Source organism: Streptomyces sp. NPDC005263, assembly GCF_042872365.1.
Lineage (GTDB): Bacteria > Actinomycetota > Actinomycetes > Streptomycetales > Streptomycetaceae > Streptomyces.
In genome coordinates this window covers 288,358-516,623 of sequence record NZ_JBIAKJ010000004.1, presented here as the reverse complement: position 1 = coordinate 516,623, position 228,266 = coordinate 288,358, and the positions used below count along the sequence as shown (strand labels likewise).

The 228,266-nt window shown below is 70.6% G+C and carries 197 protein-coding genes, 3 tRNA genes, 4 pseudogenes and 1 riboswitch (1 of these 205 running past the window's edge); of the genes and pseudogenes, 97 read left to right on the top strand and 107 right to left on the bottom strand.

All coding sequences use genetic code 11. The features are described 5' to 3' along the window. Positions 1–226: 226 nt before the first annotated feature. On the bottom strand, positions 227–826 hold the full coding sequence (locus tag ACFYRY_RS20845) for a TetR/AcrR family transcriptional regulator (protein WP_389147417.1): 600 nt from the start codon (positions 824–826) through the stop codon (positions 227–229). Positions 827–944: 118 nt separating this feature from the next. Here ACFYRY_RS20845 and ACFYRY_RS20840 point away from each other — a divergent pair, with 118 nt between their 5' ends. Next, positions 945–1,697 (top strand): SDR family NAD(P)-dependent oxidoreductase, encoded by a 753-nt coding sequence (locus ACFYRY_RS20840; protein ID WP_389147414.1) that lies wholly within the window; start codon positions 945–947, stop codon positions 1,695–1,697. 13 nt (positions 1,698–1,710) lie between these two features. Then, positions 1,711–2,460: an SDR family oxidoreductase gene (locus ACFYRY_RS20835; RefSeq protein ID WP_389147411.1), complete on the top strand. Its 750-nt coding sequence runs from the start codon at positions 1,711–1,713 to the stop codon at positions 2,458–2,460. A 71-nt stretch (positions 2,461–2,531) separates the two neighbouring features. Here ACFYRY_RS20835 and ACFYRY_RS20830 read toward each other — a convergent pair whose 3' ends face one another. The 3 genes from ACFYRY_RS20830 to ACFYRY_RS20820 all read right to left on the bottom strand — a co-directional run bounded on the left by ACFYRY_RS20830 (position 2,532) and on the right by ACFYRY_RS20820 (position 4,413). Next, complete coding sequence (locus ACFYRY_RS20830; RefSeq protein WP_389147408.1) at positions 2,532–2,930, bottom strand: nuclear transport factor 2 family protein; 399 nt, start codon at positions 2,928–2,930, stop codon at positions 2,532–2,534. 16 nt (positions 2,931–2,946) lie between these two features. After that, positions 2,947–3,795, bottom strand: a complete 849-nt coding sequence (locus ACFYRY_RS20825) for an alpha/beta fold hydrolase (protein WP_389147406.1) — start codon at positions 3,793–3,795, stop codon at positions 2,947–2,949. Between the two features lie 150 nt (positions 3,796–3,945). Beyond that, positions 3,946–4,413: a winged helix-turn-helix transcriptional regulator gene (locus tag ACFYRY_RS20820; protein ID WP_389147403.1), complete on the bottom strand. Its 468-nt coding sequence runs from the start codon at positions 4,411–4,413 to the stop codon at positions 3,946–3,948. A gap of 248 nt (positions 4,414–4,661) precedes the next feature. On the opposite strand from ACFYRY_RS20820, the gene ACFYRY_RS20815 reads away from it, so the two are divergent. The 6 genes from ACFYRY_RS20815 to ACFYRY_RS20790 all read left to right on the top strand — a co-directional run bounded on the left by ACFYRY_RS20815 (position 4,662) and on the right by ACFYRY_RS20790 (position 9,346). Continuing rightward, a complete protein-coding gene (locus ACFYRY_RS20815; RefSeq protein ID WP_389147401.1) occupies positions 4,662–5,276 on the top strand; it encodes a DUF1326 domain-containing protein in 615 nt (204 codons plus the stop codon). Further along, complete coding sequence (locus ACFYRY_RS20810) at positions 5,273–6,031, top strand: DUF2182 domain-containing protein (RefSeq protein ID WP_389147398.1); 759 nt, start codon at positions 5,273–5,275, stop codon at positions 6,029–6,031. Before ACFYRY_RS20815 ends, ACFYRY_RS20810 begins: the two co-directional genes overlap by 4 nt. A 165-nt stretch (positions 6,032–6,196) precedes the next feature. Beyond that, the gene (locus ACFYRY_RS20805; RefSeq protein ID WP_389147395.1) at positions 6,197–7,792 is read left to right on the top strand and encodes a peptidoglycan-binding protein; all 1,596 of its coding nucleotides are present in this window, start codon (positions 6,197–6,199) and stop codon (positions 7,790–7,792) included. Between the two features lie 150 nt (positions 7,793–7,942). Beyond that, positions 7,943–8,341, top strand: coding sequence for a hypothetical protein (locus ACFYRY_RS20800; RefSeq protein ID WP_389147392.1), 399 nt, complete (start codon positions 7,943–7,945; stop codon positions 8,339–8,341). Between the two features lie 11 nt (positions 8,342–8,352). Then, complete coding sequence (locus ACFYRY_RS20795) at positions 8,353–8,922, top strand: protease inhibitor I42 family protein (protein WP_389147389.1); 570 nt, start codon at positions 8,353–8,355, stop codon at positions 8,920–8,922. Positions 8,923–8,935: 13 nt separating this feature from the next. Continuing rightward, positions 8,936–9,346, top strand: a complete 411-nt coding sequence (locus ACFYRY_RS20790) for a hypothetical protein (protein WP_389147386.1) — start codon at positions 8,936–8,938, stop codon at positions 9,344–9,346. 32 nt (positions 9,347–9,378) lie between these two features. Here the strand turns inward: ACFYRY_RS20790 and ACFYRY_RS20785 are convergent, their stop codons facing one another. From ACFYRY_RS20785 to ACFYRY_RS20775, 3 genes are all read right to left on the bottom strand, one after another. After that, a complete protein-coding gene (locus ACFYRY_RS20785; protein ID WP_389147383.1) occupies positions 9,379–9,660 on the bottom strand; it encodes a hypothetical protein in 282 nt (93 codons plus the stop codon). Between the two features lie 15 nt (positions 9,661–9,675). Beyond that, positions 9,676–9,861: a hypothetical protein gene (locus ACFYRY_RS20780; RefSeq protein ID WP_389147379.1), complete on the bottom strand. Its 186-nt coding sequence runs from the start codon at positions 9,859–9,861 to the stop codon at positions 9,676–9,678. A gap of 80 nt (positions 9,862–9,941) precedes the next feature. Then, positions 9,942–11,486, bottom strand: a complete 1,545-nt coding sequence (locus tag ACFYRY_RS20775; RefSeq protein ID WP_389147376.1) for a CehA/McbA family metallohydrolase — start codon at positions 11,484–11,486, stop codon at positions 9,942–9,944. A gap of 220 nt (positions 11,487–11,706) precedes the next feature. Between ACFYRY_RS20775 and ACFYRY_RS20770 the strand changes: the two genes are divergently transcribed. Continuing rightward, positions 11,707–12,552 carry an LLM class F420-dependent oxidoreductase gene (locus tag ACFYRY_RS20770; RefSeq protein ID WP_389147373.1) on the top strand — a complete coding sequence of 282 codons (846 nt, stop codon included), beginning with the start codon at positions 11,707–11,709 and terminating at the stop codon, positions 12,550–12,552. A 23-nt stretch (positions 12,553–12,575) separates the two neighbouring features. On the opposite strand, the gene ACFYRY_RS20765 is transcribed toward ACFYRY_RS20770, so the two are convergent. Further along, positions 12,576–13,124, bottom strand: a complete 549-nt coding sequence (locus ACFYRY_RS20765; protein ID WP_389147370.1) for a hypothetical protein — start codon at positions 13,122–13,124, stop codon at positions 12,576–12,578. A 304-nt stretch (positions 13,125–13,428) separates the two neighbouring features. Between ACFYRY_RS20765 and ACFYRY_RS20760 the strand changes: the two genes are divergently transcribed. After that, positions 13,429–16,014 carry a bifunctional FO biosynthesis protein CofGH gene (locus tag ACFYRY_RS20760; RefSeq protein WP_389147368.1) on the top strand — a complete coding sequence of 862 codons (2,586 nt, stop codon included), beginning with the start codon at positions 13,429–13,431 and terminating at the stop codon, positions 16,012–16,014. 94 nt (positions 16,015–16,108) lie between these two features. Continuing rightward, positions 16,109–16,681 (top strand): hypothetical protein, encoded by a 573-nt coding sequence (locus tag ACFYRY_RS20755; protein ID WP_389147365.1) that lies wholly within the window; start codon positions 16,109–16,111, stop codon positions 16,679–16,681. Here the strand turns inward: ACFYRY_RS20755 and ACFYRY_RS20750 are convergent. The 4 genes from ACFYRY_RS20750 to ACFYRY_RS20735 form a co-directional block, all read right to left on the bottom strand. Then, positions 16,674–17,186, bottom strand: coding sequence for a DUF2165 domain-containing protein (locus tag ACFYRY_RS20750; RefSeq protein WP_389147362.1), 513 nt, complete (start codon positions 17,184–17,186; stop codon positions 16,674–16,676). The two genes, ACFYRY_RS20755 and ACFYRY_RS20750, sit on opposite strands and share 8 nt — an antisense overlap. Before the next feature lie 166 nt (positions 17,187–17,352). Next, positions 17,353–17,727, bottom strand: coding sequence for a prevent-host-death family protein (locus tag ACFYRY_RS20745; protein ID WP_389147359.1), 375 nt, complete (start codon positions 17,725–17,727; stop codon positions 17,353–17,355). 49 nt (positions 17,728–17,776) lie between these two features. After that, complete coding sequence (locus ACFYRY_RS20740; RefSeq protein ID WP_389147357.1) at positions 17,777–17,962, bottom strand: DUF397 domain-containing protein; 186 nt, start codon at positions 17,960–17,962, stop codon at positions 17,777–17,779. After that, positions 17,959–18,771 (bottom strand): Scr1 family TA system antitoxin-like transcriptional regulator, encoded by an 813-nt coding sequence (locus ACFYRY_RS20735; protein ID WP_389148375.1) that lies wholly within the window; start codon positions 18,769–18,771, stop codon positions 17,959–17,961. Before ACFYRY_RS20735 ends, ACFYRY_RS20740 begins: the two co-directional genes overlap by 4 nt. A 113-nt stretch (positions 18,772–18,884) precedes the next feature. On the opposite strand from ACFYRY_RS20735, the gene ACFYRY_RS20730 reads away from it, so the two are divergent. Both ACFYRY_RS20730 and ACFYRY_RS20725 read left to right on the top strand, forming a co-directional pair. Next, complete coding sequence (locus ACFYRY_RS20730) at positions 18,885–19,319, top strand: ATP-binding protein (RefSeq protein WP_389147354.1); 435 nt, start codon at positions 18,885–18,887, stop codon at positions 19,317–19,319. 249 nt (positions 19,320–19,568) lie between these two features. Next, positions 19,569–20,402, top strand: coding sequence for a helix-turn-helix domain-containing protein (locus ACFYRY_RS20725; RefSeq protein WP_389147352.1), 834 nt, complete (start codon positions 19,569–19,571; stop codon positions 20,400–20,402). A 106-nt stretch (positions 20,403–20,508) separates the two neighbouring features. Here the strand turns inward: ACFYRY_RS20725 and ACFYRY_RS20720 are convergent, their stop codons facing one another. After that, complete coding sequence (locus ACFYRY_RS20720) at positions 20,509–21,099, bottom strand: TetR/AcrR family transcriptional regulator (protein WP_389147349.1); 591 nt, start codon at positions 21,097–21,099, stop codon at positions 20,509–20,511. A 157-nt stretch (positions 21,100–21,256) separates the two neighbouring features. On the opposite strand from ACFYRY_RS20720, the gene ACFYRY_RS20715 reads away from it, so the two are divergent. The 3 genes from ACFYRY_RS20715 to ACFYRY_RS20705 all read left to right on the top strand — a co-directional run bounded on the left by ACFYRY_RS20715 (position 21,257) and on the right by ACFYRY_RS20705 (position 26,739). Continuing rightward, positions 21,257–21,979 carry an alpha/beta fold hydrolase gene (locus ACFYRY_RS20715; protein ID WP_389147346.1) on the top strand — a complete coding sequence of 241 codons (723 nt, stop codon included), beginning with the start codon at positions 21,257–21,259 and terminating at the stop codon, positions 21,977–21,979. 189 nt (positions 21,980–22,168) lie between these two features. Next, positions 22,169–25,477, top strand: coding sequence for a tetratricopeptide repeat protein (locus ACFYRY_RS20710; RefSeq protein WP_389147343.1), 3,309 nt, complete (start codon positions 22,169–22,171; stop codon positions 25,475–25,477). Positions 25,478–25,623: 146 nt separating this feature from the next. Next, positions 25,624–26,739, top strand: a complete 1,116-nt coding sequence (locus ACFYRY_RS20705; protein WP_389147340.1) for an ADP-ribosylglycohydrolase family protein — start codon at positions 25,624–25,626, stop codon at positions 26,737–26,739. A 28-nt stretch (positions 26,740–26,767) separates the two neighbouring features. Here ACFYRY_RS20705 and ACFYRY_RS20700 read toward each other — a convergent pair whose 3' ends face one another. Together ACFYRY_RS20700 and ACFYRY_RS20695 are read right to left on the bottom strand one after the other, a co-directional pair. Then, on the bottom strand, positions 26,768–28,333 hold the full coding sequence (locus ACFYRY_RS20700) for a sodium:solute symporter family protein (RefSeq protein ID WP_389147337.1): 1,566 nt from the start codon (positions 28,331–28,333) through the stop codon (positions 26,768–26,770). A gap of 161 nt (positions 28,334–28,494) precedes the next feature. Further along, positions 28,495–29,280, bottom strand: a complete 786-nt coding sequence (locus ACFYRY_RS20695) for an SDR family oxidoreductase (protein ID WP_389147334.1) — start codon at positions 29,278–29,280, stop codon at positions 28,495–28,497. Positions 29,281–29,374: 94 nt separating this feature from the next. Between ACFYRY_RS20695 and ACFYRY_RS20690 the strand changes: the two genes are divergently transcribed. After that, positions 29,375–30,214, top strand: coding sequence for a hypothetical protein (locus tag ACFYRY_RS20690; protein ID WP_389147331.1), 840 nt, complete (start codon positions 29,375–29,377; stop codon positions 30,212–30,214). Positions 30,215–30,224: 10 nt separating this feature from the next. On the opposite strand, the gene ACFYRY_RS20685 is transcribed toward ACFYRY_RS20690, so the two are convergent. Further along, positions 30,225–32,186, bottom strand: a complete 1,962-nt coding sequence (locus tag ACFYRY_RS20685) for an MFS transporter (protein ID WP_389147328.1) — start codon at positions 32,184–32,186, stop codon at positions 30,225–30,227. Between the two features lie 155 nt (positions 32,187–32,341). Then, a complete protein-coding gene (locus tag ACFYRY_RS20680) occupies positions 32,342–34,960 on the bottom strand; it encodes a D-alanyl-D-alanine carboxypeptidase (RefSeq protein WP_389147325.1) in 2,619 nt (872 codons plus the stop codon). Between the two features lie 362 nt (positions 34,961–35,322). Between ACFYRY_RS20680 and ACFYRY_RS20675 the strand changes: the two genes are divergently transcribed. From ACFYRY_RS20675 to ACFYRY_RS20665, 3 genes are all read left to right on the top strand, one after another. Further along, the gene (locus ACFYRY_RS20675) at positions 35,323–36,078 is read left to right on the top strand and encodes a GPP34 family phosphoprotein (protein WP_389147322.1); all 756 of its coding nucleotides are present in this window, start codon (positions 35,323–35,325) and stop codon (positions 36,076–36,078) included. 372 nt (positions 36,079–36,450) lie between these two features. Continuing rightward, positions 36,451–37,320 carry a helix-turn-helix domain-containing protein gene (locus ACFYRY_RS20670; RefSeq protein WP_389147319.1) on the top strand — a complete coding sequence of 290 codons (870 nt, stop codon included), beginning with the start codon at positions 36,451–36,453 and terminating at the stop codon, positions 37,318–37,320. 191 nt (positions 37,321–37,511) lie between these two features. Then, the gene (locus tag ACFYRY_RS20665) at positions 37,512–37,706 is read left to right on the top strand and encodes a DUF397 domain-containing protein (RefSeq protein ID WP_389147316.1); all 195 of its coding nucleotides are present in this window, start codon (positions 37,512–37,514) and stop codon (positions 37,704–37,706) included. A gap of 178 nt (positions 37,707–37,884) precedes the next feature. Here the strand turns inward: ACFYRY_RS20665 and ACFYRY_RS20660 are convergent, their stop codons facing one another. The 4 genes from ACFYRY_RS20660 to ACFYRY_RS20645 form a co-directional block, all read right to left on the bottom strand. Beyond that, a complete protein-coding gene (locus ACFYRY_RS20660) occupies positions 37,885–38,736 on the bottom strand; it encodes a MerR family transcriptional regulator (RefSeq protein WP_389147313.1) in 852 nt (283 codons plus the stop codon). 116 nt (positions 38,737–38,852) lie between these two features. Further along, positions 38,853–39,368 (bottom strand): glutathione peroxidase, encoded by a 516-nt coding sequence (locus ACFYRY_RS20655; RefSeq protein ID WP_389147310.1) that lies wholly within the window; start codon positions 39,366–39,368, stop codon positions 38,853–38,855. A 62-nt stretch (positions 39,369–39,430) separates the two neighbouring features. Then, positions 39,431–40,573, bottom strand: coding sequence for a DUF2235 domain-containing protein (locus ACFYRY_RS20650; protein WP_389147307.1), 1,143 nt, complete (start codon positions 40,571–40,573; stop codon positions 39,431–39,433). 118 nt (positions 40,574–40,691) lie between these two features. Beyond that, positions 40,692–41,984 carry an ROK family protein gene (locus ACFYRY_RS20645; RefSeq protein ID WP_389147304.1) on the bottom strand — a complete coding sequence of 431 codons (1,293 nt, stop codon included), beginning with the start codon at positions 41,982–41,984 and terminating at the stop codon, positions 40,692–40,694. A 363-nt stretch (positions 41,985–42,347) separates the two neighbouring features. Between ACFYRY_RS20645 and ACFYRY_RS20640 the strand changes: the two genes are divergently transcribed. From ACFYRY_RS20640 to ACFYRY_RS20615, 6 genes are all read left to right on the top strand, one after another. Then, a complete protein-coding gene (locus ACFYRY_RS20640; RefSeq protein WP_389147301.1) occupies positions 42,348–43,691 on the top strand; it encodes an ABC transporter substrate-binding protein in 1,344 nt (447 codons plus the stop codon). Further along, positions 43,688–44,695, top strand: a complete 1,008-nt coding sequence (locus tag ACFYRY_RS20635; protein WP_389147297.1) for a carbohydrate ABC transporter permease — start codon at positions 43,688–43,690, stop codon at positions 44,693–44,695. Before ACFYRY_RS20640 ends, ACFYRY_RS20635 begins: the two co-directional genes overlap by 4 nt. Further along, positions 44,692–45,579 carry a carbohydrate ABC transporter permease gene (locus ACFYRY_RS20630; RefSeq protein WP_389147294.1) on the top strand — a complete coding sequence of 296 codons (888 nt, stop codon included), beginning with the start codon at positions 44,692–44,694 and terminating at the stop codon, positions 45,577–45,579. The genes ACFYRY_RS20635 and ACFYRY_RS20630 overlap by 4 nt, the downstream gene beginning before the upstream one ends. A gap of 162 nt (positions 45,580–45,741) precedes the next feature. Further along, positions 45,742–46,767 carry a Gfo/Idh/MocA family protein gene (locus tag ACFYRY_RS20625; protein ID WP_389147291.1) on the top strand — a complete coding sequence of 342 codons (1,026 nt, stop codon included), beginning with the start codon at positions 45,742–45,744 and terminating at the stop codon, positions 46,765–46,767. Continuing rightward, positions 46,764–47,783 (top strand): Gfo/Idh/MocA family protein, encoded by a 1,020-nt coding sequence (locus ACFYRY_RS20620; protein WP_389147288.1) that lies wholly within the window; start codon positions 46,764–46,766, stop codon positions 47,781–47,783. Before ACFYRY_RS20625 ends, ACFYRY_RS20620 begins: the two co-directional genes overlap by 4 nt. Before the next feature lie 207 nt (positions 47,784–47,990). Beyond that, complete coding sequence (locus ACFYRY_RS20615; RefSeq protein ID WP_389147286.1) at positions 47,991–49,670, top strand: hypothetical protein; 1,680 nt, start codon at positions 47,991–47,993, stop codon at positions 49,668–49,670. A gap of 67 nt (positions 49,671–49,737) precedes the next feature. Here the strand turns inward: ACFYRY_RS20615 and ACFYRY_RS20610 are convergent, their stop codons facing one another. The 4 genes from ACFYRY_RS20610 to ACFYRY_RS20595 form a co-directional block, all read right to left on the bottom strand. After that, positions 49,738–52,299, bottom strand: a complete 2,562-nt coding sequence (locus tag ACFYRY_RS20610) for a CBM35 domain-containing protein (protein ID WP_389147283.1) — start codon at positions 52,297–52,299, stop codon at positions 49,738–49,740. A gap of 87 nt (positions 52,300–52,386) precedes the next feature. Then, on the bottom strand, positions 52,387–53,241 hold the full coding sequence (locus ACFYRY_RS20605; protein WP_389147280.1) for a carbohydrate ABC transporter permease: 855 nt from the start codon (positions 53,239–53,241) through the stop codon (positions 52,387–52,389). Further along, entirely contained in the window at positions 53,238–54,194 is a 957-nt protein-coding gene (locus tag ACFYRY_RS20600) for a carbohydrate ABC transporter permease (RefSeq protein WP_389147278.1), read from the bottom strand. The genes ACFYRY_RS20605 and ACFYRY_RS20600 overlap by 4 nt, the downstream gene beginning before the upstream one ends. 151 nt (positions 54,195–54,345) lie before the next feature. Next, positions 54,346–55,659, bottom strand: a complete 1,314-nt coding sequence (locus tag ACFYRY_RS20595) for an ABC transporter substrate-binding protein (RefSeq protein WP_389147275.1) — start codon at positions 55,657–55,659, stop codon at positions 54,346–54,348. 352 nt (positions 55,660–56,011) lie between these two features. On the opposite strand from ACFYRY_RS20595, the gene ACFYRY_RS20590 reads away from it, so the two are divergent. Continuing rightward, positions 56,012–58,189, top strand: coding sequence for an alpha-galactosidase (locus tag ACFYRY_RS20590; RefSeq protein WP_389147272.1), 2,178 nt, complete (start codon positions 56,012–56,014; stop codon positions 58,187–58,189). Positions 58,190–58,346: 157 nt separating this feature from the next. On the opposite strand, the gene ACFYRY_RS20585 is transcribed toward ACFYRY_RS20590, so the two are convergent. From ACFYRY_RS20585 to ACFYRY_RS20565, 5 genes are all read right to left on the bottom strand, one after another. Next, positions 58,347–58,772: a CU044_2847 family protein gene (locus tag ACFYRY_RS20585; RefSeq protein WP_389147269.1), complete on the bottom strand. Its 426-nt coding sequence runs from the start codon at positions 58,770–58,772 to the stop codon at positions 58,347–58,349. A gap of 112 nt (positions 58,773–58,884) precedes the next feature. Then, positions 58,885–63,111 carry a trypsin-like peptidase domain-containing protein gene (locus ACFYRY_RS20580; protein WP_389147266.1) on the bottom strand — a complete coding sequence of 1,409 codons (4,227 nt, stop codon included), beginning with the start codon at positions 63,109–63,111 and terminating at the stop codon, positions 58,885–58,887. 168 nt (positions 63,112–63,279) lie between these two features. Continuing rightward, positions 63,280–63,639: a hypothetical protein gene (locus ACFYRY_RS20575; RefSeq protein ID WP_389147264.1), complete on the bottom strand. Its 360-nt coding sequence runs from the start codon at positions 63,637–63,639 to the stop codon at positions 63,280–63,282. Positions 63,640–63,751: 112 nt separating this feature from the next. Continuing rightward, positions 63,752–64,432, bottom strand: coding sequence for a TetR/AcrR family transcriptional regulator (locus ACFYRY_RS20570; RefSeq protein WP_389147261.1), 681 nt, complete (start codon positions 64,430–64,432; stop codon positions 63,752–63,754). A gap of 90 nt (positions 64,433–64,522) precedes the next feature. Then, the gene (locus ACFYRY_RS20565; protein WP_389147258.1) at positions 64,523–68,590 is read right to left on the bottom strand and encodes a type I polyketide synthase; all 4,068 of its coding nucleotides are present in this window, start codon (positions 68,588–68,590) and stop codon (positions 64,523–64,525) included. A gap of 317 nt (positions 68,591–68,907) precedes the next feature. On the opposite strand from ACFYRY_RS20565, the gene ACFYRY_RS20560 reads away from it, so the two are divergent. Then, positions 68,908–69,726 (top strand): BTAD domain-containing putative transcriptional regulator, encoded by an 819-nt coding sequence (locus ACFYRY_RS20560; protein WP_389147255.1) that lies wholly within the window; start codon positions 68,908–68,910, stop codon positions 69,724–69,726. 27 nt (positions 69,727–69,753) lie between these two features. On the opposite strand, the gene ACFYRY_RS20555 is transcribed toward ACFYRY_RS20560, so the two are convergent. From ACFYRY_RS20555 to ACFYRY_RS20540, 4 genes are all read right to left on the bottom strand, one after another. After that, complete coding sequence (locus ACFYRY_RS20555) at positions 69,754–70,557, bottom strand: thioesterase II family protein (RefSeq protein WP_389147253.1); 804 nt, start codon at positions 70,555–70,557, stop codon at positions 69,754–69,756. A 110-nt stretch (positions 70,558–70,667) separates the two neighbouring features. Next, complete coding sequence (locus ACFYRY_RS20550) at positions 70,668–71,900, bottom strand: beta-ketoacyl-[acyl-carrier-protein] synthase family protein (RefSeq protein ID WP_389147251.1); 1,233 nt, start codon at positions 71,898–71,900, stop codon at positions 70,668–70,670. Then, entirely contained in the window at positions 71,900–72,139 is a 240-nt protein-coding gene (locus ACFYRY_RS20545; protein ID WP_389147248.1) for an acyl carrier protein, read from the bottom strand. Before ACFYRY_RS20545 ends, ACFYRY_RS20550 begins: the two co-directional genes overlap by 1 nt. Positions 72,140–72,221: 82 nt before the next feature. Beyond that, entirely contained in the window at positions 72,222–73,232 is a 1,011-nt protein-coding gene (locus ACFYRY_RS20540; protein WP_389147245.1) for a beta-ketoacyl-ACP synthase III, read from the bottom strand. A 357-nt stretch (positions 73,233–73,589) separates the two neighbouring features. Here ACFYRY_RS20540 and ACFYRY_RS20535 point away from each other — a divergent pair, with 357 nt between their 5' ends. From ACFYRY_RS20535 to ACFYRY_RS20520, 4 genes are all read left to right on the top strand, one after another. Then, complete coding sequence (locus ACFYRY_RS20535) at positions 73,590–74,582, top strand: aldo/keto reductase (protein ID WP_389147242.1); 993 nt, start codon at positions 73,590–73,592, stop codon at positions 74,580–74,582. Positions 74,583–74,665: 83 nt separating this feature from the next. Then, complete coding sequence (locus ACFYRY_RS20530) at positions 74,666–75,364, top strand: HAD family phosphatase (RefSeq protein ID WP_356776311.1); 699 nt, start codon at positions 74,666–74,668, stop codon at positions 75,362–75,364. 134 nt (positions 75,365–75,498) lie between these two features. Then, positions 75,499–76,230 (top strand): HAD-IA family hydrolase, encoded by a 732-nt coding sequence (locus ACFYRY_RS20525; protein WP_389147239.1) that lies wholly within the window; start codon positions 75,499–75,501, stop codon positions 76,228–76,230. 46 nt (positions 76,231–76,276) lie between these two features. After that, positions 76,277–77,908 (top strand): MFS transporter, encoded by a 1,632-nt coding sequence (locus ACFYRY_RS20520; protein ID WP_389147236.1) that lies wholly within the window; start codon positions 76,277–76,279, stop codon positions 77,906–77,908. An 81-nt stretch (positions 77,909–77,989) separates the two neighbouring features. Here the strand turns inward: ACFYRY_RS20520 and ACFYRY_RS20515 are convergent, their stop codons facing one another. From ACFYRY_RS20515 to ACFYRY_RS20500, 4 genes are all read right to left on the bottom strand, one after another. Then, positions 77,990–78,988: a ScbA/BarX family gamma-butyrolactone biosynthesis protein gene (locus tag ACFYRY_RS20515; RefSeq protein ID WP_389148372.1), complete on the bottom strand. Its 999-nt coding sequence runs from the start codon at positions 78,986–78,988 to the stop codon at positions 77,990–77,992. A gap of 85 nt (positions 78,989–79,073) precedes the next feature. Beyond that, positions 79,074–79,439, bottom strand: coding sequence for a hypothetical protein (locus ACFYRY_RS20510; protein WP_389147234.1), 366 nt, complete (start codon positions 79,437–79,439; stop codon positions 79,074–79,076). A 91-nt stretch (positions 79,440–79,530) separates the two neighbouring features. Continuing rightward, entirely contained in the window at positions 79,531–80,421 is an 891-nt protein-coding gene (locus ACFYRY_RS20505; protein WP_389147231.1) for a DUF2382 domain-containing protein, read from the bottom strand. Positions 80,422–80,603: 182 nt separating this feature from the next. After that, positions 80,604–81,353 (bottom strand): hypothetical protein, encoded by a 750-nt coding sequence (locus ACFYRY_RS20500; RefSeq protein ID WP_389147228.1) that lies wholly within the window; start codon positions 81,351–81,353, stop codon positions 80,604–80,606. 574 nt (positions 81,354–81,927) lie between these two features. Between ACFYRY_RS20500 and ACFYRY_RS20495 the strand changes: the two genes are divergently transcribed. After that, complete coding sequence (locus ACFYRY_RS20495) at positions 81,928–83,190, top strand: hypothetical protein (protein ID WP_389147225.1); 1,263 nt, start codon at positions 81,928–81,930, stop codon at positions 83,188–83,190. A 333-nt stretch (positions 83,191–83,523) separates the two neighbouring features. On the opposite strand, the gene ACFYRY_RS20490 is transcribed toward ACFYRY_RS20495, so the two are convergent. Further along, on the bottom strand, positions 83,524–83,838 hold the full coding sequence (locus ACFYRY_RS20490) for a DUF6980 family protein (RefSeq protein ID WP_389147223.1): 315 nt from the start codon (positions 83,836–83,838) through the stop codon (positions 83,524–83,526). A gap of 187 nt (positions 83,839–84,025) precedes the next feature. On the opposite strand from ACFYRY_RS20490, the gene ACFYRY_RS20485 reads away from it, so the two are divergent. Further along, positions 84,026–85,699: a DUF262 domain-containing protein gene (locus ACFYRY_RS20485; RefSeq protein ID WP_389147220.1), complete on the top strand. Its 1,674-nt coding sequence runs from the start codon at positions 84,026–84,028 to the stop codon at positions 85,697–85,699. A gap of 538 nt (positions 85,700–86,237) precedes the next feature. Beyond that, entirely contained in the window at positions 86,238–87,023 is a 786-nt protein-coding gene (locus ACFYRY_RS20480) for a maleylpyruvate isomerase family mycothiol-dependent enzyme (RefSeq protein ID WP_389147217.1), read from the top strand. A gap of 105 nt (positions 87,024–87,128) precedes the next feature. On the opposite strand, the gene ACFYRY_RS20475 is transcribed toward ACFYRY_RS20480, so the two are convergent. From ACFYRY_RS20475 to ACFYRY_RS20420, 12 genes and pseudogenes are all read right to left on the bottom strand, one after another. After that, positions 87,129–88,049 carry a sugar phosphate isomerase/epimerase family protein gene (locus ACFYRY_RS20475; protein ID WP_389147214.1) on the bottom strand — a complete coding sequence of 307 codons (921 nt, stop codon included), beginning with the start codon at positions 88,047–88,049 and terminating at the stop codon, positions 87,129–87,131. Continuing rightward, the gene (locus ACFYRY_RS20470) at positions 88,046–89,338 is read right to left on the bottom strand and encodes a Gfo/Idh/MocA family protein (protein ID WP_389147211.1); all 1,293 of its coding nucleotides are present in this window, start codon (positions 89,336–89,338) and stop codon (positions 88,046–88,048) included. Before ACFYRY_RS20470 ends, ACFYRY_RS20475 begins: the two co-directional genes overlap by 4 nt. Continuing rightward, positions 89,335–90,357 carry a sugar phosphate isomerase/epimerase family protein gene (locus tag ACFYRY_RS20465; RefSeq protein ID WP_389147209.1) on the bottom strand — a complete coding sequence of 341 codons (1,023 nt, stop codon included), beginning with the start codon at positions 90,355–90,357 and terminating at the stop codon, positions 89,335–89,337. Before ACFYRY_RS20465 ends, ACFYRY_RS20470 begins: the two co-directional genes overlap by 4 nt. Then, complete coding sequence (locus ACFYRY_RS20460; protein ID WP_389147207.1) at positions 90,354–90,962, bottom strand: nucleoside deaminase; 609 nt, start codon at positions 90,960–90,962, stop codon at positions 90,354–90,356. Before ACFYRY_RS20460 ends, ACFYRY_RS20465 begins: the two co-directional genes overlap by 4 nt. Positions 90,963–90,978: 16 nt before the next feature. Beyond that, a complete protein-coding gene (locus ACFYRY_RS20455; protein ID WP_389147204.1) occupies positions 90,979–92,505 on the bottom strand; it encodes a GMC oxidoreductase in 1,527 nt (508 codons plus the stop codon). A 60-nt stretch (positions 92,506–92,565) separates the two neighbouring features. Then, a complete protein-coding gene (locus ACFYRY_RS20450; protein WP_389147202.1) occupies positions 92,566–93,711 on the bottom strand; it encodes an ROK family protein in 1,146 nt (381 codons plus the stop codon). Then, on the bottom strand, positions 93,705–95,087 hold the full coding sequence (locus ACFYRY_RS20445; protein ID WP_389147200.1) for a carboxylesterase family protein: 1,383 nt from the start codon (positions 95,085–95,087) through the stop codon (positions 93,705–93,707). Before ACFYRY_RS20445 ends, ACFYRY_RS20450 begins: the two co-directional genes overlap by 7 nt. A 17-nt stretch (positions 95,088–95,104) precedes the next feature. Continuing rightward, a complete protein-coding gene (locus tag ACFYRY_RS20440; protein WP_389147198.1) occupies positions 95,105–95,986 on the bottom strand; it encodes a carbohydrate ABC transporter permease in 882 nt (293 codons plus the stop codon). Then, entirely contained in the window at positions 95,983–96,903 is a 921-nt protein-coding gene (locus ACFYRY_RS20435) for a carbohydrate ABC transporter permease (protein WP_389147196.1), read from the bottom strand. The genes ACFYRY_RS20440 and ACFYRY_RS20435 overlap by 4 nt, the downstream gene beginning before the upstream one ends. 7 nt (positions 96,904–96,910) lie before the next feature. Continuing rightward, positions 96,911–98,209 (bottom strand): extracellular solute-binding protein, encoded by a 1,299-nt coding sequence (locus tag ACFYRY_RS20430; protein WP_389147193.1) that lies wholly within the window; start codon positions 98,207–98,209, stop codon positions 96,911–96,913. Positions 98,210–98,597: 388 nt separating this feature from the next. After that, positions 98,598–99,539 (bottom strand): annotated as a pseudogene (locus ACFYRY_RS20425) (serine/threonine protein kinase); the annotation flags it as partial. 50 nt (positions 99,540–99,589) lie between these two features. Continuing rightward, positions 99,590–99,985: an ATP-binding protein gene (locus tag ACFYRY_RS20420; protein ID WP_389147190.1), complete on the bottom strand. Its 396-nt coding sequence runs from the start codon at positions 99,983–99,985 to the stop codon at positions 99,590–99,592. Between the two features lie 226 nt (positions 99,986–100,211). Between ACFYRY_RS20420 and ACFYRY_RS20415 the strand changes: the two genes are divergently transcribed. Beyond that, complete coding sequence (locus ACFYRY_RS20415; RefSeq protein ID WP_389148370.1) at positions 100,212–101,078, top strand: helix-turn-helix domain-containing protein; 867 nt, start codon at positions 100,212–100,214, stop codon at positions 101,076–101,078. Continuing rightward, positions 101,075–101,281 carry a DUF397 domain-containing protein gene (locus tag ACFYRY_RS20410; protein ID WP_389147188.1) on the top strand — a complete coding sequence of 69 codons (207 nt, stop codon included), beginning with the start codon at positions 101,075–101,077 and terminating at the stop codon, positions 101,279–101,281. The genes ACFYRY_RS20415 and ACFYRY_RS20410 overlap by 4 nt, the downstream gene beginning before the upstream one ends. 377 nt (positions 101,282–101,658) lie before the next feature. Here ACFYRY_RS20410 and ACFYRY_RS20405 read toward each other — a convergent pair whose 3' ends face one another. Next, entirely contained in the window at positions 101,659–102,624 is a 966-nt protein-coding gene (locus ACFYRY_RS20405; RefSeq protein WP_389147185.1) for a glycosyltransferase, read from the bottom strand. Between the two features lie 294 nt (positions 102,625–102,918). Here ACFYRY_RS20405 and ACFYRY_RS20400 point away from each other — a divergent pair, with 294 nt between their 5' ends. Then, a complete protein-coding gene (locus ACFYRY_RS20400) occupies positions 102,919–103,494 on the top strand; it encodes a TetR/AcrR family transcriptional regulator (protein ID WP_389147182.1) in 576 nt (191 codons plus the stop codon). A gap of 291 nt (positions 103,495–103,785) precedes the next feature. On the opposite strand, the gene ACFYRY_RS20395 is transcribed toward ACFYRY_RS20400, so the two are convergent. Next, positions 103,786–104,160, bottom strand: a complete 375-nt coding sequence (locus tag ACFYRY_RS20395; protein ID WP_389147180.1) for a DUF6221 family protein — start codon at positions 104,158–104,160, stop codon at positions 103,786–103,788. A gap of 655 nt (positions 104,161–104,815) precedes the next feature. On the opposite strand from ACFYRY_RS20395, the gene ACFYRY_RS20390 reads away from it, so the two are divergent. After that, positions 104,816–105,382: a hypothetical protein gene (locus ACFYRY_RS20390; protein WP_389148368.1), complete on the top strand. Its 567-nt coding sequence runs from the start codon at positions 104,816–104,818 to the stop codon at positions 105,380–105,382. Between the two features lie 161 nt (positions 105,383–105,543). Here the strand turns inward: ACFYRY_RS20390 and ACFYRY_RS20385 are convergent, their stop codons facing one another. The 3 genes from ACFYRY_RS20385 to ACFYRY_RS20375 all read right to left on the bottom strand — a co-directional run bounded on the left by ACFYRY_RS20385 (position 105,544) and on the right by ACFYRY_RS20375 (position 106,821). Next, a complete protein-coding gene (locus ACFYRY_RS20385; RefSeq protein WP_389147177.1) occupies positions 105,544–105,885 on the bottom strand; it encodes a hypothetical protein in 342 nt (113 codons plus the stop codon). Positions 105,886–106,343: 458 nt separating this feature from the next. Beyond that, positions 106,344–106,440, bottom strand: a tRNA-OTHER gene (locus ACFYRY_RS20380). Between the two features lie 165 nt (positions 106,441–106,605). Beyond that, complete coding sequence (locus tag ACFYRY_RS20375; RefSeq protein ID WP_389147174.1) at positions 106,606–106,821, bottom strand: hypothetical protein; 216 nt, start codon at positions 106,819–106,821, stop codon at positions 106,606–106,608. A gap of 387 nt (positions 106,822–107,208) precedes the next feature. Here ACFYRY_RS20375 and ACFYRY_RS20370 point away from each other — a divergent pair, with 387 nt between their 5' ends. The 6 genes and pseudogenes from ACFYRY_RS20370 to ACFYRY_RS20345 all read left to right on the top strand — a co-directional run. Then, positions 107,209–107,673 carry a GNAT family N-acetyltransferase gene (locus ACFYRY_RS20370; RefSeq protein ID WP_389147172.1) on the top strand — a complete coding sequence of 155 codons (465 nt, stop codon included), beginning with the start codon at positions 107,209–107,211 and terminating at the stop codon, positions 107,671–107,673. Positions 107,674–107,925: 252 nt separating this feature from the next. Continuing rightward, positions 107,926–108,207: pseudogene (locus ACFYRY_RS20365) on the top strand (tyrosine-type recombinase/integrase); the annotation flags it as partial. A 655-nt stretch (positions 108,208–108,862) separates the two neighbouring features. Next, positions 108,863–109,507, top strand: coding sequence for an RNA polymerase sigma factor (locus ACFYRY_RS20360; protein ID WP_389147169.1), 645 nt, complete (start codon positions 108,863–108,865; stop codon positions 109,505–109,507). Further along, a complete protein-coding gene (locus ACFYRY_RS20355) occupies positions 109,504–110,589 on the top strand; it encodes a CU044_5270 family protein (RefSeq protein WP_389147167.1) in 1,086 nt (361 codons plus the stop codon). Before ACFYRY_RS20360 ends, ACFYRY_RS20355 begins: the two co-directional genes overlap by 4 nt. Continuing rightward, positions 110,590–114,018, top strand: coding sequence for a S8 family peptidase (locus tag ACFYRY_RS20350; RefSeq protein WP_389147164.1), 3,429 nt, complete (start codon positions 110,590–110,592; stop codon positions 114,016–114,018). It begins immediately after the preceding gene. A gap of 23 nt (positions 114,019–114,041) precedes the next feature. Beyond that, a pseudogene (locus tag ACFYRY_RS20345) lies at positions 114,042–114,415 on the top strand (tyrosine-type recombinase/integrase); the annotation flags it as partial. Positions 114,416–114,496: 81 nt separating this feature from the next. Here the strand turns inward: ACFYRY_RS20345 and ACFYRY_RS20340 are convergent. The 5 genes from ACFYRY_RS20340 to ACFYRY_RS20320 all read right to left on the bottom strand — a co-directional run bounded on the left by ACFYRY_RS20340 (position 114,497) and on the right by ACFYRY_RS20320 (position 118,845). Continuing rightward, positions 114,497–114,569 (bottom strand) — tRNA-Arg (locus tag ACFYRY_RS20340). A 280-nt stretch (positions 114,570–114,849) separates the two neighbouring features. Next, positions 114,850–116,019: a GDSL-type esterase/lipase family protein gene (locus ACFYRY_RS20335; RefSeq protein WP_389147162.1), complete on the bottom strand. Its 1,170-nt coding sequence runs from the start codon at positions 116,017–116,019 to the stop codon at positions 114,850–114,852. A gap of 209 nt (positions 116,020–116,228) precedes the next feature. Then, positions 116,229–116,864, bottom strand: a complete 636-nt coding sequence (locus ACFYRY_RS20330) for a response regulator (protein WP_389148366.1) — start codon at positions 116,862–116,864, stop codon at positions 116,229–116,231. Further along, positions 116,864–118,090: a sensor histidine kinase gene (locus tag ACFYRY_RS20325; RefSeq protein WP_389147159.1), complete on the bottom strand. Its 1,227-nt coding sequence runs from the start codon at positions 118,088–118,090 to the stop codon at positions 116,864–116,866. The genes ACFYRY_RS20330 and ACFYRY_RS20325 overlap by 1 nt, the downstream gene beginning before the upstream one ends. Positions 118,091–118,182: 92 nt before the next feature. Continuing rightward, on the bottom strand, positions 118,183–118,845 hold the full coding sequence (locus ACFYRY_RS20320; protein ID WP_389147156.1) for a DedA family protein: 663 nt from the start codon (positions 118,843–118,845) through the stop codon (positions 118,183–118,185). A 409-nt stretch (positions 118,846–119,254) separates the two neighbouring features. On the opposite strand from ACFYRY_RS20320, the gene ACFYRY_RS20315 reads away from it, so the two are divergent. The 4 genes from ACFYRY_RS20315 to ACFYRY_RS20300 are packed head-to-tail and all read left to right on the top strand — an operon-like array spanning position 119,255 to position 124,150. Beyond that, positions 119,255–121,507: an MMPL family transporter gene (locus ACFYRY_RS20315; RefSeq protein WP_389147154.1), complete on the top strand. Its 2,253-nt coding sequence runs from the start codon at positions 119,255–119,257 to the stop codon at positions 121,505–121,507. A 7-nt stretch (positions 121,508–121,514) separates the two neighbouring features. After that, complete coding sequence (locus ACFYRY_RS20310; protein WP_389147151.1) at positions 121,515–122,843, top strand: sensor histidine kinase; 1,329 nt, start codon at positions 121,515–121,517, stop codon at positions 122,841–122,843. Beyond that, positions 122,840–123,517, top strand: coding sequence for a response regulator (locus ACFYRY_RS20305; RefSeq protein ID WP_389147149.1), 678 nt, complete (start codon positions 122,840–122,842; stop codon positions 123,515–123,517). The genes ACFYRY_RS20310 and ACFYRY_RS20305 overlap by 4 nt, the downstream gene beginning before the upstream one ends. 33 nt (positions 123,518–123,550) lie before the next feature. After that, positions 123,551–124,150 (top strand): NADPH-dependent FMN reductase, encoded by a 600-nt coding sequence (locus ACFYRY_RS20300; protein WP_389147146.1) that lies wholly within the window; start codon positions 123,551–123,553, stop codon positions 124,148–124,150. 15 nt (positions 124,151–124,165) lie between these two features. Here the strand turns inward: ACFYRY_RS20300 and ACFYRY_RS20295 are convergent, their stop codons facing one another. After that, positions 124,166–125,887 (bottom strand): IclR family transcriptional regulator C-terminal domain-containing protein, encoded by a 1,722-nt coding sequence (locus ACFYRY_RS20295; protein WP_389147144.1) that lies wholly within the window; start codon positions 125,885–125,887, stop codon positions 124,166–124,168. A gap of 87 nt (positions 125,888–125,974) precedes the next feature. Then, complete coding sequence (locus tag ACFYRY_RS20290) at positions 125,975–127,300, bottom strand: M6 family metalloprotease domain-containing protein (protein ID WP_389147141.1); 1,326 nt, start codon at positions 127,298–127,300, stop codon at positions 125,975–125,977. Positions 127,301–127,645: 345 nt separating this feature from the next. On the opposite strand from ACFYRY_RS20290, the gene ACFYRY_RS20285 reads away from it, so the two are divergent. Further along, on the top strand, positions 127,646–128,290 hold the full coding sequence (locus ACFYRY_RS20285; RefSeq protein WP_389147138.1) for a TetR/AcrR family transcriptional regulator: 645 nt from the start codon (positions 127,646–127,648) through the stop codon (positions 128,288–128,290). 206 nt (positions 128,291–128,496) lie between these two features. Continuing rightward, on the top strand, positions 128,497–130,026 hold the full coding sequence (locus tag ACFYRY_RS20280) for an MFS transporter (RefSeq protein WP_389147135.1): 1,530 nt from the start codon (positions 128,497–128,499) through the stop codon (positions 130,024–130,026). A gap of 95 nt (positions 130,027–130,121) precedes the next feature. Here the strand turns inward: ACFYRY_RS20280 and ACFYRY_RS20275 are convergent, their stop codons facing one another. Further along, entirely contained in the window at positions 130,122–130,637 is a 516-nt protein-coding gene (locus tag ACFYRY_RS20275) for a MarR family winged helix-turn-helix transcriptional regulator (protein ID WP_389147132.1), read from the bottom strand. Between the two features lie 112 nt (positions 130,638–130,749). On the opposite strand from ACFYRY_RS20275, the gene ACFYRY_RS20270 reads away from it, so the two are divergent. Beyond that, entirely contained in the window at positions 130,750–131,565 is an 816-nt protein-coding gene (locus tag ACFYRY_RS20270) for a dioxygenase (protein WP_389147129.1), read from the top strand. Between the two features lie 189 nt (positions 131,566–131,754). On the opposite strand, the gene ACFYRY_RS20265 is transcribed toward ACFYRY_RS20270, so the two are convergent. Further along, positions 131,755–132,285, bottom strand: coding sequence for a GNAT family N-acetyltransferase (locus tag ACFYRY_RS20265; RefSeq protein WP_389147126.1), 531 nt, complete (start codon positions 132,283–132,285; stop codon positions 131,755–131,757). A 169-nt stretch (positions 132,286–132,454) separates the two neighbouring features. Between ACFYRY_RS20265 and ACFYRY_RS20260 the strand changes: the two genes are divergently transcribed. Beyond that, positions 132,455–133,450 carry an RNA polymerase sigma factor RpoD/SigA gene (locus tag ACFYRY_RS20260; protein ID WP_389147124.1) on the top strand — a complete coding sequence of 332 codons (996 nt, stop codon included), beginning with the start codon at positions 132,455–132,457 and terminating at the stop codon, positions 133,448–133,450. A gap of 433 nt (positions 133,451–133,883) precedes the next feature. Here ACFYRY_RS20260 and ACFYRY_RS20255 read toward each other — a convergent pair whose 3' ends face one another. Further along, positions 133,884–134,876: a helix-turn-helix transcriptional regulator gene (locus tag ACFYRY_RS20255; protein WP_389147121.1), complete on the bottom strand. Its 993-nt coding sequence runs from the start codon at positions 134,874–134,876 to the stop codon at positions 133,884–133,886. A gap of 63 nt (positions 134,877–134,939) precedes the next feature. On the opposite strand from ACFYRY_RS20255, the gene ACFYRY_RS20250 reads away from it, so the two are divergent. From ACFYRY_RS20250 to ACFYRY_RS20230, 5 genes are all read left to right on the top strand, one after another. Continuing rightward, entirely contained in the window at positions 134,940–136,448 is a 1,509-nt protein-coding gene (locus tag ACFYRY_RS20250; RefSeq protein ID WP_389147119.1) for an MFS transporter, read from the top strand. A 251-nt stretch (positions 136,449–136,699) separates the two neighbouring features. Further along, positions 136,700–137,461, top strand: coding sequence for a DeoR/GlpR family DNA-binding transcription regulator (locus ACFYRY_RS20245; protein ID WP_389147116.1), 762 nt, complete (start codon positions 136,700–136,702; stop codon positions 137,459–137,461). Continuing rightward, the gene (gene pfkB / locus ACFYRY_RS20240) at positions 137,458–138,405 is read left to right on the top strand and encodes a 1-phosphofructokinase (RefSeq protein ID WP_389147113.1); all 948 of its coding nucleotides are present in this window, start codon (positions 137,458–137,460) and stop codon (positions 138,403–138,405) included. The genes ACFYRY_RS20245 and pfkB overlap by 4 nt, the downstream gene beginning before the upstream one ends. 235 nt (positions 138,406–138,640) lie before the next feature. Continuing rightward, positions 138,641–140,719 carry a fructose-specific PTS transporter subunit EIIC gene (locus ACFYRY_RS20235; RefSeq protein WP_389147110.1) on the top strand — a complete coding sequence of 693 codons (2,079 nt, stop codon included), beginning with the start codon at positions 138,641–138,643 and terminating at the stop codon, positions 140,717–140,719. Between the two features lie 208 nt (positions 140,720–140,927). Next, on the top strand, positions 140,928–141,176 hold the full coding sequence (locus ACFYRY_RS20230; RefSeq protein WP_389147107.1) for a hypothetical protein: 249 nt from the start codon (positions 140,928–140,930) through the stop codon (positions 141,174–141,176). 41 nt (positions 141,177–141,217) lie between these two features. Here the strand turns inward: ACFYRY_RS20230 and ACFYRY_RS20225 are convergent, their stop codons facing one another. The 3 genes from ACFYRY_RS20225 to ACFYRY_RS20215 form a co-directional block, all read right to left on the bottom strand. Beyond that, positions 141,218–141,964 carry a DUF6227 family protein gene (locus tag ACFYRY_RS20225; RefSeq protein WP_389147104.1) on the bottom strand — a complete coding sequence of 249 codons (747 nt, stop codon included), beginning with the start codon at positions 141,962–141,964 and terminating at the stop codon, positions 141,218–141,220. A 187-nt stretch (positions 141,965–142,151) separates the two neighbouring features. After that, a complete protein-coding gene (locus ACFYRY_RS20220; RefSeq protein ID WP_389147101.1) occupies positions 142,152–143,369 on the bottom strand; it encodes an Ig-like domain-containing protein in 1,218 nt (405 codons plus the stop codon). A 193-nt stretch (positions 143,370–143,562) separates the two neighbouring features. After that, a complete protein-coding gene (locus ACFYRY_RS20215) occupies positions 143,563–144,591 on the bottom strand; it encodes a P1 family peptidase (protein WP_389147099.1) in 1,029 nt (342 codons plus the stop codon). A gap of 148 nt (positions 144,592–144,739) precedes the next feature. Here ACFYRY_RS20215 and ACFYRY_RS20210 point away from each other — a divergent pair, with 148 nt between their 5' ends. Further along, positions 144,740–144,922 carry a hypothetical protein gene (locus tag ACFYRY_RS20210; protein WP_389147096.1) on the top strand — a complete coding sequence of 61 codons (183 nt, stop codon included), beginning with the start codon at positions 144,740–144,742 and terminating at the stop codon, positions 144,920–144,922. Positions 144,923–144,950: 28 nt separating this feature from the next. Here the strand turns inward: ACFYRY_RS20210 and mscL are convergent, their stop codons facing one another. The 6 genes from mscL to ACFYRY_RS20180 all read right to left on the bottom strand — a co-directional run bounded on the left by mscL (position 144,951) and on the right by ACFYRY_RS20180 (position 150,882). After that, positions 144,951–145,433 carry a large conductance mechanosensitive channel protein MscL gene (gene mscL / locus ACFYRY_RS20205; RefSeq protein WP_389147093.1) on the bottom strand — a complete coding sequence of 161 codons (483 nt, stop codon included), beginning with the start codon at positions 145,431–145,433 and terminating at the stop codon, positions 144,951–144,953. A 153-nt stretch (positions 145,434–145,586) separates the two neighbouring features. After that, positions 145,587–146,180, bottom strand: a complete 594-nt coding sequence (locus ACFYRY_RS20200; RefSeq protein ID WP_389147090.1) for an RcpC/CpaB family pilus assembly protein — start codon at positions 146,178–146,180, stop codon at positions 145,587–145,589. A 145-nt stretch (positions 146,181–146,325) separates the two neighbouring features. Then, positions 146,326–147,168, bottom strand: coding sequence for an S-methyl-5'-thioadenosine phosphorylase (locus tag ACFYRY_RS20195; protein ID WP_389147087.1), 843 nt, complete (start codon positions 147,166–147,168; stop codon positions 146,326–146,328). 125 nt (positions 147,169–147,293) lie between these two features. Then, positions 147,294–147,644 carry an FmdB family zinc ribbon protein gene (locus tag ACFYRY_RS20190; RefSeq protein ID WP_389147083.1) on the bottom strand — a complete coding sequence of 117 codons (351 nt, stop codon included), beginning with the start codon at positions 147,642–147,644 and terminating at the stop codon, positions 147,294–147,296. A 186-nt stretch (positions 147,645–147,830) separates the two neighbouring features. After that, complete coding sequence (locus ACFYRY_RS20185; RefSeq protein ID WP_389147080.1) at positions 147,831–149,099, bottom strand: MFS transporter; 1,269 nt, start codon at positions 149,097–149,099, stop codon at positions 147,831–147,833. Between the two features lie 274 nt (positions 149,100–149,373). Then, positions 149,374–150,882, bottom strand: coding sequence for a potassium/proton antiporter (locus ACFYRY_RS20180; RefSeq protein WP_389148364.1), 1,509 nt, complete (start codon positions 150,880–150,882; stop codon positions 149,374–149,376). A gap of 269 nt (positions 150,883–151,151) precedes the next feature. Between ACFYRY_RS20180 and ACFYRY_RS20175 the strand changes: the two genes are divergently transcribed. After that, positions 151,152–153,980 carry a penicillin acylase family protein gene (locus tag ACFYRY_RS20175; RefSeq protein ID WP_389147078.1) on the top strand — a complete coding sequence of 943 codons (2,829 nt, stop codon included), beginning with the start codon at positions 151,152–151,154 and terminating at the stop codon, positions 153,978–153,980. A gap of 70 nt (positions 153,981–154,050) precedes the next feature. Here the strand turns inward: ACFYRY_RS20175 and ACFYRY_RS20170 are convergent, their stop codons facing one another. Then, the gene (locus ACFYRY_RS20170) at positions 154,051–154,671 is read right to left on the bottom strand and encodes a 5-formyltetrahydrofolate cyclo-ligase (protein ID WP_389147075.1); all 621 of its coding nucleotides are present in this window, start codon (positions 154,669–154,671) and stop codon (positions 154,051–154,053) included. A 91-nt stretch (positions 154,672–154,762) separates the two neighbouring features. On the opposite strand from ACFYRY_RS20170, the gene galU reads away from it, so the two are divergent. The 7 genes from galU to ACFYRY_RS20135 all read left to right on the top strand — a co-directional run bounded on the left by galU (position 154,763) and on the right by ACFYRY_RS20135 (position 160,403). Then, the gene (gene galU / locus ACFYRY_RS20165; protein ID WP_389147072.1) at positions 154,763–155,665 is read left to right on the top strand and encodes a UTP--glucose-1-phosphate uridylyltransferase GalU; all 903 of its coding nucleotides are present in this window, start codon (positions 154,763–154,765) and stop codon (positions 155,663–155,665) included. 5 nt (positions 155,666–155,670) lie between these two features. Then, a complete protein-coding gene (gene glp, locus ACFYRY_RS20160) occupies positions 155,671–156,993 on the top strand; it encodes a gephyrin-like molybdotransferase Glp (RefSeq protein WP_389147069.1) in 1,323 nt (440 codons plus the stop codon). A 97-nt stretch (positions 156,994–157,090) separates the two neighbouring features. After that, positions 157,091–157,603 (top strand): cyclic pyranopterin monophosphate synthase MoaC, encoded by a 513-nt coding sequence (moaC, locus tag ACFYRY_RS20155; protein WP_389147066.1) that lies wholly within the window; start codon positions 157,091–157,093, stop codon positions 157,601–157,603. Further along, positions 157,600–158,106 (top strand): molybdenum cofactor biosynthesis protein B, encoded by a 507-nt coding sequence (locus ACFYRY_RS20150; protein WP_389147063.1) that lies wholly within the window; start codon positions 157,600–157,602, stop codon positions 158,104–158,106. Before moaC ends, ACFYRY_RS20150 begins: the two co-directional genes overlap by 4 nt. Beyond that, complete coding sequence (locus ACFYRY_RS20145) at positions 158,103–158,744, top strand: GNAT family N-acetyltransferase (RefSeq protein WP_389148362.1); 642 nt, start codon at positions 158,103–158,105, stop codon at positions 158,742–158,744. Before ACFYRY_RS20150 ends, ACFYRY_RS20145 begins: the two co-directional genes overlap by 4 nt. 198 nt (positions 158,745–158,942) lie before the next feature. Next, entirely contained in the window at positions 158,943–160,226 is a 1,284-nt protein-coding gene (gene glpR, locus ACFYRY_RS20140) for a gephyrin-like molybdotransferase receptor GlpR (RefSeq protein ID WP_389147060.1), read from the top strand. 103 nt (positions 160,227–160,329) lie between these two features. Further along, a tRNA-Ala gene (locus ACFYRY_RS20135) sits at positions 160,330–160,403 on the top strand. 161 nt (positions 160,404–160,564) lie between these two features. On the opposite strand, the gene ACFYRY_RS20130 is transcribed toward ACFYRY_RS20135, so the two are convergent. The 3 genes from ACFYRY_RS20130 to ACFYRY_RS20120 all read right to left on the bottom strand — a co-directional run bounded on the left by ACFYRY_RS20130 (position 160,565) and on the right by ACFYRY_RS20120 (position 164,552). Further along, on the bottom strand, positions 160,565–161,092 hold the full coding sequence (locus ACFYRY_RS20130) for a hypothetical protein (RefSeq protein ID WP_389147058.1): 528 nt from the start codon (positions 161,090–161,092) through the stop codon (positions 160,565–160,567). A gap of 209 nt (positions 161,093–161,301) precedes the next feature. Then, entirely contained in the window at positions 161,302–163,776 is a 2,475-nt protein-coding gene (locus tag ACFYRY_RS20125) for an ABC transporter permease (protein ID WP_389147055.1), read from the bottom strand. Further along, positions 163,770–164,552, bottom strand: a complete 783-nt coding sequence (locus ACFYRY_RS20120; RefSeq protein WP_389148359.1) for an ABC transporter ATP-binding protein — start codon at positions 164,550–164,552, stop codon at positions 163,770–163,772. Before ACFYRY_RS20120 ends, ACFYRY_RS20125 begins: the two co-directional genes overlap by 7 nt. 180 nt (positions 164,553–164,732) lie before the next feature. Between ACFYRY_RS20120 and ACFYRY_RS20115 the strand changes: the two genes are divergently transcribed. Continuing rightward, positions 164,733–166,019 (top strand): sensor histidine kinase, encoded by a 1,287-nt coding sequence (locus ACFYRY_RS20115; protein ID WP_389147052.1) that lies wholly within the window; start codon positions 164,733–164,735, stop codon positions 166,017–166,019. Beyond that, positions 165,983–166,651 (top strand): LuxR C-terminal-related transcriptional regulator, encoded by a 669-nt coding sequence (locus ACFYRY_RS20110; protein ID WP_389147049.1) that lies wholly within the window; start codon positions 165,983–165,985, stop codon positions 166,649–166,651. Before ACFYRY_RS20115 ends, ACFYRY_RS20110 begins: the two co-directional genes overlap by 37 nt. Here the strand turns inward: ACFYRY_RS20110 and ACFYRY_RS20105 are convergent. Then, entirely contained in the window at positions 166,641–167,123 is a 483-nt protein-coding gene (locus ACFYRY_RS20105) for a GNAT family N-acetyltransferase (protein ID WP_389147046.1), read from the bottom strand. The two genes, ACFYRY_RS20110 and ACFYRY_RS20105, sit on opposite strands and share 11 nt — an antisense overlap. Positions 167,124–167,203: 80 nt before the next feature. Here ACFYRY_RS20105 and ACFYRY_RS20100 point away from each other — a divergent pair, with 80 nt between their 5' ends. Beyond that, a complete protein-coding gene (locus ACFYRY_RS20100; protein ID WP_389147043.1) occupies positions 167,204–168,007 on the top strand; it encodes an exodeoxyribonuclease III in 804 nt (267 codons plus the stop codon). Here the strand turns inward: ACFYRY_RS20100 and ACFYRY_RS20095 are convergent. Beyond that, positions 167,995–168,684 carry a MerR family transcriptional regulator gene (locus ACFYRY_RS20095; RefSeq protein WP_389147041.1) on the bottom strand — a complete coding sequence of 230 codons (690 nt, stop codon included), beginning with the start codon at positions 168,682–168,684 and terminating at the stop codon, positions 167,995–167,997. The genes ACFYRY_RS20100 and ACFYRY_RS20095 overlap by 13 nt on opposite strands. A 156-nt stretch (positions 168,685–168,840) precedes the next feature. On the opposite strand from ACFYRY_RS20095, the gene ACFYRY_RS20090 reads away from it, so the two are divergent. The 3 genes from ACFYRY_RS20090 to ACFYRY_RS20080 all read left to right on the top strand — a co-directional run bounded on the left by ACFYRY_RS20090 (position 168,841) and on the right by ACFYRY_RS20080 (position 171,676). Then, the gene (locus ACFYRY_RS20090) at positions 168,841–170,340 is read left to right on the top strand and encodes a flavin-containing monooxygenase (protein ID WP_389147038.1); all 1,500 of its coding nucleotides are present in this window, start codon (positions 168,841–168,843) and stop codon (positions 170,338–170,340) included. A 92-nt stretch (positions 170,341–170,432) separates the two neighbouring features. Further along, positions 170,433–171,317 (top strand): SDR family oxidoreductase, encoded by an 885-nt coding sequence (locus tag ACFYRY_RS20085; RefSeq protein ID WP_389147035.1) that lies wholly within the window; start codon positions 170,433–170,435, stop codon positions 171,315–171,317. Positions 171,318–171,403: 86 nt separating this feature from the next. Further along, complete coding sequence (locus tag ACFYRY_RS20080) at positions 171,404–171,676, top strand: hypothetical protein (protein ID WP_389147032.1); 273 nt, start codon at positions 171,404–171,406, stop codon at positions 171,674–171,676. An 89-nt stretch (positions 171,677–171,765) separates the two neighbouring features. On the opposite strand, the gene ACFYRY_RS20075 is transcribed toward ACFYRY_RS20080, so the two are convergent. Then, positions 171,766–175,110, bottom strand: a complete 3,345-nt coding sequence (locus ACFYRY_RS20075; protein ID WP_389147029.1) for a S41 family peptidase — start codon at positions 175,108–175,110, stop codon at positions 171,766–171,768. A 157-nt stretch (positions 175,111–175,267) separates the two neighbouring features. On the opposite strand from ACFYRY_RS20075, the gene ACFYRY_RS20070 reads away from it, so the two are divergent. From ACFYRY_RS20070 to ACFYRY_RS20060, 3 genes are all read left to right on the top strand, one after another. After that, the gene (locus ACFYRY_RS20070; protein WP_389147026.1) at positions 175,268–175,870 is read left to right on the top strand and encodes a TetR/AcrR family transcriptional regulator; all 603 of its coding nucleotides are present in this window, start codon (positions 175,268–175,270) and stop codon (positions 175,868–175,870) included. Between the two features lie 139 nt (positions 175,871–176,009). Next, positions 176,010–178,292: an MMPL family transporter gene (locus ACFYRY_RS20065; RefSeq protein ID WP_389147023.1), complete on the top strand. Its 2,283-nt coding sequence runs from the start codon at positions 176,010–176,012 to the stop codon at positions 178,290–178,292. Positions 178,293–178,513: 221 nt separating this feature from the next. Then, complete coding sequence (locus tag ACFYRY_RS20060; RefSeq protein ID WP_389147021.1) at positions 178,514–179,035, top strand: YbaK/EbsC family protein; 522 nt, start codon at positions 178,514–178,516, stop codon at positions 179,033–179,035. 78 nt (positions 179,036–179,113) lie between these two features. Here ACFYRY_RS20060 and ACFYRY_RS20055 read toward each other — a convergent pair whose 3' ends face one another. Both ACFYRY_RS20055 and ACFYRY_RS20050 read right to left on the bottom strand, forming a co-directional pair. Further along, complete coding sequence (locus tag ACFYRY_RS20055) at positions 179,114–179,797, bottom strand: maleylpyruvate isomerase N-terminal domain-containing protein (RefSeq protein WP_389147018.1); 684 nt, start codon at positions 179,795–179,797, stop codon at positions 179,114–179,116. A gap of 21 nt (positions 179,798–179,818) precedes the next feature. Continuing rightward, the gene (locus tag ACFYRY_RS20050; RefSeq protein WP_389147015.1) at positions 179,819–180,382 is read right to left on the bottom strand and encodes a GNAT family N-acetyltransferase; all 564 of its coding nucleotides are present in this window, start codon (positions 180,380–180,382) and stop codon (positions 179,819–179,821) included. A 1,230-nt stretch (positions 180,383–181,612) separates the two neighbouring features. Here ACFYRY_RS20050 and ACFYRY_RS20045 point away from each other — a divergent pair. The 4 genes and pseudogenes from ACFYRY_RS20045 (at position 181,613) to ACFYRY_RS20030 (ending at position 183,580) form a co-directional block, all read left to right on the top strand. Further along, positions 181,613–181,957 (top strand): hypothetical protein, encoded by a 345-nt coding sequence (locus ACFYRY_RS20045; RefSeq protein ID WP_389147012.1) that lies wholly within the window; start codon positions 181,613–181,615, stop codon positions 181,955–181,957. Then, entirely contained in the window at positions 181,957–182,937 is a 981-nt protein-coding gene (locus ACFYRY_RS20040; RefSeq protein WP_389147009.1) for a caspase domain-containing protein, read from the top strand. Before ACFYRY_RS20045 ends, ACFYRY_RS20040 begins: the two co-directional genes overlap by 1 nt. A 180-nt stretch (positions 182,938–183,117) precedes the next feature. Then, a pseudogene (locus tag ACFYRY_RS20035) lies at positions 183,118–183,234 on the top strand (EamA family transporter); the annotation flags it as partial. A gap of 70 nt (positions 183,235–183,304) precedes the next feature. Beyond that, complete coding sequence (locus ACFYRY_RS20030) at positions 183,305–183,580, top strand: DUF1876 domain-containing protein (RefSeq protein WP_389147006.1); 276 nt, start codon at positions 183,305–183,307, stop codon at positions 183,578–183,580. On the opposite strand, the gene ACFYRY_RS20025 is transcribed toward ACFYRY_RS20030, so the two are convergent. The 6 genes from ACFYRY_RS20025 to ACFYRY_RS20000 all read right to left on the bottom strand — a co-directional run bounded on the left by ACFYRY_RS20025 (position 183,570) and on the right by ACFYRY_RS20000 (position 188,480). Then, positions 183,570–184,763: a serine hydrolase domain-containing protein gene (locus ACFYRY_RS20025; protein WP_389148356.1), complete on the bottom strand. Its 1,194-nt coding sequence runs from the start codon at positions 184,761–184,763 to the stop codon at positions 183,570–183,572. The genes ACFYRY_RS20030 and ACFYRY_RS20025 overlap by 11 nt on opposite strands. 104 nt (positions 184,764–184,867) lie before the next feature. Further along, positions 184,868–185,356, bottom strand: a complete 489-nt coding sequence (locus tag ACFYRY_RS20020; protein WP_389147003.1) for an organic hydroperoxide resistance protein — start codon at positions 185,354–185,356, stop codon at positions 184,868–184,870. Positions 185,357–185,462: 106 nt separating this feature from the next. After that, positions 185,463–185,933 (bottom strand): MarR family winged helix-turn-helix transcriptional regulator, encoded by a 471-nt coding sequence (locus ACFYRY_RS20015; RefSeq protein ID WP_389147000.1) that lies wholly within the window; start codon positions 185,931–185,933, stop codon positions 185,463–185,465. After that, the gene (locus tag ACFYRY_RS20010) at positions 185,930–186,688 is read right to left on the bottom strand and encodes an energy-coupling factor ABC transporter ATP-binding protein (RefSeq protein WP_389146997.1); all 759 of its coding nucleotides are present in this window, start codon (positions 186,686–186,688) and stop codon (positions 185,930–185,932) included. The genes ACFYRY_RS20015 and ACFYRY_RS20010 overlap by 4 nt, the downstream gene beginning before the upstream one ends. Further along, entirely contained in the window at positions 186,676–187,437 is a 762-nt protein-coding gene (gene cbiQ / locus ACFYRY_RS20005) for a cobalt ECF transporter T component CbiQ (protein WP_389146995.1), read from the bottom strand. The genes ACFYRY_RS20010 and cbiQ overlap by 13 nt, the downstream gene beginning before the upstream one ends. Continuing rightward, positions 187,437–188,480, bottom strand: a complete 1,044-nt coding sequence (locus tag ACFYRY_RS20000; RefSeq protein ID WP_389146992.1) for an energy-coupling factor ABC transporter permease — start codon at positions 188,478–188,480, stop codon at positions 187,437–187,439. Before ACFYRY_RS20000 ends, cbiQ begins: the two co-directional genes overlap by 1 nt. Positions 188,481–188,671: 191 nt before the next feature. Here ACFYRY_RS20000 and ACFYRY_RS19995 point away from each other — a divergent pair, with 191 nt between their 5' ends. After that, positions 188,672–189,043 (top strand): SsgA family sporulation/cell division regulator, encoded by a 372-nt coding sequence (locus ACFYRY_RS19995; protein WP_389146989.1) that lies wholly within the window; start codon positions 188,672–188,674, stop codon positions 189,041–189,043. Here the strand turns inward: ACFYRY_RS19995 and ACFYRY_RS19990 are convergent. From ACFYRY_RS19990 to ACFYRY_RS19980, 3 genes are all read right to left on the bottom strand, one after another. Beyond that, positions 189,020–190,699, bottom strand: a complete 1,680-nt coding sequence (locus ACFYRY_RS19990; RefSeq protein ID WP_389146986.1) for a penicillin-binding transpeptidase domain-containing protein — start codon at positions 190,697–190,699, stop codon at positions 189,020–189,022. The two genes, ACFYRY_RS19995 and ACFYRY_RS19990, sit on opposite strands and share 24 nt — an antisense overlap. A gap of 96 nt (positions 190,700–190,795) precedes the next feature. Beyond that, positions 190,796–192,433, bottom strand: coding sequence for a penicillin-binding transpeptidase domain-containing protein (locus tag ACFYRY_RS19985; protein ID WP_389146984.1), 1,638 nt, complete (start codon positions 192,431–192,433; stop codon positions 190,796–190,798). Between the two features lie 146 nt (positions 192,434–192,579). Then, complete coding sequence (locus ACFYRY_RS19980) at positions 192,580–192,978, bottom strand: VOC family protein (RefSeq protein WP_389146981.1); 399 nt, start codon at positions 192,976–192,978, stop codon at positions 192,580–192,582. Positions 192,979–193,084: 106 nt separating this feature from the next. Between ACFYRY_RS19980 and ACFYRY_RS19975 the strand changes: the two genes are divergently transcribed. Next, positions 193,085–194,074: a helix-turn-helix transcriptional regulator gene (locus tag ACFYRY_RS19975; protein WP_389146978.1), complete on the top strand. Its 990-nt coding sequence runs from the start codon at positions 193,085–193,087 to the stop codon at positions 194,072–194,074. Positions 194,075–194,365: 291 nt separating this feature from the next. On the opposite strand, the gene ACFYRY_RS19970 is transcribed toward ACFYRY_RS19975, so the two are convergent. Next, a complete protein-coding gene (locus ACFYRY_RS19970; RefSeq protein WP_389146975.1) occupies positions 194,366–196,108 on the bottom strand; it encodes a dolichyl-phosphate-mannose--protein mannosyltransferase in 1,743 nt (580 codons plus the stop codon). Between the two features lie 63 nt (positions 196,109–196,171). On the opposite strand from ACFYRY_RS19970, the gene rsmI reads away from it, so the two are divergent. From rsmI to ACFYRY_RS19920, 10 genes are all read left to right on the top strand, one after another. After that, a complete protein-coding gene (gene rsmI, locus ACFYRY_RS19965; protein WP_389146972.1) occupies positions 196,172–197,041 on the top strand; it encodes a 16S rRNA (cytidine(1402)-2'-O)-methyltransferase in 870 nt (289 codons plus the stop codon). A gap of 279 nt (positions 197,042–197,320) precedes the next feature. Next, positions 197,321–197,695 (top strand): hypothetical protein, encoded by a 375-nt coding sequence (locus ACFYRY_RS19960; protein ID WP_389146969.1) that lies wholly within the window; start codon positions 197,321–197,323, stop codon positions 197,693–197,695. A 47-nt stretch (positions 197,696–197,742) separates the two neighbouring features. Beyond that, complete coding sequence (locus ACFYRY_RS19955) at positions 197,743–198,624, top strand: TatD family hydrolase (RefSeq protein WP_389146966.1); 882 nt, start codon at positions 197,743–197,745, stop codon at positions 198,622–198,624. Positions 198,625–198,756: 132 nt separating this feature from the next. Beyond that, a complete protein-coding gene (locus ACFYRY_RS19950) occupies positions 198,757–200,154 on the top strand; it encodes a ubiquitin-like domain-containing protein (RefSeq protein ID WP_389146964.1) in 1,398 nt (465 codons plus the stop codon). Between the two features lie 99 nt (positions 200,155–200,253). Then, a complete protein-coding gene (gene rsmA / locus ACFYRY_RS19945; RefSeq protein WP_389146960.1) occupies positions 200,254–201,153 on the top strand; it encodes a 16S rRNA (adenine(1518)-N(6)/adenine(1519)-N(6))-dimethyltransferase RsmA in 900 nt (299 codons plus the stop codon). Then, positions 201,154–202,056: a 4-(cytidine 5'-diphospho)-2-C-methyl-D-erythritol kinase gene (locus ACFYRY_RS19940; protein ID WP_389146957.1), complete on the top strand. Its 903-nt coding sequence runs from the start codon at positions 201,154–201,156 to the stop codon at positions 202,054–202,056. Positions 202,057–202,227: 171 nt separating this feature from the next. Continuing rightward, the gene (locus ACFYRY_RS19935) at positions 202,228–204,036 is read left to right on the top strand and encodes an ABC-F family ATP-binding cassette domain-containing protein (protein WP_389146954.1); all 1,809 of its coding nucleotides are present in this window, start codon (positions 202,228–202,230) and stop codon (positions 204,034–204,036) included. Positions 204,037–204,228: 192 nt separating this feature from the next. Continuing rightward, a complete protein-coding gene (locus tag ACFYRY_RS19930) occupies positions 204,229–206,055 on the top strand; it encodes a PQQ-binding-like beta-propeller repeat protein (RefSeq protein ID WP_389146951.1) in 1,827 nt (608 codons plus the stop codon). Between the two features lie 63 nt (positions 206,056–206,118). Then, positions 206,119–207,930 (top strand): PQQ-binding-like beta-propeller repeat protein, encoded by a 1,812-nt coding sequence (locus tag ACFYRY_RS19925; RefSeq protein WP_389146948.1) that lies wholly within the window; start codon positions 206,119–206,121, stop codon positions 207,928–207,930. A gap of 217 nt (positions 207,931–208,147) precedes the next feature. Next, positions 208,148–208,831, top strand: a complete 684-nt coding sequence (locus tag ACFYRY_RS19920; protein ID WP_389146945.1) for a LuxR C-terminal-related transcriptional regulator — start codon at positions 208,148–208,150, stop codon at positions 208,829–208,831. A gap of 391 nt (positions 208,832–209,222) precedes the next feature. On the opposite strand, the gene ACFYRY_RS19915 is transcribed toward ACFYRY_RS19920, so the two are convergent. The 13 genes from ACFYRY_RS19915 to gcvT all read right to left on the bottom strand — a co-directional run bounded on the left by ACFYRY_RS19915 (position 209,223) and on the right by gcvT (position 223,796). Next, positions 209,223–210,437, bottom strand: coding sequence for an esterase-like activity of phytase family protein (locus tag ACFYRY_RS19915; RefSeq protein WP_389148352.1), 1,215 nt, complete (start codon positions 210,435–210,437; stop codon positions 209,223–209,225). Further along, positions 210,388–211,350, bottom strand: a complete 963-nt coding sequence (locus ACFYRY_RS19910) for an ABC transporter permease (protein WP_389146942.1) — start codon at positions 211,348–211,350, stop codon at positions 210,388–210,390. The genes ACFYRY_RS19915 and ACFYRY_RS19910 overlap by 50 nt, the downstream gene beginning before the upstream one ends. Continuing rightward, positions 211,350–212,483: an ABC transporter permease gene (locus ACFYRY_RS19905; RefSeq protein ID WP_389146939.1), complete on the bottom strand. Its 1,134-nt coding sequence runs from the start codon at positions 212,481–212,483 to the stop codon at positions 211,350–211,352. The genes ACFYRY_RS19910 and ACFYRY_RS19905 overlap by 1 nt, the downstream gene beginning before the upstream one ends. After that, the gene (locus ACFYRY_RS19900) at positions 212,480–214,030 is read right to left on the bottom strand and encodes an ABC transporter ATP-binding protein (protein WP_389148349.1); all 1,551 of its coding nucleotides are present in this window, start codon (positions 214,028–214,030) and stop codon (positions 212,480–212,482) included. Before ACFYRY_RS19900 ends, ACFYRY_RS19905 begins: the two co-directional genes overlap by 4 nt. A gap of 100 nt (positions 214,031–214,130) precedes the next feature. Next, the gene (locus ACFYRY_RS19895; RefSeq protein WP_389146936.1) at positions 214,131–215,225 is read right to left on the bottom strand and encodes a BMP family protein; all 1,095 of its coding nucleotides are present in this window, start codon (positions 215,223–215,225) and stop codon (positions 214,131–214,133) included. A gap of 114 nt (positions 215,226–215,339) precedes the next feature. After that, positions 215,340–216,068, bottom strand: a complete 729-nt coding sequence (deoD, locus tag ACFYRY_RS19890) for a purine-nucleoside phosphorylase (RefSeq protein ID WP_389146933.1) — start codon at positions 216,066–216,068, stop codon at positions 215,340–215,342. Further along, positions 216,068–216,829 (bottom strand): glutamine amidotransferase, encoded by a 762-nt coding sequence (locus tag ACFYRY_RS19885; RefSeq protein ID WP_389146931.1) that lies wholly within the window; start codon positions 216,827–216,829, stop codon positions 216,068–216,070. The genes deoD and ACFYRY_RS19885 overlap by 1 nt, the downstream gene beginning before the upstream one ends. A 62-nt stretch (positions 216,830–216,891) precedes the next feature. Then, positions 216,892–217,950, bottom strand: a complete 1,059-nt coding sequence (locus ACFYRY_RS19880) for a LacI family DNA-binding transcriptional regulator (protein WP_389146928.1) — start codon at positions 217,948–217,950, stop codon at positions 216,892–216,894. Beyond that, positions 217,940–219,283, bottom strand: a complete 1,344-nt coding sequence (locus tag ACFYRY_RS19875; RefSeq protein ID WP_389146926.1) for an amidohydrolase — start codon at positions 219,281–219,283, stop codon at positions 217,940–217,942. The genes ACFYRY_RS19880 and ACFYRY_RS19875 overlap by 11 nt, the downstream gene beginning before the upstream one ends. A gap of 153 nt (positions 219,284–219,436) precedes the next feature. Beyond that, complete coding sequence (locus ACFYRY_RS19870) at positions 219,437–220,804, bottom strand: L-serine ammonia-lyase (RefSeq protein WP_389146923.1); 1,368 nt, start codon at positions 220,802–220,804, stop codon at positions 219,437–219,439. 74 nt (positions 220,805–220,878) lie between these two features. Continuing rightward, positions 220,879–222,159 (bottom strand): serine hydroxymethyltransferase, encoded by a 1,281-nt coding sequence (glyA, locus tag ACFYRY_RS19865; protein ID WP_389146920.1) that lies wholly within the window; start codon positions 222,157–222,159, stop codon positions 220,879–220,881. 15 nt (positions 222,160–222,174) lie between these two features. Further along, positions 222,175–222,552 carry a glycine cleavage system protein GcvH gene (gene gcvH, locus ACFYRY_RS19860; RefSeq protein WP_356771561.1) on the bottom strand — a complete coding sequence of 126 codons (378 nt, stop codon included), beginning with the start codon at positions 222,550–222,552 and terminating at the stop codon, positions 222,175–222,177. A 110-nt stretch (positions 222,553–222,662) separates the two neighbouring features. Beyond that, positions 222,663–223,796, bottom strand: a complete 1,134-nt coding sequence (gcvT, locus tag ACFYRY_RS19855; protein ID WP_389146916.1) for a glycine cleavage system aminomethyltransferase GcvT — start codon at positions 223,794–223,796, stop codon at positions 222,663–222,665. Positions 223,797–223,985: 189 nt separating this feature from the next. Beyond that, positions 223,986–224,095: riboswitch (glycine riboswitch) on the bottom strand. A gap of 178 nt (positions 224,096–224,273) precedes the next feature. Between gcvT and ACFYRY_RS19850 the strand changes: the two genes are divergently transcribed. From ACFYRY_RS19850 to ACFYRY_RS19830, 5 genes are all read left to right on the top strand, one after another. Then, positions 224,274–224,942 (top strand): AAA family ATPase, encoded by a 669-nt coding sequence (locus tag ACFYRY_RS19850; protein WP_389146913.1) that lies wholly within the window; start codon positions 224,274–224,276, stop codon positions 224,940–224,942. Between the two features lie 109 nt (positions 224,943–225,051). Further along, on the top strand, positions 225,052–225,852 hold the full coding sequence (locus tag ACFYRY_RS19845; RefSeq protein WP_389146911.1) for an enhanced serine sensitivity protein SseB: 801 nt from the start codon (positions 225,052–225,054) through the stop codon (positions 225,850–225,852). Between the two features lie 78 nt (positions 225,853–225,930). Further along, positions 225,931–226,725, top strand: a complete 795-nt coding sequence (locus ACFYRY_RS19840; protein WP_389146908.1) for an enhanced serine sensitivity protein SseB C-terminal domain-containing protein — start codon at positions 225,931–225,933, stop codon at positions 226,723–226,725. 359 nt (positions 226,726–227,084) lie between these two features. Then, on the top strand, positions 227,085–228,086 hold the full coding sequence (locus tag ACFYRY_RS19835; protein ID WP_356771571.1) for an ABC transporter permease: 1,002 nt from the start codon (positions 227,085–227,087) through the stop codon (positions 228,084–228,086). Between the two features lie 92 nt (positions 228,087–228,178). Further along, positions 228,179–228,266, top strand: the beginning of a protein-coding gene (locus ACFYRY_RS19830; RefSeq protein WP_389146905.1) for an ABC transporter substrate-binding protein. The gene runs 1,679 nt beyond the window's last position; 88 of the gene's 1,767 nt are visible here — the first part of the coding sequence; the start codon lies at positions 228,179–228,181; the stop codon falls past the right edge of the window.

Sequence of the window (228,266 nt, the reverse complement as noted above, 5' to 3'; positions counted from 1 at the left end):
TCAGTAGATCAACGACGTAGATCTCTTCCGCCACCCCAGCAGGGAAAGCCTCCCGCAGCCGCCTGCGCTCCTCGGTAAGAAAGGCACGGTTTGCGGCCGCCGAGATGAACGAATGAGCACGTGAACTGGCGGTCACCTCCTCATCATTTTTCACAGACCGGGCGTTGAGCGCCGAGTACTCATGTCGGTGATCGCTTCCGGTCACAGCACTGGATAGAGGGACTGGTCACGCCCGCAGCCCGTCCACCGCCGTGTCGATCGCAGCCAGCGCCGCGCTCTGATCGAGACCCGCTCTCGATACGAGCGACAGGCCCTGGACGATGTAGAGCAGGAGCTGTGCCTGGGCCTCGGGGGAGGAGTTGGCCTTGACCTCGCCGGCGGCCTGGGCGCGGCGGAGCGCGTCGGTGACGATCTCGGTGAACCGGCGGTACGAGCGGGTCACGACCTCCGTGGCCTCGCTGTCCTGGGGGACGAGTTCGGCGGTGGTGTTGCCGACCAGGCAGCCCTGCGGCACGCCCACATCGGAGATCAGCTCGTCCAGCCGCGCCGGGTGCGTCAGGATCTCGCGCAGGGCCGGCAGGAGCGGGGCAGTGTCGAGAACAGTGGTCAGGTGCCGCTCGTACACCTCCCAGTAGAGCCTGACGGCGTCCAGGTAGAAGCGGCGCTTGTCACCGAACGTTCCGTAGAGGCTGCCGCGCTCGACGGCCAGCGCGTCGACCAGGTCCTGGACCGACGTCGCCCCGTATCCCCGGGACCAGAACAGTTTGAGTGCGCGCTCCAGCGTCTGGTTCTTGTCGAACTCGCGGGGGCGTCCGGTTCGTGCCACGCGGCCAAGACTACGACTTCTTGACTCGACGTTCAAGAAGTCGTAGCTTCTGCCGCGTACTTCTTGAACGGATGCACAGAAGTCGCTCGGCCAACGGCCGGGCGTGAGGGGCGCAGAAATGGAATTCGCAGGCAAGGCGGCACTCGTCACCGGGTCCGGCGCGATCGGCGGGCTGGGGCACGCGACGGCCAAGGTGCTGGCCGCGGGCGGGGCCGACCTGATCCTCACCGGCAGCGACGCCGAGCGCGGTGCTCAGGTGGTGGCGGACATACGAGCTGCCGGGGGCGGCTCTTCGGCCGGAACGGTGCGGTTCGTCGTCGCCGACCTGTCCGACCCGGCGGCTGTGCGGCAACTGGCCGACGACGCCGGAACCGTCGACATACTGATCAACAACGCGAGTGTGATGACGTTCGCCCCGACCCCCGGGCAGGACCTCGCGGGCTACGACGCCGCCTTCGCCGTCAACGTGCGCGCACCGTTCCTGCTGACCGCGCTGTTCGCGGAAAAGATGGCCGCGGGCGGCGGCGGCAGCATCGTCAACATCAGCTCCACCGCGGCCGGCCTCGGCATGCCGGGCATGGCCGTCTACGGTGCCACCAAGTCGGCACTCGAATCGCTGACCCGCACCTGGGCGGCGGAGTTCGCCGAGTCGAACGTGCGGGTCAACGCCGTGGCCCCAGGGCCGATGCGCACGTCCAAGGTGGTCGCGGCGATGGGCCCGGACATGGGCGGCATGGGTCTGACCACCGCGCTCAAGCGCACGTCGGACCCGGCCGAAGTGGCTCAGGTGGTCGCCTTCCTCGCCAGTGACCGCGCCAGCTACGTAACCGGAGCGATCGTGGCCGCCGACGGCGGCCGGACCGCGATCTGAGGAGATCAGAACAGTGAATCGTCTTGCAGGGAAGCACGCACTGATCACCGGAGGAACGAGCGGCATCGGCCTGGAAACGGCCCGCCAGTTCCTCGCCGAAGGCGCGACCGTCGCCATCACCGGCCGCTCCCGGGAAAGGCTGGACGAGGCAGCCCGGCAACTGGAAGGCCCGCTGCTGACCATCGCCAGCGACGCCGGCGACGTACCCGGCCAGGCGGTACTCGCGGCACGGCTGCGGGCGGAGTGGCCGAAGCTCGACATTCTGATGAGCAACGCCGCCGACATCACCCACCTACCGCTCGACGCATGGACCGAGGAGGCGTTCGACAGGCTCGTCGCGACCAATCTCAAGTCGCCGTTCTTCCTGATCAGGGACCTGCTGCCGCTCTTCTCACAGCAGTCCTCGGTCATCCTCGTCGGTTCGGTCTCCGCGTACATAGGACACGAGAACGCGACGGTCTACGGCGCGGCCAAGGCGGGGCTGCTCTCCTACACGCGCGGCCTGACCTACGAGCTGAAGGACCGGGGCATCCGCGTCAACGGACTGAGCCCGGGCCCGACCGTCACCAACGCGTTCGCCCCACTCGGCCCCGAACGCCAGGCCGCCCTCTACGAGGAACTCCGGCAGACCGTACCCCTCCACCGCCTGGGAACCGCCACGGAGCTGGCGAAGGCGGCCGTGTACCTCGCCTCGGACGAATCCGCTTACACCGCGGGCACGGTGCTGCGAGTTGACGGGGGGATCGGGGAGCTGGCGTATTAAGACGTGTCCTACGTGGTGAGGCGGACCAGCCGCCTGTCGCCGTCGTGTCACAGCGTCGTCGGTGCGTGGCGTCACATCACCGCGTCGGTTTCCAGCGGCCCGGCGGTGATGCGCAGTGTCCGGATGCGAACCGGCTCCTCCTGGTCGAGGTAGAAGATGTGCATGAACGGGGCGCGCACCACCTGGTCCGGTTGGGACTTCTTGGCCATGGTCGCTTCGCCGCGCAGCAGGCGAACTCCGTCGCCCGCGGTCCAGAACTCCACGACCTCGTGGGTGATGTTCAGTGGCGCGTCGATCTTGACGAAGAATTCCTTGATGGCCTCGACGCCGTGGATGTGCGCGGCGCCGAAGAACATGTCCGTGTCCTCGGTCAGGGGCGCGAAGCCCTCACTGAACTCCAGGGTGTCGATGGCGTCCATGAACTTCAGGACCCAGCCGGGCACGGCCGTCGCTTGTGCTGTGTCTGCCATGGTGCTGTTCTCCTGATCAGGCTGCGGTGGGCGGGGCGGCGAGGAATGCGTCGATCTCGGCGTTGACGCCGTCGGGGTTCTCGCGGGCGGCGAGGTGGGCCGTGTGCTGGAGCACACGGAAGGTGCTCCCCTCTATGGCGTCGGCCATTTTCCGCACCACGTGCACGGGGAACTGACTGTCCTCCTCGCCGGCGATGACCAGAACGGGCACGTTCCTGATGGTGTTCAGGCGGCGGTGCTCGTCCTTGCGGCCGATCAGGATGCTGCGCAGGGCCCAGGCCACGGACTTCGGATCGTCGTTGAGGACGAAGTTCGTGAACTCCAGGAATTCCGGGTTGGTGGCTTCGGCGGTAGGGCCGGCGAACGCGGCGCGGGCGGCCTTGGCGGCCAGCGGGGGCATCTTCGCGTGCAGTGAGAGGAACGTGGCCAGCCCGGTGGCCCATATGCTCTCGAACGTCGTGGGAAGGGAGGCGGTGCAGTTGATACCGATGGCCGCCGTCGTCCGCTGCGGGTAGTGGGCAGGGAAGACCCCGGCAAGCATGCCGCCCCAACTGTTGCCCACCAGAACGCACTTGTCGATGTCGAGTGCGTCGAGGATCTCGACGAGTGCGTCGGCGCAGTCCTTGAGGTCAATGATCTTGCGCAGCGCGTCGGACTTGCCGTGTCCGGGGCTGTCGACGAGCACCAGGCGGTGGGTCGGGGCGAAGTGCTCGTACTGGTACTGCCACATGGTGCCGTCCATCATCAGGCTCGGCCAGCACACCATGGCGGGGCCGTCGGAACGGCCGCCGACGCGCACGTTGATCAGCCCCAGCGAGGTGGGGATCAGCTTCTCGGTGACCTCTTCGAGCCAGTTCGTGATCATGATCAGTCCTCTCCGTGACCGAGGTGACATTCCAAGGTCCTAGTAGCGTAACGCAACTAGTTTCAATTCGCTACTAGTGCCGCTCGCGGCGAGGCCGTGAGGGGATCCGAACCGGCGGCACCCGGCACCACGGGAGCCGCCTCACGCGGCCTACCCCTGTTCGACGCCTCCTTCCTCGGCAGGCATCGGCCGCAGGGTCGAGGCCTCGACCGGCTGGTGGCAGCTGCTGCACGCGAGATACGGACTGGTCGGGTTCCCGCACACCGTGTGCATCAGCAAGTGCCGCGTGACGTCACCGTCGGTTGCATAGGTCTCGGCCCAACGCGTGATGGCCGCGATGGCGGGGACTACGAGTTCGCGGGCGCTGTCGGTGAGTTCGTACTCGTACCACGGCTTGTCCGGACGGTAGGCACGCTTGGTGAGCAGGCCCAGCTCGGTCAGGCCGTTCAGCCGGGCGGTGAGGATGTTCGCCGAGATACCGAGGGCCCGCTTGAGTTCACCGAACCGGCCGACGCCGAAGAACACCTCCCGCAGGATCTGGTAGTTCCAGCGCTCGGAGATCGCGGCCAGGAACTCCTGCCCGTGCTGGAAGGTGACGTGGCTCCTACGGTCGGACACGACTTCTCCTCTCGAGTAAGACCCGGACTGGTCTCGAATTGAGAGTAGTCCCGCAACGTTACTGGTGACGCCTGTCCCTGGTCAGTCGCACCGGCTCCCCCGGCAAGGGGCCGCTGAGCCCCACTGGCAGCGGATCTGCGCGATGGGGGGCGTCAGGAATAGCCTGGAGAGGAGCGGCACCGGGGCGGAGCGGGCCCTGTCGATGCATCCCCTGGACCCCGGGGGCCGCACCACAGGGAGGAAGAGTCATGCCCTGGAATCTGAACGGCACGTACCTGGAGAGCTGTAACTGTGACGTGGTGTGCCCCTGCACCACCTCGGGCCTCACCGCGCCGGCCGACCACGAGCGCTGCCAGGTGACCTTCGCGTTCCACGTGGACAGCGGGAACGTGGACGACGTCGACGTCTCCGACCGCAGCGTGGCCGTCTTCGTCGACGGGCCACGGGTGATGGCCGAGGGCGGCTGGCAGGTGGCGCTGTACGTCGACGCCTCAGCCGACGACGGCCAGGCGGAGGCGCTGGGCAAGGTCTTCTCGGGCCAGGTGGGCGGGCCGATGGCGGGGCTCGCTCCCCTCATCGGCGAGGTCCTCGGCGTGGAGCGCGTCCCCATCGACTACCGCGACGACGGCCGCCGGCACGCCGCGCGGGTGGGCGACGCCATCGACATCGAGATCGAGGACCAGATCGCCCCGCAGTACGGCGAGGACGGTCCGGTGATGCGCCTGACGGGCATGTTCCACCCGGCGAACAGCACACTGACGATCGCCCGGAACACCCGGGCGACGGGTGACAGCGTGTACGGCCGGTCCTGGGACTTCACCGGCGGCAACGGACACTACGCGCCCTTCACGTGGTCCGGATGACCGGTTGGCCGGTCACCGTCCGCATCCGGGTGGCGCCCGCCGGGCTGCTGCTGGTGGTGGCGGCCGCCGCCTGGGTCTGGATGGTGACGCGCTGGGGCGGCATGTCGGCGATGCCCGGCACCATGGGCCTGGGCCTGGCCGCTTTCCTGGCCGTGTGGACGCTGATGATGACCGCGATGATGCTGCCCGCCACGGCACCCGTCGCCGCCCTGTACGAACGCACCATCACCGTGCACCGGGCATCGCGCATGGTCGTTTTCACGGTCGCCTACCTGCTCGTCTGGGCCGCGGCCGGGCTGCCGGCGTATGCGCTGGCTGTCGGCCTCGGCCAGGCGGCGCGCCTCCCACCCGCGGCGGGGGCAGCGGTGGCCGCGGCCGTGTTCGGGGTCAGCGGCGTCTACCAGCTCACGCCTCTCAAAGACCGTTGTCTGGCGAGGTGCCGTTCGCCGATCGGCCTGATGCTGCGCTATGCCTCGTATCCGAGGGCCTCGCGCGATCTGCGTGCCGGAGCCCACCACGGGGCCTTCTGCCTGGGCTGCTGCTGGTCGCTGATGGTGCTGCTGGCGGCGTTCGGGGTGATGAACCTGTGGGCCATGGTGGTCCTGGCCGCCGTGATCACCGCCGAGAAACTCGCTCCGCCTGGTCGCCTGGTGGCCCGTGTCGTGGGGATCGCCTCGATCGTCCTGGCCGTCGCCGTCTTCTGGGTCCCGGCGCTGGCCCCGGGTCTCACCGGCGGGGGTATGGACGGGATGTGAGGACGGGCCGCCGCCCCCTCGCGGGGATGGTGTGGGAGCCGTGTGCGTACCGTGTGATCTCCGGAGGGAGGGCTTCCGTCGCGTGTTAGCGTCCCGTGGGCATGATCATGTTCAGTGTCCCGTGCACCGTGTCGCCGGGACGACCACGGGGGAACGGGGCCGGCGATGGCGGAAGTCCTGCGGCGTGCGAACGAGTCCGCGGCCGAGCGTGCGGAGCGGCTGGCCGGGCTGAGTGAGCGGATGCTGAACGCCGGCAGTAAGAACGATCTGCTGGACCTGATTGAGCTGGCCTTCTCGGAGCCCCCGATAGAAGGCGATCCGGGGACGCTGGAAGCGCTGGGCAGGCGGTACCGGGACCAGCTCGACGAGGTCATGACCCTGCGCGACCGGGTGGACAAGGTGGCCCGCAAGGGGCTGCCGGAGGCCTGGGTCGGCGACACGAGTGTCCTCGCCTCGGACGCGGTGAGCGCCGTCTCGCGGGCGGTGTCGGAGATGGCGGACGCGTTCGCGGGCGGCTCCCGGGCGCTGATCACCCTGGCCGACGCGATCGTGGACGCGCAGAGCCAGGACAGCGGCGGCCGCGGGAAGCTGCGGCAGGCGCTGAACGAGATCGGCAGCGACCGCGAGGGCTTCTTCGACAACCTGCACGAGAACGACGAGGAGGAGTGGGACCGCAAGAACGCCGCCCACTTCGCCTCCTACGGTGTCGGTGAGATGCGCAAGGCCGTCCTCGCCGCCGGTGAGGCCCGCCGCGTCGCCGCCCGGGACCTGAACAAGTGGGCCTCCGAGGCCCGCGCCGGGAAGATGGACACCGACGAGCTGTCCCCGGTCGACCGGCTCATGCTCGCCGACGCCAGCGGTGCGAAGGGCGCGGCCGCCGAGTACAACGAGATCCTCACGGCCAACGAGCTGGAGCGCTCGGGCCGGGCCATGGACAACCTCTCGCCGGCCGACCGGGACCGGATGGAACTCCTCATGACGAACACGAAGTCGCCGCAGGAGAAGGCCTATCTCATGAAGGCCCTCGCCGCGGGCAACAGCGTCGACGAGATCGACGAGTTCGCCTACAAGATCCAGGGCAAGGACCCGGCGTGGCTGCAGCGGCACCTCACGCCGATCAACACCCAGGGTGACAGCCTCAAGAACGAGGGCACGAACGCCAACGGGTCCAGCGTCAACACCGACGACCAGACCTTCGACGGCCAGAAGTGGATCCAGGGCGGCGACGGCTCGGAGGGCACCTGTGTCGCCTCGTCCACCGTCACCGCGCGCGCCATGGTCGACCCTGTCTACGCCCTCGAACTCACCGGCGGACCCAGCGGCCAGGAGGACGACCCCGGAGCCTTCCGGCAGCGCCTGGTGGAGGAACAGCACCGGCTGCACACCGAAGGCGACGGCGGCGCCAAATGGACCGGCATGGGCCCCGAGGGACAGGAACGCATAGCCGACGACGCCATCGGCGGCGCCACCGGCGAGGACTACCAGCGCCACGACATGAACACCGCTGACCAGCGCCGGGATGTCCTGACCGACGTCGAGAAGTCGGTCGCCGAGGGGAAGCCGGTCCCGGTCGACGTCAAAGCCGACGACGGCTCCGCCCACGCGATGACCATCATCGGCCAGGAGGGCGACATGCTGCAGATCTACAACCCCTGGGGCACCACCACCTGGGTCAGCGAGGACGACTTCGTCAACGGCCACATGGGCAAGGCGTCGAACGGCGAACTCAACGACGCGTACACCGTGTACGTCCCGCAGTAGGACGGCGGCGCAAGGCAGCAGCGTGAGGCGGCAGCCGACCTCTCGCGGGGATCGTGTGGGAGCCGCGTGCCGGGCGTGTGATCTGTGGAGGTTCGCGTTCGCGACGCGTGTTAGCCTCCCGCCGATGTGATCAACGGGGGAAACGGGGGGATGACGATGACCGCCGCGCAGGACTCCACGTCCGCGCCGGACTTCGGCGTGCACAAGAGCGGGCTCACCGGCCAGGCGAAACAGCTGAACGACGCGGGTGACGACGCCGGCACGATCCGTACCGCGATCGACTCCAGGGCCTGCTACGACACGGACACGCTGGGCGGCGCCGACTCCGCGGCGGCGTTCAACTCCTACGCCGGGGCCTGGACGGCGGAGGCCCGCACCATCGAGGACGCGCTGCACGAACTCGCCGACAAGGTGAACCTCTCCAAGGGCGCGTACTCCGACAGCGACGGCCTCGTCGAGACCCGGGCCGGCAGCGTGGAGGTGGGCGACAGCGCCCTGACCACGATGCCGACCTACGCCGAGCGGCCCTCTGCTCTGTCCCAGTACTGAGAGGTTGTCCGGTGGCACCAGCGCATTCGACGACGCGTACGGCGTCCACCTCCCGGATCTGGGCGGTGGTCACGGCGGTCGCGTTCCTCGCCCTCGCCACGGGGTGCGGGGGGAAGGACGCGGGTACGGGTACCGGTAAGAGTACGAATACGGACAAGCCCATCAGCCGCCCCACCGGGGACCGCACCATCTCCGCGAAGGTCGGCGAGCGCTTCACGCTCACCGTCGAGGAGAACGCCTCCACCCGCGAGCACTGGTACCTCGTCGACCCGAAGCCCGACACCTCGGTGGTCCGCGGCCAGGGCCGCGAGAGCCAGTCGGACTCCGGCGACCAGCCGGTGCCCGGCGCCGGCAGCAGCCTCACCTTCACCTTCGAGGCCACCGGCAAGGGCAGCACCGAGATCGTGCTGAAGCACTGCACGTTCAAGGCCCCCTGCGACGGGGAGGGGGACGTCGACGGCAGCGGCTCGGCCTCCCCGACGCCGACACCGACCGGCTCCGCTTCCCCGGCACCGTCACCGAGCGGGTCCGCCGCCCCGCCCGAGCCGGAGCGGGTCACCTACACCGTCACCGTCAGCTGAGCCGAGGACCTCCATGAACGCCAGCCCGCAGCACCCGGACCGCACCGACGACGAACTGGCCGCGCTCGACGTCCCGGTCCTCCTGCGCTACGGCCTCACCGCAGAGGCAGGCCCCCGCCGTACCGCCCTCTTCGGCGACGGCGCCGCGGCCGCCGCCGTGACGCTCGACCGGCTCCACACCCAGCCGCGTTCGGTGGCCTTCCTCGCCGAGGTGGTCCGGGCCGGGGGCGTGGCGTACGCTGCGGAGCTGCCCGAGCCGTTGCCGCGTCCCGAGGCGGCGCGGGTCGTACGGGACTGGCTGGAAGCCGCCACCCAGCTCGCGGGCGGCGCGCCCGCCGACGAGGCGATGGCCCGCTGGCTGGGAGCCGTCGCGACGATCATCGAACTGAAGCACCTGACGAGGGCCCGCGCCGAGCAGAACTGACCCAAGCAGAACTGACCCGTTCCGGCGGCGGCCTACGCACGCCCCCGCCACGCGGCCCGGGGCTTTTCCAGTACGCCTGACGCCTCGGCGACCGCTCGGGCGGCGGAGGTGTACACGGCTATCTCGAAGAACGTCCCGATCATGAACTTGGAGTACCGGAACTCCATTCCGAAGAAGACCGCTATGGCGCAGCAGTAGAGGGCTGCCCAGAATCCACGCCGCCGGTTGAGCGGGTAGACGACCAGTGGAAGGACCGGCCATGCGTAGACGCATCCCATGAACACGACGGTCAGCGCGACGACAAGGAAATTCACGTGATCTCCCGGCCTCTACCAGACGCCGGAGTCGTAGAGCGCGCCGACGGTGAGTAACGCGGCCGGAGCGAGGATGAGCGCCGTCGCGAAGAGCCAGCCCATTTTCCAGGACGTCCGGTCGGCGACCTTGACGCACAGCAGCGCGACCGGCGTCACATAAAGGAAGAGCGGGATGAATATGAATGCGAGGCCGGATCCCATGCCGTCTCTCCGTTTCCAGGCCAGAGTGGCCGGGCCTGCTGGGCCGACCACCCTGGATTCAACCATTCGGTGTCACGGGGTCAGGAACGCCCCAGGAACACCGGGTTGGTGAACGCCGCCAAGGCGCCCGGAACCGGTCCCGCCGCCGTCTCGTGCCGCAGCTCCGCGCGGACGTACGCCGCGTACGAAGGCGTCGTACGCCACTCCACGACCCCCGACCCCGTCACCGGCAGCGGGTCGCCGGTGAACAGGACGCCCTGGTCGGTGACGAGGCGGATCACGCAGCGCGGGGCGCCCGTCACCTCCACACGGACCGTCACCGGGGTGTCGCGGCCGACCCGCAACCGTTCCCCGATGCCCGCGTGTTCGCCCCGGCCGCCGGACGCCGAGAAGGCAACGGACACGTTCTTCGACTCGGCCACGTACGAGCGGCCCGCCCGGATGCCCTCCTGGATCGCCTCGCGGGTCAGGTCGTCGGCCAGCACCACCGTCTGCGGGGAGCCGACCGGGTCCGGGTCGCGGTGGGCGTCGCTGCTGCCCATCGCCGGGATCCACGAACGGTCGCCGGAGCGCGTCGACGCGACCAGCATGCTGTCCCAGTCCGCGAGGGCCACCTCGTCGTCGGGCGTGTACGGGCCGTTCCACACCTCGATCGCGTCCGCGTCCCCGAACCCGAACTTCCAGTTGCAGCCGACGCAGGTGGCGTGCGGGTGGGCCGGGACGACCAGGCCGCCCGCGCGGCGGATCTGGCGGGCGAAGCGGCCGAAGCGGTTGTCGCGGGCCCGGTAGCGCCAGTCGACGAAGGTCCCGGGGTCGGTGCCGAGGGCGACCACGTGGCCGTTCCTGGTCGTGATCTCCTCGCCCAGCATGACCAGCAGGTCGTCACCGGCCGCGGACGCCCAGTGCGGATGCGACGTGTGCGTGTTGTGGTCCGAGGAGTTGATGAAGTCCAGGCCCGCCGCCCGCGCCAGCGCCGCGATCTCGGCGGGGGTGCGGCGGCCGTCCGAATGCCAGGAGTGCAGATGGCAGTCCCCGCGGTACCAGGCGCGGCCCCGGCCCTTCGCCCGGGACGGCGGATACGTCGGCGCCACGGTCTCGCCGGGCTCGCCGTAGGTCAGGGTGACGGTGATCTCGTACGCCAGGCCCTGCGGGGCGACCGTGTACGGCCCGAGCGCGATGTGCCAGGTGCCCTCGCGCACGGGGCCCGGGAGGTAGCCCGGCGTCGCGTCGTCCGCGCGCAGGAAGAACTCCGTGCGCGCCCCGCCCGACCAGCCCCGGAAACCCCGGCCGCCCAGCTCGGTGCCGCGCTCGTCGAAGATGCCGATGTCGAGGGCGTTGCCCGGGGTGCCGGCCGGAACCGTGGGCCGCTCGTAGCTGTACGCGACCTTGATCTCCCGTACGCCGGAGGGGACCTCGACGGGGAGGTACACGAAGTCGGGGGAGCCGGGCGGCAGCGTGCCGCGCACGGTCCTCGTCTCCGGTGCCGCGTCGGCCGCCCCGGCCGCTGAAGCGAAGCTCACGCTTCCCAACGTAAGCGCGGCGGCGGCTCCCGTCACGAACAGCGCGCGTCTCGCGACGCCGTGCCGGACGTCGTTGATATGGGTGTCGTCGATGTCGTCACACATGCCTCCACCGTGCCCGAGATGTGTGAACTGCCGTGGAAAGACAGGGGAATTGGCGTGTCTCGGCCCATGGCGGCCCCTGGGGCCCGGAATGCGGACGTCCCACGGACGCCCTACGACGCCCCACGGACGCCCCACGACGCCCTATGACGTCCCACGACCATCCGCACAATGCCGACCGGTCGGTATGGACAGCTCGACCGGCAGCCGGTACAGATGTGCCATGCGCATCTCCGTGACGGTCTTCCTCACCGACGAGACGATCGCCCCGACCCGGCTCGCCCGTGAGCTGGAGCACCGCGGGTTCGCCGGGCTGTACCTGCCCGAGCACACGCACATCCCCGTCGAGCGGACCAGCCCGTACCCGGCGGGCGGGGAGCTGCCGCCCGAGTACGGCCGCACCCTCGACCCCTTCGTCGGGCTCGCCCAGGCGGCGGCGGTGACCGAGCGGCTGGGCCTGGGCACCGGCATCACGCTGGTCGCCCAGCACGACCCGATCGACCTCGCCAAACAGGTCGCGACACTCGATCACCTCTCCGGCGGGCGGTTCACCCTGGGCCTCGGCTTCGGCTGGAACGCCGAGGAGGCCGCCGACCACGGGGTGGAGTGGCGCACCCGGCGTGAGCTGGTCCGGGACCGGATGGCGCTGATGCGGGCCCTGTGGAGCGAGACGCCGACCGCCTACGAGGGTGAGTTCGGGAGCGTGCGGGCGAGCCTCGCGTACCCCAAGCCCGTGCAGGGACCGCGCGGCCCGGTCGTCGGTCCGCGCACGCTGATCGGCGGAGCCGCCGGTCCGAAACTGTTCGCACACATCTGCGAGTACGCCGACGGGTGGCTGCCGATCGGCGGGCGGGGCCTGTCCGAGTCACTGCCCGTGCTGCGGACGGCCTGGGCGGACGCCGGACGGGACCCGTCCGGCCTCCAGATCGTCCCGTACGCCGTCCACCCCAGCCCGGGCAAGCTCGCGCACTACGCCGACCTCGGCATCGAGGAGGTCGTGGTGCAGCTGCCGCCCGAGGGGGAGGCGGAGGTCCTCAAGGCGCTGGACGCCTACGCTCCGTATCTCTAGCCGGGTGTCTGCCTCGGCGCCGGCTACCAGGTGTGCGCCACGTCCACCACCAGCCGGCCGGGCAGCACCAGTACCCGGAACGGCAGCTTGGCCCGGACGCCGAGGCCGAGGTGGGTCCCGCCGTCGTAGGTGCCGCCGAACTTCGCGTCCCGGAAGGTCCGGTAGCCGTCGAAGTCGAGTCCTGGCAGCGGATCCGCGAGCCTGACGTGGTAGCGCGACTCGTCGACCGGCGCGGTGAACTCGATCTCGATGACCGCCCCTCCCGCGACCGGGATACCGGTCTGGGACGGGGGATGGGCGAAACCGGGAACGTACTGGACCCAGTACAGGGCCGGGTCGGCCGTCGTCATGCCCGGGATGTCGATGACCATCCGGTCGTAGCAGTCGTGCCGGCCGGTCCTGACATTCGTCAGGGAAGCGGTCATCGCCAGTGATCCCGGCTCGGACTTGCCCAAACTGCCCCAGCCCGTCTCGCACACGGTGGCCCGCGGCGCGGCAGCGGCGGCCGACACCGTGCCCGCCCCCGTCAGTACCAGCGCCAGCACTGCCGGCACCATTGCCCAGCGTCTCATCGGCGAGCAACTCCCTTCCGTTTCCCGCGTATTGCGCGTCTTTGCCAGGTGAGACAAAGGGAAGAGCGGAACGGTTGGAGGCGACGACGGTAACGATTCAAACAATTACCATTCTGGGGGCGGATCGTACTCATGGGGGCAGATTGCATCCGGGGGACAGATCGCATCCGGGGGACGGATCGCGTCACGGTGGGCAGGTTGCGTCCGGTGGGCAGGTTGCGTCCGGTGAGCTGCGGGTGAACACCGTGCGGCTGCCCCGCCGGGCAGACCCCTCGCGCCGAATGCCTGATCGTATGCTCGAAGGATGACGACCACCGCGACCCCCGGAACCGGACCCACCGACAACTCCATGCGTCGCGCCCTCAAACGCGCCCGGGACGGCGTGGCCCTCGACGTGTCCGAGGCGGCGGTGCTGCTCCAGGCCCGCGGCGACGCCCTCGACGACCTCACCGCGTCCGCCGCCCGGGTGCGGGACGCGGGCCTGGAGGCGGCCGGCCGCGCAGGCGTCATCACGTACTCGAAGAGTGTCTTCATCCCGCTCACCCGGCTGTGCCGGGACAAGTGCCACTACTGCACCTTCGTCACCGTGCCGGGCAAGCTGCGCCGCGACGGCCACGGCATGTTCATGTCGCCGGACGAGGTGCTCGACGTGGCCCGCCGCGGCGCCGCCCTCGGCTGCAAGGAAGCCCTGATCACCCTCGGCGACAAGCCCGAGGACCGCTGGCCGGAGGCGCGCGAGTGGCTCGACGCGCACGGCTACGACGACACCATCGCCTACGTCCGCGCCATCTCCATCCGGATCCTGGAGGAGACGGGCCTGCTGCCGCACCTCAACCCGGGCGTGCTGAGCTGGACCGACTTCCAGCGCCTCAAGCCCGTCGCCCCCTCCATGGGCATGATGCTGGAGACCACCGCGACCCGGCTGTGGTCCGAGCCCGGCGGCCCGCACCACGGCTCCCCGGACAAGGAGCCCGCCGTACGCCTCCGCGTCCTGGAGGACGCCGGCCGCTCCTCCGTCCCCTTCACCTCGGGGATCCTCATCGGCATCGGTGAGACGTACGAGGAGCGCGCGGACTCCCTGTTCGCCCTGCGCAAGGTGTCGCGGGCCTACCACGGCATCCAGGAACTGATCATCCAGAACTTCCGCGCCAAGCCGGACACCGCGATGCGCGGCATGCCGGACGCGGAACTCGACGAGCTGGTCGCCACGGTGGCCGTCGCCCGCCACATCATGGGCCCGAGCGCCTGCCTCCAGGCCCCGCCCAACCTGGTCGACTCCGAGTACGAGCGTCTGATCGGCGCCGGTATCGACGACTGGGGAGGGGTCTCCCCGCTCACCATCGACCACGTCAACCCCGAACGCCCCTGGCCGCAGATCGAGGACCTCGCGCGGCGTTCGGAGGCGGCCGGTTTCACCCTGCGGGAACGGCTCTGCGCGTACCCGGAGTTCGTCCGGCGCGGCGAGCCCTGGCTGGACCCGCGGCTGCTGCCGCACGTCCGGGCCCTCGCCGACCCGGAGACGGGCCTGGCCCGCGAGGACGCGGTGGTCGAGGGCCACCCCTGGCAGGAGCCCGAGGAGGTCTTCGAGTCGACGGGCCGCACCGACCTGCACCGCACCATCGACACCGACGGCCGCACCACCGACCGCCGCGACGACTTCGACGAGGTGTACGGCGACTGGGGCGCCCTGCGGGAGGCGGCCGCCCCCGGCATGGCACCCGAGCGCATCGACACGGACGTACGACAGGCCCTGGCCACCGCGGCCGACGACCCGACGCGGCTGACCGACGACGAGGCCCTCGCCCTGCTGCACGCGGACGGCCCGGCGCTGGACGCGCTGTGCCAGGTGGCGGACGACGTGCGCAGGTCGGTGGTCGGCGACGACGTGACGTACATCGTCACCCGGAACATCAACTTCACCAACGTCTGCTACACCGGCTGCCGTTTCTGCGCCTTCGCGCAACGCCGCACCGACGCCGACGCCTACACGCTCTCCCTGGACCAGGTCGCCGACCGCGCCCAACAGGCCTGGGAGGTGGGCGCGGTGGAGGTCTGCATGCAGGGCGGCATCCACCCGGACCTGCCCGGCACCGCGTACTTCGACATCGCGAAGGCGGTCAAGGAGCGCGTCCCCGGCATGCATGTGCACGCCTTCTCACCGATGGAGGTCGTCAACGGGGCGACCCGCACCGGGATGTCGGTCCGCGAGTGGCTGACGGCGGCGAAGGAGGCCGGTCTCGACTCGATCCCCGGCACCGCCGCCGAGATCCTCGACGACGAGGTCCGCTGGATCCTGACCAAGGGCAAGCTGCCGGCGGCCACCTGGATCGAGGTGGTCACGACCGCGCACGAGCTGGGCATCCGGTCGTCCTCGACGATGATGTACGGGCACGTGGACCAGCCCAGGCACTGGCTGGGGCACCTGCGCACCCTGGCCGGGATCCAGCAGCGCACCGGCGGCTTCACCGAGTTCGTCACCCTCCCCTTCATCCACACCAACGCCCCCGTCTACCTGGCGGGCATCGCGCGGCCCGGGCCGACCATGCGGGACAACCGGGCGGTGACGGCGATGGCCCGGCTGCTCCTGCACCCGCACATCCCCAACATCCAGACCAGCTGGGTGAAGCTGGGCACCGAGGGCGCGGCCGAGATGCTCCGCTCCGGCGCGAACGACCTCGGCGGCACGCTGATGGAGGAGACCATCTCCCGGATGGCCGGCTCCTCCTACGGCTCGTACAAGTCCGTCAAGGACCTGATCGCGGTGGCCGACGCGGCCGGCCGTCCGGCGAGGCCGCGCACCACCCTGTACGGGGACGTACCGGTGGAAAGGCAGCACGTGGCGACCGCCTCGGACGGGCATCTGCCGGAGCTGCTGCCGGTGCTGGACTGAGCGAACCGGCGCCGGACTGCGGAGAGGACCGCGGGCCGCTCGCAGTACGATGATCGGGCCCCTCGTCGGAGGGGTCCCGTAGCTGAGGAGATGCGTGCCCGTGCCTGCCCGACGACTTCCCTCGTGGGTCTGGGTGACCGGTCTGACGGTGGGCGCGGTCGCGGCGGTCACCGTGCTGGCCGTGCAGGCGGACCGGGGGCCGCACCCCACCGCCACGGCCACCCGGCCGAACGCCTCGACGTCGGCGAGCCCGCGTCCCTCCGCGTCGAAGCCCGCCGCTCCCGCCGCCGTGCCGAAGGACTCCGGCACCGGGCGGCGCGTCGTGTACTCCCTCGGCAAGAAGCACGTCTGGCTGGTGGACGCGAGCGGCGCCTCCCGCCGGAGCTTCGCGGTGTGGCCGGGCACGGTCAGCCCCGACCCCGGCACCTACACGATCTCCGTGCGCACGGACGCCACCACCGGCTCCGACGGCGTGCAGATCGAGCACATCGTGTACTTCGCCGCCAAGTCCGGCCTGTCGATCGCGTTCTCCAACGCCGTGGACGGCTCTTCGCCGCCCGCCGTCGCCGCCGGGAAGCAGACCAGCGGCATCCGCACCCGCAAGGCGGACGGCGCGGCGCTGTGGACGTTCGGCGAGACGGGCACGAAGGTGGTCGTGGTCAGGTAGCGGACCGCTCCGTCACGACGGGCAGGTTGACCACCAGCAGTACGACCCCGCTGAACGTGAACGCCCGCGTCGCCGCGTCCAGCCCGTTCCAGTCCTTCGACTGCCACATCGAGAACCACTCACCGCCGATCCCTATGAACCCGGCGCCGAACAGCAGCATGACCATGAGCAAGCCGTACGTGGAGAACCGGCGGGCCCGGCCGAGGTCGTTGCGCGCCCCCAGCCAGGTCCCGTACAGCAGGACGAGGGCGGCGACCGTCTCCCACACGATGATGGCGACGTAGGCCGCGTCCTGAAGCCCCTTGCTGGTGACGGACCTCCACATCAGGTCGTCGTCCTTGAAGGTCGTATCCATGGCGAGGACGTGCCGCACGAACTGCTGGTTGGTACCGAAGTCGGTGATGTTCCCGAACGCGACGAGGGCCATGTAGAGCGCGACCGTCGCGGTGAGGAGGGTGGCGGTGAGGGACAGCGCGCTGCGGGGGGTGCGTGGGGTGGTGGACATGCCGATCATTTTCCCCGGAGGACGGGGGCGGCTGTAGTCATTGAGCCAGAGTGACGCCCGCCCCTGTCAACGGAGTTGGGGACCTACTCGGTGTCCTTCGGATGGCTGGTGGACGCGTGATCCCCGCCCACCGGCGGGGGAGCGACATCGCCGCCGCGCTTCGGGCTCACGGAGCGGTCACCTCGCCGTGGTCCTCGTCCGGCAGTCGACGGGTGAGCTGTGCGGTGAGCGCGGGGTCGGCAAGAACCCTTGCCGTGGCGCGCCATTCCACGACGACTCGATGGAGGTTGGCGTGGACCTCCAGCTGGGCCACGTCGTGCGTGGCGTCGATGAGCTCGGCCACGAACTGCTTCAGCTCGTCCCCCGACAGGTGGCGGACCCAGGGGAAGACCGAGGGGAGCGCCCGCAGTATGGCCCGCTCGCCGGCGTCGCTGCGGACCAGGGCGGCGAGAAGGCGGGCCGTGATGTCCGCCGTCTCCTCGCGCTGCTGGTCGTGGTGTGTGGTCGTCAGGTAGAGATCCTTGCCGTAACGGCGAGTCATGGGCCTTGGTGCGCGCCTCCGGAGCCAGGGGGAGTGGACTCCCCGACGCTCAGCGCCCCGCGAACTCCACGAACTCGGTCCACGCGGCGTCCGCGAAGGCGAGTTGGGCGCGCTGCGTGTCCTTGGAGTCGCGGACGTGGACGGTGGTGTGGGTGGGGGCTATGGCGACCTCGACGCACTCGGGGCCGTCGTTGCTGCTGTAGCTGCTCTTGAACCACTCCAGCGTCGTGATCATGTCTCTTCTCCCGTGACTTTCTCGATGAAGGCCAGCGACTCTCGGGGCGAGAGGGCCTGCGCCCGGATCATTCCATAGCGCATATCCAGGATCTGGACTTCCCGTGGATCACTGAACACGCGGTTGTACAGCTGCCCTTCGGAGTGCCCCAATGTCTTGCCGTCTCGAAGTTTCAGCACCTGGAGCGGGCCGCCCAGTCCCGCGTGGTCGTCGCGGTCCGTGGGCATCACCTGGATCTCGACATGCCGCAACTTGCCGATCTCCAGCAGGTGTTCGAGCTGTTTCCGCAGCACCATTTTGCCCCCGATGGGACGTCGCAGGGTCACCTCCTCCAGGACAAAGGTGAGCAGCGGCGCGGGTACGCGCTCGAAGACGCGCTGTCGTGCCATACGTGCGGCGACGTAACGCTCGATCTCGTCCTCCGGGTACGCCGGCCGTCGCCTCGCGTACAACGCGCGCGCGTACTCCGGTGTCTGCAACAGGCCGTGCATGTTGTGGTTGGCGTAGGCGCCCAACTCGACCGCCTCCTCCTCCAGCTTCGCCAGATCCCGCACCTTCTTGGGGTACCGGGCCCGCTCCACGTCCTCCTTCATCGCGGAGAGCTTTCCGCCCGCGCCGAGCGCCTCGTCGGCCTTGTCGAGGAAGTCCGGCTTCGGCACGCGGCGGCCGCGCTCCACCGACGAGACCATCTCGTCGCCGTACCCGATGGCCGCCCCGAGTTCCGCCTGCTTCATGCCGGCGGCTTCCCGCCACACCTTGACCTGACGTCCGACCGTCCTCAGTACGGCCGCGGTCTCCTCGTCCTCCACCATCGCCCCTCCCGTCGTACGAGCCGTACGACCCCGGATCACGCACGGACAGTCACTGTCCGTACCGGGGTCGTTACTGGTCAGCGTATGGGCGACTGGCCACCCTGGGTGACATGCGCCAGAATTCCCCCGCCCAAGTCACCTCCCCGACGCGCCACTTCGCGGTTCAGCTGTCCGCCACGCGAAGAGGTGCTCGACTCGCCCGTCTGCTCGCCGAGCGGCAACTCGATGACTGGGAGCTGCCTTTCGAGGACGCGGTGCAGATCGTGGCCGAGTTGGCGTCGAACGCCGTACTCCATGGGCGGGTACTGGGAAGGGACTTCCGGCTCGGGCTGGAGCTGCGTGCCGACGGCACTCTCCGTATCGAGGTGACCGACGCTAGGGGCGACCGGCTCCCGTTGCCTGCCGACCCGGTCGCCGACGACCTGGAATCGGGCCGCGGCCTGCGCATCGTCACGGCGTACGCGGACCGCTGGGGCGTCGACGAGGCGCCCGCGCATGCCAAGACCGTGTGGGCCGAACTGACACCGGATCGCAGGCACCAGTGACCCGGCCGGGCCCGACGCCAAAGACAAAGAACCGGGGAAAGAACCCAACCCGCCCCACCCAGCCCGTCGCCACCGCATCCCTGGTCACCCGGTCGAGTGATCGCGTCTGATTCCGCTGGCGTGTCGGCGAATTCGTCAGGCAGCGTCAGAAGGACAGCGGTACCGGACAACCGCACACAGCAAACGGCCCCCGCCGGGACTGGCATCCCGAACGAGGGCCTGATCACCCAGGAAAAAGGACCTTTCCCGATGACTGAGCAGCACCTTAGCGCGCCCACGCGCTCCCGTTCCGCCCGTTTCGCCCGTTCCCGCCTCGGAGTTGCCCACGTGGACGAACGCCACAACCAGGAGTTCACGGTTGTCGGAAACCATCTGGCCCAGCATCCCGATCTGTCGCTCACGGCCATCGGCCTGGCGACCCACATCCAGTCGCTCCCGACCGGAACCCTCGTCGGCATCAAGGTCCTGGCGGCCAAGTTCCCCGAGGGCGAGACACGGATCGCGGCGGCCCTGCGGGAGTTGGAGACGCACGGGTATCTGTCCCGCACCAAGGAGCGCCTGCCGTCGGGGCGGATCGTGACGCGCACGACGTCCTACAACAAGCCCCAGAAGCGCACGGCGCGTACGGCCCCCGCCCCGCGCCGCGAACCGGCCCCGGACCCCAAGGAGCCGGAACAACCGGCCTCGGCCACCGCCCCGCTGTCCGCCCCGGCTCCCGACCTGCCCGCCCACCGCGCCGCCCGCAACGTACTGGCAGGCCTTCGTACCCGCGACCCCCGACTCCACCTCGCCGAGCCCGACGTGCGCCGCCTCGCCCCCGTCGTGGCCACCTGGCTGGAGCGAGGCGTCGCCCCCGACGACGTACAGCGAACGCTCGCGGCGGGGCTGCCGCCGGAAGGCGTGCGCCACCCGGTCGGCTTCCTGGCGCACCGCCTCACCGCCCTCCTGCCGCCCCCCTTCGAACCAGGGCCGGAGATCTCCCGCCCCGACCCCCTCCAGAACTGCGACGGCTGCGACCGGGCGTTCCGCGCCCCATGCCCAGGCCGATGCCGGGAGTGTCGTCCGGGCGTCGCGGCAGCGTAGGAACCCCGGAGAGCGGGGGCGGCTGTAGTCATTGAGCCAGACTGACGCCCCCTGGCAACGGAGTTGGGGGCCTACTCGGGCGCCGCAGCAGCTGCCTGGCGGGTGGTCAGTGTGGTCGGCCCAGCCCTGCGACGAGGAGCTTGACCAGTCGACGGGCGTCGTAGCGGGGATTGTTGCCGGCGCCCGCGCAGAGGCTCGCGACGCCGCGCATGAGCTCGTAGGCGTCCAGGTCGGAACGGATCTCGCCCGAAGCGGTTGCAGCGTCGAGCAGTTGGGTGCACACGGGCAGGAGCCGATCGAGGAAGTACGAGTGAAGGGGGTCGAAGCAAGGGTCGTCGGACTGCAGCACAGTGGCGAGCCCGTGCTTGGTGACCAGGAAATCGACGAAGAGGTCGATCCATCGACCCAGCGCGGCGTGCGGAGTCCCGCCGGTCGTCAGCAGGGCGGGGCCGGCCTCGGCGAGGGCCTCGACCTGGTGCTGGTAGACGGCGACGATGAGGTCCGCTCGCGTCGGGAAGTGGCGGTAGATCGTGGCAGTTCCGACGCCGGCCTTGGCCGCGATGTCGCGAATCGGCGCTTCCACGCCCGACGCGACGAAGACCGCGGCGGCCGCGTCGAGCAGGGTTTCCTCGTTCCGTCGCGCGTCCGCCCGTTTGGGCCGTGGTGCACGCCCCGCGCCCCGATCGCTGTCGCTCACCGCAGCTTCCCTTCGCAATCGAGCTCGCTAAACGGGACAGCGTCCCATATCGTCAAGCGGGACAGTGTCCCGTTTCTCTAGGATGCCAGATCCGGGGCCTCACGCGCAGTCGGCGAAGCCATGCGACGACACGAAACGCTTGGATGGAGCGAGAACCATGTCAACATTCCTGCTGGTCCACGGGGCCTGGCATAGCGGAGAGTGCTGGGAGCGGGTGGTCCCGCTGCTGGCGTCGGCCGGACATCGGGTCCTCACGCCGTCGCTGACCGGCTACGGCGACAAGGTGCCCCTGCTCAGCCCCGAGGTAGGGCTCGACACGCACGTCGACGACATCGTCAGGTTGATCGTCGAGGAGGACCTCACCGAGGTGGTGCTCGTGGGACACAGCTACGCCGGGCTGGTCATCTCATCCGCAGCCAACCAGGTCCCGGACCGGATCGCACATTTGGTCTACCTCGACGCGATGGTTCCGGAGGACGGCGAGAGCGCGGCCGATGTCCAACCCGCAGCCCAGGCCCTGATCGACCAAGCCGCACAGTCCGACAGTGGCTGGCGGGTTCCACCGCTCCCCGAGCTGCCGCCGCCCTTCGGTCTGTTCGGGGTCACCGACCGGGCGGATGTCGCTTGGCTGCGCACGATGCTGTCGGATCAGCCGGTGCGCTGCCTCCAGCAACCGGTCCACCTGGACAACCCGGCCGTGAACACGATCCCACGGACGCACATCCACTGCGCCGTCAAGCCGGAAGGCATTCCCCGGCGATCGGTCCCCGCGATACAGCCCAACGGTGGCCCGGCACAGGTGTGGGAATTGCCGACCGGTCATGACTGCATGATCACCATGCCGGTCGAGCTTGCCAATCTGCTGCTCAAGCTCGGCTGACCCGCTCACCCGGCGCCGTCCGCATCGGTGGCTCATCCGGACGAACAGTGGGCTCCCCGACGTTCAGCGCCCCGCGAACTCCACGAACTCGGTCCACGCTGAGCCAAGTCCCGGGGAGCGACGGCCTCGCGCCCGCATTCGGCCATTGAGTGAGAATGGCGGCGGACGGTCGGACGAGGGGACGTGCGCATGGCACAGGGGCAGCCGTCGTGGCAGGAGCTGATCCAGCAGCGGACCCGGGCCGGGTTCGTGGGCCGGGAAGCCGAACGGGCCGCGTTCCTCAGGAACTTCGACACCCCGATCGGGGACCGTCGACGTCCCTTTCGGTTCCATGTGTCCGGCCACGCGGGCGTCGGAAAGACCTTCCTCGTCGCGGAGTTGAGGCATCTCGCACGCGGACGCGGCGCGTTGACGGCGGATGTCGATGAGGGCGCCGGGAGCGTGCCGGAGGCAATGGCGGAAATTTGCCGTCAGTTCGCCGCCCAGGGACGGCGGTTGAAGGATCTGGAGCGACGGCTGGCCACGTACTGGGAGCGTCGGCATGAGGCGGAGGCGGCCGCCCTCGCCGTGCTCGCGCCGGAGCCTCAGACGCCGTCGGCCGGAAGCAGGGCCGTGGTGGGGATGGGCCTGGCCGCGGTGGGGGCGGCCGTGCCGGGCGCAGGTCTGATCACCGGCGCGCTGCCCGCCGACCTGCTCGCCCAGGGCGCGGACCGTCTGCGGGCCGGTCTCAGCGCCCGGTTCCGCAACCCGGAGGACATCGACCTGGTGCTGTCGCCGGAGAAGGTGCTCACGCCGGTCCTGCTCGCGGAACTGCGCGCGGTGGCCGACGCCGTCGGGTGGATCGTCCTGTTCTTCGACACCTACGAGCGGACCGGACCGTATCTCGACCCGTGGCTGCACGAGATGGTCACCCGCCACGAAGGGGCGGACAGCGGACTGCCCGCCACCGTCCTGGTGGTCACCGCCGGGCAACGGCCGCTGGACGCCGCCCGTTGGAGCGGCCTGGACTCCGTGGCGGACCTGCCGCTCGCCCCGTTCACCGAGGCCGAGGCGCGCGGGCTGCTCGCCGCGAAGGGAGTCGTGGCCGAGCCGGTCGTCGAGGAGGTGCTGCGTCTGACGGGCCGGCTGCCGGTCCTCGTGTCGACGCTCGCCCAGAAGAGCCCTGGCAGCGCGGCGGACGTGCGTGACCCGAGCGGCACCGCCGTCGACCTGTTCCTGAAGCGGGAGCCCGAGGCCCGTCGCGAGGTCGCCCTGACCTGTGCCCTGCCCCGCCGGCTGGACGCCGACGTGTTGCGGGTCCTGGTGGACGGCCCGGACGACGAACTGGCTGTGCTGTACGAGTGGTTGACGGGGCTGCCGTTCGTGGGCGAGCGCGGTGGGCGGGTGCGGTACCACGACGTCGTACGGGCGCCGATGCTGCGGCTGCTGCGACGCCGGTCCCCGCGCGAGTGGTCGGGTCGGCAGCGGCGGCTGGCGGAGGCGTTCGCCCACTGGCGCGCCGACGTCGAGGCCGGCCGGGACAGCGAGGAGCTGTTGGGCGACGAGGAGTGGTGGGAGCTGCGCCTGGAGGAGACGTACCACGCGCTGTGCGCCCGGCCCCCGGCGGCGCTCGGCGAGGCCCTGAGCGCCTTCGTCGTCGCCTGCCGTGAGGACGAGGCCGTCGGGCGCCGCTGGGCGCGGATGCTGGAGGACGCCGGCGACGCGGTGGACGACGTGGCCCTGCGGGAGCGGGGCCGGGAGCTGGGCGAGGCGCTCGCGGACGAGGCGACCGGGGTGGCCAGGGCGATGGACCTGCTGCTGGCACGCCCAGGACTGGACCCGGAGGGCCGGGCGACGGCCCACTCACTGCGGGGCAGGGAACTGCTGCACGTCGGGGAGTACGGGCGCGCCCTGGAGGAGTACGACCGGGCGATCGAGCAGGCGCCGGACCTGGCCCTGCCCCACCACGGCCGTGGTCTGACCCTTCAGCTGGCGGGCGACTTCCCGGCCGCGCTGGCCGCTCTCGACCGGGCCGACGAACTGGCCCCGCACACCCGGTGGATCCTCGCCGAACGCGCGGAGACCCACCGTCTCGCGGGCCGCTTCGAGGACGCCGTCGTCGACTACGGCCGGGCCGTCGCCCTCGACCCGACCGACGCCGGGTCCCTGACCGGGCGCGCCGTGAGCCTGCACGGGCTCGGACGGAACGACGAGGCACTCGCCGACTTCGACCGGGCGCTGCGCATCGACGGGGACAACCTGTGGACGCTGGTGCGCCGGGCCCGGCTGCTCCGCTCCCGGGGGCAGTCGGACGAGGCGTTCGCCGAGTTCGACCGTCTGGTCGCGCTCGCGCCCGACCTGGCCTGGATCGCCTCCGAACGCGGCGACACCTACCGGCTCGCGGGCCGGTTCGAGGACGCCGTCGCCGAGCTGGGCCGGGCCGTCGCCCTCGAACCCGACCACACCTCGGCCCTGGCGAGCCGGGGCGTCGCCCTCCACGAGCTGGGCCGGGGACAGGACGCGCTGGCCGACCTCGATCGCGCCGTCGAGCTGAGACCCGCCTACGGCTGGGCGTTGGTGATGCGGTCCCGGGTCAAGGACGACCTGGGCGACATGGCGGGCATGTTCGACGATCTGCGCCGGGCCGTCGAGGTGGAGCCGGCCACCCTCTGGTTCCGTCACGAGCTGGGCGAGGCGTACCGGATCGCGGGCCGCTACGAGGAGGCGGTCGCCGTCTTCCACGGCATCCTGGAACGCGACCCGGACGACGACGAGACGCTGGCGAGCCTCGGCGCGACCCACCGCGCCCTGAAGGCCTACGAGGAGGCGCTGAGCTGCCTGGACCGCGCCCTCGCGGTGGACCCGGACTACGGATGGGCGTACGGCCAGCGCGCGCGGGTCTGCCTGGCGACCGGGCGGACCGAGCGGGCGCTGGCCGATCTGGACCGGTGCGTCGAGCTGGGGACGGACTCGGACTGGGCGCGCGGCACGGCCATCGAACTGCTGATGTGGTGCGACCGCCGGGACGAGGCGGCGGCCCGGCTGGCCGCGGCGGACGAGACGGCGACCGCCGACGACCTCGGGTATCTGCACGCCGAGACGCACCGGGACGCCGGACGGTGGGCCGAGGCCCGGCAGGCCGCCGAGCGACAGTGCGCCACGGACCCCCTCAACGGTGTCTACCAGCTGGCCCTGACCGTTGGCCGGGCCGAGGGACTGCGGGCCGCGGAGCCTCACTGGCGGGAGTTCGCACGGCTGGTGCACGAGTCCGACGAGCTGAAGGACGAGGAGCGCATGCGGACCCGCTGTCTCATCGGCTGCGCCCTCGGCGACCGGGCCAGGGCCGACGAGGCGCTGGCCGAGCTGCTCGCCGCCCCCGACTGGGGTGAACTGGCGGACCTCGCCACCGCCCTCACCGACCTCCTCCACAGCCCCGGCGCCGACCGCACCCACCTCACCGCCTGCCTGACGGAGGTCACCAGGACCCGCGATGCCGTGCGGGCGCGTTACGCGGGATGACACGAACACCACTCATCAACCATCTGTGATCACATCGGTTCACTCCGGACGCATCTCGCATACTGATCCGCCCCCTGAACCCACCGTCCCCGTTCGATTACAGTGCTGATTTGTCGTACGTCCGGACGGTGCCGTGGGAGGTCTTGGTGGCCGCGACAGCCGGGGCCGTCTGGGGGCGGGTCGAGCAGCAGGACTACCGGAGCAGGGTGCGCGGCACGCTGCTGGGCGGGGCCGTCGGGGACGCGCTGGGCGCGCCGGTGGACGGGCTCGGGATGGAGGAGATCCGCGAGGAGTACGGCGCGGAGGGGCTCGTCGATCTCGGGTTCGGGTACGGACGGCGCGGTGCGGTCTCCCACCTCACCCAGCTCACCCTGTTCACCGTGGACGGGCTGATCCGCGCGCAGGTCCGCCGGGACACCGGCGCCTGGCATCCGCCGACCGATCTGCACCGCGCGTATCTGCGCTGGGCCGCCACCCAGCGCGACTGGGGCCCCGACTTCCGGCGCGCCGAGGACGGATGGCTGGCCAGGGAGGAGTGGCTGTACGCCCGCCGGGAACCGCCCCGCTCGCTGCTGCTCGGGTTCGGTGACGAGGTCATGGGCACGCTGGAGGCGCCGAAGAGCCCGGCCGAGGCGGGCCCCGAGGCCACCGCACGCTCCGCGCCCTTCGGGCTGCTCGTCGGCTGGGAGCCGCAGCTCGTCGTCCAGCTCGCCGTGGAGTGCGCCGCGCAGACCCACGGCCACCCTGTCGCCTACCTGTCGGCGGGCGCGTACGCCGCGATCGTGCACGCGCTGGCCCTCGGCGAGAGCCTGGACACGGCCGTCCAGCGGGCGCTCGCCCTGCTCGCCGCCCGCCCGGGCCACGAGCCCGTCTCGGACGCGCTGCAACACGCGCTGGGCGCGGTACGGCAGGGGATGCCGACGTCGGCCCGGGTCGAGGAGCTCCTCGCGGAGGGTACGGCGGAGGGGTTGCTGTCCGCCGCGGTGTACTGCGCGCTGGTGGGGGAGGACGTCCGGCACGGGCTGCGGCTGGCCGTCAATCACGACGGCCCCTCCGCCGCCGCGGGCGCCCTCACCGGCGCCCTGCTCGGTGCCCTGCACGGCGAGACGGCCCTCCCCCCGGCCTGGCTGGCCGAGCTGGAGGGCCGTCCCACCCTGCTGGAACTGGCTGACGACTTCGCGATGGAGATGACCCAGGGGCCGGCGCTGCACGGTCCGGCGGGGTCGTCCCCCGGGTGGCTGGCCCGCTATCCCAGGGGGTGAGTCCGCGGGCTCACCCCCGGTGGGACCGTCAGTCCTTGGCCATCCGTACCGCGTCGTCCATGGGGTCCGCCGGAGTCGGAATCGCCGCCGCGCTGTCCCCGTCCGTGTTGACCTTCTCGATGATCACGAGGCGTTCCGCGGTGTCCTCGGGCTTCAGGAACCCGATCAGGATGTAGAGGGTCAGGGAGACGGCCAGCGGGATGGACACCTGGTACTCGAGCGGGACGCCGCCGTCGACGTTCCAGTTGATCGGGTAGTTGACCAGCCAGAAGGCGAGCAGGCCCATCGACCAGCTGGTGAGCGCGGCGGTGGGGCCGGAGCGACGGAACGGGCGCAGCAGGCCCAGCATCATCGGGATCGCGATCGGGCCCATCAGGCCGGCGACCCACTTGATGACGACGGTGATGATGTCCTTGAACGCGGGGGAGTTGACCTGAGTCGCCACCGCCATGGACAGGCCGAGGAAGACGACGGTGGTCACCCGGGCCGCGATCAGGCCGGAGCGTGAGTCCCACGTCCGGGCCCGCGACGACAGCACCGGGGCCACGTCCCGGGTGAAGACCGCCGCGATGGCGTTGGCGTCGGAGGAGCACATCGCCATGGTGTGCGAGAAGAAGCCGACGATGACCAGGCCCAACAGGCCGTGAGGGAGGAGCTGTTCGGTCATCAGGCCGTAGGAGTCGGAGCCGTCCGGCTTCTGGGCGTGGACCAGGAGCGGGGACATCCACATCGGGAAGAAGAGGACAACCGGCCAGATCAGCCAGAGCGCCGCGGACAGGCGTGCCGAGCGCTCGGCCTCCCGCGGGCTGGCGGTGGCCATGTACCGCTGGGCCTGGTTGAGCATGCCGCCGTTGTACTCGAAGAGCTTGATGAAGAGGAAGGCGAGCAGGAAGACGGTGCCGTAGGGGCCGACCAGGGGCTTGCCGTGGCCCTGCAGGGCGGGCTCGTCCCAGGCGCCGAAGAAGCTGATGCCCTTGTCGTTCAGCTTCAGTACGACCGCGACGAACATGGAGACGCCGGCCAGCAACTGGATGATGAACTGGCCGAGTTCGGTCAGCGCGTCCGCCCACAGGCCGCCGATCGTGCAGTACACGGCCGTGATGGCGCCGGTGATGAGGATACCCTGGTTGAGCGAGATACCGGTGAACACGGACAGCAGGGTCGCGATCGCGGCCCACTTCGCGCCCACGTCCACGATCTTCAGCAGCATCCCGGACCAGGCGAGGGCCTGCTGGGTCTTCAGGTCGTACCGGTTCTTCAGGTACTCCAGCGGGGAGGCCACATGTAACCGTGAGCGCAGCCGGTTGATGCGCGGCGCGAAGAGTTTCGAGCCGATCGCGATGCCGAGCGCGATCGGGAAGGACCAGGTGACGAAGGACGTCACGCCGTAGGTGTAGGCGATGCCCGCGTAGCCGGTGAACATCACCGCGCTGTAGCCCGACATGTGGTGGGAGATGCCGGACAGCCACCACGGCATCTTGCCACCGGCCGTGAAGAAGTCGCTGACGTTGTCCACTCGCTTGTGCGACCAGATACCGATCGCGACCATCACGCCGAAGTAGCCGATGAGCACGGCCCAGTCGAGACTGTTCATGGGCCTCCTTCCAGGGTCCGCCGCCAGGGTCAGGCATGTGAACTCTGGGTTGGTGGGCATGCCCACGGCAAGCGCGGGGAAGGCCAAGAGCGCGTAAAAAAGTTCGGAGTGATGGCCCACGTCCAAGTATGTGAACCTGGGATTGGCTGGAAACGATCAGGTCAGCGCATCAACTCCCCCGCGTTGACCAGCAGCGACTGCCCGGTGATCGCACGTGCCCGATCCGACGTCAGGAACACCGCCGCGTCCGCCACATCCGCGTCCGAGGCGAGCTCGGGCAACGCCATCCGCTCCGTCAGCCGTGCCAGGACCTCGCTCTCCGGTACCCCCTCCGTGTGCGCCGTGAACCGCACGTACGCCTGGACCGGCGGCCCCCACATCCAGCCCGGCAGCACGGTGTTGACCCGTACCCGGTACGGCCCGAGCTCCCGCGCCAACGAGTACATCGCGCTGGTCAGCGCCCCCTTCGACGCCGCGTACGCCGCCTGCCGCACCTGGGACGGCGCCGCCACCGCCGACTGCGTACCGATGAACACCACCGACCCGCCGCCCCCTTTCAGTGCCGGCAGACAGGCCCGGGTCATCCGCAGCGACCCCAGCAGATTCACGTCGATCACCGACTGCCAGGTGGTGAAGTCGGCGTCCTCCAGTCCGCCGAAGTAGCTGTCCCACGCCGCCACATGGATCACTCCGTCGATCTGCCCGAACCGCTCCCGCGCCAACCCGGCCAGCGCCTCGCACTGTCCCTCGTCGGTGATGTCCGTCGCCCGGAACGCCGTGTGCGCCCCGTCCGGATCGATCTCGGCCGCGCTCTTCGCGAGGTTCGCCTCGGTGCGCGCGCCGAGCACCGCGTTCCCGCCGTCCCGTACGACGGCCGCCGCGACCTGGTGACCCAGCCCGGCGCCGACTCCCGACACGACGACGGTCTTTCCGGTGAGCAGTGACATCGGTGTCCTCCCTGCCTCTGGCCAATCATCTGACGGGGCGTCAGAGTAGGGACGACCGCAGGAGGACGGAAGGGAAGGCGGAAGGGGAGTGCCCATGCCCGAGGACACCCGCAGCGAGACGTACGCCGAACTGGCCGCCGTAGGACCGTACGGGGTCCACCCCGGCCACGCCCTGATCACCATGGTCGAGCCGCACCCGGGTCACGAGTACGCGTACAACCGCTGGTACGAGGACGACCACTACTACGCCGGCGCGATGGCGATGCCCTGGATGTTCGCCGGCCGCCGCTGGGTCGCGACCCGGGACCTGCAACTCCTGCGCCGCCCGGAGAAGTCGGCCGTCGCCGAGCCGGTCACCGCGGGCTGCTACCTCTCCACGTACTGGGTCACCGAGGGCCGCTACGACGACCACATGCGCTGGACGGTCGGCATCAACAAGCGCCTCAACCGCGACGGCCGCGTCTACCGGGACCGCACCCACGTCTTCACCGCGTTCCAGGACCACGAGGCGACGGTGTACCGGGACGGCGCGGCGGGCCCCCGCGACTTCCACGCCCTCGACCACCCCTACGCCGGGCTGGTCCTCCAGGTCGTCGACGCGGAATCCGCCGAGCAGCGGACGCGGCTGCTGGAGTGGCTGGTGTCCCGTCACCTCCCGAAGCGGGTCGCCGGCTCACCGACGGCGATGGTGACCGTCTTCCGGCCCACCCCGCTCCCCGGCGACCGCATGACGTACGTCAAGCAGGTCGAGGGCGTCGACACCCGGCTGACCCTGCTGTGGTTCCTGGAGACGGACCCTCGGGAGTGCTGGGAGGGGTACTTCGGCGGGCTCGAGGAGGCGGTGGGGGAGTCGGGGCTGGGCAGGGTGGAGCTGCTGGCACCGTTCGTCCCGACGGTCCCGGGCACGGACCGGTACGTGGACCGGCTGCGCTGACGGGCGCCGATCACTTCAACTCGTCGGGGCACGGAGTGCCCCGTGGCAGCGTGTAGGGCGCCGCCAGCCGATACGTCCCCGCCCGCGGGGCGAGCAGCATCGTCCACTTGTCGCCCTCGGAGTCCTCCGCGGTCTCCATCAGGCACCCGTTGACGTTGTCGTACGACTTCGGCTCGCCGTCGCCCCGCTCCTTCGACGCGTCCGTCTCCTGCGGCGGCTTCAGCTTGTTGCCCTCGGCGTCGACGATGCTCAGCCACGGCGAGTACGGGATGCGGATGAGGATGCGCCCCGCCTTCGCCACCTCCATGGTCAGCTCACCCTGCGCGGCCCGGTCCACCCTCGCGTTCGGCTCGGCGAGCGGCGCCGGGTCGGTCACCTGGAACAGCTGCCAGTTGGCGTCGCCCCAGATCTGCCGCAGGTACGGCATCCCGCGCTGCACCAGCTGCCGCTCCCGCTGGCCGCCGTCACCGTCCGGCTCGTCCTTGGGGAGCACGACGAAGTGCACGGCCCAGCGCTGCAACCAGTCGTGGTAGTTCGCTGAGTTGAGGGTGTCGTCGTAGAAGAGCGGATTGCGTTCCATGTCGGCCTGCCGGTTCCAGCCGCGGGCCAGGTTCACATAGGGCGCGAGCGCGGAGGCCTCCCGGTGGGAGCGGGCGGGCACGACCTCCACCCGGCCCTTCTCCGCGCCGACCTCCTGGAGCTCGTTGACCAGCGGCGCGAGTTCACGCGCCCAGGACGCCGCCGGGGTGGTGTGGATGATGTCGTCGATCGTCTTGAAGCCGATCCACACGGTGAAGCCGGTGAAGGCCAGCACGAGCGTGTACCACTTGCGGGAGCGTGGCTCCGTGAACGGCAGCGCCGCCAGCAGCACGACCCCCGCGAACAGCATCGGCAGCCGCGTGATGTTGGACCCGATCTGGGAGCTGACCAGCCACACCAGCAGTACCGACAGCCCGTACACGGCCGACGTGATCCGTACGGTCGTCCACTCGCGCGGGACCACGGTGTACACGGCGGCCGAGCACGCCAGCGGCAGCAGCGTCGAGAAGAACGACATCGGCTGGGTGCCGGAGAACGGGAACAGCCACGCCGACACCGCCACGACGGCAGCCGGCGCGAGCCCCAGCGCCCACGCGCCCGGCCGCCGCTTCTGCAGGAACAGCGCGACCGCCACCAGCCCGACGAACAGTCCCGCGACCGGCGACGCCATCGTGGCCAGCGCGGCCAGCGGCGCCGCGCACAGGGCCTTCGCCCACCGTTTGTAGCGCCAGCGGTGCGGCCAGCAGAACACGACGGCGACCGCGCCCAGCGAGAACATCGTGCCCAGCCCGAACGTCACCCGCCCCGAGATCGCGTTGCACAGGAGGGCGAAGACCCCGGCCAGCGCCGGCCACAACGGCTTGCGCACCGGCCGGCTGCGCACCAGGACCAGCATCAGCAGGCCCGCCGAGAGCGTCCCCGCGATCATCATCGTGGTACGGACGCCGAGCACCGACATCAGATACGGCGACACCACGCTGTACGACACCGGGTGCATACCGCCGTACCAGGCCAGGTTGTAGGCCGAGTCCGGGTGCCGGCCGACGAACTCCGCCCAGGCGTCCTGCGCGGCGAGGTCGCCACCGCTGTTCGCGAAGATGAAGAACCAGGCGATGTGCAGCACGCCGGCGAGGGCGGTGATGAACAGGACCGGGCGGCGTCGGCCCCACGCGCGAAGGGTGGCGAAGGCGGCGGCGAACCGGGACGGCGGCGGGCCGTCCTCGACCGGGGCGCCCTCAGCGCGGTCGCGGGTGCCGTCGTTGTCGCCGGTCTCGGTGCTGGTGCTGGTGATGGTGTCAGCGCCGGTGTCGGAGTGGGCGTGGGTGTCGGTTCGAGCGTGGTCGTCGCCCGGGTGCGCGGGCAGCCGTATTCGCGGGCCGACCCCCTGGCCCGGGTCGGTGTCGTCGGCGCGTGTCGGCTCCGCTGTGGCCACCTGAAGGCACTCCCCGTGGTGTCCCGTCTTCTGTTCTCGGCCGCGTCCCGTCAGCGGCGCCTACCCCGTCTCGTGACGCTAGCACGCACCCCGCCGACCGGAACCGGGACGGGTTCCGGTCGGCGGGGTGCGGCGGCGTCACTTCTCCGTCCGGATCAGCCGAGACGCGTCAACTTGTCGGCGACGCCCGGCTCCACGAGCTCCTGCTGGAGCGCGACCGGAACCTTGACCGCGTTGCCGGTGCCGTCACCGACGGTGAGCGTGCCCACCTTGGCGCCGGCCTTCGCGGTGTGCGGCAGCTCGTCGGCGGCGAACGTCAGCTTGACCGTGAGGCCCGCCCAGCCGACGGCCGTGACGTCCTTCGTGGTGACGACCGGCGTACGGCCGCCGAGACCGTCGTCCACGTACCCCACGACGTCCCCCTTCTTCAGGATCGTCGCGGACTCCAGCGCTCCCTGCGCGGCCCGGATGAGCTTGTCGCCCGCGTCCAGCGCACCCCCGAGGATGGTGTTGTCCGCACCGCCCTCCGGCTGCCGCACCACGGCGCCGACGACCCGTCGGACCTCGCCGTTCACCTCTTTCTTCGCCGCGAAGACGAGGTTGCCGAGGGCGGAGGTGGTGGTGCCGGTCTTGATGCCGACGACGTTGTTGGAGCCGACCAGGCGGTTCCAGTTGTCGTGCTTGGTGCCCTTGTAGTCGACGTACGACATCATCGCGGACACCTCCCGGAAGGCGGGCTCGTCCATCGCCTTCTTGGCCAGCTTCACCTGGTCCACGGCCGTGGACACGGTGGTGTTGTTCAGGCCCGAGGGGTCGGTGTACGTCGTGTGGGTCATGCCGAGGCCCTTGGCGGTGTCGTTCATCTTGGTGACGAACGACTTCTCCGATCCGGAGTCCCAGCGGGCCAGCAGCCGCGCGACGTTGTTCGCAGATGCGATCAGAATGCTCTCCAACGCCTCACGCTGGGACAGCGAGTCGCCCTTGGTCACGTCGACGGTCGACTCCTGGCCGGCGTTCGACTGGTCCTGGGCGGCCTGGTCGATCTTGATCTTCGGGCCGTCGGCGCCGCTCTTCAGCGGGTGGTCGCGCAGGATGATGTAGGCGGTCATGACCTTCGCGACGCTGGCGATCGGCTCCGGCTTCTGCTCGCCGGACGAGCCGAAGCTGCCGATGCCCTGCACGTCCAGGGCGGCCTGGCCGGCGGACGGCCAGGGCATGTCGGCCTTGTCGCCCTTGAAGGTGTAGCTGTCCGAGGCGGTGAGCTGGAGCTCGGGCGTCGGCAGCGGGCGTACGGCCTGTGCGACCGCGAGGATCACGATGAGCAGCAGGGCCAGCGGGGTCCAGATCTTGACCCGGCGGATGGCCGTGCGGACCGGCGTGTCCGGGGGCGGCGGCGTGTTCGTCAGCTCCGCCAGCAGGTCCAACGGCGGCTTCGGCGGCAGCGGCTGCTGGGTCGTCCGCTCCGGCCCGAGTTGCGGCACGGGCGCGGTGGCGTCGGCGGGCGGCTGCTTGGTCACCCGCGGCAGCGCGGTGGTGGCGTCGGCGGCCCTCGGCTTGCGCACGGAGGGGTCGTCCAACGTCTTGAGCGCGACGAAGGTGCTGGTCCGCTCGGCGTCGGTCTCGGGGGCCTTGGCGTCGGCGTCCTTGGCGTCGGCGTCCTTGGCCTTGGGGTCCTCGGGGGCCTGGTCCTCGGAGACCTTGTCCTTGGGTTCCTGGTCCTTCGGGGCCTTGTCCTCGGGGTCCTGGGCCCTGGCCGCGTCGCCGAGCTTCAACATGGTCGTGGGCTGGTCCACGGCGGGCGCGGAGGGGCGTGGGGCCTTGAAGACGGCGGTGGGCTGATCGACGTAGGGCTTGTCGGAAGCGGGGGCCTTGTCGGCGGGGTCGGCTTTGTCGCCGTCGCCATCGCCGTCGGTGGTCTTCTCGGCGGCCGGGGAGTCGTCCGAGTCCGTTGCGGGGTTTGCGTTTGCGTCCGCGTCAGGTGCGTCGGACGCGTCGGCGGTGGCGTCGGCCTCCTCGGCCTCGTCACCCGGCTCAACCTCGGCTTCCGCCTCGGCCTCGACCTCGGGCTCGTCCTTGGCGCTGTCTGCGTCAGGTGCGTCGGACGCGTCGGTTTCCGCCTCGGCCTCGGGCTCGACCTCGGGCCCATCCGAGTCGGACTCCGACTCCGTGTCCGTGGCGTTGTCCGCGTCCGAAGCGTCCGAAGCGTCCGAAGCGTCCGAAGCGTCGGTCGCGTCGTCGGCTTCCTCGGCACCGTCGTCGTCCGCTTTGTCGGCCTTCGCGTCAGTATGCGTCGCGTCCGCCGTGTCCGCAGTGTCCGTCGCGGGCTCCTCGTCCGCCGAGGCCACCCAGGCGGCCACTGCTTCCCGGAGGCGGGCGTCTCCCGCCCCGCCGGCCTCGTCGTCGCCGTCGGGGGCGTCCGAGGCCGCCGAGGGCGACGAGTCGGCGTCCGCCGCGTCCGGGGTGTCCTCGGGCTCAGAGCCGCCGCCCCCGTCACCGTCGGCGTCCGTCGCATCCGCGTCGGTGTCGGCCCCCTCGGGCGCCTTCGAGTCGTCGTCTCCGCCAGAACCGGCCGGCGCCCCGTCCGTGCTCCCGGCCTCTCCGGCCTTGCCGGGGCCTGAGGCGTCCGCGGGGGTCTCGGACGCCTCAGGGGGCTCCAGTGTGGCCTCCGAGGCCTCCACGGCCCTCTCAGTGGCCTCCTCGAGCTCTGGGATCGACAACACCCGCGTCGCCGTGTCCACGCCGCCGCGGGCCTCCGGGGCCGATTCGCGGGACATGGACAGCCGCGGGTCGCGGGGCCTTCTCGTCTCGTTCCTGGCTTCGGGAACCGGACCCGCACTCCCCGACGTCGGTTCTGCCGACGACTCGTGCTGCTTCGACCTGTCGGGGGACTCGCCCGCCACCGATGCCTCCTCCTGTGCCACGCGTCGTCCGCGTGGCTACCGAACCGTGAACAGCCGCCCGTGACACCGCTTTGAGGCGATGACCGGACCGTGTACCAGTGTCCTGTGTACGGTCTTGACCGAACCGGTAGACGAGAACGACATACCTACCGGTTCCCTCACAAACAGGTAACGCACCCTCGACAGACCAATGTGAGAGGGGTCACCCTGTCATTCATCCACGCGGGGAGGCATGGATGGGCAGGAGCCGCAGAACCATTCCGGAGGAGCTGCTGTTGCTGGCGTTGGACCCGACCACGGGTACCACCGCACAGCCGCAGTCGCTCGACCTTGGTCTGGCCGGAGCACAGCTAGTGGAGCTGGCGCTGGCCGGACGGATAGCCCCAGACGGGGATCGTATCGCCGTGGTGTCCCCACGGCCGACTGGAGATCCAACACTGGACTGCGCGTTGGAGTTGCTGCGAAGGCGTGGCGCTCCTGTACGGGCCGTCCACTGGATTGGCGGGCCGCGTCTCGGGCTGCGCCAGACCTACCTCTCGTATCTGGAGCGGTGCGGCATGGTGCATGCCGTGGCGGGCCAGATGTGCGGGGTGTTGCCGACGACTCGCTACCAGGCGACGGAAACCGAGATCAGCCGGGAGATCAGATCCCGACTGGACTCCGCGATCCGCACCGGCGTCCCGCCGGACCCGCGGACCGCAGCACTCGCCGCACTGGCGCACGCGGTGGGCCTCGGCAAGCATCTGTACCCGGGGAACGAGGGGCGGTCCTCCCGCTCCCGGCTCAGGGATCTCATCAGGCACGACCCCATGGGCGGTCTCGTCGCGCACGCCGTGATGGACGTCCAGAACGGCGTCGCGGTCCAGCCGCGCCGCAACCCGGCACCGGCCGGCCGACAGGTCGCCCCCGGAGCCAGGCCCGCACCGGAACCCGCACACGGCGTTCCGATGCAACCGCGCCGCGGACCCATGGCGCGCGCCGTGGCCCACTGAGCCACAGTCCCACGGCACCGCACGACCTACAGCACCGAGGCGCCACACCAGGGCGCCACCGCAGGGCACCACGCACCGCCGAGCGCCGCACCGCAGTCCCCAGACCGGTCCGGGAGCCGCTGGTCCGCGCGGGGTGACGGGACCGTACGTCCGCAGAACCGGACGGGACGGGCCCGCCGCCCCGCGCGGCCGCATGTCCGGCGCCGGGCGGGAACACGGCCCTGAGCGGGGCGGCCGAAAATGCCTCAACCCCTGTGCACGCAGCGCATATCCACTGTTTCCCAGCGGTAGTAAGCACCTTGGTGGCAGTCTGCTCAGCAGCAGATACGCAAAGTGGCAAGTATGAGGCACGCAGCCGGAGGTGCACGTCCCGTGGCGTCCAATGTCAATCCCACTGTCAGGCGACGCCGGCTGGGCCAGGAGCTGCGCCGGCTCCGTGAGCTCAAGGGCATGACGGCCGAGGAAGTCGCCGAGCGGCTGCTGGTGTCCCAGTCGAAGATCAGCCGCCTGGAGAACGGGCGGCGCAGCATCAGCCAGCGGGACGTCCGTGACCTGTGCGGGGTCTACGAGGTCGAGGACCAGCGCATCGTCGAGTCGCTGATGCAGATGGCCAAGGACTCCCGGCAACAGGGCTGGTGGCACGCGTTCGGGGACATCCCGTACAGCGTCTACATCGGTCTGGAGACCGACGCGGAGTCGCTCAGGGTCTACGAGCCCCAGATCATCACCGGCCTGCTGCAGACCCGCGCCTACGCCGAGGCCATCATCAGGGGCGGTTCGCCGGAGACCTCGGACACCGAGATCGACAAGCGCGCGCAGGTCAGGCTGCGGCGGCAGGACCGTATCGCCGCGGCGGGCGAACCGCTCAGGCTGTGGGTGGTGCTGGACGAGGCGGCGCTGCGCCGCGTCGTGGGCAGCCGCCAGGTGATGCGCGAACAACTGGAGTACCTGGCCGAGGTGTCCCAGCGTCCGCACATCACCGTGCAGGTGCTGCCGTTCGAGGTGGGAGCGCACCCCGGCATCAACGGGCAGTACTCGATCCTGGAGTTCGCCGACGCGGCCGACTCGAGCGTGGTGTACATGGAGGGCGTCACCAGCGACCTGTACCTGGAGAAGGCGCAGGACGTGCAGAAGTACACGGTCATGTACGAGCACCTGCGGGCCCAGGCACTGAACGTCGACCAGTCGCGTCAGCTGATCGAGGACGTGGCGAAGGAGTACGCCCGGGAGTACGCCGGTTGAGCCTTTCCAGGCGGAAGCGCCGGAGAGTACACCTGGCATGGACCGCCTGGGAAGACCCACCTGGAATATGCCACCCATAAGAGTGAACGCTTGCTCCGTAGGGGGAGGGCGACGAGTAGCGTCGATCACGCCAACGATCAGTAAAGGTTGGCGGAATCCGAACAGTGCTACTGCCTTACGGAGCAAACAACATGGCAATTCGCCTGGGTGCCACCGAAATGTGGCTGACGTCCTCCTACACGAACAACAACGGCGCCTGCGTGATGGTCAGGTCGACCACTGAGACGTCGCTGGACGTGGGGGACACCAAGGTCGGCCCCGAGGGGGTCAAGGTGAGGTTCCCCGCGGACGCGTGGAACGCCTTCGTGGCCTCGGTCAAGGCGTAGGGGAGCGGTTCCTTCTGGTCCCGCTCCCGAGCCGAGTGCGTCACCGACAACTACACAAGCACCATGCCACGAGCCCTCTCGACCAGATCGCCGTCCTTGCCGAGGGGGCTCGGCTCTGCCCGCACCGGGCGCGCGGCCCGACCGGCACGCGGCCCGACCGGCGACGGCGCAAGTCCCCTCACCCCACGGGGAAGGCCACGTCGCACACCGGGTCCTCAGGGCCCGCCGCGTCCCAGTCCGCGAAGTACACCTCACGGCACGGCCCCGTCGGCCGCAGACCCTGAGCCGCCATCCACTCCTCCACCGCCTCGAACGCGGCCAGGATCTGCGGATGGGCCACCTGCGCCTTGGTGATCCGGGTGTACGCCAGCCGCGCCGCCGGCTCCACCCGTACCGTCGTCTGCCAGGCCCGTCCCCGCTGCTCCGCCCAGGTCCGGGCCGCCGCCTCGTCGGTCACCGGCACGCAGGACTCGGCCGGACCGTCGCTCTCCATCGACACCTCGGAGTGGTAGACGACGAACGGCACCCCCGCCGCACCCCCGCACTCCCGGGCCGCCTCCTCCAGCCGCCCGAGCGATCCGCCGATCCAGGCCGGCAGCTCGTCGGCCAGGGTGTGCCGCTTCTCGGTGATCACCAGCTGGGCCGGCACGTCCACCGTCTCGACCACGAACTTCCCGTACATCTCGGAGCTCCTCCCCGACAGTCGTCCACGGAGGTACTCCACGAGCGTGCGCTGCGCGGCCACCCGGCTCTCGACGTCCGCCCAGTACGCGGCCAGCCGGTCCGCGGCCCGCGCACCGTCCGCCGCGGTCACCTCGGCGACCCGCGCCAGCGGCATGTCGAGCTGCCGCAGCATCGCCACCAGCCGGGCGCGTTCCACCTGGCCGGCGCGGTAGTAGCGGTAACCGCTGACCTCGTCGACGTGCGCCGGGACCAGCAGACCGAGCCGGTCGTACAGCCGCAGGGCCTTGGCCGAGAGGCGGGCCCGCGCCGCGAACGCGCCGATGGTGAGCAGCTCTTCGTCGTTCACCGGATCATCCTCCGTCGCCGGGCGGCTCTTCCGCCCGGCGACGAGGACGCTCCGCCCTGCCCCAGGGGCAAGGTCAACAGCTGCCGGGGCTCATGCCCCTGGGGCCGGACAGGTTCCTAGGCGAGCGCCTTCTCCACGGCCGCGACCAGTTCCGCCGACTCCGGCTCGGTCTGCGGCGAGAAGCGCGCCACGACCTCGCCGTCACGGCCGATCAGGAACTTCTCGAAGTTCCAGCGGATGTCCCCGCTGTGTCCCTCGGCGTCGGCGAAGCCGACCAGTCGGTCGTAGAGCGGGTGCCGGCCCTCCCCGTTGACCTCGGCCTTCTCGGTCAGCGGGAAGGTCACGCCGTACGTCGCCGAGCAGAACTCGGCGATCTCCTCGGCGCTGCCGGGCTCCTGCCCGAGGAACTGGTTGCAGGGCACCCCGAGCACCGTGAAGCCACGGCCGGCGTACTGCTCGTGCAGCCGCTCGAGCCCGGTGTACTGCGGGGTCAGCCCGCACTTGGAGGCCACGTTCACCACCAGCACGGCCTGGCCGGCGTACTGGGAGAGGTCCGCGGAACCACCCGTGAGGGCACCGATCTCGACGTCGAGGGGAGAGGAGGAAGCACCGTTGCTGTCTGCAGTCGTCATGCAGCGGATGCTAACTCCGCGAGGTGTCGCCCTTCCGCCCGGACCCCGGCCGGCGACCGACCTCAGGGACCGCGTACCTCTGCGACCGACCGGGGCACCGGTTCGCGGTTCACCTTCCGATGGTCGGAGAGATAGGCGTCGAGTCGCGGCGGATGGTAGTCGGCGAGCGGGTCGGCGTGGCGTTCCTCGGCGGTCGCGGAGAGGTACTCCCGCCCGTCGATGCGGCCCTGGCCGTCCGCCTCCGCCCCGATGGGCCGGTGGAGGGGCGGGCTCAGTTTGTACAGCAGTGTCCGTGAGTCGTGCAGCTTGCCCGTGACGGCGGGACTGACGCGGAAGTCGACGCCCCTGTCCGGGTCCGGCCCGCCCGGAGCGGCCGCGCTGAGGACCTCCCAGTCGAACTCGAGGCCGTATCTGAGGGCTTGCTGGATCATCCACAGCAGGGTGAGGTCGGACAGGCCCGTCTCCGGGTAGCCACCGCCGACATCGCAGTGCACGCCCGTGAACCACGCCTGTTTCAGCTCCTGCCCCTGCTCCTCGGCGCCGGGACGCTGCTGCCACAGGGTCGGCCGGAACGCCGTGCGCTGTTCGTCTATGGCCAGCGCGTGGAAGGCGCCGTTGACCCAGGTGCTGAGTTGGGTGTCGTGGAAGGCCCAGCGGCGGTTCACGAGGTTCACCGCCGGCTGCATCCACCGGGGACCGGGGGCCGGGATACCGAGGGCGCCGACGGTGTCCCACACCCCGACGAAGCGGATCTCCGTCTCGTACGAGTACGCCCGCCGGAACAGCGTCGAGGCCGTGCCGGTCGGTTTCTCGGTCCGGTCGCGGTACAGGGTCCAGGCCTGCTCCAGCCGCCCGGCGTTCTCGCGGCGCAGGATGCCGGAGTTGCGCACCAGGCCCGCCAGGCTACGGGCGGTAAACGCGCCCCGGCTGAACCCGAACAGGTACAGCGCGTCACCGACCTCGTAGTTCTCGACGAGGAAGCGGTAGGCGTCGGTGACGTTCCGCGACAGCCCGACGCCGAACGCACCGCCCCGCAGGCGTTCGAACCGGCGGGTGCCGACGCCGTCGTGGTAGTACACGCGCTGCTCCGTCCCCACGGCGGAGCGGCGGCGGACGGCCAGGGCGACCTTGGCGACGTTGGTCTTGCTCGGTTGGTCGGCGAGGTTCCAGGTTCCGTCGCAACAGATGACCAGGCGTTTGGCCATGGCATCCCTCCTCAGGGAGACCGCTGAATCGCCTTTCTGAGGATTGATACCCATATCGTCGGACAGGTGTGCGGGAATGGCTTGTATATGTCAGCTGCCATGGCAGCCGTGGCTGGATTCAGCGTCCCCGGGCCGGAAGGAGGGTCGGTCGGGTGCGCAGCACCTCTTCCACGGAGGAGAGGGCGAAACGTACCGCGCCGGTGATCACGGCCTCGTCGCCCAGGGAGGACAGCCGCCACCGCGGCAGGTCGACGAGGAGGCTGTCGGCTTCCTCCTCGGTGGCCCTCAGCAGGATCTCCCCCGCCGGGAGCAGGTCCGGATCGGCGAAGAGGCCGGTGCCGAGGACGACCAGGGCCGGGTCGAGCGCGAGCAGTACCGGGGCGATCCCGGCGGCCAGTCGCCGCCCGTACGAGGTGATGGCGGCGACTGCCCGCGGATCCCCCTCGGCGGCGGCCCGGACGAGGTCGGCACCTGTGTGTCGAGCGGGGTCCTTGCGGTCCGGGGTGCCGCCGTCCGCGACCAGGGGTTCGAGGCCGGGCCGTGACGAGGTGCTGCCGGGGAAGCGGATGAAGCCGATCTCACCGGCCGCGCCGCGGTGCCCGCGCAGCAGGCGCCCCCCGGTGATGACGCCGGCGCCGAGGCGTTCGCCGAGCAGTACGAAGACCATCTCGTCGGCGGAGCCGCCGACCCCGCGCCACTGCTCGCCGAGCGCGGCGAGGTTGGCGTCGTTCTCCACGGCGACCGGGCAGCCGAGCGCGTCGTGGAGGGTGGTGACGACGTCCGCCTCGGCCCAGCCCTTGAGGTTGTCGGCCTGCCGGATACGGGTGTTGCTCCGGTCCACCAGGCCGGGAGTGCCTATGGTCGCGGCCCACACCCGGGCGTCGGCTCCGGCGCGGTCGATCGCGCCGCGCACCACCGAGACGACCGCGCGGGCCCGTGCCGGACCGCCCAGGTCGGCGCGGACCGCCTTGCGTTCGACGGCCACCGCCCGGCCGTCGAGGTCGGCCAGACAGGCGCTCACCGACCGGGGCCGTACATCCACGCCGACGACGAAGCCCGCGTGTGGCCGGAACCGGAACCGGCGGGCCGGGCGGCCGGGGGAGCGCTGGCCGCGGGCGGAGACGGCCGGGGCGACCTCGATGAGGCCGCGGTCGGTCAGTTCCTCGACGATCGCCTCAACTGTGGGACGGGAGAGCCTGGTCGCCTCGGCCAGGGTGGAGAGGCGGGGGTGCGGGTCCGTCGAACGGACGGCGGCCAGGACGGCCGCGGCGTTCGTGGCGCGCAGGTCCGCGACGCCCACCACCGCGGGCAGCCCGTCGGCGGGGGACCTCGGCTCCGGCGGCCCGCTGAGCGGCCACAGCGCCTGCGGGGCGGGAGCTGTGGACGGGGAGCGGTCCCTGGACCTGGCCAATGATCAACCTCCTGTGGAGTGGCACGCGCGGTGGTGCGACGGGACCGGCGCGGGCCGCCCCGACGATAACAATCCAGCCATGAGTCCTTGACGCGGACCGGACTCGCTCTGATTATAAAACGCAACTGCTTTATCGAACTAGCGCACTGTCACGGCATGAGGGTACGGCGCTACCGCGCTCCCGGACCGCTGGGACATCCGCCGCCCGCAGGACCCGCCGCGATCCCGGCCCGTCCACGCCGCCGCCCGACTTCCTCGCGTCACTCCTCGCGTCACCTCGCGTCATCCCCGGCGCGCTCCTCGCGCCCTTGGCCGCCGGCCCCGCCGTCGGCTCCCGCTGTCCCGCCACGCCCGGGAGACCTCATGAGCCCCAGACCGTCGTCCCTTTCGAGACGTACCTTCCTCACGGCCACCGGCGCGCTCGGCGCCGCGGCACTCACCGCGTGCAGTGATCTGACCCCGGGCGCCTCGTCGTCCGACCCGAGCAGCGCCGCCCCCGCCTCCACCGCCGTACCGGCCGACAAGAAGATCACGCTGCTGGTCGCCGACGCCGACGACACCACCATGACCCCGGGCCTGGTGGCGGCCTTCCGCGCGAAGCACCCCAACATCACCGTCAAGCGCCAGTACACCGGCTGGGACGACTACCTCAAGAGCATCAACACCACCATGTCGGCCGACACCGCCCCCGACATCGCCCAGTTCACCCCCGGCATGCAGAACCTCATCCCCGGCCGGCTGCTGCTCAAGGTCGACGGATACGGCCAGCAGTACGGCTGGGCGCAGAAGTTCCCCGGCCTGGACCAGATCACCCTCACCCCCGACGGCAAGACCGTCGGCACCGGTGATCTGTACGGCGTCGGAGCGGGCCTGTCGTTCGAGGGCGTCTACTACAACAAGGACAAGGCCAAGAAGCTGGGCCTGACCGTCCCTCCGGCCACCGTGGACGAGCTGGAGGCCCTGTTCGCCAAGGCCAAGGCCGCCGGGGAGACCGCGCTCGTCGCCGGCAACCTCGACGGCGGACTCAACCACCCCTTCAACGTGCTGCTCTCGGCCTACCTGAGCCCCAAGGACCGGGAGGCGTGGGCCTTCGGACACCAGGGCGCCACCATCGTGCTGCCGGAGGCCAAGAAGGCCGCCGAGACACTCAAGCGGTGGGTGGACAAGGGGTACGTCACCCCGAAGGTCAACGGTGTCAGCGACAACGACGCCACCGCCGCGTTCGCCAAGGGCGGGGGCGTCTTCCGGATCAGCGGCAACTGGGCCGCGGCCGCGGTCGCCAAGGGCCTGGGCGAACGGGCCGGGTACTTCAACATGCCGCCCGTCACCGCCGGCGGGAAGCTGCACACCACCGGCGCCGGGGTGTACTACTGCGTGTCCAGCAAGTCCCACAACGCCGCCGCGGCGGCCGCCTTCCTCGACTTCGCCGCCGACGCGCAGGCCGCCCCCATCATCGCCAAGGGGGGCTTCATGGCCCCCGACGCGAGCGCCATGCCCAGCCAGAGCGGACTGCTGGCCGACGTCCGGACGGGCTGGCAGGCGATCGTCAAGGACGCCGGCCTGCAGCCGTTCATCCAGAACTCCTCCAGCCCGACGATGGGCGACACCCTCACCACCCAGCTGCAACTGCTCGTCGGAGGCAAAGTCACCCCCGACAAGTTCCTCGCGGGTCTGCAGACGGACTTCGACAACTACCACAAGAAATGACCACAGCCGACCGACTGACCGATCCCGGCCGCGTTCCCGGCGCATCCGGCACCCCCCGTGCTCCCGGCGTCCCGCGGCCGCTGAAGCACGGGCCGGACCACGCCGCCCGCCGCCACCCCCGCACGCTACGGTCCGGGCGCCGACGCAGGCGGGCCGTGGCGTTGCTGTACCTGCTGCCGGCCCTGCTGCCGTACACGCTCTTCGCCGTACTGCCGCTGCTGCACACCGCCTACCTCTCGCTGTTCGACTGGGACGGCGTGACCGTCCCGTCCTTCGTCGGACTCGACAACTACCGCCGTATCGCCGACGATCCGCAGCTGCGCGCCGCCGCCTGGCACGCCGGCGCGCTGATCCTGTTCTTCTCCGTCCTGCCGATCGCGGTGGGGCTGGTCTCGGCGGCGATCGTGTCCCGGCGGGCCGGACGCCGGGGCACCGGCCTGGTCCGCACGGTGCTGTTCCTGCCGCAGGTCATCCCGCTGGTCGCGGTCGGCATCCTGTGGCGCTGGGTGTACGCCGACGACGGCGTCCTCAACCAGACGCTGCGGGCGATCGGTCTTGGCCACCTCGCCGACGCCTGGCTCGGCAGCTTCACCTGGGCCCTGCCCGCCGTCGGACTGATCGGGACCTGGGTCGTCTCCGGCCTGTGCATGGTGCTGTTCCTGTCCGGGACCCAGCGCATCGACCAGGAGATCTACGAGGCCGCCCGGATGGACGGGGCGGGCCCGGTGCGCGAGTTCACGTCGATCACCGTCCCGCTGCTGCGACCGGAGTTCGCGGTGGCGCTGTCCATCACCGTCATCGCCGCCCTGTCCAGTTTCGACCTCATCTACATCACCACCGGAGGAGGCCCGGGCAACAACACCGTCGTGCCCGGCATCCTCATCTACCGCCTGGCCTTCGGGGGCGGCGCGGTCGGTGTGGCCAGCGCCCTGGCGATCGCGTTGACGGCGGTCATCTCGCTCGCCGTCCTGGTGATCAACCGGCTGTCCAGGGAGGCACCGTGACCTCGTCCACCACCGCGCCCACCGGCACCGAGCCGCTCACCGGCCGGGCGGCGCTCACCGGCGCCAGAGCGTTCACCGGGCGATGGGCGGCGCCCCTGGTGCTCGCGCTGTTCATGGCCGCCGTGCTCGTACCGTTCGCCTCCCTGCTGCTGGCCTCGCTCCAGCCGGCGGGCGCCCCGCTGACCGGCTTCGCCCTGCCGGACGGGCTGCACTTCGAGAACTTCTCCCGCGCCTGGTCCGCGGCGGGCTTCGGCACGCTGCTGCGCTCGAGCGTGGTGATCGCGGTGTGCGTGGTGCCGGCCGCGGTCATCTGCGCCACCCTGGCCGGGTACGCGCTGGCCACCCTGGACGTCCCCGGCCGGGGACGGCTCTACGCGTACCTGCTGCTCGGCCTGTCCATCCCCACCGAGGGCACCGTCATCCCGCTCTACTACGACCTGCGCGCCGCGGGACTGACGAACACGGTGCCGGGGCTGGCCCTCGCCGAGATCGGCGCGTTCATGCCGTTCGGGGTCTTCTGGATGCGGGCCCACTTCGCGACCATGCCGCGCAGCCTCATCGAAGCGGCACGGCTCGACGGCGCCTCGTCGTGGGCGACGCTCTGGCGGATCCTGCTGCCCAGCTCCCGCCCCGCGGTGACCACCCTGGGCGTCCTGTACTTCGTCTGGAGCTGGAACCAGTTCCTGCTCCCGCTCATCCTGATCCAGGACCCGACCCGCCGCACCGCCCCCGCCGGACTGGGCTTCTTCACCGGGCAGTTCGGCGTCGACGTACCGCTGCTCGCCGCGGCCACCCTGATCGTGATCGGCCCGGTGGTGCTCGTCTACCTGTTCTTCCAGCGGCACTTCATCAGCGGCGTGCTCAGCGGCGCCCTCAAGGGCTGACCACGCACGGGCCGACACACGGGCCGACACACGGGCCGACACACACGGGCCGACACACACGGGCCGACACACACGGGCCGACACACACGGGCCGACACACACGGGCCGACACACACCGGCTGACCGCAGAAGAGCGGACCACACAGGAGGTCGGAGAATTCCATGGCAGAACTAGAAGTCGCGCTGATCGGCGCGGGCGGCATCGCCCGCGCTCATCTGCCCGCGTGGGTCGCCCTGGGCGCGCGGATACGCGTCTACGCGCCCGACAGCCGCGCCCCCGCCCTGGCCCGCGAGTTCGGCGCGAGCTGCGTGGGCTCGCTGCGCGAGGCGATCGCCGGCGCCCAGGTGGTGGACGTGTGCACACCGACCGACACCCACCGGGAGATCACGCTGGCCGCCGTCGCGGCCGGTGCCCACATCCTGTGCGAGAAGCCGCTGGCGCTCAGCGCGGCCGACGCCGAGGAGATGGCCGACGCGGCCGAGGCGGCCGGGGTGCGGCTGTACCCGGGGCACGTCGTGCGGTTCTTCCCCGCCTACGCCCGGCTGCGGGACCTCGTCGCGGGCGGCGGCCTCGGCCGGGTGGCGGTCGCCCGGTTCACCCGCACCGGCCGCTACCCCACCTGGAGCGGCTGGTTCGCCGACCCGGCGCGGTCCGGCGGGATCCTGGCCGACCAGATGATCCACGACATGGACATCGCCCGCTGGATCTTCGGCGACGTCGTACGGGTCCACGCCCTTCAGCAGGGGCATCTCACCGCCCCCGCCCCGGAAGGATCGGTCGCCACCGGTACCGCCGTACTCACCCACGCGGGAGGCACCATCACGCAGGTCGTGGGGGTGTGGGGCCCGCCGGCGACACCGTTCCGCACCACCTTCCACGTGTCGGGCACCGGCGGCACCGTCGACCACGACTCCCAGGCCCACCTCGATCTGCGGATCACCGGCCGCGCGACGGGCGACCCGGCGGACGGCATACCCGACGGCGACTTCGGCGAGTCGCCCTACCTCACCCAGATCCGCGAGTTCGCCGACGCGTTCACGGGCGGCCCGCGCCCACGGGTGAGCAGCCGGGACGGTGTGGCCGCCGTACGCATCGCGCAGGCCGCGGCGGAGTCCGCCCGCACCGGGCGGGCCGTCGAACTCGGCCCCCGCACCACGACCGTGACCACGGAGAGGACCGCCCAGTGAGAGTCGCCGTACTGTCCTTCGCCCATCTGCACGCGGCGACCTACATCAGGCTGCTGCGCGACCGCGACGGCGTCGAACTGATCACCGCGGACCCCGACGCCCCGCCCGGCGACCCCACCCGCGGCCGGGCCCTCGCCGAACACCTCGGCGTCGACCACGCCGACAGCTGGGACGAGGTCTTCGCGTCGCGCCCCGACGCCGTGGTGGTCACCAGCGAGAACGCCCGCCACCGGCACCTGGTCGAACGGGCCGCCGCGAGCGGGGCCCACGTACTGTGCGAGAAGCCCCTCGCGACGACGGAGGCGGACGCCCGCGCCATGATCGACGCCTGCGCGCACGCCGGGGTCGCCCTCATGACCGCCTACCCGGTGCGGTTCAGCCCCGCGTTCACCGCCCTGCGCCGCGCCCTGGCGGACGGCTCGCTCGGCGGGCTGGTCAGCGTCCACGGAGCCAACAACGGCTCGAACCCGGCCCGTTCGCACTCCTGGTTCGCCGACCCGGAACTGGCGGGCGGCGGTGCGCTGGCCGACCACACCGTCCACATCGCCGACCTGGTGGACGCCCTGCTGGACGGCGAGCAGGCGGCGGAGGTGTACGCCCAGGCCAACCGCATCCTGGACGACGGCGGCCCCACCCCGGCCGTCGAGACCGCGGGGCTCGTCACCATCCGGTACCCCAGCGGGCTGGTCACCGCGGTGGACGCCAGCTGGAGCCACCCCCCGGACCACCCGACCTGGGGCGGCCTCGCCATGACCTGCGTCGCCGAGAAGGCGATCGTGGAGTTCGACGCCTTCCCCCGGCTGCTCGGCGGCTTCGACTCCCGCACCGGCCGCGACCGCTGGGAGGCGGGCGGCGCCGACCTGGACGCCGCCATGCTCGACGAGTTCCTCGACGCCGTACGCACCGGCCGACGACCGTCCCCCGACGGCGAGTCGGGCCTGCGCACCCTGCGCGTCGTCCTCGCCGCCTACGAGTCCCTGCGCACCGGCGGCCCGGTCGCGCTGCCCACGCCGTAGGGCTCGGGCACCCCTCGGATCCGGATCCGGACGCGCCCAGCGGGCCGCCGGGCCGGATCCCACGCGCGTTCGTGTAGATCTGGTGACCCTCGCTCAAATGTGCGTATGGCGTCGTGAGTTGGCCTGTTCACTGAGGTGACGCGATCGGCTGATGGGCCGTGAACGGCCTGCCGATCCGCGTGTTTCCACCAACGGGAGGGCCTTCACATGACACACCTGTCCGGTCGAATACGCCTGGCCGCCGCGGCGGTCTTAGCCGGGGCGCTGACATCAGGGCTGATGCCCGCCACCGGGGCGGCCGCCGCCCCCGGCCCCACGCCGCGCGCGGCGGTGACGGCGGACGAGCCGACCGAGGACATGCCGGACGACGGTTTCAGCGACGAACCCGACAACGAGCAGGACGACTTCTCGGACGGCGCGACCTTGGCTCCGCCCGAGCCCGGCAACCCCGGGCTTCTCGCGGCCCCCGTCCCCGGGCGCCCCGGCGACTTCCAGCTGGAGGCCGGCTCGTCCCTCACCGGCCTGGTGGACAGGCTGGACGCCGCGCTTCCCAAGCAGGGCCTCACCGAGCTGATGGAACAGGCCAACCGGGACGCCGGCTGGGACGGCGGCTGCGGCTCGACCGGCATCTACGGCCCCGACCTCGCCGTGAACCACCGCGTGTGCTGGAAGAGCGACGACGCCACGTCCAGCGAGTGGATTCCGCAGGCCATCACCGGCGTCTCGGACGCGCAGGAGGACGAGGACTGGGGCACGTCCAACGCCGAGCCCATCGCCGTCGGCTCGTACGACGACTCGAACCCCGGCCGCAGCGACTACCAGGCGGGACGCGAGAACTGCGTCCAGGACTCCGCGTCCGACGCCTGCAACGAGAAGGGCATCCGGGTCTCATTCTTCAACCAGGCCACCCAGAAGTACCGCCACGTGCTGCTGGTCTGGCCCTACATCAACTCCAAGGACAACGTCTCCTTCGACGCGCTGCACGCGCGCGAGGGCAAGTGCACCACCTCCGTGACGAAGGCCTGCAGGGCCCAAGGAGGCATTCACGCAGGCGGCATGGTCTGGTACGGCAACTACCTGTACGTCGCCGACACCGCCAACGGCATGCGGGTCTTCGACCTCCGCAAGATCATGGACCTCAACCCGGACAACAACGCCGACGTCAACGACCCGACGCCCGACGGCCTGGTCAGCGACGTCCTGGACAAGAAGCGCGTCGGCCGGCAGAGCAACGTCTGGTACGGCTTCGGCTACCGCTACGTCATGCCGCAGGTCGCCACGCTCAAGTTCACCACGCCCAGGACCACCAAAGACACCGACGGAAATCAGTGCTACGCCACCGACCGGCCGAAGGCGTCCTACATCTCCCTGGACCGCACCGACACCGATCACCTGATTCTCGGCGAGTACTGCATCTACAAGAGCACCAACGGCAGCACCAGCAACGGCCGGGTCGGCACGTACCCGATGTCCGCCCTCACCGCCGCCGTCGAGGGCTCAGCTGGAACGAAGGCCAACGCGGACGCCGCCTACGGTCTGCCCACGGGCCCGTCCCTCGGCAACGAAGCCCTCTGGCACAAGATCCAGGGCGCCACCCGGTACGAGGGCAAGTGGTACTTCCACCGCAGCAACGGCTACGACAATGGCCGCCTGCTCCAGGCCACCCCGGGCTCCGTCGACGGCACCACACAGCTCGTCGGCAACGCGAAGACGCTGCAGAGTTCCTTCGGCCCCGAGGACCTCTACCTCGCGCACGGCCGCGGTGACGGCTTCGCACCCCAGCTGTGGTCGTTGGGCGAGCACGCGCCGAGCGCAAGTTGCTCGTCCTGCAAGCGTGAGCTGTACAGCTACAACGTGAGCGAAGTGATCGGCGACTTCGGCTCATAGCACCGGATCGACACCACCCCGGTCGGGGCCCGGCTCAACTGCCCGGGCCCCGACCGGACTTCGTCTGTCAGCCGATGAGCGGTGCCACCGTGACGCGGTCGATGTTGGGGGCGTAGGCGTCGGCGTTGGCGAAGGTGACCGTGTTGGTGCCGGCGGTGAGGGTGACCGGGACGGGCAGGTCCCAGTAGCTCGACCAGCTGTAGTTGTTGCGGAACATGACCGTCTGCGCGGTGCCGTTGACGGAGATCCGGGCCGCCCGGGAGACGACGTTGGTGTTGTAGTTCCCGGAACCCGCGACCTGGTCGTTGGCGTACCGGACGTTCATGACGTACCGCCCGGCGTGCGCGGCGTCGACCTTGACGGTGAGCGTGTTGCCCGAGCCGTTGCCGACGTAGCCGACGTACTTGCCGCCGGAGGCCCAGCTGTCCGAGGAGACGACGGCCGCTCCGGCGAGGGTGCCGGCCTCGGCCTCGTAGGCGGTGACGCCCGAGGTGTCACCCTTCGCGGCGACCCGCAGGTCCCGCAGGGTCAGCGTGGTGGAGCCCGAAGTGGCGGCGGTGACGCGGTTGTTGCCCGCGGACAGGTACAGCCGTGAGCTCCGGTCGGTGAGCTTGCCGTGGGTGGCGGGCAGGCTGACCGCGGTGGCACCGTCCAGGGAGAGCCCGGCCGGTCCGTCGGACGCGTAGTCGGTGTGGACGGTGTAGTAGCCGTCCGTCGGGGCGTACACGTCGAAGGCGGCCGAGGAGCCCGCCTTCAGGGCGAGCGCACCGGCGCCCGTGGTGCCGGAGGCGGAGTAGTCGTAGGAGGGCTTTCCGGTGATGTCGGCGTACACGGCCGGGTAGGCGGTCTGCGCGCCGGAGGCCGCGGTGAGGTCGATCTTGTCGAGGGTGACCTCGTTGGTCCCCTTGGCCAGGGTGAGGGTGTGGGTGCCCGCGGTCAGCGACACCGAGGCGCCCGCGGTGGCCCGGTAGGTCCAGTTCAGGGTCGGCGCATAGGTGATCGTCCGGGGCGAGCCGCCGTCGACGGTGAGGGTCTGGGTCGCCGGGCCGCCGGACTGGTTGCCGTAGAAGACGCCGAGGTCGTACGTGCCGGTCTTCGGGACGTCGACGGTGAAGGCGGCCTTGCTGTCCGCCTGGTTCAGGCTGCCGACATCCTTCGTGCCCGAGGTGGCGTAGCCGTACGGGTTGGACACCGTGCCCTGGGTGTAGACGGTGCCGCTGGTGAGAGCGGCGTCCTCCGCCTCGTACGACGCCGACCAGGGGACGTCGGCCGCGGCGGGCGTGCCACTGCCGGCCGGGTTGACGGTGACGCGGTAGGCCGCCATCGGGTCGAGGCCGGTCAACGGCACGGTGACGCTGCCGTCCTTGGCGACCGGGTAGGTCGTGCGGGCCAGCACCCTCGGCGCGGGGCCCGCACCCTCGTAACCGCTCCACGCGGTGCGCTCGACGGAGACGTTGACCTTGTTGCCGAACGAGGCCGGGATGTGCTGGATGACGGTGTTGGCGGAGCCCGAGGTCCCGCCGCCGAGGAGCACCTGGGCCTGCCGCCGGCCGGTGTCGAGGGACGCGATGCCCTGCAGGGTGTCGATGACGTTGAGCTGCGGCGGGGTCACCTCGACGGTGTCGCCGGTCAGGCCCGCGTACCAACGCAGCAGCCACCAGTCGCCGTTGGGGATGTTGGTCTGGCTGACGTTGCCGTCCAGGTTCCCGGCGACGTCCCAGTACGCTTGGTCGGCGTAGACCTTGTTCCGTTCGAACATGGACATCCACTGGACCATCTGGCCCGGCACCGACAGGTCGCGGCGGTTGCCGAACTCGTTGATGTTGACCGGCCGGGCACTGATGCCGTTCTCACGCTCGAGGGTCCGGTACGCCTTGAGGGTGCCCTCGAAGTGGGACAGGGAGCCCGGGTCCAGCTCGTGCCAGGTGGTCAGGTCCGGCAGGACGTCGTTGGCCTTCGCCCACGGGTAGAAGTCGGCCATGAGGCGGGCGTCGTAGTGCGTCTCGTTGGGGCCGGCGATCCTGGCGTCCGGAATGATCGACCGGATCTTCTGGTGGACGGTGGTCCAGTCGCTCTCGAATCGGCTCAGCGCGTTCTTGTACGTGGCCGTGTCCGAACTGCCCAGGCCGCCGTACCAGTTGCCGTCCGGCTCGTTGAACGGCACCCACACGAACGTGCCCGCGTCGGGCCTGGCGGCCACCTTGCGGACCATGGTGTCGACCTTCGACAGGTAGTCGCTCAGCCCGAGGTTCTCGTAGGGCCACTGCGCATAGACGTCCTGCATGTAGATCAGGTTGTCGCCGCCGCCACCGCGGGCGAAGGCGGGCTGGACGACCAGCGCGTCACCGTTGGGGTGCTGCGCGCCGTCGGGCGCCTTCGTCGCGATCGACGTCATGTGCAGCGGGGTGACGATGCTGTCGCCGGGCACCCCGTCGTCACTGAGCCCGTACAGGGCGCCGTTGGCTCCGTGCATGACCGGGCCGGTGGTCTGCCCGAGGTCGACGGTCAGCTGGGGTGTGGCGGCCTGCGCGGCGGGAACGGTCAGCGCCGTGCCGACGAGGGCGGCGGCGACGACGCCCGCGCCCATGAGGCTGCGCAGGCGTCCGGATCTGCGAGGTGTTCGAGGCATGACTGGTCCTCCTCCTCCCGCACCGTCGCGGGAGGTCTGTGGGTACTGCGGGGTGGGGTGCCACGCGAAGTGGGGGGGCGTGGGCGGTTACTTGACGGCGCCGCTGGTGATGCCGGAGACGATGCGGCGCTGGGCCAGGACGAAGACCAGGACCATCGGCAGGCTCATCATCACCACGTAGGCGAAGATCAGATGCCAGTTGTTGAGGTACAGCTGGGCGTTGGCGACCTGGTACAGGTTGAGCGGCAGGGTGGCCTTCGCGCCTCCGCCTAGGACGAAGAAGGCGTAGAAGATGTCGCTCCAGGCGAACAGCATCACCATGATCGTCGCGGTGGCGATGACCGGCCGCAGCAGCGGCAGGATGATCCGCAGGAACACCCGCACCGGCCCGGCGCCGTCCATCCGCGCGGCCTCCTCCAGTTCCTCGGGGAGCGCGCGGATGAACCCGGTCATGAAGAAGATCGACGTGGACAGGTACATCCCGGCGTAGACGCCGATCATGCCGGGGCGGGTGCCGGCCAGCCCCAGCTGACGCAGCTCCATCACGATGGTGATCACCGCGGGAGGCAGCAGCAGCCCGCTGATGCTCAGCGCGTACATGGCGTTGACCAGGCGCCCCTTGCGGCGAGCGAACACCCAGGCGGCGCCGGCGCCGAGGAGCAGCACGATGACGACGGACGGCGCGACGACCAGCAGGCTGTTGACGAAGCCCTGGACGATCTTGCCCTCGTCGAAGCTCTGCCGGTAGTTCGCGGCGGCCTGGACGTGGTGCGGCAGGGAGAGGTTGGGTTTGATGGCCTCGGCCTGCGGCTTGGCGGAGGTGACCGCCACCAGCCACAGCGGGATGCCGATGGTGACGGCGGCGATGAACAGGACGGCGACCGGCTGTATCCAGCGCAGGGGGCGCCGGCGTGCGGGGGCGAACGCGGGAAGGGTGGTCACAGGTTGTTCTCCCTGCGGCGCAGGCCGACGATGACGGGGACGGCGAGGACGACGACGATGAGGAACAGCACCAGGCTCATCGCCGACGCCTGCGCGTACAGTCCCTGGCCGAAGATGCGGAACATGTAGATGTTGAACACCTCGGTCTCGCTGCCGGGACCGCCCGCGGTGGTGGCCTGGACGATGTCGAAGGTGTTCATGGAGCCGATCAGCGCGGTCGTCACGTTGAACGTGACCGCGGGCGCGAGCAGCGGGAACCTGATCGACCAGAAGGTGCGCCAGGAACCGGCCCCGTCGATGCGGGCTGCCTCCAGCACGTCCCCGGGCATGCTCTTGAGACCCGCCAGGTAGATCAGCATGGCCAGGCCCATCCACTTCCAGCCGTGGATGAGGGTCACCACGATCAGCGTCCAGGTGGTCGAGCCGAGCCAGGGCGTGTCGACGTGATGCCCCGCCAGGGAGGACAGCACGCTGTTCAGCGCCCCGTCCTGGGCGAGCAGGGCCCGGAAGAGGTAGCCGACGGCCAGCGCGGAGATCAGCACAGGCAGGAAGAACACCGCGCGGAAGAAGCGGTTGAAGCGGCTGTCGCGCTCCAGCAGCAGGGCGAGGCCGAGACCGAAACCGTTCTGGAAGACGGCCACCAGGACCGCGTACTCCAGGGTGATACGGATGTCCCGGGCCATCGACCCGTCTTGCAGGATGGTGCTGAAGTTCGACAGGCCCACGAAGCCGATCTTCGAGTGGAACGCCGACCAGTCGGTGAACGGGTAGACGAAGTTCAGCAGGTTCGGCAGCAGGAAGAACAGGCCGAACACGGCGAGCGCGGGCACGGCGAACCACCAGGGCTGGTTCGCGCCGCGGCGGGAGCGCCTCCGCAGGCCTTGACGCGAGGGCCGGTCAGGTGCCTTCTCGCGCGTGGCGTCACCGACGCCGATGGTGGCTGTGTCCGCCACTGTTAAACCTCCCGGGGACGATCAGGCGAGGGGCTGAGGCCGACGGGACGGCAACGCTCTGAAGGGGCGCGGGGAACTGCGCGACCAGCCACGACGAACCCGCAGACGACCCACGAGCCCCATCGCGGCCCCTCCGAGCGGAGCGCAACCGTCAGAAACCGGAGACGCCGCGCGCCTTGAGGACCTGCTTGAACTGGTCCTCGGCGGCCTGCGCGACCTCGCGCGGAGTCTTCTTGCCGTAGATCATGTCGGCGAGGGCGAGGTGCATGTCGGGGGCGGTGAGCGCCTTGACCTGGAAGACTCCCTGGGCCGTGGACAGCGCCTTCGCCTGCGCGATGGCGGTCTGCGGCAGGCCCTCGGGGTTGGGCACCGACGGCTCGACGGACACCAGCTTGTTGGCCTTGATGTAGGCCGGGTAGTTCGGGCCGAGCCAGAAGGACATGAACTGCCGGGCGGCGTTCTGACGCTTGGCGTCGCCGGTGTTGAAGGCGACCACGCCGTTGGTCTGGTCGGGGGAGTACTCGGCCTTGGCGGAGCTGTTGGCGATGGGGAACCAGCCGAGCTTCTTGTCCATGTCCGCGGTGCTGGAGGTGGCCTGGATCTCGGACTGGAGCGCGGTGACGTTCACCGCCATCGCGGCGGTGCCGTCCATGATCGCCTTGCCCTGGTCCACGAAGGTGGCGGTCTTGTAGTTCTTCTGCGCCAGGCCGCCGTCGAGGACCTTCGTCTTGTACGTGGTGATGGCGTCGACGATGGTCTTGTCGGTCCAACTGGCCTTGTTCTTGTTGAGGTTGTCCCAGAACGACTGCGGCAGGTCCGTCATCTGGGCCTGCACCTGCCACTGCAGGGGCCACTTGTCGCCGCCGACCTCGAAGAACGGGGCGACGCCCGGGACCTTCGCCTTGATCGTCGCGGCGTCGGCGAGCATGTCGTCGTAGCTGGTGGGCATGGTGGTGATGCCCGCCTTCTTGAAGACGTCCTTGTTGTAGTAGACGCCGAGGACCGCGGGGCTGGTGACGATGGCCGCGTAACGGTGACCGTCGACCTGGCCGAGGCTCTTCTCCGTCTCGCCGAGCTTGGAGACCCAGTCCTCCTTGTCGAGCGGCAGCAGGTTCTTGGCCGGCTGGACGAACGGCAGGGTGCTGCCGGTGGGCTGCCAGAACATCAGGTCCGGCTTGACGCCCGAGGCGAGCTTGGTCGGGACGTTCGACTCGTAGGGGTCCGGTATCACCTCGGTGGTGATCTTGGCCCCGGTGGCCTTCTCGAACGCGTCGATGGCCTGCTTGGGCTCCGAGACGCTGTTCTGGGCGACCCACATGGTGAGGCTGACGCCCTTGAGGGAGGCGGTCGGGTCGACCGAACCCTGCGGTGCGGCGGCCGTGGTGCCGCCGGTGCTGTCGCTGCACGCGGTGGCGGTCAGCCCGAGAACACAGGCGGTGGCAAGGACGGAAACGGCTCTTCTCATGGCGGGATCCTTGGTCGGACGGGGCGGCGGGGCGGCGGGGCGACGGGGGGCGGGGAGGCGGTCGGGGGGCGCGGAGGGAGGGCGGTGGCTGTTGAGCTGTGCGGTGGCTGTCGTCTGGGCGGCGGCTACGGGGAGGAGGGGCCGCGGTGGCTGCCGGAGCTTGTGTGACCGGTCACATGCATGCGAGGATTGTGAGCGGTCACACGGTGGGCGTCAAGAGATCTGTAATCGCGGCTTTACACACCGACTACATTCACCGGCGCCGCACGGTCCCTCCCACCGAGCGTGAAGCCCCAGCTCAGCGCTTACACGAGACACGCAGGACCGAACCGTCCCAGAAGGGGAAATTGCGTTGACCAGTGCCGTAGGAACAGTCGAGAGGTCCCGTATCTGGGCGCACCCGGCGCTCGCGCTGCACGCCGTCGTGGACGCGGCCGGTTCCGTGCGGCTGGGAACGCCCGGCCAGGACTGGGCCTGTCTGGTGCCCCTCGTCGAGGTCACCGCCACCGGTCACGGGCGCAACTGGTCGGGGGAGCGCTTCATCGAGACGGCCGTCGGTGACCGCCTGGCCTACCGCGGCCATGAGACGGTCCAGGTCGGAAGCCTGGAACGTACGACGATCCGGCTGGCGGACCCGGTGACCGGGCTGGCCGCCGAGGTCACCCTGGAGGCGGGCTCGGGCGCGGGTTTCCTGCGTGCGCGGGTACGCCTGGTCAACGAGGGCGTCACGGCGCTCCGGCTGGAGAGCGTGTCGACCCTGACCCTCGGCGGCATCTCCGACCCCGACGGCGGTCTCGACGGCCTCACCTTGCACTGGGCGGACAACGACTGGCTGGCCGAGTGCCGCTGGCGCCGGGCCCCCTTCCGCGACCAGGTCGTCCCGCTGAGCCGGTCCGCCCACGGCCATGAGGGACGCGGCTGCTTCGAGCGCTACTCGCAGGGCAGTTGGTCCACCGGCCGCCATCTCCCCGTCGCCGCCCTCACCGACCGGGACGGCCGCGCCTGGCTCTGGCAGATCGAGTCCAGCGCGGGCTGGCGCTTCGAGTCCGGCGAACGTGAGGGCGCGGCGTACGTCGCCCTGTTCGGCCCCGACGACGCCCACCACCAGTGGCACCACACCCTCGCCCCCGGCCAGGAGTTCCACACGGTCCCCGCGGTGCTCGTCCGGACCGAGTCCGGCGGCCTGGACGCCGCGTTCGGGGCGCTCACGGACTACCGCCGGAGCATCCGCCGCGACCACGGGGACCACCGCACACTCCCGGTGATCTACAACGACTACATGAACACCCTCATGGGTGACCCCACCACCGAACGGCTGCTGCCCCTCATCGAGGCGGCGGGGAAGGCCGGCGCCGAGATCTTCGTCATCGACGCCGGCTGGTACGACGACGACGCGCAGGGCTGGTGGGATTCGGTGGGCGCGTGGGATGCCGCACCCAACCGTTTTCCCGGTGGGATCCAGGAGGTCCTGGACGCCATCAGAGGGCACGGCATGACCCCGGGCCTCTGGCTCGAACCCGAAGTGGTCGGCGTGCGCAGCCCGTTGGCCGCCACCCTGCCGCCGGAGGCGTTCTTCCAACGCGGCGGGGTGCGGGTGACCGAACACGGGCGGCACCACCTGGACCTGCGGCACCCTGCCGCCCGGGCCCACCTCGACGCGGTCGTGGACCGGCTGGTGGGCGAGTGGGGGGTCGGGTACCTGAAGCTCGACTACAACATCAACATCGGGCCCGGCACGGAGGGGGCTGTCGGTACGGACGGCGCTGTCGGCACCGGCACGACGAACGGCGTCGAAAGCCCCGGCGCCGGCCTGCTCGGCCACCACCGCGCCCACCTCGACTGGATGAACGCACTCCTCGACCGCCACCCCCACCTCGTCCTGGAGAACTGCGGCTCGGGCGGCCTGCGCATGGACTACGCCCAACTGGCGGTCGCCCAGCTCCAGTCCACCAGCGACCAGCAGGATCCCTTGCGCTACCCGCCCATCGCCGCCGCGGCCGCCACCGCGGCCACCCCCGAGCAGGCCGCCGTGTGGGCCTACCCCCAGCCGGACCAGACCCTCGACGAGATCGCCTTCACCCTCACCGGCGCACTGCTCGGCCGCGTCCACCTCTCCGGTTTCCTCAACCTCATGAGCGACGAACAGTTCGACCTCGTCCGCTCGGCGATCTCCGCGTACAAGGACCTCCGACCGGAGATCGCCGCCGCGCACCCGTTCTGGCCGCTGGGCCTGCCCGGCTGGGACGACACCTGGATCGCGCACGGACTGCGGGGGCCGGAGTCGACGTACCTGGCGATCTGGAGACGCGACCTGGGTGCGGGCCCGGTCGACGGCACCCACGGCGCCGACACCACCCGCACCCTCACCATCCCGCACCTGCACGGCGTACCCCTCGACCCCACGGTGCTCCAGCCCACGACCGCCGACACCACCACGCAGTGGAACCCGACCGACGGAAGCCTCACCGTCGGTCTGCCGCGGGCCAACACGGCGGTGCTCGTGCGGTTGGGTGCGGGGGCGGCGGAATGAGTCCCTGGGCGCGGTGAACGACGTTCTTCACGCTGCATCGGATCCATATCGCCGACTCAGCTGCCAGACCGGTACTGAGGGTGAACTCGACGTGGGTGCCCAGCCGCCTGTGCGACAGGGCACCCGCAGCACCACTCCCTCGATGATGAAGCAGTAATCACGTGGCAGCGGAACCTTCCCCGTCCGGTCTACGGTCGTCGGCGCGCGGCGTAGCGGCCGGGGTGGCGTCCGGGCTCCACGTGGCGGTGACCGTCAGGTGGGCCTGGCCGTTGCCGTTGACGATGCCCAGTTTCAGGTCCTGGCTGAGCTGTACGCCGAACGTGACGGTGATCTCGGTGGGCGGTGTGGGTACGGCGCTCATGGCGTCGTGGACCTCCTGCACCAGGGAGCCGAGCGGCCTGAGCGTGCCGCGCAGAGCGCCGGCCGCGACGGCGGCGACTGCTTCCCCTCGCCGGCCCACGGGGATGACCGGGCCGAGACCGTCTGCCGTGTCGTCGTCCTCGAAGGCGGGCCGTCCCGCGTCCGCGAGCAGGAACCGGACTGTGGTGCCGTCGTCGAGGCGGTAGTTCTCTGAACCCGTCATGGGGAGAATTGTGCAGAAGGGGCTCAGCAGACACGGGGTCGTGAGCAACTCGGTTACAGGATCGTGGCAGTTGGGGCTCGGAGGGGGGCACCGCGATCGCCCTGTGCCCCGGTCAGGGGCAGGGGGGACCGGACGGGGTTCCCTCCGGGAGCAGCTTGCGCTCGGCTTTGGTGTAGTCGCGCCCGGCGGCGGTGCACAGTTCGCGGAACTGGTCTTCGGGGCGAAGGGTGAAGGTCCGGCGCCCGGCGCCGTTGTCGATGAGCAGGTGGCCTCCCGGGGTGATTCTCGCCGTCGCGTTGGTGATCTCCTCGTCGACCTTCTCCGACACGTCCCATGTGACGGAGGAGCCGTCCGTCAGGTCGCGGATCTCGATCAGTCTCTTGTCCGCGACGTGTGAGACGAGAGTGCCGTCCGGGCCGAACCCGATCAGTTGGTTCATCGACAAGCGGGGCACTCTTTCCGGCAGCCGCTTTCTGCGGTCGACGTCCCACACCCGCACCTGCCCGTCGGAGTTCTGCACGGCGAGACGGGAGCCGTCGGGGGTGAAGACGAGTCCGCTTCCAAGTGACTTGTCCGTATACGTCGTGTCGGTGGCCGGTCCCGTCAGGACCGCGACCTGTCGCGGAGTTCGGACATCCCACAGCAGGATCTCGCCGTTGTCGGCTCCCTTCCTGGTCACGACGGCCACCTGCCCGGAGTGCCCGGGCCGGGGCATGAGTTGGCCGTACATGGAGGAACCCGCGACGGGACCCTTGGAGTGGGCGAAGAAAGGCTGGGTGAGCACGGTCCCGTCGGCGGCGTCGAGACGCGCCAACGACCCGTCCTCGGTCAACAGGACGATCTCGCTCCCCCGCAGTGCGACGACGCTGTCGACCTGCTTCCCTTTCAGTACCGCGTCAGGGAGCGGGACGTCCTTGCCGAGGTCCTGCGCCGCGTACGCACGGTGGAGGACGCCGTTCCGCTCCCACACCACGATCCACCGTGAGTCGGCGGTCCAGGTGACCATCAAGTCGCCGGAGGTCTCCCGGGCCGAGATCCTCACGGACCGCAGGCGGGTACGGGAGGCGTCCATGACCTCAAGGGTCGTCTCGGTGACCTTGGCGAGGAAGTGCCCGTCGGGTGCCAGCGCGTAGCTCCCGCCCAGAATCTCGTTGTCGTGGAACCGTGCGTTGCCCGAGCGCTCGGCCCGCACCGCCATCAACGTCGTGTTCACGGGTACGAGAACGGTGAGCCCGCCGTCCTTCCGTGGCGCCGCGGCGACGCCCGAGTACAGGTCTGGAGACTCGCCCGAGGTGGGCAGGCGAGTGCGGTAGGCCTGCCCGGTACGCACATCGGTCAGGGTCGAGTCGGCGTATCCCCCCTTCTCGACTCCTCCGTCGCGGGCCGTACCGTCGACGTTGTAGCTCCCCGTGGCGTCGCTGCTCGTACTCACGGCGGGAATCGCGGTCCTGGGTCCGGGCGTACGGCCGAGTGCCTGGGCGTACCACCGGCCGCCGACTTCCGCGATCACCGCTTCACCTCCGGCTCTCAGCAGCGGGCCGCCAAGTGCCATCCCCTTGGGCTCCGGGCCCGGGCTGTAGAGCTTTCGGCCGGTGGTGAGATCCCTGATCTCAGCCCGCCGTCCGCTGTCGGCCCAATGGGTGACCGCCACCGTGTCCGGGTCCGTGGTGAAGGCCGCATCCTCCACCCCGGAGGCGGACAGGAGACCTTGTGCGACAGGCAGTCGGGCACCGGAGGGCACTTCCCAGGCCTCGGCGAAAGGCGGGACGCACTTGCGGGCGCGGTTGTAACACTCCCCGGTTTTGTCGTCCATCGTCAGCAGCAGCCGCTTCCCGTCGCCGCTGAAGTCCATGGTCGCTGCGACCTCTTTGGCTATCTTGTGCTTCCCGAGGCTCAGCGTGACGGGATCCTTGCGGTTGCTCAGCCGCCAGAGCTTGACCGTGTTCCGTGCGGCTACGGCGAAAAGGCGGCCGTCGGGGCTGATGGCGCTCCGGAGGTCGCCCGCGGGGACTCCGCTCAGCACCCTGGTTCGGATCTTTCCTTCGAGGGCCCCCGTCACCACCGTGAGCGTCCACCGGTCGCCGCCCGACGGCTTCGACGACACCACGAGCGTACGGCCGTCCGGTGTGGCGACCATGTCCCTGACCTGGCCCTCCCACACGGACGGGTAGGAGCCCACGAGGTACTGGTCCCGCGCGTACTGACGCAGCAGCGCTTCGCGGGTCTTCGGGGTCTGCTTGGTGTTCCACGCGGCCAGTGCCAGCTGCAGCGCGGTGGCCGGGTTGCTGCCGGGGGTGTCGTCGGCGGCCTCGGCCAGCAGCCCCGCGGCCTGGTCCCGCAACTGCCGCTCGGTCTTCTGAAGGCTCAGCCAGGTGGAGGCCGCAAGTCCCACAGCGAGCGCGGTGAGAACGGCCAGCGCCCCCACGGCGGCCTGCTTGACGCGTTTGCCTCGCCGGGAGTGGCGGAGGCTGAGCAGGATGTATCCGCGTTCGTCGGCGGAGATGTCGGCAGGGTGCTCAGCCAGTCGGCGATCAGCCTGCGCGAGTTCGTTTCCGCCCAACAGCCGGGCGGGCTCCAGCTGTTGCGCCTGCCAGCGCCGCAGGTCGGCCCGCAGTTGCTCCTGCCAGGCGCGGAAGTCCCTGGAGTCGGCCAGCCACCGCTGAAGGCGCGGCCAGAGCCGGGTCAGAGCCTCGTGCGCCAGATCGACGAGCTCGTCTTCACCGCCCGGGGCCCGGGACAGGACGAGGAGCTTGCTCGGTGCCAGCTCCCTTGCCAGGTCGACGAGTTCGGGCGCCAGGTCGGCGACCTTGGCGGGACGACGTAGGAAGGCGTCCCCGTCAGGGCGAGCGAGTTGTACGAACAGCCGCCGTGCACACGCCTGTTGGGGCCGATCCAGTCCGGCGAGGGTGTCGTCCGCGTATCCGACGAGAGCGCCCGCCACACCACCCTGCTCGTCGTACGCGGCATGCGTCAGCATCGACCGGCTGCGACGATTCCACAGCTCGGTCAGAGCGAACTGGACCAGGGTCATCCGGCCGGGCTCGTCGCCCGCGTCCACGACGATCCGCTCCGGCAACCCGGGCTCGAACCACAGCCCCGGTACGGCGTCGACGGGCGCGGTCACCGCCCGCTCCAGGTCCTCGGCGGCCAGCGGAGCGAGGAACTCCACGGCGTCGCTGACCAGATCGGACGTATCGGCCGTCACCAGCGCTTCGAGGGAGTCGGGCCGCGCCGTCGCGATGACCCGCAGTACCGCCGCGCCGTCCTTGCCCGCCAGAGCGACCAGCAGCTCGAACAGGTCACGGGCGGTGGCCGCGTCGGCACCCGCGTACTCCTCGAGCTGGTCGACGAAGAGCACATGGCCGGCGCGCTCTCCGCGGGCGAGGATCCTGCCACGCAGCTCGGCGGGAACATCGTCGCCGGTCTCCAGCAGCCCTGCCAGTTCCTCCGCCTTGGCGAGCCGGTCGATCTCACCGAGCTCCGGTTCCAGGACTCCCGTCAGCGCCCGCGCCAGGACCACGGACGCCCGTGCTCCGGGTACCGGCCGCAGTTCGGACACACTCATCCCCTCGTCCCGGAGTCGGGGCAACACACCGGCCCGCACCAGGGACGACTTCCCGCACCCCGAGGGCCCCGCCACCAATGTCACCGACCGCCTGCGGACGGCCCCGTGGACCCGGGCGGTGTCGCTGTCGCGTCCGTGGAAGAACTCCGCGTCGTCCTCCGTGAACGCCGCGAGCCCCTGGAACGGGCAGCGCGGCCGCAGTGTCTCCTCGTCGACCAGTTCGGCCGACGGCAGCAGGTACGCGGTGCGCTCGCCCCGGTGCGCGGCGACCGTCATCCCTACAACGCCGTCCTGGGCGTCGTCCCAGACCGGCGACCCGCTGAATCCTCCCGAGATCCGCGGCCCCGGCCCCTGCGCCTCCATCTGCACCCAGCCCGAACCCTGCCCGGCCCGCAGGGTGCCCGAGGCCCACACACCTCGATCGGCGCCGACGGGATAACCCAGCGCCCGGAACGTGTGGCCCCACACGCCGGTCCCGTCGACCAGCGGCACGGGCCGCGCGCCCTCGACCGCCGTCTCCAGCCGCAGCAGCGCGACGTCCAGCCCGCCGTACCGCCACGACACCACGACCGCACGTGCCCTCGGACGGCTCTCCAGCAGCGGAAAATCGAGGTCCACCGCCTCGCCGGGAGCCTCCTGCGCGCTGTTGGACACCCCGAGAGCCCGGGCCACGACATGGGCACAGGTACACACCACATCGGCGGAAACGAGGAACCCGGCGCCGACCACCTCGCCCTCGGCCGAGCAGACCCGCACCTGCGACGCCTCAAGCACGTCGCTCCCCCGCACCGCAGCCATGAACTCCCCCGGTTCTTGACTTGTCCATGCCCCGCCACAGCCAGCATCCTCGGCACAGTCACCCCGCACAACTCACGTGCTGAAGAACGCAGTTGCGGCTTTGTGCGTTGTCCCTCCCGGCCGCCCTGCCAATGGGGGTCGCTGTCACATGGTGTCCCGCGCCCGGAAAAAGCGGTGCACCGTCCACAGGGTGAAGACCAAGACCGTGGCCGCCAGCATGAAGTTGAGCGCGTCGATGCTCTCGACGACGGTGTGGGGTGCGTGCAACAGGGCCGGCACCTTGGTACCGATCATGCCCAGGCCCATGAGGAGGGGCAGCCATGCCCAGAGGAAGCGCAGGCGCTGGTCGAGGTGCTCGCTCCGCCGGGTCCGGGTGCGTTCCCGCCACCGGCCGACGAGGCTGCCGAGAACCAGCAGGCATCCCATCGCGACCACGGACCAGTCCATGAACCGCAGCATCACCGCTCCCTTGATCTGCAGGATCCTCCTCCCGCGGATGACCACACGCAAGAGGATGGGGGGTGAGGTGACGGCCAAGAATCGCCCATGGAGCGGACCGGCCGGCGACCTGAGGGTCGGCGCGGCCGGTCCGTCGGCTCACATGTAGTGGCGCCGGCTACGGATGCGACGCCTCCGCGAGCGGGGCAGCGGCAGCCGAGGAGGCCGGGGCGCCGCGTCCGTGCTGGGTGTACGACAGGACGCCCGTGAGGACGATCCTGAGTACCTCGCGGAGTTCGATGTGGAGCGGTATGCGCGCGCCCGGGTCCTGTGACCAGCGGTAGAGCAGGCCCAGGTAGGAATCGCGGAGGATGTTGCCGACGCGCAGCGGATCGATGTCGAAGGTGACCTCGCCGCGCTGGCGGCCGGCTTCGATGATGTTGGCGAAGACCTGGCCCGCGTAGGGCTCCTCGAGGAGGGGCTGCCCGGCCTTCACCCAGGCCTGGAGCATGGCCGCGGTGATCTCACGTTCGGACTCGTTGAACTCCGCCAGGGCCGCCATGCACCTCTCCAGGTGCACCGTCACATCGTCGTTCTGGGACTTCATCGACTCTTCCATGCACAGCTCCAGGCGCCGCTTGCGGGCCTCGGCCCATGCGGTGACCAGGTCTTCCTTGCGCTGGAAGTAGTTGAAGAAGGTGCCGCGGGCCACGTCGGCGTGCTCGGCGATCTGGTCGATCGTGGTGCGGTCGTAACCCTGCTCGGCGAAGAGGGACAGGGCAGATGTGTAGATGCGGTCCCGTACCCGCTGCTTGCTGCGCTCTCTGCGCCCGAGGGGGCGGGCGGGTTCAGAGGCCATGTACTTCCTCGCCTTCTCACGTCGTTGTGCGGGCTCCCATCGCCCCCAAAAATTATACCACGGTACATCTATGAGTCATGGTCTTCCTTTTTACGGTCGGGAGACCACGGACGCTGCGATCACACCGATGGGTTCGCGACCCAGCAGCCGGGTGGCGGGTATGTCGACACCCGCCGTGCGGTGCAGTCGCACCCTGAGTTCGGTCGCCAGCAGGGAGTCCAGCCCCAGGGTCCGCAGCGGCCTGCGCGGATCGAGGCGGGTCGCCGACAGTCCGAGCACGGTGGCGGCCTGTTTCAGGACGTCGTCGGAGGTGGGCGGCAGGTCGGAGGCAGCCTCTCGACCAGTCGGGGGCGCGGGCTCGGGCCCGGGCTCGGAGGGTTCGGCGTCGCGCGTCTCGGGGGCGGACCCCACGGAACCCACGGACCCCACGGAACCCGTCGGTCGGCGGCGCAGCCGTATGTCACGGAACTCCGCGATCAGGTGCCCGTCCTCGGCCGTCAGCCACACGTCGCAGCGCGCGTCGTCCGTACCGTCGGAGGGCGTGAAGCGGGCCACGCACCAGTGGTCCCGGCCGACTCCCGCCGCGTCCCGGACCAGGACGCGGCCGAAGGACACCGGCACGTACCCGTCCCCGCTCCCGTCCCCGCTCCCTTCCGCGCCCGTGGGGTGCGGCCACGCGGCGAGCATCGTCAGGAGCCCGGCCTCGAGTCCGGTCGCCGTCGCGCCGGGGGAGCGGCGCATGCGAGCCACTGACTCACCTTCCGCGCACCACAGTTGGGCCACCGTGCGCAGCGATGCGTCGATGGTGTAGCCGCGGCCCTGGGCGCGGCGGTAGAACTCCGCCGCCGGTACGTATGTGGTGCACCGGGTCAGACCGGCGTCCAGCAGTTCCCGGCCGTGCGGCTCGGCTGCCAGGGGGTAGGGAGTGGCGGGGCCCGCGCTGTCGCCTGCGTCCGCGCCCGCCGTGCGGAACCTGCCCGTCAGGCACAGCTCACCGTCCCGGGCCCCGTCCGGGGTGCGCAGCGCCGTGACGGTGAACACGAAACACCCCTGACCCGTCGCGGCAGGCGCCAGGCGCACGCGCACCGCGGCGTCCCGCGCCTGCGCCAGCTCCCAGGGCCGGTCCCCGAACTCGACGTCCTCCAGTACGCCTTCACCCAGTACGCCTTCACCCAGTACGCGTTCACCGCGTCCCGTGATACCGCCCGCCGCCCGCAGGACCGCCTCGACGTACAGCACCGGCGGTACGACGGCCGCGCCGCCCCGCGTGCGGACGCTCTCCCCGAGATCGTCCAGGCCCAACTCGCGCAGCTCGACCTCCCGTACGTGCTCGGCGGGCGCCGGAGCGGGAGCGGGCGCCGTCCTGAACTGTTCCTGGTCCCAGGCGTACGTCGGCAGCGGCACGCGGGGCGCGGTCCCGTCGAAGAGGCGGTCGAAGTCGATGCGTCCGCCGTGCGAGAAGAGCTGCCCCAGCGCCCGGGTGATGTTCTCGCCGTCGTCCTGGTGACGCTTGAGGGTGGCCACGGCGGCCGGGGCGGCGCCCCGTTCCTCAAGGGTCGCCGTGACGGACTGGACGAGCAGCGGATGCGGGCTGACCTCCAGGAACACCGTCTCCTCCTGGGCGGCCGCCTGTACGGCCTCGACGAAGCGGACCCGCTCGCGAAGGTTGTCCACCCAGTAGGCGGCGTCCAGCTCGGGTCCGTCGACCGGCTCACAGCGGGTGGTGGAGAACATCGCGGTACGGGCGGGCAGCGGGGTGAGATGGGCGAGGGCGTCGGCCAGGTCGTCCCGCAGTTCCGCCATGTACGGGGAGTGGGACGCCACGTTGACCTTGACGGGTCGGCATAACACCCCTTCGTCCTGAAGCTGTTCGGCGATGAGCCGCAGAGCGTGCGCGTCCCCGGCGAGCACGGTGCTCCTGGGGGCGTTCTCCGCGGCGACGCACACCGTCTCGCCGTAGGGCGCGGCGGCGTCCGCCGCGGTCGGCGCGTCGAGTTCGACGGCGAGCATCGCGCCGCGCCCTGCCAGCCGCTGCATCAGGGAGCTGCGCCGGCAGATGACCGAGGCGGCGTCCTGGAGCGACAGCGTCCCGCAGACGTGGGCGCCGGCCGCCTCGCCCATGCTGTGTCCGATGCAGAGGTCGGGTTCGACCCCCTTGGCGCGCAGGAGCGCGGCCAGCGACACCTGCACGGCCCACAGGAGGGGCTGCACCACCGCGACGTCATCGGGGAGTTCCGGCGGCGGTACGTTCTCGCCATCGCCATCGCCATCGCCGTCGCCGTCGCCGTCGCCGGTCAGTAGGTCGATGACCGACCAGCCCAGTTCCTCCCGGACGAGCGCGTCGCATTCCGTCAGGGTGCGGCGGAACACCGGTTCGGAGGCCAGCAGCCGGCGGCCCATGCCGAGCCATTGCGAGCCCTGCCCGGGAAAGACGAAGGCGATCCGGCGGTCGCCCGCGAAACCGGCGTCCGCCACCCCTCCGTCCGGGGTCTCCTCGCCGACGGCCAGGGCGCGCAGGGTGGCGGCGAGTTCGTCATGGGTGCGGCCGACCGCCCACAGGCGGTGGGGGTGGGCGTCACGTCGGGTCGCGGCGGCATGGCAGATGTCCCGCAGCGGGTACGAGCGTCCCTCGCCGTCTGCCAGGAAGTCGGCGTAGCGCGCGGCGAGTTGGGTCAGGGCGGCCGGAGTGCGGGCGCTGAGCAGCAGCAACCGGGGTTCCGAGGCGGCGTCGTACGAGGCCTGCCGCCCGGTGCGCTGCTCGGGAAATCGGTCGGGAAATCGGTCGGCAACGCGCTCGGGAACGTGCTCGAGAACTCGCTCGGGCCTGGGCCCCAGGTCCGCCTCCGGAACGGGCTGGTGGGCCGGCTCGGGCACGTACTCGCCCACGATCACGTGGGCGTTGGTGCCGGACAGGCCGAAGGAACTGACGCCCAGGAGTGCGGCCGGGCCGCCCGGCACCAGGGGGGTGTTGCGGGTGACGCATTCCAGAGGGCCGGTGTTCCGGGCCAGGACGGGGTGCGGGGTGCGCAGGTGGAGGGAGGCGGGGATGGTGCGGTGCCGGGCGATGAGCACCGTCTTGATCAGGCCCGCGATCCCGGCCGCGGCTTCGGCGTGGCCGATGTTGGTCTTGACGGAGCCGATGGGCAGCGGGCGGGTCCGGGACCGTCTTTCGTCGCCCAACGCCTGTGTCAGCGCGCGCAGTTCGACCCCGTCGCCGACGGGCGTGCCGGTGCCGTGGGCCTCCACGTAGTCGAGCTGGTCCGGGGTGATGCCGGCGCTGCGGCAGGCGGAGCGGATCATCTCGGTCTGTCCGGACACGGCGGGCTGGAGCAGTGTTCCGCTGCCCTGGCCGTCGTTGGTGACGGCGCTTCCCTTCAGTACGGCGAGGACCTGGTCGCCGTCGCGCAACGCGTCGGGCAGACGCTTGAGCAGTACCGCCCCCACTCCATCGCTGCGGACGAAGCCGTCACCGGAGGCGTCGGCGAACTTGCAGCGCCCGTCGGGTGCGAGCATGCCGCCCTGCGAGTAGGTGATCGCGTCGGACGGGGAGAGCACGGCGTTGACTCCCGCGGCGACGGCCAGGTCGCTGTCCCCGGTCAGCAGGCTCTGCCGGGCGAGGTGCACGGCGACCAGGGACGAGGAGCACGCCGTGTCGACCACCAGGCTGGGCCCCCGCAGGTCGAGGGCGAAGGAGAGGCGCCCCGCGGTGATCGTCCGGAGCCGGTTGCCCGCCATGCCGTGCAGGTCCTGAGGTCCGTCGGGCTTCGCCTGGTCCGCGTACTCGGCGGTCGCCTGCCCCACGAACACACCGGTGCGGCTGCCCGCCAGCGTGGACGGGAGGATGTGCGCGTCCTCCAGCGCCTCCCAGACGACCTGGAGGAGGACCCGTTGCTGGGGATCCATGGCCTGCGCCTCGCGCGGGGCGATTCCGAAGAAGGCGGCGTCGAAGCCGTACAGGTCGTCGATGAACCCGCCGTGCCGCGAGACGGTCCTGCCCGGCTCGCCCGGCCGCGCGGAGTAGTACCGCTCGATGTCGAACCGGTCCTCCGGTACGGGTGTGACGGCGTCGGTGTTGTCTTCGAGCAGGTGCCAGAACGCACGCACCCCGGGCGCTCCGGGGAACCTGCATCCCATCCCGACGATCGCGATGTCAGGCATGCCGCCTTGCCGCACGAAGCCCCCTCAGTCTGGTGATGTCCGGATGCAAAAGTACACCAGAGAGCAAGTTTGACTTCCAGTCGACTCTAGGGATGCCTGCGAACACCAGGAGAAGATCGGGTTACGGCGACTTTTCGCCCATCTCACGTGGTGAATGACCTGCTGTTTCCGCCCTCAGGGTGCTGGAATCGTGACCTTTCCCGGGTGAAACATGAGCTACAGTCCATTGATAAACTGCTACACAGAATCCCGGAGCGTAACCGCGCCCCGGCCGGGCCGCCCTCTCGGGGCCCGGCCGCCGACCAGGAGGAGGACGGATGATCGCCAGAGTGCTGGGCCCCCTGCGCGTGACCATGAACGGCGTGTCGGTGGTCCCCACGGCGCTGAAGGCCAGAAAGCTCCTCGCCGTGCTCATCCTGAACCGGGGCCGCGTGGTGCAGCGGGCCGCCATCGAGCGCGAACTGTGGGGCCTGGACGTGCCCATGAGCGCCTCGACGGGCATCCAGAACTGCGTGATGCAGATCAGGAAGAGCATCGGCCGCGCCGTCGACGGCGGCCCCTCGGACCGTCTGCCCAAGGAGACGCTGATCACCGAGGCCACCGGGTACCGGCTCGAAGTCCCCGGCGAACAGTTCGACATCGTCGGCTACCACAAGCTCGTGTCGGTGGCGGGCGAGGCGGAGGCCAGGGGAGACCTGTCGCAGGCGTCGGCCCAGCTGAACAACGCGCTGAAGCTGTGGCGTGACGCGCCCCTGGCGGACGTGCCGGCCGGGCCCGTGCTGCACCCGCACGTGCTACGGCTGGAGGAGGACCGCAAGGCGGTGCTGAGTCAACGCGTCGGCCTGGACCTGCGGTTGGGCCGTTACGCCGAGGTCATCGGCGAACTGCACGCACTCGTGGCCCTCAATCCCTACGACGAGGTGCTGCACGAGTACCTGATGCTGGCGCTGCACCTCTCGGGGCGCCGCAATGACGCGCTCGCCACCTATCAGGGCGTTCGCGCCGCGCTGACCGACGGGATCGGCCTGGAGCCCTCGCACCGTCTGCGCCGCCTCCAGCAGCAGATCCTGAACTGTGACGACGAGCTGGCACACACCTTCCTGGACGACCGCTCCGGGCACCTCGTCGGGGCGTAGCGGCGCCCGTGGGAGGAGCCGCGCTCGTCAGCGGGCGGGGGACGAGGCCGGCAGTCCTCGCGCCGACCCCCGCACCACGTCTGCGGCGTGAGCGGCCGTCAGGGACGCGGCCAGCTCTTCCAGCAGGACACCCTGTCCGTTCGGGGTGAACGGGAAGAAGTGCCCGCCCTGGGCGGAACGTTGACGGAACGGCCCCGACGTGAAGCGGGCCCACAGGGGCAGTTCGCCGAGTGGGACGAGCGGATCGTCCGTACCGGCCAGCGCGGTCACCGGCACGGTGAGCCGGAGGGAGTCCACGGCGCGCAGCGCGTGCCGCGCGAGCGCGAGGTCATGGGCCAGGACCTGCCGCGCGGGGCTGAGTGACGGGTCGTGCAGGGCGTCGGCGGGCAGGCGGTGCCAGGCGAAGATCTCGGCCAGTTCGGCGGCGGCGTCCGGGTGCCGCGGGCGGGGCAGGCTCCGGGCGCCCGGGCGGGAACAGCTCACGACCAGACCGTCACAGCGTCCGCCGCCCGCGTGCGCCACGGCGAGCGCCAGCAGCCCTCCCAGACTGTGCCCGTAGAAGACCGTGGGGGCGGGCGCGAGGGCGGACAGCTCCCGGCGGACGCCCGACACGGCGGCGGTCAGCGTCGTACGCGGTGCGAGGCTCGCGCGCCGCTCCCGCCCGGGCAGGGTGACGCCCACCACCTCCACCGAGTCCGGCAGCCCGGCCAGGACGCTCGCATAGCGCTCCGCTCCGGCGCCGGCGTGCGGGAAGACGACGACGCGACTGTCGCGGTGGGCCGTGGGGCGCAGCAGGTGCGTCCAGCCGGCGGAGTGGGAAACCATGCTCATTCCTTGCTCCTTGCCGAATCGGGCGGTCGGGGCGTCGTCGAGGAGGGCGGCCCGGCGGCGCCGGGCCGGGAGCACGCTCCCGGCCCGGACGGCCCGGCCCACCGTGGGGCTCAGGCCGACGTGATGACGAGCGCGGCGTTGTGGCCGCCGAACCCCAGCGACGTGCTGACGGCGACGTCCACCGGGGTGGTCCGGGCCTCACCGCTGACCAGGTTCAACTCGATGGCGGGGTCCGGGTTCTTCAGGTTCGCCGTCGGCGGCACCGTGCCGTGCTGCACGGCCAGCACCGTGTACGCCGCCTCGATGGCACCCGCGGCCGCCAGCGCGTGGCCGGTGACTCCCTTGGTCGACGTGACCAGGGGCGTGTCGCCCAGGACACGGCGCAGCATCCTGCCCTCGACCAGGTCGTTCATCGCGGTGGCCGTGCCGTGCGCGTTGACGTGGCGGACGTCCGAGGGCTCCACACCGGCGTCCGCCAGGGCGGCGCGCAGTGCCCGCTCGATGCCCTCCCCGTCGGGGTGCGGGGCGGTGGCGTGGTGGGCGTCGGACGAGGATCCGTACCCCCTGACGACGGCGCGGACCGACGCGCCCCGGGCACGGGCGTCCGCCTCCCGCTCCAGGACGAGCACCCCGGCCGCCTCCGCGGCCACGAAACCGTCCCGCTCCGCGTCGAACGGTTTACCGGCGTGCTCGGGCGCGTCCCCCGACTTGGACAGCGCGCCCATCTTGCACAGACCGGCCATCACCGTCGGAGTGAGCGCCGACTCGCTGGCGCCCGCCAGCACGATGTCGCAGGCCCCGGAACGCAGCAGGTCCCGGGCGGTGCCGATGGCGGTCGCGCCGGACGCGCACGCGGTGGCCGTGACCAGACTCGGCCCCCGGGCACCACAGTCGATCGCCACATAGCCCGCGACCATGTTCGGCATGTACTTCGTCACCAGCAGCGGCGAGACCTTCTCGGCGCCGCGATCGCGCAGCGTGTCGTGCTGCTCGGCGAAGGTGGCGGCACCGCCGAGCGAGTTGCCGAGCACCACCCCCACCCGGGCACCGTCCCAGGACGTGGAGTCCCAGCCCGCGTCGGCGACGGCCATCCGCGAGGCCACGATGGCGAGTTGGACGAACCGCTCCAGCTGCCAGCCGGCGAAGCCGCCGAGCAGTTCACCGGCGTCGAACCCCGGCACCCGGCAGGAGAAGTCGACCGACAGCGCGTCGAGTGCGGGGTCGCGGGTGGCGCAGGAGCGCCCTGACAGCACCCGCTCCCAGTTCTCCGCCACGCCGATCCCGGCCGGGGTCACCAGACCCAGACCGGTGACGGCTATGCCGTTCGTACGACCGTCCGCCATCAGACCGCCGCTCCCTTGGCCGACAGGAGCTGGACCAGGTCGTCCAGGGTGTGCTGCTCGGTGAGCTCACCGTCCTCGATCTCCACGCCGAACTCCTTGTCCAGGACGAGGCCGAGCTCGATCAGGACCAGGGAGTCGAAGGACAGTTTGCCGAGGGTCACCTCGGACGCGATGATCTCCGGCTTGACCTTGAACTGGTCCGAGAGAAGGACCGAGACGCGCTCCGCGATTGCCTGCATGGTGTTTCTCCTTGTGACGCGATGAGTGATGAGGGGAAGTGATGAGAGGTGAGGGGTGGGGGGAGCTGGGTGCGGACCGGCGTCAGACCGCCGTGATATCGGGCCATACGAGGGCCACCGACCCCCAGGTGAGACCCCCGCCGAACCCGCCGAGCACGACACGCTGGCCGGGGAGCAGTTCGCCGTCGGCCGAGGCGTCGGCCAGGACCAGCGGGATCGAGGCCGCGACGGTGTTGCCGACCCGCTCGATGTTGGCGGGGAACCGGTCGAGCGGTAGGTCGAGGCGCTCGGCGACCGCCGCCAGGATGCGCGCGTTGGCCTGGTGCAGGACGACCTTGTCGAGGTCCTCGACCGCCCAGCCCGCGGCGTCGGCCGTCGTCGTCACGGAGGCCGCCATGTGGCGCACGGCCTCCGCGAAGACCGGGCGGCCCTCCATGGTGAAGTACGTGGCCTCCGCGGCGGCCGGCAGACCGGTGGAACGCTGCCGTGAGCCGCCGGCCGCCACCTGGATGAGGTCGCTCTGGCCGCCGTCGCTGCCGAGGTGGAGCCCCGTGAGGGCACCGGGCTCCGTCGCCCGGCCGGCCCGCAGGTACACCGCCCCGGCGCCGTCTCCGAAAATGGCCCTGGTCGTACGGTCGGCCGGGTTGAGGATGGTGGAGAACGTGTCCGCCCCGATGACCAGGACGGAACCGGCGAAGCCCGCCTGGATGAAACCGGCGGCCGCCCCCAGCGCGTAGACGAAGCCCGTGCACACGGCGGCGATGTCGAACGCGCCGACACCGTCGAGCCCCAGCCGGTCGGCGACCTCCGGCGCGGTGGCCGGGCAGGGGCGGTCCGGGGTGCTGGTGGCGACCACGACGATGTCGGCCCGCTCCTCGCCCGCGGACTTCAGGGCCCGGCGCCCGGCCTCGACGGCGAGGTCACCGGTCGATCCGCCCGGGTCGATGACGTGCCGCCGGCGGATCCCGGTGCGGCTGCTGATCCACTCGTCCGAGGTGTCCAGTTGCCGGGCGAGGTCGTCGTTGGTGACCACCGTGGACGGGACCCAGCTGCCCAGGCCGGCGACGACCGCCGCGCGGTCCGACCCGGTCATCCGGCGTCTCCGTCACCGTGGGACGTCTTCGAGGTGCGGCTGTCAGCCACAGCCGTTGTCGCTGTCGTAGCCGTCACTGCGTTGTTCCTCCTGGCTGCTGTCGTGGTGCGCCGACCACGCTGTGGCGCTCGTCGGAGTTCTCACTGTGGCAACGCGGGCTCCGCTTTCCCTCACCGACGGCCCACGCAGGGCACATGTGCCGCTCACGTCGGCCATGAGCGGCACATGAGCAGTGCGTAAGTACGCGCCGCCAGCATGGAATCCGTCCGGAACGCCCGTGCCGCCGCGCAGGCGCACCCGTGCTCCGGACACGCCTTCACACGACCCGGCCCACGACCGCGCACGAGGAGAACGTCAGTGCAGCAACGCAGGATAGGAACGAACGGCCCGGTGGTCTCCGCCATCGGCCTCGGCTGCATGGGGATGTCGGAGTTCTACGGTCCGACCGACGAGGCCGAGAGCCTGGCCACCCTTCAGGCGGCCCTGGACAGCGGTGTGACGCTGCTCGACACCGCCGACATGTACGGCAAGGGCCACAACGAGCGTCTGGTGGGCCGGGCCATCGCGGACCGCCGCGACCAGGTGGTCCTCGCGACCAAGTTCGGCATCCGGCGCGACGACAGCGACCCGCGGGAGGGCCGGAAGATCGACTCCAGCCCGGAGCACTGCCGGCGGGCCGTCGACGCCTCGCTGCGGCGCCTGGGCGTCGACCACATCGACCTCTACTACCTCCACCGCAAGAGCCCCGACATCCCCGTCGAGGAGACCGTCGGCGCCATGGCGGAGCTGGTGCGAGCCGGCAAGGTCGGCCACCTCGGGCTCTCCGAGGTGACCGCGGACACCCTGCGCCGCGCGCACGCCGTCCACCCCATCGCGGCGCTGCAGACCGAGTACTCGCTGTGGACCCGCGAGGTGGAGGAAGAGGTCCTGCCGGCAGCCCGGGAGCTGGGCACCTCGCTCGTGGCGTACTCGCCGATCGGACGGGGTTTCCTGACCGGCGCGATCACCCGGCCCGAGGACCTCGACCCCACCGACTTCCGGCACTCGCACCCCCGCTTCCAGCAGGAGCACCTGGCGCGCAACGTCCGGATGGTCGAGCGGCTCCGTGAACTCGCGGAGCTCTACGGCTGCAGCCCCGTACAGCTGGCCCTGGCCTGGCTGCTGGCCCAGGGCGACGACATCGTCCCCATCCCGGGCACCCGCCGGATCGGCTACCTGCGCGAGAACGTCGCCGCCGCCGACCTGCGGCTCACCGACGAGCAACTCGCCGAAGTGTCGGCCGCGGTGCCCAGCGACGTCGTCTCCGGCGACCGCTACGACCCGGCGGGCATGGCGACCGTCGGCCGCTGACGGCCCCCCCCGGGCCACCTCCCTTCCCCCCCCACACGTTCCGGTGCCGTCCCGCGGCCCGGCCCTAGGTAACGAGGAATTCCATGGCAGAGAAGCTCAAGCAGCTCAAGCTGGCCGCCGTCAACATCGACGGCGTCCTGCTCAACGACACCTTCAGCCCCGTCATCCACAACTTCATCGTCAGCCGCGGCGGCGAGTACACCCCCGACGTCGAGCGCAGCATCTTCTCCCAGCCGCAGCTGGTGGGCGGCCAGGGCATGGCCAACGCGGCCCGCGTCCCGTGGACCGCCCAGGAGGCGATCGACGTCTACTTCAAGGAGCGCGAGGAGTACACCCGCGAGCACCCGGTCGAGCTGCTCGACGGCGCGATCGACCTGCTGCGCCGGCTGCGCGCGCTCGGCCTGAAGACGGTCAGCTACGGCGGCCTCGACAAGTCGCACTTCGACCACTTCCTGGGCGAGTACGCCGACCTCTTCGACGAGCCCGGCTACGTCTGCACCAACGACTTCCGCCCCGGCCTGCGCGAGATCACCACCGAGGTCTTCGGCCTGAAGTACGACGACGTGCTGTTCATCGACGACGTGGCCCGGGTCGCGGAGGTCGCCAAGGCCCTGGAGATCCCCTTCATCGGCCACCCCAGCTCCTTCGAGCACAGCTTCCAGCCCCAGCTGATGCGTGAGACCGGTGCCCGGCACATCGTCGACTCGCTGCACTCCATCGACGAGGACCTGCTGCGCACCCTCGACGCCGAGGCCGCCGAGCGGTCCGTCTGGCGCGTCTGACCCCAAGCGCCGCGGCACCCGCCGGACGGGCCGCCACCCGGCCTGTCCGGCACCCGCCGGCGCCCCTCCCTCCCCCCCCCACGCGGTCTCACCCCTCCCGGCCGCGCCTCCCTTCCTCACCCAGGAGTTACGCCATGGACCGCGCCGCTTCCCCGCAGACCGTGCTGCTGGACTTCGACGGAGTGCTGAGCCTGAACGCGTCGAGCCTGCTGCTGCTCGCACTGCACGAGGGCATCAACCGCCACACCGAGTTGCCGATCGAGGCGACGGTCACGCAGTTCAAGGCCATCAGCACCTTTCCCCAGCGGGAGAGCCTGCGCGTGCTGTTCACCGGCCTCGGTATCGAACAGCACCTGAACGCCGAGATCGACGCGCTCAGGTCGCTGACCTCGGTCCGGGGCACGCCGCTGACCCTCGGCGAGGGAGTGGAGGTGTTCTGCGCGCAGCAGCGTGCGCGGGGCACGCGGTTGCGGGTGTTCTCCACCATGGACCGCACCACCGCGCGCCGCTCCCTGCTCGACGGGCTGTTCCGGCCCGAGGACTACGTGGCGCTCGACCACTCCTCCAAGGCCGACCCGGACACCTACGCGGCCCTGCTCGCGGCCGAAGGCGTGGCGGACCCGGCCGAGTGGCTGCTGGTGGACGACTCCCCGCTCGCCCTGCGCGCGGCCAAGATCGCCGGACTGCGTACGGTGCTGATGCGCGGCGCCGTCTTCTCGGACGACGACGTCTCGGCGTTCGGGTCCTTCATCGACGCGCAGGTGACCTCGTTCGCGGAGCTCGGCGACGTCCTCACCACCGAGGACCCCTCGCCGGCCGCGCCGCCGTCGGCGGACGAGGCCCCGCGGCCGGCCTCCCGGCTCTGACCACGCCCCCGACCCGCCAGCCCGTACTTCCCCCGGTTAGGTTCCGATGTCCAAGTCACCTGCTGATTCCGAACTCGCACCCCCCAGGACCGACCCCGAACAGACCGCCCCCCGGGCGGACAGCGCCGCGCGCACCCCGGAAGGCCGGACCACACCCCCGGGCCGCCCCGCCGTCGGCCCCACCCGGGTGCTGGTGGCCATCGCCCTGGCAGCCGTGATGCTGCCCATCTCCGTCACCGGGCCGGGTGTCGCCCTCGCCGACATGTCCGGCGCGCTGCACGCCTCGGCCGCCTCCACCCAGTGGGTGCTGAACGCCTACAACGTGGCGTTCACCGCCTTCATGCTCGCGGCCGGTTCCGCGGCCGACCTCTTCGGGCGCCGCCGCCTCTTCCTGAGCGGCACGGCCGTCTTCGGGCTGGCCTCGCTCGTCGCGGGCACCGCTCCCACCATCCTGCTCGTGGACCTGGCGCGCTTCGTTCAGGGCATGGGCGCGGCAGCGGTACTGACCAGTGGTTCCGCGCTGCTCGCCCACACCTTCAGCGGGGCCGCCCGAGCCAGGGCCTTCGGCATCTTCGGCGCCTCGATCGGGTTCGGCCTGGCGATGGGTCCGTTCGTGTCCGGCCTGCTGGTGGGCGTGGCGTCCTGGCACGCCGTGTTCCTGGTCAACGTCCTGCTCGGCGCGGTCGTCCTCGTCCTGGCCCGACCGCTGCCCGAGTCGAAGAACCCGGACGCGCGACGCGTCGACCTGCCCGGCGTCCTGACCTTCACCCTGGCCCTCATGCTGCTCGCCCTCGGCTTCGTCGAGGGACCCTCACAGGGGTGGGGCGGAGCCGTCACGCTCGGCTCCTTCGCGGGCGCGGCACTGTTCCTCGCCCTGTTCGTCGTGGTGGAACTGCGCGTCGCCGAGCCGATGTTCGACCTGAGCCTGCTGCGGCGCCCCACGTTCGTCGCGATCATCTGGCAGCCGGTGAGCATCGTCTTCGCGTTCGCGGCCCTGCTCGTCTACCTGCCGCCGTACTTCCAGGGCGCGGGCGGCGCGGGGTCGACGATGTCCGGCGCGATGCTGCTGCCGCTGACGCTGCCGGTCTTCATCCTGCCGCTGTTCACCCCCACCCTGGTCCGGCTGCTGTCGGTACGGACGCTGCTCGCCGTCGGACCGGCGGTGCTGGCCGTCGCGCTGCTGCTGATGACGTTCACCGACCCGGTGTCGTCCCGCACCGGGCTGTACGCGGCGCTGCTGCTGGCCGGTATCGGCATCGGCCTCGCCTTCGGCGTCATGGACAACGCGGCGGTCAGCGTCGTACCGGCCGAGCGCAGCGGTATGGCGTCCGGCATGTTCAACACCCTCCGGGTCGCCGGTGAGACGATCGGCGTCGCGTGTGTGGGCGGACTGCTGCTCACCTCGACCCGCCAGCAGTTGGCCGCGGGCGACAGCGGGACGGTCAGCGGGGGCCCGGACAGCGGCACGATGGCCGACGACGTGGTCCAGGGCCGACTGGGTTCGGTGCGCGCGAGCGGTGGAGAGGACCTGGTGGACCGGGCGGTCCAGGGTCTCCAGCACGGTTGGAGCGTCGTCTACGTGGTGCTGGCCTGCGTGGCCCTCGCCGGGGCGATCGCCATCTTCACCATGGTCCGCGACCGTGACCTCGACCAGTCCGCCAGCGGGCAGGACGCGTAGGCCGGTACGCGGCACACCGGACGCGGCACACAAAGACTGTCCGGACTCCACCGAAGTGGGGCCCGGACAGTCTTTCCGCGGTTACCGTCCCGCGCCCGCGCCCTCCAGGGTGAAGACCGCCCGGGCGACACCGCGCCCGCCCTGCTCGAACGTCACGGGTATCGAGACGGCCCCGGCACCGGCGGCCGCCTGCTCAGAGCCGTCGGCGACCACGATGAGGGGCTCGTCGAGTTCCGCGTAAGCGTTGAACGAGGCTTCCAGCCCCGAGACCGACCACGACGCCGCCGGCGCCCCGAAGAGTTCCTCGGCGGTCAGCAGGGCGCTCTGCCGTCCCGCCTCCATCAGCACCATGCCGGGCACGTGGTCCTGGGCGTGGTCGAACAGGCTGGGGTGCCCGCCGGCCACCAGCAACCGTGCCCGAACCTGCCGGCCGTCGGTGACCGGGTCGAGCAGCACCACGTTCTCCTGCCGCTCCCGGCCCACCCGTCCGGGCCGCACCAGGCCCTCCGTGACCGGGCGGCGGTACGACTCGGACGTGGGCGTGTCACCGCCGTCCCGTCGGCCGCGGAGCATCCCGTACACGCTGTCGGCGACGTACTTCACCCGCATGGTCACCTCGCCCACCGGCCGCCCGTCCACGGTGATCGCCATGCGGTACCGCAGACCGCGCAGTGACCCCCCGACCCACTGCGCGTCGTGCGTCGTGGCCGCGATCGTCACCTCGGCCGGCCCGTGGGCACGCTCCAGCGCGGCCAGGCCCGGCAGCTCCATCGACCACTGCTGGAGCACGAACTTGGTGCCGTCCGGCGCCCCGAAGTGCGCGTGCACCGCGTGCGTCTCGGCCTGGCGGCAGCACTCCAGCAGGAACAGCGGATCGACCGCGGACCCGGTCGTGTGGTCGGTGTAGTAGGCGTGGAACGGCGGCAGTTGCGCTCCGGCCACGAAACGACCGTCGTCGACCGCCGCGCTGTCGGTCAGGAACACCTCCGACAGCGCCCGCCGGTGTACGAGCCCCTTCGCCACGGTGCGCTCGAAGGTGAGCGCACCCAGCGCGGCCCCCACGCTGTCCGTCTCGGCCATCACGGTCACTGGAATCCCCTTCGCCAGACTGTCCTTACGGACGGCCACACTCCCAGCGACGGCTCACGCGCAACTCACGCACTCGTCACGCTCCTTGGCGCGCCTTCTGAGCCTGACGGAAGTCGAGGTACGACAGCCCTGTGACCAGCAGCGGAATCATGACGCACAGCAGTACGACGCGGAGCCGTCCGTCCGTCAGCGCGGCGACCAGGACCACCGCGATGGCGCTGCCGACGAAGCCGGAGAACTGGCGGTAGGAGCGGAACCCGCCCGTCACCGTCGGGCCGGGATCGTCCTCCTCGGCGAGCGCGGCCCGCACGGGGTGGTCGTCGCCCTCGCGACGGGCGTGCCACCAGGCGAAGAACCAGCGGGCGACCACGTAGAGAACGAGGACGCCCAGCAGGATCCACCACTCGGCGGGGTCATCGGGTAATGAGCGCGCAAGTGTCATGAGCATCGCGTGCCCCGAGCCCGGGGGAGCAGACGATTCCGCATCCACGCCGGAACGGACCGGGGCACCCGACTATTACCGGACAGGCGTGTCAGTCGGTCTTGCCGGTCTTGCCGGTCTTGCCGGTCTTGCCGGTCTCGCCGGTCTGGCCGGTCTCGCCCGTCTCTTCGGGAAGCTCGGTCTCGATCTTCTCCTTGCGGACCTTGCCGCGAACGGTCTCTTCCTCGGTACGTTCCTCGGTGTCCAGCCGCACGCGTTCGACGGGGACGGCCTCCGTCTCCACGACGGGGCGCTCTTCGTGGATGGTCACCTCGTGTTCGGCCTCGGTGATGTCGGTGCCGGACATGGCGGCGTCCCGGTTGGCGTCGGTGATCGGCTCGTGCTCGACGCGGACTTCCTCGTGGCGTACGGGGACGGTCTTCTGGACCTCCTCGGTGACGACGTACTTGCGCAGGCGCGCCCGGCCGGTCGCACGGCGCTCGACACCGACGTGCATCTGCTCCTCGGAGCGCGTCATCGCGTCGTCACCCGCGGGTTCTCTCCCAGCAGCGGTCCCGGCAGTGGTTCCGGCGGCGGTCCCGGCGGCGGTTCCGGTCTGCGCGGCGGTGCCGCTGTCTGCCCGGCGGCCTTGGGCCCGCTGGTTGGCCTGCTGCCAGGCGGTGTCCCAGTCGACGCCGTAGTACTCGTACAGGCGGTGCTCTTCCTCTTCGGACAGATGTCCGCCGGCATCGACATCGACGTTCGGTGCCTCCTTGACGGTGTCCTTGGCGAAGGGCACCTCCAGGTGGTCCTCCACCACGGTCCCGTCGTGGATCGGCACGAACGACTCGCTGGTGCCGAAGAAACCGGTCTTCACGCTCACCCATTCGGGCTCACCGGTCACATCGTCGAAGAAGACGTGCTTGGCGTCACCGATCTTGTTGCCATGCCCGTCATAGACGGGATGATCCAGAACAATAGATATCTGGTCGCGAGTGATCATTGGTGCTCTCCTTGCTCCTGTCGCTCCCCTACGCGTAACCACTCCTTTCAGCAGCAAAAGCAGACAATCCAGAAAAAGCGGAAATATTTTCGAAGGCGCCGACCAGGTTCCGTCCGTCATCGGCATGCGCATGCCAGTGATCGGCCGGCGTATGCCGGTTCGCGGTCGTTCCGGGTGTCAGTTCACGGTGAAGTAGTAGTCGTAGGGCGCCAGTTGGATGCCGGAGCGGGTCGTCGCGTGGGCCGTGAGGTCGTGAAGGTGCCCGGGACGCCGACGCCGCCGCCCGCACGGTTCTCGGGATAGGCGTTCGAAGCGACGGTCGGAGTGGTGTCGTAGCGGACGCGCCACCAAGCCGCGTCGCTGACCCAGCCGTTCGCGCTCCTGCTGGTCACCTGGAGGCTCTCGCCGTCGGCCCCGTCCAGCGCGAGCTCCATGGTCGCCGTGCCGTCCGCCCTCGCCGCGACCTCGAAGGTCCTGTCGTCCTGACCGCCGACGGTCTGTACGGAGTAGCTGACGATCGGGCTCTTCGCCTGGAGCTCGGGGGCGGGACGGAACGTGAACTCGGTCGGCTCACCGAACTCGGGCTTCGCGACGGCCGAGGTGACGGTGGGCGCCGCGGAGTTGGCGCGGAAGGTGTAACTGGCGATCGCCGACCCGTTGTGGGCACGGTCCAGGCTGCGCACCCACAGCGTCATCGGACCGGAACCGGTCGGCGGGACGAGGCGGAGCGTGGCCGAACCGCCGAGCGTGTCGGCACGCTTGAAGTACGTCGTGTCCAAGTACGGGTCGACAGGCTGCGGAACGCCATAGGAACCGATGCTCGTGCCGATGACCGGCAGACCCTGCTGCCAGGAGAACTCGAACCCCTCGACATCGCCGACACCGCCCGCGCTCAACGTGAACTCGACCGGCTCGCCCCCCCCTTGTTCCACCCGTCCGGAGAGTAGTTCGGCGAGGTGATGGTGGGCGCGTTGGCCGGGCGGGTCTTGTCGATCGTGACGTAGCAGGGGGCAGACCAGTCCGAGGCCGCGTTCCCGATCACCGTCCGCGCCTGCCACGCGTAGGTCTGCCCGTCGGCGAGCGCACTGGCGGGCAGGGTGGCGGGGGCCTCGAAGTCATGGGGGACGCGGTCGCGGGTGACCGTCGTGATCCGCGTCGGGTCTCGGCGTGGTGGGCGTCCCGTCCGCCGCGCTCGCGGGCGACACGGCGCCGGTCAGCGCCAGGCCGAGGGTTCCCAGAGAAGCGAGGACTGCACGGGGTCTCGCGCCTAAGGACATGGTCAAGTGATCCCTCCCGTTGTGGATGCTCGATGCTCGATGCTCGTACGGGGGTGCGGGGGCTGATACGCACTGATGTGCGAGCGGCGAGGGGATCGTACTGGGGTGCCGCAGACCGACGCATGAGGATTAAGGAGGCCCTGGCCTGGGCGGATGGTCCTGACCGCGCACCGAGCCCCAAAATGGTTCAAAATGGTCAAAACGTACGACAATCCGCGGAGGCGTGGCGATGCGCGGCAACGCCGAGAACGACGAGGGCTCCGTCGAGGAGTACGACGACGAGCGCGCTGACGAACCCAGCGCCGAGGACAGCGACGAGTACGCCGATCCCGAGGCCTACGAAGAGGCTGACGAAGAGGCCGACGAAGAGGCTTACGAAGGGGCCTACGAAGACGAGGACGCAGCCGGTGCGAGTCCTGACGTCTTCCTCGACGTTCCGATCCTGAAGGTCGACGAGATCGACCTGGACGTCGAGGACCTGCGGGCGCATGTCTCGCTGCAGGCCGAGGTGCTTGACCTGCTCAAACTGAATGTCGGCGCCGACATCACGCTCGGCCGGGTGCACCTGGGCATCTCGGGCGTGGAGGCCCAGGCCCAGCTCAAGGTGCGTCTCCACCACGTCGCAAAGATCATCGACCGCGTCCTCACCACCCTCGACCGCAACCCGGAGATCCTGCACGAGCTGGCGCGGGGAGTCGGGTCCGCCGTACAGGACGTCGGCGGCGGCGCCCGTCAGGCCGTGGGGGAGGTGGGCGCGGGCGCCGGAAAGGCCGTCCAGGAGGTCGGCCAGGGTGCGGGGTCGGCGGTACAGGATGTGGGGGAGGGTGCGGGGTCCGCGGTGCGGGATGTGGGGGAGGGTGCCGGATCCGCGGTGCAGGAAGTGGGGGAGGGCGCTGGTTCCGCGGTGCAGGAAGTGGGCGAAGGCGCCGGGGGAGCTGTTCAGGAGGCGGGCCGGGGCGTCGGAGGTGCTGCCCAGGAGGCGGGCCGGGGCGTCGGCTCCGCGGCGCAGGATGTCGGGCAAGGGGCCGGGAAGGCCGCTCAGGACGTGGGCGGTGGCGCAGGGCGCGCGGCGGAGGACGTCGGCCGTGGCACAGGACGCGCGGCGGAGGACGTAGGCCGTGGTGCAGGGCGGGCGGCGGAGGACGTCGGCCGGCAGACGAGCCGGACCGTCGAAGGCGCCGGTGAGACGGCGGGCGGCGCCGCCGGAAAGGCGGCCGAACAGGTCGGGCGTGAGACGGAAGCGGCAGCCGACACGGCACGGGACGCCGGCGACACCGTCGCCGGCGCCACGGACACGGCGAACGCCCCGCAGGAAGGCGCCGAGTCGGCCGAGCCGCGTGCTGTCGCACGCAAGGGCGCGGAGGACGAGCAGGGGCGGACCGACCGGAGGCACGACCGCACCCGCAAGCGCCGGGCGCGCGGAGAGGACGGGAAACTGCCACGAAGGCCCGGTCGCCGTCATGCCGCCAAGGGGTCTGAGGAACCGCCCTGAACGCGAGGCGCGCAAGCCGGGAGCCCGGCAGGGGACATCTCGTTCCGCTCGACGGTCCACGCCGAACGGCTCCGCTTCACCCAGGCACCCCGGACAGCCGTCCACTTCCCCGGCACCGGCACGCGAGAGTCGACGAGCCGCAGCCACCGCACCCACCTACCGGACCCGGTCGCCCCCGGTCAGGAATACCAGGACGTCGCCGTCACCTACCACCTCGCCACCCGTCTCACCGGCGAGCCGGAGGCGGGACGGGACGGCGACGACGGCACCGACGAGTGATCCGCAGCGCCGGCCTTGGGCGTGTATCGGAAGTGGCTCGAGACTGCTGGTTCGTTACTCCTGGTGCAGAGAGCCGAGCCAGCGGTCGTCCTGGAACTCGGCAGGCAGCTCGTCCTCCCAGGGATCGATCCCGAGGCGCTCCAGCTCGTCAAACCATCGGTTCCGCTGCGACTCGGGGAGGCGTCGTCCGCACCAGGGACAGAAGTCGATCGTGATGCTCGACGTGCCGCCGTCATGGATGATCAGCCCGTACTCCTGGAACTTGGCACTGAACTCAACCAGTGAGTCCGGGCAGGCGAAGGCGTCATCGTGCTGGCCGCAGAATACGTTCACGCGGCTGGTCATCGCCTCGCAGCAGTGGTTGGTCATGACCTTGGCTTCTCGTTGATCGGCATCGTGACCAGAAGTAGATCACGGTAATCGCTCCATGACCGGCGACGCTACGCCCAGCCCTTTCGGTCTCCGTGCCGTTACTGTGCCCGGGACTGGACCACAAGCATGTGCAGCTCGCGGGATTCCTTGGACACGACGTCAATAGCCCGTCCATCCTTGGGACATGCAGCAACTAGAGGCGCAGGAAGTTTCCCTACACAAGGTCTTCAGCAGTGACTACGACTTCCGGATTCCGGACTACCAACGGCCCTACGCCTGGGACGTCGAGCAGGCCGTTCAGCTGCTCACCGACTTGGAGGAGTCGCTGGACAGGGGAACGGACGAGCCGTACTTCCTCGGCTCCATCGTGCTCGTCAAGGCCAAGGGCGACGCGCCCGCCGAGGTCATCGACGGCCAGCAGCGCCTCACCACCCTGACCATCCTGCTCGCCCTCCTTCGCGACCTGACGGAGGATGCCGACCTGCGCAGCGATCTCGACAAACTGGTCACGGAGCCCGGCAACAAGGTCCGTCGGCTCGCTCCCAAGCCCCGGCTCACCCTGCGCAAGCGCGACGCGAGCTTCTTCCTCCAGTACGTCCAGACCAAGGGCGCCACCGAGGAACTGCGGGCCTTGAAGGAGGAGACGCTGCCGACGGACGCGCAAAAGGCCGTCCTGCGCAACGCCACGGCGCTGAACGCGATACTCGCCAGCTGGTCGGAGGACCGACGACTGGACCTCGTGCAGATGCTGGGCGAGCGCACCTTCCTGGTCGTCGTCAGCACCCCCGATCTGGACAGCGCCCACCGCATCTTCAGCGTGATGAACTCCCGGGGCATGGACCTTTCCCCCACGGACATCTTCAAGTCACACATCATCGGCGCTCTGGACGAGAAGACCTCGGAGGAGTGCGCCCGCAAGTGGGAAGACGCGGAGGAGGCCCTGGGGCGGGACGACTTCGCCGACCTCTTCCTTCACCTGCGCATGGTGTTCGCCATGAAGCGGGCAGAGCGCGAACTGCTCAAAGAATTTCCCGAGCAGGTGCTCAGCCACTACCTGCCCGGCAAGGCCGAGTCGTTCGTCAACGACGTCGTCGTGCCGTACGCGGACGCCTACGTGCAGATCCGCGACGCCAGCTACTCCGCGTCCTCCGGAGCGGAGCAGGTCAACGCCTGGTTCAAACGCCTCCAGCAGGTCGACAACAACGACTGGCGGCCCGCGGCCCTGTGGGCGCTGCGTAACCACGGCGACGACCCTGCCTGGCTCGACGGCTTCTTCGGTGCACTGGAGCGGCTGACGGCAAGCATGTTCATCCGCCGCGTCTACACCACTCCCCGCGTCACGCGTTACGCGGACCTCCTGCGCGAACTCGACGCGGGCAAGGGCTTGGACGCGACATCCTTCGCCCTGACGGACGCGGAAAAGGCCGAGACACTGGCACGTCTGGATGCTGACATCTACCTCGTCACCAGGACCCGTAAGTACATCCTGCTGCGCCTGGACGAGATGCTGGCCGGAAAGCCCGGAGTCTCGTACGACCACGCCCTGATCACCGTCGAGCACGTGCTGCCGCAGAATCCGAAGCAGGGGTCGCAGTGGCTGCGGAACTTCACCGACGAGCAGCGCGGAGAGTGGACGCACCGACTGGGCAACCTCGTCCTGCTCAACCGGACGAAGAACGCCTACGCCCAGAACTACGACTTCCCTGAGAAGAAGGCCAAGTACTTCACCGGCAGGCACGGCGTCTCCACGTTCGCCCTGACCAGCCAGGTGTTGCAGCACCAGGAGTGGGCGCCGACCCTGCTGCAGAAGCGGCAACGGCGGCTCCTGGGGCTGCTGGCCGACGAGTGGGATCTCTGAGAAGTCCGGCTCCCGTCGGCAGGACGTACCGCGCCCAGACCGTCTTGCCGGGGCCGTCCCGGCGCGGGTGCCAGTCCCAGCGGTCGGCGAGGTGCTCCACCAGGAGTTGCAGGACCGGACCCCGCTGCTGGCCGGCATCTCGGCCTTGATGACGGGCAGTCGAAGATTGCGAAGGCTCCCGCCCAAGGAGGTCCGATGCCCATGACTGCCCCCCTTGCCTACAAGGGGCTCGACCTGATGCCGACGTGGTTTGTCGTCCTGGTCGCGGTGCTGGCTGCGATCGGGATCGTCCTGGCCCGTCGACGGGGACGTTGAGGGCCAGTCCCGAACAGGCGGAGGCGAGCCACTGTTCAACAGCCGCTGGAGACAGAGCAGCTCGCCGGTCCCGCGTCGCGGACGAGTGCCAGACGTCAACGGGCGTTTGAGATCACGCCTCCGTAGGCCCCGCCGGCAATACTCAAGCATCGGTGTACCTGGACAGATGTGAAGGGCTGGTCCACCCTTCACGGTTATGACCGCCCCTCATCGTGAGACTGCCATGCGATCGCGGCTGCCTGAAGCCATTTGTGTCGTAGCCGAGGAGATAGCCGGGCTGCTCCGCTCCTGTTCAGATGCCACGGTCCCCATTCCTGGGGCTGAGTGGACGGTTGGAGAGTCCGCGGCGCATCTGGTCCTGGCCAACGAGTTGATGGCTGCTGTCGCCGCAGGGCGTGAGCTGGTGTACGGCGACGGCACACCAGGGGGACTTGCGGCGGCCAACGCCGCCTCGCTGGTTGCCTTCCCCGAACGTGACACATCCGTCCTGGCGGGCGGCCTCGTCCAGCACGCGCGGGCATTCACCGAGGCGGCCGGCCCGCGGCCGGCGGACACACCGACGGTGACACCTCTGGGGCCCATGGACCTGGGAACCCTGAGCTCCTACCTGCTGACCCACATGCTCGGGCACGGCTACGACATCGCAGTGGCACTTGGTCGACCACACATGATCGACCGTGACAGGGTCGAATTGGCGATGCCGTTTCTGATCACTGCGATGCCCCGTGTCGTCGACGCGGGAGCGGCCGCCGGTCAAAGTGCCTGCTACGAGCTGAGGTTGCGCGGCCTGTCCCGGTTCACGGTGACGTTCACCAACGGCACGGTGGCCGTGCACGCCGAGCCCCCGCGCCGTCCCGACTGCACGATCATGATCGACCCGATCACGTTCTTCCTGATCGCCCTGGGCAGGCGCAGCGCCACCGGCGCAATCGCCCGCGGCAAGGTCCTCGCCTGGGGACGCAAGCCCTGGCTCGCGCCGGGCTTCCCCGCACTGTTCACCGCACCATGACGGATGCCTGCCTGGCCGCGACGGGGCGGACGTCGCCTGTCGGCCGGCCTCTTTCTCGTGGGGTGGGTGACGACGCTGATCGTCACCCGTGACAGGACAGAACACCTAGGGCTCGATGAGCGGGCTCAGCGTCCGGTGCGCGATCCTCAGCCCCTGTTTCACCTTGTCCGGGGTACCGCCCCACACCGGGTCCTCGTGTTCGACGGAGACCGTGCCGGTGTAGCCCAGGTCGTGGAAGCGGTCGATGACGCGGCGCCAGTCGATCTCACCCAGGCCGGGGACGCGGTAGCGCCACCAGCCTGTCGCCCAGGGGTCGCCACCCTTGTCGACGATGCCGTAGAAGCCGTAGCGGTTGCGCTTTCCCGGGAACAGCTCCACGTCCTTGGCCTGCGTGTGGACGATCCGGTCGAGGTACGGCGCGATGGTCTCAAGAGGGTCGATGCCGATCCATGTCAGGTGCGAGGGATCCCAGTTGAGGTAGAGGCCCAGGTCGAACATCCACTCCCACAGCTCGGGTGAGTAGGCGAGGTTGCCCGGGTAGCCGTCGGGGTGCCAGCCCTCCATCACACAGTTCTCGATCACGATCCTGACGCCGCGCTCGCCCGCGTAGTCCACCAACTCGGGCAGCACCCTCTCGCCCTCGCGCAGGTTCTCCAGCACGCTGAGGCGCGGGTCGCGGCCGATGAACGTACCGACCGAGTCCACGCCGAGGCGTGCCGCCGTGTCGATCGCGTGCATGAGGTGGGTGCGGATCGACTCGCGGGTCGCCGGGTCCGGATGCAGGTTGTTCTCGTAGTACGCCAGTGAGCTGATCGTCAGTTGGGTGCGGTCGAGGAGCTCACGGGTGCGCTGCTCGTCGGCGTCCGTGAAGGTGGCGACCGGGAGGTGCGAGGCCTCGAAGTCGCGGCCACCCGTACGGGGCCACACCGCCACCTCGAGGGCCTGGTAGCCCTCTGCCACGGCCCAGTCGGCGATCTCGTCCAGGGGCAGGCCGGGCAGGCAGGCCGTCAGGAATCCCAGCTTCATCGCAGGTGTCCTCCGTGTTCTCCATGCACCTCGGTCAGGTCATCGGTCAGGTCATCGGTGGGTGCCGCGTCGTCCACGGGTGTCCATGCGCGTCGCGCCGCCGAGGTCATGACCGCGTCGACCAGGCGGGCCGAGCGCAGCCCGTCCAGTACCGTCGGCAGGCCCTCGGGGTGGTCGCCGCGGACGGCCGCGTAGGTGTCCTTGACGAAGTTCTCGAAACACTCCGGGTAACCCTGCGGGTGCCCAGCCGGTACGACCGAGAGGCGGGCGGCGTCGGGCGAGTTGACGGACGGGTCGCGTACCAGCGTCTCGGTCCGGTCCGCGCGGCCCAGCCACAGGGACTCGGGGAGCTCCTGGTCGAAGACGGCGCTGGCGTGGGCTCCGTCGAGTTCGAACCACAGCCGGTTCTTACGGCCCGCCGACACCTGGGAGACCGTCACCGACACCAGTACCCCCTCGGCCGTACGGCCGACGACCGCGAGGGCGTCCTCCGTCGTGACCGTGACGCGGCCCGCGTCGGAGGGGGCCCCGCCCCGGAACGTCGGGCCGCTCACGCGGGGCCGCTCGGCCACCGTCGTGGTCGTCTCGGCGAGCAGTTCGGCGACCCGGACCCCGGCCACCCATTCGACCAGGTCGAACCAGTGCGACCCGATGTCGGCGAACGCCCGCGACGCACCGCCGGCCACCGGATCCACACGCCAGCTGGTGCTCTCCGGGGACAGCAGCCAGTCCTGGAGGTATGACCCGTGCAGGAGCTGCCAGGCGCCGAATTCGCCCGCCGCGACACGCGCCCGCAACTCGCGGACCATGGGGTGGTAGCGGTAGACGAACGGCACGGTGACGATCCGGCCCGCCGACTCGGCCGTTTCCGCGAGGAGCCGGGCATCGGCCGGGGTCGTCGCGAGGGGTTTCTCGCATATGACGTGCTTGCCGGCCCGCAGGGCGGCGGCCGCCTGGCTGACGTGCAGGTGGTTGGGGGTGCAGACGTGGACGACGTCGATCGTGTCGTCGCTCAGGACGGCATCGAGGTCCGGGTACCCGACATCGACCCGCCACCGCTCGGCCGCCGCGATGCTGCGCTCCGCCGTGGAGGACAGGACGCCGACGACCTCGGCCCCGCTCGCGCGTGCGCTGCGCAGGTGGACGTCGCCGATCATGCCCGCGCCGAGGACGGCGACCCGCAGGCGCGGGATGCGCCGCGCCCGGACGGTTGCCGGAGTGGGGGCGGACCACGTGTGCGTGCCGTCGGTGGAGGGTGCGGGCGGGGAGTGCCCGATGGGAGCCGTCATGCCTGGTCCTCCCTTTCGATTTCGATGTGCGGCGGCGTGTGGTCGCCGGCCGCCGGCCACGTCCGGGCCTCCTCCACAACGGCCCGTCCCGCCCGCAGAGCGGCAACGGGATCAGCCGCCTCGTCCAGCTCGACGAGCACGATGCCGGCGCCGGGCGTACCGGACATCGCCTCGGCCCATGCTCTCCAGTCCACGATGCCGGTACCCAGTTCGGTCATGTAGGGCTGCTGCTGGGCGAAGACGGTGTCGTCGATGGTGAGGTGGACGTCGATCGGCCTGACGGCGTCCTTCCAGTGCGCGAGCGCGACGCGCTGGGAGTGGCGGCGGGCGACGGCGACGGGGTCACCTCCCCCGAGCGCGATGTGGCAGGAGTCGGGGCACAGCCACACGTAGCGCGGATCGGTCAGGGTCATGAACAGGTCAATGTCCCGCTCGTACCACAGGGTGCTGTTGGACTCCGTGTGGAAGGCGAGCTTCACGCCGTACCGGGAGACGGCCTCCCCGACCATGTGGGCGATGTCGGCCATCCGGGTCATGTACGTGGCGTCGACGAAGAAGGGCGGGCGGGTTCCGTACGTCGTCCGCATGGGCAGTGAGGCGACGAGCAGTTGCGCCCCCACCTCGGCGAGGAAGGCGGCGCGTCGCTCGGCGTCGGCGACGATCGCGGGCAGGTTGCCGGCCTGCCGCCAGTCGGGGGCGTCGCTGCCGGCGATGAACGCGCTCACCACGGACAGGCCGCGGGCCGCGAGCTCGCGGCGGAAGGAGTCCGCGCTGCCGAAGGCGCGCAGAGCCGAGTCGATGTCGCCGGGCGGGAAGGTCAGCTCCAGGCCGGTGATCCCGGCCTCCGCGAGCGCGTCCATCACTCGTTCCCAGAAGGGCCGTGGATGGTCGCGGGCCCAGTCGCGCAGGGCCTCGGCGGAGTCCAGTCCCCAGAAGTCCGGGTGGTAGAAGGTGACGACGTCGGTCGCGAAGCGCGGTGCCGGTGGTGCCGGCGGTGTCGGCGGTGTCAGCGGTGTCATGCGGCGCCTCCGCGGGCGTTGTAGACGGTGACGCCGTCGGCGTCGACGGCGTCCCGGTAGGCGCGGAACACGGCAAGCGCCTCCTCCCGCAGCACATCCCGTACGACCTTGATGCCGCGTGCCTCGAACTGCTCGGCCCAGTCCGAGCCGAGCGGGCCCTCGTCGAAGGTCGTGATCTCCTCCAGGTCCGGCCCCTCACCCGCGACCACGAGACCACGCACCCCGGACCACATCGCCGCGCCGTAACACTGCACGCACGGACGCCAGTTCACGACCAGCTCGTGCGCCGGCATGCCCTCGCCGCCGAGGTCCCAGCCGCCGGTCGCCGTCTGGGCCAGTCCGAGCGCGACGACCTCGGCGTGCGCGCTGGAGACACCGGAGGCGAGCACCACGTTCACGCCGACCGAGACGATCCGGCCGGTGTCCTGCTCGGCGACGAGCGCCGCGAACGGACCGCCGTTGCCCTCGCGCCAGTTGCGGTCGGCGAGGCGGTGCACGAGGCGCATGCGGTCGCCGCGGTCGGGAATGACGGCGGGCACATCGGCGAGTTCGTCGTCGATCCACGGGGGCAGCGCCACGCGGTATTCCTTCGAGATGTCCATCATGGGTGGGGGATTCCTCTCAGTGGGCGGCGGGCGCGGTGACGCGTTCGGCGACGGCGCGAGCGGCCCGTACGGCGGTCACCGCGCCGGCCAGCGTGACGTTGGCGGCCATCGCGCTGGGGATCACGCCGTTGCCCGCCAGGTACAGGTTGTCGAAGTCCCACACGCGGCCGTCGGGGTCGCACACGCTGGTGCCGTCGTCGGCGGTGCCGGCCCGGACGGTGCCGGTCTGGTGCAGCGACGAGCCGGGCGAGAGCAGGGCCAGTTCGGTCTCGGGATCGAACGTGCCGAACTCCTCGGCGAGCGACCGGACTTCGTCCAGTGCCCGGCCGATCAGCGTGCGGTCGGCGTCGGAGTAGCCGAACTCGACGGTGATCCGTGGCATTCCGGCGAGGTCGGTCCGGGATTCCGAGAACACGAGCCGGTTCTCGGGGCGTGACTCGACGGGGGCGTACAGCGACAGGCCCACCGAGTGCGCCAGGGGGCGGCCGGCCCCGTCCACATACGTGCGGTTCATGATCTGACCGTGGAACGGCTGCGCCGCTCCGTTCTGCGGCAGCCAGAGCGAGTCCGAGGCGAACTCGCCGGGGCGCGGCAGGGGCAGGGCGTCGAGGCCGATGCCGAACCGGTCGAGGTCGAGCAGCACCCGGGCGCTGATGAACGCGTGCTCGTTGAGGTGACGCCCCAGCGCCTCGGGCCGTATGCCGGACGCGAACAGCAGCTGCGGGGTGCGCAGCGCGTCGGCGCACACCACCACGGCGTCCGCCAGGAGTTCCGACTCGGCCCCGTCGGCCACGCGACGCAGCCGGGCGCCGGCGACCCGGCCGCCCTCGGTGACGAGGGCCGTGGCGAGGGTGCCGGTCAGGAGCGTGAAAGAAGGGTCCCCGCCGGTCGCGATCGGGGGGAAGATCGTCCCCGGAGCCGTGCGCGGCATGGGTCCCGCCGGTGTCACGGTGACCGCCATGGGCATCGGCTGCGGCTGCCGGTCGTCCGGTCCGACGCCGTCGAAGCGCCGGCCCAGTACGTCGAGCACCATCCGGCCGACCCGGGTCGGCCCGATCGCGGCGGGCGTGACCGCGAGCAGTCGGCGCGCGGTGTCCAGATCCCTCGCCCAGCGGTCCGGGTCGCCGAAGTCGAACACCTCGTCCCCAGCGGGCCAGGGGGTCGCGGCGGTCCAGTGCACGCCCATGCCGCCCGCGTTCCACGCGAGCGCGGCAGCCGGCATCGCCTCGGCGTCCTCGCCGAAGGCGAGCGCGTGGAACATGCCGGGCTGGAGGCCGGTGATGCTGTCCGCGACGTCGCGGACCACTTCGGCACCCGTGTACAGGCCCTGGACACCGGTGGCGACCCGGTCGTTGTAGCGGGACCAGAGGGCCGGGTCGTCGAGGTCGTGCAGGTGCAGGCCGGGGGCCGCTCCGATCGGCTGGCCGCCGTCGACCATGGTGATGTCCAGCGCCGGATCGGTGTCCCGCAGCAGTCGGGTCACGACGGATCCCATGATGCCGCTGCCCACGATGAGAACGCCGGTCCTACTGGTGCCGGTCATGGTCGGACTCCTGTCCTCTGTCATTGGGTGGTGAGGGGAGAGTGCGGGTGGGGTGCGCGATCACGCGCTCGGGACGAGCGGGCCGAACAGCTCGGTGTCCATGTGGTCGAGCACCAACTTGACGGCGCCGATGAGCGGGGCGTCGGAGCCCAGTACGGTGGCGTGCAGCTCGACGGCAGGGGTACGGGCGCCGCGCATCGCCTCGCGCACCCGGGGCAGCAGCACATCGGACGCGTCCTCCAGGCCGCCGCCGAGCACGATGAGTGACGGTGCGAGCGTCCACGACAGGGTGGTGAGGATCGACGCGATGTTCCCCACGAACTCGTCGACCTCCGCGAGCGCTGCCGCATCGCCTTCCCGAGCCGCGGCGAAGCGGCCGGCCGCAACACGCCGCTGGGCAGGATCCGGCGAGGTCAGCCACGCCACGGGGCGGTCCTCGACCGAGCCGGCCCGCAAAGACACCGCCTCGACGATCTCACCCGCCGCGCCGTCGAGGCCGCGGTGCACCTCACCGCGGATGAGGATGCCGAGGCCGGCCCGGTTCCCGAGCATCGCCCATACGACGTTGTCGTGGTCACCGGCCACACCCCGCCAACGCTCGGCGAGCGCACCGAGATTGGTGTCGTTGTCCGCGAACCAGGGCACCCCGATGCGCCGCCCGAGTTCCTTGGGCAGCTGCACGCCTTCCCATCGCGTGGTGTGCACCAGGCGTCGTACGACGCCGTCGTCGTCTATCGCGCCACCGCTTGCGATCGCGCCGGCCCGCAGCCGGTCGACCGACCCGCCCGCGTCGTCGAGCGCCTCAAGCACCAGCGCCGCCGCGTCATCGAGCGTGGCCTGCGGATCCTGATAGGCGCGCAGCGGCCGGTGCGCCCGGCCGACGATGCGGCCGCGCACATCGGCGACGACCGCGGACACGTCCAGGGTGGTGACGCGCACCGCCGCCAGCAGCGCGTGCTCGGCCCGCAGCTCGTACCGGCGAGCGGGGCGCCCGGCGCAGCCGGTCACCGGCAGCCGGTCGAGTTCGCTCACCCAGCCCGCGTCGACGAGCGCGTCCAGGATGAGTTCGATGGTGCGGCGGGACAGGCCGACCCGTTCGGCGAGCTCGGCCAGCGTCACCGGCCCGGCCGACACCGCCAGCGCGCGAAGGATCACCGAGGTGTTGACCCGTCGGACAGCGCTCTGGTTCATCCCGGGCATCAGCATTCCTCCGCCGCTTCGGACACCACCGGTACCACCGGGTCGAACACGCCTGTGGTGTCGGCCGCGGGCGCCGCCCCGGGCCTGCCGTACTCGCGAGCGGGATCGCCGGGCCTCCCGGTCGCCGACTCCCAGGCCGGCGACCGGCCGTGGACGAACGCGACCAGGTCGCCGTGCATGGACGTGGCGAGTTGCGCGGGCGGTCTTGCTCCGAGGGCCTGGGCGGTACCCGGCGCGTCGAGTACGTCGAAGAAGAACGGAATGTCGACACAGTGCACGGCGCCACCGAGTACCGGGGAGGGCCACTCGAAGGAATACAGCCAGGTGCCGGCGGGGGCGTCGCGACGTGAGGCAGCCGCGCGCGGACAGGCTGCGCGGAACAGGGTGTCGGTCACACGGGTGCCCGCCGCGCGGGCGGCGGCATCGCGGATGCCCGGGGTGCCGCCGTCGAACTCGTCGCCCGTCGCGCCGAGCAGCAGCGGTACGCCGCCCCCGTGTACGGCCAGTCCATCGGCGATGGGCACCGGAAGGATGTCGTCGCCAACGACCGGACCGAGCACGAGCGGGCCGTCGCTCCGTTCGCTCCGCAGCAGGTGGACACCTCGCTGAACGCGGTCCACGGTGAGGCCGCCGAAGCCGGCGCGGGTCGGCGGCACGCCGAGCCGGTCCCCGAGCCGCACGAGGAAGTCGCGCGCGGCGCCTTCACCCACCTCGAACAAACCGCCGGACAGACTGACCGCGCGGTGGAAGCGGCGGCCGGCGGCCGGTGACGAGAGCAGGGCCAGCACCGCCCCGCCTCCCGCCGACTGGCCGGCGACGGTGACCCGGCCCGGATCACCGCCGAACGCCGCGATGTTCTCCTGTACCCAGTCGAGCGCGAGCAGCAGGTCGCGCAGCCCGAGGTTGGTGGGGACACCGTCCAGCGGGCCGAAACCGTCGACGCCCAGCCGGTAGCCGACGGTGACGCACACGACACCGTCGCGGGCGAAGGCGCGGCCGTCGTACCACGGGCTGGCCGGGCTGCCGGCCAAAAAGCCGCCGCCGTGGATCCACACCAGCACCGGGAAGGGAGCGCGGTCGTCGTCCGGGTCAGGAGCGACGACGCCGAGGTTCAGTACGTCGTCACCGGGCAGGGAGGGCTCCGGGATCGTGGTCGTCTCGAACAGGGGTACGGTCTGCGAGGTGGCACCGTGCCGGGACGCGTCGAACGGTTCCGTGAACCGGCCGCGTGGGACCGGGGCCGCGAACCGCCGCGCACCGATGGGTGCTTCGGCGAACGGGATGCCGAGGAATCGCCGGATCCGGCCGGTGCGGCGGCCGACGACCGTTCCGGCGGGAGCGTGGACGGTGACCGGCTCGCCGGGCGCGTCGAGTGAGTGCATGCGGTCGTCCAACGGGGTCACCGCATTCCCGTTCCGGAGATGCCCTGCACGAAGTAGCGCTGGAGGAACAGGAAGAGCAGGAGCACCGGCAGCATCACGACGATCGCGCCGGCGAGCATCAGGCCGTAGTCGGTGACGTGCGCGGCGGCCTGGCTGGTGGCGGCGAGCCCCACCGGCAGCGTGTAGCTGGAGGTGCTCTGAGCGACGATGAGCGGCCAGATGAAGTTGTTCCACGAGTAGAGGAACGACATGATCGTGATCGTCGCGACAGCCGGGCCTGCCATCGGGAGGAAGATCCGGAAGAAGATCCGGAACTCGCCCGCCCCGTCGATCCGGGCCGCTTCCAGCAGTTCGTCGGGGATCGACATGGCGTACTGCCGCATGATGAAGACCGACAACGGCAACGCCACACTGGGCAGAGCGATACCGGCGAGGGTGTCCGCCAGGTCCAGGTCGACCGTGATCACGAACTGGGTGACGAACACCGTGGTGAACGGCACCATCATCGCCGCCATGACCGCCCCGAACGCGATCCGCTTGCCCGCGAAGTCCAGCTTCGCGAGCGCGTACCCGGCGGCCGATGCCGCCACGATGTTGCCGGCCACCACGATGACGGCGACGACGACGCTGTTCACCAGGAACCGGCCGAAACCCTCGGTTCCGAACAGCCGGGTGAAGTTGTCGAGGGTGACGTCGTGCGGAAGCCACGCACCGGGGTCGGAGCGGATCTCGTCCAGGCTGCGCAGCGAGCCGCTGATCACCCAGACGAACGGCAGCATCGTCAGCAGCGCGCACAGCACGAGCGCGGTGTACAACAGGGGACGGGCGACGGACCGACGGCGTACGTGCGTCCGGTCGCCTGCCATCTCGGCATTCCGCGGTGCGGCGATGGTGGTCATGCGCGGGGCCTCAGCATTCGGAACTGGACGATGCTCACCAACGTCACGAGGAGGAGCATCACGAAGGAGGCCGCCGAGGACATGCCGAACTCGCCGACCCCGAACTGGTGGTAGGTGTACAGCGCCACCGACTCGGTGGAGCCCAGCGGGCCGCCGTCGGTGAGCAGGTACGGCTCGTCGAACACCTGGAGGTAGAAGACGGTCAGCAGGACCGACACCAGGAGGGTGGTGGGCAGCAGCAGCGGCAGGGTGATGTGCCTGAGCTGCCGCCAGGGCCCGGCGCCGTCGAGGGAGGCGGCCTCGTAGACGTCCTTGGGAATCGCCTGCAGACCGGCGAGGAACAGCACCATCGCGATGCCGAAGTTGCGCCAGACACCGAGCAGGATGACCACCGGCATGGCCAGGTGCGTGTCGTCCAGCCAGTTCGGCCCGGCGAAACCGACGGCGCCGAGCACCTTGTTGACGGTGCCGTCGGCGTTGAAGGCGTACTGCCAGATCAGTGCCACCGCCACGACGTTGGTGACGACCGGCGCGAAGAACACGGTGCGGAAGGTGCCGCGCAGCCGCCGGATGCCGGAGTTGAGCGCGACGGCCAGCGCGAAACCGGTCCCCATGGTCAGGGGCACACCGACGGCCACGAAGAGGACGGTGTTGAGGATGTCCCGCAGGAAGGCCGCGTCCTGGAACAGGCGCACATAGTTCTCGAGTCCCACGAGATTCACCGAGAACGGGTTCCGCAGATCCGCACCCCGCAGATCGGTCAGGCTGAACCCGAGCGCGGCGACGGTGGGTATTGCCGTGTAGAGCAGGAACACCAGGGTGAACGGCGCGAGGAACAGCCAGGCGACAGCCGTTCGGCGGGCGCCCCGGGGCCGACGCGACCTGCGCGGCGTCGTCGGCCCGATGGCGGCGGTCATCCGGGGATCACCCCTTGCCCGTGCCGAGGCTCTGGGCGTACGACTGGACGTTCGCGGCGGCCTTCTCGGCGGTTCCCTTGCCCTTGGCCACGGCTTCCATCTCCTTGCCCAGCCGCGTGGCGACCTGCTGCCATGTGCTCACCCGCGGAAACGCCCGGGTGTTCTTCAGCTGCGCGAGGAAGGCGTCCAGCAGTGGCTGGCTCGCGATGGCCGGGGCGGCCCAGGCGGAGGCGACGGCCGGCAGCGAGCTGTACGCCTTGTACTGCGCGACCTGCGTGCCCGGCTCGGAGACGTACCGGATGAGCTTCCACGCCGCGTCCGCGTTGCCGCTGTCGGCGAGCACGCCCCAGCTGCCCCCCGCGGAGAACGAGACACTGCCCGACGACCCGGCCGGCAGGGGTGCGGTGGCGACGTGGGCCGCCGTCCAGCCCTCCTTCTTCGCGACCGCGTCGAGCTGACCGACGACCCACGGGCCCGTGATCATGCAGGCGGTCTTGCCCGACACGAAGTACGGCTGCGCATCGAGGAACGTGGGCCCACTGGTGTCGGCGACGCCCGAGGTGAAGAACGACGCGTTGTACTTGATCGCGTCGACCATCTCCGGTGTGTCGAGAGTCCACTTGCCGCCGGACGAGAGCAGCGACCCACCCGCCTGCCACGCGTACATCGCGACATCCTGGCCGTTGAAGATGTCCCAGCCGATGTCCGCCCCGAGGCCGTGCCCGGCGCCGGCGCGCTGGAGCGCCTTGAAGAACGGCGTCATCTCGTCCCATGTCGCCGGCGGCTTGACACCCGCCTTCTTGGCGAGGTCGGAGCGGTAGACGAGCGCGTAGGTGTAGGCGTACCAGGGCACCGTGTAGGCGACGTTCTTCACCACACCGGCGGCCCACAGGCTCTCGAAGAAGGCGGACGGGTCGACGAGGCCGTCCGGGACGGGCTGCAGGATCGACGGATCGAGGAACTGCGCCTGCGACTCGGGGAAGAACTGGGCGACATCGGGTCCCTTGCCCGCCGCGATCGCCGACTGGAGCTTGGTGTAGTACTCGGCGTTCGGAATCAGCGTGAACTTCACATCGAGGTCGGGATTCGCGGCCTTGAAGGGCTTGATGACCTTGTCGAGCACGTCGGCATCGCCCTGGGCGGCCCAGACGTCGACGGTTCCCTTGGCCGGGGAGTTGTCGATGGACTTGGCGGCGGCGGGCGCGGCGTCGTCACCGCCGCGACCGCAGCCTGCCAGGGCGAAGCTGCCGAGGAGAGCTGTGCCGGCGGTCAGGCGAAGGACACCGCGTCTGGAGGGGTTGGTCACGCTGGGCTCCTGTCTCATGGGCGATGAGCACAGTGGGGATTTCTGGGAAAGTAGCGATTTTGGTCCGATGGGACCTGATGGGGGTGATAGGCCTGATAGGGGTGATCACCCCATAACGGCGTGTGGGTGACCGTATGGGCGATGGGTTGCGACGGCATCGCGGATCCGTCACGGTGAAATTTCGGAACTTGTAGCAAAATCCCTTGGGTCCGCATTCGGGCCCTGTGCAGCCACGCACATCGATCCGGTTCCGGTACCTGCCGAAAACCTCATCCATGCTGGTCGCAACGCCCCGCACCGCTCGACGGACCGGCCCCGCCCCGCCCCGCCCGGTCCGGTCCGGTTGCGGAGTGATGACCTTGCCCGATGCCGCTTTGTCGGAAGCGGGTCAGGAAGCCGATCCGTCGAGGCCGAGGCGGATCAAGGCGAGTGCCTCGGCGATCTCGGTGGTCATCTCGTCGTCCGGGCCGAACACCATGCACATGTCCTGGTGGAGCGGTTCGAGGACCTGCCGGGCCTCGAGGGCCCGGCCCTGGGCGAGCAGCAGCATCCCGATGTTGTGCCGCAGCTCCACGGCTTCCTCGCTCACGTCGCTGTCGACGGCGCGTACGACGTTCAGCACGCCCTGGAGCGCGGCGAGCGCGTCGGTGACCTGGCCGAGTTCGGCGCGGCACCGGGCCGCCTGGGCGCGGCAGGCGCGGGCCTGCTCGCCGGTGGGTCCGGCGATACGGGCGTACGCGTCCGCGAGGGCGTCGAACTCGGGCAGGGCGGTCCGGTAGTCGCCGCCGAGGAGGCGGATCGCCGCTCACTGGCGGCGCAGCGCCAGGACCTGCTTGCTCTCGGAGCCGAGGGCGAGAGCCGCGGGTTCGATGACCTCGCCGAGCACTTCGGCGGCCTGCGCGAACCGCTCCTCCTCCAGCAGGGCGTCGGAGTGGGCGTACGCCTCCTTGATGTCCTCGCGCAGCCCGCCGGGGACGGGCACCGGCTGGCCCCCCGGGAGGACGCCCGTCGGCGTCGGACCACCGGGTGCGGGAGCCTGGGCGCGGGTGCGGGGCGCGAAGGGGTGACGGAACACGCCCGTCGGGTCGGGCGCGCCGACCGGCCCGACATCGGTCGTGCCAGGCTCCTGGCCTGGCGGCGGGAGGAACGGCAGCAGCCGCGCGTACACCTCCTGCGTGTCGGCGGGCCGCGCCTCGGGCGCCTTGCGCAGCAGGTGCAGGACCAGTAGGTCCCGGTGGATCACCGGCACGTCGTGCGCGTACGACAGCACGGTCGCGACCTGCGCGGCGACGGCGGCCGCCCAGCTGACCGGCAGCGGCCGGCCGGATTCGGGCTCGGGCGTGGCGGTGGGCGACGGGGGCAGGAGGGCGCGGCGGCCGGTCAGTCTCCGGCCGAGGGCAGGACGTACTGCGCCCAGACCGTCTTGCCGGGGCCGTCCCGGCGCGGGTGCCAGTGCCAGCGGTCGGCGAGGTGCTCCACCAGGAGCAGGCCGCGGCCGGTGTCGTGGAGGTCGTTGGGCGTCGCCGCGATGGGTTCGCCGTCGGTGCGGGTGTCGGTGACCTCGATGCGTACGGTCGTGGCGTCGTGGGTGAGCGCGAGGTGGAAGTCGCGGCCGGGGAGTCGGCCGTGTTGGACGGCGTTGGCGGCGAGCTCGGCAACGATCAGCGTCAGCGCGTGGTGCGTGTCGCAGTCGTAGGGGATGCCCCACGCGTCGAGCCGCTGCCCGGCCAGCCGCCGGGCGAGCCGTGCGCCGCGCGGGGTGGAGCTGAAGGGCATCGCGAAGTGGTCTGTGGGGCAGGTGGGTTGACTGATTCGAGAGGGTGCAGCGATCTCGTTGTTCATGCCCGTAACGCTTCCGGTAGTGGCGTAGCGTGACCAGTGGTGACGCACCGTCGTGTTCCGGTTGTACGCGGCGGGGCGGGAGGTGTACGAGGCGCGCTGCGTGACCGGCTCGGGGCGGGCGCGTTGGGCCGGGGAACCGGGCGGGGAGGCGGTGGAGCCGATGGAGTCGGTGGAGCAGGCGGAGGGTCAGGGCGAGCGGGAGGACGCCGGGCCGAGGCCGGAGGACGAGCCGGGCTCGGGTGTGGTGACGGCGTTCGGACGGCAGTTGAAGCTGCTGCGGGTACGGGCAGGCCTGGAACGCCCGGAGTTCGGGAACCTCACGGGCTACGCGGCCCAGTCGATCGCCTCCTTCGAGCAGGGCCGGCGGATTCCCTCCCCGAGGTTTATCGACCGCGCCGACGAGGTGCTGGACGCCGGGGGCATCCTCAAGGCGCTGAAGGAGGAGGTGGGGCGGGCACAGTATCCGGCGTTCTTCCGGGACATGGCGCGGTTGGAGGCGGAAGCGGTCGAGTTGTGCTCGTACGACTCCCACGTGGTCAAGGGCCTCTTGCAGACCGAGGAGTACACGCGGGCGTTGCTCGGCATGCGGCGCCCGCTGCTGGACGAGGAGACGATCGAACTGCGGGTGGCTGCGCGGCTCGCCAGGCAGACGATCTTCGATCGCTGGCCCGCGCCGCTGCTCAGCTTCGTGCTCGAAGAGTCCGTGTTGCGTAAGCCCCTCGGCGGGAAGACAGTGCTGCGAGGGCAGCTCGAACAGCTGCTGCTCATCGGCCAGAAGCGCAATGTGGAGATCCAGGTCATGCCGCTCGACCGTGAGGACAACGCGGGAGTGGACGGCCCGTTCACGGTCCTTACGCGAAAGGGCGGCGAGCAGATCACGTACATGGAGGTCCAGGGGCGCAGCAGCCTGCTGACGGACCGAGATGAGGTACGTCTCGCCGCCGCGCGCTATGGGATCATCCGGTCGCAGGCTCTCACTCCGCGAGAGTCCCTGGGATTCATCGAGAAGTTGCTGGGAGAGCTATGAACACCGCAGAGAGCTCGGCTCTGGAACTCGGCTGGTTCAAAAGCAGCTACAGCGGCGCTGAAGGGGGCGACTGCATAGAGATCGCAGCCGCCGTGCACGCCGTCCACATCCGGGACTCGAAAGTCCGATCCGGACCGTTTCTGACGGTCGCCCCCGACGCATGGGCCGGGCTCGTCCGGCTGGCCGCCGACCAGACCATCTGAGCCGTACATGCGCTAGCCCGTGGGTGCCCAGCCGCACAGGCGGCTGGGCTGCTCGTCTTCGAGACGTGCGGCAATTCGCGCAGGACACCCCGCCTGCTCAGGCTGCCCCTCCGGTCGCCACCTAGGGCCTGTCGTTTGGATCACGCCGCAGACGCGGGGTCTGGCACGCACATCTGCCGCGTTGTCGTCGGTTGCCGACTCCCCCACGCTCGGCTGCGCTCGCGCGGGGGGACCCCCATCGCGTCGACGCCCTCCTCCGCCTTGCAGCTGCACGCGCCAGACCCCGTTCACCGGCATCGACCAGCACCGTCAGTTTCCTGCGGCCTGATCCAAACGACAGGCCCTAGGCCGGACGAGGTTCTCGAACGCCTCGCCGGCTACCTGAACCGCGTCCCCGACGCAGAAGACCCGCGCCGCTCGCCGTACCGGAGCACCGCGGTCTCCAGCATGGGGACGGCCTCGGTGACCGGCGTCATCGTGCTCACCTCCTGCGCCGCCCGTGCGGCGGCGTCCCGGTAGGAGGTGGTGGCCATCATCTTTGCGGCCGCGGGGCCCGAGTCCTCGAAGGCGCTGATGGTCTCGGCGACGCCGACACGGGTGAGGCGTTCGGCGTTCCACGGCTGGTCGGCGTGGAAGGGCCGGACGACCATCGGCGTCCCGGCGGCCAGCGCGGCCAGCATGGTGCCGGTGCCGCCGGCCGATACGAGGACATCGGCCCACGGCAGCACACGGGCCAGCGGCACGAACCCGGCGCGGTGGACGTGACCGACGACGCGCGCCGGCGTGTGGGACCCGGCGATGATCACGTTGAACCCGGCGTCGGCGAGGGAACGTGCCGTCGCCTCCTCCGCCTCGGGCTCGACGACGCTCGTACCGAAGGTCACCAGCGCCCGCGGACGGTCCTCCTCCTCGAACGACGGAAGCTCGAAGACGTCGTCCTCGCGGTCGAACGCGACCGGGCGTACGGGGAACCCATCGGGCTCCGGTTCCTCGCCGTCCTGCCTCAGGAAGGCCGGGTAGGGGTCGAGGTAGACGAGGCGTTCCGTCGGGTGGAGGGAGTACCGGTCGAGCTGCTGCTGCCAGCGCCCGCGCAGCGCGGCCGTCAGCTCGGACGGCACGCTGCCACTGATGCCCAGGGCCGCCCAGGGCACGTCCAGCGCGGAGGCGATCGTCGGCGCGACGTAGTCGAACGGTTCGCACACGATCAGCTCCGGCCGGAAAGCGGTCGCCTCGCGCAGTGCCTCGTCGTAGGTGAGATCAACCCTGGTACCGGCGAACATCTCGACGGCGGCGGGCCCTGGCTGGCTGGGATGCAGTCCCGTGCGCCGCTCGGTCTCCGCCATCTGTCCCTCCAGCGTGGGACCCGCGGTAAGCACCGGGAACGGCCGCAGCAGGGGAGCTGTCTCCGTGTTGCTTAGGATGGCGACCTCATGGCCCGCGGCACGTGCCGCACCGGCCAGAGGCAGTAACGGAAGGGCATGACCACCCGCGGGAACGGCACTGAACAGGATACGCACTGTCACTCCTAAATGAATGAATGCTCACTTTAATTTAGCAGTCGCGTTGATCGGTTCGGTCACTACGCGGGCATGACTGACCGTCATGTCCCGTCATGTCCAGTCAGGCAAGGAGCACTTGTGCCCAGGGTCAGCCAGGAGTACCTGCGTGCCCGCCGCAGCGGCATCGTGGAAGCGGCGCGCGCCGTGTTCGCCGAGAAGGGGTTCGCCGCCGCGCCGATGGCCGCCATCGTCAAGGCGTCGGGGCTGTCGACCGGCACGTTCTACCGGTACTTCCCCAGCAAGGCCGCGCTCGTGGCCGAGATCGTGAGCGGGCGGGACGGCACGGAGGGCGGCGATTTCCCCGCCGACGAGACGCCGGGAGACCTGCTGCGCCGCCTCATGTCCTACGTGACGCCGCCCGGCGCGTCCGCGGAGCACGCGCGCCTGGTCGTCCAGATCTGGGCCGAGGCGTCCACCTCCGAGGAGTTGGCCGCCGTAGCCGTGTCCCGGCACACCTCGCTGCGCGACCATCTGGCGGGCCTGTACGCGAGGCACCGCGAAGACGGCGCCCAGGGCGCGGAGGCGACCGCGGCGGACCGGACCCGGGCCGAGGCGGCCCTGGCCGCGCTCATCGGCTACGCCACCCTCGCCGCCGTCGACGCACCGGCCGATTTCGCGGCGCTCGGCCGCCAGATCGAGACGGCGTTCGCCTGAGCACGACGAGGAGTTGCAGGCCGACACCCGCTGCTGGCCCGCATCTCGACCTTGATGCCGGGCAGTCGAAGACTGCTCCCGCCCAAGGAGGTCCGATGCCCATGACTGCCCCCCTTGCCTACAAGGGGCTCGACCTGATGCCGACGTGGTTTGTCGTCCTGGTCGCGGTGCTGGCTGCGATCGGGATCGTCCTGGCCCGTCGACGGGGACGTTGAGGCTCAGGGTCAGGGTGAAGCTGTCCGGCCCCCCTCCAACCCGTGCCTCTCCAGGCCTCCTGACGGCCCCGCCTCATCAAACGGTGCGAGCCTGAGCGCGGGTGCGGCTCTCGTCCTCAATCGGCTCGACCTCGATCAGCTTCCACTCGGAGTGGAAGTCGGGGTGATCGGCGTACGCCGCTACGAGTTGCTCGATCACCGGCTGGCGGAACCGCATCCACTGTTTGATGACCAGGCCACCTGCGAAGGAGTGCTCCCATTCCCCCAGCTCCCGCTGCGGCGCGAACACCCAGTCCACGAGCCTGCGCTTCGCCTCGACGTCGGCAAGGATCCGGTCGCACAACCTGGCCGCGTCCTCGTTCTTGCCGGGCTTCAGTGCTTTGGCCGCATTTTCGTCTTCACGAAGACGGGCCTTAAGGAACTCCACCATGACATCGAAGTCGTGTCTCATCGCTGTCCCCTTGTCGGTGAACGCTGAGGGGACATCATCCACCCACCCTATGGCGCGCCAGGGCCTCTTGCTGAGGCACGTCGGTTCCTACGCGAGACCATTGGCCAGCCTGCGCCGTTCGCCCCAACACCGCGCTCGACTGTTGCCGTGCCGCGGACAGCGCCTGGCTGACTGTCTTCTCGGCCAAGGGGAGTTCGTGCACGGCCTGATGCGGATGACCCGGCCTAGGGCTCGCTGCGAGGCTGCCCTGGGCCGGAAGAGACCGACGTCCGCTGGGCGGGTGCGTCGATTTCCCCTGTCCTTGTAGTTCCCCGCGCGACCTCTTCGTCCCGAACTCTCGGCCCAGAGGTCGTTGAGGTCGCGATAGCTGTTCAGCTGGCCATTGAAGGGTGCTGGCGGCCAGCTACGGTCGTCGTGGTTGCTGTACTTCGCTGCTGTACCGCAGGGATCAGGGCAGCCGCTCGGCTGGGTGCACTCGGCTGCCTCGGAGCTGGGCCGTAGCTCACCTGAGGCGTCGGATCGCTCGCTCACTGCCGACGCTGCTGTGTACCGGTTGGCGTACGGCGGTGAGATCGCACAGAGCCGTGGCACCGTCGTCCTTCCGTAAGGGAGGATGCAAGAGAGTGCCAACGATGGAGAGCACGATGGGGTGGGGATGAAGCAGGGGGATTCTGAGTCTGTGGTCGGCATCGGTAAGCCGACGGGCCAGGAGGCACGCGAAGCCTGGAGCTCAGAGGCGTACTTGATCCTCGTAGGCGTAGCGCAGACCTACCACGCAGTGATCACTTACAAGGAGTTGGCGGAGGAGATCCAGAACAGGACTGGCATCCGGACCAAGACTCTCCTGCACAACTGGATCGGTCCGATCTTGGGCCGCGTGGTGCGTGAAGCCCACCGTCGCGGGGACCCACCACTGACGGCTCTGGTGGTCCATACAGACGACGGCAAGGTAGGCAGTGGCTACAAGGAAGTTCTGGCGGTCGCTGGAGAGCCGTCGGTAGATGACGAGTTGGAACGCGAGCATCACGCTGCCGACGCCCGCCTGGCTTGCTACCGCCACTTTGGGGCGACCATGCCGCCTGGCGGTGGTGTGCCGGCCCTCGCCCCCAGACTGCAAGCAGCGGTCGAGCGTCGGCGCGAGCGCACTGAAAAGCCCGCCCGGGTTTGTGAGAGCTGCTTTGTCCAACTGCCTTCGACAGGCATTTGCGATTCGTGTGGTTAGTCGACGACTGCTTCGTCCCGAAGCAACTTGGGCGGGCGGCTGGGCTCAGGGCGGTGTGCCTCTCACCTACTGTGATGGTCCGCAGGTGTGCGCGGTTGTCCGCCGCTGTCCGTCGGCATTGTCACGCAGTTGGACACTCACACAGCAAGCTGGCGGGAGCTTCAGTCGCCCGCGAACCACAAGTAGCTGCCTGGGGTAGCCGCGCACTGTTCCAGCATCGTTGTGAGATCGTCCAGCGCAGCGAGCTGATGCTCATCAGCGCAACTCCGCCTCAAGCCCTGGATCTCTTGGCGTGCGGCCGCGGCCTCTTGCTCGTTCATCAACGTGTCCCCGTACAGATCGACGGTGGTGAGCCTCCCGGATACTCCAAGGAGCTGGAGCGAGCCGAGTGCATCGGCCAGCGCGTCGCCGTGCCCGAAGGAGCTCCGCAGGAGTGTTGCGCGGGACTTGCGCCAGTTGTTACGTGCCGGCCGTGACGAATGCAGCTCCAGATCAATCCCCATGCTTCATGATGACGCGCTGCACTGCTGCACAGCCACAACTGATCACCGAGGCCGTGACCTGCGGTCGCCTAATCGATCAATGTCCTGACCTGCTGCTGAGCTGTCAGTAGCTGTCGACGTTGGTCATCGTTGAGCGCCCTTCCACGGCCCCAGGACGGCCTGGGAGGGCGCTCGTGCGTCTTGGGGAGACCTCTCCTTTACGGCGGATGGGATCTGCCGCGTCGACGCCCAAGCCGCACGGCGAAGCTCACGCGCCGCGCTGATCTACCAGCACATGACCAGCGACCGTGAACGGGCCATTCCGATCGGCTCGGGGCCATGACCGGCAAGGGCGGGGGAGGCCAGCAGACAGGAGTGATGTGGCATCCGCGTGGCATTAGTGGCAAGCGTGGCGCGGCCTCGAACACGACGAAGGGCCAGCCGGGGAGGAAGCTCCTCCTGAGCTGGTCCTTTCTCTGTGCCCCCGGCAGGATTCGAACCTGCGACACCCGCTTTAGGAGCGAGGATGGGCGATTGCAGGCGTCACCTGCGGGATCCCTTGCCTTGGGAACAGGCCGACGGTACCCCTGGCCAACTCCAATTCCCCGTGAGTCCCCCTGCGTTCTGGCACGAGAGTGGCACGGCCAGGGGACCGAGCCACGCCCCCTCGATGCGAACCACGGGCGGCGAGGTTGCTGAGGTCTCCCGGCCTGGCCACAAGGAGTACTGCGGTGTCCATGGCTAGGGGCGATAGTGGTCGCGCGCGGTTGGCAAGATGCCGTCGACTGCGCCGGCGTTGTAAGTCGCACGGTCCTTGTGCGCTTGCACCCGCCGTGCTTGCTCGATGAGGAGTCCGTCAGCGTTCTCCGTGCTCCGGTTTTCTCGTCGTAGGAGTACGAAGATCAACGTTAGCGCTGCCGCCAGCAGGAGACCAAACAGGATGCCAAGCTCGATCATGGAGACTCCCCCGGTTCTGTGCGCTGGCGATAGCGAACACTCAGGATAGTGATCGAACTGACGGTGGCACAGATTGCATCCCCAAGCTTGGTCAGCACGCAACGCGAAACCTGTCAGTCAGCCCACGTGATCGACGGAGTCTCAAAGTCCAGGTTGAGGCATCATCGATCTTGAAAACCGTCCTGGGCCGCGATGTCACCGTGGGTTCAAATCCCACACCCAGCGCAGGCGAACGGCCCCACCAGGCAAGGGCCATTGTGCTGCTCGCCGTCCGCGATAACCGTCGTTTCCCGGTGCTCCCCGCTGTATCGGGCACGGCTGCTTACACGGCAGGTCGGAAACCATTGGCCCCGGGAGTGTCAGTGGCTGGTGGCAGACTCCGTCGGCATGAGTGATCAGGTGCGTTTAAGAGACGTTGAACCGGTCGATCTGGAGGAGTTCTTCTCGCAGGAGCACGATCCTGAGGCCATACAACGGTCGAAGTTCCCGCCCCGGAAACGGGAAACCTTCATGACCCACTGGACGACGAAGGTTCTTGGAGATCCCACCAACTTCGTGCAGGCCATCACCGTCGACGGAGAACTGGCGGGCAACGCGGTGGCATGGTGGGACGACGGGCGGCGCTTCATCGGGTACTGGCTCGGCAGGCAGTACTGGGGCCGGGGGATCGGCACGCGGGCACTGGCGCTCTTCCTGGAGCGGGAGAAGGCTCGTCCCCTGCACGCCGATCCCTTCGTCGGGAACACTGGCTCGGTGCGACTGCTGGAGAAGCACGGCTTCCGGCGCACCGAGACGGTCTGGTACGGCGAGCATGAGCACATCATGTTGGTGCTCGACGAGAACCCCGTCTAAGCCCACCACTCACCGCAGCTCCCGTCCCGTGCGCCGTCGACCCACACACAGTGGAGCGAGCGTGGTCCATGGCGTCCAGGTGGAGCGCGCTACTGTTCGAACGACCTGGACGCCATGGGCCGCATCTGCTCGGCTCTGCCCGGGGCGACGGTGAACGGGATGAGATCACTCCACGCACGCCACTGCTGCCCTGCGTCGGCGCCGGCGCCCCTCCATCCCGGTGCCGGCCGATCCTCCGCCGGAGGCACTGTCACCCGGAACGGCCGTCCGGTCGAGCCGCGCAACGTGTACCGCTCTTTCACCCGCGTCGCCCAGTCCGCCGGCCTCCGCGTGATCCGGCTGCACGATGCCCGGCACGGGTGCGCCACGCTGCTCACCGCTGCCGGGGTGGCTCCCCGCGTCGTGATGGAGATCCTCGGGCACAGCCAGATCAGCATCACCATGGACGTGTACACGCACGTCGTGCAGGACACCAAGCGCGAGGCCATCAGCCACATGGATCGACTGCTCAAGAGGCGGCCCGGTCGTGAGTGACCGCCCTCGTTGATGTCAGAAGTGGATGTCAAAGGCCCCGGACCATGATCGGTCCGGGGCCTTTCGCCTGGTGCCCCCGGCAGGATTCGAACCTGCGACACCCGCTTTAAGAGAGAGGCTGGGCTGCACGGCAGGTGACCTGCGGCTTCGCTGGTTGAGCTTGCGGACACGGATGCATTCGCCAGCTACCCTTGTTGACCGCTGCTGACCCTTGTATCCGGCACGGCTGTGGCACGGCACATCTTCGCCCTGAAGCAGCTCAGACAAGGCCTACGCGCGAAGCCATCCAAGCGAAGGCATCGGCTGTTCGGGTAGCCAGCGATGCGATCCGCCAAGCATCGGTTGTGTCTGTCCAGCCATCTAGGGTGGCGCTGCGCGCGCCATGCTCAGCGCCTTGGTCATGGAAGAGGGTGAACCTGTAGACCCTGCCGTCCTCGGAGATGACTTGACCATCCTCGTGATCGGGTCCCTCCTGCAAGAGGTCGACGACTATCGTTCGGTCCGGATCGAGCCCCTGGCCCTTCAGGATGTCCCGCAACCGGCTCCACAGGGCGTGGTCGCTGGTCCGCAGGAGTTCGGTGTACTGAACGACAGTGCTTGACACCATGTGACGTGTCTCACCGGAACTCGCCCGCGCCGTACGTCAGTTCAAGACGTGACCACAGATATGCGAACCCGGGTGCGAAACGGAGATCCGGACGCCTTCGCGGAACTCTTCGACGAGTGCGCCCGCGCGGTGTACAACCACGCCTTCCGGCTGACCGCCGACTGGTCGCTGGCCGAGGACGTGATGTCGACGACCTTCATGGAGGCGTGGCGGCGCCGGGCCTCGGTCGAGGCCGAAGGCGGCTCGCTGCGGCCGTGGCTGCTGGGCATCGCCACCAACGTCGCCCGCTCCCACCACCGCAGCAACCGCCGCTACCGCAACGCGGCGAGCGCCGCGGCAGCCGCGCACGCCACCGAGGAACGGGTCGAGGACCACGCCGAGGAGACCGCCGGACGCCTGGACGACCGGCGCCGTATCAACGCCACGCTCGCCGCCCTCAGCCTGCTCAAGCGCCCCGAGCGTGAGGTCCTGACGCTGTGCCTGTGGGAGGGGATGGAGTACGCCGAGGCGGCCCGCGCCCTCGGCATCCCGGTCGGCACCGTCCGCTCCCGCCTCTCCCGCGCCCGCGCCAAGCTGCGCAAGCTCGCCGATGCACAACTGCTCGTAGAAAAACGGGAACCCATCGGCACGAACCGGCAGATAACAGGTGATCGCGGATACGCGGTCCGGTCCGCACAGGAAGGAAACCGATGAACGCCAGCCCCTCCCACCGGCCCCACCCGGCCGAGTGGACGGAGACGCAGAGTCTGCTGCCCTCCGCCGAGCGGGATCTGCCGGCGGGCCGCCACCAGTTCCACAAGGAGCAGATGATGGCCCGGATCCACGAAGACCTCCGCACCTCCTCCCCTACGCCCGCCACCTCTCCGGTCGCGCCCGTGAAGCGCTCCAACCCGTTCCTGCGCCGTACGATCCTCCTGCCCGCCGCGGCCTTCGCCCTGGCCGGCGCGGTCGCGGGCGGCCTCGCCCTCACCGGCGGCGGAACCGACGGCGGCAGGACCGCCCTGGCCACCGGCCCCGCACTAACCACCAGGATCGGCGCCGCCGACGCCAAGGGCGCCCCCCAGCTCCTCGAACGCATCTCCCTGGCCGCCGCCGACACCTCCGCGCCCACCCCGCGCAAGGGCCAGTACATCTACATCGCCTCGAAGGTGGCCGACACCCACATCAAGACCGTCGGCGACAAGAGCGAGGTGGTCAGCGACGAGCTGCACTCCCGCCAGGTCTGGAACTCCCTCGACGGCAGGGACGGCTGGCTGATCGAGGCCGGTGAGACCAGCGACAAGGGCATCACCCTGAAGAGCGACGTCCCGTTCAGCGGCGCCTACAACGCCCTGGCCGCGCTGCCGACCGACCCCGACGCGCTGCTCCAGCGGATCTACCGTGCCTCGGACGCCAACCGGGACCCCGAAGTCCCGCGCGACCAGGCCGCCTTCGTCGCGATCGGCGATCTGCTGTTCGAGAGCTACCCGCCCGCCGAGGTCGGCGCCGCCCTCTACAAGGCCGCTGCCAAGATCCCCGGCGTCGTCGCGGTGGATGACGCGGTCGACGCCACGGGCCGGCACGGGGTCGCGATCGCGCGGGAGAACCCCGCCGACGGCGAGCGCACCGAGTGGATCTTCGACAAGAAGACCCTGCGGTTCCTCGGCGAGCGCATCGTGGTGGTCAAGGCCACGGCGGGCAATCCCCTGAAGGTCGGTACCGTCACGGGCACCAGCGCGATCACCGAGCGCGCGGTCGTCGACGCCGCCAAGCAGGTCCCCGGGCAGGTGGGCTGAATGCGCGACAGAACCGCAAGCGCCTCGCTGGCCACCCTGCTGGTGGCGGGGCTCATGACGGGTGTCTCGGTGGCGGCCACGGGCTCCGGCCTCGGCGTACGGACGCAGGACACCGCCACGGTCGCGGCGCCCGGCAGCTCCGTCCTCGTCGCGGCGCCCGGCAGCCCTTTCCTCGGCGCGCGGACCGCCGGCTCCGCCTCCGCGGCCGGCCGGTACGTCACCCTCCTCACCGGCGACCGGGTCCGGCTGGACGCCCGGGGCCGGGTGACGGGCGTTCGGCAGGCACCGGGCCGTGAGCACGTCCCGGTGTCCGTGCGCGGCGTCGGGGGTGATCAGTACGTCGTTCCCGCCGACGCCGCCGCCCTGATCGGCCAAGGCGTCCTGGACATGCGGCTGTTCGATGTCAGCGGCCTGATACGCGCCGGCTACGACGACACCCGGCGCGGCACGCTCCCGCTGATCGTGTCGTACGAGGGCAAGTCCGCCCAGCGCAGGAGCACCCAGAAGTCACTGGTCGCGGACGCGGACGCCACCGTGAGCCGGGAGCTGCCCAGCGTGGCGGGCGCCGCGATCACCGTGCCCAAGGCCGGGGCCGACGACATGTGGCAGGCCCTCACCGAGGAGCAGGGAGTCGCGCGGGTCTGGCTGGACGGCCGCTTCAAGGCGCCGGCGGACGAAGAAGGCGCGAAGTCCGGGGAGGCGGGCGGGGATGCGGGCGGCGGCGTCGCGCAGATCGGCGCCCCGGCCGCCTGGGCGGCCGGATACGACGGCAAGGGCGTCAAGGTCGCCGTCCTGGACACCGGCGTCGACACCGCACACCCGGACCTCGCCTCGGCGGTGAAGGCCTCGAAGAACTTCACCGGCACCGGCAGCACTGACGACATGGCGGGCCACGGCACCCATGTGGCCGCGACGATGGCGGGCTCCGGCGCACGGTCCGGCGGCCGGTACAAGGGCGTCGCGCCCGGTGCCGGGATCCTCAACGCCAAGGTGCTGGACGACAGCGGCGAGGGCAGCGACTCCAGCGTCATCGCCGGCCTGGAGTGGGCCGCCGGGCAGGGTGCCAAGGTGGCCAACCTCAGCCTGGGCCAGGAGGACACCCCGGGGGAGGACCCGGTCGAGGCGGCGGTGAACGCCCTCTCGAAGAGCACCGGCATGCTCACCGTCGCCGCGGCCGGCAACGAGGGCCCCGACGCGGGAACCGTCGACTCCCCGGGGGCCGCGGAGTCGGCGCTCACCGTGGGCGCCGTCGACGGCGAGGACCGGCTCGCCGACTTCTCCAGCACCGGCCCGACCGCCGACAGCGAGCTGAAACCGGACCTCACGGCGCCGGGCGTGGCCATCGTCTCGGCGAAGGCGGCGCACGGCCACATGGGCGACCCGGCCGCCGACGGCTATGTCGCCATGTCCGGTACGTCGATGGCGACGCCGCATGCCGCGGGGGCGGCCGCGATCCTCGCCCAGCGGCACCCCGACTGGACCGGCACACGGATCAAGCAGGCGCTCACCGCGTCCACCACCCCGACCACCGGCACCACCGGCTACCAGCAGGGGACGGGCCGGCTCGACGTGTCCCGGGCACTGGAGGGGGCGGTGGCGAGCGAACAGACCTCCGTGTCCTTCGGCAAGCAGCTGTGGCCCCACACCGACGACCGGCCGGTCACCCAGCACATCACCTACCGCAACGACGGCGACCACCCCGTCACCCTGGACCTGACGGCCACCGCGACCGGCCCCGGAGGCAGCACGGCCCCCGAAGGCATGTTCACGCTGAGCACCACACAGCTCGCCGTCCCGGCGGGCGGCACCGCCGACGTCGATCTCACCGCGGACACCCGCGTCGAGGCGGCGGACGGCACCTACTCGGGCGCGCTGGTCGCCACCGCGCGGAACGGCGCCGACCCCGCGGCCGCCGACCCCGCCGCCGTACGGACCGCCTTCGGCGTCGTACGCGAGGCCGAGGCACACGACCTCACCCTGAAGTTCCTCGACCGCGGCGGCCGGCCCGTGAGCGCTCCGCTGACCGAGATCCTCGGGTACTCGGGCACGTACTGGACCACGAACCTCGAGGACTCCGAGCAGACCTCCAAGGGCGTGTACCGGGTGCGGGTCCCGCGCGGCGACTACGTCGTGGACACCGTGATGGACGACGCCAGGGGCACCTCCGCGCTGGTCCGGCCGCGGCTCTCGCTGACCGGGGACACCACGGTCGTCTTCGACGCGCGCAAGGCGAAGCCGGTCCGGATCACCGCGCCGCAAGGCGCGAAGATGTCCGACGGCCAGCTCAACCTCGCCGTGGGCACCGGAGACACCGGGAGCGAACCGCACAACAGCACCCTGTTCTGGGGAACGTTCAAGAACCTGCGCACCGCGACCCTGGGACCGACCGCCCCTCCCGGGAGGCTCAGCACGCAGCTCGGCGGCCTGTGGCAGAAGGGCAGCACCACCTACCACCTGCTCCACAACCTGCCCGACCGCTTCCCCACCGGCTATCGGCACACCACGCGCATGAACGAACTGGCCCTGCTGAAGCGGAACTTCGGCTCGTCCGTCGCGCACCGCAAGGGCATCGTCAACGTCCTGTGGAGCGGCCCCACCCTGTCGCTGGGCACGGTGAGCGACCCCTTCCCGCTGCCGACGACCGCGAAGATCTACGTCACCACGCCCAAGGGCTTCAAGTGGACGGCCAACCTGGGCCAGCGAAACGCCTCCGGAGATGACGAGGACGTCTTCTACGGCACGGAGAGCGCGAGGTCGTACCAGGCGGGCCGGACCTACGCGGCCACGTACAACGTCGGTGTCTTCAGCCCGATCACCGGCGGCCCGTTCGGCGCACAGCGCGACGGCGACACCCTGGACCTGTGCGTCCCCGACCTCGCCGACGGGAGCGGACACCCCGCCTTCTCCACAGCGAAACGCCACACCACGGTCACCGCGGACGGCCGCACCCTGCTCGACAACGACGGCGACCTCTGCCAGACCGTGGAGAAGCTCCCGTCCGTCCCGGCCCGCTACACGATCCGAACGAACCTGACCCGCCCGCCAGGCGTGGCCACGACCACGAGCCGCCTGACAGCGGCCTGGACCTTCACGTCCAGCCCGTCCGGCTCCGGCTCGCTGCCCCTCTCCACGGTCCGCTTCCACCCGAAGCTGACCCCGACCGGCACGGCCCCCGCGGGCCGCCGCACCACGATCCCCCTCTCCCTCCAGGGCCCGGCGGCCACTGACCTGAAATCCCTGACGGTGAAGGTCTCCTACGACGCCGGCAAGACCTGGTCCCCCGCCCCGATGACCACCACCCACGGCAAAAGGACCCTCACCCTGACCCACCCGGAAAACGCCCGCTCGGTCTCCCTCAAGTCCACCCTGACCGACACCACCGGCAACACCTACGCGGTGACGATCCTGAAGGCGTACCTCCTGACCTGAGGTGGTCCAGACACTCCTCGACACTCCTCGACGCGGTCACGCACCATCTGGAGCACTTCGCCGCTGCCGACCGCGACACACGTCTTCGTCGGTCCGTAGAGGCGGGCAACTGCGGCGGAGGGACGACTGGTTGAAGGCTCGGAATGCTGCGGGCGTCACGGCCGAGCTGCACTTCCACGACCTTCGGCACACTGGCAACACGCTCGCCTCCACGGCCGGAGCCAGCACCCGGGAGCTGATGACCCGCATGGGCCACAGCAGCTCGCGCGCCGCACTGATCTACCAGCACATGACCAGCGACCGGGACCGAGCCATCGCCGACCGGCTTGGGGCCATGAACCGAGGCGGTGAGGGAGCGGCCTCTGAGCCCTCCGATAAGGACCCCGCAGGCCCGTAGTGGCACGCCTGTGGCACGGCACCTGAAACGGCTAAGGGCCAGCCTGGGAGGGAAACCCTCCTGAGCTGGCCCTTCTGTCTGTGCCCCCGGCAGGATTCGAACCTGCGACACCCGCTTTAGGAGAGCGGTGCTCTATCCCCTGAGCTACGAAGGCGGGGTTTGTGAAACCTAGCTCGTGATGCGCTGAAACCGCTTCAGACCAGGTCTTTCTGTCAAGTTCTGAGCGTCCTGAAGTTACGTCTGCCGCGTGCGTTGGGCGGACCCAGGGGCATGCGGCAGCGCCCGCCAAGGCGCTCGATCCACAGCGTACCGGATCAGGGGTCGGGAGGGTGCGGGTGCTGTGGGTTGGTGGTAAGGCGGGCCGGCGGTGGGGCTCGGCAGCGGGGTGGGTCCGTCGTAGTGGGCGCGGCGGGGCTGATGGGGTTGTGGGCGGGTTAATGGGCGAAGGGGCTGTCCTCGCCGAATGCGAGGCGGGCGAAGTTCTGGCCGATGCGGCGGTGGCCCTCGGGGGTGGGGTGAATCTCGTCGGGGTGGGGTGCTTCGGCGTAGTCCTTCTCGCCGTAGAGGTCTCGGCCGTCGAGGTAGTGGAGGTTCGGGTCGTCGGACTTCCGCTGTTCGACGGTTCGGGCGAGTTCCTCGCGGATGATGTTGAGGGTCAGGCGGCCGGCGGCGCGTTCGGCGGGGTCGCCGGTGGCCTTGAAGCGCAGGGTTCGGCCGTCGAAGTCGGGTGCGAGGGGGCCGGGGGTGTCCTCCTGGACCGGGCACAGGATGGGGGACACGACCAGCAGCGGGGTGGTCGGATGGCCCTCGCGGATGGTGTCGAGGAAGCCGTGGACACCCGGGGTGAAGGCCCGCAGGCGCATGACGTCGGCGTTGACGATGTTGATGCCGATCTTGAGGCTGATCAGGTCCGCGGGGGTGTCCCGCATCGCGCGGGCGGTGAAGGGGTCGAGCAGGGCACTGCCGCTGAACCCCAGGTTGACCAGTTCCACGCCGCCCTGGGCTGCGGCCAGGGCCGGCCAGATGGCGGTGGGGTGGGTGGCGTTCGAGCCGTGGCTGATGGAGCTGCCGTGGTGCAGCCACACCCTGCGCCCTTGGGGTGCTGCCGGTGCGAGGGGAGCGTTGGTGCGCAGGGCGATCAGTTCGGTGATCTCCGTATGCGGGAGCCAGATCTCCACGCTCTTGTCGTGGGCGGGCAGGTCGGTGAAGCGGGCGGTGCCGGAGGGGCCTTCGTGCAGTTCGGCGGACTGGGTGACCATGTCTGTGACCGTGCGGACGTTCCCGCCGGGCACTGTGGTCTGGGCGGTGAGACGACCATCGACCAGCAGGTCGTAGACGCCGTCCGCGGGGGCCGGGAAACCTCGGTAGACCCGCTTGGTGGGCAGCGTGTCGAGTTCGATGGTGGTGGCTCGGGTGCGGAAGGCCAGGCGCACGCCGGAGGGCTGGGACTCGGCTACGGCCAGCTGGTCGTCGGGGATCTGCCGACGAGAGCGAGCGGGCAACCGGTGCGGCAGCAGGCCGTGCGCGGTCGGTTCCAGGTCGAGGTGGCCGCGCAGGATGTCCTCGGTGACAGGGGTGGTGATCCAGTGGTGGTCAGTGCTCATTGCTTGTTGTCCCAGCCTTGTGATCAGGGTTTCCGGACCCGAACCGCGTGCGGCTGGTCCGGTTCCGGGTTCCGACTCCGGCTCTGGCTCCGAGAGGTCGTAGCCGCGCAGGATGCCCGCGTGGCCGCCCGTGTAGGCGATAGTCCATGGTGAACTACCTAATAAGTTTAGGCAAATGGCGAAGGTGTGACGTCCTGTACGCCGGCGCCCTACGACTCCAGATACCTCAGGACCGCCAGGATCCGTCGGCTGTAACCGGTGGTGTGCGACAGGTCCAGCTTGTCGAAGATCGTGTTGAGGTTCTTTTCCACCGCACTCACCGAGATGTGCAGCTTCTGCGCGATCGCCGTGTTGGTGTGCCCCTGGGCCAAGGCATCGAGGACACTGCGTTCGCGGGGCGTGAGGCGGGTCAGCGGATCTCCGTGCGTCGTGCGGATGACCAACTGCCGCACGACTTCGGGGTCGATGGCAGCGCCGCCCGACTGAACGCGTTCCAACGCGTCCAGGAACTCCTCGACTTGGGCGACGCGGTCCTTGAGGAGGTATCCCACGCGTTCCACGTTGGAGGCCAGCAGTTGCGCCGCGTAGTTGCGCTCGATGTGCTGAGACAGCACCAGTACGCCGGTCTCCGGCCACCGTTCCCGGATCTCCAACGCCGCACGCAGCCCCTCGTCGGTGTGTGTCGGCGGCATCCGAATATCGAGGACGACGACGTCGGGTCGCCGTGAGGCCATCTCCGTCAGCAGGGCGTTGGCGTCACCGAACGCGCCCAGGACCTCGTGCCCCTCCTCGAGGAGGAGCCGGACCAGCCCCTCACGCAGCAGGGTCGAGTCCTCGGCGATCATCAGGCGCATGGCAGTTCCGCGGTGATGGTGGTGGGTCCCCCTTCGGGGCTGTCGACGTGCAGGACGCCATCGAGCGCGGCCACCCGGCTGCGCAGTCCGCTCAGTCCGCTGCCCGTGGGCTCCGCGCCGCCTGCGCCGTTGTCCTGGATCCGCACCGTGAGCACCCTGCCACGGAGCACCACCCGCACCGAGATGGCTGTGGCGCCGGAGTGTTTGGCCGCGTTGGTCACGGATTCCGAGACGACGAAGTACGCGGCGGTCTCCACTGGTTGAGGCAGCTCCGCGGTGACGTCGAACTCCGTGCGGACGGGGATGCCGCACCGCTCGGACACTCCGCCCAGCGCCTCCTCGAGCCCCAGACTGTCCAGCGCCGAGGGATAGATCCGCCAGGTCACTTCGCGCAGTTCGGCGAGGATGTTCTGGCACTCCTGGTGTGCCTGGCGCAGCAGGGTGTCCGCCTGCTCGGGATCGCGTCCCCGGCGTGCCCGGCCGAGCAGCATGCCCAGCGCCACCAGGCGCTGCTGGATCCCGTCGTGGAGGTCCCGTTCGATCCGCCGGCGTTCGACGTCCACTGCTTGCACGACTCCTGCCCGGCTGGTGGCCAGTTCATGGATGCGTTGCTGCAGCAGTTCCCGTTCGGAGGGGCCGAAACACTCGTGGGCGATGCGCGCGTCCAGGGTGACGAGTGAGTGGAGTCCCTGGACGTCGAGGAAGAGCAGCACACTGCCGAGGAGCACCTGCATGAGCAACTCGTCCCAGTGAAGGGTCCCCTGGGCCATTCCTCTGACGAGCAGCCCCGCCAGGACGATGCCGAAACCCAGCAGTCCGATCACGACGCCGCACAGCAGCCCCGTATAGCTGCGGACCGCCAGATAGCGAAGGATCTTCTGGTCGGACGTCTTGTAGTGCTCGGGAAAGCGGTCGCCGAAGAAGGCCGCCCGGCGCATCCGTTCCAGGGTCGTCAGTCGGCGGGCTCCGGTGACCAGGATGCTGAGCGCGCTGGTGCGGGTGGGCGGCCACAGCAGGAAGGGGCCGAGGGCGGTGCCGACGAGGAGGAAGTAGAGGAAACCGAGCAAGGCCGTGACACAGCCGAGCAACGTACCGGCGCACCGGCGCGGCCAGGGGGCCGGCAGGATCGCGGCGTCGCCCTCGCCCTCGCCGGAGTCGTCCTGTCCCGGTGAGCCTGGCAGGTGATGGGCGCTGATGCCCGCGGAGTCCCCCTGCACGGGGGCTGAGACTAGTGCGGTCGTACAGCCGGAGCAAGATCGCTCGGGCCGCGCGCTGGACGGGACCCATGTGCCCAGGTGCCAGTGGCTGTTCATGAAGCGCGGCGGTGCCGGGCCTGGTTGCGGCTGCGGAGCCGTACGGCCACGTACACCGCGAGGGCGAGGACGACCAGAACCAACACCCCTTTGGAGACGACACCGACGTAGGTCTCCACCGCTTCCCACTGGTCGCCCAACCAGTAACCGGCCATCACCAGGACGGCGTTCCAGATCAGGCTGCCGAGTGTGGTCAGCATGACGAACACGGGCAGAGGCATGCGCTCCACCCCGGCGGGGACGGAGATGAGGCTGCGGAAGATCGGAACCATCCGGCCGAGGAAGACCGCTTTGGTGCCGTGCTTCGCGAACCAGTCCTCCGTGCGCTCCAGGTCGGAAGGCTTCACCAGCGGCAGTTTCGCCCAGATCGCGTGCATGCGGTCACGGCCGAAGAGCATGCCGATCCCGTAGAGGACCAAGGCTCCCGCAACCGAGCCGAGCGTCGTCCAGAACAGAGCCGAGGCCAGAGTGAGGACGCCCTGCCCGGCGGCGAATCCGGTCAGTGGCAGGATCACCTCGCTCGGCAGCGGCGGGAAGAGGTTCTCCAGCGCGATGGCCAGGCCGGCTCCGGGGCCACCCATGGTGTCGACGAGGTCGGCGGCCCAGCCCGCGATGCCGTCGGCGGGTTCCTGAGGCAGAGCCAAGGACGCGAGGTGCATGTGAGTCTCCAAGCTGACGGGCCGGCCGTCCGGCCGTCCGGGCCGACGCCCCGACTGCCCACCACGCTAGAAACCACAGGTCAGCGGCGGTATGAGGATGACCGTCAGGTCATGTGTGGTTGCCCGCACCGGACACCCTGCGGAAAACCGCACCCGTGCCGGACACCCTGTGGAAAGCCGCACCCGTGCCGGAACATCGCACCCGTGCCGGACACCACACCAACCCCCGTCCCACGTCGTCCGTCGCCCCTAGTGCGCAGGCACCAGGACAGACGGCCGCCTGGTCCGGCCGCACCAGGGCAAGACGGCTGCGGGGGACGATGCCCGGCGAGGCGCCGGAGGGAAGTGTGGGAGGCGCGCGGGATCTCGCGTATTCCCCTTGCCCCAGTGGCGTCTGGAGTGATGAGCGGTGGCGACTTTTCTGTACCGGATCGGACGGTGGGCCTTCCGGCGGCGGAGGCTCGTGGGTGGTCTGTGGCTGGGTGTCCTGGTGCTGGCGGTCGCCGCCGCCGCGATGGCGCCTGCCGGGGAGGAAGAGGAACTCTCCATGCCCGGCACCGAGTCGCAGAGGGCGTTCGACCTGCTGGACGAGCGCTTCCCCCAGAGCAACTCGCAAGGTGCCGAGGCTCGTTTGGTGTTCCAGGCGCCGGACGGGCAGCGGGTGACGGCCAGTCGGAACAAGGCGGCCGTCGAGGACGCGCTCGGCTCGCTGGGCGGGGGCGATCAGGTCGCGTCGACCACCGACCCGTATGAGACCGGCGCGGTCAGCGAGGACGGCACCATCGCCTACTCCACGATCACCTACAGCGCGGACGCCGTCGACCTGACCGAGCCGACGAAGAGCGCTCTGGAGGACGCCGCGAGCCAGGCCCGGGACGCGGGGCTGACCGTGGAGATCGGCGGCTCGGCCCTGGAATCGGAGGAGGAGCCGGGCGGTACGACGGAGATCGTGGGCGTGGCGGTGGCGGCGGTGGTGCTGGTGCTCGCCCTCGGGTCGCTGGTCGCGGCCGGACTGTCGCTGCTGACCGCCCTCGTGGGCGTGGCCATCGCCTTCGGCCTGGTCTCCGCGCTGGCCGTGCCGCTGGGCCTGACGTCCACCGTCGCCATTCTGGCGCTGATGCTGGGGCTCGCGGTCGGCATCGACTACGCGCTCTTCATCACCTCCCGCTTCCGCGACGAGCGCGCCCAGGGCAACGAGCCGGAGGAGGCCGCGGGGCGGGCGGTGGGCACGGCCGGGTCCGCGGTCGTCTTCGCCGGCGCGACCGTCTTCATCGCGCTGGTCGGCCTGGGGGTCGTCGGAATCCCCGAACTCACCAAGATGGGCCTGGGCGGTGCGGGCGCCGTGGCCCTCGCGGTACTCGTCGCGCTGACCCTGGTGCCCGCGCTGTTCGGCTTCTTCGGCCGGCGGATACTGTCCCGCGCCGTCCGCAAGGCCACCCGGCCGGGAAGCGAGCGCCCGCATCCGGCTTACGGCGCGGACGGCCGGCCGGGGCTGGGCACCCGCTGGGCACGGTTCGTGCTGCGTCGGCCGGTGGCCGTGCTGTTGACCGCCGGACTCGGTCTCGGCGCCGTCGCCCTGCCGGCGCTCAGCCTCGAACTCGGGCTGCCCGGCGACGAGTCCAAGTCGGTGCAGACCACCGAGCGCCGCGCCTACGACCTGCTGTCGGAAGGCTTCGGCCCCGGCTTCAACGGCCCGCTGACCGTGGTCGTGGACATGCCGGAGTCGGAGTCTGCGGGCATCCGGGAGACCACGGACCGGGTCGTCAAGACCGTACGGGGAGTTGACGGCGTCGCGTCGGTAGGCGACCCGGTGCTCAGCCGGGCCAACGACACCGCCGTCCTCACCGCCGTGCCGCGGACCGCGCCGAACAGCGGTGAGACCAAGGACCTGGTGCACGCGATCCGGGACGCGGTCTCGGGCGTCGAGGCCGACACGGGCGCCGGCATCCTGGTGACCGGCACCACCGCGATGAACATCGACATCTCCGAAGCCATGTCCGACGCCCTCATTCCCTATCTGACCGTGGTCATCGGCCTGGCGGTGGTCCTGCTGATGGTGGTCTTCCGTTCCCTCCTGGTCCCGGTCAAGGCCGCGCTCGGCTTCCTGCTGTCGGTGGGTGCCGCCTTCGGTGTCCTCGTCGCCGTCTTCCAGTGGGGGTGGGCGGCGGAACTGATCGGGATCGAGCAGACCGGACCGGTCATGTCGCTGATGCCGATTCTCATCATCGGCATGGTCTTCGGCCTCGCCATGGACTACGAGGTCTTCCTCCTCACCCGGATGCGGGAGGCGTACGTCGTCCACGGCGCGTCACCCGGCGAGGCCATCGTCACCGGGTTCAGGCACAGCGGACGTGTGGTGGCCGCCGCGGCGATCATCATGATCAGCGTGTTCGCCGGATTCATCGGGATGAGCAACCCGACCATCCAGACGATGGGCGTCGGCCTGGCCGCCGCGGTCGCCTTCGACGCCTTCGTGGTCCGGATGGCCATCGCACCCGCGGTGCTGGCACTGCTCGGCCACCGGGCCTGGTGGCTGCCCCGTATTCTGAACCGTGTGCTGCCACATGTGGACATCGAGGGCGAGGCACTGAGCGGGAAGGCCCCGGCCTCCGCGACCCAGACGGTCACAGCCGTGCGGCGGCTCCCCGTCGGCCGGGACTGAGCGGGCCATGACGAACACGGGGGGCGGCGCCCCGCGACCACGCGGCGCGTGGTGGGGTGAGGGAGCGATCACGGCGACGGCGTTCGCGCTGTGTCTGCTCGGCGGCGTGGTGCAGGACGACGGCAGCAGGCTGTCAGCGCCGCCCGCCGCCGCCTACGGCCTCGCCGTGCTGACCTGTGCCGTGCTGCCGTTGCGGCACCGCGCGCCACTGGCTGTCATGGTGGCCACGACCGTGGGCGCGGTGCTGGGGCCGCCTTTGGGCCTCCTGCTGAGCCCGCTCATCGTGGCCCCCACCGTGATCGCCGCCTACTCCTACGCGTTCACCGCGCGCACCGAACGGCGTGCGGCGAGCGCGGTGTTGCTCATCTGCGTGGCGCTGCTGGTCGCTTCCGCCCCCTTGTTCGGGGCTCTTTCGTGGCAGGACGCGAGCAGGGTGGCGGCGGTGGCGGCGTTCCCGCTGGTGGCCGGCGTGCTGGGGCACTCGGCGCAGAACCGGCGGGCCTACCTGGCGGCCGTGGAGGAACGGGCCCGGCGGGCCGAGGAGAGCCGGGACAGCGAGGCGCGCCGCAGAGTGGCCGAGGAACGGGTGCGCATCGCCCGGGAACTGCACGACCTGGTGGCCCATCAGATCACCCTGGCCAACGCGCAGGCCACGGTCGCCGCCCACCTCTTCGACGCCCGCCCGGAGCAGACCCGTAAGAGCCTCAAAGAGCTCGTCGACACGACCGCCGACGCGCTCGACGACCTGCGGGCCACGGTCGGTCTGCTGCGTCAGTCCGGGGACGCGCCCGCGCCCGCCGAACCGGCGCCCGGGCTGTCCCGGCTGCCCACGCTCCTCGAGTCCTTCCGCCGCGCGGGACTTGAGGTGTCGCTGCACCAGGAGGGCACGGCCAGGCCGCTGCCGCCCGGGGTGGACCTCACCGCCTATCGCATCGTCCAGGAGGCCCTGACCAACGTGACCAAACACGCCGGCACGGAGAACGCCGAGGTGCGCCTCGTGTGGAACCGCGATCGGGTGAGCATCACCGTCGCCGACGACGGGAAGGGCTCCCGTGCGGCGCCGACCGCGGCCACGCGGCCCCACCCGTCCACGGAGCCGGGCCGGCCACCCGGTTACGGGCTGATCGGCATGCGTGAACGTGCCACCGCCGTCGGGGGACACCTCTCCGCGGGCAGGCGCCCGGAGGGCGGCTACCTCGTCTCCATCCAGCTGCCGCTGCCACCCGCCAAGGACACGCGCGCAACTGACGGAGCATCAATCATCGAGGGGTCAATGACTGACGGAGCGACAGACGACGGCCGGACGGGCAACCGTGAAGCCAGGGACACGCCGTGACGCTCCGGGTGCTCCTCGCCGACGATCAGGCCCTGCTGCGCGGCGCCTTCCGCTTGCTTCTCGACAGCGCCGACGACATCACCGTGGTCGGCGAGGCCGCCGACGGCAGGGAGGCGGTGAGACTCACCCGGGAGCTGCGCCCGGACGTGGTGGTCATGGACATCCGTATGCCCGAGGTGGACGGGCTCACCGCCACGTCGGAGATCTGCGCGGACCCGGAACTGCGGGCCAGCCGCATCCTGATCCTCACCACGTACGAGACCGACGAGTACGTCGCTCAGGCGTTGCGCGCCGGGGCCGGCGGCTTCATCGGCAAGGGCATCGGGGCCGAGGACCTGTTGGACGCCGTGCGGACCATCGCCGACGGCGACACCCTGCTGTCGCCCGCCGCGACCCGCTCCTTGGTGGCCCGTTTCCTGGCCACACCGGACGACGCCCCGCCGCACCACTCGGAACAGCTCGCCGTGCTCACCCCGCGCGAACGCGAGATGGTGGCCCTGGTCGCGACCGGCCTGTCCAACCAGGAGATCGCCGAGCGGATGTTCCTCAGCCCCTTCACCGTCCGCGCCCACGTGCAGCGCGCCATGACGAAACTGGAGGCCCGCGACCGGGCGCAACTCGTCGTCATCGCCTACCGGACGGGCCTGGCCACCGCATCCAGGCGAAGGAGTTGACCTCAAGTTTGGTTGAGTTCTTATGGTCCTCGCATGACTACGCATCGTGCACATCCGCTCAAGATCGGCGTCATCATCGGCAGTGTTCGAGCCGGGCGGTTCGCCGACAAGGTTGCCGACTGGTTCGTCGCCGAGGCCGGTGGGCGTCAGGACATGGAGATCCACCTGATCGATCTGGCCGAGCCCGCTCTCGTCGACGAACTGAAACTGAGTTTCGAGCAGTCCGGAGACCGGCCCGGTGACGTACCCGGGCTTGCTCGGCGTATCGAGGGGCTGGACGGGTTCGTGGTCGTCACGCCCGAGTACAACCACGGGTACCCGGCGTCCCTGAAGCTGGCCATCGACTACGTGTACAGCGGGTGGCGGGCCAAGCCGGTCGGGTTCGTCTCGTACGGGGGGATGGCCGGCGGTCAGCGGGCCGTGGAGCAACTGCGGCAGGTCTTCGCCGAGTTGCATGCCGTGACCCTCCGGGACACCGTCAGCTTCCCCATGGCCTGGGAGAAGTTCGACGACCGGGGGCGGCCGGTGGACGCGGACGGGGCGGGCAAGGCCGCCGCGGTGCTGCTGGAACAGCTCGCCTGGTGGGGGCTCACCCTGCGGGAGGGGCGGGCCGCTCGCCCCTACGTGGGGTGATTCCGGACCGTCTCCTCAGTGCGAGGCCACCCGCAGGAACCGTCCCGCCACCGCCAGCTCCGCCTCGATCCGCGCCGCCGTCGCTCGCAGCTCGGGAAGGATGTCCCGGACGCATTCCTCCGGCGTGCGGCGGGCGGCGTGCAGGGCCACGTTGGCGGCGGCGACCACGGTGCCTGTGCGGTCGTGGACCGGTACCGCGATCGAGCGCAGGCCCTCCTCCCACTCCTCGTCGAGGAGGGCGTAACCCCGTCGGCGGACCTCCTCCAGCATCCCGGAGGCCGCCGTCGCGCGCTCCGCCAGCAGCACCTGGCCCAGTGACGTCGTCGGCGCAGGCAGCCGCGTCCCGACCGTGATGTCCACGCTCATCACACGCTGCGCCGCTGACCGGGCCGTGTACTGGATCTCCTCACCCGACGGGGACAGCACCGCCAGCGACGTGGACTCGTGGAGCCGCGCGGCCAGGTCCGCCAGGTGGGGGCCCGCGACGCGGGGGAGGGAGGTCCGGGAGAGGGGTGGGAAGCCGAGGGACAGGACACGGGGGGTGAGGGCGAACGTGCGGTGCGGGCCCGCGGTCACCAGGCCCAGGTGTTCGTACGTGATCAGCGCCCGGCGTGCGGTCGCCCGCGCCAGGCCGGTCGCCTTCGCCACCTCCGTCAGGGTCAGCGCCGGACTGTCCTCACCGAACGCCGTCAGTACGGTCAGCCCCCGGGCCAGCGACTCGATGAACTCCCGGCCCAGCTCCTGCTTCGACGCCCGGACGAGCTGGGCCGAGACGGAAAGAGGAACAGAAACAGAAGCGGAAGCAGAAGCGGAATCCGGAGCCGAAACGGAAGCGGAAGGGGAAGCCGTCGCGGCCCCCCGCAGCGCCGCCTCCATCGCGGACACCGCCGTCCGCAGGCGGGGGAGGAGCGTGTCGTGCAGGTCGGTCGCCGAGTGGCGGCTCGTGTGGCTCACCACGCTCGCCACGCAGGCGATCCGGCCCGTACCCGGATGCCGTACCGGTACCGAGACCGCGACCAGTCCCGGTTCGATCAACTGGTCGTCCAGCGCCCAGCCGTCCTGCCGGGAACGGGCGGCACGGCGCTCGAAGTCGTCGTCCGGCGAGGTGTGCGCGCGCGGCGGTACGGCGGGAAAGCCCCGGTCCTGCGGGTCCGCCGCCCGGCGGGTCCGCCACGCCTGCCACTCCGGTGCCGTCCACTGAGACGCGAACAGCGGGCCCGGGGCGGTGCGTTCGGCCGGGAGCAGGTCGCCGATGCGGAAGCTCAGGGACATGGCGCGGCGGCGGGTGGCCTGGTGGATGAAGCGGATGCCGTCGCGGTCGGCGACCGCCAGGGACACCGACTCGTCCAGTTCGTCGGCGAGCGCGTCCGCGTGGGGATTCAGCAGGGCGGGCAGGCGCAGGGCGGCCAGGTAGGCGTTGCCGAGTTCCATGAGTCGCGGGGCGAGGGCGACGTCCCGGCCGTCGAGACGGACGTACTCCATGCGGGCCAGGGTGGAGGTGATCCGGTCCACCGTGGAGCGGGCCAGACCGGTGGCACGTTCGAGCCCGCTCAGGCTCAAGGTCCCCCCGGCGTCGGTGAGGTGCCGCAGCAGGCCGACGCCCCGGATCAGCGGCGTGACCGCCTCGGCCGGTTCCGGGGTGCCGTCCGACGCGTCCGAGGGCGTCCCTGCGGGCGCCCCCGCGACCGTCTCGGTGGGCGTCTCGACGGGGGGCTCGGCAGGTGTCTCGGCGGGCATCGGTTCTCCGGTACGGCGGTCGCGGCAGGCCTACCGTAATGCGGGGACCCGCGTGCACGGTGGCGGGTCACCGGCGGCCGGTCACGCTCACCGTCGCGTCACCAGCAGCCGGTAGTTCCCGGAGAGGTCCGCCCCCGCCACCGAGATGCGGATGCCTCTCCTCGGGTCCCGGAACTCCTCGCCGGGGGCGAACGGCGCGTCGGAGAGTTCGGAGTGGACGTTCGGGCTGCGGGTGCAGCCGCCGCTGCCGCGCCGGGAGTCGTACACGGTGACGGGGCCCTGGCCGGTGTCCACGTCGGCGTCCACCTTGTAGATCAGTACGCCCGGACGGCACACGGACTCGTCGTTGCCCTCGCGGGTGCGCAGTTCGACGGCGTAGCCGGTGCTGTCGCCGAGCGGCAGGAAGAGCAGCTTCGCGCCGCCGGTCCGGGCCAGCGGGGTCAGGATGTGCTCCGTCGTACCCGGTGTCGTCACGCAGCTCATCTGGGCGGCGTCCAGCCAGCCGAGCTTCCACTTGTGCCAGGCCAGCAGGTCGTTGTTGGCCCCCCAGTCCTCACTCATGATGTCCCAGTGGCCGACGGCGCCCCCGCCCTCCTGGGTGTACAGGTCGGGCAGGCCGAAGACATGGCCGTTCTCGTGCGGGAGGACGCGGTAGCCGGTCTTGCCGTAGGAGCCGGAGCCGTCGTCCTGGCGGGAGTACACGAAGGACGCGTTCGCCACCCGGACGCCGTCGGCGACCGGGGCCTCCGTGTTGCCGGCGAAGGTCACCGACAGGACCGTGTCCAGCGCGGAGGGCCCGGCGTTGGGCGTCACCAGCACGTTCAGGAAGTCGTACGACCGGAAGTCCACCTGCGGATCGGCGGCGGCCACGACGTCCTGGACCAGCTGCCGGTAGCCGGAGTCGAAGGGCGTGCCGCGCTCTATGCCGTACGAGCGGAACGATTTCGGCATGCGCAGCCAGTCGGGGATCGGCGTCTCGGGGCGGTAGTCGAGACGGCCGTAGGAGCTGGTGCGGAACCACTCCTGGGTCATCGGGAAGAACTCCCGGAACCGGCTCTGCGCGCTGCCCGCGCCGGGCGCGTCGGAGAAGTCGACCATCAGGGTGAGGGCGTGGACGGTGCCGAGGGAGCGGGAGTAACCGCGCGAGGTCGGCACGCCCTCCGACATCTGGACCGTCCGGCGGCCGCCGATCATGCAGGGGCCCTGGGTGCCCGAGCGGGCGAGGGGGACCGGGCCCGCCCCGGCCGCAGGCGGGCCCGGAGCGAGGCGTCCGGTGCCGGCGGAGGTGCTCACCGCGAGGGTCAGCGCGGTCAGGGAGACCAGGGCGGCCAGGCGGCGCGGGTGTATCCGACGCCGGAGCGGCCGCGGAGACGTGCCTGTCCCTCCCCGGCGTCTCCCCGGCTGCGGCTGCATTCTTGGCCCTTTCGGTCCGGCAGCCGCCAACCGAAGGCTGCGCCCTTCCGATCACCCTGTGTCGAGGGGGTCACGGGCGCGCGCTGGAAGAGCCCGAACGTGGGTTTCTCGGGAGGGAGCAGCCGGTCCGGGGAGCGCGGATCACGGCTCCACGACCGGCCCGGGAGACCGCGGACCTGACGTGTGACTCAGGTCACAGGAAGTCGGTACCCGGGAGGGAAATAACCGGGGATCGCTTCCCCGTTTAGCCATGTGTCCGAGCGAAACGGGGAGCCGATCCCCGGATGTTCACTCGTTCGTCACATTCATTACCTAATGTCACCCGTACAACCTCAGGAGTGCACCGTGCAGACCGCGACCCCCGTGCAGCACAAGGCGACCCGGCCGCGTGCCGACGCCCTGCGCAACAGGGAGCGGATCGTCAGCGCCGCCCGGGAGATGTTCACCGAGTTCGGCCCCGACGTGCCGCTCGATGAGATCGCCCGCCGGGCCGGCGTCGGCAACGCCACGGTGTACCGGAACTTCCCCGACCGTGACGCCCTCGTCCGCGAGGTCGTCTGCTCGGTCATGGACCGCACCTCGGAAGCGGCCGAGCAGGCGCTCGCGGAGCACGGCGACGCCTTCGGGGCGCTGGAGCGCTTCGTGCACGTCGCCGCCGACGAGCGGATCAGCGCGCTGTGCCCGATGGTCGCCAGCACGTTCGACCAGAACCATCCCGACCTGGAGGCGGCGCGCGAGCGGGTCGAGCAGATCATCGACTTGATCATGGACCGCGCCAAGGCGGCCGGTCAGATGCGCCTCGACGTGGGTGTCGGCGACCTGATGGTCGCCGTGGCCCAGCTCTCCCGGCCCCCGGCCGGGACCGGGTGCGTCAGCGCCGACCGCTTCGTACACCGTCATCTGCAGCTGTTCCTGGACGGGCTGCGGGCACCGGCCCGCTCCGTCCTGCCGGGCGCGGCCGTGACCATGGAGGACCTCCGCCAAGCCTGACCGATGAGTTCAGACCTGACCGATGAGTTCAGACCTCAGAGCCGGTCAATGAAGACCGGTAGTCGCACCTATTGGTTCCAGTGGTGGTTCCAGTAGTCGCACCTACTGATCCCGACAGTCGCACCTACTGATTCCGGCAGTCGTCACCGACGAGCCGACCCTTACGACACTTTTTTCCGTCCCGAAGTCCCGAAGTGGGTACCCCCATGTCTCAAACAGCCGTAAAGGCTCCCGGCGTCCCTGATGCCAACCGCTGGAAAGCGCTGACCTTCATCGCGCTCGCCCAGCTGATGGTCGTCCTCGACGCGACCATCGTGAACATCGCCCTGCCGTCCGCTCAGCAGGACCTGGGCATATCCGACGGCAACCGGCAGTGGGTCATCACGGCCTACGCGCTCGCCTTCGGCGGTCTGCTGCTCTTCGGCGGCCGTATCGCCGACCTGTGGGGCCGCAAGCGCACCTTCGTCGCCGGTCTGATCGGTTTCGCCGGCGCCTCCGCGCTCGGTGGCGCGGCCACCAACGAGGCGATGATGCTCGGCGCCCGCGCGCTGCAGGGCGCGTTCGGCGCGCTGCTCGCGCCCGCCGCGCTCTCCCTGCTCGCCGTGATGTTCACGGAGCCCAAGGAGCGCGCCAAGGCGTTCGGCATCTACGGCGCGATCGCCGGTGGCGGCGGCGCCGTGGGCTTCATCCTCGGTGGCGTACTCACCGAGTACCTCGACTGGCGCTGGACGTTCTTCGTCAACATCCCGTTCGCGATCATCGCGGCCGCGGGCGCGTACTTCGTCATCCGTGAGCCGGCCGGCGGCCGCAACCGCTCGCCGCTGGACATCCCCGGCGTCATCCTCTCCGTCCTCGGTCTGGTCACGCTGGTCTACGCCTTCACCCGCGCCGAGTCCGAGGGCTGGGGCGACTCCGTGACGGTCGGCCTCTTCGTCGCCTCGGCGGTGCTGCTCGCCGCGTTCGTCATCACCGAGTCCAAGGTCAAGGCCCCGCTGCTGCCGCTGCGCGTCATCACCGAGCGCAACCGCGGAGGCGTCTACCTCTCCCTCGGCCTCGCGATCATCGCGATGTTCGGCCTGTTCCTCTTCCTGACCTACTACCTGCAGATCGTGAAGGGCTACTCGCCGGTCAAGACCGGCTTCGCCTTCCTGCCGATGATCGGCGGCATGATGGTGGGCTCCACGCAGATCGGCACCCGCCTGATGACCCGGGTCCCCCCGCGTCTGCTGATGGCTCCGGGCTTCCTGGTCGCCGCCCTCGGCATGCTGCTGCTGACCCGCCTGGAGATCGGTTCCTCCTACGCCAGCACGATCCTGCCGGCGATGATCCTGCTCGGCCTCGGCATGGGTACGGCGTTCATGCCCGCCATGTCCCTGGCCACCACCGGTGTCGAGCCGCGTGACTCCGGTGTCGCCTCCGCGATGGTCAACACCTCGCAGCAGGTGGGCGGCGCCATCGGTACGGCCCTGCTGAACACGATCGCCGCCTCGGCGACGACCTCGTACATCAAGGACCACATCGCCGGCGCCGGTTCCAAGGCGCAGCAGCAGCTGGTCCTGCTGGAGGGGCAGGTGCACGGCTACACCAACGCGATCTGGTTCGCCGTGGGCATCCTCGTGGTCGCCGCCACGGTCGCCGCGACCCTCATCAACACCGGCCGTCCGGGCTCCGGCGCGATGACCGGCTCGGGCGAGGGGGCCGAGGACGAGCTGCCGGTGCCGGTGGTCGCGCACTGACGGCGCCCGTCACCTCGTACCCCTTCGGGCCATAGGTACGTACGGGGAAGGGGACGCCCCGTACGTACGCCTCACCGGACCTGCCCTGGTCGCGCTCAGCGCAGCCAGGGCAGGTCCGCACCCGCTTCGTTCGGCTGGAGTCCCTCGGCGATGATCTCCATGATCTCGCCGAGGGACTTCTGCTGTTCCGGGGAGAGCCGGTCGAACAACGCGTTCCGTACGACCGCCACATGGCCCGGCGCGGCCTCGCCCAGCATCTGTCGGCCCTGGTCGGTGAGGACCGCGAACTGGCCCCGCTTGTCGTCGGGGCAGTCCTCGCGGCGCACCCAGCCGTTCTTCTCCAGGCGGGCGACGGCGTGCGAGAGGCGGGAGCGGGTGATCTTCGCGTCCATCGCCAGCTCGGTCATGCGCAGCCTCCGCTGCGGGGCCTCGGCGAGCTTGACGAGGAGGCCGTAGTAGACGTGCGGCATGCCGGCGTCCCGTTGGAGCTGGCGGTCCATGTGATCTTCGAGGAGGGTGGTGGCGTGCATATAGGCACGCCAGACGCGCTGCTCTTCGTCGGTGAGCCAGCGGGGCTCCTCGGCGCCAGCGGATGTCGATGCCGTGTTCATGTACTCCACTCTACGAGAACTCTCCTTGAATGTTAAACAAGTGAGGCGTACACTTAGTGCTGTTCACAGCTTGAGACTTCAAGCGTCTGTTCTTCCGGAGGGAGCCGCAGCCATGTCCGCCGCCATCGAGGAGCGCACTCCCGCCGTCCCGGGCCGGCGCATGCCGGCTCTCTACCTCAGCCATGGCGCGCCGCCGCTCGCGGACGACCCGATCTGGCCCGGCGAACTCGCCGCCTGGTCCGCCGGCCTGCCCCGCCCCAAGGCGATCCTCATGGTCTCCGCCCACTGGGAAGAGGCCCCCCTCGCCCTCGGCGCCGTCCAGCCGGTCCCCCTGGTCTACGACTTCTGGGGCTTTCCCGAGCACTACTACCAGGTGACCTACGACGCCCCCGGCGCCCCCGAACTCGCCGAGTCGGTCCGCAAGTTGCTGCGGGCGCCCGGCATACCGGTGCAGGACATCCCGGACCGCGGCCTCGACCACGGCGCGTACGTCCCGCTGGTCGAGATGTTCCCCGAGGCCGACATCCCGGTCCTGCAGATCTCCATGCCGACCCTCGATCCGGTGAAGCTCATGGAGATCGGCCGCAAGCTCGCGCCGCTGCGCGAGGAGGGCGTGCTGATCGTCGGCTCCGGCTTCTTCACCCACAACCTGGCCGCGCTGCGGCACACCGGCGCGGGAGTGCCGACCTGGTCCTCGGAGTTCGACGACTGGGGCCGACGCGCCCTGGAGACCCGCGACTGGGACGCCCTGCTGGACTTCCTCCACAAGGCGCCGGCCGGCCGCTACGCCCATCCGCGCACCGAGCACTTCGCCCCCCTGTTCGTGACCATGGGCGCGGCCGACGTCGTCGGCGAACTCGACGCGCAGAAGTCCGTGATCGACGGCTTCTGGATGGGCATGGCCAAGCGGTCGGTGCAGTTCGGCTGACCCGCGCGGGCAGCGCACCGCGTGGGACCGCGGCTCCCGGTGAGGCCAAGGCTTCTGACGGAGGGACGGCTCCCCGTGGGGGTGCGGCCTCTTGCGGGGCTGCGGCTGGAGATGCGGCTCTCCGCGCAGTCGTGGCTCCCTCGCGGGCTACAACTCCTTTCTCGCGGGCTGCAACTCCTCCCTCGCGGGCTACAACTCCTTCTCGTACCAGGCCACGTCCCAGTAGCGGCCGAACTTGCGGCCGACCTCGCGGTACGTGCCCACGTACCGGAAGCCGAAGCGCTCGTGCAGGCGCGCCGACGCCTCGTTGGGCTGGGCGATGCCCGCGTACGCGCGGTGCACGTCCTCGTCGGCCAGCGCCTCGAAGAGGGCCTGGTAGAGCAGCGTGCCGACGCCGCGCCCGCGCGCGTGCGGAGCGAGGTAGACGGTGACCTCCACCGAGGTCGAGTACGCGGGCTTGGGGCGGAACGCGCTCGATGTGGCGTAGCCAAGGATCTCCTGTGAGGTTCCTGGGGAACCCGCCGCTGTGGCAACCATCAACCGGTGCGGGCCGTCTTCAGGGTGGGAGAGCAGCCAGGGACGGCGCTCCTCCGGAGTGAAGACCACGGTGTCGAATGTGATGGGGGTCTCACGTACATAGTGGTTGTAGATGTCGGTGAGAGCTTCGAGGTCGCTCTCGACTCCCGGTCTGACCTGCACCTCTGTACGTTTCGACGACACCGCGCCCCCTCCTGTGGCCGGGCAGGATACTGCATGATCAGAAAAATAGACGGGTGGGTTGGGAATTCTGTCCGGATTCCAGTCGTTGTTTCCATCGGAAGCGGGGCACCCGAGGAGAGTGCCCAGCGCCCAAGGCCCACCCGCTGACTCACATCGCAAGGGAGCACGCATGGCAACCCGTGCCGTCGCCCGTCGTCAGTCCGCCACCGGCCGGACCGACACGGCAAGCAGTGTTCGCGTCCGTGGCGGCGAGATCGCCGACCGCGACCTGGTCGGCATGTACCTCGACGAGATCGCGCGCACCCCGCTGCTCGACGCCGCCAAGGAGGTCGAGCTGTCTCAGATGATCGAGGCGGGTGTGTTCGCGCGGCAGGTCCTCGACGGACACGAGGACGCCAAGGCCGATGCCTCCCGTGAGGAGCTCCAGGCCCTGGTCGACGAGAGTGAGCGTGCCAAGGACGTCTTCATCCGCTCCAACCTCCGTCTGGTTGTCGCGGTGGCCCGCCGCTACCCCCGCAGTGGGCTGCCTCTCCTCGACCTGATCCAGGAGGGCAACGCCGGCCTGGTGCGCGCGGTCGAGAAGTTCGACTACCGCAAGGGCTTCAAGTTCTCGACGTACGCGACCTGGTGGATCCGTCAGGCGATCACCCGCTCCATAGCGGACCAGTCGCGCACCATCCGGCTGCCCGTCCACCTGGTGGAGGAGCTGGGCCGGATCCGGCGCGTGCAGCGGGAGTTCAACCGGGAGCACGGCCGTGACCCGGAGCCCGCGGAGATCGCCGCCGAGCTCGGCTCGAACCCGGAGCGCGTCGTGGACGTCCTGGACTGGGCCCGTGACCCGGTCTCCCTGAACATGTCGGTGGACGACGACGGCGACACCCAGTTCGGCGACCTCCTGGAGGACACGTCGGCGGTCTCCCCGGAGCAGTCCGTGCTGACCCTGCTGCGCAGCGAGGAGCTCGACGACCTCATCGGCCGCCTCGACCAGCGCACGGCCTCCATCATCAAGATGCGGTACGGCATCGTGGACGGCCGGGAACGCACGCTGACCGAGGTCGGCAAGGAGCACGGGCTGACCCGCGAGCGGATCCGCCAGATCGAGAAGCACGCCCTGCTGGAGCTGAAGAAGCTGGCACGGAGCACGGGCTTCGACGCGGCGGCGTGAGGTGACGTCTCACGGGCGCCTTGGGATACGGCGCCCGTGACGCCCATCGGTGCTCCCGTGACCCGGCGCGCGCCGGGTGGCGAAAGACAGCGCAAACATGGCGCGTAACGCGGCTTCAACCCGCTGAACCCCGGGAACAAGACTTCAGGGTCCAGGAGTTCGAGTCCCGGACCGCCTCCCGAACCCCCGAGCCAAGTCCCGTCGCACTCCCCCCCCCAGCGCCGGGACCATCCCCGAGCCGGGCTTCGGCGCCCTCCCCCCGGGCGCCGGGGTCCGGCTCTCTTCGTGCCGGTCCGTTCAGCCGCCCCGTCCGTGCCGGGCCGGCGGGACACCCCGAACCTGAACCCCGGGGTGGCCCGCCGGACGGCCGATTCTGTCACATGGGCGTAGCGGCTCCAGAACTCTGTGTGTTCCCGCTGCTACGGGCTTCCCCTCACCCAACTCCCGGCTCCGGCCTCCCCGTACCCCCGGCCCGAACCAGCCGCCCACCCAACTCCCTCACGCACCGCACCAGTTCCTCCGGCTCCTGCACGGTGAAGTCGAAGCCGAGCATCGCCAACCGCACCCCCAGCCACTCCGCCGACTCCCTCGCGGACCCCCGCAGCCGGCACCGCTCCCCGTCGATCACCTCCGGGACGGCCTCGACCCATCCCGGCAGCCGGGCGGCGACCGCCTCGGCCGGTGCGTCGAACGTCACCGTGAAGGCGTACATCTCCTGGCGCCGGTACACCGACTGCCGGAGGTACTCCGCCGCGCTGCCCGTGGGCAGCTCCCGCGGGGTGAAGCGCGCGCCGGTGGCGAAGGGGGAACTCACCCGGTCGACGCGGAACGTACGCCAGTCGTCGCGTTCGAGGTCGTAGGCGACGAGGTACCAGCGGCGCCCGGTGGAGACCAGCCGGTACGGCTCGACCACGCGGCGCGAGTCGGCGCCGTCCCGCGCGCGGTAGGCGAACCGCAGCCGTTCCCGCCCGGCCACCGTGGAGGCCATCACGGTCAGCGTCTCGGGCGCGATGCTCGCCCCGTCCCCGCTGGTGAGCGGAGTCGTCGCGGCCTGGAGCGTGGCGACGCGGTGCCGCAGCCGGGAGGGCAACACCTGCTCCAGCTTGGCCAGCGCCCGTACGGACGCCTCGTCCACGCCCTCCAGTGCGTGCCCGGCACCGGCCCGCAGTCCGACCGCGATCGCCACCGCCTCCTCGTCGTCGAGCACGAGCGGCGGCATCGCCGTGCCCGCGACGAGCCGGTAGCCGCCGTCGGCGCCCTTGCTCGCCTGCACGGGATAACCGAGCTCACGCAGCCGGTCGATGTCCCGCCGGACCGTACGACGGGACACCCCGAGGCGCTCGGAGAGTTCGCCGCCGGGCCATTCACGGGGCGTCTGGAGGAGGGAGAGGAGCTGGAGGAGCCGGGCCGGAGTGTCCGTCGTCATGGATCCGAGGATGCCGCAGAAGTAGGACACGATCTGGCCTAATGGGGTCCTAGCTTGTAGGACATGACCTCCACCGAGCCCACAACCAGGGCGGCGGGCGACCGGCGTCGCTGGTTCGCCCTCGCCATCGTGATGACCGCGGCCTTCATGGACCTCGTCGACGTGACGATCGTCAACATCGCCATCCCGTCGATCCGGCAGGACGCCGGCGCCTCCTTCAGCCAGATCCAGTGGATAACCGCCGGATACGCGCTGGCCTTCGCCGCCGGTCTGATCACCGGTGGACGGCTCGGCGACATCCACGGACGCAAGCGGCTGTTCCTGATCGGCATCGGCGGCTTCACCCTGGCCTCCGCGCTGTGCGGGTTCGCCGCCAACCCGGAGATGCTGGTCGCCTCCCGCATCCTTCAGGGCGGCATGGCGGCGCTGATGGTGCCGCAGGTCCTGTCGATCGTGCACGCGACCTTCCCGGCGCACGAGCGGGGCAAGGTCTTCGGGCTCTTCGGCGCGATCGTCGGCCTGGGCGCGGTCTCCGGCCCGTTGCTGGGCGCGCTGCTCACCGAGTGGAACCTCTTCGGGCTCGAATGGCGGCCCATCTTCCTCATCAACCTGCCGGTCGGCGTCGCGGGCCTGATTCTCGGCAGCCGCTTCATCACCGAGTCCAAGGCTCCGAAGGCGCTGAAGCTGGACCTGGTGGGCGTCGCGCTGGTGACGCTGGGTCTGCTGATGCTGATCTACCCGCTCACCCGTGGCGAGGAGCTGGGCTGGCCGCTGTGGGGACACCTGTCGATGGGCGGCTCGCTCGTGGTGGGCGGCGCGCTGGTGGCGTACGAGCGGCGCAAGACGGCACGGGACGGTTCCCCGCTGATCGAGCTGTCCCTGTTCCGCGTCAAGAGCTTCGCCGCCGGCATCGCCGTGCAGACCGTCTTCGGCGTCGGCCTCGGCATCTTCTTCCTGGTGTGGACGCTGTACATGCAGACGGGGCTCGGCTGGACCCCGCTGCGGGCCGGTCTGACCGGCGTCCCGTTCTCGATCGCCGTGTCGACGGCGGCCGGTCTGTCCGTGCAGCAACTCGTCCCGCGCTTCGGCCGCAAGGTGCTCCAGGCGGGCGCGCTGGTGATGGGGCTGGGCGTACTGCTCTACATCTGGGAGTCCGAGCGGTACGGCCTCGGCATCGCGTCCTGGCAGATGGCGCTGCCGCTGATCGTGATGGGCGCGGGCATGGGCCTGATCGTCGCCCCGCTGACGGACGCGGTGCTCTCGGAGGTGCCGCGCGAGCACGCCGGATCGGCCTCGGGGCTCATCAACACCGTGCAGCAGATGGGCAACGCGCTGGGGCTCGGCCTGGTATCCGTGGTCTTCTTCGGAGTGATCGGCGACGATCTGGGGCGGACCCAGGTGGGCCCGGCCTTCGTGGAGGGCTTCCAGAACGCGTTGTGGTGGGTGGCCGCGGTGATGGGCGCCATCTTCCTGCTGATGTTCGCCCTCCCGAAGCGGCCCGCACAGCATGTGGAGGGGGCCGCCCCGGAGCTCGGGGCGGTGGAGGAGAACGAGCCCGAACTCGTGTCCTGAGCGGCGGAGGGAAGCGGAGGGCGGACATTCAGCGGAGGGCCCGGCACCTGGAGGTGCCGGGCCCTTGTGGTGCGCTCACCTTCGGAGTTGGCCGACATCCGTTGATTCCCGACGTCTGTCCGTGCCTGAAGCTGCTGCCGCCCGAAGTCCGTTCATGCCCGAATGACGTCCGAACCTGTTTACTTTCCGGAAATCCCGGCGTAGCCTCCTGCGAAACCACAAGTTCGGGCACAGGTCGGAGGCGAACGGACATGTACGCACCGGAGCGGCAGCAGGAGATTCTCCGGCTCGCCCGTGACGGCGGACGGGTGGACGTGGTCTCACTGGCCGAGGAGTTCCAGGTCACGGCGGAGACGATCCGCCGGGATCTGAAGACCCTCGACCGGGCCGGCCTCCTGCGCCGGGTGCACGGCGGCGCCATCACCGCCGGCCGTCTCGACTTCGAGCCGGACCTCGCCGAGCGCGAGACGACGGCGGCCGACGAGAAGGACCGCATCGCCAAGGCCGCCCTCGCGGAGCTGCCGACCGAGGGCACGATGGTCCTCGACGCCGGGACGACGATCGCCCGCGTGGCTGCCGCCATCCCGCTGGAGGCCTCGCTCACCGTCGTCACCCACAGCCTGCCGATCGCGGCCCGCCTCGCGGACCACCCCGGCATCCAGCTCCACCTCGTCGGGGGGCGGGTACGGCACCGTACCCGCGCCGCCGTGGACGCCTGGGCGCTGCGGGCCTACGGCGAGATCCGGGCCGACGTCCTTCTCGTGGCGGCCAACGGCTTCTCCGCCGAGCACGGCCTGACCACCCCCGACCTCGCCGAGGCCGCGGTGAAGCGGGCGGCGGTGGCCGCGGCCCGCCGTGTGGTGCTGCTGGCCGACTCCGCCAAACACGGCCAGGAGCACTTCGCCCGCTTCGGTGACCTGAGCGACGTGGACCTGCTGATCACCGACAGCGGGCTGAGCCCCGAAGACGCCTCCGCGATCGAGCGCGGCGGCACGGAAGTAGTGCGCGCATGATCCTCACCGTCACCCCGAACCCGTCCCTGGACCGTACCTACGAGGTCCCCTCGCTGGACCGCGGCGAGGTCATCCGCGCCACCGGCGAGCGCATGGACCCGGGCGGCAAGGGCGTGAACGTCTCGCGCGCCGTCTCCGCCGCCGGGCAGCGCACGGTCGCGGTGCTGCCCCTGGGCGGTGCGCCGGGCGCACTCGTCGCCGACCTGCTGGACGCGCAGGGCATCGAGGTCGCGCCCGTCCCGGTCGCCGGAGCCACCCGCTCGAACATCGCGCTCGCCGAGTCCGACGGCGTCCTCACGAAGATCAACGCACCCGGCCCCGAACTGTCCGCCCAGGAAGAGGAACTGCTCCTGGAGACGGTGCGCGTCCAGTCGCGCGACGCGGACTGGATCGCCTGCTGCGGAAGCCTGCCCCGCGGACTCGCGCCGCAGTGGTACGCCGAGTTGGTCGCGCGGGCGCACGCCGCCGGTGCGCGTATCGCCCTGGACACCTCCGGCCCCGCGCTGCTCGCCGCGCTGCGTGAGCGGCCCGACGTGGTGAAGCCGAACGCCGAGGAGCTCTCGGAGGCCGTCGGGCGCCCCCTGTTCACCGTGGGCGACGCGGTGAAGGCGGCCGAGGAACTGCGTGAGATGGGCGCGCGCGCCGTGCTCGCGAGCCTGGGCGCCGACGGGCAGTTGCTCGTCGACGGTGCCGGCGCCTGGTTCGGCAGCGCGCGCGTCGACACCGTACGCAGCAATGTGGGCGCCGGTGACTCCTCCCTCGCCGGGTTCCTGATCGCCGGCGGCAGCGGACCGGAGGCCCTGGCCTCGGCGGTGGCCCACGGGGCGGCGGCGGTGCAGCTGCCCGGCAGCGAGATGCCGACACCGGGCGACCTGGACCCGGCGGCGGTGACCGTCACGGCCGAGGTGCCGGTGGACCGCGTACTGAAGGAGCCGGTGTCATGAACGCCCCCACGGCTACGGGCAGGCGGTGTGCCCCCGCCGGCTCTGCCCTCACCCGACGTGCCCTCACCCGACCGGCCCCCGGACGGCGGGACTCCGCGTTACTCGCCGCCGTCGACCGGAGGCGGGCTCTCCCCGGCCCCCTCTCCGTCAGCAACCCCCCACACCCCCACTGCACCCCCGTCCCCACCCCCGCCCACCCCACCCCCCGGGCGATACGCGTGCGAAGGAGCCCGCGATGAGCGAGATGATCACCGCGGACCTGGTCGACCTCGACCTGTCCGCCCAGACCAAGGAAGCGGCGGCGCGTGCCCTCGCCGAACGCATGGTGGCCCTGGGGCGGGTGACCGACCTGACGGGCTTCCTCGCCGATGTGGCCGCCCGCGAGGCACAGATGCCGACCGGCCTCGACGGCGGCATCGGCATCCCGCACTGCCGCAGCGAACACGTCACCGAGCCGACGCTCGCCTTCGGACGCAGCGCCGAGGGCATCGACTTCGGCGCGCCGGACGGCCCCGCCGACCTGATCTTCCTGATCGCCGCGCCGGCCGGCGCGGACGACGCCCACCTGACGATCCTGTCCTCGCTGGCCCGGCAGTTGATGAACGCCGAGTTCACCGACGCGCTGCGCTCGGCGGGCGACGCGGCGACCGCGGCGGCACTGATCCGCGGGGACGAGCCCGCGGCTGCCGCCGAGACCGTCGCCGAAGACTCCGTGGCGGCGCCGACGGCGGCCTCCGCCGGCGCCGCCACGGGTACCACCGACGCCGAGGCGGCCGGCGCTGCGGACGCCGACGGAGCCGTGGACGCCTCCGAGGAGCGTCCCTTCCGGATCGTCGCCGTCACCTCCTGCCCGACCGGTATCGCCCACACGTACATGGCGGCCGAGTCACTGGAGAACGCGGGCCGCGAGGCGGGCGTCGAACTCGTCGTCGAGACGCAGGGTTCGGCCGGTTTCACCCGGCTCGACCCGGCGGTGATCGCGGCGGCGGACGGCGTGATCTTCGCCCATGACGTGCCCGTACGGGACAAGGACCGTTTCGCCGGCAAGCCCACCGTGGACGTCGGTGTGAAGGCGGGCATCAACCGGCCCGGCGCGCTCATCACGGAGGTGCGCGGGAAGGCCGAGCGCGGCGAGGTCACCGCCGGTTCCGCTCCCGGGACCCCCGTCGAGCGGGGCGGCGACTCCGCCGAGGGCTACGGCACCAAGCTGCGCAAGTGGCTGATGTCCGGCGTCAGTTACATGGTCCCGTTCGTCGCGGCGGGCGGTCTGCTGATCGCCCTCGGGTTCGCGATCGGCGGATACAAGATCAACGCTGCGCCGTCGGTGATGGACCACTTCGTGTGGACCCAGGCGGACAGCTGGGGCGCCCTGCTCTTCCAGATCGGCGGCGTCGCCTTCGGCTTCCTCGTCCCGGTCCTGGCCGGCTACATCGCCTACGGCATGGCGGACCGGCCCGGTCTGGTGCCCGGCTTCGTCGGCGGTGCGATCTCCCTGACCATCAACGCGGGCTTCCTCGGCGGTCTGGCGGCCGGTCTGATCGCCGGTGGCGTGGTGCTGGCGATCCAGAAGGTCAACATCCCGGCGGCGCTGCGCGGCATCATGCCGGTGGTGGTGATCCCGCTGATCTCCTCGGCGATCGTCGGATTCCTGATGTTCGTCGTGATCGGCAAGCCCATCGCGTCCGCGCAGAAGGGCATGACCGACTGGCTCAACGGCCTCACCGGCAGCAACGCCATCCTGCTGGGCACGCTGCTCGGCCTGATGATGTGCTTCGACCTCGGCGGCCCGGTCAACAAGGTCGCATACACCTTCGCCACCGCCGGTATCGCGGTCTCGAGCCCCAGTGACTCCGCGATGAAGATCATGGCGGCCGTGATGGCGGCCGGTATGGTCCCGCCGCTCGCGATGGCGCTGGCCACGACCGTGCGCGGCAAGCTCTTCACCGAGACCGAGCGCGAGAACGGCAAGGCCGCCTGGGTGCTGGGCGCCTCCTTCATCTCGGAGGGCGCGATCCCGTTCGCCGCGGCCGACCCGCTGCGGGTCATCCCGTCCTCGATGGTCGGCGGCGCGGTCACCGGAGCTCTGTCGATGGCCTTCGGCGCCACCTTGCGCGCCCCGCACGGCGGCATCTTCGTGGTCCCGCTGATCGGCAACCCGTTCCTCTACCTGGTCGCCATCGCGGCCGGTGTGGGCGTCACGACCGCTCTGGTCGTCGTCCTGAAGAGCATGCGCAAGCCGGCGCCGGGCACCGCGACCCCCGGCGCGGCGGAGACGGCGGCCACGGCGGAGCAGAAGCAGCCGGTGGCGGCATAGCGGGAACAGCGGTCGACGGGAGGCGCCCCCCCCCGCGCCTCCACCGGTTCCGCGCTCTGTGGTCTGAGGTCTGAGGTCTGAGGTCTGAGGTCTGAGGTCTGTGCCCTGGGGCTCTTTCCCTTTCAGATGCTGTGAGTTGTTCACGGCACATGCGAGATACGTCACGGTCCGGGACCTTGGTCCCGGACCGTGGTGTCTACTGGAACGCATGCCTCAGCATGTCTCCGTCTACCAGCTGCTTGGTATGACCTTCCTCGTCCTGGTGACCGTCGCCTGGGGGATCGGGCTGGCCGTGATGCTGCGGCGCGGTCGTGCCGAGGCCGCCATGCGGCGCGCGCAGTCCCTGTCCGGGCTGCCCGATCAGCGGCAGGTCGGCCCGGAGCGCGAGGCGGTCGAACTGACCCCGGTGGAACAGGACGAGTTCGCGGTGCTGGTGCGACGGCTCAGCGACCACTGACAGAGCCGACCGGCCGACAGGCCCGTCGCTGACGCGGAGGTTCAGGAGACCTGCGCCGCCCGGCGCTCCATCGCGTCCCTGGCCGCGTCCTCGCTCAGATACACCTCGCACATGTGCCGGCCGTTCGGTGTGGCCGTGTGTTCGACCTCCCAGAGGGAGACCTCCTCGCCGTCACGCAGCAGGAACGCGTGCTCGTAGAGCGAGAAGCACAGCCCGGCACGGCCCGCCCGGCCCGGTCGCCCGAAGGCCTGGGTGATCTGGTGGGCGCACGCCGTGGCCAGTAACGAGGCCGTCCGCGTGTCCGGCCGGTCCGCGTTCTCCGCCCGGCGCAGCAGCCGGCGAGCGTGGTCCGCCGAGTCGTCCCGCGCGTACGCGTGCCGGGGCGTCGGGACCGGCGACAGCTGCACCGTCACCGGCAGTTCGAAGTCCGGCGCGTCCGGCGGCAGCGGCAGCCGCGCGGTCGCCGTGCGCAGCTCCTCCTCGTCGATGTACACCTCGTGCTGCGGGACGCTGTCCGGAGCCGTGTTGTGGACCAGCTCCCACAGGGTGAGCGCCGACCCGTCGTCGAGCAGCCAGGTGTGCCGATACGTCTCACGGTGCAGCCCCGCGCTGTGGTGCGCGGAGTGCAGTGAACTGTCATACGCCAGCGCGCAGTCCAGTCGCTGTATCGTCTCGTCCGGCAGCTCGAAGGAGTTCAGGGCGCGGCCGAGGAGCCGCGCGAGGTGCTCCTCCGGAGACTCCGGCGACTCGGCTGGCTCGTACGCTGCCGTCTCGTACGGAACGCTCAAGGTTTCTCCCGGCGTTGCTGCATGTCACCTTGTGGGTGCATACCGTAGCCCCTCGGTCGGACATCGTGTCCGAGAACCGAGAAAACGTACGCCCGGAAAACGCCCGGGCCGCGGGGGAAGTTCCCACGCGGCCCGATGAATCGTCAAAAACACCAGGTCATAGCCTACTTACCCAACCTGGCGGTGATCACGCCGCGCTGCCCGCGATCCATTCGCTCCACGGCAGATTCCAGCCGTTCAACCCGTTGTCGGGTGCCACCGACTTGTCGGGGGAGTTCTTGACGATCACGACGTCCCCGATGAGCGAGTTGTCGAAGAACCAGTTGGCCGGGGTGTCGCCCTGCCCGCCCCGCACGGCCTCGAGTCCCACACAGCCGTGGCTGGTGCCCTCCCGGCCGAAGGGCGGGTTGGCCTTGTTGTACCAGTAGTTGCCGTGGATGAAGGTGCCCGACGTGGTCAGCCGCATCGCGTCCGGGACGTCAGGGATGTCGTAGGCGTTCGCGAGGTCGACCGTCCTGCTGTCCATCCGGATCTTCCGGTACTTCTCGGAGATCACCATCTGCCCGTTGTACGTGGTGAACTGGGAGCTGCCCGCCGAGATCGGGACCGTCTTCACGGTGCTGCCGTCCCGAACCACCTTCATCGTCTGCGTGTTCACGTCGACCGTGGACACCTGCGAGCGCCCGATCGTGAAGCTGACGGTCTTCTTCTGCACGCCCTGGATGCCGTTCGCGCCCTCGACCCCGTCCAGGTCGATCTTCATCGTGACCTTGGAGCCGGCCTTCCAGTACTCCTCGGGCCGGAAGTCGATCCGCTGCGACCCGAACCAGTGCCCGACCACCTTCTGCCCACTGCTCGACGTCACCGTGATGTGCGACTGCACGGCCTTCTTGTCGCTGATGGCCTTGTCGAAGTTGAACGACACCGGCATCCCGACGCCGACGGTCGACCCGCCGTCCGGCGTGTACGTCCCGATGAAGCTGTTCGCCTTGGAGACGGTCGTGAAGACCGAATCGGCGGAGGTGGACTTGCCGTTCGTGTCCTTCGCCCTCGCCGATATCTCGTACTTCGTCCCGCGCTCCAGCTGCTCCTTCGGCGTCCAGGCGCTGCCGTCCGCGGAGATCGTTCCCGGTACGGCCGTCCCCGCTCCCGCCACCGTCATCTTCACGTCGGTCAGGGTGCCGTCGCTGACCCGCACGCCGGTCGAGTTGATCGACGCTCCGGTCGAGCCGTTCTTGGCCGAGATCCGTATCGTCGCCGACGACGACTTGCCGGAGCCGCCGCTCCCCTTGTCGTCGTTCTTGGCGTTGGCGTCGCTGCCGCAGGCGGTGAGGGTGAGGGCGCCGACCATCAAGGCGGCACACGCCCCGAGTGCGCGCCGTGTCGCTGTGTCCGTCCTTGTCACGGGCTGCTCCAGGTTCGTGTGTGGTAGGTGATCCGCTCCCGTACGTCAAGGAAGAAGGGATCGTGGCCCGGTCGGGTTCCCAGTGGTCGCGATGAACGCCATCACGTGACACAACCAAGACAATTTCCCGCCGGATCGTCGACCGCCGGCGCCTCCCACCCGTTACTGAGCGGCTCCCGCCCGGCTCCTGCCCCTACGACTGCCCGTACAACTCCCCATACGACGGCCACGTCCCGCCCGGCGCGGACACCGACTCGGCGGCGCGCACGGCGTGGACGATCGCGCGGGTCACCGCGTCCGCGCCCGCGGCGAGGATCTCGTTGAGCGCGAGGGGATGGTCGCTGCCGAGCGGGCGGGCGCCGGTCGCCAGCGCGAACACCGTGTCGCCGTCGTGGAGCAGATGCACCGGTCGCACGGCGCGGGCGATGCCGTCGTGCGCGGTGCCGGCCAGCTTCTGCGCCTGGGCCTTCGACAGGTCCGCGTCGGTGGCGACCACCGCCAGCGTGGTGTTGAGCGGGGGCGGCGCGTTGGTCGCCGTGACCTCGGCGAGGCGACGGAGGGCACGATCATGGACACCCGCCTCCGGGTACTCCACCCGTCCTTGGAACAACTCCCCGTACAGAACCCCCGTTTCCGGGTCGGTGACCGATCCCGCCGCGTTGGCCACCACCAGCGCGGCCACCGTGATCCCCGAGCCGAGCACCGTACTGGCGGTGCCGACACCTCCCTTGAGCGGCCCGACCGTGGCGCCCGTACCCGCGCCCACACACCCCTGCGGCACCCGCGCGCCGGGCTCGCCAGCCGCCGCCGCCTCGACCGCGGCGCGCCCGGTGTCCGCGTCCGGCCTGGCCCGGAAGTCGCCGCCCCGGCCCAGGTCGAAGACACAGGCCGCGGGCACCACCGGCACGACCTGCGCCGGGTCCACCCCGACCGGTACGCCCCGCCCCCGCTCCTCCAGCCAGGCCATCACCCCGGACGCCGCGTCGAGGCCGTACGCACTACCGCCGGTCAGCACGATCGCCTCGACCTTCTGCACGAGATTGCGCGGGTCGAGCGCGTCGGTCTCCTTGGTGCCGGGTCCGCCGCCCCGCACGTCCACGGCGGCGACGGCCCCGCCCTCCGGCGCGAGCACCACGGTGGTGCCGGTGAGCCAGCCCCCGCCGGTACGCGTCGCGTGCCCCACCCGTAGACCGGCGATGTCCGTCAATGCGTCAACTGTCATGGGCCCCAGTCTCGTCCAGCCACCGGGGACCCTCGCGCCCCCGCGCCCGCCGGCATCCCTCCGGCTGTGGGGTTCACCCGCGCCTCTCCGGGCGCAGCCACCCGGCATCCTCGGCGGTGGGTCGCCGTCAGGGCCGTACCCTGGAGGCATGAGCACCGCCCCCGATCCCGAGCCGCGTGAGCCGAAGCCCGCGCTGATCTTCGACGACCCGCTGGACCAGCAGTCCTCGGACGACACGGACCGGGGATGGGGCGAGCGGCCGGGTGGCGAGGGCGACAGCGCGGCCGACCTGAAGCGCTTCCTCGACGAGAAGCCGCCCCACCACCTCTGAACCCGCCGGGGACCGCGGACCGCCGCCGCTACCGCTTGTCGAGGCCGGAGCCGCCCTGCCGCTGCTGTGCGAGCAGCGCGTCGCGGATCTCCTTGAGCACCTCCAGCTCGGTCACCTCGATGATCTCGTGCGTGCCCTCCTTCGCCTTCCTGCGGGCCTCCTGCCGGGCCAGGTACTTCGACATCGGCAGGACCATCAGGAAGTAGACGACGGCCGCGGTGATCACGAAGGTCAGGGTGGCGCCGAGGACGCTGCCCCACATGATCGGGACCCCGCTCTGCACCGTGCCGTCCGCGGCCACCTTGCAGGGGTCCTGGAGGCACGAGCTGTAACTGTCGAGGCTCTTGGTGCCGATCGCTCCCACCAGCGGGTTGATCAGGCCCTTCACCACAGAGTTCACGATGTTGGTGAAGGCGGCACCGATGACCACCGCCACCGCCAGGTCGACGACGTTCCCGCGCATCAGGAAGGCCTTGAATCCCTGCCAGACGCTTGGCTTGTTCTCGCTCAACTCGGGGACTCTCCTCATACGAACTGGTAGTGGAACAAACAGCTCCGCAACCTACGTGAGGACCGGGTGCCCCTGTCCAGGTGGGTGGAGCCATCGCGGGACGTGACGGGTGTGGCGGCGGGACGAGTGGGCGCGGGGTGCGCGTCGCGTGGGTCAGCACAGAGTCACCGCCAGTCGCGCCGTGGTGCTCGCGCCGGCGAGACGCGCCGCGGTGGAGCGGGGGACCGACAGGACGACGAGCGCCCCGCCCTCGGCCCCGCCCGGTGTCTCCAGCGTCTGAGGCACCTTCGTCACCCGGGCCCCGCGCGCGACCACCCGGGCGTCGCCGCCCGTCGCGGTCCGCTCGGCGGCGATGACGTCCACCCGGTCACCGGGCCGCAACAGCCCGACCGTGGCTCCGTCGGCGATCCGCACCGGCGCCGTCACCAGCCGGACGGCACGGTGTTCCCGTACGGGATCCGCCACGGGACGCCCCCGGGCCTGCTCCGATTCCTGGGGGACCGCGGGCCCCGCCGCCAGGACCGCGGCCGCCGTGACGGTGAGGCCGGCCGCCACGGCGCGCCGTCGGCGCCGGACCAGTCGCTGCAGTCCGTAACGGCCGCCGCGGATGCGCACGGGAGCGAAGTGCGGCACCTCGCAGGTCGGGGGAGCTTCCGCGCCGAGCGGCCGTGGGACGACGGGAGAGGGAGCGGAAGTAGGGGAGTGGGAACGGGAGGGCGAGGACGAGGGCGAGGGTGCGAAGGACATGGGACCACCACCTGCGACGAGGGATCGGCTTGCGGTGCCACGATGCGGCTTCGCGCCGATTCCCGCGGAGGCCCGTGGGCTACTGCCGAGTTGTGGACAACTCCCTCACCCGAACGGGAGGTTCCGCCCACGGGCGCCGGCACACCTACGGCAGCGTGAACCCCGGATCCATCCCGCCCAGCGCGTTCGCGCACGGACAGTCCCGCTCCCGCGCCGAGGGCAACTCGGCCACCGCGTCGAACAGCACACCCCGCAGCCGGTCCACGTTCGCCGCGAACACCCGCAGCACCTCCTCGTGGGAGACGCCCTCACCCGTCTCGGCGCCCGCGTCGAGATCGGTGACCAGGGTCAACGAGGTGTAGCAGAGCTCCAGTTCGCGGGCGAGTGCCGCCTCCGGGTGTCCGGTCATGCCGACCACCGACCAGCCCTGCGCCTGATGCCACACCGATTCGGCGCGGGTCGAGAACCGCGGCCCCTCGATCACGACCAGCGTGCCGCCGTCCACCGGTTCCCAGTCCCGCCCGCGTGCCGCCTTCAGCGCGGCCGCCCGCCCGACCGGGCAGTAGGGATCGGCCAGGGACACATGGACCACGTTCGGCACCGCGCCGCCCGGCAGCGGCAGCCCGTCGAAGTACGTGCCCGTCCGGGACTTCGTCCGGTCGGCCAGCTGGTCCGGCACCAGCAGCGTGCCCGGACCGTACTCGGGGCGCAGGCCGCCCACCGCGCACGGGGCGAGGACCTGGCGGGCGCCGACGGACCGCAGTGCCCAGAGGTTGGCCCGGTAGTTGATGCGGTGCGGCGGCAGATGGTGGCCGCGCCCGTGCCGGGGCAGGAAGGCGACCCGCCGGCCGGCCACCTCGCCGAGGAAGAGGGAGTCACTGGGAGGCCCGTAGGGGGTGTCCACCTGGATCTCGGTCACGTCGTCGAGGAACGAGTAGAGGCCGGAGCCGCCGATCACACCGACCTCTGCGTTCGCCTTGTTCGCCATGCCCGCACCCTAACCGCCTCCGGAAACGCCGATGACCCCGCCGTCGTAAGACGACAGGGTCCGGTGAGAAAGGCGGCAGGGCCCTGAGAGAAAGGGCCCTGAGCGGCGGGCGGAGAGGCTTGGCCCTACGCGGCTGAGCTGCTGCTGGACGACTTGCCCGAGCTCGACGTGCTCGTGCTCGACGACTTCGAGTCCGAGGACGACTTCGCGTCGGAGGACTTCGAGTCGGACGACTTCGACTCCGAGGACGAAGAGGACGCCCCCGACTTCGAGGACGACGGCGCGCTGCTCGACGAGGAGCCGCGGCTGTCGTTGCGGTAGAAGCCGGAGCCCTTGAAGACGATGCCGACCGCGGAGAACACCTTCTTGAGTCGGCCGTGGCAGTTGGGGCACTCGGTGAGCGCGTCGTCGGTGAACTTCTGCACCGCCTCGAGGCCCTCGCCACACTCGGTGCACTGGTACTGATAGGTCGGCACTTGTCTTCCTCCTGGCACTCTCACTCGATGAGTGCTAACGATCGTCCATACTAACCTGTGCCGCTTGCAATTGGAGTAACGTGCGTCACCTGCCTGTGGGCAGCGGTCAGGGCTTGACCGTCTCGCGGGCACTTGCCCAAAGGAGAAGCAGCGTAGCTGCGGAGTCACAGTGACGTATTCCTTCGGTCACATCTCATCGATCGCGACAGGTTCGCGATGGGCCGCGCCGCGCGTGACCACTCTGGTCGCGCGCGGCGGCGCCAGTCGTGAACGCAGCGCCAGCAGGGTCACCAGGGCGAGCAGCGTGCCGCCCATCGGGACCAGGAACCCGGCGCCGTCCCAGAAGCGGTCCTGAAGCTGTCCGGCGATCGTGACGGCCGCCGCCTGGCCGAGCGCCACCGCCCCGGTCAGCCAGGTGAACGCCTCGGTGCGGGCGTCGGCCGCGACCAGCCCCTCGACCAGGGTGTAGCCGGTGATCAGGGCGGGCGCGATGCACATGCCGACGAGCAGGCCGAGGCCGGCCAGGACGAGCACCGAGTGCGCGGCCCACAGGCCGGACGCGGTCAGCGCGAGGGCGGCGTACCCGACGAGCAGGCGGCGCCGCGGGGCCGTCTTCCAGGCGATGGCGCCGCAGACCAGACCGGAGAGCACGTTGCCGGCGGCGAAGGTGCCGTACAGGACACCGTTCAGGCCGGGTTCGCCGATCGACTCGGTGAACGCGGCCAGTGAGACCTGCATGCCGCCGAAGACGGAGCCGATGCCGAGGAACGCCACGATCAGGATCCGCACGCCGGGGCTGCGCAGCGCCGAGGCGTGCGCCACCCGCGCGTGCCCGTCGGCGGCGACCGCGGGCTGGGTGCTCTTCCGCGCGGCGAACAGCAGACCGCCCAGCAGCGTCAGCGAGGCCTCCGCCACCAGACCCGCGGCGGGATCCACCGACGTGCACAGCGCGGTGGCCAGCAGCGGGCCGATGACGAAGGTCAGCTCGTCCGTGACCGACTCGAAGGCCGCCGCGGTGGACAGCAGCGGCGAGTCCTGGAGCTGGACCGCCCAGCGCGCCCGCACCATCGGGCCGATCTGGGGCGTCGAGGCGCCCGTGGGCACGGCTGCCGCGAGCAGCGCCCACAGGGGGGCGTGGGACAGCGCGAGCGCGGTCAGGGCCAGGCCCGACAGGGCGTGCACCACCACGCCCGGGACCAGTACCGCGCGTTGTCCGTGGCGGTCGACGAGGCGACCGGCGTAGGGCGCGAACAGGGCCGTGGAGACCCCGGTGACGGCCGCGGCGGCGCCCGCCGCCCCGTAGGAGCCGGTGGTGTGCTGCACGAGCAGCACGATGGAGACGGTGAGCATCGCGAACGGCTGGCGTGCCGCGAAGCCGGGGAGCAGGAACGTCCAGGCGCCGCGGGTACGCAGCAGCTGCCCGTATCCGGGGCGGGAGGTGACCGTGGATGCCACGGCCCGTGCCTTTCTGCCGCCTGGTGGCGCGGCCCCCTCCGGGAGGCGGGGCGCCGAGAGCTGTCCTCTTGCGCGGACTGCGGTAGATGCCAAAGCCCGCTGTCAGGAGCGTCCCGGCCGCCATACGGTCGCGCCAGCTCTGCGTCAGGCAGAGTTGGTTCGATCAGGTGCGCATTCATCGTACAGGGATCAGGGCTGAGAGGCCTGTGAAAACGAGCACGATGGGGTCGTGTACCTGCGATTCCCTGGGGTGTGAATCGCGTGAAACACGCCGTTAACGGCCTGTGCCGGTGCCGCCCGTGCCCAGCCATCCGGCCAGCTTGCCGCCGTGGCCGACGGCCCGCAGCCGCCGTTCCGCAGCGTCCCGGACGGGGTTGGTGGCGACCACGAGAAGCTCGTCCCCGTGCCGCAGCACCGTCGTCGGCAGCGGCACGAACGACTTGCCCTCGCGGACGACCAGCGTGACCGCGGCCCCGGCCGGCAGGCGCAGCTCGTTGACCTCGACGCCGTGCATCTTCGAGCCCTCGGGGATCTCCACGGACAGCAGGTGCCCGCGCAGCCGCTCCAGGGGCGCCGACTCGATGCCCAGGTCGGCGGCGGCCTCCGGATCGCCGCCCAGCCGCAGCTTGCGGGCCAGCCAGGGCAGGGTCGGGCCCTGGACCAGGGTGTAGACGACGACCAGGACGAAGACGATGTTGAAGATGCGGCGGCTGGTGTCGACGCCCTGCACCATCGGGATGGTCGCCAGGATGATGGGCACCGCGCCGCGCAGTCCGGCCCAGGACATGAGGGTCTGCTCCTGCCAGGGCACCCGGAACGGCGTCAGGCACAGAAAGACGCTCAGTGGGCGGGCCACCATCGTCAGGACCAGCCCGATGATGATCGCCGGCCAGATGTCGTCGCCCAGTTCGTGCGGGGTGACCAGCAGGCCGAGCAGGACGAACATGCCGATCTGGGCGATCCAGCCGAGCCCGTCGGCGAACCCGCGGGTGGCGGGCCAGTGCGGCAGCTTCGCGTTGCCCAGCACCATCGAGGCGAGGTAGACCGCGAGGAAGCCGCTTCCGTGGGCCATCGCGCCCGCCGCGTACGCCGTGACGGCGATCGCCATCACGGCGATCGGGTAGAGACCGGAGGCGGGCAGGGCGACGTGCCTGAGGCCCCAGGCGCCCAGCCAGCCCACCGCGATGCCGATGGCGGCGCCGATGGCCAGCTCCAGAGCTATCTCCCCGAGCAGCACGTACCAGTGTTCGAACGGGCCGGCGGTGGAGAAGGAGATCACCAGGATGACCACCGGGGCGTCGTTGAAGCCGGACTCCGCCTCCAGCGTGCCGGTCACGCGCGCGGGCAGCGGGATCTTGCGCAGCACCGAGAACACCGCCGCCGCGTCCGTCGAGGACACCACCGCGCCGATGATGAGCGCCTGCCGCCACTCCAGCCCGACCAGGTAGTGCGCGGCCGTCGCCGTCACCCCGACGCTCACCGCGACCCCGGCCAGCGCCAGGGTGGACGCGGCGGGCAGGGCCGGCTTGATCTCCTTCCACTTGGTGCCGAGACCGCCCTCGGCCAGGATCACGACGAGGGCCGCGTACCCGATGACCTGGGTCAGCGCGGCGCTGTCGAAGTGGATGTCGCCCACTCCGTCCTGGCCCATGGCGATGCCGATCCCCAGGTACACGAGCAGGCTTGGGAGCCCGCTGCGCGAGGAGATCCGAACCGCTGCCACGGCGACGAGCAGAACGAGCGAGCAGACGAGCAGGAGCTGGTTGAGGTGGTGGACAGTCAGCGGCCGTTCCCTTCCCTGGCCCGCGGCGTCACGCGCGCGGGCTCACGTATATCGGACACGAAGAAGAATCGTTTCGCACCCAGGTACTTCGTTACCTTACCTAACTCTTGACGATTTCTTGACACTCGAAAAGGCATGATCGAACGCGCGTACGTCCTGGTTCCCGACTCCGCGTCAAGTCGCACCGGGCCCTGCGCCTATGGTTGCTCCAGCGCTCAGTCACATGGATACGCCCGCCTGCCGCTCGCGTTAGGACAGCAAGGACAGCGATGCCCCCCACCACCACCGCCTCATCGGGTCACAAGCCCGGCAAGTCCGGCAGGAAGAAGGGGCGCAAAGCCCGCCTGCTCGTACTCGTCCTCGTGCTGGCCCTCATCGGAGGCGTGGCTTACGGGGCGTACTGGTCCATCAGCACCGTCCGCGCCTCGTTCCCGCAGACCAAGGGATCGATCACCCTGGACGGCCTGTCCGGACCCGTGGACGTCAAGCGGGACGGCTACGGCATCCCGCAGATCTACGCCTCCTCCGACGCGGACCTGTTCATGGCGCAGGGCTTCGTCCAGGCGCAGGACCGGTTCTACGAGATGGACGTCCGCCGCCACATGACCTCCGGGCGGCTGTCGGAGATGTTCGGCAAGGGCCAGGTCGACAACGACGAGTTCCTGCGCACCATGGGCTGGGACCGGGTGGCGAAGCAGGAGTACGACAAGACGCTGTCGGCCTCCACGAAGAAGTACCTCCAGGCGTACGCCAAGGGGGTCAACGCCTACCTCCAGGGCAAGAGCGGCGAGGACCTCTCCCTGGAGTACGCGGCGCTCGGCTTCACCAACGACTACACGCCCGCGAAGTGGACCCCGGTCGACTCCGTCGCGTGGCTGAAGGCGATGGCCTGGGACCTGCGCGGCAACATGCAGGACGAGATCGACCGCGCCCTGATGACCAGCCGCCTCGGCCCCAAACAGATCGCCGACCTGTACCCGCAGTATCCCTACAGCCGCAACCAGACGATCGTCCAGCAGGGCCAGTACGGCGAGCTCACGGGCACGTTCGACGGCGGCGACGGCGCGACGGGCACCGGTACCGGCACGGGTACCGGCACAGGCACGGGTACCGGAACAGGTACCGGTACCGGTACCGGCACTGGCACCGGAACAGGCACCGGCGGTACGAGCGGCTCCTCAGGGACGTCCGGATCCGCCCTGCAGAGTCAGCTCACGAGCCTCCAGAACGTCCTGGACGACGTCCCCACGGCCGTCGGCGTGAACGGCAACGGCATCGGCTCGAACTCCTGGGTGGTGAGCGGGGAGCACACCATCACCGGCAAGCCGCTGCTCGCCAACGACCCGCACCTGTCTCCCTCCCTGCCGTCCGTCTGGTACCAGATGGGCCTGCACTGCCGCGCGATCTCCAGCAAGTGCCAGTACGACGCCAGCGGCTACACCTTTGCGGGCATGCCCGGCGTGGTCATCGGCCACAACCAGAACATCGCCTGGGGCATGACCAACTCCGGCGTCGACGTCACCGACCTCTACCTGGAGAAGCTCTCCGGCGACGGCTACCAGTACGACGGCAAGGTGAAGCCCTTCACCACGCGCGAGGAGACCATCAAGGTCGCGGGCGGCTCCGCCAAGAAGATCGTCGTCCGGCAGACCAGCGACGGGATGCCCCTGCTGTCCGACCGTGACAGCGAGCTGGTGAAGGTCGGCAAGAAGGCCACGGTCGACACCGCCGCCCCCGACCGCGGCGACGGCTACGGCATCGCCCTGCGCTGGACCGCGCTGGACCCCGGCACCGCCATGGACGCCGTCTTCGCGATGGACAAGGCCGCCGGCTGGAGCGACTTCCGCAAGGCCGCCACGCTGTTCGACGTGCCGTCGCAGAACCTGGTCTACGCCGACACCAAGGGCCACATCGGCTACACACTGCCGGGGAGGATCCCCACCCGCGCCAAGGGCGACGATGGCTCCATCCCGGCGCCGGGCTGGGACCCCAAGTACAAGTGGACCGGCTACATCGACCAGGACGCGCTGCCCTACGAGTACGACCCGGACCGCGGCTACATCGTGACCGCCAACCAGGCCGTGATCGACAAGGGCAAGTACCCCTACACGCTCACCACGGACTGGGGCTACGGCACCCGCAGCCAGCGGATAACCGACCTGATCGAGCAGAAGATCAAGGGCGGCGGCAAGATCTCCACCGACGACATGCGGCAGATGCAGCTGGACAACAGCAGCGAGATCGCCAAGCTGCTGGTGCCCAAGCTGCTGAAGATCGACGTCGACGACAAGAACGTCCGCGAGGCCCAGGAGCTGCTGGCGGGCTGGGACTACACCCAGGACGCCGACTCGGCGGCCGCCGCCTACTTCAACTCGGTCTGGCGCAACATCCTCAAGCTGGCCTTCGGCAACAAGCTGCCCAAGGAGCTGCGGGTCGAGGGGCAGTGCCTGTGGGTGGACCCGGTCAACACCACCGGGCCCGTCGACGAGGCCAAGAAGGTCCGCGAGTGCGGCGAGCGCGACGCCGACCAGGCGCAGCCGGACGGCGGCGACCGGTGGTTCGAGGTGGTGCGCAACCTCCTGGACGACGAGAACAGCGACTGGTGGAAGACGCCCGAGGTGGGCACCCGCCCCGAGGCCACCAACCGCGACGAGCTGCTCAAGCGCGCCATGATCGACGCCCGCTGGGAACTGACCGCCAAGCTCGGCAAGGACATCGACAACTGGAGCTGGGGCCGGCTGCACCGCCTGTTCCTGAAGAACCAGACCCTGGGCACCGAGGGCCCCGGTTTCCTGCAGTACATGCTCAACCGCGGCCCGTGGAAGCTCAGCGGCGGCGAGGCGGCGGTCAACGCCACCGGCTGGAACGCCGCCGGCGGCTACGAGGTCGTGTGGGTGCCCTCGATGCGGATGGTGGTCAACCTCGGCGACCTCGACAAGTCGAAGTGGATCAACCTGGCCGGTGCCTCCGGACACGCCTACAGCGCCCACTACACCGACCAGACGGACAAGTGGGCCGACGGTGAACTGCTCGACTGGTCCTTCTCCGACAAGGCCGTCGACGGCAGCACGAGCGACTCGCTGGTGCTGAGGCCGTGAACGGCGGGAGCGGTGAGCCGCTGAAGCGCTGAGTTGTCGAAGGCCCGGCCCCGAAAGGGGCCGGGCCTTCCTAGTCGGACGGGAAGCGGCGCACGCCCGACGGGGTCACCACCGCCCGCACCGGCCGGTCGTGCGCCTCGGACGGCACCTGCTCCACGACCTCCCAGTCGTACAGGAGCACCACCAGCGTGGGGTGCGCGCCCGCGCGCTCCAGACGGGCGAGGACACGGTCGTACGAGCCCCCGCCGCGCCCCAGGCGCATCCCGCGCGCGTCGACCGCCAGCCCCGGCAGCAGCACCACGTCGGCGCCGGCCACGGCGTCCGGCCCCAGCTGCTCCCCGGCGGGCTCGAACAGGGCCATTCGCCCGCCGTGCCGCACGCGTTGGAGTGAACCCTCGCCGGTGTACGCGCCCCAGTCGAGGTCGTTGTCGGGCAGCAGCGCCGGGAGCAGGACCCGCACGCCCCGCTCGCGCAGCGCGTCGAGCAGCGCGAGCGTGCCGGGTTCACTGTCCACGGAGACGTACGCCGCCACTGTGCGCGCCCGCGCCAACTCGGGCAGCCCGAGCGCCCGACCGGCCAGCGCGGTGGCGGCTTTCCGCACGTCATCGGCCGTCAATCTGTTCCTCACCGTGAGGAACTCCTGCCGCAACGTTTGCTTGTCAGGCTCGGCCGGACGTCCGACGTGGTTCAAAATCGCACCCGTATCCTTCCAATATGCTCATATGAGAGCTAAGTCGCCGGAGCCTCAGATTCCGATCAAAGGCACCGGATAAGGTTGCCGCATGACTCAGTCGCACCCCCGGATCAGCAAGGCTGTCATTCCCGCAGCAGGTCTCGGCACCCGGTTCCTGCCGGCCACCAAGGCCACTCCCAAGGAGATGCTGCCGGTCGTGGACAAGCCCGCGATCCAGTACGTGGTCGAGGAGGCCGTATCCGCGGGTCTGGACGACGTCCTCATGATCACGGGCCGCAACAAGCGGCCCCTGGAGGACCACTTCGACCGCAACTACGAGCTGGAGTCGGCCCTTCAGAAGAAGGGTGACGCGGGCCGGCTCGCCAAGGTGCAGGAGTCCAGCGACCTCGCGACCATGCACTACGTCCGCCAGGGCGACCCCAGAGGCCTCGGCCACGCCGTCCTGTGCGCCGCCCCCCACGTGGGCAACGAGCCCTTCGCCGTCCTCCTCGGCGACGACCTGATCGACCCGCGCGACCCGCTGCTCCAGCGGATGGTCGAGGTCCAGGAGCAGCGCGGCGGCAGCGTCATCGCGCTCATGGAGGTCGAGCCCGAGCAGATCCACCTCTACGGCAGCGCGGCCGTCGGCCCCACCGAGGACAGCGACACCGTCAAGGTCACCGCTCTGGTGGAGAAGCCGGATCCGGCGGACGCCCCGTCGAACTACGCGGTGATCGGCCGCTACGTCCTCGACCCGCACATCTTCGAGATCCTGCGCAAGACCGAGCCCGGCCGCGGCGGCGAGATCCAGCTGACCGACGCACTCCAGCAGCTCGCCTCGGACGAGAAGATCGGCGGCCCGGTGCACGGCGTGGTCTTCAAGGGCCGCCGCTATGACACCGGCGACCGCGGCGACTATCTGCGTGCCATTGTCAGACTCGCGTGCGAACGTGAAGACCTGGGCCCGGACTTCCGGACCTGGCTTCGCAGTTACGTAGCCGAGGAGATGTAACCACGTTGAGCAGCGCCGCCCCCCGAACCGCCAACCCCGACCACCTCTGGTCGGTGGACGAGCACCTGGAGGACATCCTCGCGACCGTCCGCCCCCTCGAACCCATCGAGCTGCAACTCCTCGACGCCCAGGGCTGCGTCCTGGTCGAGGACGTCACGGTGCCGGTGTCCCTGCCGCCGTTCGACAACAGCTCCATGGACGGGTACGCGGTGCGGGTCGCGGATGTCGCGGGTGCGAGCGAGGAGTACCCGGCCGTCCTCGAGGTCGTCGGGGACGTGGCCGCGGGCCAGGCGGCACTGCTCCACGTCGGGCCCGGCCAGACCGCCCGGATCATGACCGGCGCCCCGCTGCCGCCCGGCGCGGAGACCGTCGTCCCCGTCGAGTGGACCGACGGCGGCCTCGGCGAGGGCCCGGTCACCGGGATGCGGGCCCGCGCCCTGGCCCCCCAGGGCGCCGAGGGACACGTGCACGTGTACCGCCCGGCCGGTGCCCGCGCTCACGTCCGCGCCGAGGGCAGCGACGTGAAGGCCGGAGACCGTGCCCTGGAGGCGGGCACCGTCCTCGGCCCGCCGCAGATCGCCCTGCTCGCCGCCATCGGGCGCGGCACCGTCCGGGTGCGCCCGCGTCCGCGCGTGGTCGTCATGTCCACCGGCAGCGAACTCGTCCAGCCCGGCGAGGGACTCGGCAGCGGCCAGATCTACGACTCCAACAGCTTCGCCCTCACCGCCGCCGCCCGCGACGCCGGTGCCATCTCCTACCGGGTGGGCGCCGTCGCCGACGACGCGGAGACACTCCGCTCCACCATCGAGGACCAGCTCGTCCGCGCCGACCTCATGGTCACCACCGGCGGGGTCAGCGTCGGGGCCTACGACGTCGTCAAGGAGGCCCTGTCGTACGTCGGCGACGCGGACGAGGCCGGCAGCGGCATCGAGTTCCGCAAGCTCGCCATGCAGCCCGGCAAACCCCAGGGCTTCGGCTCCATCGGCCCCGACCACACCCCGCTGCTCGCGCTCCCCGGCAACCCCGTGTCGTCGTACGTCTCCTTCGAGCTGTTCGTGCGCCCCGCGATCCGCACCCTGATGGGCCTCGACGACGTGCACCGGCCGCGCACCCGCGCGAAGCTCACCGCCGACAAGGCGCTGACCTCCCCGAAGGGCCGTCGGCAGTTTTTGCGCGGCATGTACGCCGACGGTGCGGTGACCCCGGTCGGCGGCGCCGGATCGCACCTGGTCGCGGCCCTGGCGCACGCGGACGCGCTGATCGTCGTCCCCGAGGACATGGAGTCCGTCGAGCCGGGTACCGAGGTCGAGGTCGTGCTGCTCGGCTGACCCGCGGGGACCGCGCCGCTCGACGGTTCGACTTGGCGGTACCGTGTCGCGCACAGCAGGCCCGCGCGCCGGGCCCGGACCGGGAGCGCCACACAGCATGACAGTGCCTTCCCGGGGGGAGACCCCCGGACCCTCATCGCAGGACCGACTGACCCACATCGACGAGGCGGGCGCGGCCCGCATGGTCGATGTCTCGGCGAAGGACGTGACCGCGCGCACCGCCAGCGCCAGCGGCCGCGTCCTGGTCTCGCCCCGCGTGATCGAGCTGCTGCGCGGCGAGGGCGTCCCCAAGGGCGACGCCCTGGCCACCGCGCGGATCGCGGGCATCATGGGCGCCAAACGCACGCCCGACCTCATCCCGCTGTGCCACCCGTTGTCGGTGTCCGGTGTGAAACTGGACCTGAGGGTCGCGGACGACGCCGTGGAGATCCTGGCCACGGTGAAGACGACGGACCGCACGGGCGTCGAGATGGAGGCACTCACCGCGGTCTCCGTCGCCGCCCTCACCGTGATCGACATGATCAAGGCGGTCGACAAGGGAGCGGTCATCACGGACGTACGGGTCGAGGAGAAGACGGGCGGCAAGTCGGGCGACTGGAGCCGGGCATGACGTATCGAGCTCTTGTGGTCACCGCCTCCAACCGGGCCGCGGCCGGGGTCTACGAGGACAAGGGCGGCCCGTTGATCGCCGACGGCCTGCGGAGCTTCGGTTTCGCCGTCGACGGACCTCAGGTCGTGCCCGACGGCGACCCCGTGGAAGCCGCCCTGCGCGCCGCCGTCGACGCCGGGTACGACGTGGTCGTCACCACCGGCGGCACCGGCATCTCGCCCACCGACCGCACCCCCGAGGCGACCCGCCGGGTGATCGACCACGAGGTGCCGGGCATCGCGGAGGCCATCAGGGCCTTCGGCCGGGAGAAGGTGCCGACGGCTGCCCTCTCCCGTGGCCTGGCAGGAGTGGCGGGAGAGACCCTGATCGTCAATCTGCCGGGTTCCTCCGGCGGTGTGAAGGACGGTCTCGCCGTTCTGGAGCCGCTGTTGACGCACGCCGTCGACCAGATCCGCGGCGGGGACCACCCGAGACCCGGCGCCGGCCGTGGGGGTGCGAGCTGAACAGCCCATCCTGGCCCGTCGTACTGGCGGACGGCGATGTCGTCCTCCGGCCGATAAAAATGCGCGACCAGCGGGCCTGGCGCGACGTCAACCGGCGCAACCGGGACTGGCTGCGGCCGTGGGAGGCGACAATTCCGCCACCCACCCCGAGCGGCCCGATAGCGCACCGGCCGACCTATCGGCAGATGGTCCGGCACCTGCGGGCCGAGGCGAACGCCGGCCGGATGCTGCCGTTCGTCATCGAGTACCAGGGGCGGCTGGTCGGGCAGTTGACGGTGGCCGGAATCACCTGGGGTTCGATGTGCTCGGGGCATGTCGGGTACTGGGTGGACGAGTCGGTGGCGGGCCGCGGGGTGATGCCGACCGCTGTGGCGCTCGTCGTGGACCACTGTTTCAGGGCCGTCGGTCTGCACCGCATCGAGGTCTGCATCCGACCCGAGAACGGCCCCAGTCGGCGGGTGGTGGAGAAGCTCGGGTTCCGCGAGGAGGGGCTGCGCCCGCGCTATCTCCACATCGACGGCGCCTGGCGCGACCATCTCGTCTTCGCGCTCACCGCGGAAGAGGTGCCCGACGGTTTGCTCAGGCGGTGGCAGCGGGCACGCTCCAGGAGCACGCCGCACGACAACCCCGCGTCGTAGCGCATGGCCACTGCCCTGGAAATTGAATATGTGTTCGAAAATGACCGGCGGATGACCGTCTTGGGGTGTTGAATTCGCCACCTCGGTGGCCTGCTGATCGCATCGGTCGCAAAAAAAGCTCGAAATATCAGCCAGATCGTGCGACACACCGACTCAATTGGCAGATGGCCTCACGTAAACCCCTCTACCGTGTGAGACGTGAGCAGCAGCGGCCTCATCTACGCAGTCATTGTCGGGGCCTGGGCCGCCTACTTGGTGCCGATGTGGCTCCGTAGGCAGGACGAGCTGAACGAGGCCCGTCCGACGGAACGCTTCAGCACGGCCATCCGGTTGCTGTCCGGACGGGCGGGGATGGAGCGCCGGTACGCCAAGGACCTGCGGGCGCGCTCCACCGAGGAGGGGGAGCCAGGCGCCGACGGCGCGGGCGTCGTCACCGACTCGGTGGACGTCCGTGCCTTCGCCATGCCTCCGAACCGCCCGCAGGCGCAGGCGCCGGTCCAGGAACAGAGCCCGGGACGCACGGAACAAGCACGGGAATCGGCGCGGGAATCGGTGCGAGAACCTGTTCGTGAACCGGCCCGGGAGTCCGTCCGGGAACCCGCTCGGGAGTCCGTCCGCGAACCCGGGACCGAATCCGCGCGGGAGGACTCGGCCTCCTCGGCGCCCAAGCGCAAGCCGGCCCCTCGGCGTACACCCGCGCAGGAGGCGGCCGCAGCGCGCGCCAGGCGTACGAAGGTGCTCGCGCGCCGTCGGCGTACCACGGTCATGCTCTTCATCGCCTTCACGCTGGGCACGGTCGTCGCCGCGGTCGGAGGGCTCACCTTCCTGTGGGCGCCCGGCGTACCCGCCGTGCTGCTCAGCACGTACATCGCGTACCTGCGTTCCCAGGAACGGCGGCGCTTCGCCTACCAGATGGACCGGCGCATGGCCGAGGCCGCCGCGCAGCGACTGCGTGAGCGCGCCCGCCAGCCGCGTCGGCGGGCCGTCGACGAGACGGGCGTCGACTCCGACGAGCCGGACGAGGGCCCCGAGCCGGCGACCGACTCCGGAATGTCGGCGCTCGCCGCGGACCGGCGTGCGCTCGTCGAGCAGACCGACCACGCCGAGTGGGTCGACCAGCAGCGCGAGCGGCAGCAGCGCCCCGGACAGGGCGACAGCTGGGACCCGGTGCCGGTGCCGCTGCCGACGTACGTGACCGCCCCCGTCGCGCCCCGGGCCACCTCCGACGTGGACCTCGGTGCGCCGGACGCGTGGAGCTCGGCGCGCTCCAGCACCGTCACGCCCGGCCAGGACGCCGAGTCCGCCGCCCGGGACGAGGGTGCGCCGGAGGAGGACCCCGCCGACGGGGAGGACCGGCCGGGTGCGGACGAGCGCAGTGACGCCCGCCGCGCCGCCTCCGCCCGCCGCGCCCGCGAACGCGGCCGCACCCCGCTCTTCGACCAGTACGAGGACGGCGACCGGCCCCGGGCCGCCAACGAGTGAGCTCCGGGGGCCGGGCACGTGCGGTCGCGGTGCCCTCCCTGACCAGCCGGGGAACGGATTTCCAAGCACCCGGATGGGGATGCTAGAGTTTCACTCGTTGCAAGGGCCTGTGGCGCAGTCTGGTAGCGCACCTCGTTCGCATCGAGGGGGTCTGGGGTTCAAATCCCCACAGGTCCACGCAGCTCAAAGCCCCGGTCGGGATCTTCCGACCGGGGCTTTGGCATGCCGGGGCCTGACGGACACCGGCCCGCGTCGAGAGGTCGACGAACCGGCGGTTACGAACCCTCGGTCGACGTTACGGGGTTCGAACGGCGTGCGGCCCTCGCCAGGGCACGGCCCTAGATGATCTCTTGGTCAACCCTGTACACGAAGGCATCGACGACCTTCGTGAATTCCGCCATCGTCACGTCGAACCGGTTCAGATCGACAGTTTCCGCCGCGAAGATTTCCCCCACTTTGTCGTCGAGGGCACTCATCTGCTTGATCGAGGCGCGAGCGGATCCTGTGCCGACGAGTCGGCCCAGGGACTCCGCCTGTTGCATCTTGCTGAAGGCCGGAACGACTTTTCCGTTGTAGTGGCTGAGCAGTTCCTGCGCCTCCGCATCTTCATTCAGCAGGTTGCGATAACCGTTGGTCTCGGTCTTGTATCTCTGGAAGCTGTTCACCAGCTCGCCGTACGCGGCGCGGCGGACGTCGGAGGTCCGCTGGTGCGCAGTCGCTTCGCGGTTGTCCTCGGCCTGCTTGTAGACGAGCAGGCTGCCGGCGAGGCCGGTCAGTGCACCGATGAGGGAACCACCAAGTGCCGCCCACGCGACCCACCGAGGGTTCACGTCCGACCGGGAGGCTGCCTCGTCGTCATCCGTCATGGCATCTGTATAGGCCGATCGGAGACGCAGCGCGCGCCAGTAGAGCCATGCGAGTGATTTCCACGCAGCTGTATCCGAGCGGTACCTCCTCACAGGGATACGGCAGCGGGCCCGTGGGCAGCCTTTCAGGGGCGCCAACTCATCTATTCCTTCACGGCCCACCGCAACAACTCCCGGAAAACCCGGGGAGTTGGGGAGATCCCGTCCGATCAATCGACCGGGCGGGATCTTCTGTGTGCGGCGAGGGCGGAGATCACCGCTGTCAACGCGCACGCGGCCGTCGCCGTGCCGAGTTCCGGCCAGGGCAGATGGATCGAGGCGGGTGCGGACAGCAGGCCCAGGGCGGTCCCCATGCCGAGCAGGTTGAGCGCGGCCACGAGCAGGCCGAGCACCGCGCCGACCGTCACCACGGTCAGGGCCTCCGCCACGACCAGCCGCAGCACCTGCCCGCCGGTGGCACCCGCCAGCCGAAGCGAGGCGAGCTCCCGTACTCGGTCCGAGGTGGCCATGACCAGGGTGTTGGCCAGCGAGAGGCCGGCGTAGAGCAACGCGAGACCGAGGACGAGGAGGAAACCGAGCCGGGTCGTGCCGTCGGCGTGGGGGGACACCGCCCGCAGCCATTCCTCCCGGGTGAGGACCCGGGCCCCCGCGGGCGAGGACCCACGGACCGCCTGCCGCAGTCGCGTTCGCACCGCGCTCGCGTCCGCGCCGGGTGTCACCTTCACGTCGATCCGGTCCACCGGGGCGCCCGCCGCGTTGGCCGGGGTGACGTACACGCCGTTGTCGCCCGTGCCGGTGGGCATCACCGCGGCGATGCGCAGGGACCTGCGGGTGCCGTCGCCCAACCACACCGTCACCCGCTCGCCGACGGTGTGCCGGGCCCACTCCTCGTTCACCACGATCGAGTCGTCGTCGAGATCGGCGAGCCGGCCGGCGGTCAACGGCAGCCGTACGGCCGCCGCGAGCGCCTTCGGGTCGGCCGCGCGGGCCTCGGACCTCACCAGGGCCACACCGTCCTCCAGCGTGTGCACCGCGCTCGCCGCGCTCACGGAGAGCTCGACGCCGGGCAGCGCGCGCAGCCGCCGTACGGTCTCCGGGTCGAGTCCGGTGCCGGTCGTCTCCGGGGCAGGGCCGCTGCCGGACGCCGTGGGCGTCACCACGAAGTCGGCGGTCGTACGCTGCCGGAGCTCCGCCCCCTGCGCCTCGTCGAGGGTCGCCGTGGCACCGAGCAGTGAGCCCGTGAGGGCGACCATGACCAGGACCGGAGCGGCGACGGCGGCCGTGCGGCGGACGGCCGCGGCGGCGTTCTCCCGCACCAACAGCCCACAGGCACCCGGCAGTCGGGCCGGCAACCAGGCGACCACCCGGACCGACGGCCGCACCAGGACCGGGGAGAGCAGGGCCACCGCGGTGATCAGCAGCATGGGGCGGCTGACGTACGCCTTGCGGTGCAGCAGCTCGCCCGGGTCGGTCAGCAGGGCCGCCGCCAGAGTCACGACGGTGGCCAGGAGCAGGACCGTACCGCCCAACAGGCGGCCCCGGGTCAGGGTGCCGGTGTCGACGGACGCCTCGCGCAGGGCCTGCGTGGGGGCGGTCCGGCCGGCCCGCCAGGACGCGGCCAGCACACCGCTCAGCGCCACCGACAGGCCCGTCCAGAAGGCCAGATGGTACGGCCAGACATGCGCGCCGATGGTGAACCAGGCCGGCGCCAGACCGTCGGCCACGACCCGTGCGGCCAGGTGCGGGGCGGCGAGTCCGCCGAGTGCGCAGCCCGCCGCCGAGGCGAGCACCCCGATGAGGAGGGCCTCCGCGACCACCGTCCGCCGGATCTGGCCCGGGGTGGCGCCCGCCGTGCGCAGCAGGCCGAACTCCCGGCGCCGCTGGGCGACCGCGAAGGCGAAGGTGGACGCCACGACGAACACCGACACGAACCCGGCGACCCCGCCGGCCGTACCGAACAGCGCGTTCAACGCGGTCACCGCCTCCCGGTCCCGGTCGGGTCGGGGATCGGCGAGCCGCCGGGCGTCACCGGTGAGGACGCTCGGGCCGACGGGCCGCGACGCTGCGATCGCCCGCCGTACCGCCGCCGCGTCAGCGGCCACCACCAGCTGGGTGCTCCCCGGGGACAGCCGGGCCGCGCGGGCGTCGGTGTAGAAGAGGGCGTTCTCGAAGCCGAGGCCCCGGGCCGTGCCGACCACCCGGACGGTCCCGTCGGCGGTGTGCAGCAGGCCGCCCACGGCCGTCCAGTCGCCGGTCGCCACCACCTCGTCCGCGGCGCGCGGGGCGCGGCCCGCCGTCAGGTGGTACGGGGCGAACGCGGCCGTCGGCCAAGGGTGCCCCACCAGGTCGGCGGGCGCGCCGGTGGCCCGTACGGCGAAGGTGCGGTCCTCGACGACCGGGCCGAGGGCACGCAGCGCGGCGACGGTCCCGGGCGGGACCGGGCGGGGGCGGGCCAGCTTCGCGGTGCGGACACCGGTCGGGGTGGGCACGCGCAGGGTGTCCTGCCCGCGCACCACGACCGGCGCCGCCGCGAACCGCTCCGGTTCCCGTTCGGGGGCGTCCCCGGAGGAGGCGAGGGCCAGCCCCATCACGGTGAGCAGCGCGACCCCGAGGCAGAGGGCCAGGAAGGTGCCGGTGAACGTCACCCAGCGGGTGCGCAGGGTGTGGAGGGCGAGGCTCAGCACGGGGCGGCCTCCGGGGCGGGGCCGGACGAGGTGGCCTCCAGTTCCGTCAGGGCCTCCAGGTCCGTCATGTGCGCCGCGATCTCCGCCGCCGACGCCCCGTTCAGCTCCCCGCTCACCCTGCCGTCCACCAGGAACACCACGCGGTCCGCGTACGACGCGGCCACCGGGTCGTGGGTCACCATCACCACCGTGCCGCCCCCCGTGTCGACGAGGTCCCGCAGCAGGGACAGGACCTCGCGTCCGGTCCGGGAGTCCAGCGCGCCGGTCGGTTCGTCGGCGAACAGGACCTCGGGGCGGGTGATCAGCGCGCGGGCCAGCGCGACCCGCTGCTGCTGGCCGCCGGAGAGCTGGGCGGGGCGGTGGCGGGCGCGGTCACCGAGGCCGACCTCGCGCAGGGCCTCCCGTACCCGGGCCTTCGAGGGCCGACGCCCGGCCAGCCGCAGCGGCAGGGCGACGTTGTGCGCGGCCGTCAGGGACGGCAGCAGGTTGAACGCCTGGAACACGAAGCCGACGCGCTCCCGCCGCAGCAGGGTCAGCCGGCGCTCGCTCAGGGACGTCAGTTCCGTGTCACCGAGCCGAACCGAGCCCGAGTCGGGCCGCTCCAGCCCGGCGGCGCACTGCAGCAGGGTCGACTTGCCGGAACCCGACGGCCCCATGACGGCGGTGAAGGTGCCCGCGGGGAAGGCGAGCGTGACGTCGTCGAGCGCGGTCACGGCGTTGCCGCCGGTCCCGTACCGCCTGCTCACGGCCCTCAGTACGATCGCGTCCGGTCTCATCCGCACCATCTCAACTCCGCCTCTGCTCCCACCGGTTCGGTACCGGTGAGGCAAGACAACCGCGCGACCGCACCCCGAAGCAGTGCGGCAGGACCGACACTTGGGGTAGGGCCAGGCATACCCCCGGGGCTAAGCCTGGGCCCATGGCCTCACCCCCGTCCCGCTTCTACGGTGATCCCCATGAGCGTGTGGCAAGCCCTGAGCGCGGCCCCCGGCGGGCGCGGATACCTGAGATCGACGTGGCCCTGGCGAGCCGTCGCCTACCTGGGCAGCGGCGCGCTGCTCGGCGTGGTCGTGCTGGTCGTGATCCTCGGCGGACTCGTCGTCGGCGGGGTGCTGTCCGTCGTCCTGATCGGGCTGCCGCTGCTCGTGCTGACCGTGCTGGCCGGGATCCCGGTGGCCGCCGTGGAGCGGCTGCGGCTGCGGCTGGTCGGGGTGGGACCCGCGCCGGGCGACGGCCACCGGGTGCCCGACGGACCGGGGTTACGGGTCTGGCTGGTGACCCGGCTGCGGGAACCGGCGACCTGGCGGGAGCTGGCGTACGCCGTGCTGTTCGGGCTGGTGCTCTGGCCGCTCGACGCGCTCGTGGTGGCCTGCGCCGCCGGGGTTCCGCTGGCCATGGCCGCCGCACCGGTGTGGTTCGCCGTCGACGGGGAGGCGAGGGTGGCCAAGATGTGGACGGTCGACAGCTGGCCCGGCGCCCTCGGGTCCGCGGCGCTCGGGCTGGCTCTGCTCGCGGCCGGCGCCTACGCCCTGGGGGTCGTGGCCGGTGCCCGGGCCGAGCTGGCGCGGGCCCTGCTGACCTCGAAGGACAACGAGCGGGTCACCGAACTGGCGCGCTCCCGGGCACGGTTGGTGGACGCCTTCGAGGCGGAGCGACGCCGGATCGAGCGGGATCTGCACGACGGGGCCCAACAGCGCCTGGTGGCCCTCACCATGACCCTCGGTCTGGCCCGCCTGGACGCCCCGCCGGGACCGCTCGCCGACCAGCTCGCCAAGGCCCACGAGGAGGCCGGGCAGGTGCTCGCGGAGCTGCGTGAGCTGATCCACGGCATCCACCCCAAGGTCCTCACCGACTACGGCCTCGAAGCCGCCGTCGCCGACGCGGCCGACCGCAGTCCCGTCCCCGTGGACGTGGACCTCGAACTGCCCGGACGGCTGCCCCAACCCGTCGAGTCCGCCGCGTACTTCGTCGTCTGCGAGGCCCTCGTGAACGTCGCCCGGCACAGCGGGGCCGAAAGGGCCGCCGTGCGCGGTGGATACGAGGGCGGGCGGCTCACCCTCTCCATCCGCGACGACGGGGCGGGCGGCGCCGACAGCGCGGGCGGCACCGGACTGACCGGTCTCGCCGACCGGGTGTCGGTGCTCGATGGCAGACTCTCCCTGTCCAGCCCGCCGGGCGGACCGACCCTGCTGCGTGTGGAGATTCCTTGCCGGCCGAGACGACAGACCGACCCCTGCGGATAGTCCTCGCCGAGGACAGCGTGCTGTTGCGCGAGGGACTCATCGGGCTGCTCACCCGCTTCGGCCATGAGGTGCCGGCCGCCGTCGGCGACGCGGACGCGCTGCTCGGCGCGGTCGCCGAACACCAGCCCGACATCGTCGTCACCGATGTCCGCATGCCGCCCGGCTTCCAGGACGAGGGGCTGCACGCGGCCCTGCGCCTGCGCGCCGAACGCCCCGGGCTGCCGGTGCTGGTGCTCAGCCAGTACGTGCAGCGCGCGTACGCCGCCGAGCTCCTCGACTCCGGGGACGGCAGCGGCGTCGGCTATCTGCTCAAGGACCGGGTGGGGCAGGTCGAACAGTTCGTGGTGGCGCTGCGCGAGGTCGCCGAGGGCGGCACGGTGGTCGACCCCGAAGTCGTACGCCAACTGCTGCGCAGGCGCCGGGATCCGCTCGCCCGGCTCACCCCGCGGGAGCGGGAGGTGCTGGCGCTGATCGCGGAAGGCAAGTCCAACGGGGCGATCGCGCGCGAACTGGTGGTGTCGGAGGCGGCCGTCGGCAAGCACATCGGCTCCATCCTGACCAAGCTGGACCTGCCGCCGGCGGACGACGTGCACCGACGGGTGCTCGCGGTGCTGGCCTACCTCAGGAGCTGAGCTTCTTGGCGTAGCAGCGGCTGTCCTCGTAGTGGCGGTAGTAGCCGAACTTGCCGCACGGCTCGTACCCGCTGGACGTGTACAGGGCGATGGCCTCGGGCTGCTTGGTGCCCGTCTCCAGCACCATGCGGGTACGGCCGGCCGCGCGGGCGTCCTCCTCCAGGGCCGACAGCAGCCGCCGGGCGAGACCCCGGCCCCGCATGTCGTCGATCACGTACATGCGCTTGAGCTCCGCGTCGCCGTCCTCGTTGCCCTCGCCGTTGACGTCCTGGCGCCGCCAACCACCCGTGGCGACGGGCCGGTCCGCCTCGTCGTAGACGATGAGATAGACGCCGTTCGGCGGTTGGAAGTCCGACGGGGCGAGCACGGTGGAGTCGCCGCCGTCGCCGTAGCGCACGTGGTATTCGGCCTGCACGGCGTCGTTGAGCTTCACGGCGTCGGGGTGGTCGAACGGGACCCGGCGAATATGCATGCGCATAATCGTAGCGCTGGGGTGGGTCGAGGTCCGGACCCCATCCGGTCCGGCATGGACCTGCCGGTAGTGTGCCGCGGGTGCTGACTGTGACCACCGTGAATGTGAATGGGCTGCGGGCCGCCGCGAAGAAGGGGTTCGTGGAGTGGCTCGCACAGACCTCCGCCGACGTCGTCTGCCTCCAGGAGGTGCGCGCCGAGCCGCAGCAGCTGCCCGAGCATGTACGCACCCCCGAAGGCTGGCACGTCGTGCACGCGCCCGCCGCCACGAAGGGGCGGGCCGGTGTCTCCCTCTACACCCGCCGTGAACCCGACCGGGTCCGGATCGGCTTCGGTTCCTCGGAGTTCGACACCAGCGGCCGCTACGTCGAGGCCGACCTGCCGGGTGTCACGGTCGCGTCGCTCTACCTGCCCTCCGGTGAGGTCGGCACCGAACGCCAGGACGAGAAGGTCCGCTTCATGGGCGAGTTCCTCGCCTACGTCAAGGACCTGCGCGAACGCGCCGCCGCCGACGGCCGCGAGGTCGTCATCTGCGGCGACTGGAACATCGCCCACCAGCAGGCCGACCTCAAGAACTGGCGCGCCAACCAGAAGAGCTCGGGCTTCCTCCCGGAGGAACGGGCGTGGCTGACCCGGGTCCTGGACCCGGCGGAGGGCGGTTACGTCGACGTCGTACGGGCGCTGCATCCGGAGGTCGAGGGGCCGTACACGTGGTGGTCGTACCGGGGGCGGGCCTTCGACAACGATTCGGGGTGGAGGATCGACTACCACTGCTCCACGCCCGGTCTCGCCGCCAAGGCGGTCAAGGGGTACGTCGAGCGCGCCGCCACGCACGCCGAGCGCTGGTCGGACCACGCTCCGGTGACCGTGGTCTACGACCGCTGATCCTGACCCGTTTCGTCGTGCTCCGGGCCGGTCGGGTCCCGCCTCCGCAGCCGCCGGTCCAACGCCAGTGACAGTTCCGCCTCCACCACGCTGCGGGCCAGTGGGCGCAGGCGTTGGAGGTTCTCCTCGGGGCCGTGGCGGAGGATCAGGTCGGTGAAGAGGTCGGCCAGGGCGTCGGCGTGTTCGCGGACCCGGGCGCCCGCGGACAGGACCTCGGCGAGCGGGATGCCCTCGTGGACCAGGGCGGAGGAGACGTCCAGAAGGCGGCGGCTGATGTGGACGATCTCGTCGCCGGCGGTGCCGAGGTAGCCGAGGTCCAGGGCGGCGGCGAGGTTCTCGGCGGTGACCTGCCCCTCGAAGCGGGCGGCGAGTTCCTCGGGGGTGAGGCGGACCGGCTCCTCCTCGGTGGGGGTGTCGACGCCGAGGAGTTCCCCGACGTCGCGGCCGTGGTCGAAGGCCTCCGCCAGTTCCGCGATGCCGTTCAGGGTGTGCCCACGTTCCAGCAGGGCGGTGATGGTGCGCAGCCGGGCCAGGTGACTGTCGTCGTACCAGGCGATACGGCCCTCACGGCGCGGTGGGTGGATCAGCTTGCGCTCGCGGTAGAAGCGCAGGGTGCGCACCGTGATCCCGGCCTCCTGGGCCAGCTCCGCCATGCGGTACTCACGCTTGTCTGCCACGCCCGCACCCTATGTCGTACTCCTGCTGCCCGCGGGGGCGGCCGCTGACGCAAAAGTCCTGGTGCGCCCCCTACCCATCAGTACGGACCTGCTCTACCCTCCCCATTGCGCCAGTATTCACTGGCACATTTCAGGGTGACGTGTGGAGGCTCCGGGATGGCCGAGCGGGAACACGTGCGGGTGGCGGTGATCGGGTCCGGGTTCGGCGGGCTGGGAGCCGCCGTACGGCTGCGGCGCATGGGTGTCACCGACTTCGTCGTGCTGGAGCGGGCCGGCGGCGTCGGCGGGGCCTGGCGGGACAACACCTATCCGGGGTGCGCCTGTGACGTGCCGTCCCATCTGTACTCGTTCTCCTTCGCGCCCAACCCCGACTGGCCGCGCACGTTCTCCGGGCAGGAGCACATCCGCGCCTACCTGGAGCATGTGACGGACGTCTTCGGGCTGCGCCCGCACCTGCGTCTGCACTCCGAGGTCACGCGGATGGTCTGGAACGGCGAGCGGCTGTGCTGGGACATCGAGACCGCGGGCGGCCCGCTCTCGGCCGACATGGTCGTCTCCGCCACCGGGCCGCTGTCCGACCCGCGGATCCCGGACATCCCGGGGCTCGACTCGTTCCCCGGCACGGTGTTCCACTCGGCCCGCTGGGACCACGACGCCGACCTGCGCGGCAGGAAGGTCGCGGTGGTCGGCACCGGCGCCTCCGCCATCCAGATCGTCCCGGCCATCCAGCCCGAGGTCGCCCGGCTCACCCTCTTCCAGCGCACCCCGCCCTGGGTGCTGCCCCGCGTCGACCGGGCGATCAGCGGCGCGGAACGCGCGCTGCACCGCGCGCTGCCCTTCACCGCGCAGGCCCGGCGCGGACTGCTGTGGGGCATCCGGGAGTTGCAGGTCCAGGCGTTCACCAAACGCCCCGACGAGCTCGGCCTGGTCGAGCGGGTGGCCGGGCGCACCATGGCCCGCGCCATCAAGGACCCGGTGCTGCGCGCCAAACTGACGCCCGACTACCGCATCGGCTGCAAGCGGATCCTGCTGTCCGGCACCTACTATCCGGCCCTCGCGCAGCCCAACGTGGACCTCGTCGCGAGCGGGCTGAGCGAGATCCGCGGCTCGACGCTCATCGCCGCCGACGGCACCGAGACCGAGGCCGACGCGATCGTCTTCGGCACGGGCTTCCACGTCACGGACATGCCGATCGCGGACCGGGTGGTCGGCGCGGACGGGCGCACGCTCGCCGAGTCCTGGAAGGACGGCATGGAGGCCCTGCGCGGTGCCTCGGCGGCCGGGTTCCCCAACTGGATGACCGTCATCGGCCCCAACACCGGCCTCGGGAACTCCTCGATGATCCTGATGATCGAGTCCCAGCTGAACTACATGGCCGACTACGTACGGCAGTTGAACGTCCTCGGCGGCCGGGTCGCCCTCGACGCCCGCCCGGGAGCCGTGCGTGCCTGGAACGACCGGGTGCAGGAGCGCATGAAGCGCACGGTGTGGAACACGGGCGGCTGCACCAGCTGGTACCAGGACGCGAGCGGCCGCAACACCACCATCTGGCCGGGCACGACGACGGAGTTCCGGCGCGCGACCCGGCGGGTGGATCTCGGGGAGTACCACGTCGTGCGGGTGGCCGGGGAGAAGAAGGCCGAGGTCGGCGCGTGAGCCGTCCCGCGCGCGCGTCGGACCCGGCCCGGCGGGCGGATCCGGGAACTCGTCACCACGTACGTCCAGGTCGGTCACGTCAAGGAGGACGCATGAGCAGGGTCGGTCTCGAAGGGCAGGTCGCCGTCGTCACCGGAGCCGCGCGCGGTGTCGGGGAGCTGCTGGCCCGCAAGCTGTCCGCGCGGGGGGCGACGGTGGCGCTGGTCGGGTTGGAGCCCGCCCTGCTCAAGGAGGTCTCCGAGCGGCTGCACGGCGACAGCGGCCACTGGTACGCCGATGTCACCGACCACGAGGCGATGGCCCGGGTCGCCCAGGAGGTCAAGGAACGGTTCGGGAAGGTCGACATCGTCGTCGCCAACGCGGGGGTGGCCACCGGCGGGCCGTTCGCGGACTGCGATCCGGTGGCCTGGCGGCGGGTGATCGAGGTCAACCTGATCGGATCGGCGATGACCGCCCGGGCGTTCCTGCCGGTGCTGACGGAGAGCCGGGGCTATCTGCTCCAGATCGCCTCCCTCGCCGCGATCACCCCGGCGCCGATGATGACCGCGTACTGCGCGTCCAAGTCGGGTGTGGAGGCGTTCGCGCACAGTCTGCGGGCCGAGGTCGGCCACAAGGGGGTGCGGGTCGGGGTCGGTTACCTGTCGTGGACCGACACCGACATGGTGCGCGGGGCCGATCAGGAGGACGTGATGCGGGAACTGCGGCAACGGCTGCCGTGGCCGTCCAACAAGACATATCCGCTGGGTCCGGCGGTGGACCGGATCGTGGCCGGGATCGAGCGCAGGTCGAGTCATGTCTACGGGCAGTGGTGGCTGCGCGGCATGCAGGGCGTGCGCGGGTACCTGCCCGGGGTCATCGGGACCGTGGGGCAACGGGAGATGAGGCGGTTCGCGTCCCGGTTGGAAGGCATCAGGACGGGGCTCGTCGGCGCAGGTGGGGCGGCGGACGAGGAGGCCCGCGCTACGCACCGTAGTTGATCGAAATGCGCACTGTGTCCGGCCGTGTGAATCTGGTCGAGGCCCCACGTAGGGGTCCATCCCCCACTCACTAGGAGTGAGCCCACATGGGTATGAAGGATCAGTTCCAGGAAAAGTCGGAGCAGATGCGGGACCAGGCCAAGCAGAAGGCCCAGCAGGTCCGGGAGAAGGGCCAGCAGAGCCAGGGACGCGGCCAGGAGCGTGGCCGGCCGGCTCAGGAGCGCGGCCAGGAGCGTGGCCGACCCGCTCAGGAGCGCGGCCAGGAGCGTGGCCGGCCGGGTGAGCGCATGCGGGACGAGCAGAGCGAGCGTATGCGCCGCGAGGACGAGGACCGCTTCGCGCAGGACTACGACGCCTGACGCCGCGGTCGGCTTCGGCCGGTGAACGTGGGGTGCCCTTCCTTGAGGGGCGCCCCATGTTCTGGTTGGGGGTGGGGTGTTCGGGCGAGTCAAGGACGCCGGGGGAGTTTCTGCCGTGATCTGTCCGGGACGTCCGAGTAGTCCGGGGGAGCCGCTGGGGGGTTGGATTCCAGTATGTCCAGGGCCAGTTGCACCGCGTCGGCCAGTTGGGCGTGTCTGCCCTCCGCCCAGTCCAGCGGGGTGCGGAGGATCTCCAGGTCCGGGGCGACGCCGTGGTTCTCCACGGACCAGCCGTACGCGTCGAACCAGGCCGCGTTCATCGGAACGGTGATCACCGTGCCGTCGCCCAGTTGGTGACGGCCGGTCATGCCGACGACTCCGCCCCAGGTGCGCTGGCCGACCACGGGCCCCAGGTTCAGGAGCTTGAAGGCGGCCGTGATCATGTCGCCGTCCGAGGAGGTCGCCTCGTCGGCCAGGGCCACCACCGGACCGCGCGGGGCGTTCGAGGCGTACGACACGGGCTGGGCGTCGCGGGTCAGGTCCCAGCCGAGGATCGTGCGGGTCAGTTTCTCCACGACCAACTCGCTGATGTGGCCGCCCGCGTTGCCCCTCACGTCCACGATGAGCGCGGGGCGCGACATCTCCATCCGCAGGTCCCGGTTGAACTGGGCCCACCCCGAGCCGCCCATGTCGGGGATGTGCAGATAGCCGCAGCGGCCCCCGCTCAACTCCCGTACCACGGACCGGCGTTTGGCCACCCAGTCCTGGTAGCGGAGGGGACGCTCGTCGACGAGCGGGACGACCGCCACCCGGCGTGGGCGTCCCCGCGCCTCGGCAGGGGTGAAGGTCAGCTCGACCGTCGTGCCGCCCGCCCCCGCCAGCAGCGGATACGGCCCCCTGTCCGGGTCCACCGGGCGGCCGTCCACGTGGGTGAGCACGGCACCCTCCCGGATACCCGTGCCGGCCAGCGGCGAGCGTGCCTTGGAGTCGGAGGAGTCGCCGGGCAGGATCCGCCTGACCGTCCAACCGTCGTCCCGGCGGACGAAGTTGGCGCCGAGGAGTCCCTGGCGGCGCTGGTAGTGCCGCGGTCCCTCGCTGCGACGGGCGGCCGAGACGTACGCGTGGGAGGTGCCGAGTTCGCCCAGCAGTTCGCGCAGGAGGTCGGCGAACTCGTCCGGGGACGCGACCCGTTCCACCAGCGGACGGTACTGGTCGAGGATCGCGTCCCAGTCGATGCCGCACATCCCCGGCTCCCAGAAGTACGCCCGGATGAGCCGGCCCGCCTCCTCGTACGACTGGCGCCAGTCGGCGGCCGGGTCGACCTCGTGCAGGATGCGGCGGGCGTCGATCCAGACGGACGTGTCGCCGTCGCCGGACTCGGTCGAGGGGACCGCGCGCAGCTCGTCCTCGTCCACCAGGACCAGCCGGCTGCCGTCGCCGCTCACCGCGAACCAGTCCAGGTGCTCGACGAGTTCGGTCTTCTTCGCCTTGCTGATGCTGAAGTGCTCCAGGGTGGGGCGGCCGGTGGTGTCGTCCGGGTTGGCGAAGGTCTCGCCCAGCGCGCCGGAGATCGGCCAGCGCAGCCAGACCAGCCCGCCGCCCGCGACCGGGGACAGCGCCGAGTACTTGGAGGCGGTCACCGGGAAGGGCGTCACCCGGCTCTCCAGACCCTCGGCCTCGACGATCACCGTGCCGTCGGCGCCCTCGTCCTCCGCCACGGGGTCCAGGCCCCCGGCGGCGGGCCGGCCCTCCGGGTTCACGGCGAAGGGGGAGGGGGTGAGGGAGGACAGGGGGACCAGGTAGGGGCGGCAGCCGAGCGGGAAGGACAGGTCGCCGGTGTGTACGTCGTACACCGGGTCGAAGCCGCGCCAGGACAGGAACGCGAGATAGCGGCCGTCCCTGGTGAACACCGGGTTCTCGTCCTCGAAGCGGCCGTTGGTGACGTCCACGATCACCGGGCCGTCCTGTCCGGTGGCGGGGATGCGGGCCATCTTGATCTGGCGGAGCGTGCGGCCGATGCCCGGGTGCGACCAGGTGAGCCAGGCCCCGTCCGGGGAGAAGGCGAGATCGCGCACCGGACCGTTGATCGAGTGGATGAGTTCCGTCACCTCGGCGGCTGAATGGGCCGGGTTGTCCGCACCCGCATCCTCCGTACTTGTCCCCGTCCCCGGCCCCGTCTCTGCCCCCGCCCCCGTCCCGGAGACCGCCTCGTCGGACACCGTGATCAGGAGCAGCCGTCCGTCGTGGGAGGCGATGGCCAACCGGTCGCCCTGGGGGTCGGAGACCATCTCCAGCACCCGCCCCAGCCTGCCCGACGCCAGTCGCCGTGGCTCGCGGTGTCCTGTCGCCCTAGGCAGGGAGGCGATCTCGATCGCGTCCTCGCCCTCCGCGTCCGTCACGTACGCGACCTGGCCGCCCGAGCCGAGCATCTCCGGGAGCCGGACCCGTACTCCGGGGACGTCGGTGATCGTACGGGCGGGGCCGTCCCGGTGGGTGAGCCAGTACAGGCTGCCCCGGACGACGACGGCGCTCGCGCGGCCCGTCTCGTCGACCGAGACGCCGTCCACGTGCTGGGCGGCCGGGACCTGGTAGGGGCGGCGCCCCGCGCGCGGCCCGCTCAGCCGGACGTCCAGCCGGCGCGGCTCGGAGTCGGCGGCCAGGTCGTCGACGATCCACAGGTCGCCGCCGCACTGGTACACCACCCGGCTGCCGTCGCTCGCCGCGTGCCGGGCGTAGAAGGCGTCGTGGTCGGTGTGCCGGCGCAGGTCGGAGCCGTCGTGGGCGCAGGAGTAGAGGTTGCCGACGCCCTCGTGGTCGGAGAGGAAGGCGATCCGGTCGCCGACGAACAGGGGGGAGTGGAGATGGCCGTTCAGGTCGGCGAGGATGCGCTCCCCGTGCAGCCACAGCCGGCCCGTGGCCCCGCCCCGGTAGCGCTTCCAGGAGGCCGGTTCGTGCGGTGGGGTGCCGGTGAGGAGCAGGGTCCGGCGCTCGCCGTCGACGTCGGCGGACTGGATGTCGGAGACCGGGCCCCAGGGGAGCTTGCGGCCCGGGTCGCCGTCGGGACGGATCTTGTACGCCCAGGTGAAGTAGGAGAAGGGCTCGCCGTGGGAGGCGACCGCGAGGATCTGGCTGTGTCCTTCCGCGTCCGGGGGCGTCCAGCCGCGCACCTGGGTGTCCGGCGAGCCCCAGTGGGTGAGCTGCCTGCCCGAGCCGCCCGCCACCGGCACCAGATGGACCTCGGGGACCAGGCTGCGCCAGCTCGTGTACGCGAGGTGGCCGCCGTCGGGCGAGAAGCGGGGGTGGCCGACCTTGGTGCGGTCGACGGTGAGTCGCCAGGCGCGGCCCGGCCGGTCTAGGGGAGCCAGCCAGAGATCGTCCTCGGCCACGAAGCACAGCTGATCACCGCTCAGATGCGGGAAACGCAGATAGCTCACCTCACCATGCTTTTCCTGGGGGCGAACCCGGGCAACTTATGACTGATGGTCGGCCCGTGACCCACAACACGAACGAAACCGTTTCGTTTCGCTCGGGGGTGCGATACATTCGTCATGTACGAAACGGTGTCGTTCGGAGTGCTGGAAGGTGAACACAGTGGCTGAGGCAGCAACGGCGCGGCGCAGTCGGATCACACCCGAGCGCGAGGCCGAGCTGTACACGGCCGTGCTCGACCTGCTCCGCGAGGTCGGCTACGACGCCCTCACCATGGACGCCGTCGCCGCCCGCACCCGATCCAGCAAGGCCACGCTCTACCGTCAGTGGGGCGGCAAGCCCGAACTGGTCGTGAAGGCGGTGCGGCACAACAAGCCGGGTTCCCTCTCGAACATCGACACGGGGTCGCTCAGAGGTGACCTGCACGCTCTCACCCTGCGCTCGGACGACTGCCAGATGGAGCAGAACTCCGCGCTGATGCGGGGTCTGGCCATGGCGGTCCACGACAACCCGGACCTGCTGAGGGCGTTCAAGGAGCATCTCGTCGAGCCGGAGATGGCGGACTTCCGTCGTGTGCTGGGCCGGGCGATCGACCGGGGCGAGGTCCGAGCGGACAACCCGGCAGCCGATTTCATGATGCACATGATGATCGGAGCGTTCTCCGCCCGCACCCTGCTCGACGAGCGGCCGCCGACGCAGGACTTCCTCCTTTCGTACATCGACGCAGTGGTCCTCCCCGCCCTCTGCGCGCCCCCCACCGCCTGACCCTCCCCCCACCTGACCGTCCCCGCGGTCCGCCCATCCTGACGTCACCGCTCACGTCGTCGGGCCGATCAGCCATGCCACCCACCGGGCCGATCACCCCTGCCCTGAAGAACCCACGACCTGACCGGAGTACGCCTTCGTGGCCACGTTGCTCTACAAACTCGGCCGGCTCGCCTTCCGGCGACGGCATGTCGTCGCCCTGATATGGGTCGCCCTGCTGACCCTCGCGGGCGTCGGCGCGGCCAGCGCGCCCGCCGCCGGAACCACCTCCTTCTCGATCCCCGGGACCGAAGCGCAGAAAGCCTTCGACCTGCTGGAACAGCGCTTCCCCGGTGCCAGCGCCGACGGCGCGACCGGGCGCATCGTCTTCAAGGCGCCCGACGGCGAGAAGATGACGGACGCCGACAACAAGGCGACCGTCGACAAGACCGTCAAGGAACTGGGCGACGGCTCCGAGGTCGTCTCCGTCACCGACCCGTTCACGACGCACGCCGTGAGCAAGGACGGAACGGTCGCCTACACCTCGGTGAAGTACAAGCTCCCCGGCATGGAGCTGGCGGACTCGACCAAGGACGCCCTCGAGACGGCGGGCGACGAGGCCCGGGCCACCGGGCTGACCGTCGACGTCGGAGGTGACGCGCTCCAGGCCGCGGCCGAGCCGGGGGCGGCCGGTGAGGCCATCGGCCTCGCCATCGCCGCGGTCGTCCTCGTCCTCACCCTGGGCTCGCTGGTCGCGGCCGGCCTGCCGCTGCTGACGGCGATCATCGGCGTCGGAATCGGCGTCTCCACCATCACCGTCCTCGCGAAGGCGCTCGACCTCGGCGACACCACGTCCACGCTCGCGTTGATGATCGGTCTCGCGGTCGGCATCGACTACGCGCTGTTCATCGTCTCCCGCTATCGCGGCGAGCTGGCCGAGGGCCGCGACCGGGAGGAAGCGGTCGGCCGCGCCACCGGCACCGCCGGCTCGGCGGTGGTCTTCGCGGGCCTCACGGTCGTCATCGCACTGGCCGGCCTCGCGGTCGTCAACGTCCCGATGCTGACCAAGATGGGCCTCGCGGCGGCGGGAACGGTCGTGGTCGCCGTACTCATCGCACTGACCATGATCCCGGCGCTCCTCGGCTACGCCGGCCGGAAGATCCGTCCGGCGGGCGAGAAGCGCGGCGGCGACACGTCCAAGAAGGCCGCTACGGCTCAGAAGGCCGGTACGGCTGAGAAGCCCGCTACGGCTGTGAAGGCCGCGAACTCCTCCGGGGTGTCGGCCAAGCCCGGCATCGGCACCCGCTGGGCGAGCTTCGTCATCCGCCGTCCGGCCGCCGTGCTGCTGCTCGGCGTGGTCGGTCTGGGAGCGATCGCCGTCCCGGCCGGCCAGCTGGAGCTGGGGCTGCCCGACGACGGCTCGCAGCCGACGTCCACGACGCAGCGCCGGGCCTACGACCTGCTGTCCGAGGGCTTCGGCCCCGGCTTCAACGGACCCCTGATGATCGTGGTCGACGCCAAGAACAGCGACGACCCCAAGGCGGCGGCCGCCGCCGTGACCGACCAGGTCAAGGGCCTCAAGGACGTCGCGACGGTGACACCCGCGGCGTTCAACAAGGCCGGCGACACCGCGACGATCACCGTGATCCCCGGCTCCAAGCCGTCCTCGGTCCAGACCGAGGACCTGGTCCACGCCATCCGCGGCGCGGGCGCCGACGTCAAGGCGGACACGGGCGCGGACGTGCTGGTCACCGGCACGACCGCGATGAACATCGACTTCTCGCAGAAGCTCAACGACGCCCTGATCCCGTACCTGGGCCTGGTGGTGGGCCTGGCCTTCCTCCTCCTGATCGTGGTCTTCCGCTCCATCCTGGTCCCGCTGAAGGCGGCCCTCGGCTTCCTGCTCAGCGTGCTCGCCGCGCTCGGCGCCGTGGTCGCGGTCTTCCAGTGGGGCTGGCTCTCCGGCCTGATCGGGGTCGAGCAGACCGGACCGATCATGTCGATGATGCCGATCTTCATGGTGGGCGTGGTCTTCGGTCTCGCGATGGACTACGAGGTGTTCCTCGTGACCCGCATGCGGGAGGCGTACGTCCACGGCGAGTCGCCGAACCAGGCCGTGGTGACCGGCTTCAAGCACAGCGCCCGGGTGGTCGCGGCCGCCGCGGTCATCATGATGGCCGTCTTCGGCGGCTTCATCAGCTCCAGCGAGTCGATGATCAAGATGATCGGCTTCGGTCTCGCGATCGCCGTCTTCTTCGACGCGTTCGTCGTCCGCATGGCCATCGTCCCCGCGGTGCTCGCGCTGCTCGGCAAGAAGGCCTGGTGGCTGCCGAAGTGGCTGGACCGCGCACTGCCGAACGTGGACGTCGAGGGTGAGGGGCTGCGCACCCTGGACGACAAGCGGCGCGACGAGGACGAGGACCGGGAGCTGGTCAGGGTCTGACCGGGGTCCGACCGCTGTTGGACCGGAATCTGACCGGACGTCGGACCGGGAGGTCCGACCCACCCTGCTTCCGTGCGTGACCGGCCGGTGAGGGGCTCCGTGGGGACGGGGCGCGCCCTCACCGGCCTTCCTCGTCCGGTTCCACAGGGCCGATCATGGCACCCGCCACTGACAGTGAACCCGTTCGCGTGTCCCGTGCATCCGCCACTACCGTGCCGTCCATGACGACCACGCCCGCGCCCGACGCCCGCCCCGACGACTCCGGAGCACACCCCCGTTTCGCCGAAGCCCTGCGTGAGCTCGCGCTCGACGAGTTGACCCACCGGATCCGCCGCTTCCCGGACGCCACCCGCACCGCCGCCGAGGCCGCCGCGGCGCTCGGGTGCGAGTTGAGCGAGATCTGCAAGTCGCTGATCTTCGCGGCCGACGGAGTGCCGGTGCTGGTGCTGATGGACGGCGCCTCCCGGGTGGACCTGGACCTGGTCCGCGAGGCACTCGGCGCGGACAAGGTCACGCGGGCCAGGGCCGACGTCGTACGGGAGACCACGGGGTACTCGATCGGCGGCGTGCCGCCCTTCGGGCACCGGACCCGGACCAGGGTGCTCGCGGACCGCTCGCTGCTGGAGCACGAGCTCGTGTGGGCCGCCGCCGGCACCCCGTACACCGTCTTCCCCATGCGGCCCAAGGACCTCGTCACCCACGCCGGCGCCACCCTGGTGGACGTGCGCGAGCGGACCGCGTGACCCCGCTGGTCACCGCGGCCGTGCTGCTGGCCGCAGTGACACACGCGCGTTGGAACGCGATCGCCCATGGCGACGTCTTCAACCCAGCGTGAGCCAGCGGATGCCCAGGCGGCTGACGTCCGATGCTTCCTCGCTGGTGATCGGCTCGCGCCCCGTCGCCTTACGCAGGAAGCGAAGTTGACTCCAGCCCAGCTTTTCCAGAGCCGCTGCCCCGTCCGGGTCGAGCAGCAGGCCCTGCACCAAGTCTGCGGCCTGGGAAGTCAGCCACGGCTCGCGTCCCAGGGCGTCGGCCAGGTCCAGGCCGTGCACGGCGACTTCAACGACACGCGTCAGCAGAAACTCCGACAGGAGCATCGGATCGCCGTGCCGGGTACGGACCACACGCCCTTCGGGCTCGTCCCGGCACAGTCGGTCCACCCGTTGCCACGTGCTGTTGAAGTCGTCGGCGAGTGCGGCACCGCTGAGCTGTTCGGCCGCATGGTCTTGAGCCAGAGCGATCCGAGCGGCGTTGGTGTCCGGAGCGAAACGGTCGTCGGGCTGGTAGTACTCCACTGCCGAGACCTCGGCACGGGTCGGTGCCGGCGCGGCCAGCATGTCTGGCAGCCATGCGATCACCACCCGGACATGAGCCAGCACATCGCTCACGTTCCACGGTGCGCACCGCGTCGGCAGACGCCATTCGGCCGCCGAGACCCCGGTCATCGCTCGCGCGAGCTGCTCCGCCTCGAGACGAAACGCCTCGGCTACCCGCCCGTTGTCCATGCGGCCTGTTCCGCCCACGCGTCAGGACTGTCCCTGTGCGAAAGCCGCCGGTGAGAAGGTGAAGGCCACGTAGGTGCGTCCGCCCGCCTCGAAGTGGGCGTCCTCGGCCATCTCGTAGTGCCGGTGCACGGCCAAGGAGCGCTCATTGGCTGTCTCGACGAACGCGACAGCGAGGTCGAAGTCACCTTGCAGAGCGCGGCTGAGCGCCGTGAGCAGCTTCGTCAGCACCCCACGCCCTTGGAAACGGTCGTCGACCGCGACGGGGCCGTAAAGGAAGAGCCTGCCCAGGTCGCGCCCGTCCGCCGCCTTGGTGACTGCTGCGACGGCTGCCGCGGCCGGGTGTCCTGGCGGGAGCCAGCCCGGTTCGCTCGTGATGGCGAACCCAGCGAGTTCCCCCGCGGCGTCGGCGACGAAGATGCCTGGGCCGTCCTGGAAACGGTTGAGGAGTTCGCCCGTCAGGTTGCCCTGCACAAAGCCTCGACGCGCCCGTTCCTCATCGCTGAGCCCCACTCCGCGGGCCTTGTCCATCAGGGACAGGATCGCCGCGTGATCTTCGGGACGGGACCTGCGTATGTCGATCGTCACCTAGCAGACACTAACGTCATCTGCCCCGCCCCTGCGGCCCGTTCTGGCTCGATCGTCAACGTGACAGGATCGTCCACGGAGCGCGACTGATGCAGGACCAGTAGGGCATTGTCACTGCGGGGCCCACCGGGAGCGCTGGCCCTGTCCGGTGGGTCGTGGCTCTGACGACGTCGAGCTGGGGGAGATGAACGTGAATGAGGTCTCGGGGTGAACGCCATGCTGGCGGCGCTGGTCGCAGCAGCTACATCAGCCTTGGTGACGGCCTTGTCGCTGTACCTGGGTGATCGTCAGCAGTAGCGGCGGGATGCGCGTACTCAGCGGCACGAACTCAACGCCAATTACCTGAACCCATTGCGGCCTGGTGGAGAATCATTTCCGACTGCTGAGTATCTTGAATCGCGCCCGCCCGCCCGGTCGATACCAGGCTCGCTGCACTTCTACTGGCCGTACAGCAAGGATTCCTCGTCAATCAGGGCGTTTACTACGTCACGCAGCCGAGCATCGGCGAGTTGGTCTGGATCCGTGATGAGGAACGCTTCATGGCGTACCGGGAATTCTGTGAGAAGCTTCAGGACCCCGCTGGGTGCGTCTGGTTCGATCGGCTGATCATGTTTTACCTTGACATAGCTAAAGGCGAGAAAAGCAGCGCACGGGGCGTCTGCTCGCCGCTCTGTCGAACCTTTCCGAGTTCCTGGACGAATGCGTCGGCGGCGGTGAATCCATCGAAAGACGAATGCGAGCCGAGAATATTGCTTCATCTGAAACGATGTCCTGAAAGGGCTCGGTCAACTCCCCTTCATGCGGTAATAGCTGGGCTGCTGAGACGGCTGGATGAGGTCATCGCGTGCACTCCCGCGTAGTCCCTCGCCATGCGTCCTCGGTGCGGTCTACACCTGATCAACCGTCCGATGGAGGTCGTCCTCCAAGGGTCCGCGACGCGATCTTGTAGGTTTGACGGCTCGTCGGCCCAGTCGTCGTCGGAGTCCAGTCCGGGGCGGCCAGGAAGAGTGTGGCAGGCACGTGGCGGTCTGATGGTCCTGCCCGCTTTGCCTCTGACTTCCGGCCGCACAGCATCGGCCCCAGACTCGCGAGCCGTCGGGCAACGGCCCGAACATGACCCGGACCGACGCACCCGCCTTACTACGGTACGCAACCAGTCTGTTGGCCGCGCAAGACTGATCGGAAGTCTCTATCGTGGGCGCGGTAACAGAGGCAGCACAGGGGAGTGCGATGCAGGTCCAGATCAAGGTGGTCGAAGATGACGGCAATACGACGCTCACCGATCTCTACCGCTGGTTCCGGCAGGACGACGACCTTCGGCGCCATGCCGAGGTGCGGCTGCGGCCACCGCGTCAGACGGGCGGCTTCATGGGGGCTCTGGAGGTCATTGACCTGGTCCTCAGCCAGGGTTTCGCGGCAGCCAATCTCGCGCTGGCCTACGCCGCCTGGCGCGCCGGACGGCCCGCGGCTCCTCCGGTGACGATCACGATTGATGGGGTGTCGGTCACGGTACGGGACGGTTCTGAGGAATCGGTACGCCAGATCGTGGAACTGTTGCGGTCCAGGAACGACTGATGGACTTGCCCGATCCCGCGAGATCCCGTGCGGTCGTCATCGGAGTGGACCGTTACCAGCACTTGGAGAACCTGCCGGGAGTGCGCAATAACGTCAGCCATCTCGCTGGGCTGTTGAGGGATCCCGAGGTGTGGGGCCTGCCCGCAGAGCACTGCGTGGAGTTGCGCAACCCCGAGTCCTACGAGGAGCTGCTCGACGAAGTGCATAAGGCGGCGAACGCGGCGGAGGAGGCGTTCGTCGTGTACTTCGCGGGCCACGGGCTGCTGTCACTGAATGGTGACCTGCATCTGGCGCTACCGAAGTCGGACAACGAGCGGCTGTACCGGGCTGTGCCCTATGACTCGCTGCGACACGAAATAGTCGTCACATGTACTGCGCTCAGCCGTGTGGTCATCCTGGACTGCTGCTACAGCGGACGCGCGCTGAAGGGATACATGAATCCGGCAGCAAAATTGGCGGACCTAGCCGACGCCGACGGTACTTATCTGATGACCGCGTCGTCCGAAACCAAACTAGCCTGGGCCCCGGAGGGCGAGGAGTTCACCGCCTTCTCTGGCGAACTGGTAAAGGCCCTGTCAGAAGGCATCCCCGGTGCGCCGGACCCTCTGCAGATGGACTCCCTGTTCCGCCATGTGCGAAGGGAGCTGAAAGCCAAGGGACGGCCGGAGCCGCAACAGCGGGCCCGTAACGCTGGACACAGCATTGCCTTGACCCGCAATCGCTGGGCCGCGACCGCGACTGCAACCCTGCAAGAGGGAACCGACGAGCCGCGGGAAGACACAGTCGTCCAGCACAGCGCACCGCAGACCTCGACGTCCGACCCCACGACGCAGCAGCCCCTGAAAGAGAAGGCTTTCGCGTCTGCAACGGCAGGGCGGGCGCCTTCGCGGCGTCGGAGGGAAGTAAGAAACGTAGCCATCGTCCTGGCGACATTCACAGCGGTCGTCAGCGCTATCCTCATGGTTCTCTTCAAAGCATGATGATCGGTGCTTCTTGAGGCGTCGCCAGCAGATGAGGCCGCATGCCGGGGAGACGAAGGCGTCGGTCAAACAGGCCGATCAGGCACTGGCCCGAGCAGCCGGGTGCTGACACAACAGTGATCGCAGCCGCACCTCCGCGGCGCACACCGGATTCAGAAGGTGACCCCCACATTCACGTAGATCATCGTGGGCGCGGCGATCCGCGCGGTGATCTTCAAGGAGCGGTTCGGGGTGTCCAGGATCGCGGCGGCCGGGCTGGTGGTGCTCGGGATCGGGCTGATGCTGCACGCGGGATGACCGTGCCCGGCGGGTGCGTCCCTGGCCGTCGAGGAGCACCCTGGAAGCAGGTCTTCCGGAGGTGACCGTCATGTTGCACACCACTGTGGGATGGCATATCGAGCTGGAGTTCCAGGAGGACGATCAGCGCACCCGGGCGGCTGCGATGGTGCGTCTGCCCGATGGCACCGAGGTGCGCACGCAGGGGCACGCCAGCCGCCATCGGATCGACCCGAACCAGCCGAGAGTGGGGGAGGAGATCGCCGCGGCCCGCGCCCTGAACGAACTCGCGATGAGGTTGCTGACCAAGGCGCACGGCGAGATCGACGAGGCGTCCGGGCGGACGTCCCACCCGATCAACGTATGACCTGCTCCAGCGCCCCTCGTACGGCCCTGACCAGCGCCTGAGCGCGCGGATCCGCCGTCACGGTCTTGCGGAAGCCGTTGGTGACATAGCCGAAGGAGACGCCGGTCTCCGGGTCGGCGAAGCCGAGTGCGCCGCCGCGGCCGGGGTGCCCGAACGAGCCCGGGCCGAGCAGCGGGGACGCGCTGCCGTGCAGCATGTAGCCGAGGCCGAAGCGGGTGTTGACGACCAGGACACGGTCCGGGCCCGTCGACTCCTCGGTGCGTGCCGCGGCCAGGGTGGCCGGGTCGAACAGCCGTAGGGCCCGCCCTGTGCCGTCGACCTCGCCGATCAGTGCCGCGTAGAAGCGGGCCAGGCCGTCGGCGGTCGCGATGCCGTTGGTGGCGGGCAGGGCGGCCGCCCGGTACGCGGGGTCGTTCTGGTCGGGGAAGGGGGTGATCGCGGCGAACGCCCGGCGGGTGAGGGAGTCCGGGTCGTCGTAGGCCTCGGTGACCGAGCGCTTCGGGCGGACCCGCAGTCCCGGGCCGGGGGCCGGCTCGGGGGCGTCGACCCGGCCGACCCGGCCGGTCCGGCCCGCTGCCTCCTCCGCCCGAGGCAGCCCCAGCCACAGGTCCAGGCCCAGCGGCCCGGCGATCTCGGCCGCGATCCACTCGCCTGCGCCCTGCCCGGTCACCCGTCGCACCAGCTCGTCGAGCATCCAGCCGTACGTCAGCGCGTGATACCCGTGGTCGGTGCCGGGCTCCCACACGGGGGCCTGCGCGGTGACCGCCTCCGGGCCCCGGCTCGGGTCCAGGGCGTCCTCAGGTGTGATGGGGTGGTCGAGCAGCGGCAGCCCGGCCCGGTGGTTCAGCACGTGCCGCACCAGCACGCGGTCCTTGCCGTGCGCCTTGAACTCGGGCCAGTACTCGCCCACCGGCGCGTCCAGGTCCAACTCCCCGCGCTGGTGCAGCAGCAGCGGTACGGCGGCGGCGACGCCCTTGGTCGCCGAGCGCATCACCTGGGCGGTGCCCCGCTGCCAGGGCGCGGTCCCGTCGACGTCCTTGGTGCCGCCCCACAGATCGACGACCCGGTGCCCGTCCCGGTACACGGCGACGGCCGCCCCGCGTTCTCCGAGCGTCTCGAAGTTCCGCACGAACGCGTCCCTGACCGGCTCGAAGCCCTCGGCCACAGTGCCGTTCACGTCCACGTCCACGTCCGCACTCCCTGTCCGGTGGTTCTCCTACGACAGTGAGTGAAACATGCCCGTGGGGCCTTCGATTCCGGTGTCGCGGCAGGCCTGTCCGACAAGACCTAGCCGAGAAGCGTGGTGACGTCGATGTTGCCGCGGGTCGCGTTCGAGTACGGGCAGACCTCGTGGGCCGCGTCCACCAGCTTGGCCGCGATGTCCGGGTCGAGGACCGGCAGCGAGACGCTGAGGGCGACCGCGAGGCCGTAGCCACGCTGCTGGTTGGGGCCGATGCCGACCTTCGCGGCGACCGTGGAACCGGTCAGGTCGAAGCCGGAGCGGCGGCCGACCAGTACCAGCGCGTTGTGGAAGCAGGCGCTGTAGCCGGCCGCGAACAGCTGCTCCGGATTGGTGCCGTTGCCGTCGCCGCCGAGCTGCGGTGGCATCGCGACCTTCAGCTCGATCTGGCCGTCCTGGCTGGTGACGTAGCCGTCCCGGCCGCCGTGCGCGGTGGCCTCGGCGACGTACACGATCTTCGAGGGACGGGTGTCGACAGCGGTGTCGGCGTCGACAGCGGTGGTGGCCGTCGCGTCGACGGCGGTGTCGTCAGTCATGGCAGGTTCCCCCCGGAACAGGTGTGCACAAGTACATCGTGCACAAGGTACTTACCGGTAGGGAGGCCTCCGTTACCGGGGGGTAGCAACCGGCGGTAACCCGAGATCAGCGGGCCCGTTCCGCCGCCGCCTCGGCCCGCTCCGCCAGCGCCCACAGCTCCGCACGCAACCCGGCGACCGCCCCACTGTCGAGCTCGGTCGCCGCGAGCAGGGCGCCGGGCACCCGCGCGGCCCGCTCCCTCAGCTCCTCCGCGCGGCCCGTGCACGCCACCAGCACCGAGCGCTCGTCGTTCGCCGCCCGCTCCCGGCGGACGAGCCCCGCGCTCTGCAGCCGCTTGAGCAGGGGCGACACCGTGCCGTAGTCCAGGCGCAGCGCGCCCGCCAGCTCCTTGACGGTGATCTGGCCGCGCTCCCACAGCACCAGCAGCACCAGGTACTGCGGGTAGGTCAGCCCCAGCTCGTCGAGGAGCGGACGGTAGGCGGACGTCACCGCGCGCTGGGCCGCGTAGAGCGCGAAACACAGCTGGTCGTGCAGCAGCGGTGAACCCTCGTCCGCGGACCCCTCTTGGTTCGTCACGCGCCCATTGTCACGGACCGCGGGTCGAATCCGAACGGCAACTCCAGCCGGTGGGCCCGCATCAGCGCGTCGTCGGAGAGCAGCTCGCCGGTCGGGCCGTCGGCCGCGATGGCGCCCTCGCTCAGGATCAGGGCGCGGGGGCACAGCTCCAGGGCGTACGGCAGGTCGTGCGTGACCATCAGGACGGTCACGTCCAACGAGCGCAGGATGTCCGCGAGTTCGCGGCGGGAGGCGGGGTCGAGGTTGGAGGACGGCTCGTCGAGGACGAGGATCTCCGGTTCCATCGCGAGGACCGTCGCCACGGCCACCCGGCGCCGCTGCCCGAAGGAGAGGTGGTGCGGCGGCCGGTCCCTGAACTCCGCCATGCCGACCCGGGCCAGCGCCCGCTCCACCCGCGCCTCCAGTTCCGCCCCCCGCAGCCCGGCCGCCGCCGGACCGAAGGCCACGTCCTCACGCACGGACGGCATGAAGAGCTGGTCGTCCGGATCCTGGAAGACGATCCCGACCTTGCGCCGGATCTCGGCCATGTGCTCCCTGCCGACGGGCAGCCCGGCCACCGTCACCGAGCCCGTGCCGCCGCTGAGGATGCCGTTGAGGTGCAGCACCAGGGTCGTCTTGCCGGCGCCGTTCGGGCCGAGCAGCGCGACCCGTTCGCCCCGGGCGATGGCGAAGTCCACCCCGAACAGCGCCTGGTGGCCGTCGGGGTAGGCGAAGGCGAGGCCCGAGACCTCGAGGGAAGCAGTCACAGGGCCCATCCCAACACGCAGACGACGAGGGCGGCGAACGGCAGGGCGAAGGCGTACGACCACTGCGCCCGGGACGCGGTCACCTCGTCGATGACCGGCATCGAACCGGCGTACCCCCGGCTGACCATGGCCAGATGGACGCGCTCCCCGCGTTCGTAGGAGCGGATGAACAGCGCCCCGGCCGACTTGGCCAGCACGCCCCAGTGCTTCACGCCCCGTGCCTCGAAGCCCCGGGACTCCCGGGCGATCCGCATCCGGCGCATCTCGTCGGTGATGACGTCGCCGTACCGGATCATGAAGGAGGCGATCTGCACCAGCAGGGGCGGCAGCTTCAACCGCTGGAGTCCGAGGAGGAGTTCGCGCAGCTCGGTGGTGGAGGCGAGGAGTACGGAGGCGGCGACGCCGAGAGTGCCCTTGGCGAGCACGTTCCAGGCGCCCCACAGGCCGTTCACGCTCAGCGACATCCCGAGCACCTCGACCCGCTCGCCCTCCGCGACGAACGGCATCAGTACCGCGAACGCGACGAACGGGACCTCGATCAGCAGCCGCTTGAGCAGGAAGCCGGCCGGCACCCGGGCCGCGTGGGCGACGGACGCCAGCAGGACGGCGTACAGGCCGAACGCCCACATCGCCTCCCGCGGGGTCGACACCACGACCACCACGAAGGCGAAGGCCGCCGCGAGTTTCGTGTGCGGCGGCAGGGCGTGCACGGGCGAATGCCCGTGCCGGTAGAGCCGGTGCGCGTGCCCCGCCCCCATCAGACGCTCGTACTCACGGGCGAGGCTTCGTCGGTACGGCGCCTGCGCACCGCCCAGAACACCGTGCTGCCCGCGACGACGGTGACGCCGACGCCGATCACGCCCGCGAGGCCGCCGGAGAGGCGGGCGTCCTCGATGTCCTTGACGCCGTAGCCGGCCAGCGGGGAGTCCGCGTTCGCGTGCTCCTTCGTCCGCTGGTCGATGCCCTTGTCGGCGGCGACCTTCTCCAGGCCGTCGGGGTTCGCGGAGGCGTAGAAGCTGACGAATCCGGCCAGTACCAGGGAGGACACCAGGCCGGTGATCCACAGCGTGCGGTGTGAGCGGGCGGCGACCGGGACCGGCTGGGCGTCGGGGACGTCGACCAGTTCGCCGTTCACCCGCAGCTTCAGTTTCTGCTGGAGGCCACGGGCGCCGTACACCAGGTCCGGGCGTACGGCGATGACGGCTCCCACGGTCAGCGCGGTGATCGCGGCCTCGCCGATGCCGATCAGGACGTGCACGCCGATCATGGCTGTGGCGACCTTGCCGATGGCGACGTCGGTGGTGCCGCCGACGGCGTACAGGAGGGTGAAGACGAGGGCCGCGGCCGGGACGGAGAGCAGCGCGGCGGCGAACGAGGCGACCGTCACCGACCGGCGGGTGCGTGGCAGCACCTTCACCAGCCCCCGGAAGACGGCGTACGCGACGACCGTCGTGACGATCGCCATGTCCGTGACGTTCACGCCGAGGGCGGTCAGACCGCCGTCCGCGAACAGGATGCCCTGCATCAGCAGGACGACGGACACGCACAGGACCCCGGTGAAGGGGCCGACGAGTATCGCGGCGAGCGCGCCGCCGAGCAGGTGTCCGCTGGTTCCCGCCGCGACGGGGAAGTTGAGCATCTGCACGGCGAAGATGAACGCGGCCACCAGGCCGGCCAGCGGCGCGGTGCGTTCGTCGAGTTCACGGCGGGCGCCGCGCAGGCTCACGGCGACGGCGCCGGCGGCGACCACTCCGGTCGCGGCGGATACGGGCGCGTTGATGAATCCGTCAGGCACATGCACCGTTCGATGATAGTGGCTTGTTGCGAACGGCTTGCAAGAGTGCCTCGGGAGGAACAGCGCGGGAAACCCCGCGAGGGCGTGAGGAACGGCATTTCCGCCTCCGCGGGCGTGATCCCGGAAATGTGCGACGCTGGACGGGGGGCGGACGCACAGCTTCCACACAGGTTACGCAGCGTGAGAGGGCCGTCACGATGTCTGTTGTCGAACAGTACGCGCGAGCTCATATCGTCACGGACGCGGACCTGCCGCGTGAGGGTGACGAGGCCGTCCCGGTCATCCTGCGCTACGACCCCGAGACCGACCCGCGCTCGGTACTGATCCGCCTGCCCGGTGCGCACGAGTGGACCTTCTCGCGCTCCCTCCTCGAACAGGGCCTGCGCGCCCCGGCCGGCAGCGGAGCGGTCCGCGTGTGGCCGTGCGGACGTGTCCAGGCCGTCGTCGAGTTCCACTCCGCGGAGGGTGTCTCGGTGGTGCAGTTCGACGCGAAGGCCCTGCTCAGGTTCCTGCGGCGGACCTACATGGCCACTCCGGTGCGGAGTTCAGCCGCCCATCTTCAGCAGTGACGCCACGATCGGGCCCGCCGTGTCGCCGCCGTGCCCGCCCTGCTGGACAACGCCCGCGGCGGCGAGGTCACCGCGGTAGGCCGTGAACCAGCCGTTCGGCTTCTTCTGCCCGTCGACCTCCGCCGAGCCGGTCTTCGCGCCCACGGTGCCACTGACCCCCGACATCGCCTCGGCCGCCGTGCCGTAGGCCGCGGTGTACGACATCAGTTCCCGCATCTGCTTCAGCGTGTTCGAGGACATCTTGCGGGACGCGGTGGCGAGCTTGCGGTTGTCGACCGTGGGCGACACCAGGTAGGGCTGCTTGAAGGTGCCCGACTCGATCGTCGCCGCCACCGACGCCATGTTCAGCGGGTTCATCCGCACCCCGCCCTGCCCGATCAGCGAGGCCGCCATCTGGGCCGCGCTCTGCACCGGCACCGACCCGTCGAAGCTCGGCACTCCGATGGCCCAGTTGTTCATGGACAGACCGAAGACCTGCTCGGCCTGCTTGGTCAGGTCGTCGTTCTTCAGGTCGGGCGCCTGGCTGATGAAGGCCGTGTTGCAGGAGCGGGCGAAGCTCGCCTTGAAGGTGCCGCCCTTGATCTCGAACTTGTCGTCGTTCTGGAACTTCCAGCCGCCGTAGGTGGAGTACTTCGGGCAGGGGTGCTTCTTGTCGGCCGAGGCCAGGCCCTTGTCGATGAGCAGCGTCGAGGTGATGACCTTCATCGTGGAGCCGGGGGCGAGGGAGCCCTGGAAGGCGATGTTGAAGCCGTGGGAGGCGTTCGCGGCGGCCAGGATCTCGCCGGTCGAGGGACGCATCAACACCACCGACGACTTGGCCTTCTTGGCGACCTGCCGCTCGGCCGCCGCCTGCAGGGTCGGGCTCAGGGTCGTCTTCACCGTGCCCGGCGTGCCCTTGCTCAGCTCGAGCAGCGTCTTGTCGGACGCCTTCGACGCCTTCGCGGACTTGCCGCGGATCACCCGGAGCTCGATGCCCGCCTTACCGCCGGCGATCTTGCCGTACTTCTCGCGCAGCCCGTCCAGAACCGTGCCCAGCGACGGGTACTTGGCCGTGGTGATCTCGCCGCCGTCCCGGTCGAGCGCCGTCACCGGCGGGGTCCCGGACTCGCCGGTGACCAGGGTGTCGCCGTCCAGGAGGTCGGGGTGGACGACCGACGAGTGCCACTCGACCTGCGGCTTCCCGTCGGTTTTGTCGCGGACGACGGTCAGCGCGCTGTTGTACGTCAGCGGCTTCTCGGTGCCCTTGTACGACACCGTCGCCTTCACGGCGAAGGGGACCTTGTCGCCGGTGCGGGTGCCCGGGGTGAGCGTGACGTCCTTGAGGTGGGCGTCCTTGCTGTAGCCGGTGAGGAGGGTGGTGGCCGCCGCGGAGTCGCTCGTGGCGGCGGCCGCCCGGGGCACCTTGCCCTGCTGCCAGGCCGTCAGGAACGTGCGGGCCGTGGTGGTGACCTCGGTCGCCGAGAGCGGACCGCTGGGGATGTCCTTCTTGTGGTCGTCGCTCGCGGACGACGACCCCTTCCCGTCGAAGGCCGCCGCCCCGCCTCCGTACAGTGCGTAGACGCCGAAACCGGCGCCGCCGACGACCACGGCGATCATCCCGCCGACCACGGCGGGTTTGGTCTTCCGTCGCTCGGCGACGCGCCTTCGATTACCCACAGCCTTGTTCCTCCGCGAAAATTCCCCAGGGTCCCCGTTGCCCTCTGCAGTCCCAACGACGGCAACAGCCTAGAGTCCCTTCCCGCGTGGGTGAGATCAGCCGGCAGCTCGTAGCACAGCTGCGACAATCGGACCGGCCGCGTCGCCGCCGTGTCCGCCCTCCTCCGTCATGGCCGCCGCGGCCACGTCGTTGCGGAAACCGGTGAACCAACTGTTGGACACGGCCTGCCCGTCGACCTCCGCCGAACCGGTCTTCGCGCCGATGTCCCCGCCGAGTCCGGCCATCGCGTTGACGGCGGTGCCCTCGGTCGCGGTCAGCCGCATCATCTGCTTCAGCTGCGCCGCGGTGGACGACGGCAGCCCCTTGGCGGTGGCGAGTTCGCGGTCGTCGAGCTCGGGTGAGACCAGGTAGGGCTGACGGAAGTCGCCGGTGATCGCCGTGGCCGTCACCGAGGCCAGGTTCAGCGGGTTCAGCTGGACCTGCCCCTGGCCGATGGCGTTCGCGGCCCGGTCCGGGCCGTCGGCCGCGGGGACCTTGCCATCCCGGGAGACGATGCCGGTCTTCCAGTCGAGGCCGAGCCCGAACCGCGTCTGCGCCTCCGTGGTCAGCGACTCGTCGGTGAGCGGCTTCTCGTCGATCAGCTTGATGAAGGCCGTGTTGCAGGACCGCATGAAGCTGCCCGCGAGGGTGGCGTTCTCGTCGGGCCGCATGTTCGTGAGGTTCTTGAAGGTCTGGCTCTGCCAGGTCGCCGTGTCCGGGCAGGGCGCCGGGCCGTTCATCGAGGTCACGCCGTTGTCGATGAGCATCGCCGCGGTGATGATCTTCATGGTGGAACCGGGCGCGACCTCGCCCTCGAAGGCCGCGTTGAAGGCGTCCGTGCGGTTGTTCGCCACCGCCAGCACCTCGCCGGTGCTGGGCTTGACGGCGACCAGCGAGGACTGGGCGTACTGCTTGACCGCCTTCTCGGCCGCGGCCTGCGCGGTCGCGCTGAGCGTGGTCCGCAGCTTGCCCGGCTTGCCCTTGGCGAGCGTCAGCAGCGGGGTGTCGGCGGCGTTCTCGTCGGCGTGCCGGATCACCAGCTCGATGCCGGGGGTGCCGCCGGCCTTGTCGCCGTACCTGCCGCGCAGCGCGTCCAGGATCGGCCCCAGGGACGGGTAGGTGTCCTTGGTCAGTACCGCCCCGTTCCGGTCCACCGCCTCGATCGGCGGGTTTGCCGACTCCCCGGTGACCAGGGTGTCGTCCCGCCGCAACTCGGGGTGGATCACCGACGGCTGCCAGTCGACCAGTGCCCGCCCGGTGGTGACGCCGCGTACGACGGTCAGCTCGCTCTTGTAGGTCAGCGGCTTGGTCTTGCCGTCGTAGGCCACCTTCGCCTTCACCGTGTAGGGCACGGTGGCGCCGGACGTCTTCCCCGGCGTGATCCGGACATCGGCTATGTGGGCGGCTTCGCCGTACGCCGTCAGCAGCGGCTCGGCGGCCGTGTCGTTGTTGGTGTAGCCCGCCGCGCTCGCCGCCCGGCCCTTCTCCCAGGCCGCGAAGAACTTGGCGGACGTCTCCTTGACCTCGTCCGCGCTGGGCGGCCCGCTCTTCAGAGGAGCGGGCCCGGCCGAGCCCGCCCCGCCCCCGCCGGTCCCGTTCAACGCGGACACGATGTTGTACGTCCCGTACCCGGCCCCGCCCACCATCACGGCGCACACGCCACCGATGACGGCGACCTTCACCCCTCTGCCCATCCCGCGGACCCCTCCCCGTTCCCCGTTGTGCCCTCCGCACGTCTTCTTGAACGTGTTCAGAAAGCGCTGTGGGTCGCACTCTATGCGGCAGTCGTGACGCACGGGGTAAAGATTCCGCCGAATATCGAGCCATGTGCGTGCGGGCGTCAGCGTGCGAACTTCTCGCGGGCCGCGGGGGTGACGGGGGTGAAGAAGTTGACGAGGTTGCCGTCGGGGTCACGGAACAGCAGCGACCGGTTGCCCCAGGGCATCGTGGTGGGCTTGGTGACGAAGTCGGTGACGAAGCCCGTCAGGTTCTCGTGGACGAGGTCCACGTCGTCGACGAGGAACTCGGTGATCACGCTGTGGTTGTCCGCCGGGCGGGCGGAGCCCGGGGCGAACAGCGGGACGGTGCGGGTGCCGGCGATCGCGAGGGTGGCGCCCGCGGTGGTGAGTTCGGCGAAGTCCTCGGTGGCCCACGTCGCCCGCACCCCGGTGGCGCGCTCGTAGAACTCGACGAGGCGCGCCACGTCGCCGGTGATGATGCGGATCGAGACGAACTTCATGGGGATCTCCTTGGCTGTGCAGGCGGCCTGTGCCGGCTGCCTGTGCTCCGCAGGCTAGGAGAAATAGTGGACAGAATCGGTCCTGTATCGGCGCTAGGTTGGGCACATGCCCCGACCCACTGCCCGTGTGCTGACCCTCCTGGAGCTGCTGCAGTCGGGCGGCACCCGCACGGTGGCCGAACTGGCCGACCGGCTCGGCGTCGAAGGGCGCACCGTGCGGCGGTACGTGGGCCAGCTGATCGACCTGGACGTGCCCGTGGAATCGGTGCGCGGCCGCTACGGCGGGTACCGGCTCGCCCCCGGGTACCGCCTGCCTCCGCTCATGCTCAGCGACGACGAGGCGCTGGCCGTGCTGCTCGGCCTGGTCGCCGGCCGCCGAGCAGGGTCGCTGACGGCGGGTCACACCGCGAGCGAGACGGCGACGGCCAAGATCCGACGGGTGCTGCCCAAGCACCTCGCCCACAGGCTCGACACACTCCTGGAATCCCTCAGCTTCACGGATCAGCCCCGTGGGCTCGCCGCCCCGGACACCGGGGTCCTGCTCACCCTCGCCGATGCGGTCCGCCACGGCCGACCGGTCTCGATCCGCTACACCGACCGCGACGGACGGCGCAGCGAACGCACCCTGCACGCGTACGGGATCGTCGCCCACGCGGGCCGGTGGTACGTCACAGGCACGGACCCCGAGATCGGCGAGGACCGAACCTTCCGACTCGATCGCATCGCGGACGCGAGGACCCTGCCCGGATCGTTCGAAGCGCCCCTGGATCCCGATCCGGCGCACCGGATGCTGTCAGGGTTCGCGACGGCCGAGTACCGGCACGAGGTGACCTTGCGGATCCACGGGACCGTCGAGCAGATCCGCGCCCGCCTTCCCGCCGGCGTCGCCACCCTGGAGGAGCAGGAGCCCGCGGCAGGCCAGGACCCGGCGACCGAGCGCTGGCTGCGCGTCGAACTGCGGGCGGAGAGGCTCGAATGGTTGCCGCCAGTCCTCGCCTCACTCGACCGCCCGTTCGTCATCGAGCGCCCCGATGAACTGCGCGACCTCGTCACCGCCCTCGCCGAACGCCTCACGTCCTACGCCCGCCAGGCCTGACCGCGAGGAACCGATAACGCGGGCGGACCGTGCGGAAGGCCGCTACGGTCTCTCCATGAGTGGGGGGCGGGAGCGGGGGACGCGGCCGTGCAAGTGGTGCGGTGAGCCGGTCGAACAGCCGAAAAGCCGTTGGCGCAGGCGGAGTTACTGCTGCAAGGCACACCGCCGCTACCACCGGATCCTCGATGCTGTCTTCGAGTTCCTGGACTTCTGGTAGCGCTCAGGCGGCCCAACCGTCGCAGGAAAGCACGGCGAACACGTCGGCCGCACCCTCCTGCTGTGTCTGCCCGGCTAGACCCACGTATCCAGCCACATCCGCGACCGCCACTGGTCGATCGGGATCGTGGTGCCCGTGAACAGGGGCCAGAAGTAGATGAAGTTCCAGGCGATCAGCAGGACCAGGATGCCCGCGCCCGCCGCGCCGGCGACGCGGCGGGTGTCGGTGGAGCCCGGGGGGCCGACGATCGCGCCGAGGAGCATGGCGACGGCCAGGCAGAGGAACGGGACGAAGACGATCGTGTAGAAGAAGAAGATCGTGCGGTCCTGGTAGAGGAACCAGGGCAGGTAGCCGGCCGCGATGCCGCAGGCGATCGCGCCCGCCCGCCAGTCGCGGCGGAAGAACCAGCGCCACAGCACGTACAGGATCGCGAAGCAGGCCAGCCACCACAGCATCGGCGTGCCGATCGCGAGGACCTCGCGGGCGCACTTCTCGCTCGCGTCGATCGGGCAGCCGTCCTTGCCGGGGGCGGGGGACTCGTAGAAGTAGGAGACCGGGCGGCCCGTGACGAGCCAGCTCCACGGGTTGGACTGGTACGTGTGCGGCGAGGAGAGGTTGATGTTGAACAGGTAGACCTCGTGCTCGTAGTGCCACAGGCTCAGCCACCAGTCCGGGAAGAGCCACGACCAGCTGCTGCTCCTGCCGTTGGCGGTCGCCCAGTTGCGGTAGTAGCCGCCGCTGCCGTCCGTGGCGGAGAGGATCCACCCGAGCCACGACAGGATGTACGTGGCGATCGCGACCGGGACGGTGGCGAGGAACGCCAGCCCGAGATCCCGCCTGAGGACCGCCGCGTACGGACGGCCCGCGCCCGCGACCTTGCGGCTGCCGACGTCCCACAGCACCGCCAGCACACAGAACGCGGCCAGGATGTACAGGCCGTTCCATTTGGTGCCGATGGCGAGGCCGAGCATCAGGCCGGCCAGCCAGCGCCAGGGGCGCCACCCGAGGCGGGTCGTCTCCGCGATGTGCGCGTCCGGCCTTGCCCTGCCGTCGGCGTCCACGGGGAGCGCGGCGGCGAGTCTCTCCCGGGCTCGGTCGCGGTCGATGACCAGGCAGCCGAACGCGGCCAGCACGAAGAACATCAGCACGCCGTCGAGCAGCGAGGTGCGGGCCATCACGAACGCCAGGCCGTCCACCGCCATCAGCGCGCCGGCCAGACAGCCGAGGAACGTGGAGCGGAAGATACGGCGGCCGATCCGGCACAGCATCAGGATCGACAGGGTGCCGAGCAGCGCGGTCATGAACCGCCAGCCGAACGGGTTGAACCCGAAGATCAGCTCCCCGAGCCCGATGACGTACTTGCCGACCGGCGGGTGCACGACGTACGCCGCGTCCGTGGGCACCCGCACGTTCCCGCCGCCCGACAGGATCAGGTCGTTGACGTTCTTGCCCCAGCTGACCTCGAACCCGCGGTGGACCAGCGCCCACGCGTCCTTCGCGTAGTACGTCTCATCGAATATCACCCGCTTCGGGCTGCCCAGGTGGTAGAAGCGCAGCACGCCCGCGAACAGCGTCACCAGCAGCGGGCCGCCCCAGCCGGACCAGCGGACGAACCGCTCGGCGGCCGGCCCGGACACCCCGAGCACCTGCCACAACCGTGGGCTGGGCCGCACGTACGGCGGCACCAGACGGTCGCGCACGTCGCTTCTGGGCCCCGCCGCGTAACCGAAACGGCGCAGCCGCTGCTGCCACGACGGCCGCTGGTCCTGGGGGGCGTGGTCCTGCCGGGTGTCCGTGGAGGACGCGGTACTGGTCACCGCGCCATCGTAAGGAACGGCGCTGTGTGCGTCCCGTGCTTGGGGTCCTGCGAGGATGGAAACGTGACACAGACGCCCGGAACCCTGGTCCTCGCCGGCACGCCCATCGGTGACGTGGCCGACGCCCCGCCCCGCCTCGCCGAGGAGTTGGCCGGGGCCGATGTCGTCGCCGCCGAGGACACCCGGCGGCTGCGCAGGCTGACACAGGCGCTGGGGGTGACGTGCGGCGGGCGTGTCGTGTCGTACTTCGAGGGCAACGAGTCCGCCCGCACGCCCGAGCTGGTCGAGGAGCTGGTGGGCGGCGCGCGGGTGCTGCTGGTGACCGACGCGGGGATGCCGTCGGTGTCCGATCCCGGGTACCGGCTGGTCGCGGCGGCCGTGGAGAAGGACATCCGGGTCACGGCCGTACCGGGGCCCTCCGCGGTGCTCACCGCGCTCGCGCTGTCCGGGCTGCCCGTCGACCGGTTCTGCTTCGAGGGGTTCCTGCCGCGCAAGGCGGGCGAGCGGCTGTCCCGGCTGCGGGAGGTCGCCGAGGAGCGCCGCACCCTCGTCTACTTCGAGGCACCGCACCGGCTCGACGACACCCTCGCCGCGATGGCCGAGGCGTTCGGCGGCGACCGGCGGGCCGCCGTCTGCCGCGAGCTGACCAAGACGTACGAGGAGGTCAAGAGGGGCGGACTGGGCGAGCTGGCCGCGTGGGCGGCCGAGGGGGTGCGCGGGGAGATCACGGTCGTCGTGGAGGGCGCGCCGGAGCGCGGTCCCGAGGAGCTGGACGCCGCGGAGCTCGTGCGGCGGGTGCGGGTGCGTGAGGAGGCGGGGGAGCGGCGCAAGGAGGCGATCGCCGCGGTGGCCGCCGAGGCCGGGCTGCCCAAGCGGCAGGTGTTCGACGCGGTGGTGGCGGCGAAGAACGCGTCCGCGACGGGCCCTTCCTGAGGCGCGTTTCGGCCCTTCCGACGGGCGTTCCACGAGGGGCGCACAAAGGGGCGCACACGTTCCTGAGCAGGGCGTATCTCCTCTGAGCGTGCGCCCCATGGAGGCGCAAAGACCCTTCCCGGAAGGCAAAGTCAGGAACGGGTCGAAGGGCCGGTTTGGCAAGGGAGGCCCAAATCGGATCCAACACTCGACAGGCTTGGTGCTTTCCCGACGGCGGAAGCGTCCACTGGTCAAAGGGACACACCCGTCCCCTCGAACCAGCGGACTACAGGAGCTGGCATGAGTGAGATCGCCGTCGTCCACGAGTCGTATTCCTTCGCCTGCATGCGCTGCGGACACGGGTGGGAGCAGTCGTACGAGATAGAGCACCACGTGGACGCCGACGGCCGGGAGTTCGTGCAGTACGTCGTGAACGGCCAGGTCGTCCCCTCCCCGCTGTCCAGGCCCACCTGCTCGAACTGCGACAACCACGTCGTACGGATCATGCGGCCGGGCCGGGTCGCCTCCGCCCGCGACGCCGCGCACCGACCGCACCAGGCGCCGCCCGCCGGTCCGGTCCAGGCCCCGGAGGCCGACACCGAGGGCGAGCAGCAGGACGTCCACCACTGGCACCTGTCCGATCTCCTGCACCCGTTCCAGCGCAAGGCGAGCTGAGCCGGTCGGCGACCGAGGGGGGCCTGCCCCTTTCGTAGGATCGGGGCATGCCTTCGAACGCCGCCGACAAGAACGCCGCCCCGCCGCTCCCGGAGCCCCTCCGGGTGCCGGTCGCCGACTCCCACACTCACCTCGACATGCAGGCGGGCACCGTGGACGAGGCGCTCGCGAAGGCGGCCTCGGTGGGGGTGACCACGGTCGTGCAGGTCGGCTGCGACGTGGCCGGTTCCCGGTGGGCCGCCGAGACGGCCGCGCGCCACGACGCCGTCCACGCGACCGTGGCCCTGCATCCCAACGAGGCCCCGCGGATCGTCCATGGCGATCCCGACGGCTGGTCCCGGCAGGGCGCGCGCACCCCGGGCGGGGACGCGGGGCTCGACGAGGCCCTCGCCGAGATCGACCGGCTGGCCGCGCTGCCGCAGGTCAAGGGCGTCGGCGAGACGGGACTCGACTACTTCCGCACCGGGCCCGAGGGCAAGGAGGCCCAGGAGAGGTCGTTCCGCGCCCACATCGAGATCGCCAAGCGGCACGGCAAGGCCCTGGTCATCCACGACCGCGACGCCCACGCCGACGTGCTGCGCGTCCTGAAGGAGGAGGGCGCCCCCGAGCGCACCGTCTTCCACTGCTACTCCGGCGACGCCGAGATGGCGCAGATCTGTGCGGGCGCCGGATACTTCATGTCCTTCGCCGGCAACGTCACCTTCAAGAACGCCCAGAACCTGCGGGACGCCGTGGCCGTCGCCCCGGTGGAGCTGCTCCTTGTGGAGACCGACGCGCCCTTCCTGACGCCGGTGCCGTACCGCGGACGGCCCAACGCGCCGTATCTCATTCCGGTCACGGTGCGCGCGCTGGCCGCCGTGCGCGGCACCGACGAGGACGCGCTGGCGTCGGCACTCGCCGCCAACACCGCCCGCGCGTTCGACTACTGACCCGCGTCACCGATTCGCCGAACACGACGGTGAGTAGTCGCGTCACTTTGGAGAGTGACCGTCGCTCCGCTAGGTTCTGGGGGCCCGATCCGGACCCCTCTGGACCCCTCCGGCCCCCTGGAGCGTGTCGGCGTGAGCAACCCGCAGTACCAGACGTTCGAGGCGTACGGCCCACCGCCCGGCCTCGATCCACGCACCGACCTGCACATCGCGCAGACGCCGCCCTACGGCGGATACCCGCCGCCACCGACGTACGAGGACGTGGCGCCGCCGGCGTACGAGGACACCTACCGGCCCGCCTACGAGATGCCCGACCCGGTGCTCCCGTATCCGGCCGAGACCACGCCCGGCGGGGAACCGGCCCGGCCCGTCGCGCGTGCCGCGGCGCGTCGGCGGGCCGGGGCCCGCTGGCGCCGGGCGCGGTACGCCGAACGGGTCGACGGCACCGTGCGGCGACTGCTTCCGCAGGCCCTGGTCGTCGCCTTCCTGGCCGGCGGGACCACCGCGTTCGTCGCCGAGGACAAGGCGGTCGAGCTCAGCGTCGACGGCCGGCCGCGCACCCTGCACACCTTCGCGGACGACGTCACCGAACTGCTCGCCGAGGAGGGCGTGCGGGTGGGGGCCCACGATGTGATCGTGCCCGCCCCGGGCGAGGCGCTCGCCAGCGGCGACGAGGTCGCGGTGCGCTACGGGCGCCCCGTGCGGCTCATGCTGGACGGTGAGCGGCGTGAGGTGTGGACGACGGCGCACACCGTGGAAGGGGCGCTGCGGCAGATGGGGGTGCGTGCGGAGGGCGCGTATCTGTCCGCCTCGCGCTCCCGGCGCATCGGGCGTGAGGGGCTCGCGCTGGACGTGCGCACCGAGCGTTCCGTGACGGTCATGGCGGACGGCCGGGCCCGCACCATCCGCACCAACGCGGCCACCGTCCGGGAGGCCGTCGCGGAGGCCGGGATCACCCTGCGCGGGCAGGACACCACATCGGTGGCACCGGAGAGCTTCCCGCGCGACGGGCAGACCGTCACCGTGCTGCGGATCACCGGCACCAAGGAGATCCGGGAGGAGCTGATCCCGTTCGCGGAGGAGCGGACCGAGGACCCCTCGCTGTTCAGGGGGACCGAGGTCGTCGAACGGGCCGGACAGCCGGGCCTGCGGCGGGTCACGTTCTCCGTCCGCACCGTCAACGGGGTCCAGCAGAAGCCCCGGTGGGTCGGCACCGAGGTGGTGCGGGAGCCGCGGACGCAGCTGGTGAAGGTGGGCACCAGGCCGCTCCCGGCCTCCGTGCGGGACACGGACCAGCTGAACTGGCAGGCGCTCGCGGCGTGCGAGTCCGGAGGGCAGCCCGGGGCGGTCGACGACTCCGGGACGTACGGCGGGCTCTACCAGTTCGACACGGAGACCTGGCACCGCCTCGGCGGCACGGGACGGCCGCAGGACGCGACGGCGTCCGAGCAGACCTTCCGGGCGAAGAAGCTGTACACGCGGCAGGGGGCCGGTCCGTGGCCGCACTGCGGGGGACGGCTGCACGGCTGAGCGCCTCTCGCGCCGGGCGACCGGGCGCCCGGGCCGGTGGAGCACCCCTCGGGCGGCCTGCTGGTCGGCCGTGCCGAGTACCGCCCGTACCCTTGTCCCGTGAGCAGCAGCCCCACCCCCGACGCCCTCCTCGGCCCCGCCGACGTCCGTGAACTCGCGGGCGCCCTCGGGGTGCGCCCCACCAAACAGCGCGGTCAGAACTTCGTGATCGACGCGAACACGGTCCGCCGTATCGTCCGCACCGCCGAGGTCCGGCCCGACGACGTGGTGGTGGAGGTCGGCCCGGGACTCGGCTCGCTCACCCTCGCCCTGCTGGAGGCGGCCGACCGGGTCACCGCCGTCGAGATCGACGACGTCCTCGCCGGCGCGCTGCCCGCGACGATCACGGCCCGGATGCCGGCCCGCGCCGACCGGTTCGCGCTGGTCCACTCCGACGCCATGCACGTCACCGAACTGCCCGGCCCGGCCCCCACCGCACTGGTGGCGAACCTGCCGTACAACGTGGCCGTACCGGTGCTGCTGCACATGCTCAGCACCTTCCCGAGCATCGAGCGCAGCCTCGTGATGGTCCAGGCGGAGGTCGCCGACCGGCTCGCCGCCGCACCCGGCTCGAAGGTGTACGGCGTCCCGTCGGTCAAGGCCAACTGGTACGCCGACGTCAAACGGGCCGGCTCCATCGGCCGCAACGTCTTCTGGCCCGCGCCGAACGTCGACAGCGGGCTCGTCTCCCTGGTACGGCGGGCCGAACCGATCAAGACCACGGCGTCCAGGGGCGAGGTGTTCGCCGTCGTCGACGCCGCCTTCGCCCAGCGCCGCAAGACCCTGCGGGCCGCGCTCGCCGGCTGGGCCGGCTCGGCCGCCGCCGCCGAGCGGGCCCTGGTCGCCGCGGGCGTCTCGCCGCAGGCGCGCGGGGAGGCCCTGACGGTCGAGGAGTTCGCACGGATCGCGGAGGCCGCCGCGCCACGGACGACGGCCTCCCCTGAAGGAGAGTCCGAATAAGTGAGCGTGACGGTACGCGTCCCCGCCAAGGTCAACGTCCAGCTCGCGGTGGGCGCCGCCCGTGCCGACGGGTTCCATGACCTGGCCAACGTCTTCCTCGCGGTCGGCCTGCACGACGAGGTCACGGTGACCCCGGCCGACGAGCTGCGCGTCACCTGCTCGGGACCGGACTCCGACCAGGTGCCCCTGGACCGGACGAATCTGGCGGCACGGGCGGCGATCGCCCTCGCCGGGCGCCGTGGTCTGGACGCCGCCGTGCACATCCACATCGCCAAGGACATCCCCGTCGCCGGCGGGATGGCCGGCGGCAGCGCGGACGGCGCGGGCGCGCTGGTGGCGTGCGACGCGCTGTGGGGCACCGACGCCAGTCGTGAGGAACTCCTCGACATCTGCGCCGAGTTGGGCAGTGACGTGCCGTTCAGCCTGGTCGGCGGGGCGGCGCTCGGGACCGGACGCGGGGAGAAGCTGCGGACCCTGGAGGTCGGCGGGAGCTTCCACTGGGTGTTCGCGATGGCGGGGCGCGGGCTGTCCACGCCGGCCGTGTTCCGTGAGTTCGACCGGCTGGCCCAGGGGCGGGCGGTTCCCGAGCCGGTCGCCTCCCGGGACCTGCTCGACGCCCTCGCCAAGGGCGACCCCGACGCCCTCGCCGCCGCCGTCTCCAACGACCTCCAGCCCGCCGCCCTGTCCCTGTTCCCGGAGCTCGCCGACACCCTCGCGGCCGGCAGGGCCGCCGGCGCCCTCACCGCGCTGGTCTCGGGCTCGGGCCCGACCACGGCCTTCCTCACCCGCGACGCCGCGGCGGCGACGAAGGTGGCGGCGGCGCTCGGAGCCTCGGGCACGTGCCGCACGGTGCGCACGGCCGCGGGGCCGGTGCCGGGGGCGACGGTGGTGGCGGGGGCCTGAGGCCCGTCGTGCCGGGCGCGACCGTCGTGGCGGTGGCCGTGGCGGGGGAATCCTGAGGCCCGTCCGACCTGCCCCTTGCCGGGCGTGCAACCGGCTGGGAACGCGCCGGGGAGGGTCGACCGCCGCGGCGACTACCCTGGAGGGTCGATCGTCCCCCCTGGCAGGAGAGTAATGGCCGTCAACCTGGTCAATGTCGAGAACGTCAGCAAGGTGTACGGCACTCGTGCCCTCCTCGACGGCGTGTCCCTCGGCGTCTCCGAAGGGGACCGGATCGGTGTGGTCGGGCGCAACGGCGACGGCAAGACGACCCTGATCCGGATGCTCGCCAAGCTGGAGGAGGCCGACACCGGCCGGGTCACGCACTCGGGCGGGCTGCGGGTCGGCGTGCTGACCCAGCACGACTCCCTCGACCCGACCGCCACCGTCCGGCACGAGGTCATCGGGGACCTGGCCGACCACGAATGGGCCGGGAACGCGAAGATCAGGGACGTGCTGACCGGGCTGTTCGGCGGGCTGGACCTGCCGGGCTTCCCGCAGGGGCTCGACACCGTCATCGGGCCGCTCTCCGGCGGCGAGCGCCGCCGTATCGCGCTCGCCCAGCTGCTCATCGACGAGCAGGACCTGATCGTCCTCGACGAGCCCACCAACCACCTCGACGTCGAAGGCATCGCCTGGCTGGCCAAGCACCTGCGCGAGCGCCGTTCGGCGCTGGTGTGCGTGACGCACGACCGGTGGTTCCTGGACCAGGTCTGCACGCGCATGTGGGACGTCCAGCGCGGCGCCGTCTACGAGTACGAGGGCGGCTACTCCGACTACGTCTTCGCGCGCGCCGAACGGGAGCGGATCGCCGCCACCGAGGAGACCAAGCGGCAGAACCTGGTGCGCAAGGAGCTGGCGTGGCTGCGGCGCGGCGCCCCGGCCCGTACGTCCAAGCCGCGCTTCCGGGTCGAGGCCGCCAACGAGCTCATCGCGGACGTGCCGCCGCCCCGGGACAGCAGCGAGCTGATGAAGTTCGCCTCGTCACGGCTCGGCAAGACCGTCTTCGACCTGGAGGACGTCACCGTCCAGGCCGGTCCCAAGGTGCTCCTCAAGCATGTGACCTGGCAGCTCGGGCCCGGCGACCGCATCGGCCTGGTCGGGGTGAACGGCGCCGGGAAGACCTCCCTGCTGCGGGCCATGGCCGAGGCGGCTCGCAGCGAGGGCGAGACGCAGCCCGCGGGCGGCCGGGTCGCCGTCGGCAGGACCGTCAAGCTCGCCTACCTCTCCCAGGAGGTCGGCGAACTCGACCCGAACCTGCGGGTGCTGGAGGCCGTCCAGCGGGTGCGGGAGCGCGTCGACCTCGGCAAGGGGCGCGAGATGACCGCCGGGCAGCTGTGCGAGACGTTCGGGTTCAACAAGGAGAAGCAGTGGACGCCGGTCGGGGACCTTTCGGGTGGTGAGCGGCGCAGGCTCCAACTGCTGCGTCTGCTCATGGACGAGCCCAACGTGCTCTTCCTCGACGAGCCCACCAACGACCTCGACATCGAGACGCTGACCCAGCTGGAGGACGTGCTCGACGGCTGGCCCGGCTCGATGATCGTCATCTCCCACGACCGCTTCTTCGTCGAACGCACCACCGACCGGGTCTTCGCCCTGCTCGGCGACGCCACCCTGCGGATGCTGCCGCGCGGCATCGACGAGTACCTGGAGCGCCGCCGGCGGATGGAGGAGGCGGCCGCCGCGTCGGCTCCCGCTCCGGTCGCCGCCAAGGCCGCACCGGAGAAGAGCGCCGCCGACCAGCGCGCCGCGAAGAAGGAACTCCAGAAGATCGAACGGCAGTTGGACAAGGTCTCCGAGAAGGAGGCCAAGCTGCACGCCCGGATCGCGGAGAACGCCACCGACTTCTCGAAGGTGGCCGAACTCGACGCCGAGCTGCGCGACTTGGCCGGTGAGCGGGACGAGCTGGAGCTGCGGTGGCTGGAACTCGCCGAGGACGCGTGAAGGGTGCGTGAAGGCGCATAACGGGGTCGTCACGGGCCGGTTCTCCCTTGGGAACAGGGGCGGAACCGGCCTGTTCGTTGTCCTGACGAGTGATAGAAAGAGCCGTCTGAGAAGTTTCTGAGTACGACTCTGGGTCCATCACGAACCTCAGGGCGTGGCTAGAAATCAGTGATTGAACGGGGGAACACGCTGATGACGGAGCCGCCCAACCAGCCGCCGCAGGACGGTCACGGAGCGCCGCAGGACCAGCCGCAGGGTGGGTTCGGGGCGCCGCAGACGCCGCCGCCTCCCGCCGGTCCGCCGCCCGGTTACGGCTATCCCCAACAGCCGCCCGCGGCGCCGCAGTCGGGGCCCTACGGGCAGCAGGGGCCGTACGCTCCGCCCCAGCCCGGGCCCTACGGCCAGCCGCAGCCGGGTCCGTACGGTCAACCGAAGCAGCAGGCGCCGTACGGTCAACCGCAGCCGGGGCCGTACGGTCAGCCGCAGCAGCCGGGCCCGTACGGTCAGCCGCAGCAAGCGGGCCCGTACGGTCAGCCCCAGGGATACGGGTATCCGCAGCAGCCCCAGTTCCCGGGCGCGCCCGGCGGGAACCGCTTCAAGGGGAAGACCGCCATCGTCGTCGGCGCCGCCGTGGCCGCGCTGCTCGTCATCGGCGGGACCGTGTTCGCGGTCACCGGCGGCGGTGACGACGGTGACGGCAGGAAGCCGGTCGCCGAGAAGAGCGACGACTCCAAGGCCACCGCCTCCGACTCACCGGTCAACCCTGGCGACGGCAGCGGTGCTGGCGGCGAGGACCCGGAGAACCTCAACGAGGGCCGGCAGGCCGGTGAGTCGAAGGTGCTCTGGTACAAGGAGGCGCCCGACGCGCCCGGCGACGGCGCCGACGCCGCCGGCATGTGGATCACCGACAAGACCGCGGTGAAGGCGGCGTACAAGCAGCTCTTCGCCTACGACGTCGGCGACGGCAAGCCGACCTGGGACCCGATCACCTTCCCGCAGAAGATCTGCGCGGTCACCCCGCAGAAGACCGCCGACGACAAGATCGTCGTCGCGTACATGAGCGGCACCACGGACCGCGCCAAGTGCAACCTGCTCCAGCAGATCGACCTGAACACGGGCGCCAAGGGCTGGAGCGGCAAGGTCGCGGACGGCGCGCTGTTCGACAGCACGCTCCAGGTCGAACTGACCGTCAGCGGCGACACGTTGATGGTCGGCCGCTCCCAGTCCGGCACCGCGTACGACGTACGGACCGGCAAGAAACTGTTCGACAAGAAGAAGTACGGCACCTCCTGCTTCCCGACCGCGTTCGCGGGCGGCGGCAGGCTGGTCTCCGTGGCCTCCTGCGACGCCGCCGGGACCAATGAGCACGACGAGGTCCAGGAGCTGGATCCCAGGACCGGCAAGGTCAAGTGGACCCAGAAGTTCGACAAGGGCTGGACGGCCTCGCGGGTGTACTCCGTCGACCCGCTCGTCGTCTACAGCACCAACGAGGACAAGAAGACGTGGAACATCTCCACCTTCACCGCGACCGGCAAGTTCCGCTCCCAGGTCGACTTCGACGAGGACTTCGCCCCCAACTGCGGCCTGGCCATCCTCGCGCGTGACCTCCAGGGCTGCGAGGGTGTGGCCGCCGACGCCGACACGCTGTACCTGCCCACCGAGGCGACCACCGGGCCGAACGAGATCGTCGCGATCAACCTCTCCACCGGCAAGGAGAAGTGGCGCGTCAAGTCGCCCACGGACGAGTCGATGGTCCCGGTCAAGGTCGAGAGCGGCAAGCTCATCGCCTACGTGGAGCCCTCGTACTCCGCGGGCGGCCGCGTCGTGTCGATCCCGACCGGCGGCGGCAGCCACACCCCGGCCAAGCTGCTGCAGAACCCGCAGGGCACCGCGCAGATCGAGAGCGGGTTCTTCTCGAAGGACATCGACTGGGTCGGCGGGCGCTTCTACCTCTCCACCACGCGGCTGACCGGCAACGAGGACACGAAGGAGAAGTTGATGCTCGCCTACGGCAAGTGACCCTTCTCCCCTCTCCTTTCTCTCGTTCCGTTGTCGTCGCCCCGCCATCGAGGTACTCACGTCATGACCCAGCCGCCTCCTCCTCCGCCTCCCAACCAGCCGCCGCAGCAGGGGGGCTTCGGGCCGCCGCCAACGGCTCCGCCGGTTCAGCCGGGGGCGCCGGTGCCGCCCGCCGCTCCGCCGGGCCAGCCCGGGGCGCCGGTGCCGCCCGGTGGGCAGCCGCCGGTCGGTTACGGCTATCCGCAGCAGCAGCCGCAGCCTCCCGGCTACGGGTATCCCGGGCAGGCGCCTCCGGGGTACGGCTACCCCGGGCAGCCGACGAACCCGTATGGGCAGCAGCCCGGTTACGGGTATCCGCAGGGGACCATGCCGATGCAGCCGCAGCCGGGGAAGCCCGGCAAGCGGGGGCTCAACGCGCAGGTGCTGATCATTGTCGCGGCGGTCGTGGCGATCGCGTTGATCGTCGGCGGTGGGGTCTGGTACGCGTCCTCGTCCGGTGACGACAGCGGGAAGAAGGACGACACCGCGAACTCCAGCGGCGGCGACGGCGATGCCAAGGGCAGCGGTGGCGGGGATGGCGGGGGCGGGGGCGGGGGTACGACGTCCACCGAGCCCGTGGAGAAGGTGCCCGCCAACACCGCCTCCAAGGTTCTCTTCCAGGTCCCGGCACCCAAGGTGTCCAAGGACAGCACCGTCGCCACGACTGGTTCCTGGCTCACCGACACGGTGTACGCCAAGAGCGGCATCGCCGAGATCGTCGGCTACGACCCCGACAAGGGCACCAAGCTGTGGACGATCAAGCTTCCCGGGCCGGTGTGCCAGGCCAGCAACTTCACCAGCGGCAACAAGGCGGCGATCCTCTACCAGGCCGAGATGCCGACCAAGGCGGAGCCCGCGCACGGCTGCAGCCAGGTCGCGGCGATCGACCTCGCCGCGGGCAAGAAGCTGTGGACGAAGACCGCCGACTCCGGTGACGATCCGATCAGCTTCAACAACGTCACCGTCAGCGGCAACACGGTCGCCGTGGGCAGCTCCAGCGGCGGCGCCGCCTTCGACCTCGCCTCCGGCAAGCAGCTGTGGGCCCCGAAGCCGACCGACACCTGCTACGACGCCGGGTACGGCGGCGGCCCGAAGCTGGTCGCCGTCCGCCGGTGCGGGGGGTACGACTCGCCCGAGCTGCACATCCAGACGATCGACCCGAAGTCCGGGAAGGTGATCTCCGAGTACACCATGGGTGGGGGCATCGCGTACGCCAGCGTGGTGTCCACCGATCCGCTGGTCGTGGCCGCGGACGTGGGCGAGGCGGCGAAGGACGGCAGCGGGATCTCGGACTTCTTCTCCATCGACAACAAGACCGGCAAGCTGCGCACCCGGATCTCCGCGCCCAGCGACCAGTACGCGGCCAGCTGCGACGGCATCACCAAGGTCGAGGAGTGCCACCAGATCGCGGTCGGCAACGACCGGCTCTACCTGTCGACCGAAGAGCACGACGGCAGCGGCAAGTTCAGCCAGACCAACGAGATCGTCGCGATCGATCTGGCGACCGGGAAGCAGACCGGTCAGCGGGCCGACGCCGGGGACGACTACACGATCATGCCGCTGCGGATGGACGGCACCAACATCATCGCGTACAAGCGTCCGCCGTACGACAAGGGCGGTCAGATTGTCAGCATCGACGGCGGCTCGTTCAAGGAGACCAAGCTGCTGGAGAACCCGGCGACGGAGTCCGTGCGGGACGCGGAGACCAGCATGTCTCCGGACTACTCGGAGTTCCTCTACTCGCAGGGGCATCTGTACATGTCGGCGGTGTTCGCGAGTGATCTGACCGGCTCGGACGATGAGGAGTATCTGGCGCTCGGGTTCGGCGCGAGCTGAAGGTGGTCGGTTCGTGCTTTTGCGGCCCCGTCCCTGTTCAGGGGCGGGGCCCTGCTTATCGTGAGTCAACCTCGAATGAGGTGATTTTCGGCGATCCGGGGCAGTTCTCGCCGGTAGGGGAAGCGCAACGTCGAACAAGCGTGTAGCTTCCGGGGGCATGAAGGGCGGGGGGCCGGGGAGGGGCTTTCGTCCGGGTGAACCAGTGGGGGGTTGCTCGATGGGAGTTCGGCTCATGGTGGTCGACGACCACCGACTGCTTGCCGAGGCGCTGGCCTCGGCGTTGAAGCTGCGGGGGCACCGGGTGCTGGCCGCGGCGGCGCCTGCCGCGGGTGCGGCGGAGCTGGTGATCAGCCGGGCGCCTGAGGTGTGCCTGTTGGGTACGGCGACGCCCGCCGAGCCGGGGATGTTCGATCCGGTGGTGAGGATCAAGCGGGAGCGCCCGCAGGTGGCGGTGCTGGTGCTGGGGCCGGTGCCGAGTCCTCGGGGGATCGCGGCGGCGTTCGCCGCGGGGGCGTCGGGCTATGTGCGGCACGACGAGCGCATCGAGGGTGTCGAGCGGGCGATCATCAAGGCTCGGGCGGGGGAGGCGGCGGTTGCTCCGCAGCTGTTGCAGGGGGCGTTCAGCGAGCTGCTGAATCCTGCGGCGCAGCCGGACGACGAGGGGCAGCGGCTGCTGGGGATGCTGACGCCTCGGGAGGTCGAGGTGCTGGTCCGGGTGGCGGACGGGGAGGATACGCGGCTGATCGCGGCGGGGATGGGGATCGCGCCGTCGACTGCCCGTACGCATGTCCAGCGGGTGTTGATGAAGCTGGGGGTGGGGTCACGGCTGGAGGCGGCTGCGTTGGCTGCTCGGACGGGGTTGTTGGAGCGGGCGGGGGCGGTGCGGGGGGTGTCTTCGTGACGGGCGGTGGCTGCGGGGTGCCTGCGGCGGCCTGCGGGGGTTTGTGGGGGTGCGTGTAGCGCCTGCGGTTCGGGGGTGGGTCGGGGCCGGGGGGGGGGGGGGGGGGGGGGGGGGGGGGGGGGGGGGGGGGGGGGGGGGGGGGGGGGGGGGGGGGGGGGGGGGCGGGGGGGGGGGGGGGCCGCCCCCCCCCCCCCCCCCCCCCCCCCCCCCCCCCCCCCCCCCCCCCCCCCCCCCCCCCCCCCCCCCCCCACAGGAGTTGATCCGTAACCGCTGTCTAACCCTGGCACGGGTAATCCTCACGCGACCTCGAAACGTCGACCTGCGGCCTTTGTCGAACGGTCGTGCGGCCGTGGGGCGACGGGACGTCAGGTCGATGGACGTCAGCACACCTTCAGATGCCGTGGGCCGCGAAGGCGATGAACTGAGTCACCTGGCGTGCGGCGAAGTTGTCGTCGGAGACCAGGACGACGGTGCGGCGGCCGTCGGGGAGGCGGGGGCCGACGGTGATGCCCTCGACGTTGTCGACTCGGGTCAGCCCGGGGACGTCGGACAGGTCGGTCACGAGCGTTTTGCGGACCGGCTGCACGGGGTGCGCGGAGGTGTGGGTGAGGGAGTCGCGGCCCAGGACGTCGGTGGCGCCGTGGAGGTCGACCAGGTAGACGCGGGCCTTCCAGTTGTTGTCGCTGTAGATCGAGGCGCGTTCGAGGACCAGGAAACGGTCGTCGCCGAGGGCCACGATGTCGCTGACGCCGTTGGTGTCGGTGCTGCCCGCCGGTGGCGTGGCGAACAGCGGTTCCAGGGGGTAGGCGTACTGGGCCAGTGGCAGTCCGGTGCGTGCGTCATGGACGGTGATGCGGGTGAGCGCGCCGTGCTCGGGGGTGGGGTCGTCGCCGTCCTGGTAGAGGGGGTCCTCCATGGCGGTGACGATCCGCCGGCCGTCCGGGGTGAAGGTGACACCTTCGAGGGTCTGGTTCTTGCGGGGGCCGAACTCCTGTGAGTTCATGTGCAGTTGCGGTGGCAGCGGGAGCTGTCCGGTGGAGGCGCCGGTCGTGGTGGCGCGGCGGATCCAGGGATCGCCGAGGAGGGCGGGCCCGTCGGACGGGACGATGCGCTCGCCCTCGCTCGTCCAGGCCAGGCTGCCGTCACGCGGGTCCACGGCGATGCCCTCCGGGTCGGGTGCCACGGTGGAGGTGGCGGTCGAGGTCGGTGGGAAGGCGGTGCCGTCCGGCTGGAGCCACGCTCGGGTGCCGGTGAGTTCGACGCCGGTCAGGGCGCCGTCGGCGAAGTCGACGTGGGCGGTGTAGAAACGGGCGGGCCGGTCTGTGACCGGTCGTCGCTGATCACGTAGTACGTGCCGGTCCTCGCGTCGTAGCTGATGGCCGACAGGCCACCGACGGTGGTGCCCTGGAAGGCCATCGCGCCGGGCAGCTCGCGTTCCCCGAGGAAGTCCAGCCGTACGCCGCTGTCGTGCGCGGAGGCCGGGGTGCCGACGAGGGCGGGCAGGACGGTGAGGACGACTGCGGAGGCGATGATCCGGGCGCGGACGGCTCGGACGCTCATGTGGTCTCCAAGGTGGGCAGGGCGGGCGGTGAGGGGGGCGCGGCAGCGGTGCGTGCCGAGCTACGGCGGCGCCAGGCGAAGAACGCCAGTGCCAGCAGGGTGAAGACGTACGGGATCGCGGAGACCAGCTGGGACGGGATGTCGAGGTTGCCGAGCTGGACGGCGAGTGCCTCCGCGGCGCCGAAGCCCAGGGCGGCCAGGAACACGCCCCAGGGACGGAGGGCGCCGAGGAAGACGGCGGCCAGCGCGATGTAGCCGCGGCCGGCGGTCATGCCGGTGACGAAGAAGGACACGGCGCCCATGCTCAGGAACACTCCGGCCGCCCCGGCCAGCGCGCCGCTGAGCGCGAGGGCGCGGAACTGGACCCGGTGGACGTGGATGCCGACCGAGCGTGCCGCCTCGGGGTGCTCGCCGACCGCGCGCAGGTGGAAGCCGAACCGGGCCCGGTACAGCAGCCAGGCGGCCGCCGGGGTGGTGGCCAGGGCGGCCCAGGTCAGCACGTTCTGCCCGCTGAGCACCGCGCCGAGGCCGGGAACGTCCTCGATCAGCGGCAGCCGGACCGAGGGCAGCGCGCCGCTGTGCAGTCGGCTGGTCCCGCCCTTGTCGCCGAGCAGCGCGTACACGGTGTACGCGGTCCCGCCCGCCGCCAGGAGGTTGAGGCCGATGCCCGCGATGATGGCGTCCGCGCCGAGATACAGGTGCAGCACGCCGAGCAGCAGCGCGAGCAGCGCACCGGCGGCGATCCCGCAGGCGGCTCCGGCCCACACGGAGCCGCTGTACCCGGCGACCAGCGCACCGGTGCACGCGGCCGACAGCATCGAGCCCTCCAGGGCGATGTTGGGCACCCCGGCCCGCTCGGCCAGCAGCCCGCCGAGGGCGGCGAGGACGTACGGCGTCGACACCCCGAGGATCGCGGCGAGGAATCCGGTGCTGAGCACCACGTCGAGGACGGGACCCATCAGCGGGCCTCCCTTCGGGCGAAGTACCGCTTGACGAGTTCGGGCAGTGCCCGGGCGGTCACGAGCAGCACGATCACCGCCTGGATGATGGTCACGGCCTCGGAGCCGACGTCGGTCTGCTGCTCCATCACGTCGCCGCCGACCCGCAGATACGAGTAGAGGAGCGCGGCGGCGACCACCCCGACCGGGTTGTTGCGGCCCAGCAGCGCGACGACGATGCCCTCGAAGGCGAGGCCGCCGGCCATGTCGGGCTGGAGTCCGCCGTAGATCCCGAGCGCGAGGTGCGCTCCGGCGAGGCCGGCCAGCGCGCCGCCGATGACGAAGCTCCACTCGATGGTGCGGGGCACGTCGAGGCCGCCGAACCGGGCGAAGTCCGGGTTGGAGCCGGTCATGCGGATGCGGTAGCCGAGCGGGGTGCGGGCGAGCAGGAACCAGACGGCGGCGGCCACCGCGAGCATGCCGAAGAGGCCGATGTTGGCCTGGTCCAGGGGGACGCCGAAGAAGTCGGAGAGGAGCGGCAGCGCCGAGTCGGGGCGTACCGGGGAGGACTGTACGGCGGTGCTGCCGGGTGCCTTGAGGTGGTCGGTGAGGAGATAGTCGAAGACCCGCACGACCACGGCATTCAGCATCAGCGTCGCGACGATCTCGTTGGCGCCGAGGCGGGCCTTCATCATCCCGGGGACCGCGCCCAGCGCGCCTCCGGCGAGGGCGGCGGCGCCCAGCGGCACCAGGACGGCGGCGACGGGCGGCAGAGGGAGGTTGATCGCCACCAGGGCGCTCGCCAGAGCGCCGGCGTACACCTGGCCCTCCGCGCCGAGGCTGATCTGCCGGGCCCGGAAGGGGATCGCGACGGACAGGCCGAGCAGCGACAGGGTGGTGGCGTCGGCGAGCCAGCGGCCGATCCGGGGGGTGCGTTCCAACGGGCCGGTGAGCAGGGCGTTCAGCGCGCCGGTGGCGTCCTTGCCGGTGGCCAGGACGACCAGGAAGGCGATGAGGACGGCGACGGCGACGGTCAGCACCGTCATCGTCAGCTCGACGACCACCGTACGGCGCCGGGTGGCCAGGAACTCCCGGCGTCCCTGCGTCTCGGGCCGCCTCTGCTGTTCCGCCGCCGGTTCCAGGGTCGAGGTCATCGGACACCTGCCGTGATCCGATCGTCCGGGTGCCGCCGCACCCCGAGCATGTACAGGCCGGTGGTCTCCTCGGTGAGTCCGGCCGGGTCGTCGAAGCGGGCGACGAGGCGGCCGTCCTTGACGACCAGCAGCCGGTCGGAGAGCGCGAGGAGTTCACCGAGGTCGGCGGAGACCAGCAGGACCGCCGCGCCCGCGTCACGGGCCTCCACGAGCCGCTCGTACATGAAGTGCATGGCACCGATGTCGACGCCCCGGGTCAGCTGCGCGGCCAGCAACAGGCGTGGCCTGGCGGACAGTTCGCGGGCGACCACGACCTTCTGCAGATTGCCGCCGGACAGCGCCCCGGCCGCCGCGTCGGGGTGCGGGGCGCGGATCGCGTAACGGCTGATCAGGTCCTCGGCCAGCTCGCGTATGCGACGGGTGCGCAGGATGCCGCGGTGGGCGATCGGGGCCCGGTCGTGGCGGTCGACGATCAGGTTGTCGGCGATGGAGCGGTCCAGGGCTGCCCCGTTGGACAGCCGGTCCTCGGGCACGTGGGCGACACCGGCGCGGCGGTGGCCCGCCGCGTCGAGGTGGGTGACGTCGATGCCGTCCACGGTGACCGAGCCCGCGGTGGGTCGGCGCAGTCCGGCGAGCAGTTCGACGAGTTCGCTCTGGCCGTTGCCCTCGACGCCCGCGAGGCCGACGATCTCACCGGCCGCGATGTCGAGGGAGACCCCGTGCACCGACGGGCCGGAGAGTCCGCGCACCCGCAGCACTCCCGCGCCGGGCCGCGCCGGGGGCTTCGGTACGTCGAGCGACATCTCCCGGCCGACCATCATGGACGCCAGGTGCGCGGGCGTCGCCTCCTCGGTGCGCACGGTGCCGATCACCGACCCGGCGCGCATGACGGTGACCCGGTCGCTGATCTCCCGTACCTCCTTGAGCTTGTGCGAGATGAACAGCACGGTCATGCCCGAGTCGCGGAGCCTGCGGACCGCCGTGAAGAGGTCGGTGGTCTCCTGGGGGGTGAGCACGGCGGTGGGCTCGTCGAGGATCAGGATGCGGGCGCCGCGGTGCAGGGCCTTGAGGATCTCGGCGCGCTGGCGCATCCCGACGGACACCGCGTCGACCCTGGCCTCCGGGTCGACGGCGAGCCCCGCCTCCTTCGCCAGCCGGGCGGTGCGTTCGGCGGCGGCCGCGCGGTCGACCCGGCCCGCCCGGCCCGGTTCGACGCCGAGGACGACGTTCTCGGCGATGGTGAACGACGGGACCAGCATGAGGTTCTGGTGGACCATGCCCACGCCGAGGGCGATGGCGTCCTGCGGCCCGGAGAACCTGACCCGCCTGCCATGAACCCTGAGCTGCCCGGCCGACGGCTGTTCGAGCCCGTACAGGAGCTTCATCAGGGTGGATTTGCCGGCGCCGTTCTGCCCGACGATCGCCCTGATCTCGCCGGCGGGCACCGACAGGTCGACGTCGCTGACGGCGCGGGTGCCGTTGGGGTAGGTCTTGCCGAGGCCGCCGGCCTCCAGGGCGGGCGGGGCGGCGTCCCCGGGCTTGTGCACGGAGCCGTCAGTCTCGGCGTGTTCAGCGTGTTCAGCGTGTTCAGCGGTCTCGACGGTTTCGGCGGTTTCGTTGACGGGTTCCACCAGTGTTCCTCGGAGCTCAGAAGGCCGAAGGGACCTTGACGGCACCGGACTTGACCTTCGCGGCCTGCGCCTCGAGGTCGGCGCGCACGGCGGCGGGGACGAGCTTGTCGAAGTTGGCGTTGTCCACGTAGCCCACGCCGTCCTCGGCCAGGCCCACGGCCGCGGGCTTCCCGTACGCCAGCGTGCCGGCCGTGTTCGCCTTGGCCGCCAGATAGAGGGCGTTGCCGGCGTTCTTGAGGATGGAGGTGACGACGGTCTGCCGCTGGTCGGGGTCGGTGAGCGTCTTGTACTGGTCGGAGTCGACCCCGAAGGCGTACCGCTTGGCGGCCACGGCCGACTCGAAGGCCCCGAGGCCCGAGGATCCGGCGACGGGCCACACCAGTTCGGCCCCCTGCCCGTACATCGCCGAGGCGATCTGCTTGCCCTTGGCCGGATCGCCGAACGGGTTGTCACCGCCGACGTACTGCACGAGGACACCGGAGGACGGATTTCCGCCCGCCGCCTTGAAGCCCGCCTTGAAGCCGACGACGAAGTCCTCGATGACCGGTATCTTCACGCCGCCGATCACGCCCACCTTGCCGTTTCCGGTACTTCCGGGAAGGGCCTTGGCGGCGACCAGTTTGTCGGCGAGGAATCCGGCCAGATAGGCGGCCTCGTTCTGCTTGAAAGTGACGGAGTAGACGTTCGCGCACTTGTTGGAACAGCCGCTCTTGCCCGTGTAGTCGACGGATCCGTCGAAGAGCCAGAACTTCTTGTCCGGGTACTCCGGGGCCAGTTTGGAGACGAAGCCGACGGTGTCGACGGTGCCCGCGACGAGCACGTCGTAGTCGTCGCCGGCGGCCGCGTCCTCGAAACCGGAGGACCACTTGGTGCGGTCACTTCCCAGCTCTACGACCTTCAGGCTGTAGCCGAGGTCCTTCTCCGTCTTCTTCAGGCCCGCGTACGCCGAGTCGAAGAACGAACGGTCGCCGAGATTTCCGTTGATGACGAACTTGATTCTCGGCTTTCCGGATTTCCCCGACTGGGCGGAGTCCGTGGCGGTCGAGGCACCGCATCCGGCGAGGGTGAGGGAGAGCGCCGCGACGCTCCCCAGAATTCTGATCTTGTGCATCGTCCGGATTCTCTTTCTGCAGCGGGCCCTTCAGTGGGCCCTTCAGTGGGGGACGTTCTTCGCCATTGGCCGAAAGGTATGCAATGCAAAACGTTTTGGCTATGGGCTTCTTCGTTAGGAGGTTGTTTCCGTGATCAGCGCGGTGGCCGCGATGGTGACGGCACGGTCGAATTCCGTCTCCCGCTCGGCCGGAGTGAGTGCCTCCGCGCGGCGCACGTGATCGCTGACCGTCAGCACGGCGAGCGCACGACCGCCCTCGGCGGCGGCGGTCGCGTACAGGCCCGCGGCCTCCATCTCCACGGCCAGCGTGCCGTGCGCCTCCAGCCGCTCGAACAGCGCCGGGCGCTCCAGGTAGAAGTGGTCGGTGGTGAACACGGGCCCGATGTGCACGCGCGGTCCGGTCCCGCCCCCGGTCGCGGCGGCCCGTGCGGCGGCCCCGGCCAGGTCGAAGGAGGCGACGTGGCTCAGGTGCGTCCCATCGATACGGTGGCCGCTCATCGCGGAGTCCGTGTGGGCGGCGGTGGCCACGACGACGTCGCGCAGACCCACCGAGGCGGGGATGCCGCCCGCGGTGCCGACCCGCGCGATGCTGCGCACGCCGTAGTGCCGGAAGAGCTCGGTGGCGTAGATGGTCACCGACGGCATCCCCATGCCGGAGGCCAGGACGGACAGCGGCACGCCCCGGTACGTTCCGGTGTACCCCTCGATGCCGCGCACGTCGGTGACCAGGCGCGCGTCCTCGAGGACCGTTTCGGCGATGCGGCGTGCCCGGCGTGGGTCGCCGGGCATCAGCACGTCCGGTGCGAAGTCGCCGACGGCGGCCGAGATATGGGGGGTGACCATCAGGCCACCTCCTCCACCGGCGCCTGCGCCAGCCAGCGCACCAGCCGGTCCCACAGCTCGGCGTAGCCCTTCCACTCGAGAAAGCCGGGCGGGGCCCAGTGGGGCGCCAGGTCGGACGTGAAGGCGGCCGATCTTCCCGCGCCGTAGCCGCCGACCGCCAACAACGGATGGCCCGCGCACTCGACGAGCAGTTCCGACCCGTCCCGTAGCGTCACCTCGTTGAGCCCGAGCAGATCCGGCCAGGTCCCGTCCAGCCCGTCGACCACCGCGTGGCGGGCGACGACGTGCGGTGCGGCCCCGGCGGGCAGCTCCACCCGGTCGTCCCGGTCGTGCAGAGAGACCGGCAGTGCCGCCGCCAGTGGTGTGCGCCCCCAGCGGGCCTTGGCGTCGATGCCGGTGAAGGTGAGGTAGCCGCCCACCATCAACAGGCCTCCGCCGCGCTCGACGTGGGCCCGCAACAGCTCGGTCCGGTCGGGCGAGGGCACCGAGTGGGTGAAGGTCTCCGGCGTGAGCTGGAAACTGTTGGCCCCGACATCGCTGATCACGACGACGTCGTAGGGCTCCAGTCCTTCGGCCGTGGTGGGCAGCCTGCTCGGTATCTCGTGCGACGGGACGTAGGTCACCGTGTGGCCCCGGCCACGCAGCGCGTCGAGGAAGACCTGGGCGCCCTCGACGTACTCGGAGCTGAAGAAGGAGTCGAAACCCTTCTGGTGGACGGATTGGGTGAACCAGGACTCACCCACGACGAGGACATGGGGCATCGCTGCACGACCTTTCATGTGAAGTGTGCGGAGGAGGAGGGGGAGGGGGCGGCAGCGCCCGGTCAGGGTGTCGGGCTCACGGGAGCCGTACTGGCGCGGACCTTCAGCCGGACCGGCAGGATGTGCCGGGAGGCAGGGGGCACCTCGTCCCGGTGGACGTAGCTCAGCAGCTGGGCGCCGGCCGTGCGGCCGACGTCGTAGGCGGGCTGGTGGACGGTGGTGAGACGGGGGTGGATGCGGGAGGCGAGCATGATGTCGTCGAAGCCCGCCACCGAGACGTCCTCGGGGACGCGCAGGCCCGCGTCCTCCAGGGCGGCGACCGCGCCGAGGGCCATCAGGTCGTTGGCGGCGAAGACCGCGGTGAAGCGGCGTCGGCCTCCGCCCTCCAGGGCCGCGGCGACCAGGCTGTAGCCGGACCGCTCCACGAAGGCGCCCTCGACCTCGGTGACCCCCGCGTCGCCGAACGCCTCCCGGAAACCGGCGATCCGCTCCAGGCTGCTGACCAGGTCCACCGGGCCGCTGATCGCCAGCACCCGGCGGTGGCCCAACTCCCGCAGGTGCTGCCCGATCAGCCGGCCCCCCGCACGGTGGTCCGCGGTGACGAGGATGGTCTGTTCCAGCAGATCGGGAACGACCTCGTCGGCCAGGGCGATGGGGAACCGCCCGAGCAGCGACGCCAGCCGGCCACGGGACGGCGGTGAACCGGAGGCGTACACCATGCCGTCGATGAACCGGCCGCGCAGCATCTCCAGATAGCGGTCCTCGCGGTCCGGGTCGAACTCGGTGTTGCACAGGATGACCCCATAGCCCAGGTCGTGGGCGGCGTCGTCGACACCCTTGGCCAGTTCGGCGAAGAACTGGTTGGTGATGTCGGGCACCAGCAGGCCTATGACGTTGGTCGAACCGGCCTGGAGATTGCGGGCCGTCGAGGCCGGTACGTAGCCGAGTCGGCCGACGACCGCGCGGACCCGCTCGGCCGTGTCGTCGGCGACCGGCCGGTTGCCGCTCAGCACGTGCGACACCGTGGTCGGGCTCACCCGGGCGGCGGCCGCCACGTCCTTGATCGACGCGGGCCGCCGCACCCGACGGCGCTCCACGTCCTGGTCCTGCTCACGGGTCATAGTGCTGGACCGCCCTGCCGTGCGAGGTGTCCAGCAGTGCGGGCACGCGTGCCTCGATCTCGGCCAGCAGCCCCGGCAGGTCCACCGTCAGCAGCCGGCCGTCACGCACCACGACCCGCCCGTCCACCACGACCGTGCGCACATCACTGGCCCGCACGCTGTAGACCAGGGCCGCCACCGGGTCGTGCACCGGCCGGCAGTGCGCCCCGCTCAGGTCGACAAGCACGATGTCCGCGGCCCGGCCCGGTTCCAGCGCGCCGATCCGGTCCCCGAGTCCGAGCGCCCGGGCCCCGCCGCGCGTGGCCAGCCGGACCGCGTCGGAGACGGTCATCCAGGTCGCGTCCCGCTCGGCCTGCTTCTGGGTCAACGCGACCAGCCGCATCGCCTCCCACACGTCCAGCGTGTTGTGCCCGGCCGCCCCGTCCGTCCCGGCCCCGACGGCGACGCCGGCGTCCAGCAGGCTCCGCACCGGCGTGAGCGGACGCAGGGCGTGCTTCAGATACACCTTCGGGCAGCAGGCCACGCCCGTACGGTCCCCGACCGCCTCCAGCACCGGCAGGTCGGCCGGTGTGATGCCGCATCCGTGCGCGATCAGCGCCCCGGCGTCCAGCACCCCGGTCCGCTCCAGCACCCCGATGGGGGTGACGCCGCGCCGCGCCAGGCTCGACTCGGTCTGCTCCAGGTGCTCGGCGGCGTGGATGTGGATCCGTACGCCCATGTCCCGGGCCAGCTCCGCGACCCGGACCAGGTCCGCGTCCCCGACCGTGTACGGCGCGTGCGGGCCCAGCGACGCGGTGACCCGTCCGTCGCCCGTGCCCCGCAGAGCGGCGGCGGTCTCGGCGCTCTCCTCCAGGGCCGCGCGGCCCCGGCTGCTGAAGTACGTCGGCGCGATGTCGGCCCGGATTCCGGTGCGCACGACCGCGGCGGCGATCCGCTCGGCGTGGAAGTAGTGGTCGGCGAACGTGGTCACCCCGCCGAGCAGCATCTCCGCACAGGCCAGCTCCGCGCCGAGGCTGATGTCGGCAGGGGTGAGGTTGACCTCCATGGGCCACACCCGCTCGTTGAACCAGGCCTCGACACCCACGTCCTCGGCGGCGCCGCGCATCAGCGTCATCGGGCCGTGCGTGTGGGAGTTCACCAACCCGGGTACGGCGATCATTCCCGTACCGTCCACGGTCTCGGCCCCGGCCGCCTGAGGCCCGGAGCCCGCCGGGCCCAGCCAGACGATCACTCCGTCCTCGACCAGGATGTCCTGGCCCGTCTCCACTCGGCAGGGGCCCTGCTCGGGCACCACGAGCACCGAGCAGGACGTCACGATCAGTCGGCGCATCATGCGGATCCTTCCGTCCGAACCGGACGCTAAGGACCCAAAACGTTTTGCACAAGCCCCTGACATGCCGAGTGCCCAAGCCTGCGGGCGGCTTGGGCACTGACGGTGCCGAACGTCACGAACGCACTGGGCGGGGCCAATGTCCCTGGGGGTGTCCTAACACTCGATGATGTTCACCGCGAGCCCGCCCCGCGCCGTCTCCTTGTACTTCACGCTCATGTCCGCGCCGGTGTCCTTCATCGTCTTGATGACCTTGTCGAGGGACACCTTGTGGGAGCCGTCGCCGCGCATCGCCATCCGGGCGGCCGTGACCGCCTTCGCCGCGGCCATGCCGTTGCGTTCGATGCACGGGATCTGGACCAGGCCGCCGACCGGATCGCAGGTCAGGCCCAGGTTGTGTTCCATGCCGATCTCGGCGGCGTTCTCGACCTGTTCCGGGGAACCGCCGAGCACCTCCGCGAGCGCGCCCGCGGCCATCGAGCAGGCCGAGCCGACCTCGCCCTGGCAGCCGACCTCGGCGCCGGAGATGGACGCGTTCTCCTTGAAGAGCATGCCGATCGCGCCGGCCGCCAGCAGGAAACGGACCACCCCGTCCTCGTCCGCCCCCGGCACGAAGTTGATGTAGTAGTGCAGGACGGCGGGGATGATCCCCGCGGCCCCGTTGGTGGGCGCGGTCACCACCCGGCCGCCCGCCGCGTTCTCCTCGTTCACGGCCATCGCGTAGAGCGTGATCCACTCCATCGCGCGCGCCAACGGATCGCCCTCCGCGCGCAGTTGGCGTGCGGAGACGGCCGCGCGGCGGCGGACCTTCAAGCCGCCCGGCAGGATGCCCTCGCGGGACATGCCGCGCGACACGCACGCCTGCATCACCCGCCAGATCTCCAGCAGCCCCTCGTGGATCTCCTCCTCGGTGCGCCAGGCCCGCTCGTTCTCCAGCATCAGCGCGGAGATCGACAGGCCCGTCTCCCTGGTCATGCGCAGCAGCTCGTCGCCCGTACGGAAGGGGTACTTCAGGACCGTGTCGTCCAGCTTGATGCGGTCCGCGCCCACCGCGTCCTCGTCCACGACGAAGCCGCCGCCGACCGAGTAGTACGTCTTCGACAGCAGCTCCGAACCGGCCGCGTCGTACGCCCAGAGGGTCATGCCGTTCGCATGGTGGGGGAGGGTCTTGCGGCGGTGCAGGACCAGGTCGTCGTCGTAGGAGAAGGGGATCTCGTGCTCGCCCAGCAGGCACAGGCGGCCCGTCTCCCTGATCCGCGTGACCCGGTCGTCCGCCGACTCCACGTCCACCGTGCGCGGCGAGTCGCCCTCCAGGCCGAGCAGCACCGCCTTGGGCGTGCCGTGGCCGTGCCCGGTCGCGCCCAGGGAGCCGTACAACTCGGCGCGCACGGAGGCGACCTTCTCCAAGAGCCCCTCATTGCGCACCCGGCCGGCGAACATGCGCGCCGCGCGCATCGGGCCGACCGTGTGAGAACTGGACGGGCCGATTCCGATCGAGAACAGGTCGAAGACCGATATGGCCACGGTGACTCCTTGGTACGGGGTGGTGCGGGGTGCCGCACACGCCTCTCAGTGTGCGCGGCACCCGGGGAAAGGAACTACTTGCTCAGACCGGGATACAGCGGGTGCTTGTCGGCGAGGGCTTCGACCCTGGCCTTCAGCGCCACCACGGCGGCCCCCTCGAAGGGAGCAGGCGCCTTCAGGGTCTCGGCGATCACGTCCGCGACCTCGGCGAAGTCCTCGGCGGTGAAGCCGCGGGTGGCGAGGGCGGGCGTACCGATCCGCAGGCCCGAGGTGACCATCGGCGGACGCGGGTCGTCGGGGACGGCGTTGCGGTTGACCGTGATGCCGACCTCGTGGAGCCGGTCCTCGGCCTGCCGGCCGTCGAGCTCGGACTCGCGCAGGTCGACCAGGATCAGATGCACGTCGGTGCCACCGGACAGCACGTTCACGCCGGCCTCGCGGGCGTCCGGCGCGGTGAGGCGCTCGGCGAGGATCCGCGCGCCGTCCACCGTACGGCGCTGACGCTCCTTGAAGTCCTCGCTCGCGGCGACCTTGAACGAGACCGCCTTGGCCGCGATCACGTGCTCCAGGGGACCGCCCTGGAAGCCCGGGAAGACGGACGAGTTCAGCTTCTTCGCGAAGTCCTTCTTCGCGAGGATGATGCCGCCGCGCGGGCCGCCCAGGGTCTTGTGGGTGGTGGAGGTGACGACGTCCGCGTACTCGACCGGGTTGGGGTGCAGACCGGCCGCGACCAGACCCGCGAAGTGCGCCATGTCCACCCACAGGTGGGCCTCGACCTCGTCGGCGATCCGGCGGAACTCGGCGAAGTCCAGGTGGCGCGGATACGCCGACCAGCCCGCGATGATCACCTTCGGCCGGTGCTCCTTGGCGAGCCGCTCCAGCTCGGCCATGTCGACCAGGCCGGTCTTCGCGTCCACGTGGTAGGCGACCACGTCGAACTGCTTGCCGGAGAAGTTCAGCCGCATCCCGTGGGTCAGGTGACCGCCGTGCGCCAGATCCAGACCGAGGATGGTGTCACCGGGCTGGGCGAGCGCGAACAGGGCCGCCTGGTTGGCGGACGCGCCCGAATGGGGCTGCACGTTGGCGTACTCGGCGCCGAACAGGTCCTTGACCCGGTCGATCGCGATCTGCTCGGTCACGTCGACGTGCTCGCAGCCGCCGTAGTAACGGCGGCCCGGGTAGCCCTCGGCGTACTTGTTGGTCAGGACGGAGCCCTGCGCCTCCAGCACCGCGAGGGGCGCGAAGTTCTCGGAGGCGATCATCTCCAGGGTGGACTGCTGGCGGACCAGCTCGGCGTCGACCGCGGCGGCGACCTCGGGGTCGAGCTCGTGCAGGGGCGTGTTCAGAACGGACATCAGGTGCAGGACTCCTCAGCCGGCGGAAAAGGCGGTGTACTCGTCGGCGGAGAGCAGGTCGGCCGGCTCCTCGGCCACCCGTACCTTGAACAGCCAGCCGCCCTCGAAGGGGGCGGAGTTCACCAGTGACGGGTCGTCGACCACGTCCTCGTTGACCTCGGTGACCTCACCGGACACCGGGGAGTACAGGTCGCTGACCGACTTGGTGGACTCCAGTTCGCCGCAGGTCTCGCCCGCGGTCACACCGGCACCGACCTCCGGGAGCTGTACGAAGACGACGTCACCGAGCGCGTTGGCCGCGTGCTCCGTGATGCCGACCGTCGAGACGCCGTTCTCGGCGCCCGACAGCCACTCGTGCTCCTTGCTGTAGCGCAGCTGCTGGGGATTGCTCATGGCCTGAATTCTCCTGTACGCGGGGGAGTGCTGGTGAATGAGGGACTGCTGGCAACGTACGTGAGCAGCGGAAAGTGCGCAGGGTCACGCACGCCGACTGCCTGCCGCCGTTACTTCTGACGCTTGTAGAACGGCAGCGCCACGACCTCGTACGGCTCGTGACTGCCCCGGATGTCCACACCGACACCGGGTGTGCCCGGCGCGGCGTGCGCCCCGTCGACGTACGCCATCGCGATCGGCCTGCCCAGCGTGGGCGAGGGCGCGCCCGAGGTGACCTCGCCGATCACCCGGCCGTCCGCGACGACCGGGTACCCCGCACGCGGGACCCGGCGGCCCTTGGCGACGAGGCCGACGAGAACCCGCGGCGGGTTGTGCTCCGAACGGGCGGCGGCCTCCCTAAGGGCCTCGCGGCCCACGAAGTCGCCCTCCTTCTCGAACTTCACCACCCGGCCGAGACCGGCGTCGAAGGGGGTCAACGCGGTGGAGAGCTCATGCCCGTACAGCGGCATGCCCGCCTCCAGGCGCAGGGTGTCCCGGCAGGACAGGCCGCACGGGACCAGGCCGACGCCCGCGCCGGCCTCGGTCAGCGCCTGCCACAACTCCACGGCGTGTTCCGGATTCACGAACAGCTCGAAGCCGTCCTCGCCGGTGTACCCGGTGCGGGCGATGAGCGCGGGCACGCCGGCCACGGTGCCCGGCAGACCGGCGTAGTACTTCAGGCCGTCGAGGTCGGCGTCGGTGAGGGACTTCAGGACACCCGCGGACTCCGGGCCCTGCACGGCGATCAGCGCGTAGGCGTCCCGGTCGTCGCGCACCTCGACGTCGAAACCGGCGGCACGCTCCGTCAACGCGTCCAGCACCACCTGGGCGTTGGAGGCGTTGGCCACGACCATGTAGTGCGCGGACCCGGCCTCCGCCTCGGCGAGCCGGTACACGATCAGGTCGTCCAGGATGCCGCCGTCGGCCCGGCAGATCATGGTGTAGCGGGCGCGGCCGACGTCGACGGAGGCGATGTTGCCGACCAGCGCGTGGTTCAGGAAGGCGGCCGCCTGCGGTCCCGTCACCGTGATCTCGCCCATGTGCGAGAGGTCGAACAGACCGGCGCGGGTGCGCACGGCCTGGTGTTCGTCGCGTTCGGAGCCGTAGCGAAGGGGCATGTCCCAGCCGGCGAAGTCGGTCATCGTCGCGCCGAGCGCGCGATGCAGGGCGTCGAGCGCGGTGTGACGGGGTGCGGTACTGCTCATCGGACGGTCGTCTCCCGAGGCGATGGGGTACCTCCCGCGCGAGCTCATTTCGAGCGTGAGGGAGGGCGAGGTCGTTCCTCCCCATCTGTCATCGGAACCTGAGAGGTTCGTCAGGACCACGCGAAGCGGTGATCACGACTTGCACCTTGGGTGGAGCCACTGTCGCAGCGGCCCGCTTTTCAGATGTGCCTCGCCCGCGCGGTACGGGGCCTGAGAGATTCAAGGGAGGGACTTGCTCCTTCGGCGCCCGGGCACCCGTACGACACACGTACGACCCGGAACTCTCCCGCGCGGATTCAAACGGCCGGTATGCAGTTGGCGCCGTCATCATTGCACGCCTCGGTCGAGTACGGCAGGGCGGCATCTGTAACCGGCTTGTGGCAGGACGAGCACGAAAACACGAGACACCGCGCATTACCTTCTCTTTACACTCGACGGGGAGGGAACTCGTGACCACCCCAGGGGAGGACGATCACGGTGAACAGGACCACGGCGTACGCGACCACTTCGGCTCTCACGCTGCCCGAGCAGCCGACGGTCCCGGCAGCGGAGGCCTGCGGCCCGCTCGGCGCACCCGTCGTCCGCGACCTCCGTGAGCGCGGCGGCCACAGCCCGCACGCCCTGCTCTTCGGCCCGCGGGACCTCGTCGCGATCACCGGCCTGCCCGGCAGCGGCAAGTCGACCCTGATGCGGCGCACGGTCAACGGGCTGCGCATCGACTCCCAGGACGCCCGCGACCGCTGGGCGACGCGGATGCCCCGCTTCCTGCCGTACGCGGTCTACCGCCCGTTGGTCCGCCTCGCGCACTACGCCGGTCTGCGCCGCGCCCTGCGCTCCGGCGAGGGGGTCGTGGTGCACGACTGCGGTACGCAGGCCTGGGTGCGCGGCTGGCTGGCCCGCGAGGCGCGTCGCCGGGGCGGCACCCTGCACCTGCTGCTGCTCGACGTCACGCCGGACACCGCGCTCGCCGGGCAGCGCGAGCGCGGCCGCGGTGTCTCGCGGTACGCGTTCCTGCGCCACCGGGGCGCCGCCTCCCGCCTGATCGGCTCCGTGGCGAAGGGCGACCTGCCCGCGGGCTGCGGCTCGGCGGTGCTGGTCGACCGGGACGCGGCCGACGTGCTGCGACGGATCGGGTTCACGGGGTGAGCCGGATCGGTTCGGTGGCCGGACCGGCCGCCCGTCTCTCATGCGCGCTCCGTACCCGATAGCCTTTTCAGCTACAGCAGGCGGTACCAGGCAGGCGGTAGGCAGGCAGATGGACTTCCCGGCGGACTTCCCCGCTGACTTCCCGGGTTTCCCGGCACAGGCGCACCCTCATCCGCACGGCGGATGGCCCGGCAACGAGCTGGAGGAGGTGCTGTCCGCCGCCCTCGGCGTGCCCGGGGCGGGCGGGCGGATCATCGAGGTGCTCGGCCGCAGCTTCGTCTGGGTGCCGCTGCCCAACGGCGGCGGCCCGCACAGCGGCCCCCTGGACCTGCCCACGCTGGAGATCGAGGGCCAGGCCTATGTCCCGGTGTTCAGCTCCGAGGAACAGTTCCGCCAGGTCGTCGGCTCGCACCTGTCGTACACCATCGCCCCCGCGGTCGAGTTCGCCCGCGGTCTGCCGCCCCAGGTCGGCCTCGCGGTGAACCCGGACGGCACGGTCGGTGTCCCGTTGCCGCCGGCCGCCGTCGCCGAACTGTGCCGGGTCGGCCTGACCCCGCTGGACGGTCCCGCCGCCGGCGGCCGGGTCCGTCTGTTCGAGCCGGACTGGCAGGACGACCCGGTCGACTTCCTCGCGGCGGCCTCGTCCGAGTTCGCCGCCACGGGCGTGGTGCTCACCGCCCGCCGCTGCCTCGCCGTCATCGAGACGGCCGAGCCGGTCATGTTCGTGGGCGTGGAACTGTCCCAGTGGGAGGGCGACTTGCGGGCCCTGCCGATGGAGGCCCTGGCCCGTGCCCTGGGCACCGTCCCCGTCCGGTGGCCGGTCAACCTGGTGCTCCTGGACGTGGCGGACGACCCGGTGGGCCACTGGATGCGGCAGAGTGTGCGGCCCTTCTACCAACAGGGCTACTGAAACAGCTCAACGGCTGAACCCGGCGGAGCGCCTAAGCTGGGTCCCTATTCAGGCCACATCACGAAGGGTCGGTAAAAGGTGAGTGCCAGCGGCACCGCGGCCGGGCAGGTCGAGCACATGCTGCGCCAGGTGACGCCCGGGCGTTACGACGCCTACGAGGCGCTCCTCCGCGCGCTCGCCACCCCGTCCTCCGGACAGGTCTGGATGCTGCTGTGGCACGGCCAGGCCGGCTCCCCCGACGCCCAGTACGGGAACATGCAGGTCGAGGGGTACGGCTACGCCCCATGCGTCACCTCCGCCCAGGAGTTGTCGGCCAGCGGCTGGAACAGATCGTACGAAGTGATCGACGGCCTCGACGTGGCCCGCACCCTCTACCCCGACCACTACGGACTCTGGCTCAACCCGCACGCACCCGGCGGTGGCGTCGGCATCCCCTGGCTCGACCTGCGCCGCATCGCCACCGGCCTGGACCGCCAGCCCGCCGGGCCCCTCAGACTGTCCGAACCCGCCATCGAGATTCCGCAGTTCTACGCCCTGATCGCGCAGAACGCCCACCGCACCCCGGCGGTGCGCGCCCTGCGCCGCGCCTGGGTGCAGCCCGCGCTCGGGGCGCCCTATCTCGCCGTCGGCCTCGACGTGTACGACACCAGCCCGCCGGCCGTCGACTCGGTGCGCGCGATGATGCAGCAGTCCATCGGCGTCGTCCCGGACGGGCTGCCGGTCTCCACCGTGGCCATGTCCGACGAGTACGACCCGGTCGCCCTGTGGATGCGGGCCAACGCCCGCCCCTTCTACGACCGCGAGGCGCACGCCGCCCCGGCCCCGGCCCCGGCGGCCGGCTACGGCTACCCGCACGCGGGTGGCCGGTACTGACCGGTTCGGGCGGCGGCTCACGCTCGTGACATGAGTTACTTCGAGGTTGTGGATCGTCTTGTGGTTCTCGGCGTCGATCCATGCGCGTAGATTGATGTCGGATGACCTCAATGCTGCCCGTTTCGCCCCGGTGTCCCAACTTCCACACGTCCGACAGCTGTTACCCACTGTTCGGATAACGGAATCGCTGGTGCAGCATCACGGTTGCGCATCCATTCACCGTCAAGGCTGGCACCTGATCGCCGAGGCGTTGAAGACTCCCCGTCCAAGGGGGGTTGCCCCTTTGTGTTCGATTGAAGATGAGGCCGCTACAGCGGCAAGCGCGGGCCGGTCACCGCCGGTTGAGAGGGGTCCCTGCCATGACGGCGCCATTGCACGACACCGCTGCGGAAGCGGCGCCGGCCGCTCCAGCCGACCCCGCGGACTCAGGCGCCAAGAAGGTCGAAGGCCGGTCCCTGAAGCAGATCGCCTGGCACCGCCTGAAGCAGGACAAGGTGGCCCTCGCCGGCGGAATCACCGTGCTGGTCCTGGTGTTGGTCGCCGTGTTCGCCCCGCTGATCGTCTCGCTGCTCGGCCACCCGCCGAACGAGTTCCACCAGGAGGAACTCGACCCGCTGACCAACCTGCCGCAGGGCACCTGGGGCGGCGTGAGCGGTGACTACCTGTTCGGTGTCGAGCCCAACAAGGGCCGTGACGTGTTCAGTCGCATCGTCTACGGCGCGCGCATCTCGCTCCTCGTGGCCTTCCTGGCCGCCGTCGTCGCGGTGGTCCTCGGCACGCTCTTCGGGATCGTCGCCGGTTACTTCGGCGGCTGGGTCGACGCGCTGATCAGCCGTGTCATGGACGTGCTGCTCTCCTTCCCGCAGCTTCTCTTCATCATCTCCCTGGTCTCGGTCCTCCCGGACGACCTGCTGGGACTGACCGGTTCGGGCGTGCGCATCGCCGTGCTGGTCGCGGTCATCGGCTTCTTCGGCTGGCCGTACGTCGGCCGTATCGTCCGGGGCCAGACGCTGAGCCTCCGTGAGCGCGAGTACATCGAGGCCGCGCGCAGCCTGGGCGGTGGCCGGCGGTACATCCTCTTCCGGGAGCTGCTGCCCAACCTGTTCGCGCCGATCATGGTCTACGCGACGCTGATGATTCCGACCAACATCCTCACGGAGGCGGCGCTCAGCTTCCTCGGCGCGGGTGTGCGGCCGCCGACGGCGTCGTGGGGCGGCATGCTGCGCGACGCGCTGCAGACCTACGAGCACGACCCGATGTTCATGGTCTTCCCCGGCGCGACGATCTTCATCACCGTCCTGGCCTTCAACCTCTTCGGCGACGGCCTGCGGGACGCTCTGGATCCCAAGGGGACCCGCTGACGCACGACTTGCCCCTGCCGCACCGTCAGGTGGCTCTTCCCATGGTTTTCCGGCAAACGCCCGGAACCGCGAATCTCGGAGGATACGAGAAAATGCCCACAGGTTCCCCGAAGCGGCGGCTCGCTGCTGGCGCAGCCTTCGTTGTCGCGGCGCTGGTGACCACCACGGCGTGCGGCGGCG

Bases quoted from the DNA above. Each gene is read 5' to 3' on its own strand.
- ACFYRY_RS20840 (WP_389147414.1), top strand. From the start codon at position 945: ATGGAATTCGCAGGCAAGGCGGCACTCGTCACCGGGTCCGGCGCGATC.
- ACFYRY_RS20830 (WP_389147408.1), bottom strand. From the start codon at position 2,930: ATGGCAGACACAGCACAAGCGACGGCCGTGCCCGGCTGGGTCCTGAAG.
- ACFYRY_RS20825 (WP_389147406.1), bottom strand. From the start codon at position 3,795: ATGATCACGAACTGGCTCGAAGAGGTCACCGAGAAGCTGATCCCCACC.
- ACFYRY_RS20815 (WP_389147401.1), top strand. From the start codon at position 4,662: ATGCCCTGGAATCTGAACGGCACGTACCTGGAGAGCTGTAACTGTGAC.
- ACFYRY_RS20810 (WP_389147398.1), top strand. From the start codon at position 5,273: ATGACCGGTTGGCCGGTCACCGTCCGCATCCGGGTGGCGCCCGCCGGG.
- ACFYRY_RS20805 (WP_389147395.1), top strand. From the start codon at position 6,197: ATGGCGGAAGTCCTGCGGCGTGCGAACGAGTCCGCGGCCGAGCGTGCG.
- ACFYRY_RS20800 (WP_389147392.1), top strand. From the start codon at position 7,943: ATGACGATGACCGCCGCGCAGGACTCCACGTCCGCGCCGGACTTCGGC.
- ACFYRY_RS20790 (WP_389147386.1), top strand. From the start codon at position 8,936: ATGAACGCCAGCCCGCAGCACCCGGACCGCACCGACGACGAACTGGCC.
- ACFYRY_RS20780 (WP_389147379.1), bottom strand. From the start codon at position 9,861: ATGGGATCCGGCCTCGCATTCATATTCATCCCGCTCTTCCTTTATGTG.
- ACFYRY_RS20775 (WP_389147376.1), bottom strand. From the start codon at position 11,486: ATGTGTGACGACATCGACGACACCCATATCAACGACGTCCGGCACGGC.
- ACFYRY_RS20770 (WP_389147373.1), top strand. From the start codon at position 11,707: ATGCGCATCTCCGTGACGGTCTTCCTCACCGACGAGACGATCGCCCCG.
- ACFYRY_RS20765 (WP_389147370.1), bottom strand. From the start codon at position 13,124: ATGAGACGCTGGGCAATGGTGCCGGCAGTGCTGGCGCTGGTACTGACG.
- ACFYRY_RS20760 (WP_389147368.1), top strand. From the start codon at position 13,429: ATGACGACCACCGCGACCCCCGGAACCGGACCCACCGACAACTCCATG.
- ACFYRY_RS20750 (WP_389147362.1), bottom strand. From the start codon at position 17,186: ATGTCCACCACCCCACGCACCCCCCGCAGCGCGCTGTCCCTCACCGCC.
- ACFYRY_RS20745 (WP_389147359.1), bottom strand. From the start codon at position 17,727: ATGACTCGCCGTTACGGCAAGGATCTCTACCTGACGACCACACACCAC.
- ACFYRY_RS20740 (WP_389147357.1), bottom strand. From the start codon at position 17,962: ATGATCACGACGCTGGAGTGGTTCAAGAGCAGCTACAGCAGCAACGAC.
- ACFYRY_RS20730 (WP_389147354.1), top strand. From the start codon at position 18,885: ATGCGCCAGAATTCCCCCGCCCAAGTCACCTCCCCGACGCGCCACTTC.
- ACFYRY_RS20725 (WP_389147352.1), top strand. From the start codon at position 19,569: ATGACTGAGCAGCACCTTAGCGCGCCCACGCGCTCCCGTTCCGCCCGT.
- ACFYRY_RS20715 (WP_389147346.1), top strand. From the start codon at position 21,257: ATGTCAACATTCCTGCTGGTCCACGGGGCCTGGCATAGCGGAGAGTGC.
- ACFYRY_RS20710 (WP_389147343.1), top strand. From the start codon at position 22,169: ATGGCACAGGGGCAGCCGTCGTGGCAGGAGCTGATCCAGCAGCGGACC.
- ACFYRY_RS20700 (WP_389147337.1), bottom strand. From the start codon at position 28,333: ATGAACAGTCTCGACTGGGCCGTGCTCATCGGCTACTTCGGCGTGATG.
- ACFYRY_RS20695 (WP_389147334.1), bottom strand. From the start codon at position 29,280: ATGTCACTGCTCACCGGAAAGACCGTCGTCGTGTCGGGAGTCGGCGCC.
- ACFYRY_RS20690 (WP_389147331.1), top strand. From the start codon at position 29,375: ATGCCCGAGGACACCCGCAGCGAGACGTACGCCGAACTGGCCGCCGTA.
- ACFYRY_RS20680 (WP_389147325.1), bottom strand. From the start codon at position 34,960: ATGTCCCGCGAATCGGCCCCGGAGGCCCGCGGCGGCGTGGACACGGCG.
- ACFYRY_RS20675 (WP_389147322.1), top strand. From the start codon at position 35,323: ATGGGCAGGAGCCGCAGAACCATTCCGGAGGAGCTGCTGTTGCTGGCG.
- ACFYRY_RS20665 (WP_389147316.1), top strand. From the start codon at position 37,512: ATGGCAATTCGCCTGGGTGCCACCGAAATGTGGCTGACGTCCTCCTAC.
- ACFYRY_RS20655 (WP_389147310.1), bottom strand. From the start codon at position 39,368: ATGACGACTGCAGACAGCAACGGTGCTTCCTCCTCTCCCCTCGACGTC.
- ACFYRY_RS20650 (WP_389147307.1), bottom strand. From the start codon at position 40,573: ATGGCCAAACGCCTGGTCATCTGTTGCGACGGAACCTGGAACCTCGCC.
- ACFYRY_RS20640 (WP_389147301.1), top strand. From the start codon at position 42,348: ATGAGCCCCAGACCGTCGTCCCTTTCGAGACGTACCTTCCTCACGGCC.
- ACFYRY_RS20635 (WP_389147297.1), top strand. From the start codon at position 43,688: ATGACCACAGCCGACCGACTGACCGATCCCGGCCGCGTTCCCGGCGCA.
- ACFYRY_RS20625 (WP_389147291.1), top strand. From the start codon at position 45,742: ATGGCAGAACTAGAAGTCGCGCTGATCGGCGCGGGCGGCATCGCCCGC.
- ACFYRY_RS20615 (WP_389147286.1), top strand. From the start codon at position 47,991: ATGACACACCTGTCCGGTCGAATACGCCTGGCCGCCGCGGCGGTCTTA.
- ACFYRY_RS20610 (WP_389147283.1), bottom strand. From the start codon at position 52,299: ATGCCTCGAACACCTCGCAGATCCGGACGCCTGCGCAGCCTCATGGGC.
- ACFYRY_RS20595 (WP_389147275.1), bottom strand. From the start codon at position 55,659: ATGAGAAGAGCCGTTTCCGTCCTTGCCACCGCCTGTGTTCTCGGGCTG.
- ACFYRY_RS20585 (WP_389147269.1), bottom strand. From the start codon at position 58,772: ATGACGGGTTCAGAGAACTACCGCCTCGACGACGGCACCACAGTCCGG.
- ACFYRY_RS20570 (WP_389147261.1), bottom strand. From the start codon at position 64,432: ATGGCCTCTGAACCCGCCCGCCCCCTCGGGCGCAGAGAGCGCAGCAAG.
- ACFYRY_RS20565 (WP_389147258.1), bottom strand. From the start codon at position 68,590: ATGCCTGACATCGCGATCGTCGGGATGGGATGCAGGTTCCCCGGAGCG.
- ACFYRY_RS20560 (WP_389147255.1), top strand. From the start codon at position 68,908: ATGATCGCCAGAGTGCTGGGCCCCCTGCGCGTGACCATGAACGGCGTG.
- ACFYRY_RS20555 (WP_389147253.1), bottom strand. From the start codon at position 70,557: ATGAGCATGGTTTCCCACTCCGCCGGCTGGACGCACCTGCTGCGCCCC.
- ACFYRY_RS20550 (WP_389147251.1), bottom strand. From the start codon at position 71,900: ATGGCGGACGGTCGTACGAACGGCATAGCCGTCACCGGTCTGGGTCTG.
- ACFYRY_RS20545 (WP_389147248.1), bottom strand. From the start codon at position 72,139: ATGCAGGCAATCGCGGAGCGCGTCTCGGTCCTTCTCTCGGACCAGTTC.
- ACFYRY_RS20540 (WP_389147245.1), bottom strand. From the start codon at position 73,232: ATGACCGGGTCGGACCGCGCGGCGGTCGTCGCCGGCCTGGGCAGCTGG.
- ACFYRY_RS20530 (WP_356776311.1), top strand. From the start codon at position 74,666: ATGGCAGAGAAGCTCAAGCAGCTCAAGCTGGCCGCCGTCAACATCGAC.
- ACFYRY_RS20525 (WP_389147239.1), top strand. From the start codon at position 75,499: ATGGACCGCGCCGCTTCCCCGCAGACCGTGCTGCTGGACTTCGACGGA.
- ACFYRY_RS20520 (WP_389147236.1), top strand. From the start codon at position 76,277: ATGTCCAAGTCACCTGCTGATTCCGAACTCGCACCCCCCAGGACCGAC.
- ACFYRY_RS20515 (WP_389148372.1), bottom strand. From the start codon at position 78,988: ATGGCCGAGACGGACAGCGTGGGGGCCGCGCTGGGTGCGCTCACCTTC.
- ACFYRY_RS20510 (WP_389147234.1), bottom strand. From the start codon at position 79,439: ATGACACTTGCGCGCTCATTACCCGATGACCCCGCCGAGTGGTGGATC.
- ACFYRY_RS20505 (WP_389147231.1), bottom strand. From the start codon at position 80,421: ATGATCACTCGCGACCAGATATCTATTGTTCTGGATCATCCCGTCTAT.
- ACFYRY_RS20495 (WP_389147225.1), top strand. From the start codon at position 81,928: ATGCGCGGCAACGCCGAGAACGACGAGGGCTCCGTCGAGGAGTACGAC.
- ACFYRY_RS20490 (WP_389147223.1), bottom strand. From the start codon at position 83,838: ATGACCAACCACTGCTGCGAGGCGATGACCAGCCGCGTGAACGTATTC.
- ACFYRY_RS20485 (WP_389147220.1), top strand. From the start codon at position 84,026: ATGCAGCAACTAGAGGCGCAGGAAGTTTCCCTACACAAGGTCTTCAGC.
- ACFYRY_RS20480 (WP_389147217.1), top strand. From the start codon at position 86,238: ATGCGATCGCGGCTGCCTGAAGCCATTTGTGTCGTAGCCGAGGAGATA.
- ACFYRY_RS20475 (WP_389147214.1), bottom strand. From the start codon at position 88,049: ATGAAGCTGGGATTCCTGACGGCCTGCCTGCCCGGCCTGCCCCTGGAC.
- ACFYRY_RS20470 (WP_389147211.1), bottom strand. From the start codon at position 89,338: ATGACGGCTCCCATCGGGCACTCCCCGCCCGCACCCTCCACCGACGGC.
- ACFYRY_RS20465 (WP_389147209.1), bottom strand. From the start codon at position 90,357: ATGACACCGCTGACACCGCCGACACCGCCGGCACCACCGGCACCGCGC.
- ACFYRY_RS20460 (WP_389147207.1), bottom strand. From the start codon at position 90,962: ATGATGGACATCTCGAAGGAATACCGCGTGGCGCTGCCCCCGTGGATC.
- ACFYRY_RS20455 (WP_389147204.1), bottom strand. From the start codon at position 92,505: ATGACCGGCACCAGTAGGACCGGCGTTCTCATCGTGGGCAGCGGCATC.
- ACFYRY_RS20450 (WP_389147202.1), bottom strand. From the start codon at position 93,711: ATGCTGATGCCCGGGATGAACCAGAGCGCTGTCCGACGGGTCAACACC.
- ACFYRY_RS20445 (WP_389147200.1), bottom strand. From the start codon at position 95,087: ATGCACTCACTCGACGCGCCCGGCGAGCCGGTCACCGTCCACGCTCCC.
- ACFYRY_RS20440 (WP_389147198.1), bottom strand. From the start codon at position 95,986: ATGACCACCATCGCCGCACCGCGGAATGCCGAGATGGCAGGCGACCGG.
- ACFYRY_RS20435 (WP_389147196.1), bottom strand. From the start codon at position 96,903: ATGACCGCCGCCATCGGGCCGACGACGCCGCGCAGGTCGCGTCGGCCC.
- ACFYRY_RS20420 (WP_389147190.1), bottom strand. From the start codon at position 99,985: ATGCCCTTCAGCTCCACCCCGCGCGGCGCACGGCTCGCCCGGCGGCTG.
- ACFYRY_RS20415 (WP_389148370.1), top strand. From the start codon at position 100,212: ATGGAGTCGGTGGAGCAGGCGGAGGGTCAGGGCGAGCGGGAGGACGCC.
- ACFYRY_RS20410 (WP_389147188.1), top strand. From the start codon at position 101,075: ATGAACACCGCAGAGAGCTCGGCTCTGGAACTCGGCTGGTTCAAAAGC.
- ACFYRY_RS20405 (WP_389147185.1), bottom strand. From the start codon at position 102,624: ATGGCGGAGACCGAGCGGCGCACGGGACTGCATCCCAGCCAGCCAGGG.
- ACFYRY_RS20395 (WP_389147180.1), bottom strand. From the start codon at position 104,160: ATGAGACACGACTTCGATGTCATGGTGGAGTTCCTTAAGGCCCGTCTT.
- ACFYRY_RS20390 (WP_389148368.1), top strand. From the start codon at position 104,816: ATGAAGCAGGGGGATTCTGAGTCTGTGGTCGGCATCGGTAAGCCGACG.
- ACFYRY_RS20385 (WP_389147177.1), bottom strand. From the start codon at position 105,885: ATGGGGATTGATCTGGAGCTGCATTCGTCACGGCCGGCACGTAACAAC.
- ACFYRY_RS20375 (WP_389147174.1), bottom strand. From the start codon at position 106,821: ATGATCGAGCTTGGCATCCTGTTTGGTCTCCTGCTGGCGGCAGCGCTA.
- ACFYRY_RS20370 (WP_389147172.1), top strand. From the start codon at position 107,209: ATGAGTGATCAGGTGCGTTTAAGAGACGTTGAACCGGTCGATCTGGAG.
- ACFYRY_RS20355 (WP_389147167.1), top strand. From the start codon at position 109,504: ATGAACGCCAGCCCCTCCCACCGGCCCCACCCGGCCGAGTGGACGGAG.
- ACFYRY_RS20350 (WP_389147164.1), top strand. From the start codon at position 110,590: ATGCGCGACAGAACCGCAAGCGCCTCGCTGGCCACCCTGCTGGTGGCG.
- ACFYRY_RS20335 (WP_389147162.1), bottom strand. From the start codon at position 116,019: ATGAGCACTGACCACCACTGGATCACCACCCCTGTCACCGAGGACATC.
- ACFYRY_RS20330 (WP_389148366.1), bottom strand. From the start codon at position 116,864: ATGATCGCCGAGGACTCGACCCTGCTGCGTGAGGGGCTGGTCCGGCTC.
- ACFYRY_RS20320 (WP_389147156.1), bottom strand. From the start codon at position 118,845: ATGCACCTCGCGTCCTTGGCTCTGCCTCAGGAACCCGCCGACGGCATC.
- ACFYRY_RS20310 (WP_389147151.1), top strand. From the start codon at position 121,515: ATGACGAACACGGGGGGCGGCGCCCCGCGACCACGCGGCGCGTGGTGG.
- ACFYRY_RS20300 (WP_389147146.1), top strand. From the start codon at position 123,551: ATGACTACGCATCGTGCACATCCGCTCAAGATCGGCGTCATCATCGGC.
- ACFYRY_RS20295 (WP_389147144.1), bottom strand. From the start codon at position 125,887: ATGCCCGCCGAGACACCTGCCGAGCCCCCCGTCGAGACGCCCACCGAG.
- ACFYRY_RS20290 (WP_389147141.1), bottom strand. From the start codon at position 127,300: ATGCAGCCGCAGCCGGGGAGACGCCGGGGAGGGACAGGCACGTCTCCG.
- ACFYRY_RS20280 (WP_389147135.1), top strand. From the start codon at position 128,497: ATGTCTCAAACAGCCGTAAAGGCTCCCGGCGTCCCTGATGCCAACCGC.
- ACFYRY_RS20275 (WP_389147132.1), bottom strand. From the start codon at position 130,637: ATGAACACGGCATCGACATCCGCTGGCGCCGAGGAGCCCCGCTGGCTC.
- ACFYRY_RS20270 (WP_389147129.1), top strand. From the start codon at position 130,750: ATGTCCGCCGCCATCGAGGAGCGCACTCCCGCCGTCCCGGGCCGGCGC.
- ACFYRY_RS20260 (WP_389147124.1), top strand. From the start codon at position 132,455: ATGGCAACCCGTGCCGTCGCCCGTCGTCAGTCCGCCACCGGCCGGACC.
- ACFYRY_RS20255 (WP_389147121.1), bottom strand. From the start codon at position 134,876: ATGACGACGGACACTCCGGCCCGGCTCCTCCAGCTCCTCTCCCTCCTC.
- ACFYRY_RS20250 (WP_389147119.1), top strand. From the start codon at position 134,940: ATGACCTCCACCGAGCCCACAACCAGGGCGGCGGGCGACCGGCGTCGC.
- ACFYRY_RS20245 (WP_389147116.1), top strand. From the start codon at position 136,700: ATGTACGCACCGGAGCGGCAGCAGGAGATTCTCCGGCTCGCCCGTGAC.
- pfkB (WP_389147113.1), top strand. From the start codon at position 137,458: ATGATCCTCACCGTCACCCCGAACCCGTCCCTGGACCGTACCTACGAG.
- ACFYRY_RS20235 (WP_389147110.1), top strand. From the start codon at position 138,641: ATGAGCGAGATGATCACCGCGGACCTGGTCGACCTCGACCTGTCCGCC.
- ACFYRY_RS20230 (WP_389147107.1), top strand. From the start codon at position 140,928: ATGCCTCAGCATGTCTCCGTCTACCAGCTGCTTGGTATGACCTTCCTC.
- ACFYRY_RS20215 (WP_389147099.1), bottom strand. From the start codon at position 144,591: ATGACAGTTGACGCATTGACGGACATCGCCGGTCTACGGGTGGGGCAC.
- ACFYRY_RS20210 (WP_389147096.1), top strand. From the start codon at position 144,740: ATGAGCACCGCCCCCGATCCCGAGCCGCGTGAGCCGAAGCCCGCGCTG.
- ACFYRY_RS20200 (WP_389147090.1), bottom strand. From the start codon at position 146,180: ATGTCCTTCGCACCCTCGCCCTCGTCCTCGCCCTCCCGTTCCCACTCC.
- ACFYRY_RS20195 (WP_389147087.1), bottom strand. From the start codon at position 147,168: ATGGCGAACAAGGCGAACGCAGAGGTCGGTGTGATCGGCGGCTCCGGC.
- ACFYRY_RS20175 (WP_389147078.1), top strand. From the start codon at position 151,152: ATGCCCCCCACCACCACCGCCTCATCGGGTCACAAGCCCGGCAAGTCC.
- galU (WP_389147072.1), top strand. From the start codon at position 154,763: ATGACTCAGTCGCACCCCCGGATCAGCAAGGCTGTCATTCCCGCAGCA.
- moaC (WP_389147066.1), top strand. From the start codon at position 157,091: ATGACAGTGCCTTCCCGGGGGGAGACCCCCGGACCCTCATCGCAGGAC.
- ACFYRY_RS20150 (WP_389147063.1), top strand. From the start codon at position 157,600: ATGACGTATCGAGCTCTTGTGGTCACCGCCTCCAACCGGGCCGCGGCC.
- ACFYRY_RS20130 (WP_389147058.1), bottom strand. From the start codon at position 161,092: ATGACGGATGACGACGAGGCAGCCTCCCGGTCGGACGTGAACCCTCGG.
- ACFYRY_RS20120 (WP_389148359.1), bottom strand. From the start codon at position 164,552: ATGAGACCGGACGCGATCGTACTGAGGGCCGTGAGCAGGCGGTACGGG.
- ACFYRY_RS20115 (WP_389147052.1), top strand. From the start codon at position 164,733: ATGAGCGTGTGGCAAGCCCTGAGCGCGGCCCCCGGCGGGCGCGGATAC.
- ACFYRY_RS20105 (WP_389147046.1), bottom strand. From the start codon at position 167,123: ATGCATATTCGCCGGGTCCCGTTCGACCACCCCGACGCCGTGAAGCTC.
- ACFYRY_RS20090 (WP_389147038.1), top strand. From the start codon at position 168,841: ATGGCCGAGCGGGAACACGTGCGGGTGGCGGTGATCGGGTCCGGGTTC.
- ACFYRY_RS20085 (WP_389147035.1), top strand. From the start codon at position 170,433: ATGAGCAGGGTCGGTCTCGAAGGGCAGGTCGCCGTCGTCACCGGAGCC.
- ACFYRY_RS20080 (WP_389147032.1), top strand. From the start codon at position 171,404: ATGGGTATGAAGGATCAGTTCCAGGAAAAGTCGGAGCAGATGCGGGAC.
- ACFYRY_RS20060 (WP_389147021.1), top strand. From the start codon at position 178,514: ATGACGACCACGCCCGCGCCCGACGCCCGCCCCGACGACTCCGGAGCA.
- ACFYRY_RS20055 (WP_389147018.1), bottom strand. From the start codon at position 179,797: ATGGACAACGGGCGGGTAGCCGAGGCGTTTCGTCTCGAGGCGGAGCAG.
- ACFYRY_RS20045 (WP_389147012.1), top strand. From the start codon at position 181,613: ATGCAGGTCCAGATCAAGGTGGTCGAAGATGACGGCAATACGACGCTC.
- ACFYRY_RS20040 (WP_389147009.1), top strand. From the start codon at position 181,957: ATGGACTTGCCCGATCCCGCGAGATCCCGTGCGGTCGTCATCGGAGTG.
- ACFYRY_RS20030 (WP_389147006.1), top strand. From the start codon at position 183,305: ATGTTGCACACCACTGTGGGATGGCATATCGAGCTGGAGTTCCAGGAG.
- ACFYRY_RS20020 (WP_389147003.1), bottom strand. From the start codon at position 185,356: ATGACTGACGACACCGCCGTCGACGCGACGGCCACCACCGCTGTCGAC.
- ACFYRY_RS20010 (WP_389146997.1), bottom strand. From the start codon at position 186,688: ATGGGCCCTGTGACTGCTTCCCTCGAGGTCTCGGGCCTCGCCTTCGCC.
- cbiQ (WP_389146995.1), bottom strand. From the start codon at position 187,437: ATGGGGGCGGGGCACGCGCACCGGCTCTACCGGCACGGGCATTCGCCC.
- ACFYRY_RS19995 (WP_389146989.1), top strand. From the start codon at position 188,672: ATGTCTGTTGTCGAACAGTACGCGCGAGCTCATATCGTCACGGACGCG.
- ACFYRY_RS19985 (WP_389146984.1), bottom strand. From the start codon at position 192,433: ATGGGCAGAGGGGTGAAGGTCGCCGTCATCGGTGGCGTGTGCGCCGTG.
- ACFYRY_RS19980 (WP_389146981.1), bottom strand. From the start codon at position 192,978: ATGAAGTTCGTCTCGATCCGCATCATCACCGGCGACGTGGCGCGCCTC.
- ACFYRY_RS19975 (WP_389146978.1), top strand. From the start codon at position 193,085: ATGCCCCGACCCACTGCCCGTGTGCTGACCCTCCTGGAGCTGCTGCAG.
- ACFYRY_RS19960 (WP_389146969.1), top strand. From the start codon at position 197,321: ATGAGTGAGATCGCCGTCGTCCACGAGTCGTATTCCTTCGCCTGCATG.
- ACFYRY_RS19955 (WP_389146966.1), top strand. From the start codon at position 197,743: ATGCCTTCGAACGCCGCCGACAAGAACGCCGCCCCGCCGCTCCCGGAG.
- ACFYRY_RS19935 (WP_389146954.1), top strand. From the start codon at position 202,228: ATGGCCGTCAACCTGGTCAATGTCGAGAACGTCAGCAAGGTGTACGGC.
- ACFYRY_RS19930 (WP_389146951.1), top strand. From the start codon at position 204,229: ATGACGGAGCCGCCCAACCAGCCGCCGCAGGACGGTCACGGAGCGCCG.
- ACFYRY_RS19925 (WP_389146948.1), top strand. From the start codon at position 206,119: ATGACCCAGCCGCCTCCTCCTCCGCCTCCCAACCAGCCGCCGCAGCAG.
- ACFYRY_RS19920 (WP_389146945.1), top strand. From the start codon at position 208,148: ATGGGAGTTCGGCTCATGGTGGTCGACGACCACCGACTGCTTGCCGAG.
- ACFYRY_RS19910 (WP_389146942.1), bottom strand. From the start codon at position 211,350: ATGGGTCCCGTCCTCGACGTGGTGCTCAGCACCGGATTCCTCGCCGCG.
- ACFYRY_RS19905 (WP_389146939.1), bottom strand. From the start codon at position 212,483: ATGACCTCGACCCTGGAACCGGCGGCGGAACAGCAGAGGCGGCCCGAG.
- ACFYRY_RS19895 (WP_389146936.1), bottom strand. From the start codon at position 215,225: ATGCACAAGATCAGAATTCTGGGGAGCGTCGCGGCGCTCTCCCTCACC.
- deoD (WP_389146933.1), bottom strand. From the start codon at position 216,068: ATGGTCACCCCCCATATCTCGGCCGCCGTCGGCGACTTCGCACCGGAC.
- ACFYRY_RS19885 (WP_389146931.1), bottom strand. From the start codon at position 216,829: ATGCCCCATGTCCTCGTCGTGGGTGAGTCCTGGTTCACCCAATCCGTC.
- ACFYRY_RS19880 (WP_389146928.1), bottom strand. From the start codon at position 217,950: ATGACCCGTGAGCAGGACCAGGACGTGGAGCGCCGTCGGGTGCGGCGG.
- ACFYRY_RS19875 (WP_389146926.1), bottom strand. From the start codon at position 219,283: ATGATGCGCCGACTGATCGTGACGTCCTGCTCGGTGCTCGTGGTGCCC.
- glyA (WP_389146920.1), bottom strand. From the start codon at position 222,159: ATGTCCGTTCTGAACACGCCCCTGCACGAGCTCGACCCCGAGGTCGCC.
- gcvH (WP_356771561.1), bottom strand. From the start codon at position 222,552: ATGAGCAATCCCCAGCAGCTGCGCTACAGCAAGGAGCACGAGTGGCTG.
- gcvT (WP_389146916.1), bottom strand. From the start codon at position 223,796: ATGAGCAGTACCGCACCCCGTCACACCGCGCTCGACGCCCTGCATCGC.
- ACFYRY_RS19845 (WP_389146911.1), top strand. From the start codon at position 225,052: ATGGACTTCCCGGCGGACTTCCCCGCTGACTTCCCGGGTTTCCCGGCA.
- ACFYRY_RS19835 (WP_356771571.1), top strand. From the start codon at position 227,085: ATGACGGCGCCATTGCACGACACCGCTGCGGAAGCGGCGCCGGCCGCT.